Raw genomic sequence first — 228,584 nt, forward strand, 5'->3', positions numbered from 1 at the left:
GAACGGCCCCGGCGAGATGGCCGATGCCGACTTCGGCTACGTGGGCGGCGCCCCGGGCAAGATCAATCTCTACGTGGGCAAGCAGCCGGTGAAATTCAACATCCCGGAAGACGAAGCGGTGGAACGCCTGATCGACCTGATCCGCGAGCACGGCAAGTGGATCGACGCGCCCACGGGCGAACCTGTGGAGGTCTGATCCGACCCACCAAGCCCCCCCACCCTGATCCGACCGCCATGTCCGACACGCTCACCGAGCTACGCGAGGATGTCTCCCTCGATCAGCCATGGAACGTGGTGGTGCATGACGACCCGGTGAACCTGATGGAGTACGTCACCTGGGTCTTCATGAAGGTGCTGGGCTGCCCGGAGAACCGTGCGACGAAGCTGATGATGGAGGTGCACACGCGCGGCCGCTCCATCGTGTGGTCCGGCGAACGGGAGAAGGCCGAGTTTTACACCCAGCAGCTCCAGGCGCATCAACTGAAGACCTCGCTGGAGAAGAACGAATGAAAGCCGCTCCCACGCTCGAAGGCGGACTGCGCATCGACCTCGAATCGCCGATCGATTGGATGGTCCTGCGCTGCATCCCCCACGACGCACGCGGCACGGCGATACCGCTGGCCGACCGGATGGGCGGGCTGATGGACTCCGACCCCCAGGCGGAAGACTGGCGGGAATTCGTGGTGCCGGAGCTGCACGAGACCTTCGACTCCCAGCTCACCGCCGTGGAGCAAGCGCTGGAAAACGCGGGCGCGGACGATGGTGCCTCCGAACTCTTCATCAAGCGCGAGGAAGGCGAGCTGTGGTATGGCGCGCTGAACCAGGCCCGGATGGCATTGGAGGAGCGCTACCAATTCCTGACCACGGAGCCGGAGTCCATGACGCCCGGCACACGCTCCGCCTACGTCCGTCTGAGCTGGTATCAGAATCTGCAGTACATGCTGCTCCGCTTCGTGATGCGGTAGCCGGTGCGGATCAGGGGAGCACGCGGAGGACTTCCTCCACGTCCAGGTCATGCTGGCAGCGCAGGTCCATGCGGCACTTCGGCGCATGGCAGGGCGAGCACTCCACCTTTCGCCGCACGGTGACGTGCTGCCGGCCGAGCGGGCGCATCCACTCCGGCTCGCCGGGGCCGAAAAGTACGACGCACGCCGTACCCACGTGGGCGGCCAGGTGGGAGACGCTGCCATCCGCCGCCACGCAGAGCGAGCAGGAGGCGAGATCCTCCAGCGCGGGAGTGGCCAGCGTGACCGCCTCGGCCTCGGGGATCGCCTTCGCGAGGGCCGCGCCCTTCGTGCCGTTGGCGATGCGGAGCTGCCGGCCCTTTCCGAGCAGTGCCTTTGCCACCGCCTCCCAGCGGTCCAGCGGCCACTCGTAGTGCGGGCCGAAGTCCGAGTCCGGCACCAGCAGCACGCGCTCCACGGCCAGCGGGACGTCCATCTGCAGCGGGGCAAAATTCTCCGCCATCATGGGCTCCGCACCGAGAGCGGAGGCGAGATTCAGGTAAAATCGCACGCGGTGCGTCACCGGCCCCGCGGGATTGTCGAGGGCTACCGGCTCGGTGAGTCGCTTGGCCAGGGACTTGATATCCGGGCCGATCCGCCGCGGGATGCCCGCCTTCGCAAAACCGTCGGCAGCCGGACCGGCCTCCCACAGCAGCGCCGTCTGGCGGCCTTTCACGATGCCTGCGATATCGCGCGCCGAAGCCCGGTCCCCGTGGCAATTCCCGTCGAAGCCGGTCACCTGCCAGAAGCCGACCTGCCGCTCCGGGCACAGGATCTCCACCTCCACGCCCATCCGCTGGATTGCGCGCAAGGCCGGCACCGAGAGGCAGGCCTCGCGCCACTCCACCGGCGCCGCGATGAGCAGCGAATCACCGGGAGATAGCAAGGGCGTGTCAGGCATGGGGATGAGTTAGAAGGGATTCACCCGCATGGGCAAGCCGGGGTCATTCATTCGACTTGTCCAAGTCTGCCATCAGCTCCCCGGCAAGCTCCGGATCCAGCAAGAGCAGGATCTTGAGCTGCGAAGGATGCAGTGCCTTCGCGAGCCCGAGTACGTCATTCCCATCCGCTGGAAACTTTTGTCCGGTCAGCACGGGGAGCACCTGATTCACGGCGTCGAGGCGACCGGGAAGCCCCGCTTCCTCCCCCTCCCCCAGCTTCAGGACGTCCGCCTGCCAGGGCTCCAGCCTGCACCTCTCCCCGGGTGCCGAACCGGCCAGCCTGAGCCAGTAGGCAGGATCCAGCAGGCCCGTGGCGGGAAACATCAGATCCGCCGGTATCAGGGAGCTATAGATCCGATCCCTCACATAGCTTCGCTCCGGTCCCCCGCCCTCACCATCTGCCATCGCCTTCTCCATCTGGAGGAAATCGCCTTCACTCTCCTTCACGAAGTGGCGGCCGCTCTCCTTCATCTCGCGCTTTTGTTCCGAGGTCAGCCGCAGTGCCTCGGCCAGCGCACCACCATACCAATCCTGCTGGTGAACGGCCCAGAGAAGACCGGCGGCTTTCAGCTTGGCAGCCGGTTCCGTGCCCACCGATTCCGCGAGCAGCTTCTGCGTCCCGGCGACTTCGAAATCGAGCGGTTCCATGATCGCCATCACGATCTCGCTGAAGCTTCCCGGCCCGTCATCCAGCCCCTCATCCCGGAAATCCTCCACGATCCACCGGATCTCCCTCTCGCTCATGCCCTTCTCGCAGCGTGCGGTGTAGTCGGCAACCACGTCCGTGATCTGCTCCCGCGCTTTCCGGCCTTCCGTCTTGCTCGGCTTCGAAAGGCCGGAAGTGGGCACCCGGCTATTCGCACGACTGCCGGGCTGGACCCGCGAGGCGAGCCACACGGCGGCCACGCAGAGGACCAGCGCGAGGATGAAGGAAAAGGAAGCGGACGCCTGGCGCTTCTTGCGCGGAGCTTCCGCCGGTTCGCGGAATTCCTCCAGCAGCTCGTCCAGATCGGGCATCGCGGCGTCTTGCGCGGCGGCATCGGGCCCGGACACGGGCTCAGGCTTTTCCTCCTCGGCATCTGGCACGTCGGACGGACTACGCTTTCCCGCGCGCTACCGCAAGCGATGGCCTGAAACCAAGGACCCGCTGACTCCGTTTTTCAAAGGGGGAACGGTGACAGCGGGTCGTCCTGGGGGACAGCGGGGGGTGACTGAGACCGTTCGGGGGGAGAGACGGTGGGGTGTGGCAAGCGGGTCGTCGGGGGTTCGGCGTCGCTTGTTGGAGACATCATGTCCGATTTTCCCCCTTCCAACATTACGTGATAGCGTGTCCAACGACGAATTCGTCACGCATCGACGAATTTCACCGTCGTGAACCGGTCCGGCCGATGGAAGTCCGGCTCGCCTTCACCGAGGTTCACCGCGCTGAGGAACTGCTGCTCCGGCGAGCCGAGGATGAAGTTCACATTGAGCTTCGTGGAGTTGCCAAAATCCAGCCGCGCCTCCAGCAGGTCGCGCGGGATCGCCATCGCCGCGACCCAGCCACCGTCCGGTGCCAGTTCGGCAAAGGTGGCCACGTCCGGGAAGATGATGTCCGTCTCCTCCGCGCGCTTTCTCGGGGCGGTGAATTCGCAGCTCCACCACGCGGCATTCGGCGAGAGGTTGAACTCGAAATAACGACCGCTGACCGGATCTGTTAGAAAAAGCTCCGCGACGTCATACTTCCACAGCTCCGGCACGAATCTTGCAGGGCGTGCCGCCGGGTGGAGCTTCGCGGGCCTGCCGTGGCTCGCCACGAACCACAAGTTGCGGGGATCTACGGCAACACAAAACGCGGCTTGCGGTGCGACCTCATTCCCATACCAATCCTTCGAAATGCCAAATAGGGGTACATCCAGTTCTCCCCACACCATCGGTTTCGCACAGCGTATGACCGTCATGGCCTTACGCCTAGGGACCGCTCACCCCGCGGTCGAGAGCGGGATTTCCTGAAAAAATTTGCTGATATCGGGGGAAATAGGTGGCATTCCCATGCCGGTTTCGGTTTACTTTTCTTAAAAGATCATGGCTCGTCGTCGGCCCAACAACCAATTCGGAACCATCGAGTACATCGGACCGCGTCCGCAGGCAAAGAAGCCTCAGCGGAAACCGGCGAATTTCCTCGGTGGCTGGGTGGTGCTCATGATTGCCGGCTTCGCGGCCTGGCACTTCGGCAAGCCGCTGGTACCGCTGCTCCGCGCACAGCAATCCGTGGCCTCCATCGAGGCGGCGGACGTGCTGATCGGCGAGCTGGCTCCCTCGCTGGAATTTGGCGAGCGCCTCGCCTCCGCCGCCCTGCAGCGGACGAAGATGCCGAGCGCCTACGACACGGACTACTACGCGATTTCCTACCCCGGCGGCGACCTGCCCCTGACCTCGGAAGGCCAATGGCGCGGCAAGGCGGAAGACCTCATCGTCCGCAGCTACCGGAACCTCGGCATCGACCTGCAGGAACTGGTCCACGAGGACATGGCGAAGAATTTCTCCGTCTATCCGCAGCTCTGGAAGCGCCGCGAGCCCGATCGCAATATCGATCACCGCCTGGTGCAGAATCTCCAGCGCTACTTCAAGCACCAGGGCGCGGAGCTGAAGTCCACCCGCGAGACCGGTGACTACAAGCCGGGCGACGTGGTCGTCTGGATGCTCTCCAGCGGTGAACTCCACTGCGGCGTCGTGGTCCCCGGACCCGGCGAACGCCGCAGCGAGGCCTGGGTGGTGCACGATATCGGCAGCGGCCCGAAGTGGGAAAACGCGCTGACGAACTACCAGCTCTACGGCCACTACCGCTTCACCGGCGTGAAGCACGAGACCGCCGGCAACTGAGCCACGGTGGAGCTTTCTCCTCCTTTCTCTATCCCCGGCCGCCATGGCTGACATGCGCGGCCCCTCGCGATTCCTCCGCCGCTGGGTGAGGGGAGTCCGCCCGCCCGCCGGGCCATGGGCGCTGCCTGCCGATCCCGCGGGCTTCCGCGTCTTCCTGCTGATGGGGCAGTCGAACATGGCGGGCTACGGCGCGATCCATCCGTCCGATCCCTGGCAACCGGGTGACTTTTCCCCCGTGCCGCGCGTGCTGGTGCTGGGCGGCCAATGCTCGGTGAAGTCCCGGCGGCCCCGGGGCTGGATGCGCTGGCAGGCCGCGTCCCACCCTCTGCACCTGAATCAAAGGAGCGCGGGATTCGGCCTCGGGCTGCCCTTCGCCAGCCGCCTGCTGGAAAGCGATCCCTCGCTCGTCATCGGGTTGGTCCCATGCGCGTGGGGTGGGGCGGGGATCGACCAGATCGGCCCGGGCACACCGATCTACGACAATGCCATCACCCGCGCGCGGATGGCCTCGACCCGCGGGACGCTCGCCGGGGTACTGTGGCATCAGGGCGAGACGGACGCGCTGGATGAGACGCTGGCACGATCGCATGCAAGGAAGCTGTCGGACCTGATCGCACGGCTCCGCACGGATCTCGACTCGCCTGATTTGCCCGTCCTGATCGGGGATCTGGCGCACTTCGGAGATGAGAAGCGCGAACCCGCCGCGATCGCCCGGCGGGATGAGGTCCGCACCGGTCTCCGCCGTGTGGCAGCGGAGACTCCCCGCGCCGGCTTCGTGGAAAGCGACGGTCTGCCTGGCGTGGACGGTGTGCATTTCAGCCGCGCCGCCCTGATGGAGTTCGGCCGCCGCTATGCCGAGGGCTACGGGCGGATAGGCTAAACTTCCTCCTCGACCCGCCGCCCGGAATTCACGAAATGATAACTTGTGAATCCCCGGCTCACCGCAGGTCTCGGCGCGGGGCTGCTGCTGCTCGCAGCCGGTCTGGCCATCCTCGTGCCAAAGCCGGCGACGGAGCATGCCTTGACCGCTCCCGAGCCCGGCACCACGAAAAGCCGGGACCGCGGCGCAATCTCCGGGACCGTGGCCCAGCGGACGGAGCGCCTCCGGGCGATCTGGCGCTCGGTCTCCGGCGGCAGGGCCAGCCCGCAGGAAATGGAACTCGCGCTCGACCTGATCCGGACTCTGCCCACCTCGGTGCTGAAGGAGCTGGTGGTGGAGTGCGCCCCGCAGCCGGACGGCCACCCGGACCTGCTGGCTGCCATGGCGAAGAGGATCGGCGACCTGGATACCGAGCGCGGCCTGAAATGGCTGGTCGCCGAGGCCGCGGTCACCGAGGGCATCTATGAGCCGCTCTTCGAGCACGCGCTGGCCGGCTGGTCGGAAGGCGATCCCGTGACCCTGCTCGATGCCTTCCTCGATGACGACAGGGCGCTGGAATACCGCATCCGCCTCCGCGCGACCTCGACCTGGGGCGACGATGGCATCGCGCCGGACATCGTGGCAAAGGCCGCCGGGCAGGACCCCGACGAAGCGTGGCGGCTGCTGGCGAAGTGGCAGCGCCGCTCGCTGGGAGATGACTTTTTCCGCGGCATCGATCCCTCGCTGGCTCCGCACTTCGCGGCGCGGATCAGGGATCTCTTCGACGATCCGCAGATGCCCGGCCTCCAGCATCTGGGCGGGACCCAGGAGGCGTGGGAAGGGGAGCAGCGGGTCCGGCGCTCCGCGGCCACCGCGTGGTTCGCCCTCGATCAGGAAAAGGCGCTCGCGTGGTATGCGCCGGATGCACCTGCGGGGAGCGTGGAGCAGGGGGCATCCGCGGGAGCGCTGGGGTCGCGCCTCTACCTCGAGCAGCCGGAGCGCGCGATGGCCTGGCTGGAAGGGAAGCCGCAGGGATTCCGCGCGGCCGTGGCGGCGGAGCTTTCCTACGACCTGCTGGCCAGTGCCGATGTCCCCGAATCGCGGCTGGGCGAGCTCACCGTGCTTGCCGGCTGGATGGAGGAGGAGCGCGGCAGGCGGCGATGGCTGCGCGATCTCTCCGGCGCGCTGGCGGAGCGAGATCAACTGCACCGGCTGGCAGAAGTGACCGAGACCATCCTCGCGCGGATGAGCCTGACGGAGGAGGAACTGGCGATCCTGGAGCGCCAGCAGCGGTGAAAAGTGGACAATCCCGCCTTGTTCCCGGGCTTGCCTCGCCGCGGCGTTTCGCGCACCGTCCCCGCCCTTTCCGCGTCAACGACTTTCCGACCCATGACCGCAGCCGAGATCCGCCAGAGCTTCCTCGATTTCTTCCGGGAGAAACAGCACACCATCGTGCCCTCCGCCTCGCTGCTGCCGCAGTCGCCCGGCCTGCTCTTCACGAATGCGGGAATGAATCCCTTCGTCCCGTATTTCCTCGGCGTCGAGAAGGCCCCGTATGACCCGCCGCGCGCCGCGGACACGCAGAAGTGCATCCGCGCCGGCGGCAAGCACAACGACCTGGAGGATGTCGGCTACGACACGTATCACCACACCTTCTTCGAGATGCTGGGGAACTGGTCCTTCGGCAACTACTTCAAGAAGGAAGCCATCCAGTGGGCATGGGAGCTGGTCGTGGAGCGCTGGGGCCTGCCCGCCCACCGCCTGCACGCCTCCGTCTATGCGCCGAAGCCGGGCGACCCGGGTGAATTTGACCAGGAGGCCTGGGACCTCTGGGCGGAGCTGTATCGCTCGAAGGGCTGCGACCCCGCCGTGCAGATCGTGAATGGCAACCGGAAGGACAACTTCTGGCAAATGGGCGACACCGGCCCGTGCGGTCCGTGCTCCGAACTCCACGTGAACCTGACACCCGAAGGTGATCCTGAGACGGGACGCCTGCTGGTGAACAACGACTCCGACCTCTGCATCGAGATCTGGAACCTCGTCTTCATCCAATACAACGGCGAGGCCGACGGAACCTTCCGCGAGCTGCCGTCCAAGCACGTCGATACCGGCATGGGCTTCGAGCGCGCGTGCTCGATCATCCAGGGCACGAAGGGCTTCACCGACTTCTCCATCAAGCCGAGCAACTACGCGACGGATGTCTTCCAGCCGATCTTCCGCAAGCTGGAGGAGCTGAGTGGCAAGACCTACTCGAACATCTATCCGGAACTCGGTGCCGACCGCACCGCCTTCACGGACGAGATGAAGGACGCGATCGCCTTCCGCGTGATCGCCGACCACCTGCGCACGCTGAGCTTCTCCATCGCCGACGGCATCATGCCCGGCAACAACGGCCGGAACTACGTGCTGCGCCGGATCTTGCGACGTGCTGTTAGATACGGTCGCCAGCTTGGCTTCTCCGGTGACAAGCCGTTCTTCGGCGCGCTGGTGCAGACACTGGTGAACGAAATGGGCGCTGTTTTCCCCGAACTGAAGAATCGTCAGGATACAGTCCGGGCGACGCTGGAGCAGGAGGAGGCGAGCTTTAACCAGACGCTGGATCGGGGGCTAAAGCGCTTCGAAGATTTTTGCAGGACAGAGATTACTCATAGCCTGTTCTCAGAGGGTGCTGATTTCGTAACCTCCGTTAGCAATCAATACGACTGGCAGGAAAAGGCTCAGAATCTCTCTTTTGAAGATCTTTGCACCCTAGCTAAACAAACTGATTCAACTTGGGACATTAGTCGCGTCAAAAACCTCTATGGACCCTTCGTTTTCGAACTGGAAGATACCTACGGATTTCCTGTTGATTTAACTGCTCTCATTTGTGCTGAGCGAGGACTAGGCATCGATATCTCAGGATATGAGGACTCTAAGCGGAAGCAACAAGAACGCTCTCGAGCCGCACAGAAAACCACAATCGTCCGCGCCCTCGACATCTCGACCGACGCGGTGACCGAGTTCACCGGCTTTGAGGACGACACGGTCGAAGCGACGGTGCTGGAAGTGCATCCGCAGGATGACGCGCTCTTCGTCATCACGGACAAGACCGTCTTCTACGCCGAGATGGGCGGCCAGTCGGGAGATACTGGAACTCTCGTACTTTCCGGCACGGAGATCCCCGTGACCGGCGTGCAGCAGGTCGGCAAGGCCCGCGCCCACGTCATCGCCGCCACCGCGATCTCCGCGGGCGACAAGGTAACGCTGAAGCTCGACTCCGCACGCCGTCGTCCCATCGAGGCGCACCACACCGCGACGCACCTCCTTCACTGGGCGCTGCACGAGGTCGTCTCGAAGGACGCCGCGCAGCAGGGATCGTCCGTCGATGAGAACCGCCTCCGCTTTGACTTCAACAGCGCCGCCGTGACTCCGGAGCAGCTCGCCGCGATGGAGGAGCAGGTGAATGCCCACATCGCCGCGAATGACCCGGTGTCGTGGAAGGAAGTCCCGCACTCCGAGGTGAAGGGCCGCGCGGACGTGATGCAGTTCTTCGGAGACAAGTATGGCGACCTCGTCCGCGTGGTGCAGATCGGCGGCGAGCCCGGCGCGATCAATGGCTACTCGATGGAACTCTGCGGCGGCACGCACGTCCGCAAGACCGGGGAGATCGGCCTCTTCAAGATCAAGAGCGAGGGCGCCATCGCCTCCGGCGTCCGCCGCATCGAGGCCGTCTGCGGTGCCAGCACGCTGGCCTACCTGAAGGAAGCCGCCGCACAACTCGACGCCGATACCAAGGCCGCCGAGGCGAAGCTGCACACGGCGAATGACAAGCTCACGGCCCTCGGCGAGGCGGGCATCCCCGGCAAGGACGCACCGCTGCCGGACGTGGAGTCCTACTACGCCGCCGCGGACATCCGCGGGGTGAATGAGGCATTCGACGCGGCACGCGCCGCGCTGGAAGCGACGAAGGAGGCCGCGATCGAGGCCGAGAAGCGCTTCAAGAAATTGCAAGCCGGCGCCGCCGCCAAGCAGGCGGACGCCGCGCTGGCCGAGCTGATCGCCGCCGGTGGCTCCATCGTCGCGAGCTTCGAAGCGGACGCCTCGCTGCTCCAGGAGCTGCTGAATGGAATGAAGAAGCAGGGCTTCACCGGAGCGGGCTTCGTCATCGTGGATGACGGCGACAAGCTCCACCTCGGTGCCTATTGCGGCGACGCGGCCCAGGCAAACGGCCTCAAGGCCGGTGACCTGCTCCGCGACCTCGCCGCCATCGCCGGCGGCAAGGGCGGTGGCAAGCCCGACCAAGCCCGCGGCGCTGCGCCTGAGCGTGAAAAGCTCGCGGAACTGGAAGCAGCGGCCAAAGCGAAGCTGGCGTAACGACCTGCCTGCGCCTCCAAGCGCAAGTAGCGGAAGGACTGCGTCTTTCCGGCGGGGCGAGGCGCGCACCAGAACGCCACCCGCCTCGCATCTCCAAGGCCGCCTCTACATAGGTGAGGCGGCCTGTTTCACCAAACTTCAAAGCAGCCTCGCCAAACGTGAGGCGACCAATTCACAGAGCTTCAAGCCGCCCCTAACGGAACGACGAAGTCGTCCCGCTACTGCTGGCATACAGGCGCACGTAGCGGAAGGACTGCGTCCTTCCGGCGGGGCGGGGCGCGCAGCAGAACGCCACCCGCCTCACATCTCCAAGGCCGCCTCTAAATAGCGGAGGCGGCCTGTTTTACCAAACTCCAAAGCCACCTCGCCAAACGCGAGGCGACCCTTTCCACAGAGCTTCAAGCCGCCCCTAACGGAACGACGAAGTCGTCCCGCTACTCAACCCCACCTCAACCCAGCAGCGTGCTGCGGGAGTAGAGGGCGATGACTGGCACACCACGCTCCTCGATGGCCTGGCGACCGCCTTCCTCGCGGTCCACCAGCACGAGGGCGAAGGCGACCTTGCCTCCCTCGCGCTCGATGACGTCGATGGCCTTCAGCGTGGAGCCGCCGGTGGTGATCACGTCGTCCACGACGATCACGGTCTGGCCTTCTGCGAAATTTCCCTCGATTTGTTTGCCGCGGCCGTGGCCCTTCGGCTCCTTGCGGACGGTGAAGACCTGCAGCGCTTCCTCCGGATGCTCCACGGCGCTGGCCATGCCCACGGACAGGGAGATGGGGTCCGCGCCGAGGGTCATGCCGCCGATGGAGTCGATATTCAGGTTTTCCTCAGCAATCTTTTTACGAACGGCGGCCCAGCCGAGCTTGCCGATCATGTTCGCGCCAAAGGGATCGAGCGCGGTGACGCGGCAGTCGATGTAGAGGTCGCTCTCCTTGCCGGAGGCGAGGGTGAAGGTGCCGGTGCGGACGGACTTCTTCAGGAGCAGGGCTTTCAGGTCGGCGGCGAGGTCGGACATGGGGAAAGGCAGAGACAGAAGACTCTCAGACGCAAGACTCAAGACTTGAAAGCTCGAGCTGACAGGAGCGTGGACGGAAAGCGTATCCGGCGATGCGAATGGAGAGGGATCCCCGGAACGGGCCGCTGCTCGGAAAAAGGAGGAATGGCTGCCGACCATCCTTCACCGGCGTGTCCCTGAAAGGACCCATTTCAGCGAACTGCCGTCCCCGATAAGATGAGATGAGCGCGTCCGCCCCGTCATTGTCTGAGGAAAAACGCGCCTTCTGGTGGGCTTGCGGCTGGCTTGCAGCCCTTTCGCTGGCCTGGACGGGGCATTTCATTTTCAGCCATATCGTCCACAAGCGAATGGCGGAGTTGCTGGTGATCGCGGATGGCGACTACCTCCCAGAAGTTGATGCCTACTTTTCCGCCACAGATCCGTGGCTCGATGCCTCGCGGGCGGTCGTCATCCTGTTGTCCTCCGGCTTTCTCGTTTGCCTTGCATGGTGGCTTCTCGCCATTCGTCAGCGGCGGAGATTCAGTTCGACGCCGGGAAACAATCCCGGTCAGGTTCGATAGAAATGAGCATCGGGCCTTCCATGAATCCATCGGCGACCCGCACCAACGAACAACGCTGGTTCTGGAGAACGGTCGGCTGCACGGCAGGCCTTTGCCTCGGCATGGTGACTTGGGCCATCTCCAGCTATCTCACCCAAGCGTTCATCCAGGAGATCATCATGAGTTCAGACCTTCCCGATCCGGATTACATGAGGGAGAAGGCCACCCCGATCAGAGTACTGACGTGGACCACTGGCGGACTGTTCCTCACCTTCGGACCAGGGCTTCTATTCTGCTTCACCAAATGGCTTCTGGCCATCCGTCGGCGTCGCGCCATTGAGGCGGCCTATTTCGGTGTGCCGCCAGCGAGATAGTCAGTGTTCTCGGTCGGGTCTGGCCCGCGGGGCGGGGGAGATCATCCCGCTTCACCGGACGGGCGAACCTACCTGCCAAGCGGAATGAATTCCGCGGTCCCGGTAGAGCTGCGCCCCGGTAGGGACCGGACTCCGCGCAGGCACGAAAAAGCCGCCGACCCTTGCGGGAAGGCGGCTTTTGGAAAGCTTCGTTTCGCTTCGCTTAGTTCGCGGAGGCGTTGGCACCCACGTTCACGCGGCGGCCATCCTTGTCGAAGAACACGCGGCCTTCGATGACGGCGAAGATGGTGTGATCACGGCCGATCTGGACACCGGCACCGGGATGCCACTTGGTGCCGCGCTGGCGGATGATGATGTTGCCCGGGATGACGGCTTGTCCGCCGAACTTCTTGACGCCGAGACGCTTGGAGCGTGAGTCGCGACCGTTCTTGACGGAGCCTTGACCTTTCTTGTGAGCCATGACGAGAGAGTGGTTAGGAGATTAGCTTAGCCCGCGATGGAGACGATCTCCAACTGGGTAAGGTGGCGGCGGAAGCCCTTGGTCTTGTGGAAGCCCTTGCGGCGCTTGAACTTGAAGGCAACGCCCTTCGGTCCGCGATGCTGCTGGACCACCTTGGCGGTGACGCTGGCGCCATCGACGAGCGGGGCACCCAGCTTGATGCTGCCGCCTTCACCGACCATGAGGACGTCGAAAGTGAGGGTCGCATCGACCTCGGCGTCGAGCTTCTCGACGTCGATCTTGTCGCCCTGTTGGACGCGGTATTGCTTACCGCCGGTTTTGATGACTGCGTACGCCATGGCTGAAAAGGGATGGTGGCCACCCGGGAGCCGGGCGGGCGGGGAGATCACCACGGGTCCGGCAATACCGCAAGGGATTTTTTTGAAATCGACGCGGGGAAATAGATCGGCTTCCTGAAAGGCATGGAGCGGGTGGTGCGCGATGAGGCGGAAATGGAAGCGCTGGGCGCGGAAATCGCGGCGGGACTGGAGCCCGGCAGCGTGCTCGCGCTGGTGGGCGGGCTGGGCGCGGGGAAGACGCGCTTCGTGAAAGGCCTGGCACGTGGCGCGGGTTACGCGGGCGAGGTGACCAGCCCGACCTTCGCACTGGTGCATGAATACCGCGGCGGGCGGCTGCCGCTCTTCCACTTCGACCTCTATCGTCTGAAGGACGAGGGCGAGCTGCTGGGAATCGGCTGGGACGAATTCTTCGACGAGCCGGGAATCGTGATCGCCGAGTGGGCGGATCTCTTCCCGGATCTGCTGCCGCCGGAGACGCGCTGGCTACGCTTCGAGGTGATCCCGGAGGGCAGGCGCGTCAGCGGCTGAGCGGGAGGAAAGATCAATAGATCGAGCGACCGACCGCGCCGAGGGCACGGCTGAGACTGCCCTGCGTGCGCTGCACGGTGCCGGGCGCATTGTTGTAGGTGCGCTGGGCGGTGGAGGCGGTGCGACCCACCGTCTGGCCGGAGCGATTCACGGCGTCATAGGTGCGGGCCGTGGTAGGCGCGACTTCACCATAGGTCCGGTTCGCCGTCTGGAGCGAGCGGCCGGCGGTGGCATTCGCGCTTCGATACGCATTGCTGCACGACGCGAGCAGGGCGACGGCGGCGGCAGCGGCAAGACGGGCTTTCATGGGCGCGTAACGTAGGGGTCCGGCGGAATCGGTCAATCCAGCATTTTCAGCCGATCCGGCTATCGAGCTGGAAAACCTGGCCGGAGGTGTGGGGGAGGTGCCGGTGGAGGTGGACGAGGAAGGAGGACACCGCGTCCGGTGTATTGAAGTCGCCCAGCACGTGATCCCGCCGGACCTGCTCTCGCCGCTCCGCGGAGAGCGTGGCGGTCATGCGGGTCTCGAGGAAGCCGGGCAGGATGACATTCGCGCGGACCCCGGCGGGGCCCAGCTCCCGGGCGAGGCTTTTCCCCAGGCCGATGAGCCCGGCCTTTGCCGCGGCATAGGCTGCCTGCCCCGCGGGCGGATGGAGCGCGGAGTAGCTGGAGATGAAAACAATGTGGCCCCGACGTGCACGCACCATGGAGCGCGAGGCGGCGGCGGCGCAGCGTGCGGCCCCGCGGAGATTCACGGCGAGCACCTCATCCCAAGCTGCTTCATCGAGGCGGGCGAGGGGAGCATCCCGGGTAATGCCCGCATTGCACACCAGCAGCTCCGGCTGGTGACTGCGGAAGAAATCCCGGACCGCCTCCGGATCCGTCACGTCCAGCTCGCGGCGGCCGGGGGAAAGCACCTCATGGCCTGCCGCTGAAAATGCCGCGTGGAGGGACCGGCCCAGCCCGCCCTCGCCCCCGGTGATCACGACAAGTCCGCCCACGCCGTGCAGCGTGGGCGGACTCAGGGTCATGGGCAAGGATAGCTGGAAAGGCCTGCTCCTACTTCTTGGCAGGCTCGACCGCCGGGGTGGACGTGCTCGCGGAGCTCCCGGGGCGGATGATAATGGCGTGCTCCTCGTACTTCACCACGGCGCCCACCTGCTTCACGAGCATGTCGAGCACGGCATTCGCAGGCACGCTTTTCACCTGCAGCGTCACGAGGGATTCGCCGAGTTTGTTCGAGGGATCCTGGACGATGAAGTTCGGCGAGAATTTCTTGTCCGACTTCTTCTCCACCATGATGCCGAGCGCGGCGAGTCCCTCGGAGAGCTCCACGCGGTCGAACTCCACCTGATCGATGGTGTATTCGGAGAGCTTCTTCGCACGGCCGCGCGCGACGATGGCGGTGCGGCGGTTCTTCAACTCGAGCAGTTGATAGCGGGCGTCGGCGTAGGTGGGGCGCAGCTTCAGCGCTGCGCGGAAGGAGGCTTCGGCCGTCTGGACGTCGCCATCGCGGATGGCGTCGATACCGGCCTGGTACATCTCGGACGCCTTGTCGGCGTGGGCGGGGATGGCGGTGATCGCTATGAGCGTGAGGATGAGTTTTTTCATAACGCGGGTTGCAGGTTGGGAAGAGATGGCAATCCAGATGACTACCACTCATCTGAGAAACTGACGGTGAGAGGCATCCACATCAACTGTGATTCCAAGGGCTTGCGCAGATTTCCGGAAAATGGCCTTTCAATGTCCATGCAAGGTGAAGACGTGCGGTGGATGCAGCGGGCGCTGGAGGAGGGGAGGAAGGGTGTCGGGCGCACTTCTCCGAATCCCCCGGTGGGCTCCGTTGTGGTGAAGGACGGGGTGGAACTCGGTGCGGGATGGCATCGCGGGGCAGGCCGGCCGCATGCCGAGCGCGAGGCGATGGCTGCCGTGAGGGCCACTCACGGGGACGACGCACTGGAGGGATCGACCGTCTATGTGACGCTGGAACCGTGCTCCACGCACGGGCGCACGCCGCCCTGCACGGACGGCCTGATCGAGGCCGGGGTGGCCCGGGTCGTTTACGCGGCGGAAGATCCGAATCCCGCGCACGCGGGTCGCGCCGACTCGCTGCTGGAAAAGAATGGCATTGCGGTGACCCGCGGCGTGCTGGCGGAGGAAGCCGCCGATCTCATCCGCGCCTTTACCAAGGTGCAGCTCACCGGCCTACCATGGGTGATGCTGAAGACGGCGATGAGCCTCGACGGACGCATCACGCTTCCGCCCGGCGAGGGCATGTGGCTCACGGGCGAGGAAGCACGCGCGGAAGTGCAGCGCCTGCGTGCCGAAGTGGATGCCATGGTGACCTCCGGCGAGACCGTGCGAAAGGACCGGCCGCGGCTCGACCTGCGTGATCCCGATCTGCTGGAAGGCAGGCTGCAGCCGTGGCGGCTGGTGCTGACCGCGGACCCAGCCAGCTTGCCGATGGATGCACCGCTCTTCACCGACGCTCACCGGGACCGCACCTTGATCGACGATCGCAGCCATCCCGAGGAAGCACTGCGAAAGCTGGTGAGGGAATGCGGTGTCTCCTCCGTGATGGTGGAGTGCGGCGGGCGGCTCGCCGCGAGTCTGTTAGAAGCCGGCCTCATCGACGAGTGGGTGGCATTCCTCGCGCCGCTCGCCGCGGGCGGGCCGCTGCCTGCGGTTGCGGGCGTGGGCTTTCCCGAGGGACTATCACTGAAGGATGCATCGTTCCGGAAATTCGGCCCGGATGTGATGCTGCGCGCGAGGATCGTGCGCGCGTGAAATGGCTCTAACAGAAAGGATTTCACACGCCTCTCATCAAGCCTTCATGCAAGCCGCGACGATGGGCGGCGCATGAGGTGTGATGGGGTGTGTGAAAGGAAAGCCCGGCCAAGGCGTGAGCCGTGGCCGGGCCATCATGGTCATGACACCGGGGCGGGATCAGCGGCAGCCGCGGCTGTAGCCGCCATGGCCGTGACCATGACCGTAGTGCACGACCCGCGGAGCAGGGCGATGATGGTGACGCACCGGCACCACGCGCTTGCGGAAGACGGGATGCCCGCAGTGGTCGTAGTAGGCGATGTAGGTCTCCACCCAGGCAGGCCCGCTGCACGAGCGGTGGAAGCTGACATAGACGCGCGAGTGATGGCCACGGGCTTCAGCGGCAGGAGCGGCAAACAGAGAAACCAAGGCAACTGCCAAGAGGATGATCGGCTTTTTCATAGTGGTGAATATTCGATTCACGAGCTTCGACGGGAGCTTCCCGGATCTATTCAAAGTCGATTTGGCAAATTTCCCCGCGGGTCGAAATTGACCGCGGAATTCCCATCGCGCGCACGGCGCACATCGTGAATCATCACAGGCGAACAATCATGAATGCATTCGAAGAATCTCCAGACACGTCCCACGGCAGCGCCTCTTCCAGGACGCCACGCTACACCAGCTTTTCCCAGGCGTTCGACACTGCGCGTGACGATGCCAAATCTGTCGCGCGGGAGGCGGCCCCCAAGCTCAAGGAAGCCCTCTCCGGGGCAGCTCATGACCTGGCTTACGGGGCCGCCTTCGGCGCCTGCTTCGCGGCATGCTTCGCGAAGGAACTGATGCCCACCAGCCTGCGCGAGACCCTGCGCCGCGGGGCGCGTGCAGGACGCACGGCAGCGGAAAAAGCCGCCGACCCGGTGACCGATCCAACTCCCGGCAGCGTGCCGCCGCCGCTGACGGCCTGATAGCCCATCGCTACTTCCAGAAAGACGGCCGGCGGCACCGGATGAACTCCGATGCCGCCGGTGTGCTGTCACGCAAAGACTTAACAGAATCGTCTCACGCGGCGGCACCATGGGTGCAGGGCTCCTCAGCGGCAACCCGCCACCGGGACTATTGCCTTATCACCCGATAAACCGGCAAATTATGCAGACCTTCATCTCGTCCCCTCTCTAACGACCGGAAACCGGCCTGCCACCGATCTAACGGAAAGCGGTCACTATGACTCACGCGGCGCGATGCTGCTTCGCGTGGATGTCGCCGATGCGCATCGCGGTCTGGAGCACAAGCGGCTGCCTCTCGCCGACGCGGATGAAGATCGAGAAGCTGAAGGCATCCGGCAGCAGGAATTCGAAAGCCTTCACGATGCCGAGCCCCGTCTGCGTGAGGTTCATGCGCTGGTCGGCATCCCCGGGGAAAATCATCACGCCCAGCCCCGCGATGCAGGCATCCCTCGCGGAGGCCTCGTCATCGAAGGAGCGTATGTCAGGCGGGAGGAGGCCATAGGTCTCCAGGCACCATTTCTCCAGGAACGGGCGGTAACCCGGCACCAGGGAATCGCTGGGCACCAGGATGGCGGAGCGCAGCACCTCCGGGAACTGGAAGCGCGCGGGGTCGAAATCGAAGTAGTCGAGATTCCACGCGAGGGTGGAGCCGCTCTGCCGCTCCAGATCGTAGCGCTGGATCGAGGCCTGGTCGGCCGCGTGGAGGAGGAAGCTGCCGGTGATCACGAGGTCCACCACATGCTCGCGCAGTGCTGCATCCCACTCCTGCCCGGGAGAGGGGCGTATCACCTCCAGCTCCGTGGCAGACGGGCCGGCTTTCAAGGATGCCACCAGCCGGTCCCCGGCCTCGGAGCGGTCCACCATCACCCTCACCCGGCCGTGGGCCTCACGGAGGAAGTGGGACATGCGAACGCCGAGCGCGTCATGCTCGTGCAGGATCTTCCGCGCGTGCTCCAGCAGGGTGACCCCCTCCCGCGTGAGCTGGATGCCATCCTGATGACGCTGAAAGAGCCGGAGCCCGATCACGGACTCCAGCTTGGCCACCCGGAAGGTCACCGCCGGCTGGGAGATCTCTTGGATTCGCGCCACCTCCGAGAAGCTGCCGCAGTCCGCCAGGCGGACGAAGGTCTCAAGACTCGCTAGATCGAAGTCCATTCTCGGGGGATTTCAGCGCACGGTCCACATGACCGACCATCGTTTCCAGGAACTCGTAGGGGTGCTGCTTCAGATAGGAAACATTCAGGGGGTAACTCGCCTCCACGCCGAGCGGCAGGAAGGTCACCTGCGGCAGCCGACGGAAAGAAACCGGCCGCACACAGACGACCGCATCTTCTTCCGCGGACTTGGCGTTCTCCGCCCAGCGCATGAAATGATGCTGCGAGCAAAGGTGGCCCTCGCCACCGCCTGACTTCCGGATGCGGTTCAGCGTATCCAGCGCACGGTTCTCGCCGGTGATGGTGGCCAGCGACCAACTCCAGTTCGAGAGTTCCTCCGGCTGGACCGGAGACGGGTCTTCCCGGTCGCGAAAGCACGCGACATCGAGCGCCATCGGCGGCAACTCACGCGACTCCAGGCGACGGCCTGGCACGCCCTCGATGGAGAAAAGCAGGTCGCACGCACCGGACTCCACGGCCGCCTTCCCCTCGTCCGCGCCCACTTCCAGGAAGGAGATCCGGAAGCGAGGGTCGTGGCGGAGGGTATTGAAGATCCGGCCGAAATGCCCGGTATTGAAGAGATTCCGGTCCGCACCCAGGCGCAGCACGCGGCCATTCTGGTGAATTTTCCGGATGGTGGCCTCGAAGCGGCGGACTTCTTCCAGGAGGGAATTCATCTCGCGGTCGAGACGGCGAGCGGCGGTGGTCGGCTCCGTCTCGCCATTGTCACGGGTGAGGAAGAGCGACTCACCCAGTTGCTCTTCAAGGTTTTGCCAGATACGGCGGACATTGGAACGGCTCGTCCGGAGCTCAAGGGAAGCCCGGGAAGTCGATCCTTCTGTCATCAGTGCCGAGAAGACACGCAATTGCTCAGGATCAAAGTGCATGGGGAAAGGGGAAGGAGAGGAGAGAAAGGGGAATGGGTGGGTTTACAGCGGTGCGGGGATTGCTCGTTTAATAGTTATTTAAATTTCATCCATCGGTAAAGTCGCAATCTAATTCTTCGGCAGAATCGTCGCCACTTTGTAATGGTACGAAAAATTCTGAATTCGTTGTCATCTAATACGGACGTGGGTCTGGGAATTTCCCTCAGAAAATTTATTGGGATTGCCAAATCGGTAGGAATCAGTCACTTCTGTCGAGTTCATTCTCCCCAACCTCCCCCGATGAACACTCGTCTTGCCTCCGGCCTCGTGGCCGCGTTTACCCTCGTCTCGGCATCTCTCAACGCTGCCACCGTCACCACTTTTTCCTTCATCACGGACGTCTGGACCCATGAGTCCGGTTCACAGACGGGCTACCAGAATGGTGCCACTTCCGGGTCCGTCACCAAGGACGGGATCACGATGAACTTCCACAGCAGCCTCTCCGGAGATGCCATGGTGGGAACGAGAAACCTGACCCTGGTAACCTCTGGAAACCCCACGGGCTTCAATATCGCGACGAAGGAAGACGCGAACGACCTCGACGGCACGCTGCTTAACTACCAGCGTTGGGATTTCACCTTCTCACAACCGGTGATCCTGCGGAACCTGGGAATCGATGATATCGATTCGGACAAGCAGAACTTGTCTGTGGGAGATGGATTTCGTGATGCGCTCGCCGCAGAAGCCTTTGAGGGTCAATCCTTCGGACCTGTGGGCAGCGGCATTGATGCGGATTTCACCCAGAATCTCGGCTCCAGCCTCAGCATCCACACCATCGCGGCGGGCAGCGGGCAGTCATTGAATTACGTGCTCTCCGGCCCGGCGGGGAATCCGAACAACGCGCCCGCTTACCGCGCTTATATCAACTTTGGGGACACACCGATCCAGTCCTTCAGCCTCTACTCCTTCTCCGACCGGGACAACGTCCACCGTGTCTCGCTCTTCCAGAGCATGTTCCAGGTCGAGGCCGCAGAAGTCGTGCCGGAGCCCTCGTCCGCCCTGCTCGGACTCGCCACCCTGCCACTGCTCCTGCGCCGCCGGCGTAAGTAAGGGCCGAGGGATCGCTCAGCGGCGGAGGTCTTCCTCCGTGAAGCCGGGAATGGGCCGGGTGATCCAGATGAGATCACCCTCCTCGAAATCCTGGTGTGGCATGCCGCTATCGTCCGTGAAGTTTTCGCCTACTGACCAGACATGCGGCGTGCCATCGGCCTGCAGACGATAGCGCAACAGCTCACCGCTGAAGGGATCCATCGGGGCTGCGGGCAGGAAATCCGGCACAAGTGCCTCAAGTTTCGCCGGGTATAGGCTATTTCCCTCCCGAAGCCGGTGTCGCTCCAGAGCGATGCCCGTGCGTGCCAGTGCAATTCTGGCATCCATCAGGAGCCCTTCTTCGGCATACCGCTTCAGCAATAGAAATGCATCGGCGGAATGGGGAGAGTTGCGGTTGACCGATGATGCTCTCAGCTCGCGAAACGACTCGAAATCTTCCCGCGTGAAGTGGTCCTTCGATTCCCGGTCAAAAAGGATGGCGCGGTCGAGGAATTCACGGTGCGCCTTCGCTTTGGAGGCTAGCTCCAAGCCGGACGGCTGAAGGTCCGTCAGGATCTCCCTTGAATTCTCCCAGATCACGTCCCGGTCCCAACTCCAGCCGCTGAACCAGCTCCCGCTCACGCTCGGGAGGGCCTGTGGGTAATTAGAAATCATCCCTCGGATATCAGGCCGCAGATGGGCAATCTCTCCCAAAGGGCCCTTCACCGCCGCTTGCCTTGGTCGAAGTCCTGCCAATGCACGGTCAAACTCTCTCAATTGGTCGTCGGTCCAACTTCCACGTATCGTCCCCTCCCAGATGACCGCTATCGCGGCCTCCATGGAGAATCGGGCGAGAGTCAAAGAAAACAGATTGGGCTTTGGCTCCAGCATGAGGCGCGAGACGTCCAACATGGCTTTCACGGCTCCTGCGGCCTCATCGCTTTCTCCAAGGATGAGCTGGGCAAGGGCCAGTTGGCCTGCTGCCAATGACGATAGTCCCAAGTCCTGCATCGCCTTACTCACGCTGGGAAAATCGACGTCAGGCCCCGCTGGCCACACTGCCTCCTTGCTCCGGGCGAGGACGGGCCGGAGCTCCTCCAGCCGCTCCACCGCTTCCTGCTGTCTGTGCAGATACAAGGCTGCAGCGGCGTCTTCATCGGCCATCCGGGGATCGAACCAACTTCCTACGTCAGACAGCCGGGCGAGAGCAGGCTCGGCTCCGTGCGGGAAACTGGCCAAGTCTGTAGGCCGGACCAGCTTCGGATCACGCAGCTCTTTCAGATATACGGGATCGCTGAAAAGGTCCTCCTGCGGGTTGATCGCGGGAACCCAATATTTCACGGGATCGACAGCGTATCCTGCCGACTCCATGTCCCGGACGAGCCGCTCGGCCTGCGACCGACCCCACCAGCTCGCGGCGAAGTAGAAGAGCAATACCGACAGACAGATGGCGAAGGGAGAAGAAAGCAGGACGACCCTCGTCTTCCGGCTCGCAAGGAATCTCCACAGCCAAGGCGGCAGTCTCATGACCTATCTCTGGCAAGCCAGTCGCCGGGAGGAAACGAAAAAGCCCGCACCGGACGGAATCCGGGGCGGGCTCTGAAGTTTTCTTGTCTCGCGGCGGGGCCTTACGGGCGGCGCTTGAGGCGGAGCTGGGCCAGCGACTTGGAGATGACGGCCTGGAGGTGGGCCACCTCTTCGGCGTCGTGGTCGTGGGAGATGCCCTTGAGCTGCTCTTCGGCACGCTTCATGGCTTCCTCGACCTTCGCCTCGTCCACCTGCTCCTCGCCCATGGCCATGTCGGTGAGGACATTGACCTTGTGCTCGGTGACTTCCGCGAAGCCGGTGCCGATCGCGAGGATGACGGTCTTGCCGTCCTTCTCGTAGCGGAGTTCACCGGGCTGCAGCGCCGTCACCAGCGCGGCGTGGCCGTCCAGGATGCCCAGCTCGCCATCGGCGCCGGGCAGGTAGACGTTCGTGACCGTGTCGGAAAAGATCTTCTTCTCCGGGGTGACGATTTCGAGGTGTAGAGCCATGTTCGGAAGTCAGAGGTCAGAAGCCGGAACCCCGGAATTTCATGAAGCCGGGCAAAGGCACCCGGCTTCCGAAATCCGATGTCCGGTCTCCGGATTAATCGCGGGAGACGCTGTCGATGCCGGCCTTCATGTAGAAGTTGCCTTCCGGCACGTCGTCCCACTTGCCGTCGAGGATCTCGGCGAAGCCCTTCACGGTCTCGTCGATGGAGCAGAGTGCGCCGGGGACGTTCGTGAAGATTTCAGCCACGTGGAAGGGCTGGGTGAGGAAGCGCTGGATCTTGCGGGCGCGGAAGACGGTCAGCTTGTCCTCGTCGGAAAGCTCGTCCATGCCGAGAATCGCGATGATGTCCTGGAGGTCCTTGTAGCGCTGGAGCACCTGCTGGACGCCACGGGCGACGCGGTAGTGCTCGGTGCCCACGACTTCCGGCGCGAGCGCCTTCGAGGTGGAGGCGAGCGGGTCCACGGCCGGGAAGAGCGCCTGCTCGGCCAGGCCACGCTCGAGCACCACGGTGGCGTCAAGGTGAGCGAAGGTATTCGCAGGAGCGGGGTCGGTAAGGTCGTCCGCCGGCACGTACACCGCCTGGATGGAGGTGATGGAGCCCTTGTTCGTGGAGGTGATGCGTTCCTGGAGACCGGCCATTTCCTCGGAGAGGGTCGGCTGGTAGCCCACGGCGGACGGCGTGCGGCCCAGAAGGGCGGACACTTCGGAACCGGCCTGGGAGAAGCGGAAGATATTGTCGACGAAGAGGAGCACGTCCTGGTTCGCCTCATCGCGGAAGTGCTCGGCCATGGTCAGGGCGGAGAGCGCGACGCGGAGACGGGCACCTGGAGGCTCATTCATCTGGCCGTAGCAGAGGGCCACCTTCGAGCCCTCGGCGAGCTTCGGCGTGCCGTCTTCATTCAGGGCGATGTGGCCGTTCGCGTCCTTCTCGGTGGCGATAACGCCGGACTCGATCATTTCCCAGTAGAGGTCATTGCCCTCGCGGGTGCGCTCACCCACGCCGGCGAAGACGGAGAAACCACCGTGCGCCTTGGCGATGTTGTTGATGAGCTCCATGATGACGACGGTCTTGCCGACGCCTGCACCACCGAACATGCCGCCCTTGCCGCCCTTCAGCAGCGGGCAGATCAGGTCAATGACCTTGATACCGGTGGGAAGGATCTCCGTGGTGGCGGACTGCTCGGTGAGGAGCGGGGCGGCACGGTGGATCGGGGAGCGGAGGTTCGCATCCGGGAGCGGGACATTCTCGTCCACGAGGTCGCCGGTCACGTTGAAGATACGGCCGAGCACCTGCTTGCCGACCGGCACGGCGATGGGCTTGCCGGTGTCGGAGAGGACCATGCCACGCTTGAGGCCGTCGGAAGCCGACATGGCGACCGCGCGGACCCAGCCATCACCGAGGTGCTGCTGCACTTCGAGGACGAGCTTGGTATTCACGCCATTCAGGTCATAGGTGACTTCGAGGGCGTTGTAGATCCCCGGAAGCGCGGTGGCTTTCGAGAAGTCGGCGTCAACGACGGCGCCGATGACCTGGACGATGGTTCCTTGGTTGCTCATGGCAAAAGTGATCAGTGATCAGTGATCGGTGATCAGTGGTTAGGTTCGCGGGCGGTAGTTGAAACTCAGTGGGACTCGGACAAGTGGGCAACCGCTGATCGCTGATCACGGATCGCCCTGCGGTTCTTACTGCATGGCCCTCATGGCCGTGGTGATTTCGAGAAGCTCGGCGGTGATGGCAGCCTGGCGGAGCTTGTTGTATTCAAGCGTGAGTTCCTTGATGAACTTCTTCGCGTTGTCGGTGGCGCCCTTCATGGCGACCATCCGTGCGGAGTGCTCGGAGGCGCGGCTCTCGACCAGCATCTGATAGACCTGGAAGTTGATGTAGAGCGGCAGCAGGGTATCGAGCACGTCCTTGCCGGTGGGCTCGAAGAGGTAATCCTTCGAGAGCGCGGCGGCGTGGTCCGTTTCCTTCACGGAGACGTCCTTGCCCATGCCCTCGTAGGCCTGCTTCTCGCCGAGGTCGGCGGTCGAGATCGGCAGGAGCTGCACGATGGTCGGCTCCTGGCGCATCACGGTGACGTAGTTCGAGAAAGCGACGCTGACCTTGCTGTAGCCGCCCTCGAGGAAGGCCTTGGTCAGGAACTTCGCGATCGGGCGGGCCTCGGAGAAGGGCACCGGGTCCTTCACCTCGAAGTCGGCCACCATGTTGCGACCGGCCTTCGCGAATTGGGCGCGCAGCTTGCGGCCCACGGTGACGATGTCGGCGTCCTTCGAGACCTCGGCGCGGATCATCTTGCCGAGGTTCGTATTGAGGCCGCCGCAGAGCCCCTTGTCCGTGGAGATGATCAGCACCAGCTCCTTGCCGCTTTCCTTTGCCTGGAGGAGCGGGTGAGCTTCCTCACCCACGTTTTCCTTCAGGTTCACCAGGACCTTGTTCAGCAGGTCCGCGTAGTCGCGGCCTGCCAGCGCCTGGTCCTGCGCCTTCTTCATCTTGGCGGCGGCGACAAGCTGCATCGCCCGCGTGATCTGGGCGGTGTTCTTGACCGACTTGATGCGCCGGCGGATGTCGCGGAGGTTGGCCATTTCAGGAAGGAGCTAGGAGCGGAAAGCAGGGAGAAAAGGAGACGGATACCGGGGACCGGGGTCGGAATTACTTCCAGGACGTCTTGAAGTCGTTGAGGGCCGTCTTCACGGCTTCGACGGCGGCGGCGTCCTTCTTGAGATCCGGCTTTTCGTTGCGGATCTTGTCGAGCAGCTCGGTCTTGCGGGTCTCGAAGTATTCGCCCATCGCGGTCTGGCAGCGCTTCACGTCGCTGACCTTCACGTCGTCGAAGTAGCCGTTCTGCATCGCGAAGAGGAAGATCGACTCCATTTCCATGGAGAAGGGCGAGTATTGGTTCTGCTTGAAGAGCTCGACGATGCGTTGGCCGCGCTCGAGCTTCTTCTTCGTGGAGGCATCGAGGTCGGAGCCGAACTGGGCGAAGGCCTGGAGCTCGCGGAACTGGGCGAGGTCCAGCTTCGTGGTGCCGGCGACGGACTTGATGGTCTTCGTCTGGGCGGCGGAACCCACGCGGGACACCGAGAGACCCACCGAGATGGCGGGGCGGATGCCCTGGTAGAAGAGGTCGGTCTCCAGGTAGATCTGGCCGTCGGTGATCGAGATCACGTTCGTCGGGATGTAGGCGGACACGTCGCCAGCCTGCGTCTCGATGATCGGCAGCGCGGTGAGGGAGCCACCACCGGCAGCCTCGGAGAGACGGGCGGAGCGCTCGAGCAACCGGCTGTGGAGGTAGAAGACGTCACCCGGGTATGCCTCGCGGCCGGAGGGGCGCTTCAGGATCAGCGCGACCTGGCGGTAGGCCACGGCGTGCTTGGAAAGGTCATCGAAGACGATCAGGCAGTCTTCACCCTGGTCCATCATGTACTCGGCGATCGAGCAGCCGGCGTACGGGGCGAGGAACTGCATGGCGGCAGCGTCCGAAGCGGTGGCGGAGACGATGGTGGTGTATTCCATCGCACCCGCGTCTTCGAGGGTCTTCTGGATACGGGCCACGTTCGACTGCTTCTGGCCGATGGCGACGTAGATGCAGTAGAGCGGCTTGTGGTTCTGCAGCTTGCCCTGCTCGGCCTGCTTGTTCTGCTTCGCCTGGGAGATGATGGTGTCCACCGCGATGGTGGTCTTGCCGGTGGAGCGGTCACCGATGATCAGCTCGCGCTGGCCGCGGCCGACAGGGATCATCGCGTCGATGGACATGATGCCGGTCTGCACGGGCACGGAGACCGACTTGCGCTTGATGATGCCGGGAGCGATCTTCTCCATCGGGTAGGAAGCGGCGGCCTCGATCGGGCCCTTGCCGTCGATCGGATTGCCGAGGGCGTCCACCACGCGGCCGAAGACATTGCGTCCGACCGGCACGGAGAGCAGCTTGCCGGTGGTCGAGCATTCCATGCCTGCCACGATCTTGTCGTAGCTGCCGAGGAGCACGACGCCGACTTCACCTTCTTCAAGGTTCATCGCCAGGCCGGTCACGCCGCCGGGGAACGAGATCATCTCGTTGAGCATGACGTCGGAGAGGCCTTCCACCTTTGCCACGCCGTCACCGACTTCGCGGACGACACCGACGTTCGACTTCTGGACGGAGGCCGTGACGTTGGCGATCTCCTTTTCGAGTTCCTGGAGGATGCTGCTCATGGGACGAGTTTGCTAGATTTTCAGAGTTTCAGTTTCAGCAATGGCGGAGATGCCGGTAATCAGAATGCTTCAGCGAGGCGGTCGAGGCGGCCCTTCACGGAACCGTCGAAGACGTCGTTTCCGACGCGGATCTTGAGTCCACCGAGGAGCTCGGGGGTGACTCGGTATTCGAAAGTGAGGTCGTTCCCGTACTTCGCCTCGAGGCCGGAGACGACGCGCTGCTGCGACGGCAGGTCGAGCTGCGCGGCGCTCTCCACGATGACGTGGCGGCGCTGCAACTCGAGGCGGACGAGGCGCTGCAGTGCGGAGAGGATGCCGCGGTAGTCACGTGGCTTTTGCGCCACGATGATCTTGATCGCGTTGGAAAGCTTGGCCTCGTCAAAACGACCGTCCGTCTGGCAGAGCCGGAAAATGCGGCGGGCTTCGGCGTTGGCGACCTTGGAGATCTTCATGACGAGGTGGCGAGGGAATGAAAGGGTGGATCAGGGTCAGGATCAGGCTTCGACCGAAGCGAGGGCTTCCTGATTGATGCGGGACTGGTCGTCGGAGGTGAGCACCTTGCCGGTGACCTGCGCGGTGGTCGCGGTGACGAGGCGGCCGAATTCGGCCTTGAGCTCGGCCTTGATGGCGGCGCGCTCGGCGGCGGCGGCAGCCTCGGCCTTGGCGAGGATCTGCTGGGCGGAAGCGATGGCTTCCTGGGCCTTTTGCTCGGAAAGGGCGGCGGCGCTGGTCTTGGCTTCGTTCACCAGACGGGCGGCGTCTTCATTCGCCTTTGCGATGGCTTCGGCGGTGGTGCGCTCGGACTCGGCGAGCTGCAGCTCGATCTGCTTCAGCTTTGCCTCGCCCTCGGCGATGCGACTGCGGCGCTGCTCAAGCATCGCGACGATCGGGCCGAACGCGAACTTCTTCAGCAGGAACAGCGTGATCGCGAAGCTGATCACCTGGGCGATGAAATTCGCCGTGTGAAGATGGAACGTCTGGCTGATTTCGGTCAGCGGATTGGCCGATGTTTCGGCAAGGATCGTGGTTCCAAGCAGCTCGGAGATCATGAGCGGTAGCGGTGAGCGATGAAGGACAGACTGGCGGACGGACGGAAAGGGAAAGTCTCCCGGGAGCGACGGTCGCTCCCGGGAGAGAAGCGCGGATTAGAGCGCGCCCTTGGTAAGGAAGATCGCGAAGATCACGATACCTTCGATAAGGGCGGCGAGAATGATCGAGAGGGTCAGGATGTTACCTGCGGCACCCGGGTTGCGGCCGGTGGCTTCAGCAGCCTTCGAGCCGAGGAGGCCGATGCCGATGGCAGCGCCGAGGGCGGCGAAAGCGACGGCGATGTGGTAGCTGTTGAAAGCAGCGAGGGTGGTGATGATGTCGTTCATGGTCGGTTATATGGACGGTTCTGGGGCCCCGGCCCCCACGCTCGCAATGGCATGGTCTGGCGCGGGAAATCTTTCTGGGCGCTTCAGTGGTGCGAGCCTTCGGAGTGTTCCTCGTCGTGGTGTTCGCAGATCAGCTTCAGGAAAACGGAAGTCAGGAGGGTGAAGACGACGGCCTGGATGAGGCCGACGAGCAGCTCCATGAAGTAGAAGGGGAGCGGCGGCAGCCACATGAGCCACTTCGGCACCACCATCTGCATGGACTCGAGGACGTTCTCACCGGCGAAGATATTGCCGAAGAGACGGAAGGAGAGGGCGACGGGGCGGACGGCGATCGAGATGAGCTCGAGGATACCCACGGCACCGAAGACGACGATCATGAAGATCTTCATGAGGCCGCCGAATTGACCCTTCGGCGAGAAGATGTGGCCGAAGAAACCACCGGCGCCGTTTTCGCTGAAAGCCCAGTAGAACCAAAGGACTGCGAAGGTCATGGCCATCGCGGCGGTCTGGTTCAGGTCCGCATTTGCACCGCGGAGGAAGGGGATGAAGGAATCACCGGGCTTGTCCTGAGCGAGGCCGACAGTGCCCACGCCGGGAATGAGGCCGGCCCAGTTCGTGAAGAGGATGAGGAAGAAGAGACCGCCGAAGAACCAGAAGGTGCGCTTCACGAGGTGCGCGCCAAGGATTCCCTCGAGGAAGTTGTAGAGGCCCTCGACGATCGCCTCGGCGAAGTTCTGAAGACCGGCGGGGACCAGCGCCATCTTCTTGGTAGCGGCCTGGGCGAAGAAAATGATCACCCCGGCGACGATCCAGGTCATGACCATGGAATTCGTGATCGGCAGCGGTCCGAGGTGGAAGATCGTCTCGGCGTGGAGCGGAAGCTCGTCGTGGCCACCATGACCACCGGCTGCGAATGCCGGCGCCGCGCCGCAAAGGAAGGCGAGAAGGGTAGGGATGAGTGGGCGAGAGGTCATGCCAAGAAGCGTTTCGGCGGAAACGCGCGGCGGCTGTATCAAAGGACTTTGTAATGGCGCAAGGGCTATTTGTGAAAAATTTCACAAGCTCTCTGAAACGCTGGTTTCGTGCAAGTTACGACTGCTTCAAAGAGCACTCCGAACTGCATGTAAAACAAGCTCGGCGCGGGTGCCCAGAACGATGCCCTCTTTCCCCACCCCGCAGGCCGCCACGACGCGGAATCCCTGGGCCAGCGATTGGGCGATGAGTTCCTCCGCGGGCAGGCAGATCCGGCCGCCGGTCTCCACAAGGGAAAAGGCGAGCGGGCCCGCCCCGTGGTAGGAGCGGTAGATGACCTCGGTGCAGACGAGCCGGTCGGAGTCGCGGAAGTCGAAGGCGAAGTCGTACGGCTTTCCCTCATGCCGCATCCCGCGGGCCAGCGAGGCGGCGATATCGCCCGCCTCCAGGGGTGGCCGCAGGATGACAAAGGCATCCACCTCCAGGGTATCCGTCACGGGCCGGAAGCGGACGCCGTCCTTCTTCGCCTCCAGGAAGACCACGGGGTCGCCCGCCCCGGCCGGGATCTCCAGGCCGATCTCCGCCCGCTGGGACTCGCTGCCGATGAAGAACGCGACGTGCGGCCAGTAGCCGGGGAGGAAGAGATTGGTCATCGCGTCATCGTGCCGGGTGACGAAGATATCGCCGGGCTTCGCGAGCCGCAGGATTTTCTCGCGGAGCTCCGGGGTGATGCGCTTCGGCGCGCCGGGTGGCTTCACCCCCGGCTGGCGCAACTCCGAGATGGCGCGGCCGGACCACTCGAAGACGCCGAAGACGGACTGCTTCCACGCGGAGCGGTGGCGACGGATGAAGGAGTGCCAGCCATACGCGAGGCGGCGGCGCAGGATGTCCCGCTTCCTCCGCTCGATCCACTCGTCCTCAGTCTCTAACAGATCGATGGCGGATGCCAGCTCGGGATCGCCCGCGAGGTCCGCGATGGAACTACGGTGCCTCTCGTAGAAGAGGACCGCCTCGCGGAACTGCATCAGCCGCGCGGGATCCGTGGTGGCGCGGAAGAGCGCGGTGAAGGTCTTCCGCGGGATGCCGTGCAGCGCGGACGGCTCGTCCAGCTTCTTCGCCAGCAGCGGATGGCCGCCCGCCAGCGCGGCCAGGCTCCGCGCCTGCCGCAGCAGCAGGCAGGCGGCGGCGAAGGCCACGGCGAATGCGGGCAGCCGCCTCTCCCACCCGCCCATGCGTGGCGAGCACGCCTGCTCCAGCTCCGCCACCGTGGAAAGCAGCGCGCCACGCACGCCCAAGTACTGCGCGTATCGTACTCGCAGCGCCTCGTCCTCGTCCGGCGTGAAGTAGCCTCGCGCCGACGCGGCATCGAGGAAGGGCACGGCAAGGCCGCCACGCGCCACGGCGGTGGCACCGGCCACGGTCCGCGCTCCCTCGCGGACAAGTGGATCACAGGCGGCATGACAAGCATCACTCATCTTTCACACAGCATTTCATGTACGATGCCTATCGTAAAGCGCGGGGCTCCGGGAGGGTGCCGGACAGCCGCCAGCCCCCGTGGCTCTAGGCGTGGCAAGGAATTGCACTGTTGTATTTTAGCTTGCCAAAACACGGAGTCACACGCAATACCGTCGTCGCCATGAACAAAGCTGAACTTGTTGAAGCCATCCAGAAAGCCCTCGGCAAAGACGCGACCAAGCGCGCCGCCGAAGACTCCCTTGCCGCCGTCCTCGGATCGATCGAGAAGGGTATCAAGAAGGATAAGAAGGTCCAGATCATCGGCTTCGGCACCTTCGAAGTGAAGAAGCGCGCCGCCCGCCAGGGCCGCAACCCGAAGACCGGCGAAGCGATGAAGATCGCCGCGTCGAAGTCCGTGGGCTTCAAGGCTTCCTCGACCCTGAAGGCCGGCCTCTGATTGGCACTGTCCCAGGCGCCGCTTCTTCTTGAAAAGGAATCGGCGCCACTTGCCTGAAAATCCAAAAACAACGACCCCGGCCGATCCGCCGGGGTTGTTGTTTTTTCAAAGAATCGCTTTTCACCCGGTAAATGAAACCGCGCATCACCCTCGCCGAGACCACGCTGCCGGACGGCACCGTGCTCGGACTGCACGAACACGACGGCCGCCGCTACCTCCAGCATGGCACGAACCAGCTCGCAGGTCCCGTGACCCGCGTGAGCGAGCGCGAGCTGGGCCGCATCGGCTGCGCGCCCTTCAAGCCCGTGCGCCAGCCGAAGGTGTGGATCGTGGGCATGGGCCTCGGTGAGATCCTCGCCGGTGCGATGGAGAGCCTGCTCCAGAAGCGCGCCACCTTCCACATCGCCGAAGCATGGCCGGTGGTCGTGAAGTGGCACCGGGAATTCATCTCCGAGAGCGCGGCCCTGACCGACTCACGCGTGGAAATCCACTCCGATCCGGGTCCGGAGGGCCTGCACGCCTTCGCTGGCGAGCTGCATGCCGTGCTGATTCATGCGGACACCTCGCCGCTCTGGAACAAGGAGAAGGGCCTGCACGAGAACACCCGCTGGCTCGCAGCGGTCCACGGAGCCCTGCAGCCCGGCGGCCTGTTAGCCGTGGCCTCTTCGCGTCCCGTTCCAGATATCGAGCGGAAGCTAAGCCGCGCCGGCTTTGAGACCGTACGTCACGAGATCGATGCCACTCCGAATGCGCGCCGCCCGCGCCGTCACTTCCTTTGGCTTGCCCGGAAAGGCAAATCCGAAGATTAAAATCGCTAATCCCCACACCCCTGATGAAATATCTTCCCCTCCTAGCAGCCACGCTCGCCGCGGCTCCCGCCGCCGAGGTCACTGTCGAGAGCAAGCCGCTTCGCATTGAACGGAGTTTCACCGCGACGCTCCTGCCCGCGAAGCCGCACCTGGTCTCCATCGATCCGGAGGGCTGGGCCGACTTCACCATCGAGTCCATCATTCCACATGGCACTGCCGTGAAGAAGGGCGACGTGCTGGTGAAATTCGACCGCGAATCCTATGACCGCAAGCTGGAAGACACCCGCCGCACGGTGCAGGCGCAGGCACTCTCGCTGGCCAGCCAGGAACTCGCTTTCCAGAAGCTGGAGGAGGAAACGACGCTGAAGCTGGCCGCCTCGAAGCGCGCGCAGCGCGTCGCCGCGGAAGAGCTGGCGTACTTCACCGCCACGGGTCGCAAGACCCAGGAGGAGGAAATCGCCGACAACTTCGAAGGCGTGAAGCGTCGCCTCGAAGCCGCGCAGGAAGAGCTGAAGCAGCTCAAGATGATGTACGACGCGGACGATCTCACGGAGCAGACCGAGGAGATCATCCTCAAGCGCCAGGAGTATGCCGTGAAGTCCGCCGAGCTGGACCTGAAGCATGCCGAGCTGGCGACCAAGCGTTCGCTGGAAGTGCTGATGCCACGCCGTGCCGAAGGCCTCGAGACCGATGCGAAGTCCACCGCGATCGATCTGGAGAAGGCGGAGAAGAACCTGCCACGCGCGCTTGAAAACGCGCGCCTCGATCTTGAGGCCGGTCGCATCGGTGCCGCCCGCGCGAAGCAGGATCTGGCTGAGATGGAAAAGGATGCCGGGCTGCTGGAGCTGAAGGCACCGGAAGACGGTGTCTTCTACTATGGCTCGCTGGACGAGGGTCGCTGGACGCTGGGCGAACTCGCCCGTTCGCTGGTGAAGGGTGGCAAGGTGCCCTTCGTCCGCCCTTTCGCCTCGGTGGTGCCTGCCGAGCCGGATCTCCAACTCATCGCCCACGTGGATGAGGCCACCGCACGCACGCTGGCCAAGCCGCTGAAGGGCAGCTTGACCGCTGCGGGTCGCGAGGATGTCGCGCTGACCGCCACGCTGGAGACCATCGCCACCATCCCGGCGGCCGATGGCAAGTACCGCGTGGACCTGACCCCGGAATGGCCGGAGGATGAGAAGCTGGAATTCCCCGCCGACCTGAACGTGGCCGCGGGCATGAATTTCGAGTGCCGCTTCGTCGTGTATCACGCAGACCAGGCGATCACACTGCCTGCAAAAGCCCTGCAGCCCGCCGAGGGTGGCGCATGGACCGTGCAGGTGAAGTCCGCCGATGGGAAGGCCACGCCACGCCCGGTCGTCCGCGGCCGTGTCTCCGGCGACAAGATCGAGATCACCAGCGGTCTCGAGAACGGCCAAGTGGTGGTCATCCCGGACTAACTTCTCACCGATCACCCCGTGAAACGGATTCTCCTCACCCTCGTGGCGCTGGCCACGACCGCCATCGCCCAGGAAAAGCCGGAGGCGGAGGTGAATCCGTCCACCATTGCCGCATCGATCCGGCGCGGCGTGGATTTCCTCATCGCGGACCAGAATCCAAACGGTTCGTGGGGCGGCCCGACGCGGACGAAGGGCCTGAATATCTACGCGCCCCTGCCCGGTGCGCACCATGCCTTCCGCGCGGGCTCCAGCGGGCTCGCGCTGTCCGGACTCATCGACAGCGGTGACACGCGACCGGAGACCCTCGCCGCGATCGCGAAGGGTGCCGCCTGGATGGAAAGCGAGCTGCCAAAGCTGCGCCGCGCCGACCAGACGACGACCTACAATGCCTGGGGCCACGCTTACGGGATGCGCGCCTTCACCCGCCTCTATCAGACCGCGAAGGACGAGGCATCGAAGGAGAAGTGGAAGCGCCTCGCCCAGGAGCAATCCGACCTCGCGAACCGCTACATGGACATCAATGGCGGGTGGGGCTACCTCGATATCTACGATGGCCTGACCACGCAGAAGCCGACGGGCATCACCACCTGCTTCACGACCGCCACAGTGATCCTGGCCATGCGCGAGGCCCGCGACGTGATGGGTATCAAGCTGGACGACAAGGTGGTGAAGGCATCGCTGGACAGCATCGAGCGCCAGCGCACTCCGGACTTCTCCTACGTGTACTCGCACAGCCACATCAACCGCCCGCGCACGCCGATCAACCGGCCCGCGGGATCGCTCGCGCGCAGCCAGGCGTGCAATGCGACGCTGCGTGCCTTTGGCGAGCAGAAGGTGACCGACAAGGTCATCGACGAGTGGGCAGTACGCTTCATCGATCGCGAGGGCTTCCTGAGCATCGGCCGCAAGCGCCCGGTGCCGCACGAGACGCACTTCCAGATCTCCGGCTACTTCTACTACTACGGCATCTACTACTTCACGGAGTCGGTGGAATTTCTGCCCGCGGCCCAGCAGCCGGCTCACGCCGAGCGGCTCGCCCGGGTGATCCTGCACCGGCAGGAGAAGGACGGCTCGTGGTGGGATTACCCGCTCTACGACTACCACCAGCCCTACGGTACCGGCTACGCGCTCATGGCCCTCTCCTGGTGCCGCGAGAAGCTGCCGAAGTGAAGCCTCGCGCTCGCGTCTGGTCCCGGAGATACAGGCCCAACGCCACGGTGAAGTAGGCGACAGTCATCAGTGCGATGGAATTCACGATCCATCGGAAGGCGAACGCGCGGATCTGGAAAAAGCCTGTCGAAGCCCGCGACCGAGTTCCACGAGGGCATCACCGCGAGAGCTGCCGCGACTCCTACCATATGGTCTTCACCTGCGAGGGCGAAACGGTGGAGGAAATACCCGAAGTCCGGAGCCATGCTTCCCACCACCAGGGCGAGCGGATCGAATCGACGCCAGCGGAGGAAGGGAAGGACCGCCGCGGGATGGCTGAGGATGAAAGGAACGGACCTCTCATGGATCCCCTTTTTCCGGAGGGAATGAAGGCACGGTGAATTCAGCCCGGAATTTGTCAGTGGAGTGTGAACATCTCGGGAGTTCTCCGCGAGCAATTCGGAAGCGTCCGATCGTCAGGTAGGCTTATGGCCAGATGCCCGGGAGTTCTTCGCATGATCTTGAAGCCGTGGAATCCCTGATCTAATGCGGTGGAACAGGAGTTTTCCGGGGTTGTTCACAGGATTAAGACGATGAGTTTTTTAAGGTACCAAATAGATCCATACTCTAGCCGTGTGAAAAACTTCGGGACGTTCACCCGCACAGAGCCTTTCTCCCTTCCCTCCAGAGAAGATCGAATCACGCGCGAGCGACAGAGGAGCACAGAACGGGCAAGGAAGCGATTCAACAGGTTGGATGGGCTGAGAGCCGCCCCTGATCCCCGGAAAGCCTCCAATGGGGTCGTGGACCATCAGGAGCTCGCCCTCTCCCCAACGGCCCGCAGATGCCACCGTAGTCGCACTGGTGACACCGTGGAACGATCTCTGGCGGCGGATTCCTCACCTCCAGCCCCGGTGTGTCATAGGACTCTTGAGGGCCAAAGGCCTGGCCATCCCTCAGCCGCGACCAACGGCCGGGGTTAGAGATCATGAATTGGTGGCCTGAAGGGCTACGATACGAGGTCGGTTTGCCACGATGAGGAAATGCAGTCGCTCACCTCTCACTCGCTCTTCTCACGCTTTGAGGATGAGCCTGGCATCTTATCGTCCATTTCATCGCCTCACGTCCAAGTCGGCCGGACACTTATGGTGGGCCTTCAGCCCACGATAGTCCTAGGTCCACCCACCCCGGCCGTTGGCCGGGGCTGAGGGATGGTCAGGCCTTTGGCCTTCAAGAACTGACGAGCTGGGGAGCTGGGGAGCTGGGGAGCTGGGGAGCTGGGGAGCTGGAGAAGGTCCGCAATGTAATCTATGGTCGCACGGGCGACAGTGCGGGAGGGTCCCTTATGCCAGACTTCCTCAGTGCCATGTCGGATTTCACCCATTGCTCCCGCGGTGCTCTCACCGATGACCACGATGATAGTGGCGGGGACGGCCAAAGGATCGCCACCGGCAAAGAAAAAGGCGTGCAACCCGTGAGGGCGGCACGCCTTTTGAAAGGAGGGTCAGTCTCCGACTCAGACCAGCATGAGGGCCGGCTGCTCGATGAGCTTCTTCACTTCCGCGAGGAAGCTTGCTGCCACGGCTCCGTCCACCACGCGGTGATCGCAGCTCACGCCGATATTCATGCGGAGGCCGGGAACGATCTGGCCGTTCTTGACGACGGGCTTCTCGATGGCGGCACCGACGGAGACGATGAGCGCCTGCGGTGGATTGACGATGGCGTCGAAGCTCTCGATGCCCCACGCGCCGAGGTTCGACACGGTGATGGTGCCGCCGTCGAATTCGCTGGGCTTGAGCTTCTTGTCCTTCGCGCGGCCGGCGAGGTCCTTCACTTCCTTCGAGATCTGCAGCACGGACTTGGTCTCGGCCTGCTGGATCACGGGGGTCACGAGGCCGTCTTCCACCGCGATGGCGACGGACAGGCCGACGTGCTTGAAGCTGACGATGTGGTCGCCAGCGAAGGAGGCATTCACCGCCGGGACGGCCACGGAGGCATTGATGACGGCCTTCAGGACGAAGTCGTTCACCGAGTACTTATTGCCGTGGGTCTTCTCGGCCTGCGCATTGATCTGCTGGCGGAGAGCCATCAGCGGCGCGGCGTCGGCTTCGACGTGGAGGTAGAAGTGCGGGATGGTTTGCTTCGACGCGAGCAGGCGCGAGGCGATGACCTTCCGCATGGAGGAAAGTTCGATGCGCTCGTCACCTTCCTTGGCGGTCGGCATGATGGCGGCGGACATGGCTCCGGCAGGTGCGGAAGCGGCGGTCGGTGCGGTGCGGGACTTCGCGGCGGCGGCGAGTCCGGCGGCGGCGCTGGCGTTGGCGGACTTGCCAGCGGGCTTAGAGGAACCGGCGGCTTCCACGTCCGCCTTCACGATGCGACCGGCAGGACCGGTGCCGCTGACGGAGGAAAGATCGACGCCGAGGTCACCGGCGACCTTGCGGGCGAGCGGGGACGCCTTGATGCGGCTGCCATCGCCAGCGGTGGCCGGAGCCGGTGCGGCGGAAGATGCGGCAGGAGCAGATGCCGACGCGGGTGCGGCAGCAGCGGCGGGCGCGCTGGAGGACTCGGCGGCAGCAGGTGCCGGTGCGGAGGAGCCTGCGTCATCGCCATCGAGCACGGCGAGCACGGCACCGATCGCGGCCTTCTCGCCTTCCTGGATCAGGATTTCGGTCAGCGTTCCTTCATCGAAGGCTTCCATTTCCATGGTGGCCTTGTCGGTCTCGACCTCTGCGAGGATGTCACCGATCTCGACGTTATCGCCGACTTTCTTGTGCCATTTGATGAGGGTGCCCTCGGTCATCGTGTCCGAGAGCTTTGGCATTTCAATTTGGGTGGCCATGGATCTGGTTAAGAAAAGGGAGTGGGGCGCACGGAGATTGCGAATTCAGAAAGGCATTTCCAGTCTTTTCCGGGGGCTCAGCCTTGAGTGACGCGGATGACCTTGCCGTCCTTGATGGCGAAGTTCAGGCGCTCGGGATTGAAGTCCATCGTCACCGGTCGGGATTCACCGTCCACCTCGATGATCCGCCACTTCAGCGATGCCTTGTCCGCCATGTCCCCGGCGGCCTTTTCCTCCAGTCCGACGTAGCTTTCGGGCTTGGCGGGATTCGGCGTGGGGGCGGGTGCGGCAGGCTCCTCGACAGGTGTTGCGGGTGCCGGAATTTGAGCCTCGGCAGCGGGCTTTGGCTCCGGCTTGCAGGCGGCGAGCGAGAGGACGGTGGCGAGTGCGGAGACCGGGAGCAGGGCTTTCATCCGTCACGAATCCAGCACTTGCGGGGATGGGGCAAGGGGAAAAAGAAAACGGAGGCCGTTGCGGGCCTCCGTCTCCAAAGTGTGATGTCGTCCGTTGAAGGATTACTCGGCGAGTTTCTTCATGGTCGGGATCAGGCCCATGTGTGGGCTGCCGCTGCCGCCCTGCATGGAGGCTTCCTTGATCGCACCGTTGCCGGAGCCGCAGCAGCCGTCATCCGGGCAATAGAAGCGGACGCAGTCGCCGCACTTGATGCGGACCTTCTTCGTCACGGTCTTGTAGCGGGGCACCTTGGTTTCCTTCACCTCGGTCAGGCCGCTCTTTGCATCCACGACGACTTCCTCACGGACGACGTCATAGCCGCAGAGCTTGCGCTGATAGGTTTCTTCGGTGTAACCGGCGCTGCCAGCCTTGATGCCGAACATCGAGCAGCAGGAAGACAAGCCCAGCGACAGTGCGATGAGCGGAAGAATCAGGAGCAGGTTTTTCATGGGAGTCGTCTAATGTGTTAGAACAGGCAGCAGCAGGAGCTGGAGGCGAGGCAAAGGGCCACGAGGCCGACAGCAGCAAGGGCTTTGATCATGGTGCCAAAATGCTAGGACGGGAACCTTTGCTGGCAATGAAAATCACCGTCCGGATCAGCGCAAAGACAGGACTTTTTCCACGATCCGGCGGGGATTCGGGAGCTGTTCGTGCTCGATGTGCTGGGAGTATATCGCCGGTGCATCCAATGTGGTGACACGCTTGATCGGCGCGTCGAGGTAATCGAAGGCGTTGTCCTGGATGAGGTGCGAGACCATGGCGGAGACGCCGCCGAAGCCCTTCGATTCATCGACGAGCACTACGCGGTTCGTCTTCTTCACCGTCTTAATGATGGCGTCCACGTCAAGCGGGCGGATCGAGCGGAGGTCGAGCACGTCGGCTTCGATCCCGTGCTGCTCCTTGAGCGTCTCGGCAGCCTCCAGCGCGTGGAGCACCGAGCGGCCGTGGGCGATGATGGAGACGTCCTTGCCCTCGCGCTTCAGATCGGCCACGCCGAGCGGGATCACGAAGTCACCATCGGCGGGATCCGGCACCTCGCCGGTGTTGCCGTAGAGCTTGGTGTTCTCCATCACATAGACCGGGTCATTGTCGCGGATCGCGGCCTTGATGAGGCCCTTCGCGTCTGCCGGGGTGGCAGGCGAGACGACCTTCAGGCCGGGGAATGCGGCGAAGAGGCCTTCCGGGATGTGCGAGTGGGTGGCTCCCACGCTGGTGCCGCCGTTGGCCGGGCCGCGCATCACGATGGGGCAATTGATCAGGCCGCCGGACATGTAGCGGACGCAGGCGGCATTGTTGACGAGCTGGTCGAAGGCAACGGAGTGGAAGGACCAGAACATCAGCTCCATGACCGGGCGGACGCCGAGCATGGAGGCACCGATGCCCATGCCGATGAAGCCGGCCTCGGAGATCGGGGTGTCGACGATGCGCTTGTCGCCCCACTTGGCCCAGAGGCCTTCGGTGACCTTGTAGGCGCCATTGTACTGGGCGACCTCCTCGCCCATGAGGACGACGTTCGGGTCGCGGGCGAGTTCCTCGTCGAGGCCTTCGCGGAGAGCTTCGCGGTAGGTGAGCGTGCGGGACATGGAAATGATGCGTGTCGGGGATCGGGATCCGGGGAAATACTAGAGTTACCGTAGTTCGTTCTGCTCGGGCTCGGTTCAGTCGGTGAAGAAGTGCTGGCCGATCTTCGAGGCAGGGGTCTGGTTGTCGGTTTCCCAGTACACGTCATCCATGATGGACTCGATGGTCGGGATGGGGGATTCCTCGGCGAACTTCACCGCGGCAGTGGCCTCGGCGGCAGCTTCCTTGTCGATGGCGTCGAGCTGCTCGTCCGTGATGATGCCTTCCGCGACGAGGCGCTTGCGCCACAGGCGGATGGGGTCGAAGTTCGTCTTGTAGTCCTCGATCTCCTCGGGGGAGCGATATTTCTTGTGGTTCGCGTCGGCGATGCTGTGGCCGTAGTAGCGGTAGGTATTGATCTCGAGGATGGCCGGCTTGTGCTCCTTGCGTGCACGCTCCAAGGCGATGTGGGTCTTGGCGCGCACCTCGTAGAGATCGGAGCCGTCGATGACGTCCCACTCCATGTCGTAGCCCTCGGCGCGCTGGGCGAGGCAACCGCGGTAGGAAGAGGAGCGCTTCTGGGAGGTGCCCATCGAGTAACCGTTGTTTTCGATCACATAGACGACCGGGAGCTCGAAGAGGGCGGCGATGTTCAGTGACTCGTGGAAGGCACCCTGGTTAACAGCGCCGTCACCAAGGTAGCAGAGGGCGGCACCTTCGCGGCCCAAGTATTTGAGGCCGTAGGCGAGGCCAAGGCCGAGCGGGGTCTGGCCGCCGACGATGCCGTGGCCACCCCAGAAGTTCTTGTCCGGAGCGAAGAAGTGCATCGAGCCGCCCTTGCCCTTCGAGCAGCCGGTGGCCTTGCCGAAGAGTTCCGCCATCAGCGGGTTCATCTCCATGCCGGACATGATCGCGTGACCGTGGCAACGGTAGGCAGTGATGTTGTGGTCATTCTCGCCGCATAGCGAAAGGGTGCCCACGGCCACGGACTCCTGGCCGATGTAAAGGTGAAGGAAGCCACCGATGCGGCCTGCATTGTAGTACTTCAGGGCGATCTGCTCGAAGCGACGGATGCGGACCATCTTGCGGAAGAGCTCGATCTTCTGCTCGGCGGTGAGCGCCTTGTTGATCGGCGAGCCGGCGAAATCGAGACGGGGCGTATCGGCGGTGACAGAGGACATGGACGGGGCGGAGATAGGGTCGAAAACAGGTTTGGAGCAAGAACTTATCTGATCTGTGCGACGGCAGGAGAAGGGGCCTCAGAGGCGGGTGCCCAGGAGCGGCGGGCGAGGAGGAAGAGAGCGGTGAAGACGACATTCGCAGCCACCAGATTCCGGAGGAAGACCCAGGTCGGCAGCACGTCCGTCGGGCGGCCGCTCCAGAGGGCCTGCCAGAGGCCCTCGCCCGACTTCGGATACATCGGGTCAACATACCAGACGGCACCATTCGTGACGAGGTGGAAGAGCAGCGCCGCAGCGAGGCCGCCACCGATCACGACGCCCGGGGAAGGGGACTTCCGCAGCGGGAGGGCGAGTGCGCCGGTCAGTAGAAGGGTGATGAAGGCAACACTGACTCCGCCATGGGCAAAGGGCGAGTAGCCTTGGAGCATGCTCGCGAGGGGATTGCTGACGAGCCAAGCGATCACCGGCAGTGCCCAGGCTTTCGTGCCGCGCAGGAAGATGATGCTGCACAGGAACAGCGCGGGCAGCGGCTGGAAATTCGGCATCTCCATCGGATAGGCGGCCCCGAGGCACCGGAAAGCGATCAAGAGAGCCAGCAGCACGAGGGCTGGAATCCAAGGGCGTTGCATGCCTTTCCCTGCCTCATCAGGGGCACCCGGGCGAGCCGAAAATGCGCTAGCTTGCCAAGCTGTGGTCCGGGATTGCATCGCCCCGGTGATTGTAGGATCGTGGGGTTGCGTGGCAGGAGTAGAAGTCACTTCACCAGGCTTGGGCGTCGCAGGGAGGCTTGTTCCTTGGTCGGCGATCCTTGAGATTTTTGTCTTCAAGGAGGACCTCTATTCCGTGGATGAGATCTGCCTGTGTTTCCGCATTGCTGAGGATGGAAGCGTCATCAGGGTGTATGAGGATGAGGATCGGGAGGCCTACGAGCAGGTCATCGCCTTGCTGCCGGATCCATTTTCCCGGGGTTCGGACGGACTGGTTTTCGGAGGTGGCCTTTCCTGCCTTTGCCGTGAATCGGACGACCATCTGGGAGAGCAGCGTCTAGATTGGCCGTTCCACGTGGAACATGAAGCGTTGTCATTTCTCCCTACTCTTGCCGCGCTGCATTCGCCCGGGTAGGGTGCCCGCCCTCGCATGTTCCGCTATCCCAAGCGCTACGACGTCCTCGTCATCGGTGCCGGCCACGCCGGTGTGGAAGCCGCCCTCGCTGCCGCCCGTCTGGGCGCACAGGTGGCTGTGCTCACGCAGAATCTGGATACCATCGGCCAGATGTCCTGCAACCCCGCCATCGGCGGGCTGGCCAAGGGGCACATGGTCCGTGAGATCGATGCGCTTGGCGGAGCGATGGGCCTGAACACGGATGCGACGGGCATCCAGTTCCGCATGCTGAATGCGTCCAAGGGCCCCTCGGTTCGTGCGCCGCGCGCCCAGTGCGACAAGAAGGCCTACCAATTCCGTATGAAGTGGGTGCTGGAATCCACCCCCGGCATCGAGCTTCATCAGGGGAATGTCGCGGACATTCTCGTCGAGAACGACTGTGTGACGGGCATTACCACGTCACTCGGCATGGAGATCCAGGCGGCGTCAGTGGTTCTCTCTGCGGGGACCTTCATGCGCGGACTCATGCACGTGGGTCTGCGGAATGAAAAGGGAGGTCGCATGGGCGATGCCACGAGCACGGTTTCCGACTCGCTGAAGCGTCTAGGGTTCCACGTGGAACGTTTTAAGACCGGCACACCCTGCCGTCTGAACGCCCGATCGCTCGATTTCACCAAGTGCGAGCCCCAGGATGGTGATACCCCGGCACCGCTCTTCTCCTACCTCGCGGACACCCTGACAAAGAAGCGGGATGACCTTTTCACGCTGAATCCATGGGGAGATTCTGAGTTCCACGTGGAACAAATGCCCTGCTGGGTGACTTACACGAACACTGCCACGCATGACATCATCCGCGGTAATCTCGACCAGTCCCCGATGTATTGCGGGGTGATCGAGGGGGTGGGACCGCGCTATTGCCCGTCCATCGAGGACAAGGTGGTGAGGTTCGCGGAGAAAGATCGGCATCAGGTGTTCCTCGAGCCGGAGGGCCGCCACACCCATGAATATTACGTCAATGGGGTGTCCACCTCACTACCCTACGAGGTGCAGCTCAATTTCCTCCGCACTATTCCGGGGCTGGAGAAGTGCGAGATCCTGCGGCCCGGCTATGCGGTGGAGTATGATTACTGCCCGCCGACCCAACTTCATCCCACGCTGGAGACGAAACTGGTCTCCGGCCTCTATTTCGCCGGCCAGATCAACGGGACTTCTGGCTACGAGGAAGCGGCAGGGCAGGGGCTTCTGGCAGGGGCAAATGCCGCGCTGAAGGTGGCTGGAAAGCCGGATCTGATCCTGCGCCGCGACCAAGCCTACCTCGGCGTGATGGTGGATGACCTCGTCACCAAGGGCTGCACGGAGCCTTATCGGATGTTCACCAGTCGGGCGGAGTTCCGCCTGCTGCTCCGTCAGGACAATGCCGACCTCCGTCTCACACCGCTGGCTGCCGATCTCGGCCTTGCCCATGGCGAGCGCGTGGAGCGCATACGCCACAAGCAGTCCGAGCTGGAGCGCGCCCTTCGCTGGGCCCGGCGGCAGGCGGTGAATGAGGGAGTGAAGCTCGATCACTGGTTCCGCCGGGTGGAGAATACCGCCGAAATGCTCCCTGATGAACTACGTGGAGAGTTCCACGTGGAACTTTGGCCACTCATCGAGACCGAGCTGAAGTATGAGGGCCACCTCCAGCGCCAGCAGGTGCAGGTGGAACGCATGGCCCGCCATGAGGACAAGCGGATCCCGGCAGACCTCGATTACACAGCCATCCGGGGACTTAAGAAGGAGGCGCAGGTCAATTTCGGCCGCATCCGTCCGGCCACGCTGGGCCAAGCATCCCGGATCTCCGGCATCACCCCGGCTGACGTCGCGATCCTCGCCGTTTGGATGGAGAAGGGTGCCCGCAAGAGCGTTGCGAAGGCAGGGGAAGGGGAGTGACGGTAGGGACTGCCGGCACCGGCGAGAGGTGCCTGAATCTGCCGCTAGGACGACCCTTTACTGGCTTTCCTACCGGCCAAGCGAGCCGGTGGCACGCGCTCCCAAGGGGGAGCAGCGGAGCCTCAGGCTTCGCCTAGGCTCCACTCCGCCGGGAGGCGGACGGGCCTGCCTTCGGGCATTTGGACGAGGGCGAGGCACTGGCGGCAGGTGATGAGGAGGGCGTCGTCGCTTTCGCGGCGGACCTCGAAGGCACACCAGAAGCGGGCGCGCTGGACCTCGTCGAGGCGGCCGTGGATGACCAAGGCATCGCCGAGGGTGGCGGGACGCCGGTAGTCGATCTCCGTTCGGACGACGACGGGGAAGAGCTTGGTATCCGACATCCCCTTCAGGTCCATGCCCATCAGCCCGGCGAGCTTGGTGCGGCAGGTCTCGATCATCCGCAGGTAGGCGATGTTGTGGACCACGCCGCCGATGTCGGTGTCGAAGAACATGACTTCCTCGCGGGTGGTGTGGCGGAGATCGGCAGGCAGCGGCATGCGGGAAGAAGGAATCACCAATCGCCGATCTTCCAATCACGAAGAATGCGGACGATGGGACGGGCGGGGCAGGCCGGAGTGGCAGATCGGGCGGAATTGCAAATGCCTTCCATGCATGGCGATGGCGGCCTGCCGATCGGGAAATTGATGATGAGTGACGCCTCCCGGCGCAATTCTCCCTCGCGGCACCCCGTATCGGGGGATTAAGATGACTGCCATGCGATGCTTCTCGCGGGGGATTTTGATGTGGAGTGCGGCGATGATGATGCCGGCGGTCGCGGACTTCGTGCCGCCTGCCGAGGGCCCCGTGCCTTTCCGACGGGACAAGCTGCCGGTGGACGTGGACACCATGACGGCGCTCTCCCGGCAGATCTCGGTGCTGGCCGCTGCCGAGGAGGCGGAGAAGCCGGATGAACTGCGCTCCGTGGCCCAGATGGCCGCGCTGTCGCTGGCACTGGATCCGGCGAACCGCCAGGCGCGCGACCTGATCGCCGCCGCGGAGAAGGGCGACATGCCGGATTCCCCCGACAGCAAGGAGATCGAGCGCGCCCGCACCCGCGCTTGGCAGACGCTTTCCTGGCTGGAGATGCCGGAGGCCGGGGCGGACGCGAATGCGCTGGCAGCCTGCCTGGGTGACGTGCTGGCCGTGGCGGACCCCGGCCATCCGAAGTCAAAGGAACGCGTCAGCGAGCTTGGGGCGTGGAAGGACTGGGTGGCGACGAAGGAGGCCTTCCGCACGCCCAAGGAGGCCTTCCGCACGCCCAAGGAGGCCGTGAAGCCCGCCGATCCGGAGCCGACGGACACGACGCCCCCGGAGCCCGAAGACGGCGGCCAGAAGGCCGTTCTGGGCCTCGCATTGGCGGACCTGGAGGCAGCCATGCCCGTGTGGGTCCATGATGCGGAGACCGGCGTGGAGTCCCTGCAAGCGTTGAAGGTGACCTTTCACGGTGAGATTTCCGGCAAGGGGCGCACGCAGCTCATGATCCCGGGCGAGGGCCTCACCCAACGGATGGCCAAGCCCTTCCAAGCACTGGAGAAGGCCATGGAGGCCCGCCACGGGACGCTGCCCGCCGGGCTGACCGTTTCGCTGGGATTTGGGAAGTCGTCCTACTCGCTGTCGCGGAATGGGACCGCTCTATCCGGCACGGCGGCGTTGCTGCTGGAGGGCGCGCTGACGGGTGAGATGCCGACGGCGATCACGCTGGCTCAAGTGGGGGAGGGTGGAAAGCTGGAGCTGCCGCCGAAGTTCTGGAAGACGCTGCGAGCCCTGTCCGAGATGCCGGGCGGTGGCCGTCTGATCCTGCCGGACCAGGCCGCGGAATTCCTGCCTGCGCTGCTGACCATGAATGACGCCGCGTTCTTCATGAAGCGGGAGGTGGTGCTGGCGAGCACGGTGGACGAGCTTTGCAATCTGGCCGCTGCGGCTCCGCAGGGCCCCGCTGGCGATGCGATGAAGCGCTTCGGGGAAATCCGCAAGGTGGGCGACGGCAAGCCGCTGGGGACCTTCGTGGCGCATCAGGCGACCCAGCAGCGGCTGAAGGAAGTGACGGACCTGATGCCGAAGCACGCCTCCGCCCGTATGCTGGCCTTGCAGGGGTCCGGAAACCGGGCGCGCTCGCTGGCCCGCCCGGTGCTCGCCCGCGAGATTCGCAGGTCGCTGGAGCCCATTGCCGTGCTCATGACGCTGAAGCAGGAGGAACCGACCGCCGAGGCCCAGCTCGACAAGGCGCACGCCGCGAGCCGGGAGGTGCTGGATTCCCTGACCAGCTACATCGACATCCGCGACCGCGACCTCCACAAGGCAGCCATGGACGTGACCGATAGCGTCCGCACCCTTTCCCGCCTCCTTTCCAAGTCGGAGAACGAAAACAATACGATGGCCCCGAAGAAGAACCTCGCGGCCAAGGCAGCCCGCGAGGCCTACCTGAAAGCCATCCGTGAATTGACCGCCGCCGCCGGTGACGAGGTGGACTATCCGTTGCCAAGAGGCGCGGGTGGTGGAAATTGAGCCATGCGCCGCGGCGCGTCTCCCACGGATCCGGGAGGCCGCCGCGTGAGGATTTCCTTGCTATTGCGGGTCCGTCCAAGTCCTGTATCACCCACACCCTCATCCCCTTACACGATCCCATGCAGCAAGGCATTCGTCGGCTGATGGCATTGGCGGCCGTTTTCGCGGTCGCCTTCGGTGCCGTTTATCTCATTCGCAACGGCCCGGAGGGCTTCGCCAGGCTCGTGCCGGGCGGGAAGGGGAATGGCGGCGAGGATTTCCGTCCTGAAAGCTATACCTTGGCTGATCGTGCGCCTTTGAATCTGGGCGACGTGGAACTACTCGCGCGTCTGGATGCGGAATACATCAAGCTGACCGATGCGGTGGTCCCCTCGGTGGTCAGCATCGACACCACCGCCCTGCGGGAGCGGCGTCTTTTCGATGGCTACGGCCGCATGCGCTTCCAGTCCGTGCCGACGCAGGGGCAGGGCTCCGGGGTCATCGTGAGCCACGAGGGCCACGTGGTGACGAACTACCACGTAGTCGCGGACCAGCAGAAGATCCAGGTGACGCTGCCGATGGTGAATGGCAAGCCCGGCAAATCCTTCCCCGCCACGCTCATCGGCGAGGACCGCCTGCTCGACATCGCCGTGCTCAAGATCGATGGCGACGCCGACACGAAGTTCCAGCCGCTGAAGCTGGGCGACTCCAGTCAGGTGCGCCCGGGGCAGAATGTCTTCGCGATCGGCAATCCCTTCGGCCTGGGTGAGACCATCACCCGGGGAATCATTTCCGCCGTCGAGCGCTCGCTCTCCGACACGCAGAGGGATCTCTTCCAGACGGACGCGGCGATCAATCCCGGCAACTCCGGCGGCCCGCTGGTGAACCTGCAAGGCGAGATCATCGGCATCAACTCCGCCATTTTCACGCCGGACCGCGACAAGCCGGGCTTCCAAGGCGTGGGCTTTTCCATCCCGTCGAATGACGTGAAGGACACCCTGCACTCGATCCTCGAGCGAGGTCGCCCGGTACGCGGCTATCTCGGCGTGCGGATGCTGGAGGGCGGCGTGGTCATCGCTGTCGGCCCGGACTCGCCCGCGGAGAAGGCAGGGCTGAAGGAGAACGACGTGATCCTCACCTTTGACGACAAGGAGATCCGCAGCACGACCCAGCTTATCAATCTGGTGCAGCGCACCCGCATCGGCCAGGTGGTGCCGATGCGCGTGTGGCGCTCCGGCAGCGAGGTGACGCTGCAGGCCACCATCACAGAGAGCCAGCCGGAGACGATGCAGATGCCCCAGGTCGCACCGGGGAGGACGCGGGACACCGGCGAATCCCTCGCGGCGATCGGCTTGGATGTGCGCGACCTCATGCCGCAGGAGCGCCTGCGCGGCTTCAGCGGCGTGGTGGCTACCCGGGTGCGTCCCGAGGGCTTGGCGGGCAACAGCATCCGGCCGGGTGACCTGATCGTCGGCGTCAATGAGAGCCGCATCTCGAATGCGACCGAGTTTTACCTCTACCTCTCCGCGTCCGCCGCGGTGCAGGCGACCACGGTGCATCTCTTCCGGAATGGGGAGCACAGCACCGCGAGCCTGCCGGTGCTGCCGCGGAAGGAAGAGGAAGGTCCGGCTGACATCGACCCTGCGCCTCCTGCCCCCGCTCCGGAGGCTGCTCCTGTCCCGGAACGTTGATTTCGCGGGATAAAGCGGTTGTCCGCCGGACGTTGAAGGAGCATCCCTTTCCTTGCGCCCTCCCGCGCGCCAGCCGCCATGCAAGACTCCCGCTTTCCAATCGCCTTCCTCGTCGGGGCGCTCGCCTTGGCCGCCGGTGTCGGTGGCCTCTACATGAATCGCGGGAAGCCTGCGGCACCGCGGCAGGCACCCGTGGTCGAGGAAAAGAAGCCCGTGGCTCCGGCAGCGGATACCATCCCTGCGAACCAGAAGGAGTCCGTGGTGGATGGTCCGGTGGACCCCGAGGCCGCCATGGCAAATGCCGGCGTGGGCCTTTCCACGGTGGACCCGGCGCAATTGCTCGGCCAGATCGGCACGGCCCTGGAGACGGGTGACTTCGAGAAGCTCGGCCAGCTCATCGGCAAGCAGGCGCTGGACGATGGCACGCGCAAACGGCTGGCCCAGCTCGCCACCCAGGAGCCGAAACTGCGCAAGCCGGACTCCGTGCAGGAGGTGGGCGAGCTGGAGCTGAACAAGCGCGCGCGCTGGGCGCTTTGGCTGGACGGTGTGGAGACCGGGCGCGATCGCATCTTCTTCGACCTGCAGCAGGAGGCGGGCAAGTGGTCCGTGCAGTCCCTTATGCTGCCGCCTGCGCCCGGCGAGCCGGTGCCAAAGGCGGTGATGGTCGATTCGCTGGGAATCGCGGATGCCTTCCTGCAGGCGCTGCTCCACCAGCAGTTCGAGCTCGCGAAGGAGTTCGTCGATTCCGCCACGGTTTCCGACGCGAAGATCGCGGGCCTGTGCATCCTCTTCGAGGACGGAAGCTACAAGTTTCGCGATGACAAGCCGCTGCGCGCGATGTTCCAGCGGCCGGATACCAGCGGCTACCTCGCCCGCGTGGTGGCAGCGGACGGCAGCGATGCCGCCGAGTTTTCCATGGTGCTGCACCAGCCGGAGAACAGCGGCCACTGGCGCGTGACGGACCTGAACCTGGACCAACTGCTCGCGGACTACGCGAAGCGCGTGGCGGGCGGAGACGTCTATTACATCCCGCTGGTGAAGAATCCGAAGGGTGGAGACACGCTGGTGCTCTATTTCGGCTTTGACGAGGACACGCTGCCCCCGCGCACGGAGCGGCAGCTCGATATCGTCGCGCAGATCCTGAAGACGGATCCGGAGAAGCAGCTCACGCTTTCCGGCCATACCGACGCGCTCGGCACGGAGCCCTACAATGACCAGCTCTCACAGCGCCGTGCGAATTTCGTGAAGGAGTATCTGGTGAAGGTCGGCGTGGCCGAGGACCAGATCATCACGCTTGCGAAGGGCCAGTCGCAGCCGCGCCGGCCGAATTTCACCGAGAGTGGCGGGGACAATCCCGATGGCCGCCGCGCGAACCGCCGCGCCGAGATCTACCTCGACTTCGACTGATCCCGCCCGCGCTCGAAAGTGGCGCGTGGAGAAAAGAAGTGCTGCCAGGGAACCGCGGCAAGCACGGACAAACTACCGTTGCTCCGATTAAGGCCTAGCGGGATTCGCCTGCCGAACCTCCACGGCCCCTGACAGCAGGCGGAGGAAACAGCGTGGGGTGGCTTGTGGCAAGCGGTTTGTCCCGGTATGGTGGTCGAAGACTGATCATGAGCGACTCTGTGAACCTCACCGGATTGAAGACCCGGTTGTGTAACATCATCCGAAGGGTAGAGACCGGAGAGGAGTTGATGATCTGCCGCCGTGATGTTCCCGTAGCCAGGTTGATTCCTCTGGAGGGACAGGCAAGTGCTTCGGGGAAGCTTTCCGAAGTTCGCGGCTGGTTGGATGATGATGACGATTTTCCAGATGTGGTTGAAGCCCGCCGGTATCGAGGTGAAAAGGCCCCCGTGATCTGATAGATATGCTGGTCAAGTTTCCTTCGGGCCTCGCAGATATGGCATGCAACCAATGAACCAGCTCGGCTTTCTCAATATCGGTGGTCAGGAACTGATCCTCATCTTCTTCCTGCTCAGTCCGATGATCCTGTCGATCATCGCCCTGATCCAGTGCCTTCAGGCGACTTTCGAGCAAGGAAGCGAGAAGTTGATCTGGGTGATCGTGCTCCTCGCCTTGCCGGTTGTGGGTCCGATCCTTTGGTGGACCATCGGCATCAAGAAGGCGAAGCGCTGACCCTCTCACACCAGCAGCATGCAGTCGCCGTAGCTGTAGAAGCGGTAGCGCTCCCGCACGGCTTCGCGATAGGCCTCCATCACGATCTCGCGGCCTGCGAAGGCGCTGACGAGCATGATGAGCGTGCTTTCCGGCAGGTGGAAATTCGTGAGCAGGCCGCCGATCACGCGGAATTGATATGGCGGGTAGATGAAGATGTCGGTGGCTCCTTCGTGGCTGCGGCACCTTGCAGCCAGCCCTTCCGCGTGCACGGTCCGGCCCACGTGCTCCAGCACGCGCGTCACCGTCGTGCCCACGGCGATCACGCGCGCGGCGTCGTTGACGCGTCCCGCGGTTTCCGGCGTGAGAACGTATCGCTCGGAGTGCATCTCGTGCTCCTCCGGAGTGTCCACCTGCACGGGCCGGAAGGTGCCGACGCCCACGTGCAGCGTGAGAAAGGCATGCGGCAGCTTTTCTAACAGCTCCGGCGTGAAGTGCAGCCCCGCGGTCGGCGCGGCGATGGCTCCCTCCTCACGGGCGAAGACGGTCTGGTAGCGGTCGCGGTCCGCCATCTCGTCATCGCGGCCCATGTAGTGGGGCAGGGCGAGGTGGCCGTGCCGGTCGAGGTCCACGGGCGCGTCCCAGCGGATGAGCCGGTCGCCATTGTCGAAGACATCTACTACGGTTCCAGTAGTTCCGCCCACCGTGACGGTCTTGCCGGTGCGCATCTTCTTGCCCGGCCGCACCAGGCAGCGCCATTCGAGCGGCGAGAGGCGGTCCAGGCACAGCAGCTCGATCTTCCCGTCGTCGGAGAAAACGCGGGCCGGGATGACCTTCGTGTCATTCAGTACCAGCAGGTCGTCGGGCCGCAGGTACTCCGGGAAGTCGCGGAACATCCGGTGCTCGATCTTTCCCGAGTCGCGGTTCACCACCATCATCCGCGAGGCGGCACGCTCCTCCAGCGGCCGCGAGGCGATCAGCTCCGGTGGCAGGTCGTAGTGGAAGTCGCTCGTCCGCAAACCCATGCCCCGGCTGTAGCGGCCCGGCGCGAGCGCTGCAAGGCCCGCCTCGACGGCGGCACAGCGGTCTGCTTGGGTATGGCACCATGAAATCGCTGCTGTTCTCGCTATTGCTTTCACCTGCGCTCTTCGCCGGGTCCGCCGCGTTTTTGCCGGATGGCAAGCGGGTGGCCCGTCAGGGAGACAGCGGAGTGCTGCTGCTGGATCTGACGACGAAGGTGGAGACGGCGCTGGAGTTTCCAGACGACTTCCAAGTCGAATTCGTGGGTCTCTCCGCCGGAAAGGACGCGCTGATTTTGGCCGGTGGCCAGCGTGTGATGAGCTGGAACCCTGCCACCGATACGTGGACCGAACTCTGGAAGGCACCCGACGAACTGACCGTGGACGATGTCGCCTGCAATCCAAAGGACGGCCAGGTGCTCGTGACCACGACGAAGGAAGATGGCGAGCCGGAGTGGTGGATTCTCGATCCCAAGCAGCCGAAGAAGGCAGGGGGCGTTTACAACCGCCGTGCAAACCATGCCACGAGTCCGGTCTTCGACACGGACGGAAATCTCTACTTCACGCTGAATGGCGATGTGTGGAAAGGCTCCATCGAGGCGGGCGACAATGAAGAGGTGCCCTATGTCCTCGCGGGGACGAGGATCTGGCCGCTCGCCACGCTTGAGACCAGTCCTGCGAACAGCTCCGGCACCGGGGCTCAGACGGTGCTTCCCCTCAAGGATCACCTTCTCGTGGAGCTCAGCCGCATCGGCGGCAGCGGATGGGGAAACATCGTTCGCGTGCCGAATGCGGACGCTTTCGAGAAGAAGCTCCCGCTGAAGTGGGACGAGCTCGCGGAGTGCGGCAGCGGATGCGGCGCCGCGCTCTCACCCGATGGCAAGAAGGCGATGATCCACATCAATGGCGAAGGCTGGTTCGAGGTGAATCCCGCGAACGGCGACCTCAAGAAGTTCGCGGGATCAGCCGCGAAGGACGACGAGTGACTTGGGATCTCCCCACACCCGCACCAGAGTCCGCTTGCCGATGCCATCGCCGCGTTCGGTGGCGAGCAGCACGCGCGTGCCGTTCTTCTCCACGTCCCATGCGTCGGTATCTCCGCCCGCCTGCCAGCCGTCGGCGAGGAGTTGTTGGAGGAAGTCATCGCGTGTCTTTCCTTCCGCGGACCAGAGGGCAAGTTCGTCGGTGGGAGCGGGAGGCTCCTGGGAAGCTGTGCCGTTGTTGGAAAGGAGCAGCCATTTCCCGCAGCGGAACCACGCGCGGAGGCGCGGCTGCAGCCACTCCAGCAGGCGCAGGCGCTCGCGGCTGGCGAAGTCATTGAATCCGGCATCCAGCGGGCGCAGCGGCTGCATGCGGTCCACCACGCCCTGGTAGCCCGCCTGGCCCATGCGGCCGTAGTAGATCACGGAGCCCTCGACCGCGCGCACCGGGCCGCCGGAGTAGACGAAGCCATCCCACCTCGCATCGCCCGCCGCGGTGAAGCGCTGCGGGTGCTTCGCGATGAGCAACGCCTCCGCCCTGCCGTAGCCGCGCTGCTGGCGGAGGAAGGCGCGGAGCGACGGACGCCGCCAGTGCCATACGAAGGCGGTCGGCGCGAAGCCGAGACGGAAGCCCTTGTCACGCAGACGCCAGCAGAAATCCACGTCGTCCCCCGCGGTGGTGAACTGCGGGTCGAAGCCGCCGGTCTCGAAGTACGCCGTCCGTAGTACCGCGATATTGCAGCCGGGAAGGTGCTCCGCTTCCACGTCGTCCAGCATCACGTGGCTCGGCGCGCCCGGGGCGGCGGTCACGATCGCCTCGGCGTCCGACTTCGGCGGGGGAGGGAGGTTCGGCCCGCCCGCGGCATCCCACCCCTTGTCAAAGGCATCGGCCAGCCCGGCCAGCCAGTCCGGGTCCGCCTCGCAGTCGTCATCGGTGAAGGCGAGGATTTCGCCCGTGGCCGCATCCGCGCCGGCATTCCGCGCCGCGCTCAGGCCGCCCGGCTCCAGCGTCAGCAGGCGCACCTCGGGAAAGCCGCGTGCTACTAGATCCGTAGTACCATCCGTCGAGCCGTCGTCCACCACGATCACCTCGTGGGCGGGCAGCGTCTGGTGCCGCAGGGACTCCAGGCAGGCAGCGATCCGGGACGCCCCGTTCCGCGTGCAGACGATCACGGAGAATCTCGAGTGCGGCGTGCGGCTGCCGACCTGCTGCCACGCCTCGCGCACGGCGGCCAGTGCCGGCTTGTCCCGGCCCTCGCGATCGATGAGGCCGAAGTCCCAGTCGAGCACCTCCATTCCGGCATTCCACCACCGGTCGCTCCAAGCATAGGCGGTGAAGCCTGCCATGCCCTCCTCGCGGGCGATACGGATCGCCCATGAGAAGGTGGTGGCCTGTTTCGCCACGCCATTCCGCTGCGAATCGAGGCCGAATTCCGAGAGCATCACCGGCCGGTCGCCCGCGATGTGGTGCAGCCGCCGGAGATAGCTGCGGAAGGCGGTCTCGCTCTCCAGATAGACGTTGAAGGCGGTGAAGTCGGCATTCTCCGGCTCCAGGTACTCGGTGCTTGGATAGTTGCCGTAGCACCACAGCACGTCGGGCCGCAATTCCTTCCCGAGTGCGATCAGGTCTTCCAGCGCGTGACGCACGGGGACGGGGCCCATCCAGCGGACCAGGTCGGCGGGCACTTCATTCGCGATATAGACACCCGCAAGCGCCGGGTGGCCCTCCAGCCCGCGCAAGCTCTCCGCCAGCGAGACCCTTGCCTCGGCGATCACGCGGCCGTCCTTCAGGAAGTCCACCGCCTGCGGCCAGCGCAGCCCGCCGAAGACCCGCAGCCCGTGCGCCAGCGCGGCATCCAGCAGCCGCCGGTCCGGCATCTCATACAGCCGCAGCGCATTGAAACCGGTCGCTGTGATCCGATTAAAATCCGGGGCGAAGTCAGTTGGCCAGCCGCCGGGGAAGGGGCCGTAGGTCACCGCGCGGACGTCGCAGCGCCTTCCTCCGGACCGGAAGAATTTGCCATCGACGCTCAGGGGCTCCATCGCGCGCAAACCTACGGGGCGGGCCGGAACTTCCAAGCCCGACATTCACCGAATGGTGGCGATGGCGTGGGAATGAAAAAGGCCGCCCGGTCTCCCGGGCGGCCTTTTTGGAAAAACGGGGCGTGTCAGCCGGATCAGGCCTGGGCAGGCACCGCGCGGCCGCGGCGGAGCTGGGACACGTTCTGGAGGAGTTCGCGGGTCTCCTTTTGCCAGCCGCGCAGGGCTTTCCGGGAGAGTTCCACGCGGTCGGCCATGGCCTTCTCCAGCTCGTGGTAGTTGGCGCTGAGGCGCTCGATCAGCGCGTTCATGGCCTCGAGGGTCTTGTCGCGCAGCGGGTGGTCGTTCTGGGCCTGCACGCGGGCGAGTTCCTGATTCGCATGGCGGCGTGCCTCGGCCATCTCGGCGAGCAGCACCTTGGTGGCCGGCACGCGGCGGAGGTCGCTGGTCAGGCCGACCTTTGACATTGCCCAGATCGCCCACTTGGTGGGGTCGAAGTTCCACGGCTTCACGCCATTGCGGTAGTCGTGCTGGAACTCGTGGTGGTAGTTGTGGTAGCCCTCGCCGAAGGTGACGAGAGACATCACGAAGCTGTCACGAGCGCTGCAGCGGGTCGAGTAGGGCTGGCGGCCGATGGTGTGGCAGAGCGAATTGATGAAGAAGGTGCACTGCTGGACGCAGAAGACCCGCAGCACGCCGACGATGAGGAAGCCACCGAGGGCACCCATGGCACCACCCACGGCGAAGTAGCCGATGACGGCGGGGAGGATGAGGCCCACGACGAGGGCGATCATCTTGTCCCAGCGGTGCTGCCACATGACCAGCTTGTCCTTGCGGAGGTCATTCACGTTGTCGAGCGGCGGCTCAGGCAGGGTCTTGAAGAGGATCCAGCCGATGTGGGCCCAGATGAAGCCCTTCGAGATGTCGTACGGATCATCGTCGTGGTCCACGTGCTTGTGGTGGCGGCGATGGTCGGAGCACCAGTTCAGCGCGGAGTTCTCGAAGGCGCAGGCGCCGAAGACGAGAGTGAAGAGGCGCACCGGCCACTTGGCCTTGAACGAGAGGTGCGAGAATAGCCGGTGATAGCCGAGCGTGATGCTCATGCCAGTGGCGATGCAGTAGAAAGCAAACAGGCTCCAGAGCACCGGACCGGCATCGTAATGCCAGAGGTAGATGGGAGCCGCGATGAGTGCGAGCAGGGTGATGACGCCGAGGAACGCCGTGTTGATCCAATCGACCCGCCCGAAGGGAATGCTCAATTTCATGAAGTGGAACGCCCCGGAGGGCGGCGTCCCGATAGCCTGCCAATCCCGGCGGGTCAATGTCGCAGGTGCTTCCGGGCCGTTTCTTTTGGCCGAATGCGTGGAAACCCTAAGTATTCTTTTTGAAATTCCGCACTTGTGGAGTGTTTTAAAACGGTTAACTCTGCCGGGCGCTCGCCACCTGGCAGATTCAAGGCATGGAGGGTCATCAGACGGATGAATGCATCCGGTGGTGATCTGAAACCCGGTTCCTCGGGGACAGTCGAAGAAAAGTAGGATTTCGGGCCAATTGATTAGAAATGAGCAAGATGTATGTGGGGAACCTCCCCTTTTCCGCCAGCGAAGACGATCTGCGCGACGCCTTCGGCCAATACGGCGAAGTGACCGATGTGGCCCTGATGATGGACCGTGAGACCGGCCGCCCGCGTGGCTTTGCCTTCGTGACCATGGGCAGCAAGGAAGCCATGGACGCCGCAATCAAGGGCCTCGATGGCCAGGATTTCGGTGGCCGCAACCTGACCGTGAATGAAGCCCGTCCGCGCGAAGAGCGTTCCGGTGGCGGTTTCGGCGGTGAGCGCCGCGGTGGCGGTGGTGGCGGCTACGGCGGTGAGCGTCGTGGCGGCGGCGGTGGTGGCTACGGCGGCGAGCGCCGCGGTGGTGGCGGCGGCGGCTACGGTGGTGATCGCCGTGGCGGCGGCGGCGGTGGTTACGGCGGTGGTGGTGGTGGCGGCGGTGGCCGTCGCTGGTAATCCTCGCTGACGACCCAGCCAATTATCTTTCCAGGGCGGACCTTCTCACGAGGGTCCGCCTTTTTCGTGCCCTGCACCGGGGAGCGGGTTGGAACGAAAGGTGTAGTGACGGCATTGCCCCCTAGCGCGGGTTTGACAGCCGGGCCGCACTTCGCTCATTCTCCGCCCCCGAACCCATGATCACCTTCCGCATGCCCTCTGCCATGGACGACCTTGTCGTTGTCCGCGGGGACATGTCGTGATGGATCGGAAGTAATCGCGATCGCCGCTTGTCCCCGCCCGCTTGGCTCCAGCCAGCGGGCTTTTTGTTCTCCACGTGTCTCGTTTTCCCGATCTCTTTCATGACTCTTCCGCAGATCCTTTCCGAAAGCCGCACCACCATCCGGCTGGCGATACCGCTCATCATCGGCCAGCTCGGCCAGATGCTCATCGGCCTGTCCGACACGCTCATGCTCGGGCGGTACGGCATCACCGAGCTCGCCGCATCGTCCTTCTCGAATACGATCATCTACCTGCCGATGATGCTCGGTATCGGCATGTCGATGGCCGTGTCCATCCGCGTCTCGCAGGCGCGTGGTGCGGATGATCCCGCAGCGGCCCGCGCCGCGCTGCGTCACGGTATCTACATCACCGGGGTGCTCGGCCTCTTCACCGTTGCGCTTGCCCTCGCGCTTTTACCCTTCCTGCATCTCTTCAAGCAGGACCCGGAGGTGGTGGCCATCGCGCCCACCTTCTTCGTGCTCATCGCGATCTCGATGATCCCGGCGATGATCTCGATGGCGGTGAAGAATCATGCCGATGCGATGAACCGCCCTTGGCCCGTCTTCTGGATCTCGCTGGGCGGCGTGCTCTTCGATATCTTCCTGAACTGGGTGATGATCTTCGGAAAGCTGGGCATGCCTGAGCTCGGGCTGGAGGGTGCCGCTATCTCCACCGTCATCGCCCGCGCCGTGGTGCTAGCGGCCATGATCTGGTGGTGCCTGCGCGACCCGGGCATCCGCGAGTGGGTGCCGCAGCGCTGGTTCCGCGCACCCGATTGGGTGGCCATGAGGAGCCTGCTGCGCACCGGCTTCCCCGCCAGCATGCATCTGCTCGCGGAGGTCAGTGCCTTCGTGATGGCGACCTTCATCATCGGAAACATGGGCAAGGCGGCACTCGCATCGCACCAGGTGGCCATCACCTGTGCGGGGACCATCTTCATGGTGCCCCTCGGGCTCTCGATGGCGCTGACCGTGCGGATGGGCGAAGCCTTCGGCGCGAAGAATCACGGCGCGATGCGAGCCATCGTCACCAGCGGTTGGGGAATGGGGATCGCCTTCACCGTGATCAGCGCGACCAGCTTCGTGCTCTTCAATCGCGAGCTGGCCTCCGCCTTCATCGAGGGCGATCGGGCCGCGGAAGTGCTGGAGGCGGCAGCGGCGCTGCTCATCGTCGCGGCGGCATTCCAGTTCTGCGATGCCTTGCAGATCATCTCCGCCGGGGCGCTGCGCGGGCTCGATGATGTCCACACGCCGGCGTGGATCGCCTTCTGGGCCTACTGGGTGATTTCCATCCCGCTGGGCTGGTGCCTCGCTCATCCGCTGAAGTTCGGCGTCACCGGCATGTGGTGGGGCATTACCGCGGGCCTCACCATTACTGCGGTGCTGCTCGGCCACCGCGTCTGGCGGAAGACCGCGGCCGGAGTCGCCGGTTGACGCGTCTCTCCAAGACGCTATCCTGCATGTGTCGTGAGTCTGGAAAAAAAAGCAGTGCCACCGGTTTCAAAGCCGGTGCAGCCGATTCGCTTGAGGCCTTCCTCGAGCGACTACGCGACTGCTGCGCGGACCACGGCGGATGCCATGGGCCTGACCGGCACCGCTGCATCGAAGAGCAAGCCCAACGAGCGCGTGCTTTGGCTGACGAACTCGGAGTCCTGAAGCGGTCCTCGGTTTCACGGGAGATCCTTGATATCTTCTGTAGATCGGTGCACTTGGTTTGATTGGATCTCTAGCGATCTTCTCTACTCGACGTGATCCTCTGCCGACCGGATAGGGAGATGGAGGACTACCTCGGCGTCTATCCGGGCACATGAGGGAACAGATGAGGAAAATAATTTCATGTCCCGTGTAACGCGGGCCGGGCGGCTGCCAGAGGACGGGCAGAAGGGCGGACAATCCAGTGCCGCCCGCGAAAAACAAAGAACCGCACGAAACCATGAAAACCATCGTCCTCCTCGCCGCCATCGCCCTCGCTTCCTGCGCCAGCGACTCCGGATACGGCAGCTACGGCCCGCCACGCCGCGTCGGCCCGGCACCGCTCGATCCTCCACCTGCCGCGCCGCCCGCAGGCGGTGGTGGCCACCTGGTGGGTCGCATCGATCCCGGCATCGCACGCCTGCTGCCGCCGGATCGCACCTATTTCGACGGTGGCTACCGCGGTATTCCCGCCCCGGGTGCGGATGCTCCCCGTCTCGGAGATCCGCCGCGGCCCGCCGCTCCCGGCAGCCGCTTCGCCGATCCATCGCTCGCCGGCCGCATCGGATCCCTCCGCCCGGTCGCTCCCCGCCCCGGTGAGCGCTTCGTTCCGCCTGCCACCGGCCGCATCATCCCCATGCCGCGGCCTGCGGAGACCACGGCGAGGACCACGCGGGTCATTCCGCGCGTGCCGCTCGATCTCTCCACCGCCGCCCGTCTCGACCGCGCCGCGATCTCACGCTGAGTGAGTGAATGAGGTGCGAACAACGAACGCCACGAGGCATCACGCCGACAGCATGCGCAGTAGCTCTGCCGCTGCCGGCGTGTCCTTGCTGCCACGGCGCTTCATCAGCGCGATCACGCGGTGCAGGCCCTTCCCGGCGAAGGGGCGGGTGACGATGCCATCCAGCGCGCGATTCCGCGTGGCCAGCTTCGGGATCACGGTGATGCCCAGCCCGGCGGCCACCATCGAGAGCGCGGTGCCGAGCTGGTCGCACTGCAGCCCGGGGTCGGGCTCGCGGATGCGGCACAGGCGTAGCGTGCGGTCGGAGAGGCAATGCCCGCCTTTCAGATGGATCAGCTCCTCGGCCTTCAGGTCGGTGGGCAAGGGCGCGGCCTTGCGCGTGGCGAGCACGTGATTCGCGGGAGCTGCGAGGAGCAGCGGCTCGCGGAAAAGCTCGCGCACCTGGAGCGACCACTTCTGGCGATCGTGCTCCGGCACGTCGCTCAGCACGGCGAATTCGATGCGGCCCTCGACGACTTGAGCGATCAGCTCTTCCGTGCGCGACTCGGAGATCGCGATGGCGATGCCGGGGAAGCGCTCGCGGAAAGGCCCCAGCCACTGCGGCAGCAGGTAGGGCGCGATGGTCGGGATGATGCCGAGCGACACGCGCCCGTGCCGAAGCTCGCGACGGTCGGCGAAGGCATCGCGCAGCTTGTCGCGCTCGGCCAGCAGGCGCTGCGCGTGCTCGGCCACCGTTCGTCCCGCGGTCGTCGGCTCCACCCCGCGGGCACGGCGGATCAGCAGCGGCTCGCCGATCTCTTCCTCCAGCGCCTGGATCTGCTGGCTGATGGCTGGCTGGGAGAGGTGGCACTTCGCCGCCGCGGCCGTCAGCGAGCCGGACTCGATGACGCTCACGAGCAGCTCGAGCTGGCGGAGTTCCATGGAGCTATAAGAATTTCGAATGGATGCGTTTTCAACCGGCGATTTCACAAATGGCTCCCGATCCGGCATGATCGGAACCTGCAACACCGACACGTTACCATGGCGAAACCCCAAATGACCACGACCGGCGGCAATCCGATAGCCGACAACCAGAACTCCCTCTCCGCCGGACCACGCGGACCCCTGCTGCTGCAGGACTACCAGCTCATCGAGAAGCTGGCCCACCAGAACCGCGAGCGTATCCCTGAGCGCGTGGTGCATGCGAAGGGCTCCGGAGCCTTCGGCACGCTGACCATCACGCACGACATCACGAAATACACTAAGGCGGACATCTTTTCCCAGGTGGGGAAGAAGACCGACATGCTGCTCCGCTTCTCCACCGTGGCGGGCGAGCGCGGTGCGGCGGATGCCGAGCGCGACGTGCGCGGCTGGGCGCTGAAATTCTACACGGAGGAAGGGAACTGGGACCTGGTCGGAAACAACACGCCCGTCTTCTTCGTGCGTGACCCGCTGAAGTTCCCGGACTTCATCCACACGCAGAAGCGTCATCCGCGCACGAACATGCGCAGCGCCACCGCAATGTGGGACTTCTGGTCGCTGTCGCCGGAGTCGCTGCACCAGGTGACCATCCTCATGTCGGACCGCGGCCTGCCACTGAGCTACCGCCACACGAATGGCTACGGCTCGCACACGTACTCCTTCATCAATGCCGCGGGCGAGCGCTTCTGGGTGAAGTTCCACTTCAAGACCCGCCAGGGCATCAAGACGATGACGAACCGCGAGGGCGAGCAGGTCATCGCAAAGGATCGCGAGTCCTCGCAAAAGGATCTCTACGAGGCGATCGAGGCCGGTGATTTCCCGCAGTGGGACATGCAGATCCAGGTCATGGCGGAGGAGGATGCGGAGAAGTGCGCCTTCAATCCCTTCGACCTCACGAAGGTGTGGCCGCATGCCGACTACCCGGTGATCCCGGTGGGCACGCTGGAGCTGAACCGCAATCCGGAGAACTACTTCCAGGAGATCGAGCAGTCCGCTTTCTCGCCGTCGAATATCGTGCCCGGCATCAGCTTCTCGCCGGACAAGATGCTGCAGGCCCGCATCTTCTCCTACGCGGACGCGCACCGCTACCGCGTCGGCACCTGGTATGAGGCGCTGCCGGTGAACCGGCCGAAGAGCGCGGTGAACCACTACCACCTCGATGGCTCGATGAATGCGGGCTACAGCACCTCGGCCAACGCCTATTATGAACCTAATAGTTTCAATGGCCCCGCCGAGAGCGACCGCTTCGCCGAGCCGCCGCTGAAGATCTCCGGCGACGCCGACCGGTGGAACCACCGCGATGGCAATGACGACTACACGCAGCCGGGGAATCTCTTCCGCCTGATGAATCCGTCCCAGCAGCAGGCGCTCTTCAACAACATCGCGGAAGCGATGCAGGGCGTGCCGCAGGAGATCGTGGATCGCCAGCTCGCGCACTTCGACAAGGCGGATCCCGCCTACGGAGCCGGCGTCCGCGCTGCGCTGGCGGCCCATGGGGATGGGGTGACGAACAACATCTCCGTGCAGGAAGAGCCGCAGGCCGAGCCGGCCACGGCCTGAAGAAATCACCCGCGATGGAGCCCGGGCCGATGCACTGGGAGGGGCAGAGGCCCGGCTCCATCGCCATCCACCTCACAAACGCGCAGCCATGATCACCGACGCCGAACAACAACGCTACGCCGAACTCCAGCAGATGGCGCTCGATGCCGCCCGCCAGGGAGACCCGGAGATGCTGCGCCCGATGCTCGAGGCGGGCATGCCCGTGGAGCTGAAGGACGGGAAGGGAAACACGCTGCTGATGCTCGCCGCGTATCATGGCAATGCCGGGACCGTGGAGCTTCTGTTAGAGAAGGGTGCCGTGCCCGATGTCCGCAATGACCGTGGCCAGACGCCGCTCGCCGGCGTCGCCTTCAAGGGCCACGCCGATGTCGCGCGGCTCTTGCTCGCCGCCGGAGCCGATCCGCTGGCCGATCAGGGAGGTGGCAAGACACCGGTGATGTTTGCCGCGATGTTCGGCCATCCCGAGATGGTAAAGCTGCTGGAAAGCGCCGCCGCCCCGTCCGGCAGAAGCAAGGCATCGCTCGGCTGGCTCGCCCGCATCATGGCCATCCCCCGCGCGCTCTTCTTCCGCAGGTCGCCGCGGCCTGTCATCGTCGGCCACTGATCTTTGCCTGAGTCTTTGTTTCAGCGGGGATTCGCGGTCCAGCGTGTGAAGCGCCGGGGTATCCCGAAGTGCTGCACGTTGTAGGCGTGGTTTCTCCCTTTTCCGTAACTTTCGACGGCTTGCCAGCTTCCCGGTTCCAGCGTGAAGCTGACTTCCAGGCCACACGTGACATCCTCCCTGCCCGGCGGGCTAGTGAAAGAATAGATGTCGTTCACCGAGTTCCGCGTGGATTGCGGTAGTTTCGAGGCATCCCTCATCGAGGGAGTGAGCCCGAAGGCGTATTCGACCAGGTTGCTGACGCCGTCCCCGTCCGGATCGGCATCGTCCGCTGCGACGCCGGTATTCCCGGACATGCCGAAGTGGGCCATCCGCCAGTCCTCCCGCGTGTAGAGGGTGTCGAATGTTCCGGTGGAGATCCGACTGCCCTTCGTGCTCGTGGCGGTGATCCGGTAGTGGTAGGCCGATCCCGGGGACAGATCGGACAGCGTGATTTCGACCGGTTGGAATTGATTGGCCACTTCGGTCCCCAGGGGAATCGTAACAGTGGTTCCGTAGGTTTCGGTCAGGCCATATTCCAGGGCGGCGGTGCTTGCGAAGCCGTTGCCATGGATCGCGGTGCTTACCTTCATGCTGGTCTTGGTCCTTTCGGTCAGCTCCGGCTTTGCAATCGAAGGCGGAGTGAGGTCGTAGGCGTGGAGTTCATGACCGGCTGGGGACAGGTTGGCGCTCACGTAGATCTTGTCACCAAGCAGCGCCCTCTGGCTGTAGCTTGAGGTCCAGTCCGCGACGGATCGCGTTCCGTCGGGCGTGCCATCGCTTTGCCATAGCTCGGAACTTCCGAAGTACCAGGTGGAGCCTCGCTTCAGGATGAAGCCCAGCCCGGTCTTCATTCCCGGCTTGAAAGGAAAGGTGCCGGCCACGGTGCCATTGGAGCGCCAGACCTCCGCCTTCCCATTGTAGTGGGCGGAAAACAGGATCTCATTTCCCATGACCAGCATCTTGCTGTTGATGGGGTTGACGATGGGCAGCAGGGGAAAGGTTCCCGCCTCCGTGCCATCGCTGCGCCACACGGCGTAGCGATCGTCCAGCCTCGCGCAGAAGTAGAGTAGCCCGCCCGCCTCGGTGAGCGAACCGGAGGAAATCCCGTTGTCAGGGCCCGGTGCCAGATCCTTCAGCATGAAGGTCCCGGCGGCGGTGCCATCGCTCTTCCACAGCTCATGGCCATGGATGCCATCGGAGGCCCCGAAGTAGAGATCATTACCGACAACGGTGAAGCCGGAGAAACCGCTCCCATTTGGCAGTGACTTTATCAGCGTGGTCCCCGCGCTTGTCCCGTCCGTGCGCCAGAGACTCACCGAGACTCCGCGGACATGGGAGACGAAGTAGTAGTAGCTCCCGACGCCGATCCCTGCCGTGAGGGAGGAACTCGCGGTGCCGGGTGTCAGATCGGAGACGATCATCGTGCCTGCCGCGGTGCCATCCGTTTTCCAGAGCTCGAAGCCGGATTCCACCGTGGTGTTATAGAAATAGAGCGTGTTGCCGACTGATCCGAAGAGCAGGGGATTTGTGCCCATGTTGCTCATCTTCGTGGTCCCGGCTGCGGTACCATCGGTCTTCCAGATGCCCAAGGGGCTGCCGGACGAATTGCTCGTCTTGAAATACATGTGGTTCCCCGCCCCCACGGGTCCCGATGGGTAAGATCCGGCCGCCCCGGAGACGATGTCTTTCAGAAGTCGCGTTCCCGCTGCGGTGCCGTCGCTTTCCCACAGTTCGTAGCCGGTTTTTCCGTCGTTTGCGGCGAAGATCAGTTTGTTCCCCAGCACGAGAGGCCTAGAAAAGTCGGGGATAGCTCCCACGCTTCCCGGCTGGATGTCTTTCACCAGATCGGGAGCAGGTTGCCCGCCGTAGAGGGAAGGCAGTGTCACTGCAAGGGGGAGGAGCACCAGCAGTTGAATGGGTTTCATCGTTCCCGAGGATTGGGAGATGAAAAATACAATGTCAATACGGTAATTGCATTGTGACTACATGGTTGCGGGGGGCTGAGTTAAACGAGCAGGCTATTCCGCGCGTTCGAGGATGAAGCGGATCTCCTTGGCGACCTCCAATCCAAGGTCCGCTTGGTCGGTCAGCTTGAGCAGGGTGACCCGGCGGTCGGCCTTCAGATTCACATAGGACTGGCCTTCACGCTGCATCCAGTGGCGCAGAGCTGCCGTGACTTCCCTGCGGGCAGCGCCGTCGATCCGCTGCCGCAGCAGGTATTCCAGCCCTTGCCACTTGCTGAAAAAGGGTGCGATCCGGATGAGCTGGATTTGCAGCGCGGCCGGAAATCCAGCGGTCGTATCCGGAGTCGAGAGCAAGTGAGCACCGACTTCGTAGGCGATCTCGAGCAGCCGTCCGCGCGCCGCCTTCGATGGTCCCGGTTCGGGATCGACCGAGAGTTCCAGCAGCGCGGGAAGGTGATCTGCCAAGAGATCCTTCTCCAGCGACTCCACCGCGACCTTCCGGACGCGTGGGTTCGAGGACGAAAGGAGGGGGAGGGCTTTCCGATGTGCATCGGCAGGCGAGACTTCGGCGAGGCCGCAGAGCGCGGCTTCCTCCAGCTCCGGCCAATCCAGAAGCGCGGTGTAGTGCGCGGCGAAGTCGAGCGGGGCCAGCTTTCCCAGATGGTAGCGGGCATGGTGCCTCAGGCTGCGGCTGCGGTCGATGAGCATGTCCATGAGGAGCGGGATCGCTCTTTGCGGGTTGCCTTCCAGCAGGTGGTCGATCCAGGCGCGGCGCAGTGGGACCGCACGTGATCGTGACATCGCCTCGGTGGCTTCCTCCCTGTCCGCTCCCTCGAGAGTGGGGAGGATTCCCTTCAGGTACCAGAGGAGCGCCATGCGGTCGTTGCTCTTGAGTAAGGCATCCCGGATGGCTCGCGACGGTGGGATCCCGGAACTTTTCAGCACCGTCAGATAGACATGGCGGCCGCGGGTGTCCGAGCGATGCCACGCGGCGAGCCATGCCTCCTCGTGAAAGGGCATCGTCAGGGATCTCAGCCAGCCATCCAGTGCCATGGCCTTGTCATGCCTGCCGCAGCCGCGGAGCCGGTGGACCAGCGGCACCAGCTCCATCTTCTGCTGCGGGTCGAGGGAGCGGAGCAGGGGGTCCAGCTTCAACTCCGATGAATATCGTACTTGCCCGACCCAGTCATTGATCCGGACGAGCAGCAGGCTCGCCGCAATCGCAGGAGGCAAGAGACCGTGGAGATGGATCGCCTTTTCGCGGACGCGTCCGGAAGGATGGCAAAGGGCGACGAGCACGACGCCCGGATCTGCCCGTGAAGGAAGGTCCACCGCTTCCCAATAGCCTCCGAGCGTGAGGCGCATCCACTCATCCACGCGGGGCCAGGCGCCCGAGGGCAGCCGGCCCGCCAGCGAAAGGATCAGCCGCGAGAGCGCCTCGCCCAGAGTGGCCGAGTATGCCCAGACGATCGGGGCGATCTTCGGGATCGCCTCGGCAGGATCGGCGGCGGAAAGCAGGGCGACCGCGCGCTCCAGATGTCCGCCCGCGTGGTCCGGGTCGTTTCGCCCGCGTGACCACGGCCACAGGGATTTGCGCACGGCACCGGAGCCTGTCGCATGTTGGCGCAGGGTCTCCAGCGCGGCTTCCTCGCGATCGGTCATCGAATCGATGGGTGCGTGGCGGGTGTCGTGCCCGTCATTTCACGAAGACCAGCCGGCCCCACTGCTCGGGCACGTGCATGTTGATCACGCCCTGCGGGCTCCACACCCAGTTGTCCTCGGGGTGGCTGCCCTCTTGGATCTTCGCGCCGTGCTCGGGGATGCGGACGTACTTGCCGTCCTTCACGGCGTGGACCCACTGCACGCGCGAGAAATTGATGCGCCAGGTATCGCCTGCATTCGGCGGCGAGGCGAGCTGGCCGGAGTGCTTCGCGAGGTCCTTCCACGGCAGGAAGATTTCCACGGACCATCCGGTGTCGTGATCGCTCGGGTCATTGAGCGTGCCGTCGATCTTCACCGCGCTCTTCAGCCCGGGGAGATTCGTGCCGTGCACCGCGGTGCCGCCCTTCGAGTAGGGCTTGTCCAGGGTCAGCTCCCAGATGGTGGCGAGCGCGTTGATCTCAAATTCGTAGTAGTTCAGCGTGTCGCCATCGGGATCGAGGAAGATCTCGAAGTCATTGTCGTGGAAGATGATGGAGTTCTTTTCCGTCAGCGTGCCCCAGACGTGCGGCTCCTCCATCTCCGCGGCCACGTGCAGGCCCTCGGCCGTCCAAAGCATCTTCGCGCGGGTGCGGTAGCGCGGCTTCGCGTGGTCCTTTCCCTGGATGTCGATGAAGTCGCTGGTCCACGCGATCTTTTCCCATGCGGGATCGGAGAGATCGCCATCCACCTTCGGCGCGGTTTCGGAGAAGCGGCACTCGTAGGTCAGCGGCTCGGCGGTGGCGAGGACGGGGAGGAAAAGAGAAAGCAGGAAGCGCATGATGACAGGTGAGGGAAGACGACCCGCGGCGGCAATCCCAATGTGGCCTGTGCATGGGTAGCGGAAGGACTGCGTCCTTCCGGCTGGGCGGGGGTGGAAGGGGGATCGGCGCTTTGATTCCATAGGCTGACCTCGGCAAGCAGTCAGCGTAGATAAGAAAAGGCCGAACCAGGGGGAAGGAGGCCGAAGAAGCCCGAAACAGAAGGGTTTCCGGGGCGGTGGGCAGGCCGAAAAGGGGGCCGGGCCGAAATGAGAAAACCGAGGCAGTGCGCCCCGGTTTCCTCCGATAGATTAGAAAACTGGCCGGGGGATCAGAAGGGATCGTCGGCGGAGGGCTTGGCGACGCGGGAAGCTGTCCCGGCGGGGGTGTCGAGGGCGCGCTCTGTTGCCTTCTTGCGCGCCTTGCGGCGGGCGGTGCCTGGGGCGCGCTTCCCGGCGTCGGCGCGGCCCTCGCGAGTGGCGATGCGGTTGCGGAGCGTGGAGAGGAGCTGGGTGAGCTGATCGACAGTGCAGCGGTCGGCCAGGCCTGCCTCCAGATCGCGACCGAGCGTGAGCTGAGGGCGGCGCGTTTTCTGGCGCGCCAGGAAGATCAGGTAGCCCTCGCGGATCGGGCCGTCCTTGTGAGCGCGGATCGCCTCGCGGGCGGCGCGCAGCCGCTGGTAGGTGCCGGTGTCGGCAGTCTCCGCGGCCAGATCCACGGCGGAAATCTCGCCGAGGCGGATGTGGGTGGCCAGCTCGGTGGCGATGAGGTGGGCGAGCTGGCGGCGGCGCTCGTGGGTGTCGTCTTGGTCGCGGGTCGCCGGACCGGTCTTCATGAGGCGAGCCAGCGCCTTGTCGTCGTGCCCGGCGAGGGTCGCGAAATGGGCCATCACCGGGTTGAAGTCGTCGTGATCCAGGGCGGTGAGGCCGGGCTTGCCGACCGCGGCCATTACCTGCTCCCGCCGCCAGTCGTCGAAGCTGGTCGTGTGGTCGAGGTTCGCCAGCTCGATCTGCATGTCGAAGGCGGCCTTGGCCTCCAGCACGAGCGGCTGGATCTCCGCACGGGAAATGTTCCCGCGGGGCTTCCGCGGAGCCTTTGCAGCGGTCTTGCGGGCGGCCCGCGGGGCAGTCGGTTTGGCGCTCATGGGGTGGTATTGTCGGGTGAAAGGCTGGCCTCGATGTCGGCCACGATGCCGAGGGCGAGGGCTTGGAAATGCCGCATGTGGGCGATGGCCGAGTCCGTTTCGGCGAGGATCTCGCGCATCATGGCGAGGCCGTGCCGCGGATTGCCGCGCAGGTAGGTGGCGGCGAAGACCTTGCGGAGCTTCATGTGGTAGCCGGAGGCCTCACACGCGGCGACCAGAGCGGCATTTGCTGCCGTCTGGAACGCGATGACTTCGGCCTCGGTGGCGATCATAGCGCTGACAACCAGATTGTTGTTTCAGGGTTGAAGGAGCGGCGCGGCTTTCGTCCCATCGGGAGATGGGAACTATCGATGACGTCACTTACGATTTTTCATGCCCCAAATGTGGGGAATCCGAGCGGGCCAAATTGTTTGATCGCGGCTCTGGATGGGGCGGATCGTCGTGGTCGAGCGGTGTGGTGCTGAAGAACTTCGATGTATCCTGGAGCGGAGGCGACCGGGAAATGCCGAGTCCGACAAAGGCCACGTGTAAGGCCTGCGGAGGAAATGCAAAGTGGGTGTAATCCCGCCCGAATTAGGGGAAGTCGTCTGGATCAACGTCTCCCATGAATTGATAGGGAACAGTCGGAAAGCCATAACCTTCCACTTCCTCTTGATGAACATCGCAGGCGTCAAACCAGCCCGCCCCTCCATCGTAGCGACAGACAGCCGGAACAAGGTCGCCTTCGCCTTTGCATAGGTCACAGAAACAAGCGGAGATCCTCATTGGAGTGGGTGATCCGGTGGAGATTTAGAGCAGCCGGAGCTGGGGCTTGGATTCGATGTCGCTGCCGTGGGTGCGGTTGTGGGACTCGGCGAAAGCGCGACCGCAGTGGGGGCAGGTTTCCTTCGGGGCGACGTGCGATTTCTCACAGATGCACATGATGCTGCCGCGCTTGGGCTTCGGGAGAGCCAGGGGCTTTGGCTTCTTTTCCTTCGCGGCATCGCGGAAGGGCTGATTCATCTTGAGGCTGACCTCGCGCTCACGCTGGTGCTGCCTCTCGTCCGGCGTGTAGTGCCAGCCGTCCGAATCACCTTCGGTGACGTAGCGGACCGGCGTGAGCTTCGCGAGCAGGGTGATGGCCGACGTGGCGGCGGCGAGGCTGTCCACGGCATAGTCCTGATAGCCGAAGGTGATGATGTGCTTCTTGCTCATGGGTTCAGGCGGTCAGGAGTGCGTTTTCCACGCGGGGGGGGGGGTAAGCTCGGGGAACATATCGAGCTGGAGGCCGCTGGCCTTCACGTCGGCGGGACGGGCATTGCGGGCATTGAGCAGCCGGGCGATCTCGCGGAGGCGCTCGATGTCGCGCTCTGAAATAGCGGTCTGACGGCAGCGGCCATCGTAGCGCAGCGACCAGTGCTTGATGGTCGGTTGCTTGCCCTTCTTCCGCTCCTTCGCCGTGAGCTTGTGGAAGACGGGAATGACGGTCCATCGGGGGCATTCGCCGAGGGGCAGCTCCTTGTCGGGTTGGGATTGGGCCATGGTTGGTTGGCGGTTCGGGGTGGATTGGCCGGGCGGGCGGGGTGCAAAGGGGCTCCTGTCCCTCACTCAAGGGAAGGCCTTCCGCCCGCCCGGCAAAGGATCAGGTCGCTGAGGCGGTTGGCTCGGCCTCCTTCCAGGCGACGACGATGCGGGACTTGGGAATGCCACCCTTCTTGATATCGAGGCAGGCCTTGATGAAGGCGGCATACTCATCGGGGGCGAATGCATTGCGGGCATCGCGGCGGAACTCGCGTCCGTCCGATTGGACGCGCTCAAACTTGTTCACGGGCTTGAAGAACAGGCCCAGCTTCTCGCCTGCAATCGTGACGAGCTTGGAGTGCGTGTCGGAGTTCGGCTTGAAGGATGCGATAAGGAGATCGCTTTCAAAGATGACAGGCAGCGAACGGCCAGCACCCCGGGCAACCCACTTTTTCCCTTCGCGGTCCTGCTCCTTCAGCGGCTCGTGCTGGCTGGACTCGGCGACGGCTTGGATGCGCGCATTGATCAGCTTCAGCTCCTCGGTGAGCCGCGCGATCTCTTCCTGAATCCAGGTGCCGCGGGCGATGTCTTCTGCGATGGATGGTGTGTTCATGATCGGGGGAAATGTCAGGAGTCGATGCGCCCGCGGAGGATGGCGATGCGGGTTTCAATCTCGCGAATGGTAGCGGGCAGGATCTTCGCGCGGCGGGCGGTGAAGCGGGCGAACTTGCGCTCTTCGGCTGCGAGTGCCTTCTGTGCGATGCCTAGTGCCTTGTGGCGCTGTCGCTGCTCGGCGACGAAGTCGGCATTCACCTTCTTCAGGGACTGCTCGTGCTGCTTGATCTCGGCCCTCCAGATCTTCTTCTGGGCGGCCTCGTGGCTTTTGGATTTGGCGGGCATCGTGATCGTAAGGTGGCGGTTCAGAGTTCGGTGTCGGTGACGTCGCCAGAGGCGGCGGCGATGGCGGGCTCGGCCCGTGGCGGGCGCTCGATCTCGCAGGAGCATTGGTGGCGGCCTATGATGACCGGGCAGTGGAAGACGTGGCGGTCCTCGCGGACTTCGCCGGTGGCCCGCATGGGCGAGCGGTGGAGCGGGCAACGCGGTGCGGTCTTGTGATCGTCGGGGCTCATGCCGGGGATTCGTCGGGGAAGGCCTTGCCGGCTTGCCATGCGGCGAGGGCGGCGGCGGGGGTTTCGTAGAGGTGGCCGGTGTGGGGCCAGAGGTGGCAGTCAAAGCCCTTGCTGCACTCGGCGGCCCACTTGTCCCTGGTGGTGATGGTGAGGCCCTTCCGGGTGCGCGGCTGGCTCTTGCATTCCGGGCAGGGGCGGTAGGGCGCGGGCATCGTCAGGAGTCGGCGATCTCGGTGATTTCGAGACGGCGCAGGCAGTTGAAGTTATCGACCCGCACGACTTCGCCGCGGCGGTAGTGCATCGTCTGTCCGTTGGACATGACCGTGGCGCGTCCAAATGGAGGGACCGGCATGCCTGGAAGCTGGAGGGGCGTGACGATCTCCGTGACCATCACGATGATCTGAGTCGGCTTGCCGCCATTGTTGATCAACTGAGCCAAATACGGGGTCGGGGTCTGCGCATCCACGCGGCGGTGAATGCTCGCCGTGATGGCGGCTTTTTTGTGGGCTTTGCGAGTGGTGGCCATGGTTGTGATGGGTCCGGGTCTGGAGGTTGTTAGAGCAGGTGGTCGGGGCGGAACTTGCGGAGCTGCTGCATGGCCTCGGCGCGTTCACGGTCGGTGAGGCCGCCGGTGGGGCTCAGGGTGTGGGGATTGAAGCTGCGCGTGGGGACGCGCGGCTTGCGGGGCTTGCGGGCGGCAGCTTTCTGGATCTCGCGCAGCGTGCGGGGGCTGCGATCTCCAGCGGAGGACTGGTGGTCGGTGCGGAGTTTCATGGAGGTGCCGGGTGGGCGGTGAGTGGTGGTGAGGAGGCGTCCGGCTGGAAGCCGGAGCCACGGTGGGTCAGTCGCCGTTTTCGAGGCGGACGAGGGCGGCGTGGGATTGGATGACGTGATCCCAGGCGAGAGGGGCGGAATGCCTGCTGGCGACCTTCGACGCGCCTTCAAGGATCGAGATCCAGCGGCCCAATGAATCCTCGCGGAGGACAAGCGTCTGGAGGTCGAGCGCTTCGCCAGTGGCAGGCTCCAGGCCGAAGTGCTTGGCGAAGGCGGCGAGGCTCTTCTTCGTCGGAGAGTCCGGCAGGCGGGCCGTGATGAGCGTGCGCTGGAGCGTCTGCTTGAAGATGCCCGAGAAGAAATCGTTCTTCATGGCGGCATCGAAGACCGGCGTGACCCCGTAGATGATGGCGAGGCCGGTCTCGTCGTGCAGCTCGCGGAGCCACTCGACGGTGTGATACACGGACGGGGCGACGCCATTGCGCTCCTTGCGGGTGGGCCGCGGCAGGCACTGGTGGAACTCATCGACGATGAGGAGCTGGCGCTCGTCGAAGACCGCCATGATCTTGTTGGCAATGGACTGGTCGTTGTGGTTCAGGCCCACGCCGACCCTCGGTGCCAGGGCGCGGAGGAATGCTCCCTTCGATCCGCCCGCAGGCATGCGGACGTAGGTGGTCGCGCCGTGGTTGTTGCGGACGGTGTATTCGACGAAGGCGGTAGTCTTGCCGACGTGGGTATTCCCGATGACGAGGCCCATCTTCCCGAAGTTCCGGGTGGAGTCGCAGACCTGGAAGATGCGGCGCGTGATGTCGGTCTCGACGAAACCGATGCGTGTGATCTTGGAGCGCTCGGTCTCGATCTTCCGCAGGTCGAAAATGGCGGCCAGCATGTTATCAAGCTGGTCGGAGGTGCGGCGGCCCGTGAGGAACTGATAGACCGAGTCCCTGCTGTAGGTGCCCTTGCCGTCCGGCTTCTTCAAGCGCTTGCCCAGTTCTTCCAGGTCGAGGTCCTGGGTGCGGGCGTAGTCATCGAGCCAGAAGACGAGCGCGCTCTGCTCCTCGCCCAGGGACTTCGTCCACTGCGCGATGTCGGTGCGGTCGATCTTGTATTTGCGGTGCTTGTGGCCGCGGCGGGGTGAGGTGTCGTCGGTGTCCATGGTGATGGGAAAATTGCCGGGTGCCGGATTCAGCGAGTGCGGTAGATGACGAGGGCGCGGCGGCCCGAGACGGAGAGGTGGCCGATCTCCGAGCCGGGCTCGCGGGTGTAGTCGGCGGCGAGCTGCGCGCGGTCGAAGGACGGGCCGTGCTTGCGGGTGAGGCGCACGTGGAGCCATCCGGCGGAGGCGGGGAACTTGTCTCTGAGGGTGTCCATGGTTGTGGTGGGCTTGAGGATCAGGCGAAGGGGTTGAAGTCGTCGGCGGGCTTCGGCTCGGCGGCGGGTGCCGGGGGCTCTCCGGTGCGGGAGGAACTGGCCCAGGCATCGAGCGCGCCGGAGGTGTCCACGCTGGATGCGGTCTGCTGGACGCGGTTGCGGCGCTTCGTGTCGCTGGCTTTCTCGGCTGGCGTCTGACGGACGATCCCGGCGGCGGCATCGCGCAGGCCTTCGTTGTGCGCCTTCACCTCGCGGCGGCGCTCGGCCACGCCCTGGAAGGCGGCGCGCACCGGGGCATCGGCGTCGGCGGTCTGGAGGGCGCGGGCCGCAAGCAGGTCCTGCGCGAGGTCGGCATTGCTCGCGACATCGTCGGGGATGCGGGCGGCGATCCCGATGGGCGCGCCGTGCTGGTCGAGCACGATGAGACTGTCCGGCGCGAAGGGATTGAGGTGGCAGAGCACCTGGTCGCCCGGCGAGAGGCTGATGCGGTGGCCGCGTTCATTCCGGCAGGCGGTGAAGTAGGTGAGGGCCTTCGTGCCCTTGATGAGCGGATCGCGGACAACAAGCGTGCGCTCGCGGGTCACCTTCAGCTCATGCGCCCACTCCAGCGGGAGGAGGTTGTGGAAGTCGTGGATGTCGAGCGTCCTGATCGCGGGGTCCATCTCGGACTGCCGCACCGCCTCTGCACGGCTCATGCGGCGGGTGCGCACGAGGCCGGGATTCTCCGCGCGCTGGAGATCGAAGGTGGCGGCGACGTGCGGGGCGGACTCGGCGAGGCGGGCCAGCTCGGCGCGGGGACGCCAGAGGCCGGTGGGGTCCTGCTCCCAGCGCCACTCGCGCATGACGAAGCCGAGCGCTTCCCAATCCTTCAGCGCGTGATCCGGGTCGGCATTGATACCCGCGTAGATCATGCGGTAGGCGCTGTAGTATTCCGCGAACGAGAAGAGGTTGCTCTGGACGGCCTCGGCGATGTGGGTCGGGAACTTGGAGGCGAGCTTGAGCCACTTCGTCTCCTCGCGCTCCAGGCCGTAGTTTTCGGCGGGCATGAGGTCGGCATTGCGACCGGTGGCACCGGGGATGAGCAGTCCGTGGGTGCGGACCGCGCGGAACATCGATTCGATGGGGGCCTTGAAGCGGAAGTTACCCGCGCTCTTTGGCACGAACATCATCTCGCTCCACGTCGCCTGGTTGAACTTGCCGGAGCGGTCGATGGTGACCTTCCCGCCGGTGAAGGCGGAGAGCGCGGACTCGAAAGAGGCGTGCCCCGCGTGAGTCTTGAGGCGGCCGGATTCGCTGCTCCACGAGTTCGCGGTGCCGTGCTCGAAAACGAGGCGCGTGCCCTTCGCGTCGCCGCGGTAGCCGACCGACGACAGCAGGCCGAGGACGAACCAGACGAACTCGCGCTGGGTCAGGCTGCGGTGGCTCTCGGAATTCTCGTCCCACCAGCGCAGGCGCATGTGGAAGTCGAGGAATGCGCCGGTGAGGTAATCCAGGGCATTGAAGCCGACCGGGCGCATGGGCTTCTCCCAGCCGGGCTGCTGGATCATGTGGTCATAGACCTGGTCGTCGAAGAAGATCCGCTCCAGGTAGGAGACGCCGATGCGGCTGTCCGGGATGGAGGGCAGGAGATCGCTGGCGGCCTTCCGTCCCTGATGCGCGAGCGCGCGCTGATAGGCGTCCGGTCCGTAGCGGCGGATCGTCTCCTGCGAGAGTCCGACCGGGTAGCCCTTCGCCCCCATGGCAGGCGGCTCGACAAGACCAGGGATGGCATACTTCGGATTGCCGGTTTTGCCCCACAGCCGGGCGCGGTCGCGGATGAGCTTGTAGATCTCGACGCCGCTGTCCTCGCGCTGGAGGCGGAGGTATTCCTCGGTGATCCACCGCTGCGTGATCTCCGGCAGGCCGCGCTCCTTGCCCCGCTTGCGTCGGCCATCGACGAGGGCTTCCGCGCCGTGGGCGTTGAAGTCCCCCACCCATTTGTTGACCGCCTGCGTCGATACGCGGAGATCGCGGGCGGCGGCCTTCACCACATCGCCCTTCGTGCCATAGCGCGCGGCGTTCACGGCCTGCACGGCTTCCAGCTTCTGGAAGAGGCCGGTCTTCTGCTCCGGCGTGAGGGTGCGGAGCAGCGACAAGGGAGCTAGGGAGAGGGCGGACATGGTAAATGCGGAGAGGTGCCGGGTGAGCGGTGATCAGTGTTCTGCCGGGGTCGCTGGAAAGACGGCGATGTCGAGTTGGTGGATGAGGTAGGCAAAGACCTCGCGGGCGCTGTGGTTCATGGCGGCCATGTCGGCGACGACCTCGGGAGGGAAGGACTCGCGGGCGCGGTCACTCACGCGGGTGAGCTCCACCACGCGCTGGCAGTGCATGAGCGCGAGATAAGCGTGGGTGACCGGCGTGTCCGCTTTGCAGCTCTGCGCGTCCGAAATTGCTTGGGCCTTGGCGGCGGCACAAATCATCGGTGCCTGATCCATGAGATCGCGCAGGCGATGGCCCGGGAGAATGGGCGGGATAGGGTCCATGGATCAGAGGTGGAGCTGGCGGTTGAGCGAGAAGAAGGTGGCGGAGAAGCCGGTGTCGGTGCGGAGGAGTTCCTTGGCTCGCTCCAGGCACATGCGGTAGTCGACGAGCGAGAGGCCCAGCTCGCGGGCGAAGAAATCCTTGTCCCCTTCCAGTTTGGCATGGGCGAGGAGGGCGGAGAGTTCGTCGGGATGCTGCTTGTCGGCGACGGCCTCGCGGATGCGTTGCACGAGGCTGGCATTGCGGCGGACGGGTTGCGGGGTGGAGGTGTTCATGGTTGTGGTTGTGGTTTGCTACGGGGGATCTAGTAGGTCAGGCGGCGGAGGTGCCCTTGGCGGGCTTGGCGTGGGCAGCGAGGGCGGCTTCCACCTCGGTGAGGAGGGCGGCGGCCTCATCACGCAGAAAGGTGAGCGACAGCTTGCCGGGCTCGTCCGCGATGGGCGGGAGCAGGTGCAGGAGCTTCACGCCCTGCTCGCTGCGGGCCTTGAGGATGGCGCTGGCCGGGCCGTCCCAATGGTGGAAGGCGAGTTCAAGCTGGTCCTCTTGCTGCTGGTCGCCGCCCTTGGCCGCCGGTGTCTTGGCGGGCATAACGGGCTTCGGCGTGATGCCAAACTCGGTCATGAGGCTGCCCTGCGTCTCGCCTGTGCAGAGGCTGGCAATGACATCGCGGACGTGCTCGCGCTGCTCGGGTGGCAAGGCGAGCGGGTTGCCCTGGGCGAAGATGGTGAGGGCGTTCTTCTCCTCGGGCTTCTTAGCCACACGCTTGAGCTTTGCCTTCGCGGAGTCGAAGAGTTCGATGAGGCGGTCCGCGGTGCGGCGCGTGTAGCCGGTGTAGTGGTGGACGAGATCGTCCCAGGTGCGAGGATCGGACAATTTGTCCGATCCGGCCTGATTGTTCCCCCGCTTCACGCCGTGGTCCTTCTTGAGCTGGGCGAGTTGCCAGCCGAGGAAGGCTTGGATCTCCAGGTAGGTGCGACCGGTTTCGCGGAGGCGACCGGCGGTTTCGCGCACGGCGAGCCAGCGCGGATCTTCGATCTCCGGGACCGGGCTGTCGGTGGTGACCTCGACCGGGGCGAGCGCGGCAGTCGGCAGCTTGGCGATGGCCGACTTGATCGCGTTGATCAGCGACTTGCGGTGGCTGCCGCGGATCTCATGGGCAAGGCAGCCTTCGAGGATCTGGCGCTTCGTTGTTTCGTCGATCTTTGGCTCACGCTCTTCCGGGCGCTCAAGCAGTGAACGGATGGAGGCCTTGCCGTCGTCAATGGACGTGCAGCAGATCCAACGGAGGTAATCATCAAGGGTGGGATTCTCTACGGACATGGTCAGCGGGAGATGGGTTTGGAGAGCGGGGTGTCGTTGCGCTGGTCCTCAATGGCGCGGGCGCGCTGGAGGAATTCGATTTGCCGCCATGCGCCCTTCTCGGCGGCGCGTAGCTGGGCCGGGACGAAGAGACCGCGGGCGACGTAGCCGAGGACGGCTCCGGCGATGACGCCGAGACCGGCAATGAGCGGGGTGATTTCGGGCATGGCGGGAAAGAGGTGATCGGTGATCAGTGGGCGGCTGCGATCTTGGCGGCGCGGATCGCTTGCTTGGCGGCGCGCTGCTCGGGCGTTGCGTTGCCGGGAAGAAGGTCCGCGGCGGCGAGGACGCGATGGGCTTGCTGTTCGCGGAACTCGGTGACGATGGCGGCCACGGTCTTGCCGGGCTGGTTCTCGACGAGGCCACAGATCCAGCCGACGAAGCGGTTGGTCGCTGCCTGGTCGAGGGTGGTGAGGTAGCCGGAGAGTTCTTCCCGGGCTGCGAGGGAGAGCCTTTTCATGGTTGTGATTCGGGATCGTGATCGGGAGTGAGTGCGGCCTTGGCGCGGGCGAGAAAGCGGGCTTCCAGGCGGCGGACGCGCTTGCGGCTGATGCCGTAGATGGCGGCGATGGTTTCCTGGCTGATCTGGCTGCCGGGGGGTGGCAGGAGGCCGGTCATCTGGAGGGCGGCGAGGCGGATGGGGCCGGGGGCTAACAGGGCCAGCTCGATGATGGCGTCCGCGAGGAGCTCGGCCTCGGCGTCGGCCAGGGCGTCATCGTCGGCGGTCGGGGAGGTGGCTGTTAGGTCGGGCATGAGGGAAGGAGTGCCGGGTGGGCGGTGATCAGCGGTGGAAGTCGCCGCGGTCCTGAGCGTCCTGGTGACGGCGGAGATGAGGGGGCAGGGCGTCGCGCTTGATGCGGACCGGGACGTGCTTGGGCTTCTCGTCGGCGCGGACCGCGAGGGCCGTGGCGATGGCGCAGATGACGAGGCCGAGGAGGTAGAGGGTGGTGAACATGGTTGTGTCGGTTGGTGGTTGTCGGTTCAGGCCGGTGGGTGCCGGTCAGTGATTCAGTTGCGAGAGGAGGTCGGCTTCCGCTTCGGAGGCGGCGGAGAAGTGCTTGGCGGCGGCAGCAGCGGCCACGGACAGATCCGGGCAGTCGTCGTGCAGTGCGGTGGCAACGAGGGTGCAGACATCAGCGTGCTCCTTGGGTGGAGAGTCGGACGCGGCGTTCAGCGCGAGCCGGGCGAGCCGGGAGAGGGCCATCTGTTTTGGGGTCATGGTTCAGGGCTTCGGCTATTGCTTGCGTGACGTGGGGGTAGCGATTGGAGCCGTTGATCGCGGCTGACGTGGTGGTCCGGGGGTAGTGGATGCGAGAGGCCAACTCAGTGATGGTCCAACCGAGGTCGATGAGGCGCTTCTTTGCCCAAGCGGGAAACTGCTTGTGGGTCTTAGCCATTTTGTTAGCGTCAACCGCGTTGACGGAGGGCAACTTAGTGGACGTCCGACAACACGACAACAACAAAGTGGATATAATGCCGACAATTTCACCCGAGCGCATTTCGCTCTACAGGAAACAAAATGGCCTAACCCAAGAGGAGCTTGGGAACCGCCTTGGCATTACGGCCAAATATGTGGGCATGATCGAACGCGGGGAGAAACAAGTGGAGGAAACCAGTTCGCTTGGCTTGCTCTTTCAGATCCTCGGGGGGGCACAAATGCCGTCTGACGGTGGTGGCGAGACCATTTCCTCCTTCGCTGCGCCTGAAGACCACAGGGAGCGTCGCATGAAGAATCGCCTGATTCCCGTCGTGGGCTGGGCTCACGCTGGAACTGCGGTCAGCTACGAGCAACTGCCCGACTCATGGGTCGCAAAGGTGCCGACCGAATGCCGCGATCCGAAAGCCTTCGGTGTCCGCCTGGAAGGAGACTCGATGGAGAGCGCGGGAAGGATCGGCTTCACGGAAGGTGACCTGCTGGTGGCAATGCCCGGCGAGGAAGCCTACAGCGGATGCTTCGTCATCGCGCGCTTCGCCAATGACGGCGTGACCTTCCGTCGATTTGAAAGCACGGGCGACGTGATCCGCCTCGTCCCGCTGAATGAGCGCTATCCCGTAACGCAGCACACCCGTGAGGAATTTTCGTGGATCTATCCAGTGTGGGGCAGGTGGTCCCAGCTATGGAAGTAATCCTAACAGAGTGCCACCATGAAGGAATACAAGGTCATCTCCCAAAACGACAAGTGGTTCAGCGGTCGCTTCGATCCCGCGAAGCTCCAGAAGCTGCTTAACGAGCAAGCCCGCCAAGGATGGGTCGTGAAATCCATGTGCTCGGCTTCTCGTGAAGGCGTGTTGCTGGGCGGTAACAAGGACGAAATGATTATCCTGCTTGAGCGCGACCTGCCAACGGAAGCCACTGCCACTGCTGCCACCAAAAAGGCCAGTCAAGGCCCCTCCTCTCCATATCCAAGCCAACCAGAGCACGGCGACGCGGCGAGACGGCGGGCGGAACTCGACAAGATCCTTGCTCTAATTGAGGAGTCCGATTGGGACCCGCTGGAGAAGCGTCGCCAGAAGCTGAAAGCAATCGCCGACTATTCCTGACCGGAGGATGAAACAGACAACCAGGATCTATAAGCTCTCAGGGTTGTTCTTTCTTGCCGTGTTTTTTCTGATCTCGCGGGGGAAGAAGAACGACGGTGCCGGTGATTGGTCCGGCGGCTCCGCCGTGCAGGCCCGTCCGCGGACCGGGCACCTGGGGCCTGAAACGGTAGCCAATTTTGAAGAGGGCTCGCTCGGCCTTGAGGTGCTCAAGGAGCGGCGGGCGAAGCTGGTGGCCGAGCCCAATAATGATCCAGCACGCGAGCAATCCATCGCGGATCTGGACGTTGCGATCACGGCCCTGGAAGCCGACCTTGCTCGATGGCATGCAGAGATCGATGCGGCGCTGCCCGGGAAGGATGATCCATGAAACACTGGCGGCGCATCGAAGATCCGAAGGTCGGCGCGCGGGCGTGGCTGCTCAGTGCCAACTTCGGACGCTGGCTGTGGCGCAAGGAAGTGAAGGTCATCGGCCTCTTCCGCGACGGGGTAACTGCCGATGTGGAGGCCGGGACGTGGAGCCGCCAGGTCTTCATCCATCACCTCGACTGCGGGCGGGAGTTCCGCACGGCTGGCGGCGAGTGGATACCGGAGACCGATGACCGGGTGCGGCGCTGGTTGATCAAGGCAATCAAGGACATCGATGCCGGTGGCTCGCGGGTGATAGAGCCGAAGGACGAGCTGAACCGGGAATACATTCGGGATGACCTTTATTGGGTGCTCCGTCGCAACGGGTGGAAGCTGTAGATTTGTCTATTTTAAGAAGCTCGCGGGAATTCTCACGGCTGCTCCTGTCCATTGCATTTGCGGTCCCACCAAGCTGCAAGTCTGGGCATCCATTTCCCGCATAGCGCGTCGCTTCTCAGCAGGATGTCTTTCTCCATTTCCTCGGCCCCGTTGAAAATCTCGCCGATTGTGCAGATCATGTCTTTTGTCACGCAGCCGGATCGCATGGAGGAAATCGCTGTAACAAAGTGGGCGTTTTTCTCGACAATCTCATTCAGGCCGGACCGGAGAGATGGAAAGTGAAGGGCAACGAGAGCTTGCAGCTTAGTGGTCAGATCCCATCCTGAGATTTGATAGAAAAGCTGCGTATTCAGAGACACGTCTTTGACGTCACCCTCCAATAGCAATTGCCGCGCGAGCGAGCGCTCCCTGAACTGGTCCAAGCATTGAAGAACAAGCTCAAGCTTCTCTGTCAGCAACCTTACTCTTTCCCGGTGATGATTGAGAGTATGGGTGGTGATAGCGGCAATGATGCCGCCGAGAACTCCGCTTAGCAGGATTTTGAGAAGCTCCAGACTCATGCGCTCATTGATAGGAGGATGCGTGGCTCCGGCAAGCGTCACAATTCCCAGCAGATTAATGTTGGGTAGATCGGTGGGGGTGAAAATCTGTTAGTGATTCGGGGCCGAAGCTTTTGCTCACGTGGTAGAGTGTGGGCATGGACGCCAAGCCGGAGCAGCTTTCCCTTTCCCTGGTGTGGGAAAGCGAGCTGGTGCGCAGCGGCGACGGATCGGTGACGCTGCGCGCGACGCGGCCACTGTCCGAGGTGTCGGCGAAGCGGGCGGCGAAGATGCTGTGCGTGAGCGAATGGACGATCCAGAAGCTGTGGCGGCTGGGTGAGCTGGAGGGCTACAAGCCCGGAGGCGTGCGCCGTCGCAAGGATGGCCGGGGTTCCAATGCCCGGCTGGTGCTCGACGCAGGAAGCGTGCTGGCCTATAAGGCGCGACAGCAGGCGGAGGCCAAGCGCGAGCAGGCCTGCGGGCTGTGGTGAGCGATCTGCGGGGACGGTGATGTCCCCCATCTCCGCGGGGGCGAGAGGCCCGATTGCGAGCGATATGCTTGCGGTGCTGGCAGTGCGGGCCGGGGTTCGCGGCGGTTGTGCAAGGTGCGTGCGTTGCCCGTGCAGGGCGTTCGCACCACCTCCATGAAAGAGAAACTCGGATCACTCATCCAAGGCCTTGCCATCGCGCTGGGCAGCATCGGCACCTTCCTTGAAGGACAGAACCTGATCGCGCCCGAAGACGTGGCAGCGGTCAACAACGCGGGCGGCTCCATTGCTGCGGCCCTCGGCATCATTCTCGCGGCGATCATCATGCATGTGATCGGCAGCCGCATCAAAAAGTCTGGCGTTGGCAACTCCGGGGGGAACCTGCCCGCCATTGCCCTGACCATGACGGTGGCGCTTTCCATGGTTGGGGCGCTGCCGTCGTGTTCGGTGGTCAGCAGTGCCGTGACCGGCGCGCCGATCCCGGCGACGAGCGTGCAGCGTGCCGATCAGCCGGGCGCACGGCCATTCCTGGTGGCGAGCGCGGACGTGGCCCAGGCAGAGGCCGAGGCGGACGCTGCGGAGCAGGCCGGGACCAAGCCGCCGATCCACGGGCTCTATGATGCGGGGAGGGCGGCCACTGCGGTGCGCGAGGTTTTTACCGAATCGTCCAAATAGCCCTCACCCGCCGCTGAACCCTTTCGGGGAGGGGCCGCCGATGAAGTTCCCGGCCGCCCCATGAGGAGGCAACCCCCTCCCCGATTTCAATCTTCCCTCTGCTCCAATGAAGACTGCTTCCATCATGATCGACGCCGGGCACGGCGGCAAAGATCCCGGCGCTGTCGGCCCGGGCGGGCTGCGCGAGAAAGACGTGGCGTTGAAAGTCGCCCAGTTGCTCGGTGCCATGCTGGCCCTCGCCGGGGTCACGGTTTTCTTCACACGCTCCGATGATCGCTTCCTTGAACTGGCACAGCGGGCAGATCTGGCGAACAAGGCTGAGGTCGATCTCTTCCTGTCGATCCATTGCAACTCGGCCTCCACACCGGCCCGCGGTTTCGAGGTCTTCACCACGCCAGGGCAGACGGCGGCAGATCCCTTCGCCACCGAACTCTTCAAGGCCTACGCGCTGAAGTTCCCGACGCTGCCGAAGCGGATGGACGCGAGTGATGGCGACCCCGACAAGGAAGCATCCTTCGCGGTGCTGCGGCTGAGCAAGATGCCTGCGGCGCTCTTCGAGTTGGACTTCATCAGCGCCCCGGGTGGCGAGGGCTTCCTCGGCGACGACAAGATGCAGGTGGAGATGGCCATGGCGCTTGCCGATGGTGTGCTGGCCCATCTGCGCATGGTGCCGTCCGCGGCTCCTGTCGCGCCTGCCGCTCCCACCACGAGCATCCCGCTTCCCACGGTGAAGAGCGAGCTGCGCCGCCTGGTCACCGAACTCTCCACCCTGGCCGAGCGGGCATGAGCGGCAAGGAGATCCTCACGGGGTTGCGCCACCACGCGGCGCATGCAGCCGAGGCGCTGCAAGCCTGCGCGGAAGCCCTGACGGGGCTCTCGCCCGAAGACTACGGCGATCTTCTCGCCGAGCTGGGCCGCGAGAGCGCGCCCGAAGACCAGATGATCGCGGGGATGTGCCTCGCCGAATCGCAGTCCCGCTACCTCGCCCTCACCCGCCCATCCGACCTCTCCACCCATGCTTGATCTCCTACTCCTCGCCGCGCAGGTAGCGCCTTCCCACGATTCCCACGTTTCCGGCGATTTCACGCTCAAGCTGGTGGGAGGCATCTTCTCCGGCATTGGTGTCCTCTTCGCCGCCGTGTGGGCCGCCTACAGGAAGGGCCAGAGCAGCCCGACGACCGAGACCACCATCAAGGCACCCGTGCCGGTGGTGACGGTGCAGTCGGCGACGGTGTGGGCGCGGCAGGATGAACTCGCCGCCTTGCGGGCCGATGTCGAGGAGCTGAAGGGCGACATGGATCACAAGCTCGACCGCTTGCTGGCCGGGCAGGCCGAGGAGCGGAAGACCGCACGCGACGCCCTGGGGAAAGTCCATGGGCGGGCCGACAAGAACGCCGAGTCCCTCGCCGAGCTGCGGGGCGAGGTGAAGCAGATGAGCACCAACCTGGAGCGCCTGCTGGTGCTCGCCACCCAGCCGAAGGGCCGTGGGACCAACTCCTGATCTCTCCATCCATGGATCTAACCATTCTCACCGAACTTGAAGCCGCGCATCCGCGGCTGCTGAAGCGCACGACGCTTCAGGCGGGCGTGAGCCTTGCCGAGGACAACTTCACGAAGACGGCCTTCGACCGCGCCATGGTGGTGCTGGAGCAGAAGGGAGACATCCGCATCCAGGCGGGCGAGGACGTGCAACGCGTCGCCATCACCGCCGCAGGCCTGAACCGCCTTGCCGAGACCCGATGATCCATGAGCAGCGACAAGAAGCCACGATCCGACAGCAAGCTGGACGCGATGCCGGAGAGCCGCGTGCTGGAGCTGCGGGACATGCTGATGGCCGGGGCGAAGTATCAGGATGCGCTCGGCTGGCTCGCGGTGGAATGCGGCGTGCAGGTCTCGTCATCGGCGCTCACCTCTTTCTATCGGCGACACTGTGCGCCGCTGGTGCGGGACAAGCGCAAGCTGGCGGTGCTGAAGTCGGAAGCGTTGGGCGATGCGATGAGCAAGGACCCGGCGAAGTGGGACGGCGCGATCATCGAGAAGGTGAAACAGCGCGTCTTCGAATTCCTGGACGCGGACAGTGCGAAGCCGGAGGAGCTGATGCTGGTGGTGGACGCCGTGACGAAGGCGAACAAGGACCGGCGCGACGACAAGAAGGCGGCGTTGGAGCGCGAGAAATTCGAGGAGCAGAAGCGCAAAGCAAGGAAGGCCGAAGAGGCCGAGGGAGTGGTGGGCAACGATGCGCTCTCGGCGGACGAGAAGCAGAAGCGCCTGAAACAGATTTTCGGAATGGGCTGATGGCTGATCCCAAGAAAGACGCGATGGAGCAACTGCGCTGCCAGGTGGCCGAGGCCAAGGCAGAGGCGCAGGCTAATCCCTTGTGGGAAATGACCCGTGAGGAGATGGAGCCGCTGGTTGCCTCGCACGAGCTGGGCTCAACCCGGAGCGGGTGGAAGAATCCATACCCAGAAGGCGATCCGCGGTCACTGCTGCTGGAATACCAGTTCGTGCCTTTCCATGACCGGAGCCGGTTCAAGTTTCAGCTCCAGTCGCGTCAGACCGGAAAGGACTTCACCATGCAGGGTGAGATCGTGGAGGACTGTCTTTCCAATGCGGGGTCTCAGTGGATGGTCGCGGCTCCCACCGAACGCCAGGCACTCGACTCGCTGGAGCAAGGCAAGCTGTGGGCCGAGGCCTTCGGTTTGCACATCGAAGACGTGCTCAATGAGTACGAGGGCAACAGTTCGCAGCACCTTCTCAAGAGCAGCGAGATCATCTTTCATAACGACAGCCGGGAACGCGCGGTGCCTGGCAAACCCGACAACGTGCGTGGACGCTCCGCCAGCGTCGCCATCACCGAGTACGACTTCCTGGAGAACCCTCTCGCCACGTGGAGGGCGCTGTTGCCATCCATCGTGAACCCGCTCCGGGGCGGCGAGAAGAAGTGCCGCGTGGTCACCACGCCCAACGGCGTCGGCGGTGCCGGTCACAAGCTCTGGACCAAGGGCGACGGCGAGCACATGCGGTGGAGCCGTCACAAGGTCACGATCTATCAGGCCGTCCTGATGGGCCTTCGCACCAATGCGGCCGCCCTTATCGAGGCGATGGATGATCCCGATGGCGTGGCACAGGAGCTGTTCTGCGAGTTCCTCGACACGGTCAACGTGCTGCTGCCTTACGATCTGATCGCCCTGGCGGAGAGCGCGGAGGCCAGCGAGGCGTGGAGCATCTCCGAAGCGATGCTCGCCCACTCCACGTTCCTCGGCATCGACTTTGGCCGGACCAATGATCCGACCGTCTGTTGGACGCTTCAGCGGGTGGGTGACATCCTCTGGACCCGCGAGGTGCTTGTCCTTGAGAACGTCAGCACGCCGGACCAGTTCCAGATCCTTGATGACCGCATCCGCGCGGCTGATCGTGTCTGCTTCGACTACACCGGCCCGGGAATCGGCCTCGGTGACCTGATGGTCAAGAAGCACAGCCAGTGGAAGCCGGAAGCTCACAAGCTCGGCAAGGTGGAGCTGTGCCAGTTCTCCGCGAAGTTCAAGCGGTCGATCTTCCCGAAGCTACGGCGGGCCTTTGAGGCTCCCACGAAGCTCCGCATCCCGATCAGCACCGTGATCCGCGAAGATCTCCACGAGATGAAGCAGGTCATCTCCAATGGCGAATACAACTATTGGGCGGCGCGCACGAAGGAGGGTCACTCCGACCGATGCACGGCCCTTGCACTCGCCGTGCGGGCTGCCGGTGAGAATGGAGGCTTTAGCTTTCTTCCTCATTCATCCGGCCGTCGCACCCGCAACAAGGAAAGGAGCGTCTGGTGATCGCGCTGAAATCGATTTCTAGGGGGGCTTCCATTTCCGTCGCCCCATCGCATGCAATTTTGCCGATACGGCCTCCTGGGCGTATGCACGGCGCTGCACGGTGCCAGTCCGGGAAGGGAGGTGACCGATGAGCGACCGGACCAAGGCTCCTGCCGCGGATCGCGTGTCCGCCTGGTCGCGGATGGCGGGCATCCTGAACCGTGCCGTCTCCGTGGTGAGCTATCGCCTCCACGTCGCCGCGGCGAACCTGTGGCGCGACTCCTACAACCCGCTCCGCGGCCTCACGATCTCGCGCGCCATCAACCTGCTGGAGGCCGGTGAGCGCGGCGAGTATGCCGACCTGCAATGGACTTACCGGTTCATCGAGATGCAGGACGCCACCCTAGGCGCGTTGCTTGAGCGCCGGACCGCCGCGATCCAGCGGCTCGATTGGAACATCAAGGTCCGCGAGAACGTCCCCGCCGGAAAGGAGGAGATCGCCCGCACACAGGAAGCGGCTCTCCGCGCGGCCTACGAACGGATCACAAACCTGAGTTCCGCGCTGGAAAGCCTGGCGATGGCCAGCTTCCGCGGCTTCACCCATCTGGAGAAGGTGCTCGATGCCGCGGGCAACGTGGTCGAGTTCGCGCCGGTCGATCAATGGTTCTGGGTCCGCCACGGTCTCTATGGCCGCTGGCAGATGAACAAGGAGGCCCGCTTCGGCGTGGCGCTCGGCGAGGATGTCCCGCTTGAGCGCTTCATCATCCGCGAGGTTTCGCGCCCCATCAACCGCGTCGCGCTGATCTGCTTCGTCAGGAAGGGCCTCTCGCAAAAGGATTGGGACGGATTCATCGAGACCTTCGGGATTCCGGCAGTCTTCATCATCGCGCCCGAGAACATCCCGAAGGACAAGACCGAGGAATACCTGGACGCTGCCGACCAGGTGAGCAGCGACGCGCGCGGCGTGCTGCCGGGCGGATCGGACGTGAAGACCGTGGACAACGGCGCGCGCGGGGCGAATCCCTTCAAGGAGCACATCGACTATCAGGACAGCCAGGTCGTGCTTCGTGGCACGGGTGGCAAGCTGACCATGCTGAACGATGCCACCGGTCTCGGCTCCGGGCAGAGTGATGCCCACGAGAAGACCTTTGACGACATCGCCGCCGCCGAGGCGAAGGAAGTCTCCGAGATCCTCCAAAAGCAGTTCGACGCGCAGATCCTTGCGGCTGTCACGCCCGGGGAAGCGGCCTTCGCCTATTTCGAGCTGGCGGCGAATGAAGAGACCGACGCGGGCAAGGTGGTGGCCGACGTGGCGACCCTCGACGGCGCGGGCTACGACGTGGACACCGACTTCATCAAGGAGAAGACGGGCTATCCGGTGACGCGCAAGGTGGTGGCTCCTCCAGCCACCGGCCCGGCCCCATCGACGGCTCCCGCCGATCCGATCCTCAACCGCGGCGAGGGTGACGAGAGGTGGAAGCGCTTCGCCCGCGAGACAGGCACGCTGGGCATCCCGCGGGATGTGATGCCGCAGATCAACCAGGGCAACCGCGCAGCGATGGTCGCCTTCCTCCGCAAGCGTGGCATCGACTACGTCCGCGAAACCGCCAAGCCCTCCGATCTCAAGCCGAGCCAGGCCGAGTATTCGCCCGAGAAGGTAGAGCGTGCCCGGGCGAAGCGCGGAACGCTGCGCGCGCTCCTCGTGTCCGCGGATCATCACGTGATCGACGGGCATCACCAGTATCTCTCCGATCTCCAGGACGCGCCTAACAAGCCAATCGACATCTTCCGCCTCAAGGCTCCCGCGATGCAGGTGATCGGCACGCTGCTTGCCATGCCATCCACCACGACGGCGGACATGCCGATCCGCAACCGGGACGAAGACGAAAGCGATCAGCCCGAGGCCGACGATCTGAAGGCGAAGGCAATCGCCGAGATGATCGGCGTCACGGCCTCCGCGCTGGAGCCCGTGGCGGATCTGGTGGCCGATCTTGCAAAGGACGTGCAGGGCGACCGCACGGGTGATGCGGAATGGCTGGCGGCTTTCGAGGAAGCGGCGCTCCGCCTGCCGGAATTCTTCGACGTGAGCGGGGCCGATGCCTTCGCCGGGATGCTTGAGGCCAGTCTCGGCGGTGCCGTGCTCCGCGGTGCCCGCGACGGCCTGAACGGAACCCCCACTGACGACGACAAGGAATGAATGCGAAGATCCTCAACCGCGGCCAGGACGCGCCGCCCTCGGACGGCTGGTATCAGATCGAAGTCTGCGGCACATGGCCTGCCGGTCACTGGCCGGACGAGCACGCGCGATATCCGGGCCGCCAGCGCCGCCAGGTGATCGACGCGAAGGCCATCGAGTCCATCGTCAACCGCTTCGCCGCCGAGAAGGCATCCGCGGGCGATAACTTCGCGGGCATCCTGGTGGACAATGACCACCTCTCGCACGACCTCGACAAATCCACCGCCGCTTTTGCCTGGGCGAAGGATCTGCGCGTGAAGGACGGCCAGCTTGAGGCACGCCTGGATCTCACCGACCTCGGCGAGCCCGCCATCCGCAACAAGCGCTTCAAGTTCTTCAGCACGGAGTTCGATCCCGAGGATCTGGAAGACCTCGGCAATGGCGACGTGCGCCCTCTCCGACTCTCGGGCCTCGCCTTCACCAACCGGCCTAACAACCGGGGAGGACGGCCCATCACCAACCGCACCGGCGCGCAGCCGGACAACCCGACCGAACCGACCAAACCACCGATGAAAGCCATCGCCGAAAAACTGGGTCTGCCCGCCGACGCCGACGAAGCAGCCATCCTCGCCAAGATCACCGAGATCATGGGCTCCAATGAAACCATGAAGACGAAGGAAGCCGAGACGGAAGCCGACGCCATCATGAACACCCTCGGGAAGAACATCCCGGAGGGAGCCCGCGCCCACTGGCGCGGAGAGCTGATCAAGAACCGCGCCTCCGCCGAGGCCGCGATCAAGCTATCCTTCCCGGCCAACGCGACCCGGGAAGAGCCCGCCCGCATCTTCAACCGCGGCACTGCCACCTCTCCGGCTCCGGTCGAGAAGACGGACGGCGCGCAGGATGATGGCCCGACCGCCGCCGAGAAGAAGCAGGCCGCCGCGATCCGCAACCGCGCTTCCGCCATCCAGGCGACCGAGAAGGTTCCCTTCGCGACCGCCTTCGCCCGCGCCCAAGCCGAACTCGGCTGATACCCCGTCCCGATCCGAATCACATCCCACGATCCAATCCATGAACACCGCACTCGCGATCTTCCCGGAGCAATCCAACACGCAGGAAGGACCATTCCAGGTCCTGGCCGGTGAAAACCTGACCGGCCTCGCTGGCCGCGTCGTCAAGCTCACCCACGACACCGGCAAGCCGGAGGTGCAGCTCCCCAATGACGTGCATGAGGAGGCCGATTACCTCCTGCTCGACGGAGGCCCGGACGGGTCTCATGTCACCGTCATCGCCCTGAGCCGCGACCGCAATGTCCGCGTGCGCCTGGATGGCACCTGCAACCCCGGCGACAAGCTCACGCTCGCGGCCATCAATGGCGCGAACGATGGCAAGGTCCGCACCGTGCCGGCCACCGCCGATACCTACTGGGTTTTCCTCCGCGCGGAGGAAAAGGGCGTGGATGAGCAGCTCGTCCTCTGCCGCCTGCTGCCGAATCCCGGCCCGCAAGTCGTGGCCTGATCCGTCCGGCCCCATCCGAGCCAACTCAACCACCTAGCATCACCAAATCACTTCCATGAAACTCGCTTCCATCGGCAGCAATCCCCTCATCAAGGAATACGCCCAAGGCGCGGCACAGTCCGCGGCGTCTCCTGTCGCCAGCTTCATCGCTCCTCCGGTCCAGGTCGGCACCTCCACGGGCCGCTTCAAGATCTACGACGAAAAGCACCGCTTCCGCATCCCGAACACGCTCCGCGCCCTCGGCGGTGCCGCCACGCAGCTCGGCTTCACTGCGGCGGACGGGACCTACAACTGCGCACCCAACGCGCTCGATTTCCCGGTCGATAATCTGGAGAAGCTGGAGACAGCCGACATCGAGAACATCATGCAGGAAGGTGCCGACATGGTCGCCGCCGCCGCGTCGCTCGCCCACGAAAAGAAAGTCATCGACCTCGCCCTCACAGCCGCGGGCGCGGGCACCGCACTGTCGATTGGAGGCGGGGACGATGTGATCGACCAATTGGACAAGCGCATCCTCCAGGTCGTCAAGGCGGCCCGCTATGGCGCGCTCATGGGTATCGGCATCATCTTCGGCGCGGGTGCCTACCGGGTCGTCAAGAATCACCCCTCGGTCAAAGGCCGCTTCGTTTCGGGCGGCAATAGCAAGTTCGCGGTGCCGAGCCTCGACAACATCGCGGAGATGCTGATCGCGAAGCCCGAGGTGCAGATGAGCCTGATGTGCTTTGACGACGCCCCGGAGGGACTCCCGGAAGACATCGAATTCCTGATGGACGGCGACATCCTGATCTTTGCCCGCATGGCGAATCCCACCCGTCGCGATCCGTCCTTCATGAAGACCTTCCGCCTGCGGGGGCAATGGATGGTTCCGGGCTCCTACCAGAAGGAAGACGGCCGCGGCGAGGTCGCCAAGTTCGACTGGTCTGAAGATGTCCAGGTCACCAACTCGCAAGCGGTGGACCGCGCCACCGTGGCGGTCGCCTGATAGATCATCGCAAGGCCCTGCCTTCGATCCGGGAGGCGGGCGGGTTTTGGGTTTTTCCCGCCCGCCTCTCCATCGAGAGCACGACCGATCCACCACACATCCACCCACCGATTCCATGCCTGAGCCTTGGGTCACCATCACCGAAGACGAAGTCCTCGACAGCATGACGCTCGTGGAGCGCGAGGACTTTGCCCAGGTCTCCACGGCGGCGGGGCGGCCGGACCGGCTTCCCGGCATCATTTCCGATTTAATCGCGGAGGTGCGCGGCTACATCGCCACCTGGAGCCAGAACTCGCTCAGCGCGGATGCGACCAAGATCCCGCAGGGCTTCCGTGCCCGGGCGCTCAGCATCATCCGCTGGCGGACGCTGATCACGATCCCCGGATACGATCCGGGGCCAGCAAGGAAGGATGATTGGGAGAAGGCGGAGGCCTTCATGAAGGACGTGGCCACCGGGAAGATCCGCCCGCAGCCCGCACCCGATGCCGTGCCCACCGAAGTGCCCGGCGAGAAGCCCCATGCCACGCCGAGGATCTATGCTCGCGGTCGTCAATTCACCCGCCGTTCGCAGGACGGCATCTAACGATGACACCCAATCATGCCACCCTCTGGATTCCCTTTGCTGACGGTCGTGTCGCCCGCGTGCGCATCGACATGCACTCGGCGGTGTTGCCCACGCCCTTGGAAGTTGAAGCCCCGGTGATGCCGAGCCGCGCGGATGTGGAAAGTGTGTCCCTCAGTCTTGCCCGCGGTGAGGCGATGGCCTCGCCCCCCTTCGAGGTCGGTCTCCAGCCCGCTCCGCCACGTCGCGTCGAGATCTCTGTCTGCCCACGTTGCCACGGCATGGGGTGGGTGCCCAGCCGGACCGATACCGACACCGATCCCTGCCCGCAATGCTCCCTGCCCCCCCTGGGCCGCTGATCCCTTTCATGACTCCTGACATCAATTGTTCCGCTCTTCCCGATGAGGATCTCGCGATCCTCCTGGAGACGCTTGCGTCCGTCGTCCGCACACCGGCACCGCCCGTCCCCGGATCACCCAAGCCCGTGGTCGCCTGGCAGGGTGGCAAGCGCTGGCTCGTGAAGGAGCTGCTGCCGCTGATCCCGGAGCACAAGATGTATGTGGAGCTCTTCTGCGGCGGCGGTGCCCTCCTCTGCGCGAAGAAGCCGAGCCAGGCCGAGGTGGTGAACGATGCGGACAGCGAGCTGGTGAACCTTTACCGTATCGTGAAGTGGCATCTGGAAGAGCTGATGAGGGAGCTGGACTGGTGCCTCAACAGCCGCCAGGAGTTCGCGGACTTCAAGGCCCAGCGCGGGCTCACCGATATCCAGCGGGCCGCCCGGTGGATGATGCGGATGAAGAACGGCTTTGGCGGCGCTCCCGATTACTTCGGACGCTCGCGCAATGGTGCCGGTGCGGCCTTCTCATCGAAGGCGGGGAAGCTGGCACTGCTCCGCGCGATGAATCGCCGCCTGGACAAGGTGGTCATCGAGAACCTCGACTGGAAGGATTGCATCCGTCTCTACGATCAGAAGCCCGCGGTCTTCTTCTGTGATCCGCCCTACACGACCGGCGAGGCCCGCTACGGCGCATGGACCATCGACGATCTCGCCCGCTTCAGGGAGGAGGGCCTCGACCAGTTGAAGGGCACCTGGATCCTGACCATCGACGACACGCCCGCCAACCGGCTGCTCTTCCGCGACTGCCTCATCAAGCCGGTGAGCCGGAAGAACGGGATCGGCCACGCCGCCGATGGCAGCACCTCCGTTTACCACGAGCTGATCATCCGTCCCGACGACGGACGCCACAAACCGTGATCGACTTCTCGACAGCAACGCCTTTGCCGGACGCGGTGGCTTCCCTCGGGAACCGCACACCGCTGGGCTCCCTGCTGTCGTCGGCGGAGTGGGAGCGCGAGCCGGAAGAGATCCGGCGCGTCTCCTTCTGGTCGGCGCGGGTCATTGACGAAGTGATCCTCGGCGAGATGCAACGGCGCATCCTTCAGGCCGTGCGCCAGGAGCGTGATGCGGTCGCCGCCGGTGGCCGGGTGATGGAGCGCGGGCGCTTCGTTCTGGAGATGCAGGAGATCCTCCGCCGCGCGGGCTATCAGCCCGACCCGGAGAAGCGGGGCGGTCTTCAGGATCTCAGCTCTTCACGTCGCCTGTCCCTGATCTGGGAGATGCAGCTCGCGATTGCCCGGGGCCATGCCGCGGACAAGGTGCGCAAGTCCGACGTGGGCCTCCGCCGTGCTCCCGCGCAGGAGCTGATCCGCGGCATGCAACGCATGCACGAGCGCGATTGGCCGCGGATCTGGCAGGAGCATGGTGGCAAGTTCTACGGCGGGCCGGGCAGCAACCTCGACTACCCACGGTCACCGGGCCGTATGATTGCCCTGGTCACCGATCCGATCTGGCGGGCCATCTCGCAATTCAAGCTGCCATATCCTCCATTCGCCTACGGGTCCGGCATGGTGCTCCAGAGCATCCGCCGCCGTGATGCGCTGGAGCTGGGTGTGATCAAGGAGGGTGATGCTGCTCCTACCGCTCCTGCATCGCCGTCCGCTCCCACGTCGCCGCGCCGCCCGCCCACGTCTCCCTCAGCTCCTGGTGCTCCCGCGTCGCCCGCATCGCCGTCGCCCGCCCTGGGCACCGGCCTCCGCGTCAGCATGGGCCTCTCCGAGCCCGACGCCTACGAGCGGCTCCGCAGCGAGCTGGGTGACTCCATCCGATTTGACGGCAACCAAGCCGTGTATCACACTGCAACCAATTCCTCCGCCTCCGATGTCCACTGGCAAGAAACCGACGCCTCACTCCGCGAAGCCCTCCGGGCGCGTGCTCGATCCGCATTCGACAGCGGCGAGGGAGTCCTTGGCCGACTTCGACGAGAATCGGATGCTGCCGAAGCGCTTTTTGCCGGTGATCAAGCAGCCGCCGTCCGCTACTCCTACCTCGCGCAGCTAGCCGCGGTCAGCAACGGGCGGAAGCGGCTCTTCCATGAGAATATCACTGAGGCGGATGCGCAGCCGTTGATCGCTGCAGCCCGGTCAATGCCGGGTGTGCGCGCCGAGTGGAAAGATGGTCACGTGCTGGTGTGGCGCGAGGATCTGGTCTCGCAGTCGCTGGACGAGCTCGTGCAGCTCTCGGGCGAGAATCCGGTCGCTCGCAATGGCGAGCTGCTCGGCTACGGCATGCCCAGCATGGGCGGCCCGGATGATGACTATGCCGTCGTGCTGATCCGCGATCCTGACGGCGATGTCGTGTCGGGATTCCACTCGCCGCTGCGCACGGCCCGCACCTATGCCGAGGCTCGCACGCGCGACTTCGCCGATGCGACCGGCGAGCCCTTCACCTACGATATCATCCCGCGCCCGAAAGGAGGTGGCCGATGATCAAGGTGACCGCTGTGGCGGGTGACAAAGGCGCGAAGGCTTTCCTCGTCGATATCGGGGACAAGGTCGTCAACCGCACCGAACTCAATCAGGCCTTGGCGACCCGCTACGTCGAGGTGGTGCAGGGCCATTGGCGCGCCAAAAATCGCAAAGGCAACAAGCTGAAGGGACCGCGCACCAACTTCTGGTCGAAGGCCGCGCAGGAAACCGGCATCACCTCCGTGACGGAGGAAGGTGCGACCGTCACCGTTGGCGGCGAGGCAGGCCAGAATGTCCGCATCCACATCTTCGGCGGCACGATCAAACCGAAGGTGGCGAAGGCGATCACCATTCCGCTTGTGCCCGAGGCGCACGGTCTCCGTGCCGCGGAGTATGAGCAGAAGCACGGGGACCTGTTTTCCATTCCCAATGTCCCGCTCCTTTTCGAGCAGGAAGGCGGCGGTCGAGGCGGTCGAAAGGGCACGCAAAGCCTGCTGTCCAACACGACGGGACGCACCAACAAGCCCGGCCCGGGCAACACGATCCCGCTCGCAGCGCGCACGGCGATCCGTCCGGTCTATTACCTGGCAGACGAGGTGACGATCCCGCGCGATGCGACGGCCCTGCCTGACGAAGCAACCATCATCCGCGCGCTCCAAGAGGAGGCGGAGGATTGGATCGATGCGCTGGGAGGTGGATCATGACAACGACACTCTACGATCTCCGCGCTGCGATCCGTGACGTGCTGGTGAATGCCGGGCTCTTCACTGCAAAGCAGGTCATCATCTCGCGCCGCGCCGACATCTGGAACGCGGTCAACACCGCTGTCTCCGCGGCGGAGCACGGCCGATGCGCGGTCATCGACACGCCAACTGCCGACCCGCAGAGAAACAACGAGAATAGCAAGGTGGCGCTCATGGAAGTGACCATCGCGGTCAACATCATCGAGCGCACGCCCACGCGACCGGAAGAGACCGACGAAGCCAGCGATGTGGCGTGGCAACGGATGGTCGTCCTGCTTCAGGGGAACCTGCTGGGCCGGAGCGGGGACCACGCGAACGGCCTGCGATTCGACGGTGTCGCCATGGTGCCCAACCAGCCGCTGCCGGTCCGCCAAACCATCTTCAAGACGCGCCTCCTCGTATGCGCGCAAAGCACCCCTCAGATCCCACCGCCAACAGATCCATGAACACCGAATCCGACGACGACAATCCTCCCGCAGCGACGCCCGCAAGCGATGTGCAGCTCCTTTGCACGGTGCTCATCTCCGGCACGCAGGTCGGCAAGCTCCGCCTCGCCAAAGGGCACCGGCTGAAACTGCCCGCCGAGAAGGCCCGTGCCCTCAACAACCTCAACCCGCCCGCCGTCAGCATCGACGGCGTCTAACACGCAACGACACCACCATCACACCTACGACCTATGGCTTCTAAATTTGGATTGCTTGCCGAGCGCATCACGGGCGCGAGTGCCTACTTCGTCCCGGACGGATCGAACATCGGCACTCTCATGGACCCGGAGATCACCGGACCAACCGCCAAGCCTGCGGACGATGCGGACTGGACGGACTACAACCTCGGTCGCATCACCAGCGCCGCCTACGACCCGACCACCCAGGAGCGGCAGCGCGAGTGGTTCAGCCCTGAAAAGAAGAAATACGTCCAACGCACGGACAGGCAGGTGCTGGCTGATGCCTTCAACCTGACGATGGTTGATTTCGCGGGGACGCTCTTCGACTCGCTGATGTTTGGCCTTGCGGAAGAGATCGTCGCCGGAGCTTCCCAGCCGATCTTCGCGAACAACGCGCGCTACAAGGACGGATGGGTGCGCCTCAAGCGCGAGAACGAGATCGACAAAGCGCTGATCACCCTCGCGGAGTTCCACGTCCGTCTGACGATCCAGACCGCACCGAACGACAGCAGCGAGCCGGGTTCACCGGTGTGGCGCATCGAGCACTTGGGCGACGCCACCGCCGCGCTGGAGACCTTCGTCAGCGGCGCGGAAGAGTAACCGCTGATCCGATCACGCAATGAGGCACTCGTCATGGCGCATCACCTGGAATCCCCTCGGCTCATCGCCGCGGGTGATACTGGACTTTGACGATCTGATGGACCGGGAGCTTGCCATCGACGGTGCGCAGCTCTCGGCCATCGGCACCTTTGACTTCGCGGTGTCCTCCACGCCATCGGCGCGAGGCAACCGCCGTCGCCGCGTCGAATTTGGCAAGCGCGTCGGTCATGACAGCGATGCCGACTCGTGGCAGGAGTGCTCCACCCAGCTCGCCGCCGGGCCATGGGGTGGCGATGTGGCGGGCGTGATCGAGATCCGTCCGCGTGTCGGCCCTGGCCTCCTGCTCCGGGCCGCTCTGCTGTCCTCGACCCACGAGCCGGCCACCGACACCGGGCTTGCGGAGAGCGTGCATGAGTGGTCCTTCCGCTGCACCCGCATGGCCGTCACCATCGGCGACGGCATCACCATCGGCGGCGGGTGGTATAACCCGCCGGGCGGTGGCATCACGGTCGTCATTCCGCCGGGCAGTGGCATCGGCCCGGGAACCATCGTCGAGGTGATCATCCCCGGTGTGCCACCGGGCTATTATCCGGTGACCGGTGTGACGCCGGGCGGAGGGGGCAGCGGCCCGGGTGGTAGCGCGGGTGATCTCGTGACCATCGGCGCGCCGCGCGATCCCGAGAGTGGCGACGATGACGAGGAGCCGCATCAGTTCAACATCACGCATGCGGCGGATGCAGCCGGTCCGGGCACATCCTTCATCTGCTCCGCGTGGCGCACGGTCGTCGTGACCAACGCGGTGGGCATCGAAGTCCTCGCATGGCGTGACGCGCAACCGCTCGGGGTATGGGAGCCCCTGCATCCCGGGACGACGGAGCTGGTCGGCGCGACCGGCACTTTCGTGCGGCACATCTGGCCGCCCGCGGCGATCGATGGCAACTGGTCGGGACTATCCTCCACGTCGGGGCCACGGACCATCGAATTCGGACGGGCCGCTGGAGTGTTCCTGTGGCGTCGGGTGGGAGAGATCACGCCGCGCACCATCTACGTCCCGATGCAGGCGAAGGGAGAGGTGAGTTATAACCACGGCCATGGTGGTCATGTGGTGCTCAAGATCCCCAGCCTGCCCGTGAGCATCAATGCCGCGGGTGTGCCGGTGGCACCGGGCAGCATCGACGATGGGACCATCAGGATCGTGGAGGTGGAGCCGTGATCAGCGCCGCATGCAAGATCGAGTTCATCCCCGCGGGTCAACCGGCCATCGTGCTGGTGGACGCGGGCGGCTGGCTTGAGACGCTGCCTCGCCTGGTCGCGAGGCAGAACCTTTACGAGCCCGATGGCATCGGGCTGGCTGATGGCTTCATCAAACCGCTCGGTGGCGTGCTGGTAGACATCAGCTTCGCGACCATCGCCGAGCCCGCGAGCGCCAGCGACATGTGGGCCGCTTTCCTCGACTGCCTGCCTCCGACGCTGACCGGCGCGCTAATCATCACCGGTGGCGGCAAGGTCACAATCTATGCACCCGCCGTGATGCCATCCACCACGCCCGAGCTGCCCGGCCCGGACGCGATGGTGATCAAGCGATATCAAATCCAAGCGGCACTGCCGGTGACGGTGGACGCCTAACAATTCACGAGCACGACCATGGCAGAGAGCATGCAATTCACCTTCAACCTGCGAACGACGGGCGACCCCTCGGGCGTGCAGGAAGTCGAGGAGGCAATCATATCGGTGACGGATGCCGCCGAGTCCATGGGGACCTCGACCAGCGGCGGCACGGCCACCCTGGAGGCCAACCTGAACGGTGCGGGCGAGGCGGCAGCGGGAACGACCGAAGCCATCGTGGAGCTGGGCGATGCCGTCAATTCACTGGGCACGAGCACGAGTGGCGGGACACAGACGATCTCCGCCAACCTGCGCAATGCGGCGGATGCGGCCAGCCGTGTGGAGCGCTCGGCCCGGCCCGCCGCCGGGTCTATCTCCGCGCTGACTGCCGAGGTGAACCGGCTTGAGCGCGAGCTGATGAATCTGCCGGTGGGTAGCCAGGCATTCACGGACATGGCCGCCCGGGTGAGGGCAGCTCGGCAGGCGCTCGCCGATGCAGACCAGCAGGCACGCCGATTAGCTGGCAGTGTCCGCACGAGCGGTGGCGGCGCGAACAGCGGGGCGGCCGTCCTGGAATTCTCACGCGCATTCGAAGACGCCCAATACGGTATTCGTGGCGTCCTCAACAACATCCCGACGCTGATCGCCATGCTCGGCGGCAGCGCGGGCCTCGCCGGCGTGATCTCGCTCGTGGCCGTCGCGGGCACGCAGCTCTGGGAAAGGCTCGGCAATAGCAAGACTGCCGAAGAAGGAATCAAGGCAGTTGAGGAAGCCGCCGAAAGGCTGGCCGGAAAACTGAAGACGCTGCGTGAGCGCCGCAAGCAGGTCGAGGAGATGAACACGGCTGATCTCGCCCGCCCGCTCAAGGAAGAAGACACCGCGTTCCGCCTCCAGACCGAAGGCATCCGCGCGAACATCCAAGCGATGAAGGATCGCATCAAGGCCGAGGTGGAATTGGATGGTGCCATCACCCAAGGCTCCCTCGGTGCGGTGGACGCCGATCTCCGATCCGGCAAGCTGACCGCAGATCAGGCGGCGGAGAAGCGGGACGCCATCATGAAGGCCGCGAGGGAGAGAGAAATTGCCCGTGCGAACGACTTGGCGAAGCTTGATGAAACTGCGGCCATTGAAGCCGAGAAGGCGGCCAAGCGTGATCTGGCAAGCGCGATGTTCAAGAGCGTCGCAGCACTGGACGCTCTCGACGATCTTGAGCAGCGCCAACGGATGTTGAAGGAGGAGCAGCGGAAGCGGCACGAACTCAACGAAGCCCAGGCCGCGCTGTTTCAGGCGCAGCAGGCTTGGAACAAGCTCAACGTCTTCGGTGTGGAGGCTGATTCGGCTGTCCTCGGGCGGCTTCGTGAAACGGCTGAGAAAGAGAGGAGGCTAGGCGAGGCGACGGGAACGGGAGACCAAGAGACCCGGGCTACCCTCATGATCGCCGCGCTCGAAAAGATGTTTGCTGCATCAGACAGGCTTTCAGGTCTGGAAGCCACTGGTGGCTCGCCGAGGGGACTCGATGCGCTTGAAAGTGAGGGGATGAAGCTGGTGGAGAACATTGCGAAAATGAAGGACTCAGTGGTGGCCGCTGAGCAGGAGATCACCGCCAAGACATCCTCTCTCAAGCTCGCGGAACAAGCGTCCACACTGGCCCAGGAAAGAGGTGCCGCCGCACAGGCGGACCGCGAGAACCAACAGTTGGCCAGTGACCGCGTGAGCGCGCAGCAAGCAGTTCGGGAAGCGGAGCAGCAAGCGGCGGAACGGATCACGAAGCTGCTGGATGACGTGCTTGAATCGCTGGGGGATGCTGCATCCTCTCCCAAGGTCCAAGGCAAAGCCGACGAGCTGAAAGCGATCCTGGAGAATGGCCTCCAGCGAGGCGAAGAGGATCAAACCCGTCTCCTGCTCCAGCAGCTCATCGGGCAGATGGACGCCGGTGACCGGAAGCGCGGTGAGATGTATCAGCGGATGCTCACGACCATGGAGCGGTCTGTGAATGTAATCTCCATCATGACGGGCCGCCTCACGGATTTTGAAGGCAGGATGACCACCGTCGAAGGAAACATCAGGAACGCCTACTCACGCTGATGCCGGTCGAATGGACAATCACCGGGCAGACCGGAAAGACGGTCGATGCCAGCGCGCACACGCTTGCGGATCTGCACGCGGAGGGCGCGGTGGTCAGCTTTCAATCGCTCGCGGCTGACACGCTGGAATGGGGCGTGTGGCTGTCGAGCCTGGGAGATGCCGCCGGGACGCTGCTGCCGGATCTAGGGCAGAGGATCACGCTGCTGCGAAACGGGATCCGCTTTTTTACGGGCATCGTGATCGCTCGCGACCCGGATCTCTCCGCGGGTAACTACGGCTGGCGGATCAAGGTGAGTGGCCCGTGGTGGTGGCTCCAGCAGCTCCTGCTCTCCAGCGAGATGGAGGATCAGGCAGGGAACGAAGAGGAGCGGTCGGTCTTCGTGTTTCCCACGGGATCTCCGCGCACCCATCTCATCGCGCTCATCGCCCGGGCCATCGAGCAGGGCGCGCCGATCTCCGAAGGGACGATTGCCTCGGCCTTCGCCGTGCCTCGCCTCAGCTTGCGGGACATGCCAATCGGTGAGGCGGTCGCGAGCGTGATGCGATGGCTGGCGGATGGCATCGTGTATTTCGATTATGCAACCGTGGGGCACCCGGCCCTCTGCATGCAGCGGCGGGTGGCAGCGGAGACGCTGACCATCACTCCGGCGGCGGTGATGCCGCGGCTGCGAGTCTCGCCAAGGCTCGATCTGAAGGCCGAGGAGGTGAAGGTCTATTCCGCGAAGCGGGAAACGGTGGGCATGGTGCGCAAGGCGGTGTGGGCCGAACAGAAGGCGGGCGTGCCATCGAGCGGCTTGCCCGTCCGGCAACCCGTCGTGGTCAGCGGGCCGGAGAAGGTGTGGGACGTGCTGCCGCAGGACTTCACGGACAGCGTGACGGTGCGGTCGGCTCCGGCATTGTCCGCGGGTCAGGTGCCCATCGAGATGCTGTGGCGGTATGACGAGCGGCTGCGCGCGAGCGGTGCGGTGCCGGTGTTCACCCGTGTCGGCTTGTGGGAGGAGCTGGATTTCCACTTCGGGTATAAGTTCGGCCTATCGGGCATCGACACGCGGATCACGGACGCCGAGGGCAACGAGATCCCGCTGGCCTACTCGCACTATCTGACCAGCGGCGAGCCCCGCGACTGGTGGACGAAGGACGGCATCGAGCACGTGATGGCCCGGGTGACGGCCACGATCTCCACCTACACGATCACCGGTCAGACCGAGGTGCCCGAGCCGCCAAAGTGGTATGAGCTGATGGGGGGCACTTACCAATCCTACCTCATCACGAACTCACCGCCGCCCGCGCGCCTCAAGCACGTGTGGTCCACCACGGTCTCGGTCTCGGTGCCATTCGTGAAGACGGCGTGGACGGCTGACACGGTCCTGATCCGGGCCGAGGACTATGCCTTCGTCCAGCCCCCGCCAGGGCTCGCTGCCAACTTGCTCGCGACGCAAGACTGGCTCCCCTACGAGGGATCGGTCAGCTACGTGACCGCGGAGATCCCGGCGGGTCATCACCTGGGCAAACGCCTCAATGTCTCCGGCACGCTGCCGGAGCTGGCCAACATGGGGGCGCTGGTCAGCGGCCACACCATCCGCCTGGCGACCGGCGAGCACACGCTCCAGCTCGGTGCGCCGGAGCGGCTCGGCTACAAGGATCTGGTGGCGCGCTTCCGGCAATCCGGCGCGGACAACATCGTGTGGCTGGTCGATCAGGTCAGCAGCGACCCGGGCAGCAACCCGCCGCCCGATCCCGAGCTGGAGATCCCGACCGGCCCGCCGAATGCGATCCTCTACAACGGCCAGCCCCTCATGTGGGACGGCGAATACCTCGTGTGGACCGCTGGAGAAGCTATCACCTACGAGGGCAACCGGCTGCTCTATGAGGGCCGCGTCCTGCGATACCCCATCACCTGAATCATCATGCCAATCGAACTGAATGGAGCTGCCGAGTCGGTCGTGGGACCGATTCGCAATGCATTGCTGGCCGCCGGGAAAGGACAGCCCAATGCTTTCGGCGCGAAGCAGACCTTTGACCGCGGGGTATCCCTCACCGCGCTGGCCCTGGTGGACGCTGCGAATATCCAATGGGATCTCGCCCTCGGTGGATTCGCGGCGGTCACGCTGGCGGGGAATCGCACGCTTGAGCTCGTCAACCTGGCACCGGGTGTCCATCGGCTGCGGGTGACACAGGGCGCGGGCGGGAGCCACACGCTGGCCTTCGCCGCGGGTGTGACGGTGCGGACGCCGGGCGGGGCCGCGATCACGCTGTCCACGGCGGTCGGGGCCGTCGATTGGCTGACCATCCTGCACGTCAGTGGCACGACCATCGACGTCATCACCGAGCCCGATTTCCAAGCGATCTAATCACCATGGCTGACATTGAAATCACCTCTGCCGATCCGGCCACGCTCGCGGGCATCCGCGCTGCCCTGGGCGCACCCGACGCGTCGCGCACGCTCCGCTTTCCCGACGCCGAAGTAGCGCCGCCCAGTCCGGTGCTACCTGGCGCTGCAAGCCGCGCGAGCAAGGTTCTCGGTTTCACGTCTGCCGGTGCGCCGGAGGCGACATTCGGTGGTGGGGGCGGTCAGCTCATTGCTCCTCTCGTCGCGAGCTTCAGCACGGGCTGGGTCAATCAGGGCACAGCAACGGCGACTGACATCGCCGCGGGTGGTGTGCTCGGGCAGCAGGGGCATCTCCGGTTGGTGAAGTCAGCGGTGGGCTCGGGTGAGCAGGTGAGTGGCCTTTTCAAGCCGTTGAGCGTCTCCCCGACATGGAGCTATACCGCCGTGCTTTCGTGCCGTCTGCCATCGACTGGCAACCACTGCATGGGCATCGCCCTGCGGGAATCGGCGTCCGGCAAGCTGATCCTCTACCCCATGCGGAACGCCGCGTTTTTCGTTATGAAATTCAACAGTCCCACGGCCTGGTCCGCCATGGGGGGAGCGGAGAAAACCATGGATGCCATCTTGCCTGGGGTGGGCTTTACCAATCCGATGCCAGCGCAGTGGGTATTTCGGGTGACCAACAATGGCACCAATATCGTCTTCGATGTGTCCCCGGATGGCTTGGTGTTCACGCAGATCTACAGCGCCGCGAAGGCCGACTTCATCACTCCGAATCAGGTCGGCTTGTTCATCGATCCCATCAACAATGCGGCGATGACGGATCTCAGGTGCCTCCATTGGGCCGAAGGCTGATAAATGCTGCCAGGCAATCTCTCATCCGGCGTGAGAAAATTGAGGAAGAAAGGGCGCTCATGCAGCGACGGGCGTGGGGCCTGCACAGGTGCTGCAAGCGGGTTGCAGGGGGCGTGCGGGGCGGGAGCGGAGGGGAGGCCGGTTACGGCTCATGGACTGACTTTTCCAATGTGTCCGTGAGCTTTTCTAATTTCCCGCGGCGGGTTACCCCTCACCCAGTCGGAGCAACGCAGTTGCCCCGCTACGAATGGGATAGGAGAATCGTGACCCATCCCCGTGGTTGCGCCTTTTCCGGGACTTGCCACACTCCGGCATGACCTTGAAAGCCTTGGCCACTGCTGCCGCCGGTCTCCTCGCCATCGGCATCGCTGAAGCAAAGCCGCTCCGCGTGCTGAGCTACAATCTCCGCTACATCACTCCCGGCGACAAGGGTGAGCGCGCATGGACCGCACGCCGCGACCAGGCCGCGGAACTCATCAAGAAGGACGAGTCCGACATCGTGGGCCTGCAGGAGGGACTGCCGCAGATGATGAATGACCTCGCCGATCGCCTGCCCGGCTACGCGGTCATCGGCGTGGGCCGCGAGGATGGCATCGACCGGGGAGAATACGCGGCGATCCTCGTGAAGGCGGACCGTTTCCGCGTTCAGGAGAGCGGCACCTTCTGGCTCTCCGATACGCCGGAGGTGGTCGCGTCCTGCACCTGGGGGAATACCGTCACGCGCATCTGCACGTGGGCAAAGCTCTACGACCGCGAGACGAAGAAGACTTTCCACTTCTTCAATACCCACCTCGACCACGCCTCGCCGGAGGCCCGGGAAAAGGGCACCGCGCTGATCCTCTCGCGCATCGCCCCACGCCGCGCGGCCGGGCCGGTGATCATCACGGGCGACTTCAATGCCGCCGAGGCGGACCCGCTCCACAAGGCGATTCGCGATGCGGGCTTCGCCGACATCTGGAAGACGGTCAACCCGGACACCCCCGCCAGCGAGGCGGGGACCTTCAATGAATTCACCGGCGTGAAGGACAGCGCCCGGATCGACTACATCTACGCCACCCCGGACCTGAAGGGCACCGAGTCCGAGATCATCCGCAGCTCGAAGAACGGCGTGTATCCCTCCGACCACTTCCCCGTGCGGGCGACGCTGGGGATGTGATCCGGGGGAGGGGAAAGGTGGTGCGGGTCGGTCAGCGATAGACCCGCACCACCCGCGGCGTGATTCCGGTGAGGATCTCCCAGCAGATCGTCCCGGCCTTCGCCGCGACTTCATCGACGCGGATATTCGGGCCAAACATTTCCACTTCGTCACCCTCGGCCACATCGCTGCCGGTCACGTCGATCATGAGCTGGTCCATGGTCACACGGCCGAGCATGGGGAAGCGCCGGCCGCGGATGAAGGCCTCGGCACCATGGCCGGAGACCGCGCGCGGGTAGCCATCCCCGTAGCCGATGCCGATGGTGGCCACGCGCGTCGGCTTCGTGGTCACAAAGGCCCGCCCGTATGACACGCCGTGCCCCGCGGGCAGTGTGCGGACCAGGGTGACGCGGGATTTCAGGCTCATCACATTCCGCAGGATGCCCTCGTGGCCCGGCAGCGGGGAGATGCCGTAGAGCATCAGGCCCGGGCGGGCGAGATTGCAGACGCCGGCATCGTAGCCCAGCAGGCCGGCGCTATTGCAGAGGTGCCGCCAGCGGAAGCGCTCCGGTCCGCCGAGCGATTGCAGGACGGCCGCATACTTCGCGATCTGCGCGCGGGTGAATTCCTCGTCCTCATCCGCCGAGGGCAGGTGGGATCCCAGGCCCTCGATCTCCAGATTCGGCAGCTTTTCCAGCTCGGTCAGGATCTCCGGCAGCCCCTCCGCGACGAAGCCGCCACGGCCCATGCCGGTGTCTACGGCCAGGTGGACCTTCAGACGGCTGCCATGGGCGCGTGCCAGCGCGTTGAATTCACGCGCCTCCTCCAGCGAGGAAAGGCACGGCGTCCAACCGCGGCCCACGATTTCCGCGCGCTCCTCGGACCAGGTCGCGCCGAGCAGGTAGATCCGAGTGGTCACGCCGGTGTCGGAGATGCGGCGGGCCTCGCCGACATTGGCCACGCCGAAGAAGACGATGTCCTCGGAAGCAAGTGCCTTCGCGATGTCCTCGAGGCCATGGCCATAGGCCCCGGCCTTGACCACGGCCATCACGTCGCAGCCCGCGGCTTCGCGTGCGGTGCGCAGGTTGTGTCGCAGGGCGGATAAGTCGATCTCCGCCCAGGATCGGGGCGGCGAATGTGGTGGGTTCACGCCGCGAGGAAAGCCGCGGAGCGGGAGGGGGGCAAGTGCTGGCTGAGTGAACCTGCCATCGATGGCAGCCCGGCTCGACGACTTGATTTCGCGGTCAAATGACCGAATTATCCGGTCATGATCTCCACGGCATTGCAGGATCTTTTCGGAGGGAAAGCTGCCGAGGCAGTTCTTTTATCCGTCTTTCACCACGGGGAGATCTACGGTCGGGCGGTGTCGCGGGATTTCGCGGTATCGCTGGATGCCGTCCAGCGGCAATTGGAGCGATTCGAGCGTGCGGGAACATTGGTCAGCAAGCAGCAAGGGCGCACGTTGGTTTACAGTTGGAATCCGAAGTCGCGTCTCGCGGCCCGCCTGCGGGATCTAACAGGGGTGGTTTACGATGGCTTGGAGCAGGGTGCGAAAGAGCAGCTTTTCGCCGAGCGTCGGCAACCGAGAGCCAAGGACAAGCCGGTGATCCGACCGAGGTGACGCGACGCGGAGTGTTCAGATTCTTCCGAGGATCGTGAAGCTAAGTACGCAGATAACGGGTGCGAGGGGCAATTGGAACATGAACATCAGGGTGCCCGACTTCAGGCCTTCCCGCATCCTGTTCTGGGGGGCGACCTTCGAAGCTGAGATCCAGCCAGCAAAACCACAGCAAAAGAGCAGGAACGCGAACCACAGGAAGAGCAGCACCACCCCCGTCATGCCGCCTTGGAAAGACGGGAGTAGCAATCGCTCCGCGAGGCGCATGAATACGGCAGCCGCCAAACCCGGGCACACCATGCACAGGATGATGAGGAAGCCTTCGAGCGTTGAAGCGGGTTCAGCGGTTTGAGGTTCCTGCGACATTCGGGGCGCTGCTGGAGGCTCAAGGCAGCGGCACGCGCGGTGCGGGCTTCACGGCATTCCGCGCGGCGCCGAGGCAGAGCTCGGCGGGTACGGCCTGGCGTGCGAGCTGGCGGCGCTGTTCGCAGTGGGAGTCCCAGACCTTTTGCTCGCTGGCCGGGATCTCCGGGTGGTGGCGGAAGGGCACGCCGAGGCCGAGCAGTGCGGCCATCCACGACTCCAGCCCGACGACGCCCGGCCAGCCGGGGATGCAGGACTCCAGCACCGGCGAGGGGCCGATGCTCTGGTAGAGATCCACCAGCTCCGCGAGTGCAAGCGGCTTCGTCTCGCGCGCCGCTTTCCAGAAGCCGGAGTCGCTGGCAGTATTGAAGCGGTAGTGGATGGCGTGGAAGTCGCGCGTCTCGTCCCATGCCTGGGCCGCCACGCGATTGTAGAGCTCGCGGCTGCGCTCGCCGATGATGCCGTCATTCTCCACCAGGATGCGCAGCAGCCATTGGACGTGGCGGATGAGGTGGACGAGGCGGAGGGAAGACAGCGGCTCGAGGAAGCCATTCGCATCCCCCACTGCCACCACGTTCCCGGTCCATGGGGCGGTGCGATGGCCGCAGTCCCACGCCTGCACCTGCGGGACCAGCGAGGAATCGCCGGCCTTTGCCACGAGTTCGGAGCAAGCCTGATCGTCGCTGGTGAATCCCGGATTCCACGCCATGCCCATGCCCACCGAGTCATCGTGCTCCACGCGCCAGCGCCAGCCGCTGTCGAGCGTCTCCAGCGTGGTGAAGGGGCGGATTGGCTCGCTGCCGCGGCGGCGCAGCACGGTGGCCGCGCGGGTGCAGGGCAGATCGTAGCCGGTCCATGCCGCATTCCCCGCGAGGGTCGCGACGTGGGCGTCGCGGCCCGTGGCATCGACATAGAGATCCGCGGTGATCGAGCCGCCGCCTTCCAGTTGCAGCGTGTCCGGGTCGCGGGTGAAGCCGGTCACCTTTCCCTCGCGCAGGATCACACCCGCCACGCGGCACGCGCGCAGCAGGATGGCATTCAGCGACTCGGTCTTGAAGGTGAGCCCGGTGATGTGCTCCAGCGGCTTGAAGGCATTGGCACCATCGCGCGGGAAGAGTTTGCCCGCCGCCATCAGCGCCGCGCCGGGCGACGACGCGTCGAGGCCCTTCTCCGCGGCCAGGAAGCCGGACAGATTCCCGGCGAAGGGCGCGTCGAAGGAGCGGAAGAAGGTGCCCCGGGCACCCCACAGGCACTTGAAGCCGAGCGTCCACACCGGGCGCCCCTGGAGGTGGACATCCGGCCCCTGCAGGCCCACGGCGTGGACCAGATGCTGAAGTACGGAGGGCGTCGTACTTTCACCGGCCGGGCCGGTGGCGGCCTGAGGGTCGCGCACCAGGATCACGGGCAGGTTTGGCAGCGCGCGCTTCAGCGTCGCGGCGGCGAGCAGGGCATCGGTGCCGGAGCCGGCGACGACGAGATTGCGAAGAGGGTTCATGGAAAAAGTCGTGGGGGAGTGCGGTTTCAGGTCCACTGCCAGCCGGGCTTGCGGATGGCGTCGAGCGCCTCGCGGACGGACACGCCGCCCCTTGCCACGCCCGAGAGCTTCTGACGATGGCGGTCGAATGCCTCGCGTTCCTCCATCGCGGCCAGGTGCACGCGCTCGTAGGGCACCTGCATGCCCACCAGCATGGCGAGGAAGCCTTCCACGCCGTAGATATTCGGCCGGTTCGGCACGGCATGCACCAGCAGCGCCGGGCTGGGCCCCACCTCGCGATAGAGGCGGTAGAGCTCCTCGTAGTTCCCCAGGCTCGTGTGCTCGCGGCAGTGCGTCCAGAAGGGCGTGGAGAGCCGGGTATTGAACTTGTAGTGGAAGGCGAGGAAGTCGCGGATCTCGTCCCACGCCACGCCCACGATGCGGTTGTAGCTCGCCTTCATCGCCTCGTCCGGAGATCCGCCGGTGACGTGCAGCGACTCCACCAGCCAGCGTGCCTCGTAGATGATCTGCGCGAGGGCGGTGGCCTCCAGCGGCTCGACGAAGCCCGAGGCATTTCCCACGGCCACCACGTTGCCCACCCAGTTCCGCTCGTAGCGGCCGCTGCGGAATTTCACGATGCGCGGCTCGGCGGTGATCTTCGGGTTCTTCGCCAGCAGCTCGGCCTTCGCCTCGTCATCGGAGACGAAGTCGCTGCCATAGACATACCCGCGGTTGATGAAGGTCTCGTGCTCGATCTGCCAGCACCAGCCGTGGTCCATCGTCTCAGCGGTGGTGTAGGGCAGGATGGGCTCGTCCGTGCGCTCCCAGCCGGCGATGACCGCGCGGTCGCAGAAGAGCCCGCCGGAGAAGCTCTTGAAGGGCTCGTCCAGCGCCTTGCCGATCAGCTCGGAGCGGAAGCCCGAGGCATCCACGTAGAGGTCCGCGGTGCGGGTACCGCCCTTCTTGAAATGAAGCGCCGTCACCTTGCCGTCCGCCACTTCCGCTCGGTCCAGCGTATCGTCCTCGATGGTCACGCCACTGCGTGCGGCGATCGATTCCAGGCAGGTGACCAGCCGGTGATTCTCGATGTGGAAGGCGTACTGGCCCTTGATCACCGGCCGGTTGAGCGGGCCGGTCGTGAAGGCCTTGCCCTGTCCCATGAGGGCACCGGCCTGCGAGAGATTCGCGCAATCTCCCGCTGCGAAGAAGCCCGTGGCCTTCCGCGTGCCGGGGAACTGCTGGTCGTACTGGAACTCGAAGTCGTAGAAGAACTCCTCGCGCGGTCCCCACAGGAAGCGGATGCCCTGCTTCCACGTCGGCTGCGCTTCCTGATAGAATTCCTCCTTGGAGATCCCCAGCGTGTCGAAGAAATGCGCGGGAAAGACCGCCGTGGTCCCTTCGCCGACGCCGATCACCCCGATCTCCGAGCTGCGCACCAGAGTCACCTCCAGCGCCGGCATCAGCCGCTTCAGCGTGAGCGCCGCGAGCAATCCGGCACTGCCGCCACCCAGCACCAGCACGCTGCGGATCGCGGCCGGGGCACTACCTTCCGATTCAGAGAACGAGACCATGGTCAGGACAACCATGCCAGCGAATGCGGGGCAGGGTGGCAAGGGGGAAGACGAGGGCATTCCGTCTGCATTCAGCGCACCCACACCTCCACCAGATGGCGGAATTCCGCATCGACTTCGGCGGGGTCGGCCGTGGAGGCGATCTCGTCGCGGATCCGCTGGCGGAATTTCTGGCGCAGCCGGTGGATGGCCACTTTCAGCGCGGTCGGGGTGAGCTGCAGGGTGGCGGCGGCCGCGGTGGCGTCGCCTTGCAGCCCACCATCCAGCCACGGGCGCAGGGTGTGGAAGTGCTCGCGTTTTCCGGCGGCGATGCTTTCCGCCTCCAGGGAATCGAGCGCGCGGCGGATCAGGGCCAGAGCCCAGGCGCGGTCGTATTCCAGCTCCCATTCGGCAAGGACGGTGGCGGCGGCGCTTTCGACAGCGTCATCGAGCGGCGTGATCTCCGCGCCGCCCCCGCGCTTGGCCGCGGCGTCCCGCTCCCGCTGGTGCAGCAGGTGGTGCTTCACCGCGGCGAGCAGGTAGCTGCGGAAGCGGCCCTTCGCGGGGTCGGGCGTGCCGAGGTGCCCGCGGTCTAACAGATCCTCGAAGAAGGCGTGCGTCAGGTCCTTCGCCCGGTCCTCGCTCCCGTGGCACCAGCGGCGGGTGAAGTGAAGTACGGGCTCATAGTAGATCGTGCACAGCTCGGACAGGGCCGCCCGCGCCTCCTCGCCCCGGCCCTGCGCGCGGCGGACGAGGGTCCAGCGGGTGGAGTGGATGGCTGCTCCGCTCATCGGCTTAGTCGTGCGCGAATTCCGCCTCGCGATCCCACTCGACCATCTGCCGGATGGTATCGGAGAGATCCCCGTGGATTCTCCATTCTCCATCTTTGCTGGCGATGGGGAGCGGCATTGAGACGGCGATGTTCCTCTGGGTTCCGTAGCGCTTGAGGAAGACGGTGATGTATCCCAGATTCCCTTTCACGTGGGGGCGCGATTGGTCGCAGTTCGAGATGACCTTCATCATCTGTGGCAGGGCGGCCAGGTCGGTTTCGGAGAGGGTTCCCGGTGCGAAGGCGTTGAGGACGGCCTCACGGTCCTTCCGCTTCGCCGCGCGGATCAGCGAGTCCAGCATCAGCTCCGCGGTGGAGAGATCGTTTTCCAAGGCTGGCAGTTCCGGCAGGGCTGGCCGGCCCTCCAAGGACGGCGGGAGAATGGACGGCGTCGGCCAGGAGGGAGCGACTTGCAGTGCGACCACGGATATCGTCCCCAGGATGAAGCAGACGATGGTCGCGCGCTTTCCGGAGAAGATGATGAGGATCGCCCCGGCTCCGAAGAGAACGGTGATCGCCTCCATGCCATAGCCCTGCAATTTCATGAGCAGGCTGCTCACGTCGTCGGCCCGGGCACCATCCCCGGCGCGGTCCATGCGGATGCGCTCGGGCAATGAGGCGCGGAGCCTCTGGCTAAAGGAGGCGTGGTGCTGCTCACAGCGCTCGCTCGACCAGCGGCCACGGTCGGTGAAGCCGATGCTCAGCATGTCCAGGCCATGCACGGGAAACTCGATCTGATAGAATGCCGCGTATTCGCCCGCAGCCCGCGCCGCAGCTGCTTCCACCGCGGCCAGGTCGCGCTCGCTCAGGGAGCCGTAGGTCTTTGCGTCGCGGAAGATGAAGGAAGCGCTGTGGTACTTCGCGAGCGGGTCGAGCTGCGCCTTCAGGTGCTTGCCGATGAGCAGGCTGAGCAGCAGGGTGCCGGTCCCGAGCACGGGTGCCCAGCGCCGGAAGCGGCGGACACGCCGTGACGGATCTTCCCCGGGACGCAGGGCCACCAGTCTCAGTGGCAGCTTGCAGAGAAGGACGGCCATCGCGAAGGGAACGAGGATCCACAGCAGTGGCCAGGGCTGCTCGGAGTAGATGACGTCCGGGAAATACGCCACCTGAGAAACGACCAGCCACCCCACCACCCCTGCCAGCACGGGGAGGATGGCCGTGCCCAGCAGCAGCGTGCGATGCTCCACCCGGTAGCGCCCGGATTTCATCCCGATGACCAACCACCAGCAGCCGATGATCCCGATGATGAAGGCGACGGCACCGAAGCCGAGGATGACCGGGCTCGTCACCAGGCCCACCATCGCGCCGATGAGACCGCCACCCGACAGTCCGAGCGACCACCGCGTGATGCGGCGTTGCTGTTCCATTGAATCAGCCGCCCGCTTGACCGGTTGCGTCGGCTTGTGAGTCGACGCGCCGTCGATGCCGGAGCGCACGGCGTCCGCGCTCTGGTAGCGGCGGTCGCGTTCCTTTTCCAAGGCGCGCAGTACCACGTCATCGATGCCTGCGGGGGCGGTGCTCTTTTCGCTCGGTAGCGGGAAGCGTCCGAGGGGCAGTCCGCCGGTGAGCATCTCGTAGAAGACCACGCCGAGGCTGTAGATGTCCGCGCGGTGGTCGATCTCGCCGCTCGCCTCGATCTGCTCCGGGGCCATGTAGGCGGCGGAGCCGAGTGCCGAGCCGGTGGCCGTGAGAGTCAGGTGGCCGGGCCCTTCGCCGATCAATTGAGCGATGCCGAAGTCGGCCAGCTTCACCCGACCGCGCGTGTCGATGAGGATGTTCTCCGGCTTGATGTCGCGGTGCAGCACGCCGTGGTCATGGGCGAACTGGAGTGCGCCGCAGAGATCCGGAATGAGGGCCAGCGCCTGCTCCGGGGTGAAGCGTGCCGCGCGCATCGCCTGCCGCAGGTTCACGCCATCCACATACTCCATCGTGAGGAAGCAGTGGTCGCCGCGCTGCCCGTAGTCGTGGATGCCCACGATGTGGGGATGGCTCAGCTTTGCCAGCGTGCGGGCCTCCCGCGAGAAGCGCTCCGCAAATCCGGGATCGGCACCCAACTCGGGCGCGAGAATCTTCAGCGCCACCAGCCGGTCGAGGTGCGGCTGGCGTGCCTTGTAAACGATGCCCATGCCGCCGCGGCCGATACACTCCAGCACCTCCAGCTCGGGGAAGGCGGCTTGGATCTCCTCCAGAGGGGGCATGCCAGCAGTTGGGGCATCTTCCTTCGCGCTCGCGCCGAGCAGCGCGCACACGGGACAGAGCGGCGCATCCGCCGGGAGGGGACGCTGGCAGGTGGGGCAGGTATTTGCAGTCACGTCCATTCCTGACGATTCCCGGCCCCGTGGTTACACCGCGCGGGTGATTTTCCTCAATGCCGCCGCTGCGTCATCATGAATTCGTTTCCCTCGGGGTCGATGCACATGGCCAGGTGCAGCGGGTCTTCCGGCGTGTCCTCCGGCTCTCGGGCGAGCGTGCCGCCGCATTCCTGCAGGCGGACTATGCCCGCGCGCAGGTCGTCGAGCTGGAAGGACAGCCCGGTCCAGGTCCGCTTTCCCTCGCCCCCGCCGTGAATGCCGAGCGTGGCCCCGGCCACCACGATTTCGCTCCAGACTTCGGACTCGAAGCTGATCTCCCCGCCGAAAAGCTCGCGGTAGAATCTCAGGCACCGCTGCCAGTCGGCCGCCCACAGGACATACTTCACTTTTTCCACGCGCATGATGGCTGCCACTTCGCCGGATGGGAATGCATTCGGCAATCCGGATCTTGCAACCCTCACACGCGGGGATATTTTTGCGGACGGTCAAACCACTGGCAATCAATCGTTTGAGATGCGATTTCCGGTTGGCCGGGGAATTGCGATTGAATGAATCCCTGGCGGCACTCGTCTGCCCCGGTAACCCTTACCTAGAGGAGGACACACAATGAAACCAAGATACTTTCCGATGCTCGGCAGCCTGCTCGCCTTTACGGCAGCCGGGCCGGTGGTATTGCCGATGCCGGCAGCCGCCCAGACGGAGCAGACGCAAGCGAGCGAAGATGTGGAAGTGCTGACGCGCGGCCCCGTTCACGAGGCATTCGCGGAGTCGGTCAGTTTCGAAGCCGAGCCCGGTCTGATCATCCGCTCCGCCCCGCCGGAGGCGATCGAGGAGCTCCCGCCCGAGCAGCAGCCGGACGGCGAGAATGTCACCTGGATCCCGGGCTACTGGGGCTGGGATGACGACCAGAGCGATTTCCTGTGGATCAGCGGCGTGTGGCGAAATGTCCCGCCGGGTCGCCAATGGGTGCCCGGCTATTGGAATGACCTCGGCGACGGGGGCTACCAATGGATCGCCGGCTACTGGGCCGACACCACCACCGAAGAAGTGGACTACGTTGCCGAAGCTCCGCCAAAGAGCATCGACACCGGCCCAAACATCGCCGCGCCCTCGGAGGACCACTCGTGGGTGCCTGGTAACTGGATGTGGAGCAGCTCGCGCTACGTCTGGCGTCCCGGCTATTGGCTTGCCCTCCGCCCGAATTGGACCTGGGTGCCTTCGCGCTATTGCTGGTCGCCTCGCGGCTACACCTACGTGGATGGTTACTGGGACTATGCCGTCGTGAATCGAGGCGTGCTCTTTGCACCCGTCCATTTCCGTCGGAATGTGTGGTCGAGCCCCGGCTACTACTACCGTCCGAGCCTGGTCGTGAACCTCAGCGTTTTCGACAGCCACCTTTTCGTGCGCCCGCGCAGCCACCACTACTACTTCGGTGACTACTACGCCCCGCGCTATGCAGACATGGGCTACTACTCGGGCTTCCGCTGGCACCACCATCATCGCCGCGGGTATGATCCGATCTACGCCTACCAGCGCTGGAATCACCGCCACGACCGTGGATGGGAGCGTCGTCACGAGGACAACTACAACTTCTTCCGTGACAACGACCGCTATCGTCCGCCGCACACCTGGGCCGTGATGCAGGGTCTGCGGAACGAGAAGTTCGAGGATGATCGCAATCGCAGCCGTCTCTTCGCCCGGCCCTTCGATGGCTTCGTGAAGGACAATGACCGCGGCCTGAAATTCCGTCAGGTGGACAAAGAGCGTCGTGACCGGTTCGTCGCCGAGCGCCAGGACATGCGTGCCTTCAGCCGCCAGCGTCGTGAGATGGAGACCAGGCCCGTGGCTGCGATCGCTGACCGCAATGGTCCGGGTAATGCCGGACAAGGCCGCGGGGATGATGATCGCAAGGGTGTCTTCCGCGAGAAGCTCCGCCGCTCGCCCGTCGTGGGTCGTCAGGCCGAGCAATTCGCCAAGAACGAAGCTCCGCCGAAGCGCCCTGAAGCGCGTGGCAACAGGGCCGCTCTTCTGAACCGTGGTGGCGATGATGACGCTGCCGGTCGTGGTCAGGGCCAAGGCCGTGATCTGGCCGAACGCCAGCGTGGCCAAGGCAACGGTGCCATGCCCGGACGTGGTCAAGGTCAAGCCGGTCGCGGTAACAACGCCAACGGCGGCGATGATCAAAACGTGAACCCCGCCGAGCGCGAGCGCCGTGTCCCCGGACAGGGTCAGGGCCAAGGTCGTGGGCAAGGCCAAGGTCAGGCCGGTCGTGGCAATGCCAACGGCGGCGACGACCAGAAGGCTACCCCCGCCCAGCGCGAGCCCCGCACTCCCGGTCAAGGCCGTGGACAGGGTCAGGGCCAAGGGCAAGCCGGTCGCGGTAACGCCGGCGGCGGTGACGATCAGAAAGCCACCCCAGCCGAGCGCGAGCGTCGTGTCCCCGGACAGGGCCAAGGTCAGGCCGGTCGTGGCGGTCAAGCCACCCCGGATCGTGAAAAGGCCAATCCGCTGCAACGCAATCGCACCGCACCGGAGCGCCAGACCCAGCCGAAGACGGAAGGGGACAAGGCCACGCCGCAACGTCAGGTCCAACCAAAGACCGAGCGTCAGGCCCAGCCACAGCGCAACCCGCAGCAGCCCCAGCGTCAGGCTCAACCCCAACGCCAGGCCCAGCCGCAACAGCAACGTCAGGCTCAACCCCAACGCCAGGCCCAGCCGCAACAGCAACGTCAGGCTCAGCCTCAGCGCCAAGCCCAGCCACAGCAGCAGCGTCAGGCTCAACCCCAGCGCCAAGCTCAGCCGCAGCCGCAACGTCAGGCTCAACCCCAGCGCCAAGCTCAGCCGCAACAACAGCGCCAGGCGAAGCCAAAGGAACAGGCCCAACGCGCGCCTCAGGCGGCTGTGCAACGCGCTTCGCAAGCAAGACCGCAGGTCCAGCGTCCGCAGCAACAGGCCCGCCCTCAGCCGCAACAACGTCAGGTCCAGCGCCCGCAGCAACAGGCTCGCCCCCAACCGCAGCGTCAGGTCCAGCGTCCGCAGCAGCAGGCTCGCCCTCAGCCGCAACGCCAGGTCCAGCGCCCGCAGCAGCAGGCTCGGCCTCAACCGCAGCGCCAGATCCAGCGTCCGCAACAACAAGCCCGGCCTCAGCAGCAGGCGCGTCCACAACAGCGCCAGCAGCAGAATCGCCAGAACCGCGAAAAGAACGGAGCTTGATCGGTGATTGAAAATTCAGGCCGCGCAGGGGTTCGCCCTTGCGCGGCTTTTTCGTTTTCCGATGGCTCGTCAACCGCGCCGCTTCCTCAACAAGTGCTTCACCAGATCCATCACCCCCGCGCTCGGCAGATTTGGATCCACGTAGGCATGCAGCACGTGGAAGAGAAAGTAGTAGAAGCGGCAGGCCGCCCACACGCAGATGCCGAGCAGGATCGCCCGATGGGGATTCGGAAATTCCACCGTTACGATCAGCCCTCCTGACAAGGCGGCGAGGAAGGCGAAAAGCAGGCCCTTCGCCACGATCCAGCGCTTTGATTTCAGGTCAGGGCCCATGCCTGCGATTCACGGCATCCGACCTCATCATGATTTCGCCTGACTTGGCAAGGTGCCGGCGAGCGCCGCGGCGAGGAAGGGTGCGGTGCGGGATTGCTTCGACTTCACCACCGTCTCCGGCGGTCCCTGCGCGATGATCTTGCCGCCATGTTCGCCAGCCTCCGGGCCGAGATCGAGGATCCAGTCGGCCTCGCCGGCCACGGCCATGTGGTGCTCGATGACCACCACCGTGTGCCCTTCGTCGACCAGCCGGTGCAGCACGTCGATGAGACGCTTCACGTCCTCCAGATGGAGGCCCACGGTCGGCTCTTCGATCAGGTAGAGGTTCGTGCGGTTCAGCGTCTTGAGGTTCTTCGCGGAGACGCGGCCTTTCGTCAGCTCCGTCACCAGCTTGATGCGCTGGGCCTCGCCGCCGGAGAGCGTGGGTGATGGCTGGCCGAGCTGCAGGTAGCCGAGGCCGGTATCCGCCAGCAGCTTCAGCGGCGCGGCGATGCGCGGCTGCGAGTCGAAGAAGCTCGCCGCCTGCTCGATGGTCATCCGCAGCACCTCGCCGATGTTCTTTTCGCGGAAGCGCACCTCCAGCGTCGCTGGATTGTAGCGCATCTCATTGCACGCCTCGCACGGCACCCAGGTGCTGGGCAGGAAGTCCATCTCCAGCTTCACGCGGCCATTCCCTTCGCAGACCGGGCAACGGCCATCGCCGGTATTGAAGGAAAAGCGCGATGCCTCGTAGCCGCGGACCCGCGAGTCCGGAAGCTGCGCGAAGAGCTTCCGGATATCGTCGAAGACCTTTACATACGTCGCCGGGCAAGAGCGCGAGGTCTTGCCGATCGGTGACTGATCGACCTCATAGACCGACTGCAGCTTGTCGAAGCCGGTGGCCTTCGTGAAGGGCGCGTCCTTCTTCCTGCCCTTCGTCTTCCCGGAGGTGGCCGCCACGGCGAGGCATGAGTGCATCAGCGTGGATTTCCCCGAGCCGGAGATGCCGGTCAGCACCGTCAGGCGCCCCAGCGGGATCGCGGCTTCCACGTCCTTCAGGTTGTTCGCGCGGCAGCCGGTGATCTTGGCAAAGGGGTGATCCTTCTTCACCGCGCGCCGCTCTCCGCGGGTCGGGTGGATGATGGGATTCGAGAGGGCGCGGTAAGTCGGGGAAGTGATCAGTGCCGAGTGATCGGTGATCGGTGAAGAATCCTTGCCGCGCTTCTTTCCCGGTTTTCCTCCCGATGATGTCGGATCGCCCGGCAATTTCGGCGGTGGTCCCTGATACACGATCTCGCCGCCGAGCCTGCCCGCTCCCGGGCCGAGGTCGATGAGGTGATCCGCGCGGGCGATGGTGTCCTCATCGTGCTCCACGACGATCAGGCTGTTCCCGCGGTCGCGGAGTGCGACCAGGGTTTCCAGCAGGGCCGCATTGTCGCGCGGGTGCAGGCCGATGGTCGGCTCGTCGAGGACGTAAAGCACGCCTCGCAGGTTCGACCCGAGCTGCGCGGCCAGGCGGATGCGCTGGCTCTCGCCGCCGCTGAGCGTGCGCGCCGAGCGGTCGAGCTGGAGGTAGCCGAGGCCGACTTCCTGGAGGAAGGCGAGGCGCTGGCGGATCTCCGGCAGGATGTCGCGCGCGATGAGCTGCTCGCGGTCTCCCTCGATGGTCAGCTTTCCGAAGTGCTCCGAGGCATGATTGACCGCCAGCCGTGCCAGGCCGGCGAGCCTCGTGCCCTGGAAGCGCACGGCGCGTGCCTCTTCATTCAGGCGGGCACCGTGGCAGCTCGGGCACTCCACCAGTTCCTCGTCCTCCATGCGCTCGATCTTCCGGTCGGCATCCATCTCGGCCTCGAGCACGGATTCATAGCGCGAGGTATCCAGGTGGAAGCGGTGCTTCGGCACCACGCCGTGGCCGCGGCACTGCGTGCACCAGCCGTGCGGCGAGTTGAAGGAGAAGAGCCGCGGATCGAGCTCCTCGAAGGATTTGTGGCAGCTCGGGCAGCTTGCCTCCGAGGAAAGCAGTGCGAATTTCTTGTCCGGCGTGAAGAGCTTCAGCACGCCCTTCCCGATATCGAGGGCCCGCGAGATCGTGGATGGCAGACGGGAGATGGCGGATTCCTCTTCGCTTCCCTTGCCTTTCCTTGGCCCTTGATCCTTCTCACCTGGCACTTCCGCCACCACCACGTCGATGTCGTGCTCCTTGAAGCGCTCCAGCCGCGTGAAGCCCTCCGCCTCGCGGAACTGCTTGTCTACTAGAAGTCTCGTAAATCCCTGCTTCAGCGCCCACTCGGCCACCTCGGTGTGGTAGCCCTTTCTCCCGCGGATCACGGGCGCGAGGATGGAGACGGCACCCTTCTTCAGCAGCGTGCGGATGCTTTGCTCGATGGCCGCCATCGATTGCTTCTCCACCGGCACCTGGCAGTCCGGGCAGTAGCGCGTGCCGAGCTTCGCGTAGAGCAGGCGGATGAAATTCCACAGCTCCGTCACCGTGGCGACGGTCGATTTCATGCCGCCCTGCGAGACGCGTTGCTCGATGGCCACGGTCGGCGGCAGCCCGGCGAGGGAGTCGATCTCCGGCTTCTCGAGTTGCTCGGCGAATTGCCGCGCGTAGGCGGACATGGAGTCGAGGAAGCGCCGCTGGCCCTCCGCGAAGAGGATGTCGAAGGCGAGCGTGGACTTGCCAGAACCGCTGAGGCCCGAGACGACCACGAATTGATCGCGCGGGATGTCGAGCGAGACGTTCTTCAGGTTGTGCTCGCGCGCGCCGCGCAGCGAGATGGTGTTCGTGGACGGCGCGATGAGGGGAGCGGAGGCGGATTTCGCAGGCGTGACGATGCGGGCGACCTCGCCCTGGAGCATCGGCTTGAGAAAGCGCGCGGTCTCCGTGTCCAGCGTGGCAATGTGTTCCGGCGATCCCTCGGCGACGAGCTTGCCGCCCTTCGCCCCGGCTTCCGGGCCGAGGTCCAGGATCCAGTCGGCGCACTTGATGACGTCGAGGTTGTGCTCGATGACGAGCAGACTATGGCCCGCGTCCACCAGTCGCTGGAAGACGCCGAGCAGGCGCTCGATGTCCGAGAAATGCAGGCCGGTGGTCGGCTCGTCGAGGATGAGCAGCTTGCCCGCCTTCGCATCGCGGCCGGAGGTCTCGGCGAGCAGTTGGCAGAGCTTCAGGCGCTGGGACTCGCCGCCGGAGAGGGTATTGAGCGGCTGGCCGAGCTTCAGGTAGCCGAGGCCGACTTCGGCGAGCGGCCGGAGCAGTTTCGTGACCTGCTCGTGGCGCTTCGCGTGGTTTGCGGGCAGGCCGTCGGTTTCGCCGTAGAAGGCGAGCGCTTCATCGATGCTGAGGTCCAGCACGTCGGCGATCGACTTGCCGAGGTAGTGGAGGTCGAGTGTTGAGGGCTTGAAGCGCCGGCCGTTGCAGTCCGGGCAGGTGACGTGCAGGTCGGAGAGGAATTGCATCTCCACCTTCTCGCTGCCCGCTCCGGCACAGCGGTCGCAGCGGCCTTCGCCGGAGTTGAAGGAAAAGAAGCCTGTCTGCAGGCCGCGTGACTTCGCGTCCTCGGTGAGGGCGAAGAGCTGCCGGATGGGATCGAAGGCACCGAGCAGCACCGCGGGCGTGGAGCGCGGGGTGCGGGCGAGCGGCGACTGGTCCACGAGCAGCACGTCGCTCAAGTACTGCGTTCCTCGTAGTTCCTTCAGCGGCGCGGGATCGAGGTCCGCCTCCTCCTTGCGCAGCTTCCGGCAGAGGTTCGCGTAGAGGACATCGTGGGAGAAGGTGGACTTGCCCGAGCCGGAGACGCCGGTGAGGCAGACGAAGAGGCCGAGCGGCATGTCCACGTCCAGCTTCTTCAGGTTGTGGCGCGTGGCACCGCGTAGCTCCAGCTTCGCCTTGCCGGGCTTCCGGCGCTTCGTGGGGATGGCGATGGATTTCCCGCCGGTGAGCCAGGGGAGGGTGCCGATCCCGGATTTCGTCGACTTCTTGCCGGAAGCCGGAGCCACCGGACCCTGATAGATGAGTTCGCCGCCGTGGATGCCGGCGGCGGGGCCGATGTCCAGGATCTGGTCGGCCGCGCGCATCACGGCCTCCTCGTGCTCCACCACGACGAGCGTGTTGCCCTTGTCGCGCAGGCCCTGCATCACGCCGACGAGGCGGTGGATGTCGCGCGGGTGCAGGCCCACGGTCGGCTCGTCGAGGACGAAGAGCGTGTTCGTCAGCGAGGCACCGAGGCAGGTGGTGAGATTCACGCGCTCGATCTCCCCGCCGCTCAGGGTGCGGGCGGGGCGGTCCAGCGTGAGATAGCCCAGGCCCACTTCATCGAGATACTTCAGCCGCGAGGTGATCTCGGTCAGGATCAGCTTCAGCGAGGCATCCTGCGCGCCGAGGGTCCGCGGGTCGGAAGTCAGGCCGGAGAACCACGCGGACAGGTCCGTGAGCGGCAGCGTCCACAGGTCGGGCAGGGTCTTGCCGTCGATCTTGAAGCACAGTGCCTCCGGCTGGAGCCGCTTGCCCCGGCAGGTGCCGCAGGTCGTGTAGGAGCGGTAGCGGCTGAGGAAGATGCGGACGTGCATCTTGTAGGCCTTCGTCTCCAACCAGTCGAAGAAGCCCTTCACGCCATACCATCCGCCGGAGCGGGAGATCTCCTCGATCTCATCCGTGGACGAAGTACGATGGTCGCCGTAGTAAACCCACTCGCGGATATCTTCGTCCATGTCTTCCCATGGAGTGTCGATGTCGATGCGCCGCTCCTTGCAGCAGCGCAGCAGGTCGCGCTGGCACTCGTCGCCGCGCTCGCCTTGGAAGGGCTTGATGACGCCCTCGCGGATGGTCAGCGAGGGATCGGGCACGGACTTGTCGAGATCCAGGCCGATCACCCGGCCAAAGCCCCGGCACTTCGGGCAGGCACCGAGCGGGTTGTTGAAGGAAAAGAGCGCGGCGGAGGGCGGGCGGAGCGAGTTGCCGGTGGCGGGGTTCGTCCAGTTCTTCGAGAAGGCCCTGGCGTTGGCTTGTGGCCCGGCTGTCGCAGCCACGGTGGCGTGGCCCTTGCCCAGGGCGAAGGCGTGCTCGAGCGCTTCCAGCAGGCGGGTGCGCTCGCTTTCCGCGACGCTCACGCGGTCCTGGATGACGCTGATGGTGCGGGCCTTCAGGCTGGCGCTCCCGGGGTCATCGGTGCGGACGACCTCGTCGCCGATCAGCACGCGGAGGTAGCCCTGCTGGCTGAGGAAGGGGAAGAGGTCCCCGCTCTTCGTATCGGCGGGGATGGCCACGGGGAAGGTGACGAGCACCTGCTGACCGGCCAGGTTTTCGAAGACCCAGGCGGTCGCGCTCTCCGGCGAGTCGGGGAAGATCTCCTCGCCCGTGTCCGGGTCGTAGCCCTTTGCGGAGCGGGCGTAGAGGAGCTTCAGGTAGTCATTGATCTCGGTCAGCGTGCCGACGGTCGAGCGGGTGGTGCGGATGTTGTTCTTTTGCTCGATGGCGATGGCCGGCGGGATGCCGTCGATGTGATCCACATCCGGCTTGTCCATGCGGTCGAAGAACTGCCGCACGTACGGCGAAAAGGTCTCCACGTAGCGGCGCTGGCCCTCGGCGTAGAGCGTGTGAAAGGCAAGCGAGGATTTCCCGGAGCCCGAGGGACCGGTGACCACGGTGATCTGGCCGAGCGGGATATCCAGGCTCAGGCTCTTCAGGTTGTGCTGGCGCGCGCCGCGGATCTGGATGGCGGGCTGCGGGCGGGAGGATGCGGATTTCTTCGCGGGCACGGCGTGTAGAGTAGACAGGACCGCCGCGGGCGCTAGCGGATATTGTGCGTATGAACGCCTATCCCGCTGCCACGTGCATTTCGCAGGGCTTGCACGGACCGGGTGCCGGTGCCATGACGCGGCCGTGGAATCGATGGAGGAAATCGTCGCCCGCGAGGTGGGCGCAGACGGCCTGGCCGCGATGGTGGCCGCCTTTTACCGCCGGGTGAAGACGGACGACGTGCTCGGCCCGATGTACCCGGAGCAGGACTTCGAGGGCGCGGAAAAGCGGCTCCGCGAGTTCCTGCAGTTCCGCTTCCTCGGCCACGAGGCCTACGTCGAGAACCGCGGCCACCCGCGCCTGCGCATGCGGCATTTCCCCTTCGTCATCGGTGAAAAGGAAGCCGCCCGCTGGGTGGAGCTGATGGAGGCGGCGATGGCCGACTGCGACATCAGCGGTGAGGCGTGGGCCGTCATGAGCCCGTTCTTCGCGCAGGTCGCGGAGTTCCTGAAGAACCGGCCCTGATAAGGGGCGTGGCGGACGCTGGACCCGCTAGAGCATTTTACTTTGAGCTGTAGCCCTTCAGCAGACTTCAAAGAGAGGAAGATCGAACCGCGAAAAACGCGAAATACCGCGAAATTTTTGGATCTGAATTTCTCTTCCTGCCTTCCAGATTTCGCGCCTTTTCGCGTCCTTTGGCGGTGAAATAAAAGCTCCGACCCATCGGGAGAGCCGACCTCAACCATCCCCGCGCAATCGGCTACGACTTTGCGTGAAACGCTCTAAAAGTCCGGATGAGGGATGAGCTCCTCAAGATCCACCTTCGAGTTTTCACCCCAGCTCTTTTCGCCCTCTTCCCCGTCCAGGACGTAGGTGATGGTGAGCTGCTTGTTCCAGCCGGGATTGGGATCGGCACCGAGATCGGAAGGCGACACGCGGAATGACTCCTTCTTGACCGTCAGCCATTCGCGGACCTTCACGGTCACGTCCGCATTCTTCCCACCGGTGCCATAGGTGGCGGAGACGACCTTGAAGGAAGTTGCAGCGGCCTGCTGCTCCTGCTCTGCCACGCCAAGCGTCGCGAGCCAGCCATCGAGATCGGCCGCGGCTTCCACCCTAGCTTGCAGGGCTACGGCGACGTCGTCTTCACCGGACTTCTGGGACGCTTCCACTGCCTCGCTGACCCGCGTCACGTAGGCGTCACGGATCTTCACCGCTTTCGTTTCGAAGGATTCGTCGATGGTCTGCTGCTTGCGGGAGGAGAAGTCGGCGATTTTTGACATGCGCTCGGACAGGCGGATGCCACTGCTGGCTCCGATCTCGTCGGGGACGCGATTGTCCGTTACCAGGCGCTTCATCCGTTCGACCTGGGTCTTCCAAATGGTCTGGTCGCCCTTGTTGAGGGTCTTCAGCCAAGAGTCCAAGTCCCAGGCATAGGTCTTGGCATTGGCGGCCAGTTCCTTGGCGCGGTCGGCGTCCAGTGCCGCGACCAGAGTCTTCGCCTTGGCTTCCAGTTCCAGGATGGCGGGCGGGAGTTCGACTTGGGCCGTGGCGGTTTCGTCAGGGCCGTCCTCGTCGTCCATCGGCTCCTCGGGCGGGAGCCCGGTGTCCGGGGCGTCGGTCCCGGGCTCGTCGTCCATGTCCGCGAGATCGGGCTCCGCCGGGTCGTTTCCGGCTTGCGGGAGCGGGTCTTCGTCCGGGGTTACGGGGTCAGGCTTGATGGGGTCCTTCGGTGCCGCGGGTCCCGGGCTGGTGGTGCCTGGAGAGGATTTGTCGGCTTCCTGATCGGCTTTCGAGGCATCGTAGGCCGCTTGTTGTGCCGCCTTGTCATCTTCCATGCCGCGCAGCTTTTTCCACGCGATGGCGGTGGCGACGATGAGTACTGCCAGCACACCGGCCTGGACCACGAAACTGGAGCCGCTGCGGCGCTTCACCACAATCGGGACGGGCTCGCCGGCGGCTGCGCGGGGCGGGCGGGCGGGGCGGCGGGAAATGGTGGACGTGGTCTTCGGCGCGGGCGGCGGGGAGGCGGCACCGCGCAGCCAATTGTCCAGCGCGGCGGACATCGCTTCCGCGCTCGGGTAGCGCATGCCTGCCGTGGGGTGCGTGGCGATCGCGCAGATCGCGTCCAGCGCCGTGTCACATCCGACGATGGAGGACGGCGGCGGAGCCGGAATGTCGTACGGAGGGCAGCGGCCGATGAGCAGCTCGTAAAGCACCACGCCGAGGGCGAAGATATCCGAGCGATGGTCGGCATGGTCCGGTTCGCGCATGATCTCCGGCGCGGAGTAGCCCGGCGTGCCCATCAGCAGGCCGGTGGAGCCTGCGCCAGCGGGACGTGCCAGGCCGAAGTCGCCCACCTTTGGCACGGCCTTTGGCGTCAGGAGAATGTTCGCCGGCTTGATGTCGCGGTGGATCACGCCGTGCTCGTGGGCATGGGCGAGGCCGTCACAGATGCCCTTCACGATCGTCACCGCCTGCCGTGGCTCCACGGACAGGTTGTGCGCGGAGTGGAAGAGCGACTTGCCGTTCACATACTCCATCACGATGTACGGCATCCCGTCGGCATCGCCGAAGTCATACACCCCGATCAGATTCGGGTGATTGAGGCGGGCCATCGCCTTCGCCTCGGTCTCGAAGGACTGGCGGAACTCGGGATCCTCCCCGAGTTCGCGCGGCAGGATCTTGATCGCCACGTCCCGGTCCAGGCTGCGCTGGCGGGCCTTGTACACCGCTCCCATGCCGCCCTGCGCGATAAAGGCCTCGAATTCATAGCCCGGCAGCAGGGAAGCGAGCGCTTCCAGCGTGGGGGGATCAAAGGATTCCGGGGTCATGGGATGGTGGAGGAGGGGAAAAGACTGGTCTGTCTGGTCAGGGTGGCGGCGTGCCAGCCGGAGGTGTGGCCGGTGGCGTCTCAGGCGGCTTTCCTTGGGTTGGCTCGGGGGCGAAGCGGATGGTGCTCGGGTCGGGCGGGGCGTTTTCCTTTTCCTGCGCCTTGCGGACGGCCTCGTTGTGGGCCTCCACCTTCGCCTTTTCGATCCGGGCGGCCTCTTCCTTGGCGGCGATGTCGCGCTTGTTCTCCGTGGCGCGGTGCATCTGGAAGCCGACCAGCCCGCCTCCCACCAGCACCACGGCGGTGAGGATGATGGGCACGGTCATGTCGGTCTTCTTCTGGTGCATCACCATCGAATTGTTCGACGGGCGGCGCGGTGCGGCGGCGTGGGCGGACCGCACCTGCGGCAGCGCCTGTGCCTGGGGCACGTGAGGCTGCGGCACCGCGCGCTGCTGCTGCTGTGGCTGGGCCACGCGCAGGGCCACGGCCTCCGGCTCGCGGTTTGCCCAGCCTTCCAGATCATTGCCCATTTCCTCGGCGCTGGCGTAGCGGCGGGAGGGATCGCGGTCGGTGGACTTCTGCCAGATCGCGTCGAGCTTCTTGTCACAATTGATCACCGAGGAGGGCAGGCGCATGTCCTCTTCCTCCGGCTTGTGACCGGTCAGCAGCTCGTAAAGGATCACGCCCACGGCGTAGATGTCGGTCCGGACGTCGAAGTGCTCCGGATTGTCGTAGATCTCCGGCGCGGTGTAGCCGGGCGTGCCCATCGTCAGGCCCGCGCTCTCGGCATCGGCCGGGCGGGCTAGGCCGAAGTCGCCGATCTTCGGCACGATCTTCTCGTTGAGGAGGATGTTCGCCGGCTTGATGTCGCGGTGGATCACGCCGTTTTCGTGCGCGTGGGCGAGGCCGTCGCAGATGCCCTTCACCAGCGCGGCGGCCTGTTCCGGGTCCACCCGCATGTTGTAGGCGGAGTGATAGAGCGACTTGCCGTTCACATACTCCATCACGATGTAGAGCATGCCATCGATGTCGCCGGAGTCATACACGCCGATCAGGTTCGGGTGATTGAGGCGTGCCATCGCCTTCGCTTCCGTCTCGAAGGAGTGGCGGAAAGCGGGGTCCTCGCCGAGTTCGCGGGGCAGCACCTTCACGGCCACGTCGCGGTCCAGCGCCTTCTGGCGGGCCTTGTACACGGCTCCCATGCCGCCCTGGGCGATGAAGGAGTCGAATTCATACGCAGGCAGGAGCCCGGACAGGACTTCCAGCGTCGGCGCTTCGAAGGATGTGGCACTCATGGATTTCGGGAGGCTCGATTACAGGTTTGGACGGACGATGGCGAGTGGAACCCTGCCTGCAATTTCACAGCGGTGCATGATAAACGATCCATTCAGGAACCTTGATGGCGAAATTGTAGAGTGCATGGAGAAAAATGGCGGTCGCCAACCTTCCCGAGGCCGCGAAGCAGAGCGAGCAGGCGGCACCGAGCAGGCCGACGGACACCAGCCCGTAGGCGTCGTAATAATGCACCACGGCGAACACCGCAGCGGAGATCAAGGTTGCGGCCGGGACCCGCAGGCTATTGGCCAGCGAACGGAAAAGCACCCCGCGGTAGAGGATTTCCTCGGCGATCGGCGCGGCAATGCAGGCGGAAGTGATGGCAAAGACCAGCCCCCAGTGCCCGCTTTCGATCTCGGAGAGCCCTCCCGCCGGGTCCCTGGGCATCGAGTCCCCCAGCATGAAATACCGGATCACCTGGTCCGCCACCATCAGCAGGCCGAAGCTGCCCAGCACCATCCGGGCCTCTGGCGCCACGTGCAGCCCCAGCCGCGTCCACGCGTGGCGGCTGCGTCGGAAGAGGAAGGCGAAGGTCAGCAGCGCCGGGAAGAACCTTGTGGCAGCGTCGATCAGCGCAAAAAGCACGGGCGAGATCGAGAGCGGCTGTCCTTCCGCGCCATTCCACTTCCGGAAGAAGGTGATCAGGCCGTCGAGTGCCTTTCCGAAGCCGATCGACGCGAGGTAGGCGAGCAGGAAGACGCCCAGCCCGAGGGCGGTCGGCCAGCGGCCGATGTATCCCGTGGCCCGGCTCCGCAGGGCGGTCCGGTAGCCGCCGCAGAGGGTGGGCAGGAAGACGAGCCCGCAGAAGGCAAGCAGCCACACCCCGCCGCGGGAAAGCACGGTGCGCAGGGCGAGTTCGCGGCTGCGGGGGTCATTCCGGCGCTCGGCATCCGGGACCTTCGCACCGTCGCCGGGCGACTCGCCCAGCCGGACCAGATATTCCCGGTCCCACCAGTAGTCCTGCCCCTGGTCCACGCGGGCGCTCACGGCCTGCGGATCCGGCGGCAGCGGCATGTAGGAGCCATCGGTCCCGCGCACCGAGCGCAGCACGCCCAGCGCGAAGGAACTCTCGGCATCCAGCGAGCGATCCTTTTCCAGCAGTCCGAAGGAGTAGATGGCGTCATCGAGCGCCTCCCGCCGGTCCGGAATGGCGAGCAGGTGGCGCAGCGGTCCTGGGAGATGGCCGGCGCTGTCGGAAAGCCGAAGCTCGCGATCCGCCTTTCTCACGGCCATGCGGGCCACGCCTTCTTCCCAGCCGTATTTCTTGCCGAAGTGATTGTCCCACAGCCACACCCCCATCACGAAGATCAGCAGGGCCAACAGGGGCTCCGGCATGTGCCTGCGCAGGATCGAGCGGTAGGGATTGGCAGCCTGCTGGGACACAAAGGGGGGGAGAACGCTGCCCGACCCTCCCAAAATCCCGGAAAACGGCAAGCTTATCGGATGATCACGATCCGTTGACTAAAATCCGGGCACCGATTTCCCACTGGCCGCGTTTCTTGGCCGCCGCCACAATGTCGTCACCGAATGGGAACCTTCCTCGCCTCAAATCTCGCCGCCATCGCTCTGGGTCCGGATGCCATCGTCCTCGGGGTCTTCGCGCTAGCGGCCGTCATCTTCCTCGTGAGCTGGGCCATCCGGGCACTGACCGGGAAGATGGAGCCTTTCTCGGAGTCCTTTCCCGCGCCGCCCATTTCGGCGGAGGACGCTGCCCTGCTGAAGCCCGCTGGAGACCCTGACTCCCCCTACGCGCCGCCCGGCGAACTGCCACCGCCGCTGCCCGCCACCGCTGATCCGGCACCCGCCATCGGTTCCTTCAAGGTCAGCACCGCGCCCTACCGGTTCTTCGACCTGCCGCTCATCGGCATGGTCTTCCTCGTTTTCATGGGCCTCACCGCGATGAATAGCGGGGGAGGCGGCGAGGAGATCCCGCTGGACAAGAAATACACGCCTGGCGTGTTGATCGCCTCGATCGTCTTCCAGTTCATCATCATGGGCATGGTGCTCGCCTTCGTCACCTGGCGGGTGAAGATCATCGACTGGCTTGGCCTGCGCTGGCGTCAGTGGCCCTTCGTCTTCGCCATCGCGCCGGTCACCGTGTTCTTCATGTGGTGCTTCATGGGGGTGCTCTTCATCAGCGGGTGGAATACCTGGCTGGAGAAGAGCCTGGGGATCGAGTCCATGCAGGAGGCGGTGAAGGTTTTCCAGGAGGTGAAGGACCCGCTGGTCATCGCCCTCATGGCCGTCACGGCGGCACTCGTCGCTCCTCTCGCGGAGGAGGTTGTCTTCCGCGGCTACCTGTATCCGGCGGCGAAGCGCTTCTGCGGACCTGCGGGGGCGATCCTTTTCTCCTCGTTGGTCTTCTCGGCGGCGCACGGTCACGTGGTGGCGCTGCTGCCGCTCTTCATTTTGGCGGTCGTGCTTTGCCTGCTCTATGAATTCACCGGCTCGCTGTGGGCCTGCATCTCGGTGCATTTCCTCTTCAATGCGGCGACGGTGACCATCCAGCTTCTCCAGCGGTCCGGCATGCTCGACGCCCAGACACCGTCATGAAGCGCCTGCGCGATCTGGGCGAGGACGCCTTGATAGCCCGCATGCTGCGGGGCTTCCCCGGGGGCGAAAGTCTTTTGGTCGGCCCGGGCGATGACTGCGCGGTGGTCGATCCCGGTCGCGGCCCGCTGCGGCTGCTGAAGACGGATGCCATCGTGGAAGGCGTGCATTTCCTGCCGGACACCCCGGCGGAAAAGGTCGGCTGGAAGTCCGTGGCGCGCGTCATCAGCGACTTCGCCGCCATGGGCGGGAAGCCGGAGCACCTGCTCGTGACCGTGGCGGTGGATGCGGAAAAGCCGGTGGCCTGGATGGACGGGCTCTACCGCGGCATCCGCAAGTGCCTGGCCACCCACGGCGGCGTGCTGGCGGGCGGCGAGACCTCGCGGCTGCCAGACGGAGCGCTCATTTCCGTGGCGGGCGAGGGGAGCGTGGAGCGCCGCCACCTCGTGCTGCGCAGCGGGGGAAAGCCGGGCGATCTGGTCGTCGTGACCGGGCGGCTCGGCGGCTCCATCCGCGGGAAGCATCTCACCTTCACCCCCCGTCTGGCCGAGGCCGCCTGGCTGGTGCGCCACCTGCGCCCGTCCGCCATGATGGACCTGTCCGACGGGCTGGCGAAGGACTTGCCACGCCTCGCCGCTGCCAGCGGCTGCGGATTCGAGATCGACCCCGGCGCTCTCCCGGCCAATCGCGGCTGCACCCGCGCGCAGGCGCTGGGGGATGGCGAGGACTACGAGCTGCTCTTCACCGTCCCGCCGCGCCGCTGGCGTGCTGCCGCAGACCAGTGGCCAAAGGGCTTCCCTCCGCTGTCGATCGTCGGCACACTCCGCCCCCCCGGCCAGGGACAGGGCGATGCGCTCACGGGTGGCTGGGACCATTTCTCCCCATGAAATCGCTGATCGAAACTTACTACGCCGCATTCAATTCCGGCGACCGCGAGGCGCTGTTGGAGCTTCTGGCCGACGATGTCGTCCACGAGGTCAACGAGGGCGAGGCCGAGACCGGCAAGGATGCCTTCCGTGCCTTCCTCGGGCGCATGGACCGCTCCTACCGCGAGACGGTGGAGGAGCTGGAAATCTTCACCGGCCCGGAAAACCGCGCGGCTGCCGAATTCTACATCCGCGGCGAATACCTCGCCACCGATGCCGGTCTGCCGGAAGCGAAGGGCCAGACCTATCACCTGCGCGTGGGTGCCTTCTTCGAGGCCCGCCTCGGCAAGATCACGCGCGTGACGAACTACTATAACCTCCGTGATTGGCTTGCCCAGGTGAGCTGAGCGGAGCGTTGGGAAAAGTAGCTGGGGCATCTTGCCCCAGTCCGTCCATAGGGAGTCCCGCCTCTCTTTTCCCTCTATCGGGCTACCCGCGACCGCTCGTCCGGCCGGAACTCCACGCCTCGTATTTCCTGAGCAGCCTCAGGAAGAGCAGCACCACGAAGTGAACGCCGACGAAGGCGCCCACGAAGCCGAAGCCCTTGTCCAAGGGCACGCCCGCGAGGAGGAAGAGCAGCGCCCAGATCCCGCAGCTCAGTAGGAGAAAGGAGCCGAAGCGCAGCCACAGCGGGAAGCGCCGGATCTTCAGCCATAGCGATAGCATCGGGATCGACGTGTCCGAGCCGCGTCGCAGCTCCGAGACCACGAACCATTCGTACACCTTGCAGCCCGGCCACAGCAGCACCGTGGCCACCGCCAGCCAGGCGAAGAAGATGCCCACGAACTTCATGGCCACCAGCAGGAAGATGGCGATCCACCAGTGGTCGCGCAGCACGCCGAAGCCGTTCTTGATCGAGACAAACGTGCGGGAGGGCAGGCTGAAGAGGCAGTAGAGCAGGCTGCGCCGCGCCACCGCGTGGAAGAGGTCCTGCTGGTATTCGCGATTTCCCGGCTCCGCGCGCAGGGCCATGCGATAGTGCTCCTCGGCCTTCGCCGGGTTCTCGAGCTCCTCGAGGTAAACATCGCCGATGCTGCTGTGCAGCGAGCTGTTCGCAGGGTCCAGCGCGAGTGCGGACTCGTATTCGCGCAGGCGCTTCCAGGCGTCCCTCGGGGTGGTCTCCATCGCGGCATGGAGGCGGATGTGGAGGTTCACGATTTCCGGATCGTGCGGGGCCAGCTCCCGGGCGCGGGTGATGCGCTTCCGCGCCTCGGCCGGGCGATACTGTTGAGCCTCCACGATGGCGGCGGCGAAGTGGAAGTAGGCGAAGTCCGGCGCGATCTGCAGGCCGCCCTCGATGAAGCGGCCCGCCTTCTTCCACTGCTGCTTCACCATATGGAAGCGGATGGCTGCGACGTGGGTGTCCACCGACTGCGGGTCCAGATGGAGGAGCTGCTGCACATGGCGCTCCGCCGCGGGGAGCTGCCGCAGGTCGCACAGGCCCATCACCAGGTAGTAGTGTGCGTTCAGGTCATTCGGATCCAGACCGAGGAAGCGATACGCCTCGGCCACCAGCCGGTCGGGATTTCCCGCATCATGGAGGTTCGACAGTACCCGGCCCGAGGACATGCCGGAGTGAAGGCGGAAGCGGCCCGCTCCGGAAGCCCTATCCACCGGCCGCCACGCCTATCTTCCGCGTGACAGACTCCCCCGAGAAGGGGGCTTGGCGGCGCGCCATTCCGGGACGAGATAGTAGCCCACCATCATCATTATCATGAAATCGTCCGTTCTCCTTTCGCTCCTGTCCGTCGCCGCGCTCCACGCCCATGCCGGGGAAAAGCAGCTCTTCAATGGCAAGGACCTCACCGGCTGGGAGGGCAATCCCAAGCTGTGGTCCGTGGAAGACGGCGCTATCACCGGCAAGACCACCGACGAGGGCGAGACGAAGATTTCCCACAATACCTTCCTCGTCTGGAAGGACGGCACGGTGGGTGACTTCGAGCTGACCTTCAAATACCGCATCGAGAAGGGGAACAGCGGCGTGCAGTACCGCTCGAAGCTCCACGAGCCCGGCCCCTCCGGCCCGGTCGTCGGCGGATATCAGGCCGATTTCGAGGCGGGGAAGACCTACAGCGGCATCCTCTATGAGGAAAAGGGCCGAGGCATCCTCGCGAAACGAGGCGAGAAGACCGAGATCGGCGACGATGGAAAGCCGGTCGTCACCGGGAATGTCGGCGATACGAACGACATCCAGGCCGCCATCAAGGACGAGCAGTGGAATGACTACAAGATCATCGCGAAGGGGAACCACGTGCAGCACTTCATCAATGGCAAGCAGACCGTGGACGTGACCGACAAGGACGGGAAGAACGCGCCGAAGGAAGGCATCCTCGCCCTGCAGATCCACGCCGGTCCGGCGATGGTCGTGCAGTTCAAGGAGCTGGTGTTGAAGACGGAGTGAGGGGTCCGGGGGAGGGGAAGCCTTCCGTGACCGGGAGAAGGCTCGGCGCAGCGCGGATTCTTTAGCCTCCCCTCATCCTTTGTCCGTAGTTTCAGGGCCAAAGGCCCGGCCATCCCTCAGCCCGGGCCAACGGCCCGGGAAAAGGGTTCGAGAGCAGTGGCGCCCTGGAGGGCCGCGATACATGCCAGCGCCGCGATCCGTGTGCCCAGGCCGCATCATCGAAAGGCGGTGATTGTTTGCGCGCGAGGCGGAGATGCACCCGAGATGCACCCGATGTGCGCGAGGCGGTGGAGATCGTTTTCCGCCAATACCGGCCCAGCTCTTATCGCAGCCCTTCATTCTCTGTCCGCAGTTTCAGGGCCAAAGGCCCGGCTATCCCTCAGCCCGGGCCAACGGCCCGGGAAATGCGTCCGAGGAGCGTGGCGGCCTGAAGGGCCGCGATATGTGCCAGCGCTGCGATACGTGCCCGGTCCGCATCATCGAAAAGCGGCGATTGTTTGCGCGCGATGCGGCGATTCACCTGACATGCGGGAGGCGGTGGAGATCGTTTTCCCACGCGACCGGCCTATCTCCTATCGCGGCCCTTCAGGCCGCCAACCCGTGTCGGATCGCCAACCCCGGCCGATGGCCGGGGCTGAGGGATGGCCGGGCCTTTGGCCCTGAAGAATGGGATCGGCAGTGAAGAACAAGGTTGATCGTGAAGAATGAGGTTGGCCCTGAAGAGGGAGGTCGGCTCGGAGGGAGGTTGGTTCGGAAGTAGGAAGTCGGTTCGGAAGTAGGAAGTCGGTTCGGGAGAAAGAAGCTGGCCCTGAAGAATGGGAAAACGATTCGCAGATCCAACCGAAGTATCCACCACGACCGCGGTGTGGAACCCGACCTCCAAGTCTCCTAACTGCCACCCGCCGCCAGCTTCAGATCCGCGACGAACTGCCGGTATTCGGATTCCTTCCTTAGCTCATCCACCCGCAGGAGATAGGACGGGTGCACCGTGAGGATCACCCGCGATGCGACATGAGGCGCGGCGACGACCCCGCGATGCCTGGTGACTTTCACGCCTGACCCGAGCAGGGATCCGGCCGCTGTCCCGCCGAGGAGGATCACGATCTCCGGCGCGACCCGCGACAGCTCCGCGAGCAGCCACGGCTTGCATGCCTCGATCTCCCCGGCGGCGGGCTTCTGGTGCAGCCGCAGCTTCCCCCGCGGCGTCCACTTGAAGTGCTTCACCGCGTTCGTCACGTAGATGCCGGAGCGATCCAGACCCGCCTCTGCAAGCGCCTGATCCAGCAGCTTTCCCGCGGGGCCGGTGAAGGGGCGGCCTTCCAGGTCCTCGCGATCTCCCGGTTGCTCGCCCACGATCATGATGCGCGCATTGTCCGGCCCATCGCCCGTCACCGCCCCTGTGGCATGTTCCCACAGCGGACAATGGCGGCAGGCGTGGACCATGCGGTTCACGTCCGTCAGGCTGAGGTCGGCGACGTCAGCGGGATCTTCCGGCACTTCCACCGGCGCGGACCGCTCGCGCAGGTGATCGAGGTAGGCATTCACCGGGGCCCGCTTCACTTCGCGCAGCGGCGTCTCGATCATCGCCTGGCTGCGGCCGGAGCTCTGGCGCGAAAGTTCCTCGATCAGGTCGGCCTCCGGCAGGTTCTTCCAATAGCGCTTCGGCATTTCGGACTGCATCGCTTTCAGCTTCAGCCGTGCGGGATTGAAGATGCTGCGGTAGTAGGTCCGCCAGATGCCCTCCATCACGTCGGGGTCGTCGCACGGATTCCGCATGACGCCCGGCGTGAGCTGGAATTCCTCCGCGATCCAGTGCGCGCAACCTTTCGGCGTGAAGATGGACCAGTCCATGTTCGCGAAGCGCTTGCGGAAAAAGGGCGCTCCGGCCTCGACGATGTAGTGATCCGGCTCGAACCACGCGACGAAGCGCTCGCGCCCGTCCTCCGCCTCGCCGATCTTCCGGAAGCGGACGAAGGCGTGCATCTTGTGGATTTCGCGGCGCACGTTCTTCGCGAGCATCCTTGCCATTGCCACATCGGCATCGCTGGCGATTTCCATCAGCCGCCGCTCGCCGCCTTTCACAATGCGCCAGAGCAGCCGGTAGAGCAGCGCCCAGCGGCGGGTGTCGGCATGGCACGCGACGGTCTGCGCCAGCTCCACGAAGGCGGGTGGCACCGCGGGCGCTCCGCCCCGGCCCACAGGAGGCGCCAGCACCGGCGCGGACTCGAATAGGCTCGTCACCGGCGCTTCCCAGATCACCTCCGCCGGCGGGACATCCCGCGCCACGAGGCCGCGCGCGGCGGCACGCCACGTGGTAAAGGACTCGCCGGGGTCAACGCAGTGCATGGCCGAAGAGATCGAGCTGCACCGGCTTCGGGGCCAGCCGTGCGAGCAGACGGTCGGTATCCAGTCCCTCGCGCGCGGGGTGGTGGTCTGCCACGATGATGAAGGGCCGCACCTTTGGCAGCGAGATGCGCAGCCGCGCGAGGTCTGCCAGCCGCAGGAGGGTCAGGCGGCGGATGCCGAGCAGGCGGTCCACGTTCTTCACCCCGAGACCCGGGATGCGCAGCATCTGGTCGCGCGATGCTGTCTGGAGGTCGAGCGGGAATTCGTGGCGATTCCGCAGTGCCCACGCGAGCTTCGGGTCGAGGTGCAGGTCCAGGTTCGGATTCTCCGGCGTGAGGATCTCGGATGTACTAAATCCATAGTATCTCATCAGCCAGTCCGCCTGGTAGAGCCGGTGCTCCCGCATCAGCGGCGGGGCCGCGGGCGGCAGGATGGACGAGGGCTCCGGGATGGGGCTGAAGGCGGAATAATACACCCGCCGCAGCCGGTAGGCCCGGTAGAGCTCGTCGGACCGCGCGAGGAAGTCCGCATCCGTGGAAGGGTCCGCACCTACGATGACCTGCGTACTTTGTCCCGTCGCATGGCGCAGCTTCCGGTCCCCGCCGCGCTTGCGGTCCGCGGCATCGTCCAGCTTCACGCGGATGCGGCCCATCGCCTGCTTCGTGCGGCCCAGGTTCTTTTCCGGCGCGAGCCGGTCGAGGCCTTGCTGGGTGGGCAGCTCCAGATTGATGCTGATGCGGTCGGCATAGCGCGCCGCCTGTTCGATGAGTTCCGGCGATGCCTCCGGGATCGTCTTGAGATGGATGTAGCCGCGGAAGTCGTGCACCTCCCGCAGAGTGCGCGCCACATTCACCACCTGCTCCATCGTGTGGTCGGCGCTGCGGATGATGCCGGAGCTGAGGAAGAGCCCCTCGATGTAGTTCCGCTTGTAGAAATCCAGCGTGAGCCGCACCGCTTCCTCGGCGGTGAAGGCGGCGCGCCGCACGTTGCTCGACCGGCGATTGATGCAGTAGTGGCAATCGTAGAGGCAGCGGTTCGTCAGGAGGATCTTCAGCAGCGAGATGCACCGGCCGTCCGGCGCGTAGCTGTGGCAGATGCCCGCGCCGCCGGTGGACCCCACGCCGGTCCCGCCGAGCGAATCGCGCTTCGTCGCCCCGGAGCTGGCGCAGGAGGCGTCATACTTCGCGGCGTCGGCGAGGATGGAGAGCTTTTGATCGAGATCCATGGTGGTCAGGCGAATACTAGTTCACTTGAACTAGCGCGCGAGCAAAAGTTGGTCCCGCGGGGGTCCTGTTAGAGCGGCAGTTTGCACGACCGTTGCACTCAACTTGAACTCGGTCCGATCAGTCGTTAGATTGCTCATCTCCCATGGAACGTCTGCGGCATTCCGACTACCGGCGCTTGCTCGACTTTGTCGCAGCACTGCAAGAGCCGATCGAGTCCGGCACCTTCGGCGAAAAGATCGTGGCGCTCACCGCGGAGCTGCTACCCGGGGCCACCATCGCCTTCGACCAGATCCGCGAGTCGGACAATCACTACACCATCGACCACAATGTGCCGCTGGATCTGCCCGAGCAGATGCGGATGGCCGCGCGAATCCGTGACCTGTATCGGGAGAATCCCGTCTATAATTACATCCAAGGCGGCGGCACCGGCCCCGTGGTCGATATCGCGGACCTGATGCCGCGCCGCAGGTTTCAGAAGACGGACTTCTATCAGGACATCTTCCGCCCCTACGGCATCGAGCACCAAGTGAATGTGTTGCTCTCCCGTGAAGGCTGGATCAATGCCCTCACAATCAACCGTGATAAGGCGATCGACGGCCGCTCAAAGACCCTGCTCGCGCTGGCCAGCCGGCACATCCGCCTTGCCCACAGGCAGGCCTGCCTCACGGATAGCCTGCGCCGCGGCGGTACGGAGGAGTCGCTCACGCCGCGCGAGCAGGAAGTTTTCCGCTGGCTCCGCGAAGGGAAACGGAATTCCGAGATCGGCATCATCCTCGGCTGCTCGCCCCGCACCGTGGACAAGCATGTCGAGAATATCCTGCGAAAGACCGGCGCGGAGACGCGGACCGCGGCGGTCCGCATGGCGCTTGGCGAGTGAGTGGGTCGTACGCCATCCTGCGTATTTCCCCGGGGCTGGTTTTTTCCGATCCTGCGAGGGTTCATCCATGGCCCTCCTGACAGTTCATCTTTTCCCCTCCCGGAAGATTCTCCGGGGAGGCCACGGGCGAATGTCCGGCATCACCGCTTGACCCGCGTCGTCCGCCATCTGCTCAAACCGGCGGACGGCGCGGAATGCCGGATGCGCGCATGCATGCATGTGCGCAAGCACGCAAGCCACCTCCGCCCTCCATGATCCGCTCCTTCATCCTCACCGCTGCCCTTTCCATCACGGCAGCCGTCTCCACGACCCTGGCCGGGATCACGACGCCGCAGGGGATATGGCAGTTGAATGGGAGCTTCTCAGGCACGCTGCCATCCTACCCGGCGCTCGATGCTTCCACACTGGTGAGCGGCACGGACTACAGCTTCGCCACGGACGGCAGCGGCTACCAGTATCTCCAGACGCAGCCCTTCATCAGCCCGTCCCAGCGCCTCATCGTGAATCACGGCGTGGCCCCGAATGGTGGCCCGGGCGCGACGCGGGTGAACCAGTGGACCATCGTGATGGACGTGAAGCTGGATGCGCTCCAGCCCTACGCCGGACTGATCCACTTCAATCCGCTGAACAACACCGACGTCACCATCTACGTCCTCTCCGCAAACAATATCACCGGCAGCCTGAATGGCGGGCTGAGCGCCACGAATGCCATCTCCGTGAATACCTGGTACCGGATGGCCATCACCTGCGGGAACGATGGCAATGGCAGCGGAACGACCATGAAGCTCTACCTGAATGGCGTGCCGAATGGAACCCCGCGCACCACGTCCTTCGACGGACTTTTCTCGCTGCAGTCGTCCTTCCTGCTTTTCTCCGACAATACGGCGGGAGGCACGGAGCTGAAGCCCGCCAAGCTCGGCTCGCTCGGCTTCTGGGCCGAGGAACTCAGTGCCGCGGACATCGCCGCGCTCGGCGGACCCGTGCCGCAGGGCATCGTGCTGCCCACGCCCACCACCATCGCCGCGGCATCACCGCATGCCTATGGGGCGAATATCGGATGGATCCACGCGGGTGCCTCCTACCATGGCGTGGTGGCGGGCGAATATGCTTTCTCCGGTCACGCTTACTCGGCGAATTGCGGATGGATCAATTTCGGCAGCGGCTCCCCGGCCAATGGCATCCGCTACTCGAATGCGAACGGAGCGGACAGCGGTGTGAACCACGATGGGGCGGGCAATCTCTCCGGCCTCGCATGGGGGGCGAATATCGGCTGGATCAACTTCGGCACCGACGCGACCGGAGCACCCCGGCCGACCAGCGATGCGAACCGGCCACGGCTGGATCTCATGACCGGGCAGTTCACCGGCTACGCGTACGGAGCGAATGTCGGCTGGATCAACCTGTCCCAGCTCAGGACCGAGACGCTGCATTCCCCGGACACCGATGGCGATGGCATCGCCGATGCCTGGGAGCGTGAGAAATTCGGCAATCTCACCGCGGCCAATGCAACGAGCGATACGGATGGCGATGGCATCTCCGACCTCGACGAACACATCGCGGACACAAATCCGAACGACCCCGCCAGCCGCCTGAGGATCGTGAGCCAGCAGGTGAGCTTCTTTCCGAACGAGGGCTATAACCGGTGGGACGCGACCTTCACCAGCTCGCCGCGTCGGCTCTACCGCTACCAGGCCTCCGCAAATCTCGGTGCCACGCCGTGGGAAAACGCGACCGCGCTTTTCCCGGGCTCCCAAGGCGTCACCACATCCGCCGGGGCAGATGTGCAGCCCTCGCCGAGGAATTTCTTCCGTGTGCAAGCCGTGAAACCCCTCCAGCCATGATCCGACTTCTCCTCACCCTCTCATCCGTCTTTCTCCTCATCCTGCCTGCAGGTGCGCAGGGTCCGCTCGCCCCGCCTGCGGGACCGCCCGCGGCAGGCATGAAGTCGCTGCAGGAACTGTGGGACAAGGTGAACAGCCAGCCTGTGGACAAGCGCACCCCGATCTCCGGGTCCGTCGAACTCGTCACACCGGGGTCCTACTATCTCACGCAAAACATCACATCGGCGAGCGGCACTGCCATCACCATCTCCGGAGTGGGGATCACGCTCGACCTGAATGGCTTCACCATTGACGGGCGAAACAATGCCAACGGCCGCGGGATCGTTCTGGTCTCCAGCGCCCGTTCCACACGCATCATGAATGGCAATATCCTGGGAGGGGTCACCCGGAGCGGGAGTGTCTTCAGCGCCGGCACCTTCGTGGGCATTTCAGGTTCGAATGGCGCGAGCGGACTCACCATCGAACGGCTATGCATTTCCGGCGCGAGGCATGGGATCGACGTGAAGGTGGTCGTCGGCAGCGTGGTGAAGGATTGCGCGGTGAGCCTGTGCAGCTCTCATGGCATCCGCGCGGGGACTGTCACCGGAAGCAGCGCATTCCTTTGCGAGACCACCGGCATCGAGGGCGATACGGTGAGCGGCTGCACTGCGGAATCCCTCGGAGCCGGTTCGTCGGGGGTGCCTGCGGGCATCCGTGGCGGGCAAGTCACGAATTGCACTGCGAAGAATATCGGCACCAGCGGCATGGCCATCAGCGCCGATAATGTCACCGACTGCGTGGCGGTGCACAGCGGCACGGGCATCGGCATCTACGCCGACGTGGTCTCCAACAGCAAGTCCACCGCGACATCGGGCACCGCCATCAGCGGCACCTCTATCACGAATTGCGTCGCCACCTCGACGAATGGCTCCCCGGCGATCGCGGCTGACAATGGCACGGTGGCAAATTGCCGCGGCTCCACCTACGCGGGCGGCATCGCGATCAGTGCCCTCGTCGCCACCGGTTGCGTCGTTCCCTCCGGCCAATCCATCAATGCGACGGTGAAGGAGAACTGCGTGCCCTGATTCCCGCAGCGGTAATCAGCCGCCCAAGGCCGCGCGTGCCGCGGTGATCAGTGCGACGTCCGCCACGCGGCGCTCGTACTCGCCCGGGACGGTGAGCGCGCCCATCGGGACCTCCGGGCGGCGGTGGGTCATGGGGCTCTGCTGCAGGCTGCGGGCGGAGAGGTGGATCTGGTTCGCACCGGTGCGGCGGATCACTTCGGCCACGTGCTCCGGCTTGATGCCGCCGCCGGGCAGGATGTCGAGGCGGTCGCTCGCCTGCTGGACCAGCGCGGCGATGGGATCGAGGGCATCCATCACGGAGGGGGCACCGCCGCTGGTCAGGATGCGCTCGAAGCCAAAATCCGCCAGCGTCTCCAGCGCGGCAGGCAGGTCCACGCAGACATCGAAGGCGCGATGGAAGACGGCGGGAAATCCTTCACAGGCCTCGACCAGCGTCTCGATCGCGGCGAGGTCCAGCGAGCCATCAGGAGAGAGGCAGCCGAAGACGACCGCATCCGCGCCGAGGTCGCGGGCCAGCTCGATATCCGCGCACATGGCGGCGATTTCCTCCGGCCGGTAAACGAAGTCCCCACCGCGCGGGCGGATCATCATGGCGATCTCGCCGGGGAAGCAGTCGCGTGCCTGGACCAGCATGCCGGCGCTGGGCGTGAGGCCGCCTTCGGTGAGCGAGGCGCAGAGTTCGATGCGGTCGGCACCCGCCTCGGCACAGGCGAGGACGGAGTCGAGGGAGTCGACGCAGATTTCGAGAAGCATGGGATCGAGATGGAGCGGGGATCGAGGAGCCGTTGGGAAAAGGCGGGCGGCAGGCATCTACCATCGCGGATCGGCCACCGGCCATCCTGAAAAAACTCGCGGATGGCCAAGGCGGCGGCGGTGCGCTTGGATGGCGGTGATGACTCCCGAGCGACTGGAGCTTCTCTTGCGCGATGGCACCGCGGTGGTGGCGCGTCCGCTGACGCCGGCGGACCGCGCCTATGTGGCGGATGGCTACCGGCTGCTGTCCCCGGAGGCGCGCTACCAGCGCTTCTGGGTGAGGCAGGGAGAGATCATCGGAGATGCGATGCTGAATCGCCTGCTGACGGACCAGCTTCCGAAGCACGCGATCTGGACCGTCTTCGATCCCACGCGCGAGGGCTTCCCCGGTCTCGGCGCGGCGAGCTTTTGGAGGTCCGAGAGCGACCCGACCGACGCGGAAATCTCCGTGACCGTGATGGACGCGGACCAGGGCCGCGGCGTGGCGACGCTGCTGCTGTCCATCCTCTGGCTGGTGGCCTTCCGCTGCGGCATCGAGACCTTCACCGGCTACACCATGCCCGAGAATACGCGGGCGCTGCGATGGATGCGGAATACCGGCGCGGCAGGCGAGTGGGACGGCTACAATGCGGTCTTCCGCTGGAAGCTCGCGGATCTGGACGCGATCCCGGCCACACCCGCCGGGGCGGATCTCGCCGCGCGGCTGGCGGAGCTTTCCCCGCGGATGCTGTAGGGTCTCCCTCCGTCAGATCGCAGGCTTGGCTACGGCCTTCTCGCCCATGAGCGGGCTCGGCTTCGGGAGCTTCTGGCGGCGCAGGCCGAATTGCCTCACCGCGTGCCGCTGGAGGTGCGCGATGGCGTCCGCCACGTCATCGGTGAAGAAGATCAGGTCCGGGTCTCCCGGGCTGATCATTCCCTCGTCGGCCATGTGATAGACGAGGTCCATGAGCGGCTTCCAGTAGTCCTTGCCCATCAGGATAATGGGGAAGTTCCGGATCTTCCCGGTCTGGATCAGGGTCATGGTCTCGAACATCTCGTCCAGCGTGCCCGCGCCGCCGGGCAGCACGACAAAGGCGTAGGAATACTTGATGAGGATGGTCTTGCGCGTGAAGAAGTAGCGCATGGTCACCGAGCGGTGGACATAGGGATTGAGGTGCTGCTCGAAGGGCAGCTCGATATTCACCCCGATGGACCGGCCGCCGGCTTCGAAGGCCCCCTGGTTCCCCGCCTCCATGATGCCCGGCCCGCCGCCCGTGATGACGGTGAAGCCGAGCTTCGCGATCTCCGCGCCCATCTCGCGCGCCATTTCGTAGTAAGTCGTCCCCGGCTGGGTCCGCGCCGAGCCGAAGATGGTCACCGCCGGCCCCACGAAGTGCAGCGTGCGGAATGCCCGCATGAAATCCAGGCCGACCCGGAAAATGGTGCCCAGATCGTGCAGCCGGGACCGCGGCCCGGCGAGGAATCCCCGCTCCGGGATCTCCAGCTCGAAGCGCTCCTCCTCCCGGATCGCCTCCGGGCTGATGGCATGCTCCGCAGTGGGTTGTGGCAGGTCCGGGCAGTCGGGCGGCGGCGTCATGATGGCACTCTCTAACACGGCAATCCAGCCCGTGCCACGGGGAATCCCCGGCTTCCGCCATGCAACGAATCCTTGCGTTCACCCCTCGCTTGCAGACGCTGCGCATGTCAACTCGCTCAAGTTATCACTGCTTGCCCCTCCAATCATCGGACGACTACTCATGAAAATTTTCACCACCTTTGTGATCGCATGGCTGGGCTTGGTCGCGCACCTGTCCGCACAGAATGTGGCCATAGGCCCGAATCTGGAGATCCGCGAGAATCTTGAATCGGCTGCCCTATTGGCTTTCGCCACCGAGTCCACGAAGACCTATCAGTTCGAGATTTCGGCTGACCTTACGAACTGGGACAAAGAAGGTTATGCTTTCAGGGGCACCGGTGGCCGGATGATGGTGAAGCTTTCGAATCGCGGACTGACGTCTGCCTACTTCAGGCTGAAGGATGATGCCCCGGCAGGAGATGCCGCGCCTTATGGCCCTTACGGTCCTTACGGGCTCTCATCTTGGAATGGGGAGAGCGGTGGCGGTGGCACGGGCTACGTTCCAGAGCCACGGGAGCTTGTTTCGCCGCCCATGTTGCCCCGCACCCAGGGCCGCATCCTGGCGAACCGCTTGAGTGGAGGGGCGAAGGCGTTCCGTCTGAGCTGCCTCTTGCTTGGTGACTCCTACGTCGTGGACCTCAGGCATATCCTCGACTCGCAGGTCGCCCCGGTCCGGGAGCTTGGCTTTGGCCCGACGGCAATCGTCGAGGCAGGTGCGATCAGGGAGCTCGGTCGCTTCGACCTGATGCCTACCGGTACGGTCTGGAGGCTCAATGACACGGGACAATCGGTGCAATTCTCGCACGAGATCGAGGCCTATCGCGTGAAAGTCTTCTACTCCACCGTTGCCGACGGTGGGTCCTTCACCCTCGAAACTAGCACGTCCGGCGGTTCTTGGACTCCGGTTCCGGGAGCGGAGTCGGTCTCCACGGCATCCGGCGGAGGCGTCGGGGCAGGGGTCTTCAGCTACGACTTCAGCACCACCGAACGCCGTCGCGTGCGTGCCAAGTGGGCTTCGGGCACGGTCCGCATCCTCGGCTTTGTCCTGTCGGACATCCGGGACAATGCCTCGGTCAACCGTGGCGGATGTGCGGTCCATGATCTGGCGCAGGGGAATATCGAGGTCTTTCGTGGAAGTGAAACTCCCCAGGTGGTCTGGAACACGATCCTGCAGAATATCCAGCCTGACTTCTGCACCTACAAGGCACTGGATGAGTGGAGGCCGGTCCAAGTTAACGAATACTACGAGAAGGCCCAGCAGGCATGGCCGATGGATTGGGTCATGGTCTCACGACATCCGATGAATGCTTCTTCCTACCCCCCGAATGCATCGGGAGTGGCCTTGGTTACCGAAGACATTGCCTTGAGGGACTTCGCCGTGACCAAGGGGCAGCTTTTCATCAATGCGCGCACCATGTTTCCCGACATGGCGTCCATGATCAGTCTCGGTCTGGCTGTGGATGGCGACGTGCATCTGACCGCCTTGGGAAACCACTATCAGAATCAGGTCATCATGGAGGTATTGTCGGCCGCCTTGAAGCCTGCCGCGGAGAGCTTCGGGCTCACGACGCGGCCGGACTTCGAGTACGGTGCCCGCTATCGCCGCAATGCCCTGGGAATCGTGGGTGCCGCGGGTCCCCAGATGATGCTGGACCTGTGGACCAGCGTGAACAGCGGGGCCAACTACCGGCCGATGTTCGGGATTTCAAAGCTGGATGACGTGGAAACGATCGGGCTGCACAGCGGACCGGCCAACCGCTGCTTCGCAATCATCGGGAACGGTGGCCGGATGATTTGGAACAATTCGAACTCCGGATGGGGCAACGGGCTCCCGTCCGCTACCCGCGTGGCAAGCGCAGGCGCTGAATTTTATGCCGGAGATCGCACGGGGATGGCTCCCCTTGCAGTATCTGCGACGAGTTCGCACACCGGGGATGTCTTCGCTGTTTACAAGGATGCCAGTGCCGGTTCCTCCGGAACGCGTGCCGCCGGCATCTCAAAGGATGGTTCGGCCGAGTTCGCGAGATTGAAGGCCGACCTGCCTGTCTTCCCGGATCATGCGGGAGCTGATTCGGATGGGAACTTGAAGTCGGGACAATTCTACAAACTCACGGGAGACCGCGCGGTCTATCAGAAGCCATAACTCGCCCCGGATGGTGCCGCCTGCCGTCTAAAGCTTGCGGCTGGCCGGTCCCGCGGACAACTTCCCACCAACGGAATGCTGCCTCACAGGAAACGAAAAGCACTCAATCAGGGTGGAGCCAAGCCGCACGGGGAAATCGAAGTCCGTGTGATCGAGGGTGCCGGAGACGATTCAACGCCCGCCTACAAGCTCGAGGCTGAAGCCGAGGTGGAGCAGTTACCGAGACCGAGGCCCGAGCCGGCCATGGAGCCGGAACAAGGGATCCGCATCGGCATGGGCCCCAGCGTCCGCCGGACGACTGCCGAGTCCCTTGAATTCGAGCGGCCGCGGGAAGCCCAAATCCATCGTCTGGAGACGGACGAGGAGTCGCAGGCACCCGTGCAGGCCCGCGCGATGAGCGAGATGGAGCCGGCTGCTCCCTATGTTCCTGAGACCGTGGTGAAGCAGCGGAATCTCGCCGCCTGGACCGTGGGAATGGGAATCGGCACCGTGGCCCTGGCCGTCCTCGCTGTCCTGGCGATGAAGAAGGACGCCGCCCCGCAGGAGGATGTGCCGAGCATCTTCGTCACCGAGGATTCCTTCGGCGAGAGCAAGACCTACTTCCTGGAAAACATGCCCGCCCTGACCCGGGAGGCCGAGGCACTGCTGAAGAAATACACCGAGGCGAAGTCGCCCGAGGAGGTGCTGCCGCTGGTGCGGGATGCCGCCCGTGTGACGGACCGCCTCAAGGATCTCTGGAAGCCGATGGCGCTGATCTCGACCACCCAGCCGGTCGAGGCGCTGCTCTCCGAGAGCGAAGACCGCCCGGCCCTCGTCTTGCGCGGCGTCACCACGGATTTCCTCCCCTTCGAGATGGCTTTCATCCGCGATGACGGTCGCCTGAAGATCGATTGGGAAGCCAGCAATGGCATCGGTGATGTGCAGCTTTCCGAACTGCGGAAGTCCCAGGCGATCGTGAAGAGCACGAAAGTCCGCGTGGTGGTGCAGCCGGGGAATTTCTACACCACGGAATTCCCGGAAACCGACTACCGCTCCTACCAGTTGGTCGATGCGGCCAAGGAGGAATTCGTATGGGCCTTCGTGCGGAGGTCCTCGTCCGCCGCGGCCGTTCTCGAGCGTGAGTTCAATGAAAGCTCGGTGCTGATGGAGAAGTCCGCGGGGTTTTCCGCCACGCTGCGGATCTCCGGTCCCTTGAGCCAGGGCGTCCATTTCTTCGAAATCACGGAGATGCTTCACAAAGGCTGGGTCAGCCCGTAACCAAGGGCCGTGAGCGATACTTCCGGTGCCTGGTTCCACTGCTCCCGCTGCGGCGCGCTTTTCCACGCTGCTGCGGCGGCCGGGCAGCGTGGTGCCTGCCCGGAGTGCGGGGGAGATCCCGTCACGGGTGCCGCCGCCGGGGCCAATGTCGCGGAGACCGCCGCGCCCGTCCGCGTCCGCCGCAAGGTGCGCAAGCCGAAGGACCCCTCCGGCCAATCGAAGCGCCGCCGCCGGGGCAGTGGCAAGAAAGCCCGCGCCCTCGCCATCTTCGTGGTCCTCTGGGCCCTCGCCCTCGGTGGCACTGCCATCATGGTGAAGAAATTGCGTCCGGATGCCGACGAGAACTATGCCGTGGTGGACACGGTGGAATTCGGCGGCCAGGCGCTGGCCGACTCCCAACTTCTCCAGGACAAGATCGAGGGCTGCCGCACCCGTCTCATGGAGTTCCTCGCCGCTACGGACATCAGCGGCCAGACGCCCCATGTCCTGCGCGCGGACAAGATCCTGCCAGAGATGGCCAGGGCCCAGCAGTACACGCCGATATTCCCCTCGCGGGCCGAGTATTCCACCATCTTCCAGAACGTCATCCACACGCCTGGGGGCAGCGCGATCGAGGTGGTGGCGCAGGAAATGGATGACGGGAAAAAGGTCGAGGCCGTTTTCTTTGAGGAAGAAGGCGAGTGGAAGATCGACTGGCACGACTACACCCGCGCGAACAGCGCCCCGTGGCCGCTTTTCCTGGCGGAAAAGGGGGATGCCGAGGGCACCTTCCGCGTGCTCGCCCGCGAGCGCATCGGTGCCGGTGGCCGCGATCCCTCCTACATCGGGCTGGTGCTCTACACCCCGCGCCCGGGAAATCCGGGAGAAGCGGTCGCCCCATCGCCGGAGGTCAGGGTCGAGCGCTCGTCGGAGATCGGCCGGGCCATCGAGCAGGCTTTCGCCGACCGGGCAAAGGGACTCGCTCCCTACGGCAGCGGTGTCACGAAATACGATCCCGACGAAATGATCCGCCTGCACGTGCGCATGACCCGCGAGGGCGAGGTGGAGCGCGTTTTCCAGATCACCGAGCTGATCGGCACCCACTGGATGGAGTTGCCGCCCACGTCGGCGAAGTGACCGCCGCTCAACCCGCGGCCAGCCCGTGGCGCATCGCTGCGACGGGATCCGTTCCGGGGAACCAGATCTGGAATGCCTTCACTCCCTGGTGGAGCAGCATTTCACGGCCGGTCCCGACCTTCGCCCCGGCTGCCGCTGCAGCCTGCTGGAAGGCGGTGCCCGGACGGTAGATCGTATCGTAGGCCGAGTGCCGCGAGGTGAAGTATGCAGCAGGCACGGGCGAGGGATCGCTCTCCTTCAGGCCGAGCGAGGAGGTATTCACGATCAGGTCGGCGGACTTCGCCCACGCTTCCAGACGCGGGTCATCCAGCCCGGCGGTGAGGATTTCCACGCCCCCGTGATTTGCCCGGATGCGGTCTGCCAGTTCCTCGATCTTCTCCACGCTGCGGTTCGCCAGGATCAGGCGGGCCACGCCCTGCCGAGCGCAGTGGACGGCGATCGCGCCACCGGCCCCGCCACCTGCCCCGGCGATCAGGACTGAGGCGCCTCCCAGCGGGAGGCCCAGCGTTTCGCGCGCCGCCTCCTCGAAGCCGTACCCGTCGGTATTGAATCCCCGTGTCGCATCCGCGTCGAAGCGCACCGTATTCACCACGCCCATCTCCGCGGCCCCGGCGTCCACCTCGTCGCACGCCGCCAGTGCCTCGAACTTGTGCGGCACCGTCACATTGCACCCGGCGAAGCCCAGCTCGCGCATCCGGCGAAAGGTCTCCGCCACCTGCCCGGGCTCCACCTCGACCTTGATGTAGCGGGCATCGATCCCCGCCTCATCCAGCGCGGGCTGGTGCATGCGCGGGGACAGCGAGTGCGCGACCGGGTGGCCGATCACCGCCAGCCGTGCCGGCTTGTCATGACCGGCATCCAGCCGTTCGCGGGACGTGAGGTCGTCGGGGGAATACAGGCTCATGGGCAAAGAAAAAGCGCGCCCACCATGGCGGGCGCGCTGCGGTCGTCAATCCGTGGCCGCGAGGTCAGAAGGACGTGCGGACGGCGAGCTGCCAGGTGTAGGCCTTGATCTCGCTGCGGCGCGTGGTCAGGTCGTCCAGCGAGAAGCCGCCCATCACCTTCACCCGGTCCCGGCAGAGGTGCCAGTTCAGGCCCGCGTAGAGGTAGTGGTGCTCGTTGCCGCGGCCATTGTCCACGTCCACCATCGGGTTCTCGTGCTCGGCGCGCACGTAGCGCACCGGCAGTTGCAGGCCCTGCGACTCCGGCGAGCTGGCATACTGGTACTGCACCACGGCCTGGAGCTTGTCCTCCACGATCCAGTACCACGGCATTACCACGAAGCCGTGGAAGTCCCCCTGGCGGCGCGTGATCGGTGCGCTGATGCCGCCGCCATTGTCGCCATAGATGGCCTCGGCGATCACGCCCCAGTGCTTTTTCTTGTAGATCGCGGAGAAGGCGGATGCCCAGCCGTAGCCGAGCGCGTCGTCATTCCCGTCGTGATTGTTCTGCGTGTAGTCCAGCACCAGCTTCAGGTTCTTCGATGCGCGCCACTCCAGGCTGCCGTAGAAAAACTGGCCCTCGCCCCAGCCGGCGATGAAATCGGAGTCGTCCTCGGCGCTGAACATCCCGAGCGTCAGGTCCCAGTCGCCCTTGTCCAGCTCCAGCGTCACGCCTGTCGGGCGGCTGGCATCGCCACCCACCTTGTCCGCGATGGCGGAGCGCTCGATGGTGTAGATCTCGTTCGAGGACATGTGGACTTCCTCGGTCATCTTCAGCTTCATCCGGCCGTACTTCAGCTTGATGCCGTCCAGCCATCCGTCGCCGAAGGCCTCGCCGATGTCGAACTCCAGCGACACCTCGTCGAAGCGGTCGTAGCCCCACTCCAGCTCGTTGAAGAAGTCGTCGCGGAAGCGCCGGTCATTCACCAGGTTCACGTTCACCTCGGCCACGAAGTGCTTCAGGAACTGCGTCTTCGTCTCGAGCCGGAGCCTGCGATACTCGTCGTAGGTGTCGTTGAAGTCCGTGCCATTCACATCCGTCCCCTCCATCGAGGCGATCTGGTAGTGGAAGCGACCGCCGACCTCGAAGGACTGGATCCACCGGTTCTTCGGGTCGTTGTAGAGCAGGCCGGGGTCATTCTGCAGCCACTCGCACCAGTTCCCGTTGTTGGTGGCGGGCGGTGGCACGGCGAGGTCCGGCGCGTCCTTGGCACTGGCGGTCGATGTATCGGCTGCCGGTGCGGTGGCCTCGTTCGACTTGTCCTTGTTCTTCTTCTTTTTCTTCTTCTTGCCGCCGCCGTCGGGCTTCGCGGCGGACTCGGCAGCAGGCTCCGCCGCTTGGGCGGTGCAGGGCAGGGCCAGCGGCCCGGCGAGACAGGAGAAGAGCAGGAGCTTGGGAAAGGCTTTCATCGGAAATGGAGTCATGGGTTTCGCCACGCGCGGCTCCGGACCGGCGGGCAGGGCGGTCATCACATGTCGAGCTCGTTGCCCGTCGGCGTCAGGATCACGCGGTTGTTCCCGCAGACCAGGTGCAGCGCCTCCAGCAGCTTGGGCGTACTGGCGCCGACCTTGAGCTGCATGCCGTAGCGTAGCTCCGTCATCATCCCGGCCTGGGCGGACGACACGCTGACGAGCTGCACGCGGTCGGTGAATTGGTCGAAGACCGGCTGGAGCAGTTGCTCGAAGTCCATGTCGCTCGTCATCCGCAGTGTCAGCATGTGCGACGCGCGGCGCGGGGCGAAGGCATCCATCTTCGTCAGGATATACACGGCAGTGCCCACGATGGCGGTGATGATGATCGCCATGGCGAACTGCCCCGCACCCACCACCATGCCGATGGCCATGGCGAAGAAAACGAAGGCGAGGTCCCGCGATTGTCCCAGCGTGCGGCGGAAGCGGATGACGGAGAAGGCGGCGAACATGCCGAAGGCGATCGCGCCATTTCCCGCCACCACCATGATCAGGATGGTGGTCACCACGCCGATCATGATCAGCGTCTGGACGTAATCCTGGGAGTAGCGGGTGCCCTTGTAGGTCTTCCGGTAGAGGGCGGCGATGGCGAGGTTCAGGGCCAGGCTGATGCCCATGGCGAGGGCGACTTTATCGGGGCTGGGGGTGCCGGCGGTGACTCCGCCGAAGTTCAACAGGTCTTCTAATGTCATCTTGATACTGGGAGAGGGAGCAGCAGTGGGGCCGGGCGGGCCGCGGGTCAGCGGGCCTTCTGCAGGTGCAGGCGCGAGAGCAGGCGCGCACACAGGATGCGGAGGGCACCCGGGGTGGTGGCGGCGGCAGGCTCGGAGAGCTCGCGGCACAGGGTGGTGGTCGCCGCGGGACGGCGGCGGCCCTTTTCATCCAGCGCCTCCGTTTTCCGGGGGATCGCCTCCGTCTTGCGAGGCGGCTTCCGCGCAGGCGGTGGCTCGGGCGTCACGGTTGCCGCCGGGGAAACGATCGGCGGGCGGCTCTTGAATTCATAGAGCTCCAGCGCGGCGGTGTATTTCGAGAAGCCACGGGGCACGAGCTTGAACTCGCCGATGAGATTCCGGAACCAGTAAGGCACCGGGCCGATGGTCTTCACCTCCATGATGGAGGAGCCCGGCTCCAGCAGCGGCAGCTCGAAGTCCGGATCGTCCGGCGTCAGCCTCACGCGGCGGAAGCGGCAGCGCGGCTCATTGTCGAAGGTAATGCGGATTGTGCCTTCCGGACCGCTGTCAAAGGCGTAGCGATGATAGCGGATCTGCACCACCGGGCGGCTGCCCGTGCCATTCACCAGCCCGGCGATCTCCGCCAGCACGCGCTGGTCGGCAGGCGAGGCAAACTCGTGGCGCACCGGGATGACTCCCTCGGTGAGCTGCTCCAGCTCGTCCAGATCCACCGGCACGCGGCGCTTCACGGTCACGCCGTCCAGCTTGTGCTTCACCTCGATGAAGGCACTCGCAGGGATGGCCCCGTCGCGCCGGCCATAGACACGGCTGCGCACGCGGCGGCGGTTCGGCACCTCGAATTGCTTTTGCCAATACGAGGAACGCTCGGTCGTGTCGTAGTATTCCGACAGTACCGGGTAGCCGTCTTCCGCACCGCGGTCGGCTTGCATCACCTCCCCGACCCGTTCACGGATCAGTAAGCCCAGATGGGGCGGGAGGACGAATTTGAATTCTCTACGGTTCTGGTTCGCGTCCATCGTAGGGGAGGCGGGTGTCAAACAGCGGCGGGTGACACTCCTGTCACAAAATCGATCCGTCGATCACATTTTGCGGTCAGAGATGCGGGTCTTGGGCGTTCGACGGAAGGAGTCGCAGAACCTGTTACTTGGTAACTCGGCCGAGCTAACAAAGTTTCGCAAAAATCCGTTCCCAATTTCTGCCAATGGCCGGGGCCATGGCACGGGGGAGCCAAGTGCATCGCCGGAGACGGGCACGACGGAGTGGAACCAGCGCGCTGAGCGCGAGTGAGTACCGGACTACGCCGGGGGAGGGAGGTGGGGGGCATGGCAGGCTGTGGGGGACAGCGATAACCGACCTGCTAGCTCGGGGGGGGAGCGACATGGAGATAAGGGAAGTCGCGCCCCTCGGCAATGTCAGAGTTGCAGCAACATGTGACAATTTCGGGTGCCGGTTTGCTACAGTTGTTCTGATATTTCCAGTACGTCTGAGAAAGATAACCGCTCCAGCAGGCCGAAGGCATCATGTCTCGACAGCCGCGCGCGTGTCACCGCCGGGCTGCCGATCCCGCACAGGAAGCGGGCGAGCTGCCGCGGGGTCTTCAGCGCGGCGTGGCCTTCCCCGCGCAGCGCGTGGATCATCCGCAGCTCCTCATCGTCCGGGCCGGGGGCCTTCGTGCGGGGGATGGGCACGGGGGTGATGCCGCGGCAGCGGTCGCAGTGGCCGCAGGGTGACGCGAGCTTCTCGCCGAAGTGCCCGGTGACGAATCCGGTCAGGCAGCCGGGCTGCTCCGCCAGCTCCACCACCTGCCGCAACCGCGCGAGGTCCGCCGCCTCGCGCTTGCGGAATTGCTCGTCCAGCCGGGTCGCCAGGTCGCGCAGGTCGCCGGGGTCCTTCTTCACGCGGTAGCCCTGGCGGATGCCGGACTTCTTCAGCGCGATGTCGCCCGCTTCCTCCAGGTAGATCAGCGCGGCCGTGATGCGCTGGGCATCCTCGCCGGTCGCCAGCGCCACCGCGGCGATGTCGAAGGTCAGCCAGCTCCGGCCCTCCTTCCCCGCGGCGAAGATTTTCCGCAGGAAGGTCTTCCGCCGCGCATCGTAGCCCGCCAGCACCTTCTCGAGGTCCCGCAGCAGCCTCACCTGGTAGCTCGACCAGAATTTCCGCGTCGCCTCGATCACGCCCTCCAGCTCCAGGTAGGTCAGCATCGTCTCCACCACCAGCGGGCGGATGTCATTCACGGTCGAGAGCTCGTAGGTGGAGATGTCGAAGTCCTTCCCCAGCCGCAGCACGTGATCGACGAAGTGCCGCGTGGCCGCCGGGGAGGGCGTGTCGCCGTGGATGAAATTCTCCAGCGTCACCAGGTCATCGCCGCAGGCCAGCAGCTCGCAGGAGGAGAGCCCGCCATCCCGGCCCGCGCGTCCGGTCTCCTGGGTGTAGTTCTCCAGGCTCTTCGGCAGGTTGTAGTGATAGACGGCGCGGATGTCCGCCTTGTCGATGCCCATGCCGAAGGCGATGGTGGCTACGATGACCCTCGTACTTCCGCCCATGAATTTCTCCTGCGCCGCCGCGCGGAATTCATCCGGCAGGCCCGCGTGGTATGCCTGCGCGGAGAGGCCGTTCTTCTGCAGGTAGGTCGCCACCTCCTCCGCGGTGTGCTGCAGCGTCACATAGACGACCGCCGCGCCATCGGTGGACTGCAGCCGGTCGAGCAGGTGCTGCTTCCGCCCCGTGGCATCCAGCGGCGTCACCTTCAGGTCCAGGTTCGCGCGGTGGAAGCTGAGCTGCACGTGATCGTCCTTCGCGATGCGGAAGCCCTTGCGGATGTCCTTTGCCACGGCGGGCGTGGCGGTCGCGGTGAGGCACAGCACGCGCGGCACCTTCAGGTCGCGGCACAGCTTCGCCAGCTTCAGGTAGTCGGGGCGGAAATTGTGGCCCCACTCGGAGATGCAGTGCGCCTCGTCGATCGCCACCAGCGCGATCCTCATCTTCCGCAGGCGCGCGCGGAAGCCCTCGTTGGAAAGCCGCTCCGGGGCCACGTAGAGGATCTTCAGCGAGCCATCGCCCAGCGACCTCATCACCTCTTCGTAAGCCGCCGGCTCCAGCGTCGAGTCCAGCCGCGCCGCCGCCACGCCCTTTGCCCGCAGGGCATCCACCTGGTCCTTCATCAGCGCGATCAGCGGCGAGACCACCAGCGTGATCCCCTCCAGCAACAGCGCCGGGAGCTGGTAGCAAAGCGACTTCCCGCCCCCCGTGGGGAACACCGCCAGCATCGACCTCCCCTCTAACAGACCCTCCACCACCTCCCGCTGCCCGCCCCGGAAGCCATCATGCCCGAAGCGCTCGCGGAGGAGTCCGGACAGGGGATCGGCAGAGGGTGTGGTCATGAGGAGGCGAAGCTATTGGGATAGGGAACCCGCTGACTCAAAGCCAATTGCCTTATATGGCAGCGAGTTTGTGAGCCAACCGCGAATGGGAGTAGAATTGCTGAATCGGCTTGGGAGCCTCAACATTTGAAGCTTGTTTAAGTGGCGGGGCATGATAGACAAAGAGGTGATGAAGCCTCTCCACTCAAGTTGTCCGGCTAGCGTAGTCTATGTTCAGAAGCCTGCACAAAGAGACTCCGGTGGTTCGATGATCGCTGCCGGTTGGTGGGTTCTGACTTTTGGATTTGTCGTCGCTTGTATTCCTGTTCTCGGAATGATGGCATGGTTGATCGGTGGATTCCTTTGTCTCGCGGCTTTCATTCTGGCGATCATCGGAATGGCAAGTGGACGGATTGTGGGAGGCATCTTCTTGCTATGCGGAGCTCTGTTGGGAGCACCGCTGGCTTACGGAATCATTCCGGTCATAATAAATTCATCAGTCCATTTTAGTTCGCCTCCGCAGGTGAACCCGTTTGCTCGATAGAGCCAATTTCATTTCCTGTTTGTGAGGTGGCGTTCGCAACCATCGTTGGATGCCGCAAGGGCGAATCCCAAGTGAGATTGAAGCATCTCTTTCACGATTCGGTGTGAGCGTCTTCCGTTTGACCAGAATGATACGGGAGATGCTATTTTTCGGATCGTCTTGAGTGACCTGTTTGCTGGTATCGGATACCGTAAAAGCGGCGGCCCCGGGGGACCACCGCTTCATCGAACGCGAACCCACCCGGGCTCGCAGATTGTCATGGGCAGGGGAGGAGTTGAGGAGGCGGCTCAGCGCTTCTTGGCGGCGTCGAGCTTCTCGCGGACCTTCTCGGAGATCTCGGTGTAGAGGGCTTCGTCGGCCTTGAGTGCTTCCTTCGCGGCATCGCGGCCCTGGGCGAGCTGGGAACCATTGTAGGCGAACCAGGAGCCGCGCTTCTGGATGAGGTCCATTTCCAGCGCGAGGTCGAGCAGCGAGCCGGTCGAGGAGATGCCTTCGTTGTACATGATGTCGAACTCGCACTCGGAGAAGGGCGGGGCGACCTTGTTCTTCACCACCTTGATCTTCGTGCGGCTGCCTTGGACAGTGCCGTCGGTGGCCTTGATCTGGCCGATGCGGCGGATGTCCACGCGGACGGAGGCGAAGAACTTCAGCGCGCGACCGCCGGGGGTGGTCTCGGGATTGCCGAACATGACGCCGATCTTCTCACGGATCTGGTTCGTGAAGATGCAGACGGTGCGGGCCTTCGAGATGAAGCCGGTCAGCTTGCGCATGGCCGCGCTCATCAGGCGGGCCTGGGCACCCACGGTGGAGTCGCCGATCTCGCCGTCGAGTTCCTGCTTCGTGACCAGCGCGGCGACGGAGTCGAGGACGATGACGTCGATGGCATTCGACCGGACGAGCGCCTCGCAGATCTGGAGGGCTTCTTCACCGGAGGAAGGCTGGGAGACGAGCAGGTCGTCGAGATTCACGCCGAGCATCTTCGCATACTGCGGGTCGAGGGCATGCTCGACGTCGATGAAGGCAGCCAGGCCACCCTTTTTCTGGGCCTGGGCGATGGCGGTGAGGGTCAGGGTCGTCTTACCGGACGACTCCGGGCCGAACACCTCGATGATACGGCCGCGGGGGAAGCCGCCGACGCCGAGGGCGCGGTCGATGAGCAGGTTGCCGGTCGGGATCACATCCACATCCACACGGTGCCCGTCGCCCATCCGCATGATGGCGGCTTCGCCGAACTCCTTCTGGATGCTGGAGATAGCCATATCGAGATTGCGTTTGCGGGCTTCGGCGAGCTTGTCGGAGGTGTCTTCTTGTGTCTTGGCCATGGCGTTTGCTTGTTCGACGGAGTTACTGGCAGAGCATTTGAACACCGTCAATCAAAAGATGTTCGGCTGAACAAAAATGAGACCCATTGGGTGGAGTTCGGGAGCTAGTAGATCGTTTTTCGCGATGTTTTGCCCTAGTTTCTCAATGAATGCAGATCGACTCATAGCGGGTAAATGAATGCTGTGACGGACGAAGAACGGAATGGCTGCAGGCGGGAGCTCGATTGGCTCCGCCAGCGCGTGGATGCGCTGGAGGAGAAACGGGATGCGGAAATCGGGGAGCTGCGGTCCTTCATCCGCCTGCTGGAGCAGAGGCTGGATACGCCGGAGCCTTCTCAGTTCGTGGCCCGCGACTGCGCGCCCGAACCCGAGCCCCTGCCAATGCCCGCTCCGGAACCCCTGCCTGTCGCAGCCCAGGCCACAGAGACGCCGCCACCTTTCCCGCTCGCAGCTCCGGAGCCTCCGCCATTCGTCGCCGCTCCCCCGGTAGTGGTGGCCGAGCCCTCCCCGGTCGTGGCATCCGCGCCGCCGCCGCTTCCCAAAGGCTCGCTGGAGCTGCACTTGGGCCGCACGTGGCTGGTGCGGGTCGGCATCGCCCTGCTGGTGACCGGGCTCGTGCTGCTGGGGAACTTCGCTTACAAAAACTGGATCCGCGAACTGCCCGCGGGCGCGCGTCTGGCCGTGCTCTATCTGGGCTCCTTTTCGATTTGCGGGACGGCGTGGTACCTCGGGACGCGGGAGACGCTGCGGCGCTTTGCCGACGTGCTGATGGCGGGCGGGCTGGCCTTCTTCTACTGGTGCACCTACGCCATGCACCACGTGCCGCGGCTGCAGGTGATCGAGTCCCCGGTGGTGGCGGGCGTGCTGTTGCTAGGGGCCGCCGGCGTGATCGCGGGGGTCTCCCTGCGGCGCGACTCGCGTGCGACGGCCACGATGGGCCTGCTGCTGGCGTCTTACTCCACCATCCTCCAGCCGCTGGGGTGGCTCTCCGCCATCTCGAATGTGGTGCTGGCGGGTGCGGGCGTGGCCTTCATGCGGCGGCCGGGCTGGGCGATGCCCGGGGTAGCCTCGATGGCTGGCACCTACATTTCCTTCCTCTGGTGGCAAATCGCCGGGGGGCATGGTGGCGGGCGGCCGGATGGTCCGGCGGTGCTGTGGTTCCTGCCGCCGGTGTGGGCGATCTTCGCGCTGCCCGGGGTGATCGGCGTGTCGCGGCACTTCAGCGGGCTCACGGACCGCGGGCGGGGGATGTTTGCCTCGGCGAACAATGTCGCCTTCTTCGCGCTCTTCTCCGCGCTGTGGCTGCAGCAGCGGGGCTCCTTCGAGGGCTACTGGATGGTGCCCGCCGCATTTGGCGCGGTGCTGCTGCTGTTGGCAGTCCTGAGACGTCCACGCGATGCCGCGGGCGGGGCGCATCTGGCGCAGGGCCTTGGTGCGCTGACCCTGGCGATGACGCTGAAGCTGGAGGGCTATCACCTCGCGCTCGCCTTTGCGGGGCAAGCGCTGGCGCTCTCCTTAGCCTTCCGGAAATTCGCCGGAAGGAGCGAGCTGGTCTTCGCGACGCTGGCCGCGGGGGCCGCGATGCTCATCTCGCTGGACCGGGTGGGCAACCCGCTGGCAATCCCAATCCCGATGTGGAGCCACGTGCTGTTCGCGATCCTGCTGGCGGCCGCGGCTTTCCCGCTGAGGGACGGGTGCGATCGCATCGGGAAGGACAGCGACCTGGGCAGGGGTGCCCGTGTGGTGACCTCGCTCGTCTTCGTCGCGGGCATCGTGCAGACGCTTCTCCTCTGCCTGCATCATTTCACGCTGCCGTGGCGCGCGCCCGCCTGCGGTCTGGTGGCGCTCGGTTGGTCGGCCTTCACGCTGCTGCGGGATCCTGCCCGGCGCTTGCCGGAGGCGGGTTGGGCGGCACTGTCCTTTGGCTTTTTCGGCTTCTTCATGCTTTTCCCCATCGTCGATGTGCCGTGGTGGTCGCCGGTGATGGCGGCTCCGCTGGCGCTGGCGACACACTGGCTGTGGCTGGGTCGTGAGCGGGCGCATCCCATCCCCGATGCCGCGAAGATGCCGGATGCCTTCCTCGCGCTCTCCGCCCTCACAGCATGCGCGGCGGTTTTCCAAGGGATCGGCTCGCTGGAGCTCAATGCGGAGGGGCGATTCGTCGTCGTTTCGCTGGCGGCGGTCGCGCTCGTGGCGGTGGGACGTTTCCTCATCGCATCGCCGATCCTCCGGATCGCCTCCACGCTGCTCCTGCTGCCGGTGCTGCATACGCAGTCGCTGCTGTCGGGGGCGGCGGGCGTGCTGCTTTTCATCCCGACCGTCGCCGCCCTCGGGGCGATGGCATTGGCCGGGCCGATGTCGGTGGCGGGCGTGATGTCCCGCGTCGCCGCGGGCTTCTCGTGGCTGATCCTGTGGCACAAGCTGGCTCCGCAGGCATGGAGCGACATCCTCGCGGCGACCGGCCTGCTGCTGGCCGTGGTCACGGTGGTGCGGCGTGGAAGGGACCTCCTTCCGGAAGCCTGGGCATTCTTCAGCCTCGCGGCGGCGTGGATGTTGGCGCAGATGGCCATCGTGCTGCCGTGGCATCAGGTGAGCACGGTGCCCGGCGTCTACGGGGCACTGGTCCTGGCCGCGGGCTTCGCCCTGCCGCTGCTAGCCCCGGCGGGGAATGCCGGCCAGCGGTCCGCCCGTCACGTGCTGCTGCTGCTGGCCTCCGGGATGCTGGCGCTGTGGTCCAGCCAGCTCATGGTGTGGCACTTCGGCTGGAAGCCGGTGGCGATCCTGTGGACGGCGCTCGGCTTCGGCCTCGTCAGCACCGGCCTGTGGCGGAAGCTCTCCGCGCTGCGCCATGCGGGATTTGCCCTGCTGGCGGTGGCGCTGGTGAAGCTCTTCGCACTCGATGTGTGGGACTTCGGCACCTTCTTCCGCATCGCCGCCTTCCTTGCGCTGGGTGTGGCGCTCGTGGTGCTCGGCTTCTTCTACAATCGCTTCGCGGACGTGCTGAAGAAGCTGCTGGAGGGGGATGAGGCCGGAGAGGCGGGGGAAGGGTGATCCGGGGTGGCGGCGGGGGAGGCGATCGCTTCCTCCGCGCCGATGCACCAAATCCGCCAGTGATGCATTGGCTCGGTCTCTATACACAACCTCGTCGAGGTAGGATGAGCCGACGTGCAAACCCCGGGTAGCTCGTGCCTCGCAACCCGGGGCTTTGGTGCGAAGTCCCCTTGGGACAGTGGAAGAGCCGCGCAGCACTTTCGCCGCCGTGCGGCTCCTTGACAGCGACGCGGTCGGGAAATTGCATGTCGACGGAACGTCGACACTCCATATGGCCGCTACGCGGCTTCCTGTGGGGACGGCTGTGCCGCCCCTTACTTCACCGGCTCCTTGTCGAGCTGGAAGGCGTCGTGGACGGCGCGGGCGGCGTCTTCGATGCGGGTCTCGTCCACGGTGACGGCGATCTTGATCTCGGAGGTGGAGATCATGCCGATGTTGATGCCGGCTTCGCCGAGCGCCTTGAACATGGTGGCGGCGACGCCGGAGTGGGAGCGCATGCCGATGCCGACGGCGGAGAGCTTCGCAATGCCTGCCTCGGTCTCGATCTTCGCGTCGGTGCTGATCTCCGCGAGCACGGTCTTCAGCGAGGCCTGCGCCTTGCCGAGGTCGTTCGAGTGCATGGTGAAGGAGTGCCGCGCGAAGCCGTCGCTCGCGATGTTCGACACGATCATGTCGAGATTGATCTCCGCATCGCCGAGCGCGCCGAGGATCTTGCCGGACATGCCGGGGACATCGGGGATGTTCGTGATGGTGACGCGGGCTTGGGAGCGCTCGATGGAGACTCCACGGATGACGACGTTTTCCATGGCAGGATGTTCTTCGAGCACCAGCGTGCCCGGGTTGTCATTGAGAGAGGAACGGACTTCGAAGACGACGCCGTATTTCTTGGCGAATTCGACGGAGCGGGACTGCATCACCTTCGAGCCGGACGAGGCCATTTCCAGCATCTCGTCGTAGGAGATTTCCGGCAGCTTGCGGGCATTCGGGACGATGCGGGGGTCGCAGGTGTAGACGCCGTCCACATCGGTGAGGATCTGGCAGACATCGGCCTTCAGTGCGGCGGAGATGGCGATGGCGGTGAGGTCGGAGCCGCCGCGGCCGAGGGTGTGGATCTTGCCCTCCGGGGTGATGCCCTGGAAGCCGGCGACGACGAGGGTATTCCCCGCCTCCAGCTCGCGCTGCATGTAGGAGGGGTCGATGTCCTCGATGCGGCCGCGGGTGTGGGAGCCCTTCGTGTAGATGCCTGCCTGGCGGCCGGTGATGGAGACGGCCTCCACCCCCGCCTCATGGAGGGCCATGGAGACGAGGGCGATGGATTGCTGCTCGCCGGTGGCCAGCAGCACGTCCAGCTCCCGCTCGGACGGGCTCTCGGAGAATTCCTTGGCCATCTTGATGAGGCCGTCCGTGATGCCGGACATGGCGGACACCACTGCCACGACCTGGTTGCCCGCGTCGCGGGTGCGTTTCACCCGCGACGCGACGTTGCGCATGCGGTCGATGGAGCCGACGGAGGTGCCGCCGTATTTTTGCACGATGAGGGCCATGGCCAGTCCGGGAAACGGGGCCGGGAGTGAAGGAAAGCCGCGCACCCTTGGCAAGCGTGCGGTGGGGCAGCCTTCCGCGGGGTGCGAGGGCACCGGAGCAGACTGGCACCCACCTGTCCGCTCCGGCACCGTGCGCGAGCGCCCCCTTTTTCGATGGAAACGAGGTGGGAGGGCACCGGATCACGGCGGTCATGAGCACGCATCCGATAACATATGGCACCCATAACCGGCGGACGACCTCAACGCTTTAGCGACCAACGACATTATTTGCCGATGAACGGCCCAAATGCCGTATGTGAAGTTCGTATTTTCCCATCGGTCTTTGACATCCCATCCCCGTGCCCCCATAGCCGTTAGAGCAATGCGGTCGGAGGGATCGGCACAGGTGGAAAGACTGGACGGCGAGGATTGGAAGTCGGTGGCGGGATGGCTGTTGGCGGAGGATCTGGATGCCGGCGTGAATCGTGTGCTGGGGCTGCTTGGCAGGCGGCACGCCGCCGACCGTGTGTGGGTCATCCGCTATGACGAGAGCTTCACTTTCCTGTGGAACACCCATGAATGGGTGGCTCCGGGCATCACCCCGCAGATGGGGGAATTGCAGGGCCTGCCGGTGGAAGCCGGGCAGTGGATGCACGAGGGCCTGCACCAGGACGGGCGACTGCTGATCGAAGATATCGGGAAGATGCCGCGAAGGGCGCGGGGACTTCAGGCGGAGTTGCAACGGCAGGGCATCCGCTCGCTGCTCTCGCTGCCCGTTTTCCGCGAGGGCAGGCTGGCCTTCCAGATCGGGTATGACGCGGTGCATGCGCGTCGGGATTGGCCGGAGGTGGTTTTCACGGAGCTGGGGGATGCCGTCTCCTTGATCGCGAATGCCCTGTGGCACCGCGGGCCGCAGGGAGTCGCTGCATTTCCCGCCGGGGATCGCGAGAGCAGGCTGATCCATCTGAAAGACGGGGGGAGTCTCGTCCCCGTCTCCGAGATCCTGTGGATCGAGGCCTCGGGGGACTACACGATCATCCACTCGAGGGGGAAGCTGCGCCAGACCGAGCGCCGCAGCGTGAAGGAGTGGGAGAGCATCCTGCCGCGGAAGGACTTCCTCCGCATCCACCGCGGGGCCATCGTGCAGGTCTCGGCGATCCAGCGGCTGGACCGCAGCGGGGGGAAGTGGCGGCTGATGCTCCTGCCGGATGGCCCGCAGCTCCCGGTTGGCCGCGCCTACCATGCGGCGGTCCGCCGTCGGCTGGGATTCTGACCCGGCGACCGCGGGCATCGACAGCACGCTCCGGGGCGGCTACCGTCCGCCCGGATGACGCTCGACGAGCTCGGATGGGATGAGAATTTCGCCGCCGCCTTTGCCCCCTACCGGGCAAAAGGCTGGTTCCCCGCGCGCCTGATCCGCGAGACCACCATCAACTACTCCGCCTTCGTCGGTGAGGACCCGGACGATGTGGAGGAGATCGATTGCGTGCTCTCCGGAAAGGTCTGGCATGACGCCGTCTGCGATGCCGATCTGCCTGCCGTGGGAGACTGGGTTGCCGTCGAGCTGGGCGGGGAGAATGAGGATCACGTGATCCGCGCGCATCTCCCGCGGCGCTCGTGCTTTTCGCGGAAGATGCCCGGGAAGACCGTCGAGGAGCAGGTCATCGGGGCAAATGTCGACATTGTCGCCGTGGTCACCGATTCCGGTGCCGACCACAACCCGCGCCGGATGGAGCGTTACTTTGCCTTGATCGGTCGCAGCGGTGCGAAGGCGGTGGTGCTGGTGAACAAGTCCGACCTCTTCCCCGCGGATCACAACGAGGCCTGCGCTGCCGAGCTGCGCGCACTTTCCGAGGAGGCTGACATTCACATCACCAGCGCGCTGAATGGCGACGGGCTGGAAGTGCTGAAGTCCTACCTGAAGGATGGAACTACGATGTGCGTCGTAGGTTCCTCCGGCGTGGGGAAGTCCACGCTGGTGAACCAGCTCTACGGCGAGGAATGGCAGTGGACCAGCGAGGTGAACGAGGTGACCGGCAAGGGCCGCCACACCACCACCTCACGCGAGCTCGTCCCGCTGCCCGAGGGCGGCATGCTCATCGACAATCCCGGCATGCGGGAGATCCAGATGTGGACGGACGAGAAGACCCTCCGCGACAGCTTCGCCGACGTGGAGGCGATGGGGCACGACTGCCGCTTCGCCGACTGCAAGCACGGCAATGACAAGGGCTGCGCCATCCGCGCCGCCATCGAGGCCGGCACGCTGGACCTGCATCGCCTGGAAAGCTTCCTCCGTCTCGACGATGAGATCGAAAAGATCCGCCGCCAGGTCAAGAAGCGCCAGATGACCGTCGAGCGCTGGGCGAAGCGAACCCACCGCGTGAAGGCCCGCAACCTGGAAGACCGCATCCAGCTCGAGAAGGACGAGCGCGGCGAGTGGCGCGGGTGAATGCTAGACCTTCCTGCCGATGAGCAAGCAACCGGCCCCTGAATCGATCGACGCGTATCTTGCCCCGCTGCCTGCCGGGACTCGCGAGATCCTTGAAACGGTCCGGGGCATCGTGAGGGAAGAAGTGTCCGGCGCGACCGAGACCATTGCCTATCAAATGCCTGCCTTCCGGGTGGAACGGGTCTTTTTCTACTTCGCTGCTTTCAAGAAGCACCTCGGCATCTATCCGCCGGTCGAGGGCGATGAGGACCTGCTGAAGCAGCTCGCGCCGTACCTCGGTCCGAAGGGCAACCTGAAGTTCCCCTTCGAGGAGCCCATCCCCTATGAACTCATCCGCCGCGTCGTCCGGGCGCTGGCGAAACAGTACGCGAGGCGTTGATGCGCTTGCCAAGTCGCGGATCTTTCCCTGACTCTAAGCGCTCACCTGAACACCTCTTCCGAAATCCACCCGTTCTTCGACGACGCCCTCTGGGAGGAGCGCTTCGATGAGGATTGCCTGCAGGCCGGGCAAAAGCTGCGGCCAAAGGTCCGTGAGCTTTCCGGCAGTTGGCCGGGCGATGACAATTTCCTGCTGGAGGCTGACGTGGCCGGCGAGAGGTGCGAGGTGACGCTGTGGACGAATGACGGGGCGTGGGACTTTGAAAGCACCTGCTCCTGCGAGATCCGCAGCTTTTGCCCGCACGCCGCCGCCCTGCTGGGCGAGGCGGGGAAGCCGCGGAATATCGGCCGCGTGCTCGATGGCAGGCCGGTGCGCAGCAGCCATGTCGCCCTGCCCGGTGCCATCGGCGAGCCGGTCGATCCGGCGGATCTTCCGCATCTGGAGCTCACCCCCACCTTCCTGCTCTCCGTGGTGCGCGAGCCGACGGAGACGAAGGTGGTCCGCCTGCTGCTCCAGGCGCTGAAGATCCCGGACATGGGCGACTGGGTCGTGGCCCGCCCCATCGCCATCTACGGCGGGCATCGTATTTCGCTCGGCGGCATCCCCGGCCCGCGCGAGCACCGCGTGGAGACGCCGCAGGGTCCGCTGGTCATTCGCCGCGACATCGCCGCGGAGATGAATGCCATCCTCTCGCTCCAGCAGGCCGGCCTGGCCAGCCTCGCGGGGCACTCGCAATTCCGCTTCCTCCTCGGCCTCGCGGGGAAGGGGAAGTCGGCCACGGCGAACGAGGCAGGCCTGTGGTTTCCGAATCCGAGCCACGGCGCGCTTGCGGAGTTTTGGCCATGGCTGCGCGCCACCGGCGGACCCATCCTGGAGGGCAGCGGTTGGACGGTGACCTTCGACCACGAGGTGGGCCACGAGATCATCGACCTGGATCCGGACAATTTCGTCTACCTGCTGGAAGACGATGGCACCGGGTGGTTCCACCTTTCCGTCGGCTTCGATGTCGCGGGCAAGCAGCTCGACCTGCTGCCGATCCTCGCGCAGTTGCTGGAGCGCGGTGCGATGGAGACCACGCTGGAATTCCCCGCCGATGGCCACTTCCTGCATCATCTGGAGGACGGTCGCGCGCTGCGCCTGCCAGCCGCACGCATCCGGCGCATCCTCAAGCAATTCGCGGCGCTCATCGACCCGCGGCGCTTCAAGGGCTCGAAGCTGAAGCTTCACCCGCTGGATGCCGCGGCCATCGCCACCTCGGACGAGCTCGGCATCCAGGCGCCGGAGCGTCTTGCCGAGCTGGCGAGCAAGCTGACGAATTTCTCCGGCATCGAGCAGACGCCGCAGCCCGCGGGCATCAAGGCGGAACTGCGCGAGTACCAGATGGCGGGCTTCCGCTGGATGCAATTCCTCGCGCGCCATGAGCTGCACGGTATCCTGGCCGATGACATGGGCCTCGGCAAAACGCTGCAGACCATCACCCACATCCTCGCGGAAAAGGATAGCGGACGCTCGCAAGGGAAGCCGACGCTCGTCATCGCACCCACCAGCGTGGTGCCGAACTGGCGGGCGGAGGCGACGAAATTCGCGCCCTCGCTGCGCATCCTCATGCTCGATGGCCCGCAGCGGAAGAAGTACTTCCGCTCCATCCCCTACGCGGACCTTGTCCTCACCTCCTTCGCGCTGGTCCAGCGGGACATCGAGGCGCTGAAGGGCCACTCCTTCCACCTCGCCGTGCTGGACGAGGCGCAGTACATCAAGAACCCGACGTCGAAGGTGGCGCAGGCCGTCTGCCAGCTCGATGCCCGGCACCGCCTCTGCCTCTCCGGCACGCCCGTGGAAAATCACCTCGGCGAGCTGTGGAGCCTGATGAAATTCCTCATGCCCGGCTTCCTCGGCGGACAAGAGGACTTCAACCGCCGCTTCCGCAATCCCATCGAGAAGGACGGCGACGAGGATCGCCGGCTCTTGCTGAAAACCCGCGTGGCCCCGCTCATCCTGCGGCGGAACAAGACCGAGGTGGCGAAGGAACTGCCGCCGAAGACCATCCTCATCCACCCCGTGGAGCTGAATACCGCGCAGAAGGATCTTTACGAGACGGTGCGCGCGACAATGGACAAGCGGGTGCGCCAGTCGATCGCCATCAAGGGCCTGGAGGGTTCACGCATGGTCTTCCTGGAGGCGCTGCTGAAGCTGCGCCAGATCTGCTGCGAGCCGAAGCTGCTGAAGTTCGAGGGCGAGTCGAAGCTGGAGGCGGACTCCGCCGGATCCGCCAAGCTGGACTATCTCGCGGAGCTGCTGGAGACGCTGATCGAGGAAGGTCGCCGCATCCTCATCTTCTCGCAATTCACCTCGATGCTCGAGCTGATCGAGAAGCACCTTCAAGTACGGAAGACGCCGTACTTGAAGCTCACCGGCGAGTCGAAGAATCGCGGCGAGCTGGTGGAGAAATTCCAGACCGGTAGCTACCCCGTCTTCCTCATCTCGCTGAAGGCGGGCGGCACCGGCCTGAATCTCACCGCCGCCGATACCGTGATCCACTACGATCCGTGGTGGAATCCCGCCGCGGAGGCCCAGGCCACGGACCGCGCCTACCGCATCGGCCAGACGCAGCCCGTCTTCGTCCACAAGCTCATCTGCCAGGGCACCGTCGAGGAGCGCATCCACCAGCTCCAGGCGAAGAAGAGCCAGCTCGCCGACAGCCTGCTCTCCGATGCCGCCCGCGCCGCCGCCCCGGACGAGATGACCTTGTCCGCCCTGCTGGCACCGCTGGGATGAGGTGGCCTTGGAAAGTGCAGAATGCGCATGCTCCGCGGCTGATCTGCACGCTGCGCGGCCTGCCGGGGCGGGGAAATCGTTGGGAAATCGTGGTCCGTGCCACGGGTATCCCATCTGCGAGGGATGCATCCGCCGGTCAGGGAGCCTCCCATGCCGGGCAACAAAACCACGATTACCATGAGAACGAAACTGATGTCCGCGGCCGCTCTCGGCCTCCTCGCCCTCGCCACGAGCTGCACCTACTACGAAACCCCGACTTCGGCACCAACCACGGAAACCACGACTACCACTTACTCCGGCGGTGAGATCGTGACCACGCTGCCCAGCGGCTACCGGACGGTGAATGTCGGCGGCACGCGCTACTATAGTTATGGTAACACGTTTTACCGCGCCCAGGGCAGCGGCTACGTGATCGTCGACTCGCCCTATGCCACAAGCGACGTGCAGGTCATCCGCGAGCTACCTGGCGGCTACGAGGTGGTGAATCGCGGCCACGACCGCTATTATCGCGCGGGTAACACCTACTATCAGCAGCGCTCCGGCGGCTACGTCGTGGTCCCCGGTCCATTCTGAGCCGGGAGTTTCCACGAGAAAATCAGGCCGCCCCGCACTCGTTGCCCGGGCGGCTTTTTCGTTGTGGGCTGCTGCCAGTCGCATGATGCATGGGCTGGTGAGGCATCGCCTGCATATCGCAAGAATGCCTTGAATGACGCCGGACGAGAGCAGTCGGGATTTCCTTCCAGCTACAGGCATTGCCGCGCATGGCCCGCTCCGGCACGTGCCATGCGGGAGACTGAACCCGCCGATAAGGCATGTTACCATGAAACCGAATCCAACCCTCTTGCTGCTCTCCGTCGTCTCTCTTCACGCACAGGAACCGGCCCCTCCAGTGGTGATCGAACGCGTTCCGCCGCCCGTGGTGATCGAGGAAAAGGTCGTGCCCGCCCCGCCCCCGGTCGTGGTGGAGCGGACGGTGACGGAGGTGGTGCCGCCTTTTGATCCCGCACTAGTCAGGCAGCGGCTCGCCATCGTCCCGAAGGCCGTGCCGGTGGTACCGCCGGGAGCCACTGTCGAAACCACCGAGACCGTGGTGCGGGATCCCACGAACCGAATCTACCACGTTGAGCGGAATGTGGTGATCGTGGATGGCCAGGAGCTTCCATACGTCACCCTGCCGGTCCTTTTCGAAATCGAGACCGCCAAGTTGCGCGACTCCACGTCCCGCGCCGCGCTCGAGCACACGGCGCAAGCCATCCTGGAAGTGCTCGCCACGAATCCGGAAGCAGGCTTCAAGATCGAGGGGCACACGAGTGTCGATGGGGAGGAAGATTTCAATCTCAAGCTCTCCGGCGATCGTGCCCGTCGTGTGTATGACGAGCTGACGGCGAGATATGGCGTGCCTGCCAAGGCTCTGGGTGCGGAAGGCTTCGGAGAGAAATATCCGTCCCACCCGAATGGCACTGCCGCCGAGCTGGAACTGGACCGCCGGGTTCTTGTCGTTCGTGTGAAGTAAGCTTCCTCACGCGAGCAGGACGGGCTGGCGATGGCTCAGGGGGAGCTTGCGGGCATGGCGGTGGATTTCTAACATCCCGCCGATGAATGCATTGCCCGCCTGCATCCGCCTGACCCATCCAGCCGAGGATTATCCCGTGCTGGAAATCGATCACCCCACCTGCCGGGCGCGTGTGGCATTGCATGGCGCGCACGTGATGGAGTGGCAGCCAGCGGGGCATGCCCCGGTGCTGTATTGTAGCCCGCAGGCGGTCCTGCGCGAGGGGAAGGCGATCCGCGGCGGCATCCCGATCTGCTGGCCGTGGTTCGGCGCTCATCCGACCGACCCTACGAAGCCCGCGCATGGCATCGTCCGCACTCGCTTCTGGCGGCTGACCGATAGCCAGGATGGCGGCGAGTCCGTCGAATTGCGCTTCGAGCTGGAGTCCGATGATGCGACCCGCGCGATCTGGGGACATGACTTCCACGTCATCGTGGAGATCCGGCTCGGTGCGGAACTGCACCTCTCGCTGATCTCGCACAATACGGGCGAGACCGCCCTCGAGGAAACGGGAGCGCTGCACACCTACCTCGCGGTCGATGACATCGCGAATGTCGAGGTGACCGGCCTGGAAGGTGTGGCCTATCTCGACACTGCGGCGGGGCAGCGGAGCAGCGGCGTGGAGGAAGGAGCGATCCGCATTGATGGCGAGTATGAGCGGACCTATGGCTCCACCGCCACCGTCACGTTGCGCGACGCCACCCGCACCCTCCACACGCACAAGCACGGCAGTGCCTCCACCATCGTCTGGAGTCCCGGCGTGGAAAAGGCTGCACGGCTCGGCGACATGCCGTTGGAAGATTTCCGGCGCTTCCTCTGCATCGAGACCGCGAATGCGCCGGGTGCGGAGGTGACGGTGAAGCCCGGAGGACACCACGTGCTACGGACGCGGATCACGGTATCTTGAACCTTTTCTGCCACTGGCCAGCGGGTTGGCTGCCGACCCTTTCAGGTATTGTGATTGATCAGATAGACGCGGCCCTCATCGAGATCGACCGCGAAGAAGTCGATATTCCCAGGAGAGTCCCCGTGATCATGGTGAAAGTAGGAATACCATGTGCGCTTTTTCCCGAGGGCTGCCCGGAGGTTTGAAAAGTGCGGCTCCAAGCGCGGTTCGTTGCCCGCGTCGAGACTGCTCAAGGCAAACTCGAGATACTGGTCCAACGCAGGGTCAAAAGGTGCTTCCGTCCACAGGTGGGTCTTCCAGCGATCGCGGTCGGCGGGGCGCTCGGGATACCTTCCAGTCAAACGAAGATCAGCCGAGACAAAGCGCTGTCGGATCGACTCCGAAAGCGGATACACGGCGAAGGAGTAGCCGTCGCCTTGGAAGCCTCGCTCGGAGTCATACTCGAAAATTGGGCGGGAGAACGTCATCTTGCCATCGAAGACTGCCTCCAGGCTTTTGCGATAGACGAGGTGGTCCGAAAGGTGTCCAGCGGCCAAAAGAACCGCCACACCGATCACCGGGTAGGCGATCATCCGGCGCAGCTTTCGCCAATCCTTCGCCCGGCACGTTCTCATGATCAGCAGCAGGTAGGGAATTCCCCCCACGACCGCGGCAAGAATGAGGAGCAAGATCACCCAAAACATTGTGCTAAGAAATGCCGTCGCAGCACCGAATCTTCTCTAGCTTCGTTCACTCCTCCACCACCAGGGTCTCGCGCACCAGCTTCGCGGCGTCCGCGATGACGGTCTCGCGCTGGTCGGCGGTCGCATCGGCTCCGTCGTAGTAGATCGCGATGAGGACGGGCTTCCGGTCGGCGGGCCACACGATGGCAATGTCATTTGCGGCACCATTCTGGCCGGTGCCGGTCTTGTCGCCGGTTTTCCATGTGGGATCCATCGCCGCGCGGATGCGCCTGTCACCGGTGCGATTCCCCACCAGCCATGCGGTCAGCTTCTCCTTCGAGGCGTCCTTCAGTGCGGTGCCGAGCAGCAGCTTCTCCATCGTCGCCACCATCGCATCCGGCGTGGTGGTATCGCGCTCGTCGCCACGGAGGTTGGCATTCAGCCCGGGTTCATTACGGTCGAGCCGCGAGGTCTTGTCGTCGATCGAGCGGAGATAGCGCGTCAGGCCCTCCGGGCCGCCGACAGTGTCGAGCAGCAGGTTGGCTGCGGTATTGTCGCTCCAGATCATGGTGGCCTCGCAGAGCTCCGCGACGCTCATCGCCCCGGCCTTCAGATTCTCCTCCTTTCCCGTCACCGGGGTCCACGGGATGAGGTCCTCTTTTCCATAGGGGATCTTCCGCTCCCACTGCTCATCGCCCGCATCGACACGGGCCGCCACCGCTGCTGCGAGGAGGAACTTGAAGGTGCTGCACATCGCGAAGCGTTCGCCGCCCCGATGGGCGACGGCCTTTCGCTCGCCAAGTTCCAGCGCGCTCACCCCGAGCCTCCCGCCGTGGCGCGACTCAAGCTTTGCAATGCCCTCCTTGAACGACGTCTCGGAAGCCGGGGCCACCAGCGACAAGGAGAGGGCGAGAAGAGTCCGGATCACCAGATGCATCCGCTTCCCGTAAGCTCGCCGCCGCGTCGCAACAAGCGGAAGAAATCGAGCCTGCTTGCCACCGCTGCCCGGATCGGGCAGGCATGTCCGGTGCTCCGCTCCCTGCACGTCTGTGGCTATCGTTCGCTCCGGGACTTCCGCGTGAAGTTCGGGCGGATCACGGTGGTGACGGGGGAGAATGGCGTGGGGAAATCGAATCTCTACCGCGCGCTCATCCTGCTCCAGCGGATGGCCGAGGGACGCTTCGCCGAGGCGGTGGAGTCGGAGAGCGGCATGCCGGGGCTGATGTGGGCGGGCCTGCGGCGGAAGGACGGTCCGCGTCGCGTGAGCTGGGAGATCGAGGATGACCATTTCTCCTTCTCCCACGAATGCGGGCTCATCCCGACAACACCGGGCGACCCGACGAAATTCCGCACCGATCCGGATGTCAAAACGGAGGTGATCCGTGCCGGGGGCATCAAGGGCCGCCCGATGGCGAAGCGCGCCGGGACCTCCATCAGCGTGCGCGGGGATGACGGGAAGATGGAGACCATCTCGCTGCCCTTTCACCTCCCGGAGTCGATGCTCAGCGAGGTGCGCGACGGCTTGCGCTACCCGGCGCTGACGGCAGTGCGCGAGACCTTCCTGGCGTGGCGCTTCTATCATCACTTCCGGGTCGATCCCGACTCGCCCCTGCGGCGGCCGCGGGTCGGCTTCTGGTCGCCGGTGCTGGCGGGCGATGGTACGAATCTCGCGGCGACCCTGCAGAGCATTGCGGAGTCGGGTCGGGAGGCGGTGTTGGATCAGGTGGTGGAGAAGGCCTTCCCCGGCAGCAGGTGGCGGGCCGTGGATGACCAGGGGCGCTTCCAGCTCCAGCTCTCCCGCGACGAGCTGGGGCGCTGGCTGGATGCGAGCGAGCTTTCCGATGGCACGCTGCGCTTCTTTTGCCTGTGTGCCGCGCTGCTCACGCCGAAGCCGCCGCCGCTGCTCGTCTTCAATGAACCGGAGAGCAGCCTTCACACGTCGCTGTTAGAGCCGTTGGCGGACCTGATGGCGGCGGTGCCGGAGGAGACGCAGCTCATCGTGGTCACGCATGCCCGGGAGCTGGCCGAGCGCATCCGGGAGCGCTGCGAAGCGAAGTGGGTGAAGCTCGTTTCATTCGAAGGCGAGACCCGGCTGGAGGGCGATGCCGGAAGCGGGCGGACGTGGACCTTCGACGACTAAGTAGATACCGCCGTCAGTGCTTCATCGTGAAGCTGGTGTCGGGCCATCAGCTCTGGTAGATTGTCCATAGCTGTGAAACACCCATTCACCCTTCCCGCGGCGGCGCTGGCCCTGGCGCTGCTGACGCCCGCCCACGGACTCACCCTCCGGACCTACAATGCGAGCAGGCATGCCCGCTTCTCCTCAGGCTTCCCGGGGAATCCGGTGATGAATCCGAGCTTCCTCCACGACGCGACGAAATTCACGGGCGTGGGGTGGTGGTACATCCAGGGGAACCCATCGGCGAGCGACACGCAGCTTACCCTCGTCTCGCCGCGGCACGTCATCTCCGTGCGGCATCTGGAAAACAACTTCAACGGGGGAAACCAGCTCGTGCGCTTCGTGGGGTCGGACGGGCAGGTGCACACGCGCACCATCGCGGCCTTCACGAATATCCTTGATGGCTCAGACAAGATCGACCTCGCGATCACCCAGCTCTCCGCGCCGCTGCCCGCGACGGTGAAGCCGCTGCGCTACTGCAACAATCTCTCTGAGGTCCAGCTCACGGGCGATGCGCTCATGGTGCTGGGGAAGAACCACGTGAGCGGGAATTCGGTCTCCGGCGGCTCTTCCACCATCGGGCCGTTCGCGAATCTGCCGTATGATCCCTACTCGGATAACACCCGGGTCTTCAGCTTCGATTACTTGGTTGCGGCGGGTTCGGCGGACCAGTGTTACTATGGTCCTAGTTACGGCGACTCCAGCAGCCCGGCATTCGTTGACCACAATGGCGAGCCCGCGCTGGTCGGATTGGCTGCGGTCTTCGTAGGCAACAATCCACTGGTCTATCAGAACTTCTGCACCTTCGTGCCCGCTTACATCACGCAGCTCGATGCGGTGCTGAATCCCGCGGGCTACCGCATGCGTCCGGTGCAGTATACGCCCACCACGCTCTCGGTTTCCTCCGTCTCCTCACCCGCGAGCCTGCGGCAGGCGTATGGCGGGAGCATTGCATTCACCTTCTCCAACAGCGGTGCGCAAGCGACGGGCAGCGCCGGGCTCACGCTGGCCTTCGATCCCGCGCAGGCACCGGCATCGGTGACGGCGCCGGGCTGGATCGTCGAGGCGATGGGTGGCGGCGTGTGGTCCATCCGCAAGGCGCTGATGCCCGCCTCGGACAGCATCGTGGCGACTGCCACGTGGACTTCCATGCCCGCCGTGGCCACGCTGGGCGTGACCGCGACCGCCGAGTCGGACACCGCCACCACGGTGACATCGCAGCCATCTTTCACGCTGAAGCCGACCTACGCGGCGTGGTCCACGGGCCTCAGCGAGCCGGCGGAAGGCGACGATCCGGACGACGATGGCCTGGCAAACCTGTTGGAATACGCACTCGGCGGAAATCCCGGAAGCGGCTCGATGGTCCTGTCCGGAACGCAATACCTGCGGCCGGAGATTTCCGCATCGGGCGGCACGATCACGCTGTCCTATCCGGAGCGGAGCGATGCTGTAGTACGAGGCCTCTCGTACATCGTCGAGACATCCACCGCGCTGGATTCGCTTGCCGGTGCCACCACCTTGCCTGCCGGGGCGGTGTCCGGCACCGCGGCCTTTTCGCCCGACATACCGGGCTTCGTGAAGCGGACGATCACGTGGCCGTCCGATGGCCCGCAGCGCTTTGCCCGGGTAAAGGTGACGCTCGCCGAGACTCCTTGAGGAGGCAAAATTCCTACGGCTGGATCTCCACGCGGTCGCCGAGTTCGGTGAGCGCGAAGAGCTTCTGCGCATTTCCCGCGGGCACGCGGATGCAGCCGTGCGATGCCGGGTAGCCGGGCACCACGCCCTGGTGGAAACCGAAGTCACTGCAACTGAAACGCTGGAAGCACGGCATGCTCGCGTCGTACAGCGTGGAGGTCCAGGTGCGGTACTTGTTCGTGATGGCGAAGGTGCCGGTGGGCGTGGCGTGGCCCTTCTTCCCGGTGGAGACGGCGGTCTTGTAAAGCTCCAGCCCGGACGAGTCATAGACGATCGCGGTCTGGTCGGAGAGATCCACGACGATGCGGCGTTGCTCCACGATGGGGTCCTTGCCCAGCAGCACGCGCATCATCCGCACGTCGCTTTTCCGCGCGGCGATGTTGATGGGCCACATGCGGTTGCGCTTCGTCCACACGCTGGTGCGCGCCCCGGCGGCGAGCAGAGCGCGGGCGGTATCCGTGCAGCCGCTGTCCGCGGCGAGCATGATGGGGGTGACGTTCGTGTCGTTCTTCAGCAGCCAGCGCAGGGTGCCGCCCTTCACCGCCTGGATGAAGGACTCGGGGACCTGCGCGGGCAACGTGGCATTCGGGTCGATGCCGCGCTTCAGCAGCTCCTTCACGATGCCCGCCCGTCCCATGATGATGGCGAGGTGCAGCGGCGACTGGCCCTCGGCCACCGGCTGGTCCGGTCGTGCACCGCGATCCAGCAGGCGCACCGCGGTGCGTGCATCGCCCTCGCGGATCGCCTGGCCGAGCGGGGTATCGAGGAAGGGCGCGGGCAGCGTGCGCGGCTGGCCACCGTGCGCGGCGATGATCCCGGCGTGATAGCTGCGCTTGGTACGACAGGCCTCGTAGTAAAGAGGCCGGCCATCCGCACCGTAGCAGAGGAAGAGATGGAGGAAGTCCACGCGATCGTCCGCCAGTGCCGCTTCCAGCGGGCGACGGCCTTGCGAATCCGGTGTCTCCGGGCAGGCACCCAGCGAGAGGAGCAGGCGGCAGGCATCGATCTCGCGGCGGTCGTATGCTCTCCACAGCGCCTCTCCCCACGAGCCCGCCAGCGGCCGGGCACCCACGGCGGCGAGAGTCCTTGCGAGATCCAGATCGCGTGAATCGATGGCCGACTCCAGCGGCATGCGGCCGGTGTGGTCCGGTAGATTCGGATCGGAGCCCGCCTTCACCAGAGGAGCGGCGAGGTCGCGCCAGTCCTTGCGGAGGGCGGCGACGAGCGAGGATTCATTCGCGGCATTCACCGCGGCGGCATCGGCTCCCAGGTCGAGCAGCTCTTTCATCAGGTCCCGCCGACCGGCCTCGATGGCCACGTGGAGGAGGGGATTCCCGGCTGCGTCCTTCTGGTGCGGGTCGGCCCCGCCTTCCATGAGGCGGCGGACGAAGGCGAGACGGCCATTGCGGATCGCCCAGGGTAGCACCTTGTCCCCATCCGGGGTCAGGCCAACGGGGGGCGCACCGGCGTCCAGCAGGCGGTCGGTCATGGCGGTCTCGCCCTTCGCGACGGACAGCGAGACGGGAGTCACGCCCGCGGGAGTCGGGGTGGCAAGGTCGGCCCCCTTTTCGATGAGGTCCCACGCGATGGCTGCGTGGCCGTGGCCGATGGCGAGGTGCAGCGGCGAATTCCCGTCGGCATCGCGTTGGCCGGAGTAAACTTCGGCCTCCAGCAGCAGCCGGGCGAGGGCGGCATCTCCCTCCTGCACGGCGGCGAGCAACGAGGCACCGGAAGCTTCCACGCCGCGCTTCCCCAGCTCCCGCAGCGCCTCGCGCTTCTCATTCCGGCACGCGGAGGCGGACACCGCGATCAACGCGGCGGCGACGGTCCGGATGGCGGATCGGGTGAACATGGCAAGGGCGACGGGCGTCCCTTATCACGTGTCGGTTACATCGACAAGATCCTACGCAAAGGAATCCATGGGAGATATTCCGACGGGTAAGGAGCCATTCGTGACCATGAAAGTCTCGCGGCGTCAGAAATTCGACCGCATGAAGGACTCCTCGGCCGGTGGCGGGGCCTCGGCGGCGGTGTCCACTTCCAGCACCGGGACATTGCCCTCGCCCTCGTCCGGGTAGCGCATGGTGCCGGCCAGCTTCATCCACGTATTGTCCTCGACCTGCGGGACCTCGCCCTTGAAGCGGACGATGATGGGGATGGCGCGGCTGTCGGCGGCGCAGCAGGTGATGAAGAGACGGTAGAGGCGGCGCTGGTTTGGCACCACGGCGTCCGGGTCCTGGATCACGCGGCCTTCCGTTTCCACCTGCATGCCGCCCACCAGTTCGCGCATCTCGGGGTCGCCGGCGCTGAAGAAAAGCTCCATCAGGCCGAAGGTGTGGTAGCCGTCCGCGTTCTTCGGGTGCTGCTTTTCGATCAGCTCCTTCGTCAGCGGCGGCAGTGCGCCCATGATGAGGGAACTCGCGTCCGCCGGGGTGTCCATGAGGCCCTTCCGCGTCAGCGAGCCGAGCGAGAAGGCGTCCTTCGTCCACGAGACGCCGAGGCCCAGCGGCAGCAGCAGGATGAGGAAGGCGGCCAGCGGATGGACGTCCATGCTCTCATGGTCGTGCGCGTCATCCGGCCCGTGGTCGTGCCCGCAGGAGGCCTCCTGGGTCGCGGTCAGCAGGTTGAAAAGTCCCACCACGCCGAGGCCGAGGCCGCCCGCCATGACCAGCGGCCGGAAGTCCGGTGCGAGGTACTTCACGATGCGGCCGCTGGCGTAGAAGTAGATCAGCACCGCTGCCCAGACGAGCAGGGCGATGGAGAAGAGCACGCGCTGGATTTTCGGATTCACGGTTTCGCGAGCGAGAAGATGGCGGCCTGCCAGGCGATGGATGCCGCCCCGATGGCGACGAAGAGACCGAGCGCCAACCACAGGATGAAGCGCTTCCGGAGCACCGTCTGATACAGGAAGAGCAGCTTCACGTCCAGCATGGGGCCGAAGACGAGGAAGGCCAACTTCGCCCCGTAGGTGAACTTGTCCAGGGTGGCGGCGATGAAGGCGTCCGACGTGCTGCAGAGGCTGAGCACGAAGGCCAGCGCCATGAGCGCGGCTGGGGCGGCGATGTCGTTCTTCGCCAGGCTGTCGAGCCAATCGGCCCCCGGGGCAATGCCCGTATTGAAGAGCGCGGTGATGGCCACGCCGATGACGAAGTAAACGCCCACATCCACGAAATCCCGCATCGCCGAGCGGAAGGCGGCGATCAGGCGGTTCCCGCCGTCATCGTGCGAGTGGTGGTGATGGTGGCCGTGATCGTGTCCGCAGGCCTTGTGGCTGTGATCGTGACCATGATCGTGGTCATGGCCGCAGCAGCCCTTTTCATCGTGATCGTGGGCATGCCCGTGGGAGTGGGCGAGGGCGGGGACAGGCGCGTCGTCCTTTTGAAGGCTGTCCACTAGGCGCTGGCGGAGGATCTTCACCAGCGGGATGCGCGCGACGACGAGGCCGACCAGCACGGCCACCAGGAAGCCGAGGCCGAGGCGCGAGACGGTCATCACCAGGCTGGCCGAGTAGGTGAGCTCCTCGCCGAAGGGGATCTCCGGGCCCTTGAAGGCCTTCCACGTGCTGAGCGCCGTGATCGGATTCACGATCGGCGCGGCGAGCATGTAGGTCAGCGCGCAGGAGACGGGCAGGCCCTTTTTCACCAGCCGCCGGATCACCGGCACCACCGCGCACTCGCAGACCGGCAGGATGATCCCCAGCAGGCCCGCGACGAGGATGGCGGGGAATTTCCGCTTCGGCAGCAGCCGGTCCATCGTGCCCGCGGGCAGGTAGATATCGATGAAGCCGCTGATCAGCGTGCCGAGCAGGATAAAAGGCGCGCCTTCGAACAAAATGCTCAGGAAGGCGAAGGCGAAGTCCTGTTGGGAGTCCGGCGACACGTCCGGAGGAAAGGGACTGCCGCCGGGGCTGTCAAACCCGGGAACGCTGGCCCCTCGCAGTCAAACGATTGCCACGCCGGGCATCCCGGCTATGGTCCGGCCCGTCGATGAGCGTCCCGATTTCCACCGGTGTCGTGTTTCAGGCGCAAAAGCTGCGCAAGGTCTATCATACCGGCGAGCTGGATGTGGTGGCGCTGCACGGCGTTGACTTGGAAATGAGCGCGGGCGAGCTGGTTTGCCTGCTCGGCGCGTCCGGCAGCGGGAAATCCACGCTGCTGAATATCCTCGGCGGGCTCGACGTGCCCAGCTCGGGGGAGCTGCGCTACAAGGGGTGGCCGCTCGATGGCGCGGACGAGAACACGCTGACCTCGTTCCGCCGGAACTGCGTCGGCTTCGTCTTCCAATTCTACAATCTCATCCCGAGCCTCACTGCCCGGGAGAATGTGGCGCTCATCACCGACATCTCCGCCGATCCCATGACGCCGGAGGACGCGCTGGAAATGGTCGGCCTCGGCAAGCGCATGGACCACTTCCCCTCGCAGCTTTCCGGTGGCGAGCAGCAGCGCGTCGCGATCGCCCGGGCCATCGCCAAGCGTCCGGAGGTGCTGCTCTGCGACGAGCCGACCGGCGCGCTGGACGTCACCACCGGCATCACCGTGCTGGAGGCCGTCGAGCGTATCAATCGCGAGCTTGGCACGCTGACGGTGGTCATCACCCACAATGCCGCCATGGCGGAAATGGCCGACCGGGTGATGCACCTTTCCGACGGGAAGATCATCAACGAGCAACGCAACGCGACACGCCTCCCCGCGCGGGAGCTGAAGTGGTAACCCGGAAGTTGAGAGTCGATGGTTGAGAGTTGAGAGCGAGATCCAAACAGCCGTCATCCTCCTGCCTTTAACTCTCAACCCTCAACCACCGACTCTCAACCTTCCGCATGATCCACCCGCTCGACCGCAAGCTGCTGCGTGACCTTGGCCGCATGAAGGGCCAGGTGATCGCGGTCAGCCTGGTGATGGCGTGCGGGCTGGCGATGATGATCATGACCCGCAGTCTGATCCTCACGCTGGAGTCGACGCGGAATGCCTACTACCAGCAGTATGCGCTGGCGGATGTCTTCGCGACGCTGAAGCGGGCGCCGCTTTCCATGGCGGACCGGGTGGCGGAGTTGCCCGGCGTTTCCACCGTGGAGGCGCGCGTGGCGGTGAATGTGACACTGGATCTGCCGGGCCTCGCGGAGCCGGCGAGCGGGCACATCATCTCGCTGCCCGAGGACGGCAGCGAGCCGAAGCTGAACCGTATCTTCCTGCGAAAGGGCCGCATGCCGGAGCCGGACTCGCGGCGCGAGGTGGTGGTCGGAGAGTCCTTCGCGCTGGAGAATGGCCTCGGCCCGGGGGACTCGCTGGTGGCGGTGATCAATGGCCATCGGGAGACGCTGCAGATCTGCGGCATCGGCCTGTCGCCGGAGTTCGTCTTCGAGGCGCGGCCGGGTGAGACGCTGCCGGACCACAAGCGCTTCAGCGTCATCTGGATGCCGTACCGCGCGCTGGCCGTGGCATACAATCTCGACGGTGCCTTCAATGACATCGCGCTCGATCTCGCGCCGAATGCGGCGGCCCAGCCGGTGATCGCGCAGATGGACCGGCTGCTCGCGCCCTATGGTGCGGGCGGTGCGTACATGCGGAAGGACCAGGCATCTGCCCAGCGGCTGGATGACGAGCTGCGGGTTCTCCATGCGCTGGCAGTGGCCTACCCGCTGGTCTTCCTCAGCGTGGCCGCCTTCATGGTGAATGCGGTGCTCGCCCGCATCGTGAGGCTCCAGCGCGAGCAGATCGCGCAGATGAAGGCGCTCGGCTATTCCTCCCGGCAGGTCGGCGTGCATTACCTGAAGTTCGTCTTCGTCATCGGCGCGCTCGGCACCTTGATCGGTGGCGTGGCGGGCCGCTTCATGGGCGGTGGACTGGTGAATCTCTACACCATCTTTTTCCGCTTCCCTTCGCTGGAGTTCCGCATGGACTACGGCGCGCTCGGCCTGGCGCTCGTCGTCAGCGCGGGTGCCTCCATGATCGGCGTGCTCTCGGTGGTGTGGCAGGCGGTGAAGCTGCCACCGGCGGAGGCGATGCGGCCGGAGCCGCCCGCTGATTTCAAGCCGTCCTTCGTCGAGCGCATCGGGCTCACCCGTTTCTTCAGCCCGGCCTTTCGCATGGCGCTGAGGAATATCGAGCGGAAGCCATGGCAGGCCGTCTTCACCACCGCTGGCCTCGCCCTCGCCACCGGCCTGATGGTGCTGCCAGGCGCCATGGCGAACAGCATCGACTACCTGCTCACCTTCCAGTGGAACCGCGCGCAACGCCAGGACGCCGCGGTCTTCCTCGTGGAGCCTTCTTCGGAGAAAGGCTTCCACGATCTGGAGCACCTGCCCGGCGTGATCCGCGCGGAGCCCATCCGCAGCGTGCAGACGCGCCTGCGCTTCGCCCACCACCACCGGAAGCTCGCCATCACCGGCGTGCAGGCGGGGTCGAATCTCAGCCGCCTGCTCGACGAGAATGGCGAGCCGATCATCCTCCCCGAGGAAGGCCTCATCATGTCGAAGAAGCTCGCCGAGGTCATCGGCGCGCGCGTGGGGGATCACGTGCAGGTGGAGGTGATGGAGGGCCGCCGCCCGGTGCTCAGCATTCCCATCCGCGGCCTGGTCACGGACTTCGCTGGCGTGGCGGCCTACATGGACATCCGGGCGTTGCGGCGTCTCATGAAGGAGGGCGACACCATCAATGGCGCGTATCTCAAGATCGACCACGCACGCTGGGACGACTTCATGCGAGAGGTGAAGGACACGCCGCGCGCCGCGGTGGTGATGGTGAAGCGAGATCAGCTCGAGTCCTTTCGGAAGACCACCGCGCAGAGCATCGGCCTCATCCGCAAACTCTACTTCGTCCTCGCGGTGATCGTGGCCTTCGGCGTGGTTTACAATAGCGCGCGCATTGCTCTGTCCGAGCGCAGCCGCGAGCTGGCCACGCTGCGGGTTGTCGGCTTCCGCCTCAGCGAGGTGCGCGGTGTGTTGCTCGGCGAGCTAGGGCTACTGGTGCTGCTCGCGTTGCCCTTCGGCCTGCTTTTCGGGAAGGGTCTCGCGCTTTTCATCATGGCATCCTTCAGCACGGAGACGGTGCGCATGCCCATCGTCATCGATCCTTCCACGTATTCCATCGCCGTTGGCGTGGTGCTCACCGCCGCCGCGCTGTCCTTCGCGATGGTCAGCCGCATGCTCTCGAAACTCGACCTCGTCGGCGTCTTGAAGGCGCGCGACTGATCCCTCACCCTCACCCGCAAGCACCCATGTCCGAAGGCAAAAGCGATACCCCACCGTGGGAAGGAAAGCGCAGCAAGTCCGCGAAGGGCCTGCTGCGACGGCTCATCCCGTGGGCCATCGGCGGAGCACTCATCGCACTCGTCGCCATGGGGCTGAAGCCGCAGCCCACCGAGGTGGAGACCGGCGTGGTGGCGCGCGCGCCGCTCACCGTGCGCGTCTCCGAGGAAGGGAAGACTCGCATCCGGAACCGCTACGTGGTGGCCGCGCCGCTTTCCGGCCGCATGCGCCGCGTGCCGCTGAAGCCGGGTGACGAGGTGAAGGCCGGCGAGACCATCCTCACGGCCATCGAGCCCGTGGCCGCGCCGTTGCTCGACCCTCGGGCGAAGTCGCTCGCCGAGGCCGTGGTGGCAACGCGCGAGGCCGCCCGCAGCCGCGCGAGTGAGACGCTGAAAGCCGCCGAAAGCGCGAAGGAACTGGCCGACATCAATCTGAAGCGCATCCAGTCCCTGACCGGCGGCGCGATTTCCCAGGCCGACCGGGATCGTGTGGAAATGGAGGGCTCGATGCGCGCCGCCGACGTTCGTGCCGCGGAGTTCGCGCTGAAGGCTGCGGAGCACGAGGTGGAGCAGGCGCGTGCGTCTTTGGAACGCCCGGCCATCACCCTTGAGGGGAATGCGCTGGAAGTGAAGTCGCCCGTCTCCGGCCGCCTGCTGAATGTGATGCAGGAGAGCGAGACGGTGGTCACCGCGGGCATGGCCATCGCGGAGATCGGCGATCCGGTGGACATCGAGATCGAGGCGGAGATTCTTTCCCGCGACGCGGTGACGATGAAGCCGGGCGACTCCGTGAGCGTGGAGCAATGGGGCGGCACGGAGGCACTGGAAGCCCGGGTGCGCCGCATCGAGCCCGCCGCTTTCACAAAGATCTCCGCGCTCGGCGTGGAGGAGCAGCGCGTGTATGTGTTGTGCGATCTGGTGAATCCGCCCGAGCAGGCGAAGTCGCTCGGCGACCGCTATCGCGTGGAGGTCCGCGTGGCCGTGTGGCACAGCGATGATGTGCTCGTGGTGCCCGCCGGGGCGCTCTTCCGCGAGGGGAATGCATGGAAGACCTTCGTCTTCCGCGATGGCAAGGCCCAGGCCGTGACGCTGGAGGCAGGCCGGACCGATGGTCACTTCACCGAGGTGATCTCCGGCCTCGCTGCGGGCGATGAGGTGCTGCTCCACCCGCCGGACACGGTGAAGGACGGCACGCCAGTGAAGAAGCGCGAGTAGCGAACGTAGCGGGACGACTTCGTCGTTCCGTTAGGGGCGGCTTGAAGCTTTGTGAAACGGGCCGCCTCACGTTTGCGGAGGCGGCCATGGAGATGTGAGGCGGAGGGCGTTCTGATGCCCGCCCCGCCCAGCGGGAAGGACGCAGTCCTTCCCCTGCTACTGATCTGAAGCAGACTTGCCGAAACATTGGCTCGCTGGCATCGGTATCGGGCCCCTTCATTCGCCATCTTCCATGAAAAGAACCCTGCTCGCCCTCTGCTGCCTCGTGACAACCCTCTCCGCCGCTGAAGACTGGAAGCCGCTGTGGCCCGGTGAGGCTCCCGGCGCGAAACGTCCTCCTACCGGAACCGAGACCGTCGCCGAGGGATGGCGCTACAGCGACATCGAGGTGCCGCAGTATGTCATCTATCCCGCACCTGCGGAAAAGCGCACCGGGCAGGCCGTGGTCATCTTCCCCGGTGGCGGCTATGGCATGCTCGCGATGAACCACGAGGGCCACGATTACGCGAAGTGGCTGAATGAGCGAGGAATCACCGGCATGGTCGTGAAGTACCGCGTGACCGGCAAGGCGGACCTCGGATACCAGTTTCCCGTTCCCTTCCTCGATGCGCGCCGCGCGATCCGCACTGTCCGCGCGAATGCAAAGGAGTGGGGAGTGGACCCCGCGAAGGTGGGCGTCATGGGTTCCTCCGCGGGAGGTCATCTGGCCAGCCTGTGCACCACGCGCTTCGGCGATACTTTCCCGGAAGAGGGCAAGGACGAGATCGACAAGCTCAGCGCGCGGCCGGATTTCTCCATCCTCATCTACCCGGTCATCAGTATGGGGCAGCTCGCCCATGGCGGGTCCCGGCAGAATCTGTTAGGGAAGGAGCCGTCGCCGGAGGCGATCGAGAAGTACTCGACCGAGAAGCAGGTGACGAAGGAGACCCCGCCGGTTTTCCTGCTGACCACCACGGACGATTTCGTCGATTGCCGGAACAGCTTTGAATTCGCCGCGGCCTGCAAGGCGAATGGAGTGCCGGTCAGCCTGCATTGCTTCGAGACCGGCGGCCACGGCTACGGGATGAATGTGGCCGGCAAGGGCGACCTCGCGGTCTGGCCGAGCCTGCTGGAGGCGTGGTTGAAGAAATGAGGCGGGAGGGTTGAGCGTAGGCGCACTGGTGACAGTGCGGAATTGGCGAGTGAAGCGGGCTTGCTTGGATGAAGCTCGGCTTCCTTCGGGGAGCTCCGCAAAGACACCGGCTTTCTTCAGGGCCAAAGGCCCGGCTATCCCTCAGCCCGGGCCAACGGCCCGGGTCTCCCCGTCCCGATGCATTTGGCGGCCTGAAGGGACGCGATACCGGGCTGGGATGCACATGATTTACGGGCTCATCCCGACCGTCAGAATCCAATCGACAGATTCCGCTAGGCGATGGTCCGTTCTTTGACCGGTGAGGCGGGCCGTCATCCCTATCGCGGCCCTTCAGGCCGCCGACTATGCTGCTATCCCTTTCCCGGGCCGATGGCCCGGGCTGAGGGATGGCCGGGCCTTTGGCCCTGAAGAACCGGCTGTGGGCCCTGGGTGCATTCGTCAGGTTATAGGAACCACACCATTGCTGGCTGCCGCCGCCCTGATGACAGTGTCAGTGGGTAGAGGTGGTAGGTGAGGAGGGCTTCTCCCGTGGTATCGCCACCACGACCACGAAGGGATACTTGGAGCGTGCTCCGCGGGCGCGGAAACTCACAGCTCCAGCATGTGCGCGACGTGGGCGGCGGTGAGTTCGCCCATGGTGCGGCAGTCGCGGAAGATGTCCGTGTGGTGATACTTGGCGAGGTCCGCCGCGAGCGAGGCGACGTGTTCGCGCGGGGCGAGTTCCTCGCGCCGCATCACGCCGAGCAGCGCTTTCATCCGCGTGCTCTCGACCTTGGCGCGGCGGGTCATCTGCGCGTGCTCCTCGGCCACGTACTGGTCGATGGTCTTGCGGTTCAGCACGTCGAAGGCGAGCTTGGTCACCGTCTTGTTAGAGTCGAAGCGGTACGCCAGGTAAATCTTCCCGCGGCGCTCGTAGCTCTGCTGGTCGAAGTCGATCGGGCGCACGCGGTACTGCACTTCCTCGAAGTCCGGCGTGATGTCCACGACGTAGTTCACGCTCCGCATGTCGCCGAGCAGGCGGATGAAGCAGCGCTCGTTGAACTTGGTGAACTCCTTCGCGATGCGGACTTTGTTCAGCTCCGGGCGCGGCAGGTGATCGCGCAGGAAGACATCCCCCGGCACGCCTGCGATGTGTTCCTCGATCAAGGTGTTCCCGTTGACGAGGTAGTTGATGCGGTTCGGCGAGAGGATGTGCTCCAGCTCCAGGCCGTAGATGCGCGAGGCGTCCGCCTGCTTCACGTAGAAGTAGTCGGAGTTATCGTTGTACAGGTTCGTGATGCGGATGCGGAAGGGCCGCGAATTTCCGAACTCGCCGAAGTCGATGCGGTCCACGGTGAGGTGCTCGTGGAGGTCGCTTTCGCCGCCGATCTTCAGCTCGGCGTAGATCTTCGTCAGCTTCGGCCGCAACTCCAGCATCAGCTCCTGGGGGTAGAAGACGGTGAGCCACAGCGTCTCCTTCCCGCGCGGATCTTCATACGGCATCGAGCCGGCGAAGCGCGTGAGGTCGTCATAGACCAGCGGGATATCGCGCAGGCGGTCGAAGTGATAGAGGTATTGCCTCAGGGTGGGAGAGACGGAGTACTTGATCTTGCGGCGTGAGATCACCCGGCGAGGATGGGCTTCCGGCGGGAAAAGGCGAAGGCTGAACTTTGTCGGTAGGACGACCACGGCGGACCGTGCGGGCTGTCCTGCATATTCGGTGTTGGCAGTTCTCCGTCCGGTGCTCCTATTTCCCGCATGACCATCGTCCTCGGCATCACCGGCTCGATCGCTGCCTACAAGGCGGCGGACCTGGCGTCCCAGCTTGTGAAAGCGGGGCACGAGGTGCATGCGGTCATGACCCGCGCTGCCACGGAATTCATCACGCCGCTCACGCTGCAGGTACTCACGCGCCAGCCCGTGCTGGTGACGCTGGAGGATGAAAAGCAGAGCTGGAAGCCGGGGCACATCGAGCTGGCGGACTCGGCGGACCTCTTCCTTGTCGCACCCGCGAGCGCGGACGTGATCGGGAATTTCGCCAATGGCCTCGCGCCTGACCCTCTCTCCTCGATCTACCTCGCCCTGCCGCGCACCACGCCGGTGATCATCGCCCCGGCCATGAATGGCAAGATGTGGCTGCATCCCGCCGTGCAGCGGAATGTCGCGCGACTCGGCGAGGACGGCTGCCGCTTCATCGGCCCGGCGGAGGGAGACCTTGCGTGTGGATACCAGGGCATCGGTCGCATGTCCCCGGTCGAGGAAGTTTTGGCTGCCGCTTTGGCCATCGGAAAATAACGGCCTGTTGGAGCCGCGCCCGGTGTTATATTGCCGGGTGATATGGATGCTAACTTTGGGTATGTATGCGACGCTTTGATCGGCGGAATCATCCCCATCGGAAAAGTTGCGAAAAAATCACACGCTTGGTTTTGGTCCGAGGGTTGATCTTCGCTTTAGCGCAATCCATTGATGGAAAGTGAATTGAGGGATCGATTGTGCGCTTCGAAAAAGCCGCGTGTCGTAATCCTACGCAAAGCAAACCGATCAATACAAGAAACCTGATCGGGACGATTTAGACTGTGGGAAGGTTCGATCCCCGTTTTTCCCGGCACCCATGTCCAAACCCAAAGAGGACAGCCGGAGGCGGGGTCGATGCCGACAAACCCGAATCCATCGAAACCCAATAAACCCGCACATGCACGGCGGGGCATTTGTTCGCCTCGTCGCGCCTTCCCGGAAGGCGATCCATACAGCCGCTCCATAGCCGGTATCATATGCCGGAGACTGGTGAGCCGGACAGACCCATGTCTTTCCTGAAGGCGGGATTACGTACTCAGAACCCCATGAAAATCCCTCGGCCACACTCCCGTGGCAACCTGATCGAGACCGCATTCGGTCTGGGTTGCCTCTTCGCCACGGCCATCCCCGCCGCCCATGCCGCATCCGATACCTGGACGGGCAGCGGTGGAAACAACCTCTGGCAAACTCCGGGCAACTGGACCTCCGCGACGCAATTCCCCGGCGCGGCAGCCAATGATTTCACCAGCGCGGATGACGCCAGCTTCGGCGCGGCTGGCTCCGGTGCCGTGGACCTGGGCTCCACGCTGAATGTCCGCACGATCCTCTTCGGCATCTCCGGCGGGAATGCCTCCGTCTTCACCATCGGCGATGCGAATGACACGCTGAACCTCTCCACCGCGGGCGGCGTGACGGTGAATGCCGGTGTCACCACCGCGCAGCAGGTCAGCTCGGCCGGTGGCTCGATTCATCTTTCCACCGCCGCGAATTCCACGGTGACGCTGACGAACAATGGCAGCGGCCTGCTCACCGTGGCAGGCAGCGTGGTGGCCGTGCCGCCCGCCGCTTCGAATAGCCTGCTGGCCGTCGGCGGCTCGGGAAATGTCGCGATCACCGGGGCCATCACCGAGACCGGGGACGGCGGCTCGGCACTGCTGAAGACGGGCACCGGCACGCTCACGCTTTCGAATGGCGGTACCTTCACCGGTGCCGGGGCCATCGGCTACATGCCCGCCACCCCGGCCGGCTATCCGCTCGTCGTCCGCGAGGGCACGCTGCGCCTGAATGGCGGCGCGCATGCCGTGGATACCGAGCTGGTCATCGGCGGCGTGGTCACGAATGGCGGCGCGGGCCAGAATGCAAAGGTGCAGGTGGACGCGGGCACGCTCAGCGTCGGCTCGTGGCTTTCCATCGGCCGCGGCAATGGCACCGGCACCGTCTCCTCAGACCTCGTCATCAGCAATGCGGGCGCGGTGACGACCGCCAGCCTCAGCGGCGGCTTCAATGGCGGCAACGCGGCGAACCTCGTGAAGGGCTCCGTCACCATCAATGACACCGGCACCCTCACCGTCACCGGCAACAACGCGAACTACAACTGGGGCGAGAGTCCCGGGTCGGTTTTCACGATGACGCTGAACGGTTCCTCGAAGCTCATCCACAATGGCAATGCCTCCGGCACCCGCATCGGTGAAGGCGGCACGGGCATCCTCGACATCGCCAGCGCGAATGCCACGGCGGACGTGCGGAACCTCATCATCGGGCGCGGCACGAATGCCATCGGCGCGGTTTACAACAAGGGCACGCTCAAGTCCGTGGGGCAGGACGGCCTCTTCCTCGGCGATGGCGGCGGCAGCGTCAGCTACTTCCGGAACGACAATGGCGCGGCGACCGTGCCGAATGACAATGCCGCGAACATCGTGGCGGGCATCGGCGCGAATTCGAACTCGGTCGTCGATGTGATCAGCGGCACCATCACCGCCACGCGTGTGGCGGCCTGCTGTTTCAACAACAACGCGAACAACGGGCAGTTCAACGTCACGGGCGGCACGCTCGGTGCGGGCGCGACCGGCTTCGTCCTCGCCGACACGAATGCCCGCACCGGGGCGAAGTGGGCGAACGTGAATGTCACCGGCACCGGCGTCTTCCAGAGCACCGGCCCGGTGAACCTCTCGAATCCGAACCTGGCGGGGAATGTCACCGTCTTCGCCATCGCGAACGGTGGTACGCTCTCCGTGGACACCATCTCCAGCACGGGTCCGAACAGCGAGGGGTACCTTCATTTCAACAACGGCACGCTGCGCGCGAACAGCGCCACCACCGCCCAGATCGCCACGCCGAATGTCGATCGCATCACCGTCCACTCCGGCGGCATGACGATCGATACGAATGGCTTCAACAAGACGATGGCGGCGCAGGTCGCGAGCCCGGTCGCGGACGGCACCGCCACCTTCGGCGTCACCGGCATCTCGGTCAGCGGCACGGGCACCGGCTACAAGGGCCGCCCGGTCGTGAAGATCACCGGTGGCGGCGGCACGGGTGCCGCGGCCATGGCTACCTACGATGTCGTCACCGGCCAGGTCACCGGCGTCACCGTGACCAGCCCCGGCACCGGCTACACCAGCGCGCCCACCGTCTCCATTCTGGGTGGTGGGGGCACGGCCATCACGGCCACCGCCACCATCGGCGCGGCGGCTGGAGGATCGCTGACGAAGGCGGGCGCGGGCACGCTTACGTGGAATGGCGCTCACGCATTCACCGGTCCCATCATCGTCACGGGCGGCGAGCTTGCCACCGGCGGCAGCCACACCGGCAGCCCGCTCACCATCCAGAGCGGCGGCCGCGTGAATGTGGTGGATACCGCCGGAGCGGTCGGCTCGCTCACCGTCGGCACGCTCACGCTGAGCAGCGGCTCGCTCCTCACGCTCGAGACCGGCGCGGGGAATACCGCGGACAAGATCGTCTGCACCGGCGGCTCGCACGGCACCGTGGCCATCTCGCTCTATGACAGCGGCACCACGAATCCCGCGCTACCCGGCACCTACACGCTCATCCAGTACAGCGGCAGCTTCACCGGAGGCGTCACCGGCCTGTCCATCGCGAACCAGCGCCCAGGTTTCAACTACACCTTCCACGATACCGGCACCGCCATCACCGTGGACGTGATTTCGGTGGATGCGGACGGCGACGGCATGTCCGACTCGTATGAGATCGCGAACGGCCTGAACCCGAATGACGCCACCGGCGTCAATGGCGCGAATGGCAATCTCGACGGCGACTTCGCCACGAACTACGAGGAATTCCTCGCGGGCACGCAGGCGAACAACCCCGCCTCCGATCCGATGAACGTGGACAACGACGGCCTGCGCGACAGTTGGGAGATCACCCACTTCGGCAGCATCGCCACGCAGAATGGCACCGATGATTCCGACGGCGACTTCGACTCGAACCTGATGGAATTCACCGCGGGCACGCTGCCGGCGAATGCGGGCAGCTTCAGCGACACCGATGCGGACGGCCTCGGCGATGGCTGGGAGATCCTGTATTTCGGAAACATCGCGGCGAAGAACGGCACGGTGGATTCGGACGGCGACCTCTTCACCGACCTGCAGGAATACAAGTATGGCTCGGTTCCGACCGACTCCTCGCATTCGCCCGCCTTCGCGAAGGCGGCGCACCGCTGGAGCTTCACGAACAGCCTGAACGACTCCGTCGGGACCAGCCACGCCACCATCGAGAACGGCGCGACCAGCAACACCAATCCCGTGACGCTGAATGCCACGAACGTGAAATTCACCGGCGGCGCGAAGGCCGATTCGCAGTGGGTGAAGCTGGGTGCGAACCTGCTGCCCGCGCACAATACCCCGGTCACCATCGAGCTGTGGGCGACGATGGATGCCTTGCAGAACTGGGCTCGCATCTTCGACTTCCACAGCGGTGCCACCGAGAATCTCTTCATGAGCTGGAGCCAAGGCGTCACCGCGGCGACGGACCGTGTCGAGTGGCGGGACAATGCCGTATTCACGACGAACAACACCAACAACTGGATCGTCGGCACCAAGTATCACATCGTCATGACCATCGAGCCCGCGCCCGTGGCCGGCAGCTCCGTGGTGAAGTGGTACTCCGCACCGATGTATGACGGGGAGTCCTACCTGGACCTCGGCCCGCCGCGCGGCACCGCCACCGTGGCAAACGCCATCGGCATGATGAATGACACCATCAATGCCCTCGGCCACTCGCCCTACAATGACAATGCTCCCAGCGCGACCTACGACGAGGTCCGCATCTGGAACGGCGTCATGCGCGAGTGGGCGCTGGAGTCCCTCTACGAGCAGGGCCCGGACAATGCCGCTCAGGCCGACTCCGATAATGACAAGCTGCCCGACTCCTACGAGCGCTACTACTTCAACGGCCTCGCCCAGACGCCGAACGGCGACTACGACGGCGACCTGAGCAGCAACATCGAGGAGCTCTACGCCGGCAGCAATCCCGCCGACGCCACCTCCAGCCCGAATGACTCGGACGCAGACGGACTGCCGGACGCGTGGGAGATGGGTTACTTCAACGACCTCGATGAAAACGGCGGCGGCGATCCCGATGGCGACCGTGCGACGAATGCCGAGGAACTCGCGGCCGGGACGGCTCCGATGCTCTACACGTCCTTCCCGGACAGCGACAACGACGGCATGTCCGACGGCTGGGAGCTGTATTACGTGGGCAACCTGAGCAATTCCGGCACCGGCGATACCGACGGGGACGGCTTCAACCTGCTCCAGGAATTCGTCCAGCGGGGCGCTCCGGATGATCCGCTCTCACCCGGCGTGGCCGATGGCGACGCCGACAATGACGGGCTGCCCGACCGCTGGGAGGTCGCGTGGTTCGGCCCCACCACCATCGCCTCGCAGAATGGTACCGACGACACGGACGGCGACGGCTTCAACAACCTCGCGGAATACCAGGCCACGTCCGATCCGACGCTGTCCGTCTTCACGCCGACCGATATCAATGGCGACGGCGCGGTGGACCAGCACGTCTTCCACGGCATGACGGCCGCGGGCACCGGCCTGCGTGACAAGGACGGCCAGGCGACCGCATTCACCACCCGTCTCGGTGGGACAGGAGCGTCCATCCCGACGAATGATCCGAACCTCGATCTGGACACCGCCGCCGGGACGCTGGCGATGACCACCGCATCCGCGGATGTGAATGGCCAGGTGAACATGGCGCAGTTCGAGGCGATCGGCATCCCGCTTTCCTCGCTCGGCTTCACGGCTGCGCAGGACTTCCGGATCCGTGCGCACTATGTGAATCTGCCGGCGCTCGCGGGCTACGACCAGATCGGCGCCTGGGTGGGCACCAGCAGCACGGCCATGACGCGTGCCTCCGCCATCGGTGCGGGCTACGCCGCGCTCGGGGTGAATACGAATGCCGCCACGGATGCGAATGCGTTCTTCGGTGCGGGCGGGACTGCCGGTGCCGCTGGCCGCGACCTCACCGTCATCATTGAGCGCATCGGTGGGAATTGGTCGATGAGCTGCAATGGGAATCCATGCAGCCCCACCGCCCAGCCCGCCTTCCTGAATGGCCTCGGCAATCTCCAGGCCGGTGTCTTCGTCCTCGACCAGGACACGCACAAGACCGTGGCGCTGGAGAGCTTCACCGCCGTCAGCTTCGGCACCGCCTCCACCGGCGGTGATGCGGACAATGACGGGATGGATGATGCCTGGGAGACCGCGAATCTCGGCGGCACCACCCGGGACGGCACCGGCGACCTGGATAATGACGGCGTGATCGACCTGCTTGAGTTCGCCTTCAATGGCGGGGCGAACAACGGATCGTCACGCGGCCAGATCACCAGCGCGCTCGCCGATACAAATGCGAATGGCCAGAAGGAGCTCACGCTCACCATCGCCACCCGCATCGGGGCGGTCTTCACCGCGCAGCCCGACGGTAGCCAGCAGGCCACAGTCGGCGGCCTCACCTACCGGGTCCGCGGATCGCTGAATCTGACGAGCTTCACCAGCGCGGTGGCGCACGTCTCCACGGCTGCGGCCACGGATCCCGCCTACGAGCTCCACACCTTCCGCCTCACGGCATCGGAGGGTCTGGGGGGCAAGGGCTTCCTCCGTGCCGAGGCCACGCATCCGTAGTTTTCTAGGGTTCAGGGTCCACAAGTCAGCCGCGTCCGCCGTTCCGGTGGGCGCGGCTTTTTCGTGCGGAGTCATGGGGGAGTTGTGGCGACCGGGCACCGGTTAGCCGCCATGGCAAAGAATTTTGTTCCAAAACAAAACGGATTTGTTATTCCAAATTTTACCGGGTCGGGCGGAGTCGCGCGCGTCCCGGCCGAACCCGACCCAAAACCCACAAGCGACCCCGCCCCGGCACTTTCCACCGGGGACAAAAACCCGAGCCGATCCGCGGCTGCCTCACCCAAGTGGCAGTCCCATCGTCCGGACAGGTGTGTACTTGTATGCAACTCGCTCGAAAAACCCATGAAAACCCCGACCCGAATCCTTCCCACCTCCCGTGAGTCGCTCCTCACCACGGCCTCCTGCCATGCCCGCTGGTACGCCAGCGTGATCGCGGGCACGGCCATGCTCGGCTCCTCCGCCTTCGCGGCGGATTGGCTGGGCGTCACCGACAACTGGAACGACGCGGCCAATTGGAATCCCACGGGCATCCCGGCGGCTCCCGTGGATGCGAATGTGAATCTCGCCACCGCCGGTCATTTCCCCGTGCTCCTCACGAATGCGACGAATGACCCGCGCAACGTGAACGTGGGCATCGGCGCGGGCATCTCCGGCCGCATCGACCTGCGGACGGGCCGGATCATTGCCACGAACCGCATCATCATCGGCGATGACGGCGGCACCGGGACGCTCAATATCGCGGACACCTCGGTGCCCGTCACCGACCCGGCGAAATTCACGCCATGGGGCCAGAGCGGCGAGGGGCCGAAGCTCCAGGTGGGCGAGCGCCTCTACATCGGTGGCCAGGGTGCGCCCGCGGGCGCGGCCAATGGCGTGGCGAACGTGAACACCCTCGGCTCGGTCCAGGTGACCGGCCACATCGTCGTGGGCGAAGGCAATGCCGGCGGCGGCGTCCTGAACGTGGACTCCGGCACCATCACCACCACCGGCGGTGAGCTGTGGGTCGGCCAGGCTAGCGGCGGCGTCGGCAAGCTGAACATGTCCGGCGGCGCCATCAACGTGAACAACAACTGGGTGGCCATTGGTCGCAACGGCGGCAATGGCGCGGTGCTCATGACCGGCGGCGCGATCACCAAGGCGGGCAACGGCGACTTCCTCATCGGCACCGACCCGGGCGGCACGGGCGTCATCGAGATGCGCGCCGGCACCATCAATGTGAACGGCGGGAACACCGCCGTCGGCGATCGGAACAACACCGGCGCGGCCCCGGGTACGCCGAGCACCGCCTTTGGCACGCTCAAGTTCCCCACCGGCAGCACCGCCACCTTCACGGTGAATGCGGGCAACCTGGTCGTCGGACGGCTGCGCGACAGCGTCGGCGGCGCGGGGGTGCTGGAGATGTCGTCTTCCACCGCGACCCTCACATGCCTCACCACGCGGAACATCCACGTCGGAAACGGCAATACGTCCCGTGGAACGGTGAACCTCAGCGACGGCACCATCAACGTGAACGACTGGTTCGTCTTCGGTCGCGAGAGTGGCCAGGGCACCCTGAATATGACCGGCGGCAAGATCGTGAAGACCGGCGGCGGCAACCTCGCGCTCGGCGCGCTGGGCACGAATGCGAAGGGCACCGTGAACCTTTCCGGCGGCCTCATCGACATCCAGTCGGGAGCCGTCCTCATCGCCGAGGCGGGCACGACCCCGGAGGGCACCTTCAATATCTCCCTCAATGGCGAGCTGCGGGTGGGCACCTTCGGCGTGGGTGTGAATGGCTCCGGCACCGGCTACGCGAATCTGGATGGGGGTACGCTCCGCACCCAGGTCATCGATGGTGGCGCGGGCACCGCGCACGTGGACTTCAATGGCACGCAGATCATCGCCACGGCGAACCGCGCGGACTTCATCAATGACCTCGACAGCGCCGACGTGGAACCCGGCGGCCTGAAGGTGAACAGCAACGGCTTCACCCTCTCCACCTCGCAGAACCTGCTGAATGCAGGCGGCGGCGTGGTGAAGAGCGGCGCGGGCGTGCTGAACCTGAATGGCACGAATGCCTACGCCGGTCCCTCGACCGTGGAAGGCGGCACGCTGAACGTGAATACCACCGCCACCGGCGGCGGTGCCTACACGGTGAATGGCGGTGCCGTCCTCGGGGTGACCCAGGCCACCGACACCGGCGTGCTGAATGTCTCCAATCTCACGATGAACGATGGCAGCACGCTGAACATCTCGATGGCAGCCGCAGCCGCCAATCCGGCGTCCGCTCCCGTGAATGTGACCGGCACGCTCACCACCACCGGCACGGTGACCATCAATCTGACCGACGCCGATCCCGCCGTGGGCACCTTGCGGCTGGTCTCCTACGCGGGCGGCTCCGGCGCGAATTTCGTGCTCGGAACCATCCCGGAAGGCGTCACGGCGACGCTGGTGAATTCCGGTGGCCTGGTCTCGCTGGATGTGACGCGCGTGAATTCGCCGCACTGGATCGGCGACCTCAGCGGCGTGTGGGACACCACCACGCTGAACTGGCGGAATTCCTTCACGGGAAATGCCACCAACTTCGCGAATGGGGATCCTGCACTCTTCGAGGACCTCACCGTCTTCCCGTCGTCATTCAATGTTACTCTCGACGTCACGGTCTCTCCGGGCAGTACGGGTGTCACCTTTGACAATATCACGAACTTCTCGCTGACCTCGCCGTCCAATCTCGGAAAGATCAGCGGCACGAAGGGCCTCACGAAGCGTGGCGCGGCCGACCTGACCATCGGCAACCTGCAGAACGACTTCACCGGTCCCGTCCGTCTGGAAGGCGGCATCACCTCCGTCGGCCAGCTTGCAAATGCCGGCAGCCCCAGCCCGCTCGGCGCGGGGAATCTGGTGCTGGCAGGTGGAACGCTCCTCTACACCGGCTCCTCGGTGACAATCGACCGCGGCCTGCAAGTGGCAGCCTCGGCGAACAACATCACCTCGCAGCTTTCCGTGGAGAAGGCCGCGACGAACCTGACCGTCAGCGGCGCGATCAATGCGACGCTCGGCGGCTTCGTGAAGTCCGGCCTGGGCACGCTGACGCTGACGAATCCCGGCGCGAACGTGCTTGGAAACGGCACCACCCCCGCGGCGGGCGTCAGCGAGGGCGCGCTGGTCCTGACCGGCGGCGGCACGCAGACGAACCAGGTGCAGGGCGGCGAGTTCTGGCTCGGCACCTCCGGCGCCGCGGGTGCATCGCTGACCATGACGGGCAGCTCGATGACTGGCACCTCGTGGTTCGTGATGAGCCGCGGCAATAGCACCACGAATCTCTTGTCCACCCTTGAGGCGACGAATTCCACACTGACCTTCGCCAATGCGACCTTCGGCTACGCGAGCACGCTGACAGGCTACACGTCCACGTCGGAGGTGAAGCTGACGGATTCCACCTTCAGCACCGGGACGGGCACGCTCTACTTCGGCGAAAGCGGCGGGGCCACCACGAACGTCACGATCATGGGGAACTCGACCATCATTGCAGGTCCCTTCCAGCTCGGACGTAATGCCGGATCGGTCGGCAAGATCGACCAGAACGGCGGCACCGTCACCGCGGGTGACAACAACGACGGCGTCCGCATCGGCGGCACCGGCACCGGCACCTGGAACCTGAATGCAGGCACGGTGAATGCGAACGGCTGGAACGTCCTCGGACGCTTCGCGGGCAGTGTCGGCGTGCTGAATGTCGCGGGCGGCACCTTCAACCAATCGCAGGCGGACCGCGCGATGATCGTGGCCGAGCTCGGTACCGGCACCGTGAACATCACCGGCTCCGGCACGGTGAATCTCACGGCCAATGGCGGTCTCTTCATCACGAATGGCACCGGCAGCGTGGGCACCGTGAACCTGGATGGCGGCACCCTCACCACGAAGCGCATCCGCGAGGGAGCGGGCAATGTGGGAGCGGGCACCTTCAACTTCAACGGCGGCATGCTCATCGCCGCGGCAGCGTCGGATGGACCGCTCTTCATGGAGGGCCTCGACTTCGCGTATGTGAAGGCAGGCGGCGCGAACATCGACACGAATGCCCAGACCATCTCCATCAACCAGCCGCTGCTCGCAGGCACCCCGGCATCCGGCGGACTGACGAAGGCGGGCACCGGCACGCTGCGGCTGAATGGTGTGAATACCTACACGGGCACGACGACGGTCGCGACCGGCAGCCTGGGTGGCACCGGCACCATCGCCGGGCCCATCGCGGTGCAGTCCGGCGCGAGCCTCGCGCCTGGTGCTGCCACGGGCACGTTGACCGCCAGCGGCGGCGTGACCTTCAGCTCCGGAGCGATCTTCTCCGTGACCATCGATGACAGCCAGGTGGCGGACAATGGCCGCCTGGACGCGACCGGCACGCTCGATGTGACCGGCGTGGCGTTGCAGGTGAATCTGGTCGGCACCGCCGGTCAGCCCACCTACACCATCGCCACGGCCGGCACCGTCACCGGCACCTTCGCCTCGGTCCCGGCCGGTGTGAATGTGACCTACGGGGCAAACAGCATCACCATCACCCCGCCATCCGGCACGCCGTTCCAGTCATGGATCAGCGGCTTCAGCGTGGGCGCGCTGAATCAGCCCGGCGATGATGCGGATGGCGACGGCCTGACGAACCGGGAGGAATTCGCACTTGATGGCGATCCTTCCAAGGGTGCCGCATCCGGCAAGGTCCGCTCGCGGATCGAGACTGTGGGCGGCGAGCAAGCGCTGGTCATCACCCTGCCGGTGCGTGCCGGTGCCACCTTTGACAACAACCCGGGCCCCGGCCTGGACGCGACGCTTGTGGCGGATGACCTCGTGTATCTCATCCGCGGGTCGAACAACCTGCAGGCCTTCGACCAGGGCGTGACCGAGGTGACACCTGCCAGCGCTGCCGGCATGCCGCCTCTCAGCGACGCAACGAAGTGGACGTATCGCACCTTCCGCCTGAATGGAGCGATCCCGACTCGCGGCGCGAAGGGCTTCCTGGACATCGAGATCCAGGACGCACCGTGAGCCACGGTCTCATCTGAAAATCGGAAACCCCGGTCGCCATCCTGCGGCCGGGGTTTCTTTCGGGATGGCCTTTGGGTCGGGTGGATTTTGCCGATGGCAAATGGTTGCGACCGCTGAAGGGATACGCGCTGCAAAGAACACGACCGACGTGTGGCCCGTGCGCTTGCCCTTGTCTTCAGGGCCAACGGCCCGCCCATCCCTCAGCCCGGGCCATCGGCCCGGGCCATCGGCCCGGGTGAGTGATTCGGCGAGAGCAGGCGGCCTGTAGGGCCGCGATACGGGAGCGGCATGCGCGGGATTTATTGATCCATCTTGTCCGGAGAGCCCGACCAACAGATCTGACCAGGCGACCGCTCTTCAGGTTGTGATCTTCTCACCGCTTTCGCGAGGCGGATCGTCATCCCTATCGCGGCCCTTCAGGCCGCCGATCTGGCAGTGCTGGTTACCCGGGCCGATGGCCCGGGCTGAGGGATGGCCGGGCCTTTGGCCCTGAAGAATCCCACCGCCTTCCGCCTTCCGCCTTCCGCCTTCCGCCTTCCGCCTTCCGCCTTCCGCCTTCCGCCTTCCGATTTCCGATTTCCGATTTCCGATTTCCGATTTCCGATTTCCGATTTCCGATTTCCGATCTCTTCCCTCCGCTCCTTGCCGTCCCGCCACGGCTCGTCTAGCATCCTTCCGCAAAACCCTTCCATGATCCAAAACGTCCTCGTCCTCGGCGCTGGCAGCGCCGGCCTCATCGCCGCGCTTTCCATCAAGAAGAAGATCCCCCAGCTCAATGTTCGCGTGGTCCGCAGCCCGGACATCGGCGTCATCGGGGTGGGGGAGGGCACCACTCCGAATTTCCCGCGCCACATCTTCGACTACCTCGGCATCTCGCGGAAGCACTTCTACGAGCTCGCCGAGCCGACGTGGAAGCTCGGCATCCGCTTCCTGTGGGGCGAGCGCGGGCGCTTCGACTACACCTTCGCGCCTCAGCTTGACGCCCATTGGACGGACCTGCCGCGGCCGAATGGCTTCTACTGCGACGACGAGTTTTCCGACGTCGATATCACCTCTGCGCTCATGCGGCAGGGGAAGGCCTTCCCACGGCAGCCGAATGGCGCGCCGGACATCCAGCCGTGGCACGCCTTCCACATCGAGAATGCAAAGTTCGTCGAGATCCTCGAGGTCGTCGCACGCGAGGTGGGCGTGGAGTTCACGGATGGCCGCGTGACCGGCGCGGACCGCGGGCCTCAGGGCATCACTGCCGTGCATCTGGAGGACGGGAGAAAGCTGGAAGCCGACTTCTTCATCGATGCCAGCGGCTTCCGCAGCGAGCTCATCGGAAAGGCCCTTGAGGAGCCCTTCGAGAGCTTTGACAAGACGCTCTTCTGCGACCGCGCCGTGGTCGGCGGCTGGGAGCGCAGCGAGAGCGAGCCCATCCTGCCCTACACCACCGCGGAGCAGATGGACGCCGGGTGGGCCTGGCAGATCGAGCACGAGTTCCACGTGAACCGCGGCTATGTTTACTCCTCGCAGGCCATCTCCGACGACGAGGCCGCGGCGGAGTTCAAGCGGAAGAACCCGAAGGTGCCCGAGTCACCGCGCATCGTGAAATTCCGCAGCGGCTGCTACAAGCGGCTGTGGGTGGACAATGTGATCGCCGTGGGAAACTCGGGCGGCTTCGTGGAGCCGCTGGAGGCCACCGCGCTCATGATCGTCTGCACGCACTGCCAGACCTTCGTCGATTTCCTGCTCCACTCGGAGCTCGATCCCACGCCGTCCATGCGGGATCTCTACAATGAGATCGTCGCCCAAAGCTGGTACGACATCCGCGATTTCCTCGGCCTGCACTACAAGCTGAATACCGCGCTCGATACCCCCTTCTGGAAGCACTGCCGCGCGGACACCGACCTCAGCGGCATCGGTGCGCTGCTCGATTTCTATGAGGAAAACGGCCCCACCGGCTTCTGCCGCTACCGCATGGGATCCAGCCAGAATGACTTCGGCATCGAAGGCTACTTCGTCATGCTCGTGGGGAATCGCGCTCCATACAGGAAGCGCCACACTTCCACCGCGCAGGAAAAGGCCATCTGGGAAGCACACCGGCAGGCAAATGCGGCAAGGGCGCGGCAGGGCATCGACGTGAAGGAAGCGCTTCACTACGTCCGCCATCCGGGGTGGCAGTGGAATGCCGACAAGCCAGCCTGAACGGGGTAACACTTTTTGGATACCAAGATGTGTCATTTCGGCGATCCGCGAATCATGATTTCCGGGCTGAGGATTGGTTTTTTAACGAATTGATCGTGAGGTAGTTGGGAATCGGCAAAAAGTCACCGGAAGGAAGCTGTCACACAACTTCTTGAGAAGGTGACGAGAGAGGCACGGTGAGGACGAAAACTCTCCTTGCAAATCCATGCAATAGGTCGAGCGTCGCCCGCCAATGGTTGAAATACCGAACACATTTCAACCGTTGGAACCCTGAAATCCATTACCCAAGAGCGATCCGCCCTGACCCCGCGGATCGTAACCCAAGAACCCCTGGAGAACCGTCGCCATTTTTGCGGGCGAGGTGTCTTCGCGAATTCCGAGAACCCATGAATACCCGAACCCTCACCACGCGGGCGTGCCTGTCCGCAACCGCCTCCCACAATGCCCGCTGGTTTGCCGGGCTCGTCGCCGGTGCCGCGGCCCTCGTCGCGCCCGTGGCAACTGCTGAAAACTGGAATGGTGGCGTCAGCTCCGACTGGAACGACGCGGCGAACTGGACGCCGAACACCGTCCCGAATACTGTGAACGCCGTGATCAACACGGTCACGCCGCGTTACCCCATTCTCACGAACAATCCCCTTCACAACGTCAATGACCTGCTGATGGGTATCGGTACCGGGTCGGTGGGTCGCCTCGATCAGTCCGCCGGTCTGCTGCATTCGAATGCTTGGATCTACCTCGGCTCGGAAGGCGGCTCGGCCACGCTGAACCTGACGGGGTCCAGCACCCTTGAAGCGGGCGGCCGCCTCTGGGTGGGTGGCAGCCAGCTCGCCGGCGGCGGCATCGGCGTGGCCACGGTCAATACGACCGGCGGGATCACCACCGTGTCGGACGTCGGCGTCGGCTCCAGCGGTGGCACCGGCACGCTGAATCTCCAGGCGGGCACCATCAATTCCGGCGGCTGGACCTTCATCGGCAAGCGCGAGGCGGCGGACAATGCCAGCGGCACCGTCAATATCAGCGGTGGCACGTGGAATCACGTTGGCACCCGCACCTTCGTCGGCCTCGGCCAGTCCGTCGGCAAGCTGAACATCAGCGGCGGTACCTACAACAACACCGCCGGCGGCAATGACGTCTTCATGGCCGTCGGCGTGAACAACAACGGTGCCTCCGCACCATCGGAAGTGAACCTCACCGGTGGCAACCTGAACGTGAACCGCGTGCTCTCCGTGGGCGGTGGCTCGGGTGAAGGCGGAAATACGAATGCCGGCTTCCAAGGCGGCGGTAAGGGCAAGCTGACCGTGAACTCGCCGAGCTCGGTGCTCGGCGTGGCCGGTGAGCTTTGGGTCGGCCAAGACAATGGCGCCAATGGCGAGATGACCGTTGATGCCGGCACCGTCAATGCGGGGAGCTGGGTGGCAGTCGCCCGCCGCACCGGCAGCACCGGCAAGCTCACCATGAACGGTGGCACCCTTGCCAAGACCGGCGACGGCCAGTTCATCGTCGGCGACGGTGGCACCGGTCGTTTGGAGCTTCCCGCCGGGAAGACCGGCGCGGTGACGATCAACAACGACATGTGGGTCGGCCAGAGTGGCACGGGCAATGGCACCGTGGAGCTTCACTCCGGATCAATCTCAGTGGGTGGCTGGGTGCCCATCGGCCGCGAGGGCGGCGTCGGCGTGGCAAACATGTCCGGCGGCACCTGGAACCAGAACGGCACGGGCCAGGCCTTCATCGTCGGCTCCACCGGCAAGGGCACCATGAACATGACGGGCGGCACGGTGAATGTCGGACGCCTCACCTGGATCGCGGAAGGCAACGGCGCGAATGAATCGCTGCTCACCCTCAGTGGCACTGCCGTCTTCAATACCCCGATCATGTCGGTGGGTCCGGAGGCGAATGGCACGCTCCAACTGAACACGGGCGGCACCCTCCGTACGGGCCGCATCACCGGCCTGCGCGCATCCGATACGGGCAACGGCTTCAATGCCGGCGGCGGCCTCGGCACCATCAATTTCAACGGCGGCCAGATCGTGGCCACCCAGAACCAGGATTTCTTCATCGCGGATGTCGATGTCATCAACGTCGCGGCGGATGGCCTGCACATCGACAGCAATGGCTTCAATCTCACCGTCCCGGCATCGCTGCCGGGGCCGGGTGGTGTCTTCAAGAGCGGAGCAGGCACCCTGACCCTCGCCGGGACGAATACCTTCACCGGCATCGTCAGTGTCACGGGGGGCACGCTGGTCCTCAGCACGGCTACCACCAGCCCCAGCGCCTACACGATCGGTGCAGCAGGAGCACTCCGAGCGGACCAGGCATCTCCGACCGGCAGGCTCGCCATGCCGAATCTCAATCTCGCGAGCGGCTCGCAGCTCATCGCCGGCGCGGCTCCCGCCACGGGAAATCCCGCGTCCTCCGTCTTCCAGGTGGCGGGGAATGTCGCGCTGACCGGCCCGACTGCCCTCGGTCTGGTGGACACCCAGCCGGTCGCCGGGCTCTTCCCGGTGCTTTCCTATGGAACGAAGTCCGGCACCGGCAGCTTCGTCGCGGGCACCGTGCCCAGCGGCGTGATCCTCGATACCACCACCCCGATCGTCGAGACCGGTAATGTGGTCTCGCTGAATATCGTCCGTGCCGTCGCCCCCCGCTGGGTCGGAGGCGGGAATGGCGGTATCTGGGATACCACCACGTCGAATTGGACCAACAGCTTCAACGGCGCGACGGTCCCGTTCGCGAATGGCGACCCCGCCACCTTTGACGACATCGATTCGGATCCAGCCACCTACAATGTGGTGTTGAATACGATCGTCACTCCCGGCGGTGCAGGCGTCATCTTCGATAATGACCTGGCTCCCTTCACGCTCAACACGAGCAACGGGAACGGCAAGATCACCGGCTCCGCGGGCCTCACGAAGCGTGGCTTCGAGGGCCTGGTCATCGGCAATCTCGCCAATGAGTTCACCGGTCCCGTGCGGATCGAGGAAGGCTCCATCACCGTCGGCCAGCTCGCGAATGCCGCGGATGCCAGCCCGCTCGGCAAGGGTCAACTGGTCCTCGCCGGTGGTGCGCTGAACTACACCGGTGCCGCCGTCACCATCGACCGCGGCTTCCAGATCAATGCCGCGACGAACACCGCCACCAGCGAGCTGAACATCGCGAGCAACGTGACGATGAGCGGCGCGGTCACCGCCACGAATGGCAAGTTCCGCCTTTCGGGCGCGGGCGTCCTCACGCTGAGCCACGCGGGTCCCATCTCGCTGGCGAATGGTCCGCAGGATAGCGAACCGGCGTCCTTCGTCATCAATGGCGGCGGCCTCACCCTGAACGGTGCCGGCCAGGTGGCCACGGTGAACGGCAATACCCAGATCGCCCTGACGGACGGTGTGACCACCAATGTCAGCCTGACGGGGAACGCCATCCTCAATGTGAACCGCTTCCAGGCGGGCTTCGGCACCGGCTCCACCACGAACATCGTGGTCCAGGACTCCGCCCGCATCAACAAGAGCGGCATGGGTTGGTTCTCCATCGCGAACAGCAACAACGCCGCAGCCACCATGACCATCCGCAACAGCGGCAGTCTGGTCACCGCGGGCGGCGACTTCAACGTGGGCGACACCGCCTCATCGAATGGCACCCTGAATCTGCAGGACAATGCGACGGTCACCGCCGCCAGCCCCATCTACGTCGGCAAGAACAGCGCCACGGGCAGGGTGAATCTCAGCGGAGCCTCCACGATGACCGTGGGGAACGCCGACATCGCAGGTGGAGACAATTCGGTGGGTGAGCTGAACCTCGCCGGAACCTCGACCTTCACCTCCACCGGCCGCATGCTGGTGGGGCCCGGCGGCACCTCGAATGGCTCCGTGACCGTGGATGGCTCGGCGACCGTGCAGGTGAATTCCTACGTCTCCGTCGGCTTCACCGGCGGTGGCACGGCCACCGTGAAGGGCGATGGCACCTTCAATACCAACGATGACTTCTCGGTGAACGAGGCCTCGCCGATCCCGGCGCTGGTCACCGTGCAGGATACCGGCGCGCTTTCCGTGGGAGGCACTCTCTTCATCGGCCGGAATGCGGATCGGATCGGCGTCCTGGATGTGAAGGGTACCGCGACGCTCGACCAGACCGGCTCCGCCGCGCAGAACTTCTTCGTGGGTCTCGCGGGCAATGGCACGCTGGATATCAGCGGGAATGCGGTGGTCACCGCCGCCAGCGCGAATGGCGTGGTCATCGGCCAGGACGAGGTCGGCGTCGGCACCGTGAACCTGAACGGTGGCACGCTCGTCACCAAGCGGGTCTTCGGCAACAACGGTACCAGCACCTTCAACTTCAACGGCGGCCTGCTGCGTGCGGGTGCCGGTGCGAATGCCGACTTCATCGCCGGCATCGACACCGCGGTGGTGGCGACGGGCGGTGCGAAGATCGACAGCAACGGCCAGACCGTGGCCGTGAGTGTCCCGCTCGTGGCGGGCACGCCGAGCGGCGGCCTGACGAAGAGCGGCACCGGCACGCTGCGCCTGAACGGTGTGAATACCTACACGGGCGCGACGACCGTTTCCGCGGGTAATCTCGGAGGCACCGGCACCATCGCCGGACCCATCACCGTGCAGAGCGGTGCGGGCATCGCTCCGGGTGCGGCCACCGGCACGCTGACCGCCAGCGGCGGCGTCACCCTCAGCGCGGGCTCGAACTTCGTCGTCACGCTGAATGACAGCCAGGCCGAGAACAGCAGCCGCCTCAGCGTCCCGGGTGCCTTGAATGTGGCAGGCGTGAACCTCCAGGTGAACCTCGGTGGTGCGGCGGCCCAGGCCTCCTACACCATCGCCACCGCAGGCTCCGTCACCGGCACCTTCGCCTCGGTCCCGGCCGGTGTGACCGTGACCTACAATGCGACGAGCATCACCATCACCCCGCCATCGGCGACGCCCTTCCAGTCTTGGATCGGTGCCTTCAATGTCGGCACCCTTACGCAACCGGGCGATGATGCGGACGGCGACGGCATGACCAACCTCGAGGAATTCGCCCTTGATGGCGATCCTTCCAAGGGAGCGGCGTCGGGCAAGGTCCGCTCGCGGATCGAGACGGTGGGCGGCCAGCAGGCGCTGGTCATCACCCTGCCGGTGCGTGCCGGAGCCACCTTTGACAACACGCCGGGCCCCGGCATGGATGCCACGGTGGCGGCGGACGGTGTGACCTACATCATCCGCGGGTCGAACAACCTCACCGCCTTTGATCAAGGCGTCAGCGAGGTGACACCCGCCAGCGCTGCCAACATGCCGCCTCTCAGCGACGGGACGAAGTGGACCTACCGGACCTTCCGTCTGAATGGCGCGATCCCGGCACGGGGCACGAAGGGCTTCCTGGACATCCAGATCCAGCCCGCCCCCTGATCGGGCGGAGTAGCAGATTCCCAGGGTTCTTGGGTCTGGGCTCCGGTCGCCTCGTGCGGTCGGGGCCCTTTTTCCGTCCGCTGCGGGTCCATTCCGTCCTCTGGCGGTCCATATTCCGCCTTGGCACCCCCGGATTCCCGGCCTAGAACCCGCCCGCCATGTATACGACCAAGCAGATCGACGTCACCGTTAAGATCTTCATCGTCCTCCTCATCATCGCGTTCTGCTACGCGACTTGGGGCGTGCTGGGATTGATCGGCATTGTCGGTTGATCGACGGGCCGCGGGCAGGTTTTTGCCCCTGTTTTTCCCGTCGTTCACTTCCAGCCCACGGCCACCTCCTGCAGGTGGCCGCCGCGGTCGTGGTATTTGATGTGGCCGTTCGCGAGCGCGTATTCGTGCACGCATTTGGTCACCTTCACGTCGAAGGCGCAGTATTCCGCGATCTTCATGAGCGGCTCGGTGCTGCCGGTTTTCTTGTATTCCTGCCACCACTTCAGCGCGTCCAGCCCGTCGGCGGACTTGCCGGTGCCGAGCGAGGCGGAGGCTGCGGCATCCAGCTTCATGCGGAAGCCGAGGATCTCCTGCAGGTCCAGCATCATGTCCAGATTCACCGTCTGCGACGGCAGGTCGTAGATCGTGTAGCCCTGGAGCACGGGGTAGTCGAATTCCACGTGATTCCACCCGACGACCAGGTCGGCGCGGACCAGCTCGTCCACCAGCTCGTTGATGTCGTGCTCGCCGTAGATCCGGTAGCCGCCGCGGGCGGTGCTGTAGGTCACGGCCACGGAGACCCCCATCTTGTCCTTGTGGGCGGAGCCCCCCACGTCGCCGAAGCTGCGCTGCGTTTCGAGGTCGAAATAGACGATGTTCTTGCCGGACACGCGCGGAGCCTAGGCGGTGCCCCGCGAGTCCCGCAACCCTTCTGGCGAGGCTTGGCAGGATGAAGGCGGGTGAGGCGGGTGAGGCGGGTGAGGCGGGTGAGGCGGGTGAGGCGGGTGAGGCGGGTGAGGCGGGTGAGGCGGGTGAAGGCGGGTGAAGGCGGGTGAAGGCGGGTGAAGGCGGGTGAAGGCGGGTGAAGGCGGGTGAAGGCGGGTGCGGGCGGGTGCGGGTGCGGGCAGGCGCGCATGTCAGGGCCAAAGGCCCGGCCATCCCTCAGCCCGGGCCATCGGCCCGGGAAGGGGATCACCGTGAAGACGGCGGCCTGAAGGGCCGCGATAGGGATGACGGCCCGCCCCGCGGATGCGGTGAGGAGATTGCCGGATGAGGGGAGGTCGCTTGGCGGGATCTGTTGGTCGGACTTTTTGGGGGAGACGGATCTGTAAATCCCGCGCATGCCGCTCCCGTATCGCGGCCCTACAGGCCGCCTGCTCGGCCGAATCACACACCCGGGCCGATGGCCCGGGCTGAGGGATGGTCGGGCCTTTGGCCCTTTGACCGGCGGTGCCTTGATCGACACCTGCTTATAGTCCAGTCGGTCGGCTCCGACCTCCGGGCCTTTTGATCGCTCCCGACCGGTCAGCCCGCGGTGGGCAGGGGATAGCACGCCATCTCCTTCAGCTCCGGCCAGGTCGGGGCCTGCACTTCCGCGGCGAGCTTCATCATGCCGTCCTTGCCGGTCTGGAGGCACCAGGTGCGGATGCGGGCCTCGATGGCCAGGTAGGGCGCGTCGTATTCCTCGGTGAATTGCACCACGCCGAGAACCGGGTAGCTACCGCCGGGGAATTTCGTCCGCGTCATCGCGAAGATCGCGACCTGCGAATTCTTCGGAATCAGGTCCGCCGCCATCTGCGGCAGTTCCCGCCGGATCACCTCCAGGCAAGGCATGATCGCATCCATATCCCACGCCAGCAGCTCGTAGATCGGCGGCTCAAGCGGGGTGAAATAGAGGTCCACTTCCATGGGAGGGCGCGGTCAGGTTACGAATACGGAGCCGGTCGTCACGACTTTCCCGGTCCTTATTATAACCCCGCCGGAGCGGAATTTGTTGCCGCCGGGCGGGAGGACATCCGCCGCAGCATGTCCGTGTCGGGCGAAATTCCAGCAATTCGTGGGAAAACGGCGGGGAATGCCGAATTGTCTAACAGCTTTCGTTGGTTTCGTGGCAATCCATTGCTCCAGCACCTTCGGATCCGGGGAAACCCCCGGAGTATCGTGCCAGTGCCCCAACTCGTCGCTCGACGATGGGGCTTTCCATGGGCAGATCGTTTCATCTCATGCGCATCGACTGTCACGTACACATGGTCGGCACCGGGACCGGAGGCACGGGATGTTGGTACCGGCCGAAGGGATTCACGAAGATCGGCGAGCCCTTCCTCGTGAAGGCGGTGGGCCTTACCACGCATGACCTGCACGGCCCGGACTTCGACCGCCTGTATGTGGGGAAGCTGTTAGAGTTTATCCGCACGTCATCGCTCGACCGCGCGCTGCTGCTCGCCCACGAGCTGCCGCACTTGGAGGATGGCACGCCCCTGCCCGAGCGATCCTCGCTGTACGTGCCAAATGACTGCGTGCTGACATTGGCAAAGGAGCACCCGGAATTCCTCGCCGGGGTCTCGATCCACCCGGCGCGGAAGGACGCGATGGAGGAGCTGGAGAAGTGCCTCGCCGGCAGTGCCTCGGCGCTGAAGTGCCTGCCGAATGTGCAGGGCATCGACTGGAACGACCGTCGCTACACCGGCTTCCTGGAGCGCATGGCGGAGGCGGGGCTGCCGCTGCTGGCGCACACCGGCAGCGAGCGGACGATGCCGGTGATGGATCACACGCTCGCCTCGCCGCGGGTGCTCACGCGCGCGCTGGAGATCGGCGTCACGTGCATCGCGGCGCACGCGGGCACGGGCATGATGCTGCTGGACCCCGACTACTTCGATGTCTTCGCGGAGATGCTCGCGAGATATCCGAATCTCTACGGGGACAACAGCGCGCTCGCTGGGCTGAGCTTCCGCCTGCGTCCCTCCGCGCTGGGCGCGATGATCTCTGGCCTCATGGACGGCCGCATCCTCCATGGAAGCGATTTGCCGGTGCCGCCCAGCGGCCTGCTCCCGTGGGTCTTTGGCATGATCCGTTGGGAAGACTTCATGGACAGCCGCGCGGTCGCGAATCCGCTGGAGAGGGATGCCGTGCTGAAGGAGATGATGGGCTTCAGCGATCTCTCCTTCACCCGTGCGACCAGTGTGCTGCGCGGGGTGACGTGATGGCCCGGTGGCGCGCTCGTCCGATTTTCCGGCTACCTACGCGATCACGTGATGCACGTGCGGGCGATCTCCGGTATGTTCCGGGAATCCCCCTGTTTTATGAGAACCGCATCCCCCCTGCGGTCCACGTTTGCGAGAGGCATGACCCTGCTGGAACTCACGGTGGTCATTGCTGTACTCCTTGCGTTGACCTCTGTACTGTTCCTCGGAGCACGCGCTTGGAAAAGTGGCGCCGACCGCACCGCCTGCATCATGAATATCCGCAACGTCCAGACGGCCGTGCGGTCCTATCAGAATATCTACGGCTATACGGCCGGTGGCATGCCCTATGCCGAGAATGGCACGCAGGACATCGCGGCCCACCTCCATACGAAAGGCTACATCACCCCCGAACAGTTTGCGGCTATTCAGGGCGATAGTCCATGTGCCGGCGGCGGCCTCTATGAGTGCCTCTATCCGGATACTTTCCCGCCGGTCGGCCAGCTCTACATCGGGTGCTCCCTTGCCTCGACGAAGAAGCACGAGCTGACCCCGGGCGTCGAGTGGTGAGGATGGCGTAGGAAAGCGACGCGTGGAAACGACGGGCACCCGCCTGACGGGAGCAGCGCGGCGTGATTCACGTGGCAAAGGATTTCGCAAGGTGCCGTGCCTTGGCGGCGGACAATGGGTCCGCGGTCGCAAGGGGGGTGACGGCGCATGCATGGAAGCCCGGCAGCAAGTGCCGGACAGGTAGGAGAAGAACATCGGTGGCGTCCCGAGCGGGCGCTTCATGCAGGGAAGCGCATGGCCAAGCACGGCCGGCCTTCGCCTCGGCACACAGGGGACGGTCCGCCAGCATGGCGTACCATCAGCCGCATGGCATGGAGCGTCGCATTCCGGATGCCCGGTCTCGGGGGTCTCCCTGTTCCGGTGCTTCCTCCCGGGCTTCCATGCATTGCATTGCCCGCCCGATCAATCGTCCTCGTTTTCGAGAGCGAGCCTGAGATCTGAGGCGGCGGAGGTCGCCTTTTCCTTCGGGTCCTCGGCGATGGGCCCGGAGGCGACGGCTGGAGCTTGTGCATCCGCCGCCGCGTCGAGTGCGGGCAGGCGTGGTGCCCGCTCGATCGGGGCGAGATCCTGCAGCGTGGCATTTTCCGGGGCGGCTTGCAGGTCCTCGAATTTCCGCGCGGTGATGAGCACGCGGGTTTCGTAGGAAGCCACGGCGGCATTGTAGTGGCCCACCGCATTCTCCAGCGACTTGCCCATCTTGCCGAAGTGCCCGGCCAGCACGGAGAGGCGCTCGTGCATCGTCCGCCCCAGCACGAAGATCTCGCGCGCGTTTTCCGAGAGCGCCTGCTGCCGCCATCCGTAAGCGACCGCGCGCAGCAGTGCGATCAGCGTGGTGGGCGTGGCGAGGATCACTCCTTGGTTCGATCCCTTTTCGATCAGCTCCGGGTCCACCTGTAGCGCGGCGGAGAAGAAGGACTCGCTCGGCAGGAAGAGCACGGTGAACTCCGGTGCGTGCTCGAATTGCGCCGCATAGTTCTTCGAGGAAAGCTGGGCGATGTGCGTGCGCACCTGCCGCGCATGGCGTAGCAGCGCCTCGTCCCGGGCGCGGTCCTCGGTCGCTTCCAGCGCATCGAGGTAGGCGTCCATCGGCGTCTTCGCATCCACCACGATCACCTTTTCCCCCGGCAGGTGGACGACCATGTCCGGCCTCAGGCGCTTGCCCTCGTCGGTCGTGGTGGTGGTCTGCAGGGAGAAGTCGCAGTGCTCCTGCATGCCGGCCATCTCCACCACGCGGCGGAGCTGGATCTCTCCCCACTGGCCGCGGCCGGTCGGCTGGCGCAGCGCCTTCACGAGCTGGGATGTCTCGCGCTGCAGGCCGAGCTGGCCCTCTGCCAGCGTGCGCACCTGCGTCCGGAGCTCGGCGTAGGCACCCTCGCGCGCCTTTTCGATCTCCCCGATGCGTCCCTCGAATTTCCCCAGCGAGTCCGCGACCGGCTTCACCAGGCTCTCGATCGCCATGCGGCGCTTGTCCAGATCGCCCTTTGCTTCCTCGGACTGGGCGCGCAGCGAGGTCTTCGCAAGATGGAGGAAAGTTTCCGCGGACGAGCGCAGGGCGTCCGACGAGAGTGCCTTGAAGGTATCGGAAAGCCGCTGCTCCGCGCGCTCCAGCAGGGCCCGCTTCTCGGCGGCGGACCTTCTTTCGTCGTCCAGCCGGGTCCTCACCTCGGTGAGCTGGGTGCGCAGCATCTGGCCGGCCTTCTCATGCTCCGTGGACTCCGCGGCGGTGGCCACCAGGCGGGCCTCCAGCTCGGTGGTGCGGCGCTCCTCGGCGCGGATGCGCTCCTCGTAGCGGGCCCGCCGCCCGGACAGGGCGAGCAGCGTGATCAGCCAGCCGAGGAATGCTCCGGCGAGGGCAGACAGGATCCACGGCAGGGCGGTTTCGAGTTCGGGAGGCATGGATGGTGGGATTGTTCCTTGCGGCGGGCAAGATGCGCGGCATCGTTCCGTCCGTCGCGCGCCGACCGGGGTACCGGCCGGGCCGCGCGAACGCAAATCAAACCGACCCACCATCATGGCCCACACTCTTCCGCCCCTCGGCTACGCCTTCGACGCCCTCGAGCCCCACATCGATGCGAAGACCATGGAGATCCACCACGGCAAGCACCACAATGCCTACGTGACCAATCTCAACGCCGCTCTCGAGGGCAAGGCCGACCTCGCAGCCAAGAGCGCCGAGGAGCTCATCTCCGACCTCGGCTCGGTGCCGGAGGACATCCGCACCGCCGTGCGCAACAACGGTGGCGGCCACGTGAACCACACCTTCTTCTGGAAGGTCATCGCCCCCGGTGGTGCCACCGCCCCGTCCGGCGACCTCGCCGCTGCCATCGATGCCGCCTTCGGCTCCTTCGACGCCTTCAAGGAAGCCTTCGCGAAGGCAGGTGCCACCCGCTTCGGCTCCGGCTGGGCATGGCTCGTGAAGAAGGAAGACGGCACCCTCGGCGTGACCTCCTCCGCGAACCAGGACAACCCGATCATGGGCCCCGACTTCGGCGGCCTGAAGGGTGCCACCCCCATCCTCGGCCTCGATGTCTGGGAGCACGCCTACTACCTCAACTACCAGAACCGCCGCCCCGACTACATCTCCGCCTTCTGGAGCGTGGTGAACTGGGACGTGGTCGCCGCGAACTTCAAGGGCTGAGACCCTGCAAGGCTGGCCCCGTGAAAGTGGACGCCTGCCTTCATCGACCATTCAAGAACGGCCGTCGGAATCCCCGGCGGCCGTTTTTTCGTGTCCGCTCAGGTCAATCGGCTCATCCCCTTCATCCGCGTCCCGTCACAGACCCGTGGAAAGCAGCTTTGCCGCCACGGCATCGATCGCTTCCCGGCTGTCCAGATCCTCCACCCCTGCCCAGCGGCAGAGCAGCGGGAGAGCGATCCCAAGTGAACGCCGGAAGGTGGATGCCTCGAAGGCCACGGTGTCCGGCATGCCGGTGAAGGCACCCAGCCCGGCTGCATCCGCCCGCTCCAGCACGTCGGCGGAGAGCTGGGTGATGCGCGCCATTTTCTTGTAGTTCAGCCGGTCCGGCGTGTCGCTCGGCCGGTGATAGTGCTGCCAGCGACCGCAGGAAAAGAAGAGATACGGCACGCGGTTTTTGCGGAAGATCCCGTGGTCGCTCATGTCGCCCACGTAGCGGTTCAGAGCGGCGATCAGGCGCAGCTTCGCGGGCAGGGAAGTCGTGCCCAGCAGGTCCGGCAAATCCGGGTGGCTCTCTGCTCCGGTGACGAAGAGCAGGTCCTTCAGGAATGGCACCTGCACGTCGTGGCCGACCAGATCGTAGATCACCGCCAGGTGCACGCCGCGGTCGTCCAGTTCGTCCGTCGCGAAGCGGATGCTGCCCATCGGCGGGCCTTGGAAATACGGCGGCTCTTCCGCGTCAAAGATGGCCACGACCAGGTCGCGCCCGTAGCCGCCCTGCTTCATCGCCGCCTCCGCCAGTGCCAGGCAGATGGCCACCGCCGCGCCATTGTCGTCCGCGCATGGGGCCTCGATCACGCTGTCATAGTGCGCGCCGATCAGCAGCGGGGCCAGCGAGCGATCCCGCCCCGGCACCACGCCGACGAAATTCGTGAAGGCGATCCCTTCCCACTCGTAAGGCAGCGCAAAGGAATCCCCGCGATACGGCACCAGTCCGATCTCCTCCATCCGGCGCGCCACGAAACGCTCGGCCACCGCGTGTCCTTCCGTGCCCACCATCCGCCCCTCCGGCCTGCAGAGCTCATGGACATCCTTTTCCAGAGCTGCGGCGAGGTGGGAAATGTCGGGGAGGCTCATGGGAAGGGGTGCTCCGGGTCGGGCGCGCCATCGATTACTATTCGTCTAGTAGTTCGCCCGGGCATCGGGCCCCGCCTCACTGCTTCACATGCAGGCGGAAGAAGCGCTTGCTGCCTTCCTGTGGCAGGGTGTAGCGGTCGCGGGTGACGCCGTTGCCGAGGTCGGTGGAAGCGGGGAGCGTGGTGCCGAGGTCCTCCCACTCTTCCAGATCCGTCGAGGATTGCAGGACGGCGGATAGGGCGGTGGCACCGGTGCGGCGGAGTGCTTCGAGGACGATGCCGCCTTCTTCCCGCTGGATCCGGACGGGATTCACCGTCGCGGGGCCGAAGGGATCGGAGCCGAAATAGTAGTCCATGAGCAGCGGGCGGCCGTCGCTATTCGGATCGTCGGTCGCGGTCAGGTGCTGGAGGCCGGCTTCCCTCAGGTAGGCTTCGAATCCGGCGGGAAGGATGGTGACTTCAGACGCACCGGCTCGGCCCGATCCGGCGATGTCCGAGAGCGAGGTGAAGCGGAAATAGCGCACCTTCACCGCCTGCGGCAGGGTGACCATCCGCAGGTTCGGGTTGTTGACCATGTTGTCGAAGCGGCCCGCGGACGCCTCGGTCCAGTGCACGCCATCGGTGCTGGTCTCGAAGCGGTAATCCCAGACCACGCCGACACCGCTGTCCGCCGGGTGGTAGCCGAAGCCACCGATCCAGCGCGGCGCGCCCATGTCGATGGCGAGGTGATGGGGATGCGAGGTCGCTCCCCCGGTGGCCGGCGTGAGCCAGGAGGTGTCCGTGTGGTCGTCGATCGCCAGCGCCGCAGCCCCGGAGGGCAGTTCCTCGGCATCGGTGGAAAGCACCTGCCAGCCGGTGGGGACCACGCCGGAGAAGAAGCGGGAGACGGTGTAGCTGGGCTGGCCGTCTTCATAGGCGACAGCCTTGATGGTGCCGCCGAGGGGCAGCGGAACCGGGCTGGAGTACAGCGGGGAGGTAGCGGACGGCTCCGAGCCATCGACCGTGTAGCGGACCACCCGCCCGTCGCTGCCGAGGATGGGCACGCTGCCATCCGGCTGACGACCGGAGATTTCCGGCGGGGAAACCGCAGCGGCGGAAAGGTGGACACCCACCGACGCCAGCGACGGCGAGAGGCGGGAGGAAAGGATGCGGAAGCGCACCGCATCCCCGGTGACGGCGGTGGGCAGCTTCACGATGCGCTTGTGGCCGACGGTGGTGGACACGGCGCGCTCGACCCACTCTCCCGTGCCCGTCCGGGTGTCGATGGCGAATTGCTCGATGCGCTGGCTGCGGGTGGCGATCGCTTCCTGCAGGACGAAGATGTCGAACTCGCGGGTCTCCGGAAAAGTCAGCGTGAACGTCGGGACGGCGTCACCCGTGGCGGGCTCCCACCAGGTATCGAGGTCGCCGTCCAGCGCGAGCGCCGCGGGCTGGCCTTCCGAGGTCGTGCTGGCCGTCGGCACGGCATCGTCCGCCAGATTCACCTCGAAGGTCCGGTTGATGGAGCTCATCGCCTGGTAGAGCGGGGCGATCTGGTTGTCCGGGATCAGGCCGCGTTTGTCCGGAGAGAGATTGAGCAGCAGGTTGGCATTGCGCCCCACGGACTTGAAATAGATGTCCGTCAGCGTGGCGGTGCTGCGGATCGGGTGATTCGGATGCCAGAACCAGCCGCCGAGGATGGGCACGTCCGCCTCGGCGGGGAACCAGTAGGTGTAGGAGCCGGGGACGATCTTCGAGCGGCTGCCGATGTCCACGGTGAAGGGATTCGGCTGCCCGCCACCGAGCTGGGGATCTGCGGAGAACGGCGTGACGCTCCACTCCGTCTCGCGGGCGATGCCGATTTCATTCCCCACCCAGCGGACGTCCGAGCCGCCGACGGCGATATTGATGTCCGGCTGGAGCTTGTAGATCAGGTCGAACCACGCCGGGTAGTTGTAGGTCTGCGAACTGCCGGTGTGGGGGTTGGCACCGTCGAACCAGATCTCCGCGATGGGGCCGTACTCGGTGAGCAGTTCGTAGAGCTGGTTGAGGAAGTAGCGGTTGTAGTCATCCACCGTGTACACGTGCTCGCCGGCTCCGGGCGCGGCGGGGCGGGTGAGGGCGGGATTGCTGCCAAAGGTGGCGGGATTCGTGGGAATGTGGGACGCCACGGCGGCGCTGTTGTTCCCGTAGTAGCCGACCCCGGTCTCGTAGTTCGTGGTGCCGCCCTCGATCTGGTAGAGATCGGCGGGGGAGAGGTAGATGCCGAGGGCGATCCCGGCGTCGGCGCAGGCCTCGCTGACCGCGCGCACGATGTCGCCCTGGCCGCCGAGCCAGGAGGCGGAGGCGAGGTCGTGATTCGTGTAGCGGCTCGGGTAGAGGCAGAAGCCGTCGTGGTGCTTCACCACGAGGATGAGCATCTTCCCGCCTGCCTGCTTGATGACATCCACCCACTGGGTGGCGTCGAAGGCGGTGGGCTGGAAGTCGTCGGGCGACTCGTGTCCGGTGCCCCATTCCACGCCGTTGAAGGTATTCGGGCCGAAGTGGATGAAGTAGGTGGTCTCCATCCGCTGCCACTCGACCTGCTTCGGGCGTGGCAGGGTTTTCGCGGCTTTCTCGATCCGGGTGGCCTCGTCGTCGCCGGGCAGGATCTTGTGGACGAAGTCGTATTGGATCTCAAGCGGCGCGGCGACGGAGCCGCCCGCGAGGTGGACGCGGTCGATGGTGAAGTCCTGGCCTCCGGTGGCGGCGGAAATGGCGAACCGCAGGACCAGCCGCTGGCGGGACTCCGGTGCGGTGAAGGTGAGATTTGTCTGCAGCCACGAGCCCGGCGTGGTCTCCGAGGCAAAGGTGCCGAGCGTGGTGAAGACCTCGCGGGCCACCTCGTCCCAGAGCTGCACGCTCAGGGTGGTGGGGCTCCCGCTTCCGAAGACCGCCCGGTCAAAGCTGACCGAGATCTCCTCGCCCGCCCTCACGGCGACGCCGGTTGCGGAGGTGAGCGTGTCGCCACCGTCGCGATGCAGCGTCACGATCCGCGAGTCGTTGGCGGTATCCGCACCGAAGGGCGAGGTGGTGAGATGGGAGCTCCCGCTGCCGATCCACACGCCGTGCTCAGCAACCCAGCCCTGCGGAGAGCCATTGAGATTCACCTGGCCATTCACGAATCCACCGTTGCCCGCGCCGGCGTGGATGATGGCGGTCGCTCCCGGCGGGACCACCGTGCCGCCGGTCAGGTGGATGCGGTCGATGAAGAAGTCCTTCCCGAGTCCACCGGCTGCGGCGGAGATGGTGAAGCGCAGCGCCAATCGCGCGCGGGCCTGAGCAGCGGTGAAAGTGAGGCTTTCCTGCTCGTAGCCGGACGAGCCGTCCGCGGTGGAAAAGGTGCCCAGCGTGGCAAAGGCCTGGTCCGCGATCGTGTCCCAGAGCTGGACGGTCAGCACCGTATCCGACCCTTCGCCCCAGACGCTCCAGTCGAAGTCCAGCGCGACCGACTCGCCTGCCTGAAGGCTGAATTCCCGGGTGGAGGTGAGGTGGTCGCCCTCATCGTGATGCAGCATCACGAAGCGCGAATCTTCCGCGTCGTCGATGCCGAAGGGTGCGGTCTCGAGGTAGGAGTTTCCGTTTCCGATCCACACGCCGCGCTGAGCCATCCAACCGTCCGGGGAGCCGTTGAACTCGAGCGTGGAACTCACGAAGCCGCCGTTGCCGTGGGTCGAGTCGATGACGACTTCCGCTCGTGTCTCTGTAGTGGAGAGTCCGAGGAGGAGAAGGGCAGCGGGGATGAAGGGGAGAAAGCGGGGGCGAGACATGGCAATTCCGGTGGGGGATCCGGCCGCATCCGGCGGGGACCGGAGAGCGGTGAAATTTTTAAGAAAACGAACTCAACCACGAGATCGTGGAAATGGCTAGGTGTTTGAATTACGGATTTCCTGACAATCTGGTACTGTTGCTCCGCATGGAATCGAAGCCCGAATCACGCCAAGTCTCTTCGCGGCTGCGGCTTACGAACCACGAGTGTGATCGTGGAAGCAGCCGAATCCGGCGAAACACTGCTCCAAGCCTGCGCGCAAAGTTTCAAAGCTCTCCCCTGAAAAGTCGAAGAGCACCTCGGTGGATGCGAGCCCGTCCATGAACTCCATGCCGCTTTCGTCAAAGTGGATGTGCAGGCGATCGGGAAACAGATGGACGCCGCGGATCCCGGCATAGCCCGAGTGACCTTGGTCATTGCGCTCGACGTGGACGGCATCCATTCCCTGCTCGATGTCTTGCTGGTCAAATTCGTGAGAGCGCTGGAAGGTAAGATAATCGACCGTCTCGAACTTGTGGTCTGCCAAGCCGACGACAAGGAATTCGCCCATGTCTTCCACGTGGAAACAGGTGGCCTTGAAACTGCGGTTCATTGGCAATTGTTCTTTCCTGCATCCCATCGTGGCGACGTCCACGCCACCCCGGGTCACTCTTCTTACGACATCGGTTCGGTCTCGTTCAGGAATGCAGAGAACGACGGGAACTTCTCCCGGATCTGATAGCGTTCCGAGTATTGAATCTCGCCAAAATCCTTCTCCGAGACCTTCAGGTAAAGGTAACCTCCCATGATGTCGTGGCCGATGTGCAGGAGCGATTCCGCCGGGATGCCGATCCGATTTTTTTCGTCATTTTCAAGGATATCCTCAACCGTCAGAAGGTAGTTGATGACCCCGGAACGGGGCGGGAGGAAGGCTAGGGCGGAATCCAACAGGCGCTGATGATTTGCGACCAGGAACTCCCGGTAGTCTTCGGGCAGGCGAAATCCCAAGCGCGACTCAAGTTCCAGACCCCGTTCTTCCATGAGTCTCGCTACCCCTTGCGAGTTAACTGGTAAAGGCGGAAGCTTGCAGGGATCGCCCCTATCCCTAACTCTCCGGCTCATGCGCTTCGCATTCCTCCCCTTTCTCTGTGCCTTCATCGCCGCGCCTGCCGTTCAGGCCCAGTCGGCTCCGAAGCCGAACCGGGCGACAAAGGCCCACATCCGCGCCTTCGAGCGGTTGGATCTGGACAATGACGAGTCCCTGAGCCCGGCGGAGCTGCTGAAGGCCACCGCCTCCGTCAAAGGCAGCTTCACCGCGACGAATGCGGTCGTTCACGCATGGTTCGACCTTGATGAAAACGGCGGCATCGACCTCGGCGAGTGGCTGGATGGCCGGACGGGCAACGGCAATTCCGAAGAGCCCAGCCTTTCGGGTGACGCCGCGGTGGAATTGGACAAAAACGGGAACGAGAAGGTGTCCCGCACCGAATTTTCAAGGGTCATCAACCGCTACGTCCCGGCCAAGATCACCCGCACGTGGTTTGCCGCGCAGTTCCCGGGCGGGCAGGTGACGGGATCGACCTCCGTCTGGAATAACATCTGGGACTGGAACTTCACGGTCGTCGGCTGGGATACGGTTGCGCCGGTCGGCCCTGTGGCAGGTGACTGAATGAAAAAGGGCCGCCGCGTGATCGCGGCAGCCCTTTTGGAAAAGACGCTCTGTCCGGCGGCGGCTCAGCGCTCGATGCCGGCCTTCAGGACGAAAAACCCGGGGTTCAGGTGGGCGAGCGGGCCGCGGAGCTTGTCGATTTCCTCGGCGGGGCCGTGGAATTCGAGGCGGAGCAGGTCGGAGATCGTCAGCATGCGGCCGAGCACTTCGCCGATGTTTTCGAGGTGGGTGAGCACGCCCTCGCCGCCGACATAGCCTTCGCGGCAGAAGACCTCGTCACCGTTGACGGTGAATTCGTAGAAGAGGCGCGCCGTCTCGGTGCGGGTCTTTTCGATGAAGTCGGCCATGATGGCCTCGGACTCCTCCTGCTTGCCGGGGTGGAGTTTGAAATACGGGTGGATGGTGACTAGGTTCGCGGGCAGGCTCATACGTTGGGTCGCACTCTTGCGAAATCGTCCGCGGCGGCAAGCTCGATTCCGGGAGGGAATTCCGGACCGGAATCGTTTGAAATAGGGCGCTCTGGCGCGTTTCTCCATGAGCGTCCGCGACCTCCGCAGGGGCGGCCCCGGCGGTCACCGGCGGCGGATTTTTCGCCTCCCCGGCCAGCCTTGATCCTCTTCGGGGAAGCTTTTTGACATTTCGGCCCCCCCATCTAACCTCCGCGCCGCGAGCGCGAGGTATGCTTTCGCCGTGAAGCCTCGTTCCCCGCCTTCTGTCATTTGACGCCCCGGCGCCGCTTGACCTCCCCGTGAATTCCCATCGATCGATTTTTAAAGAACATGCACCTTTATCAGGACTACTTGGCGGAAATTGAGGAACGCAAAGCCGCGGGCTTGCATCCCAAGCCCATCGATGGCGCCGAACTGACGGCCGAGATCATCGCCCAGATCAAGGACCTCTCCAATCCCCACCGGAAGGAGTCCCTCGATTTCCTGATCTACAACACGCTCCCCGGCACCACGAGTGCGGCGGGCGAGAAGGCCCGCTTCCTCGAGGAGATCATCCTCGGCCAATCGGTCGTGGAGGAGATCACCCCTGCCTTCGCCTTCGAGCTGCTGTCCCACATGAAGGGCGGCGCCTCCATCCAGACGCTGCTGAATCTCGCGCTCGGCGAGGATGCTGACATCGCCCGGCAAGCCGCCGATGTGCTCAAGACGCAGGTCTTCCTCTACGATGCGGATACCGCGCGCCTCGAGGCCGCCTACAAGGCAGGTAGCCCGGTGGCGAAGGACATCCTCGAGAGCTACGCTGCCGCCGAGTTCTTCACGAAGCTCCCGGAGCCTCCCGAGGAAGTGCAGGTCGTGACCTACATCGCGGCCGAGGGCGACATCTCCACCGACCTCCTTTCCCCGGGCAACCAGGCCCACTCCCGCTCCGACCGCGAGCTGCACGGCAAGTGCATGATCAGCGCCGAGGGCCAGGAGACGATCAAGGCGCTGCAGAAGCTTCATCCTGACAAGAGCGTCATGATGATCGCTGAAAAGGGCACCATGGGCGTGGGCTCCTCCCGCATGTCCGGCGTGAACAACGTCGCGCTCTGGACTGGCAAGCAGGCGAGCAAGTACGTGCCATTCGTCAATATCTTCCCGATCGTGGCGGGTACGAACGGCATCTCGCCCATCTTCCTCACCACCGTCAGCGTCACCGGCGGCATCGGCCTCGACCTCAAGAACTGGGTCAAGAAGACCGACGCCGAGGGCAAGGTGGTCAAGGACGCCAATGGCGATCCCGTCCTGGAGCAGGCCTACTCGGTCGAGACCGGCACGCTTCTCACCATCAATACGAAGGAGAAGAAGCTCTACGGCGACGGCAAGGTGCTGGCGGATGTTTCCTCCGCCTTCACCCCGCAGAAGCTCGAGTTCATCAAGGCGGGCGGATCCTACGCCATCGTCTTCGGCAAGAAGCTCCAGACCTTCGCGGCCCAGACGCTGGGCATCGAGGCACCGGTCGTCTTCGCCCCGTCGAAGGAAGTCTCGCACGAGGGACAGGGCCTCACGGCCGTCGAGAAGATATTCAACCGCAACGCCGTCGGCAGCACTCCCGGCCTGACGCTTCACGCCGGATCCGACGTCCGCGTGAAGGTGAATATCGTGGGCTCGCAGGACACCACCGGCCTGATGACCTCACAGGAGCTGGAGGCGATGGCCGCCACCGTGATCTCGCCCACCGTCGATGCCGCCTACCAGTCCGGCTGCCACACCGCCTCCGTATGGGACAAGAAGGCCCAGGCCAATATCCCGCGCCTGATGTCCTTCATGCAGCGCTTCGGCCTCATCACCGCGCGCGATCCGAAGGACGGCTACCACGCCATGACCGACGTGATCCACAAGGTGCTGAACGACCTCACCGTGGACGATTGGGACATCATCATCGGCGGTGACTCCCACACCCGCATGTCGAAGGGCGTCGCCTTTGGCGCGGACTCCGGCACCGTGGCGCTGGCCCTGGCCACCGGCGAGGCGACCATGCCCATTCCGCAGTCCGTGAAGGTGACCTTCACGGGCACGATGAAGCCTTACATGGACTTCCGCGACGTGGTCCACGCCACCCAGTCGCAGATGCTGAAGAAATTCGGCGAGAACGTCTTCCAGGGCCGCGTGATCGAGGTCCACATCGGCACGCTGCCCGCGGACCAGGCGTTCACCTTCACCGACTGGACCGCCGAGATGAAGGCGAAGGCCTCCATCTGCATCTCGCAGCCCGAGACCCTCATCGAGTCGCTGGAGATCGCGAAGGACCGCATCCGCATCATGATCGACAAGGGAATGGACAACGACGTCCACGTCCTCCAGGGGCTGATCGACAAGGCCGACAAGCGCATCGCCGAGATCCGCTCCGGCGAGAAGCCGCCGCTCGCGCCCGATGCGAATGCGAAGTACCACGCCGAGATGGTCGTGGACCTCGACATCATCGACGAGCCGATGATCGCCGACCCGGACGTGAACAACGAGGATGTCTCGAAGCGCTACACCCACGACGTGATCCGCGGGCTTTCCTACTATGCAGGTAGTAAGTCGGTGGACCTCGGTTTCGTCGGCTCCTGCATGGTCCACAAGGGCGACCTCAAGATCGTCGCAAAGATGCTCAAGAACCTCGAGCAGGGCCAGGGCAAGGTGGAGTTCAACGCGCCGCTGGTGGTCGCCGCACCGACCTACAACATCATCGACGAGCTCAAGGCCGAGGGCGACTGGGACATCCTCCAGAAGTACTCCGGCTTCGAATTCGACGACAACGCACCGAAGACCGCCGCCCGCACCGAGTACCAGAACATGATGTATCTCGAGCGTCCCGGCTGTAACCTCTGCATGGGCAACCAGGAGAAGGCCGAGAAGGGTGACACGGTCATGGCTACTTCCACCCGCCTCTTCCAGGGCCGCGTGGTCGAGGACACCGAGCGGAAGAAGGGCGAGTCCCTGCTTTCCTCCACCCCCGTCGTCGTCCTGTCCGCCATCCTCGGCCGCACGCCGAGCCTGGAGGAATACAAGACCGCCGTGGAAGGCATCGACCTCACCACCTTCGCCCCGCCGGTGAAGGAGCTGGTGGCTGCCTCCTGAGGCGACGGATCGCGGGACCTGAGCCCGCCCCATTTCACCGGCTCCCGGGTCTTCGCGGCCCGGGAGCCGTTTCGCGTCGGCCGGGAAGCCTCTGGAAGTTTCAGGGCGCTGTTGTATAGGTAGCATCCTATGGACACGCTTCGCACCTTCAAAACCGGCTCCGGCGCCGACGGGAAATTCCATTCCCTGCCCGCGCTGGCCGAGCAGGGGTTCCCGGACCTCTGCAGGCTGCCGGTGTCCATCCGCATCGTGCTGGAGTCCGTGCTGCGCTGCGTGGACGGGCGGAAGGTGACGGAGAAGGACGTGGAAAACCTGGCGCGCTACGATGCGAAGTCGCCGGGCGAATACGAGATCCCCTTCACCGTCGCCCGCATCGTGCTGCAGGACTTCACCGGGGTGCCGTTGCTCGTGGACGTGGCCGCCATGCGCGATGCCGCCGTGAAGCGCGGCGCTGCCCCGGAGAAGATCGAGCCGCTGGTGCCCGTGGACCTCGTGGTGGACCACTCCGTGCAGGTGGACTTCGCCGGATCCCAGCTCTCGCTCGACCGGAACATGGCGATCGAGTTCATCCGGAATCGCGAGCGCTACGAATTCCTCAAGTGGGGCCAGCAGGCTTTCGAGACCTTTTCCGTGGTGCCGCCGGGCATCGGCATCGTCCACCAGGTGAATCTCGAATACCTCGCGAAGGGCGTGCTTTCGAAGGATGGTGTCTATTACCCCGACACTCTCGTCGGCACCGACTCGCACACCACGATGATCAATGCGCTGGGCGTGGTCGGCTGGGGCGTCGGCGGCATCGAGGCCGAGGCGGGCATGCTTGGCCAGCCGGTCACCTTCCTCGTCCCGGAAGTCGTCGGCGTTTATCTAACAGGTGAGCTGAGGGAGGGCGTGACGGCCACCGACCTCACGCTGCGCATCACCCAGATGCTGCGGAAGCACGGGGTGGTCGGCAAGTTCGTCGAGTTCTTCGGCCCCGGGGCGAAGGCGCTCAGCCTGCCCGACCGCGGCACCATCGCGAACATGGCGCCCGAGTATGGCGCGACCATGGGCTTCTTCCCCGTCGATGAGGAAACCATCGCCTACATGCGCGGCACCGGCCGCTCGGAGGAGCTGTGCATCACCGTGGAGAATTACTACAAGGCGCAGGGACTCTTCGGCATCCCGGACAAGGGCGACTGCGAATACACCGACCTGCTGGAGCTGGACCTCGCGACCATCGTCCCGTCCGTCGCCGGGCCGAAGCGCCCGCAGGACCGCATCGATCTCGCCGCGCTGCGCGAGACCTTTGACTCGCTCTTCACCGCTCCCGTCTCCGCCGGTGGCTTCGGCCTGGATGCCGCTCAGCGTGGCACCCGCGTGAAGCTGAGCATGCGCGAGAAGGCGGGCGTCTCCATCGACTCGCTGCTTTCCACTGACAGCGGGCACGGCGGTTTCGAGGGCGCGCCGCGCAACGAGGTGGAGATGATCGCGAATCGCCCGACGCCTGACCAACCGGACGCGGATCTTTTCCCGGACGGCCCCGTGGACCTGGAGATCGGCCACGGCTCCATCCTCATCGCCGCCATCACCTCCTGCACGAATACGAGCAACCCGAGCGTGATGATCGCCGCAGGCCTCATCGCGAAGAAGGCGAATGCGCTCGGCCTGACCGTCGCGCCGTATGTGAAGACATCGCTGGCTCCCGGCTCGCGGGTCGTCACCGATTACTTCGAGGCGACCGGCTTGCAGAAGGAGCTCGACCAGCTTGGCTTCCAGACCGTCGGCTACGGCTGCACCACCTGCATCGGGAATTCCGGCCCGCTGCATCCAGCCATCGAGGGAGCGATCGCCGAGGGGAATCTCGTCTGTGCATCGGTGCTGTCCGGCAACCGCAATTTCGAGGCGCGCGTGCACGGCTCGATCAAGTCGAACTTCCTGATGAGCCCGCCGCTCGTCGTCGCCTACGCGCTCGCCGGCCGGGTGGATCTCGACCTGACCACCGAGCCGCTCGGCAATGACCGCGATGGGAATCCCGTCTTCCTGAAGGACCTCTGGCCGCATCAGGACGAGGTGAAGGAACAGCTCGCCACCGCGCTGAAGCCAGCCGTTTACCAGAAGCTCTACGGCGACCTCGACTCGGCGAATCCGAAGTGGGGCGAGATTTCCGGCAGCACCGGTGCGACCTACGATTGGGACGAGAAGTCCACCTACATCCAGAGTCCGCCTTTCTTCGACGGTGGTGCCACGGTGGTGGGCGACATCCTGAATGCGCGCGCGCTCGGCATCTTCGGCGACTCCGTCACCACGGACCACATCTCGCCCGCAGGCTCCATCAAGGCGACCTCGCCCGCCGGGAAGTATTTGTTAGAGAACGGTGTCGAGAAGGCCGAGTTCAATTCGTACGGAGCACGCCGTGGCAATGACCGCGTGATGACCCGCGGCACCTTTGCCAATGTCCGCATCAAGAACCTCATGTGCCCCGGCATCGAGGGCGGCTACACGCAGTACTTCGGCGAGGCCGAGGTTGCCGCACCCGACCAAGCGATCGAGGCCTACGAGGGCGCGAAGCCGACCTTCATCTACGATGCCTCCATGGCCTATCAGGCCGACGGCACGAAGCTGATCATCATCGGCGGCGAGGACTACGGCATGGGTAGTAGCCGCGACTGGGCGGCGAAGGGCACCCGCCTGCTCGGCGTCTCCGCCGTCGTCACGAAGTCCTTCGAGCGCATCCACCGCAGCAATCTCATCGGCATGGGCGTGCTGCCGCTGAACTTCAATCACGCCGACGACTACGACCGCGTGAAAGGACTCACCGGCGCGCGCTTCGACATCACCGGCATCGGAGGCGAGCTGAGACCGATGCAGGACGCGCTGCTCATCTGCCACCTGCCGGATCACTCCCGCGTTGAGTTCCCGCTGAAGGTCCGCCTCGATACCCCGGCCGAGGTCGATTACTACCTCGCCGGCGGCATCCTGCCCTACGTGCTGGATCAGATCTTGGAGTCCTGAGGTGGTGGGCATCCGTGGTCACAGGGCCACTCGAGCGATGGCCGCTTCCGGCAGTGAGAGCGGCCGTTTTCATCTGGCCTTCGGGGGCGGATCATGGTGATGATATTTCCCGGTGCATCTTCATCGTTCGTTGCTGCTTGTCCCCTTGGTTCTGCTGTTGCTGGTTATTCCCGCCGCAGCGTGGACTTCACGCACCGCAGAGGTCCAGGCATTGGGAAACATTGCGACCTTGTGCAAATTCCATGAGATGGACAAAGGGCGGAAGATCGGGTCTTGGAAAGATCTCGACGATGTGTGGGGCAAGCCGCTGGACGAGGTTTATCCCCTCGTGCTTCCTACCCGTCGTTATGAGCTGTTCTCTCCTCCGGTAGAGCTTCCGCTTCACGAAAAACTGTCCATGCAGATCGTCGCAATGACCCGTAAACCGATGTGGGAGACCACTCGGAAAGGGAACATGGGACGAACGATGGCTCTCAAGGGGCCTGGTCGCTACGTGTTATATCGCGAACCGGATGGCGACTATCGAACGCGGTGGTTTGACGAGTCCGAGGTCCAACGCCTTTGGCCAAGGACAGGCCGGGCTCTACCGGTTCCGGATGATGAGCCAGAGCGTCCATGGGTGACCAAGGCTCGAACGGAGATCCTGTGGAAGCGCATCGGCCTTGTCTCACTCGTTGTCCTTTTGATTGGGTGGCTGGCTGGCCGTGTCATTTGGAGGCGGAAGCAGGCAATCGCCTGAGACCGCGTTGTTAGGCCAGCGGGTTCCACACCTTCTCAAACCCCAAGCCTGTGAAGTCCTTCACATTGACCGTGGCGAATTCTCGCACGCCTCCTCGGATGAGGGTGAGTGCCATGCGCCAGTCGTATGAGCGCCGTCTTGCGAACTGCTTTTCCCGGAGTCTCGGCCAGAGTTCGTCGTGAAAGGCACGGCTCTCCGGTGGAAAGCCGATGACTTGCCAGCGGGGATGGCTTCGGAAGGCCTCGCAAACCGCAGCGGCCTTCTCCCCATCAAGCGGCTTTGCCAGCACGGCGGGATTCCGCAGCAGCACGTAAAGTTCAAGCAAGGCGAATTCGGAAATCGCCACGTCAACTCGATCATGCAGCGAATTCAGGAATCCTGCCGCCTTCGCATGATCCGGGTTACCCGTCTCCACCGCAGCAAGCAGGACATTGGTATCGATCGACATCATCGGCGCTTCCCGCGTCGCGCTTGATCCTCTGCTGCAGCCTCGTGCAATTGTGCGAGTGGCACCTTGATCCCGCCTCCCTTTACCTGTGGCAGGGTCCATTCCGTGGACTTGGAATTCTCGTCCGGATAGCGCTCGAGAAGCAGCTCCAACCCTCGCCGGGTCATCTCTGCCAACGACACCTCACGCTCTGCCGAGAATCGCTTCGCGCGCCGGTAGAGTTCGTCAGGCAGTTGGATCTGCGTCCTTGTCATGCTGTAAATCTTACATCATGGAGCCGGGGTGACAATGTGCTTTTGAGCGACGCTGCCGGTGTCCGGCCACGGGTGATCACCACCACTGACAGTCCTTCTTGTCACCGGGTCATCGGTCTCTCAGCCTTACCACATGTCATCGTTCCGGCTTCTGATGATTCTGCTGCTCGTGGCGGCCGGCGTCGTCCACGGCTCCGTCACCGTCGGGTGGAAGATGCCGGTGGAGCGGGTCGCCCCGGCGTATGCAGAGGCTGCACCACTCGCGAAGCCTCCGGGCGAGTCGGCTTTCTTCCACCCGGGCGACAAGTTGTGGGATCTTTCCGGAGTCATCAGATGGGAGACCCCGGTCGAGATTGATGACGGACCGGAGCCGGACCCATTTGCCGAACCGCGGACCAAACAGACGAAGCTGGATTGGAAAGGCGACTGGATCGTGTGGAACGAGCGTTCCGGGATGATCGTGGCGCGTGGCTTGTGGTGCGATGTGATCGTCGCGTCGAAAGTGCTTCGTTGCGACGAGATCGGACACGTGATTCGCACGCGGATTGAAGTAAAGGAGTCCAAGGAGTCGCGCTCCCTGTCTCTCGTCTCGCGCAACCATGAGAAAGCATTGATGGAGACCGCCGGCGTCCAGGCGGAGGTAGACGTGGCATTCTCGCATGGAAGTGATATCGCCGATGCTCGGGTCTGGGTGAGCTGGCCCTCCCGGGACAATCGCGGAGCTTGGGAGGTGATCAGCTCCGCTTGGTTGCGCGAGGGGCAATCTTGTAGAATTGCCCGCCACGATGCGGGAGAGCAGAGCTGGGAAGTGGTGATATCCGCAGTGCGGGAATTGAGAGACGGCACTCCCTTGAGAGAGTTCTGCTGGTTGGAAGACTCCGGGGCTCTGAAAGCCTGGCCGGACTCCATTTTCGAAGGGAAGCCTCTGAGAAAGCAACTGGGCAAGGACCGTTGGCTCGGAGTATTCCCGGGGGATCAGACAGCGAGATCTTCCATTCTGGAACTATCCCGACGGCACCCACAACCGGACTTCAATGCGCCAGAGCTCGGTGAGTGGACCCGGAGTCCGTTGAAGGGTATCAGCTTGGCGCTGCGTGAGCAAGGCATGCAGTTTGATGATGCAAGTCACTATGCAGGTTTCGATCCATCGACGAACACGACATTCGTGGTGACGGATCAAGAGAATCTGGACCACGCCGAAGGGCTTTTTTGCAGTAGGAAAGGTGGGGACCTAAGGCCGCCGATCTGGATCGAGACAAATCCGGAGTCAGGTGGATGGGGCTTGGCATGCCGAACTGGCGAGGTGGCAGAGATCCGGAGGTCGAGCAGCAATCCCGAAGACAAATTGTCAGTGGTCTGCTCCGCTATCCAGTCGGTCGATGACGTCGCATTCGATGTGAGCTACGCGCTCGACCTAGTGGCCGATGGATCAAAGATCGGGAGGCTGGAGTCAGCCAGCACGCTCACGAAGGACAAGCCTCAGGTCATCGGCAGTGGCACCGGTCCGGATGGGAAAGAGGTGAAAGTTTCCATGACCGTCTCACTTCCGGGGGAGTGAGGCTCCCACCAGCCCCGCCATCGTTTTCGTCATGAACCGCCGCGCGAGCGGGAGGTGGCGGGTGATGCCGAAGAAGCCGGTGCGCAGGGGAGTGAGCCATTCGTGGTCGGACTGGAACCACGGGGTGAGCTGGCGGCTGGCGAGGCGGTAGTAGGCGAGTGCCATGCGCCGCTCGCGGCTGTAGCGGGACAGGGCTTCTGTTAGATCCGGGAAGCGGGTGATGCTGTCGGCGAGGCAGGCGGCATCGGCGAGCGCGAGATTCACGCCCTGGCCGAGTTGCGGACTCATGGCGTGGCCGGCATCGCCGAGGATGACCACGCCGTCGCCGTGCCACCGGCTCATCGCGACATCGCCGTAGCGGGCGGTGAGGACCTGGGACCAATCGTGGATCTGCCCGAGAAGCGCGTCCGCCCGCGGGCAGAGATCGAGGATGGTCTGCTTCCACTCCGCCAGCGGCCGGGCGCGGATGGTCGCATCGTCGGCGAGCTTGATGCTCCAGAAGAGGCTCACCAGCGGCTCCGTGCCATCGAGTTCCGTGCCGGTGGCGAGGAAGCCGAGCAGGCGGCGCGTGCCGTGGACGATCTGGTAGAGCTCGCTTTCCGGGAAGGCCCCGCGGTTCTCGCCGATGAACCAGTGCGCGCCCCACGGATACCCGCGGTTGATGCCCTTGAATCCCAGCTTCCCGCGCAGTGCCGAGCGCGCGCCGTCCGCCACCACCAGCAGGTCGTAGCCCGTCTCGCGCCTGCCGTCCGCCGTCTCTAACAGCCACTTGCCATCCTCGCGTCTTGCCTGGGAAATCTCCCATCCCCAGCGAACGTCCACGCCGGCATCGCGCATTGCTTCCAGCAGAAAGTGAAGCAGCACCGGCCGGTGCAGTCCCAGCCCGTGCAGATCCTTGCCGAGCTCCGCATAGTGCAGGTCCAGCACCTCGCGCTCGTCGCGGTCCACCACGTGCAGGCGCTCCACCCTTGCGCCGCGGCGGAGGATTTCCTCCAGGATGCCCAGCTCGCGCAGCACCGCCATGCCCGATGGCTGGAGCAGGAATCCCGCACCGACCGGGCGGCAATCCGGTGCGCGCTCGTAGAGCGTCACCTCATGTCCCTGCCGCCGCAGCAGGATGGCGGCGGCGGGACCGGCGGAGCCGCAGCCGACCACGGCCACCCGGAGCTTTGGATTCACGGGCTGGATGCTTCATTGCCACCGCGGCCCGGCAAGCTTGTGTTTGCGGAGATGCGTGGAAGCATCTCCCGTGATGTCTGTTTCACGCCGCACGTTCCTGGGGCTATCGATGGCGGCGCTGCCCGCCTGGGGTCAGGTGAGGCCCGCGCTGCGCTACCTGCAGCCCGGGGATGCCGGCTATGAGGAAGCGCGGCAGCCCTTCAATTCCATCATCCTGCTGAGGCCCGGACGCATCGCCTGCTGCCGCACCGAGGCGGACGTGATCGCCGCCGTGCGCCACGCAAAGGAAGCCGGTCTGCCGGTGGCGATCAAAAGCGGCGGGCACGATTTCCACGGCTTCAGCCTGAATGACGGCGGCCTGTTGGTCGAACTCTCTGGAATGGCTGCCCGCGCACTCGACGCGAAGACGGGCCACTTCACCGCCGGGCCCGGCCTGAAGCTCCGCGACTGCTACTCCGCGCTCATCCCGCGCGGGCGATTCCTTCCCGCGGGATCGTGCGGCGGCGTCGGCCTGTCCGGGCTCACGCTCGGCGGTGGCTACGGACTGTTTTCCCGGGAGTTCGGCCTGACCTGCGATCACCTGCTCTCCGTGCGGCTCGTCGATGGGCAGGGTGAGGTCCGCGACTCCCGCGACGAGCCGGAGCTGCTGTGGGCCTGCCGTGGCGGTGGAAACGGGAACTTCGGTATCGTCACCTCGTTCACCTTCGAGACACGCGCGGCCCCGCCGACGCTGGCGAGCCGCAAGTTCGTCGCGAAAGGCCTCGATGCCCGCGGGCTGGCCCGGTGCATGGAGCGGTGGTTCGAGATAGCGGCGGCTCTCCCGGAGCCCTGTTTCTCCGCAGTGATCCTGAATGGCAGCCAGGCGACCGTGCTGCTCACCTCCACGAAGTCCGCCGACGGCCCGGCATTTGTCACCGCGTCAAAAGCGCTGCTGCAGGCGGGCTTCACTTCGAAGGGGCCGCTCACCCGGCCGTTTGCCCGCGCGCTGGTGACCTACGAGGGGCGTCCCGGCCCGCTGCCCTTCGACAATGTCTCCGCCGGCTACTATCGCGGCCACGATGACCTGAAATCCGCAGCCGCGGGAATCTGCGAGACGGTCCGCGCGACGCCGGGCCTCATTTTCCAAGTGAATACCCTCGGCGGCGCAATCGCTAGGGGCCCCGACTCCGCCTATCCGCACCGCGAGTTCCCCTTCCTCGGCGAGTTGCAGGCGTATTGGGAAAAGGGCGCGATCCCCGCGAAGCTCGCTGCCGGTCACGCCTCGGTCCGCGCCGCATTGGAAGCCGCGGGCATCCGCCGCCACTACCGGAACTACCCCGACCCGCGCCTCGCCGATTGGCAGACCGCCTACTTCCCCGGCACCTACGAGCGGCTCCAGAAGCTGAAGGCGACCCTGGATCCCGACGACCGCTTCCGCCACCCGCAGAGCGTCCGGCTTCCCGGAAACTGAGGCGTTTTCAAAAAATTCTCAGAATCTTTGAACGTCTGAGAAAGTGAAGGGTCTATGACCATGAAGACCGCGCAAGCGTCAGTCTTCATGTAAGGGTGAACAGCACAACATCAGCTTCCTGACCATGGGTGTGGGAGGGAAATGATTCAGGCCGTCAGGGGTGGGACCCTGGCGGCCGACTCTTGTACACGGGTCACGATGCGGACTTTTCGGCCCCGCACCCCGCCTTCTGAAATTTCCGCGAAATATTTTTGGAAACTTTGAACATCGGGGAAGCTGAAGGGTCTATGATCATGAAGACCACGCACTGCGTCGGTCTTCATGTAAGGGTGAACAGCACAACATCAGCTTCCCGAGTCCATGGGTGTGGGCAGGGAAATGATTCGGCCGCCAAGGGTGGGACCTTGGCGGCCAACTCTTGTACAGGCATCGCGACGGGGACTTCCGGCACCACGCCGCCTCTGGAAAGATCCGGTGAAGTATTTTTGGAAACTTTGAACGTCCCGAAAGCTGAAGGGTCTATCCCTATGAAGACCGCGCAAGCGTCAGTCTTCATGTAAGGGTGAACAGCACAAAACATCAGCTTCCTGACCATGGGTGTGGGCAGGGAACATGATTCAGGCCGCCAGGGGTGGGACCCTGGCGGCCGACTTTTGTACCGAGGTATCAGTCGTCGTCAGAGAAGGCGTTCGCGAAGTGCATCCGAGGGCATGGCGCAGGCGTCGCCCTTGCCGAACCATTTCAGACGGCGGGCGGCGATGAAGTCGTAGGCCGCGTCTCGGAGGGAGCGCGGGATGACGCGTGCGAGCAGCGCGAGGATGCGCCAATGCCAGCCCATTTCACGGAGGCACCGCAGGATGCCATCGGAGCGGGAGAGTACGGTGCCGTCCACCTCGACCAGCGCGGTATTCAGCGCGCCGGTGCCGGATCTTTCCTCCATGCTCCGGCCGCGGGGGCTCTGGAGGGTGACGAAGCGGAAGCGCTTCCCCGGATCATGCTCGGCCAGGAAGCGGATGCTGCGGCTGCACATCAGGCAGTCACCGTCGAATGCCACCACGAGGAAGTCATCTGTGCCCGAGCTCACGGGCGGAAGTTAGCACGATCCCGCCGCGAGGAAATCCTAGGCTGGTTCATCTGCTTCGGATTGGATGCATGGCGTGACGCCCAATCTCCACCACCTCGAGCTCTTCTATCATGTCGCGCGGAATGGCGGCATCACGGCGGCCTCGCGCAGCATGCCCTACGGCATCCAGCAGCCGGCCATCAGCGGGCAGATCACGCTGCTTGAGAATGACCTCGGCGTGCGTCTTTTCCAGCGGCGTCCCTTCAAGCTCACGCCGGAAGGCCGGGAGCTGTATGAATTCCTCGCGCCATTCTTCAGCGCGCTGCCGGACATGGCGGCAAAGGTGGCGGGGAAGGCATCACGCCGCCTGCGCCTGGCCGCCCCCGCGACCATCATCCGCCGTCACCTGCCGGACGTGCTCGCCTCGGTGCGCAAGGCACGGCCGGATCTGGAGCTGACGCTGGTGGATGCCGACCAGCGCGCCGCCTTTGGCCTGCTGGAGGCGGAGCAGGTGGATCTGGCGGTCTGCGAGCTGGAAGGCCGCGCGCCCGCCGGGATCAAGACCGAGGCGCTGATTTCCATGCCGCTGGTGCTGCTGCTGCCCGAGGCCTACCAGATCGCGCGCTCCGGCATGCACGGCATGGCCGTGGACCTCCCGCTGATCCGCCCACCCGCGGATACGGCGATGAGCCGTCTCTTTGCCAAGGGGCTTGCAAATGCCAAGCTGGAGTGGCCCTCGCGGATCGAGGTGAACTCGCTGGAGCTGGTCCACGCCTATGTCGCCGGTGGCTTCGGCGCCGGACTCAGCGTCAGGGCACCGGGCCTCGCCGCGCCAAAGGGCACGCGTGCCTGGCCCATCCCGGAGTGTCCAGAGCTCACCATCGCGGCCGCATGGCGGGGCAAGCTCTCGCCACTGGCGGAGCTGGTGCTCGTGGGTCTGCGGAAGCGGGCGAAGGCAGGCTGATCCCGGTCGGCCGGTCAATCGCGGCCAAACATCCGGCGAAGCTCGGCGGCATCCTTCACCCTGTGCCGCGGCGTGCGCGTGGCAGCCGGGACCGGGATGATGGTGGTTTCTTTCTTCGGCTTCGGGCGGTCCCGTAGCGGGACGTCGAGATCGCCGAACCATGCGAGGCAGATACGGTGTTTCATGGGGGAGGATGTGAAACTCCGGCCACGCTGCACACATATCCCGCTGATTTCAAGTCCGGAAGAGATGACAGGCGAATCTGTCACCCTCCGTCGTTTTCCGCTTAATAGCCCTCCGGCCTGAAGTCGGGATTTTCGAGAATACGCGCCTCGATCTCCAATTGCCGGTGGCGAGCCCAGTCCGGCACGCGCTGCTCCCACTCCTGCCGGGAAAGCCGGGTGTAAACCTCGTGCCCGACCTCGATCAGGTCGCCGGGCAAGCGGAGTTCGCGGACGCTTCCATTGCAGATCTCCCGGTAAAGGAAGCCGCGGTCAGCCTCGCAGATGACCTCGTAGCCTGCCTTCCGGAAAGCGCGCCGCCGGTGAGCCCACTCGATGGTGATCGAGCCGCTCACCACCAGCGCCACCGCGAACGCCGCCCAGATAAGCTTCACCCCGGCCAGATCCCAGAAGCCCGCGATGGCCAGGATGAAACAAGCCATTGCCAGCGCGAGGCCGGCAATGGCTTTCAAGTTCGTCTTCATCGCCCGGGTCGGGTCGTGCGCCGCTTCACGCGTAGATCTTCTCGTAGTACTCCGTCACCATGCGGTCGGAGTCGAAGAAGGGCACCACCTCGTTCATCGAGTTCAGCACCAGCTTCCACCAGCCGTCCGGATCGCCGTAGTAGAGCGGCAGCACCTTTTGCTCCATGGCCTCGTAGAAGCCGAGCAGGTCGTGGCGGTCGCGCGACTCCGGGTCGAGGCCGGGATCGGCGGGCGGGATGATGAAGCTGTTGTGCCCGTCCTTCGAGAACTCGCAGACCCAGCCGTCGTAGGTCGAGAGATTGATCGCGGCATTCATCGCGGCGGTCATGCCGGAGGTGCCGGAGGCCTCGCGGGTCACCACCGGGTTGTTCAGCCAGATGTCCGCGCCGTACTTGAGCTGGCGGGACAGCTCCAGCTCGTAGCCGACAAGCACGGCCACGTTCGGGAAGTCCTTCGTGGTCTGGACGAGGTGGTTGAAGGTCTCGATCGCGCCGAAGTCGAAGGGATACGGCTTGCCCGC

210 protein-coding genes and 1 pseudogene (2 of these 211 running past the window's edge) are annotated in these 228,584 nt (G+C 64.8%); 107 read left to right on the plus strand and 104 right to left on the minus strand.

Annotation, left to right across the window (positions count from 1 at the left end; translation table 11 throughout):
• The 3 genes in view from ispG to OKA04_RS04165 are tightly spaced (at most 38 nt apart) and all read left to right on the plus strand, a layout consistent with a single transcriptional unit that may run on beyond the window.
• Positions 1-196, plus strand: partial view of a (E)-4-hydroxy-3-methylbut-2-enyl-diphosphate synthase gene (gene ispG, locus OKA04_RS04155; protein ID WP_264499868.1) — the 3' portion only. The gene continues 1,595 nt to the left of window position 1, outside the view; the window shows 196 of its 1,791 coding nt (coding positions 1,596-1,791); its start codon lies beyond the left edge, outside the window; the stop codon is at positions 194-196.
• Between the two features lie 38 nt (positions 197-234).
• Positions 235-510 carry an ATP-dependent Clp protease adapter ClpS gene (clpS, locus tag OKA04_RS04160; protein WP_264499869.1) on the plus strand — a complete coding sequence of 92 codons (276 nt, stop codon included), beginning with the start codon at positions 235-237 and terminating at the stop codon, positions 508-510.
• Positions 507-965: a DUF2017 family protein gene (locus tag OKA04_RS04165; RefSeq protein ID WP_264499870.1), complete on the plus strand. Its 459-nt coding sequence runs from the start codon at positions 507-509 to the stop codon at positions 963-965. Before clpS ends, OKA04_RS04165 begins: the two co-directional genes overlap by 4 nt.
• Before the next feature lie 10 nt (positions 966-975).
• Here OKA04_RS04165 and OKA04_RS04170 read toward each other — a convergent pair whose 3' ends face one another.
• The 3 genes from OKA04_RS04170 to OKA04_RS04180 form a co-directional block, all read right to left on the minus strand.
• A complete protein-coding gene (locus OKA04_RS04170) occupies positions 976-1,905 on the minus strand; it encodes a glycosyltransferase family 9 protein (RefSeq protein ID WP_264499871.1) in 930 nt (309 codons plus the stop codon).
• A gap of 43 nt (positions 1,906-1,948) precedes the next feature.
• Positions 1,949-3,031, minus strand: coding sequence for a hypothetical protein (locus OKA04_RS04175; protein ID WP_264499872.1), 1,083 nt, complete (start codon positions 3,029-3,031; stop codon positions 1,949-1,951).
• A gap of 260 nt (positions 3,032-3,291) precedes the next feature.
• Positions 3,292-3,750, minus strand: a complete 459-nt coding sequence (locus OKA04_RS04180) for a DOMON domain-containing protein (protein WP_264499873.1) — start codon at positions 3,748-3,750, stop codon at positions 3,292-3,294.
• Between the two features lie 259 nt (positions 3,751-4,009).
• Between OKA04_RS04180 and OKA04_RS04185 the strand changes: the two genes are divergently transcribed.
• From OKA04_RS04185 to alaS, 4 genes are all read left to right on the plus strand, one after another.
• Positions 4,010-4,807 carry a DUF1287 domain-containing protein gene (locus tag OKA04_RS04185; RefSeq protein ID WP_264499874.1) on the plus strand — a complete coding sequence of 266 codons (798 nt, stop codon included), beginning with the start codon at positions 4,010-4,012 and terminating at the stop codon, positions 4,805-4,807.
• Positions 4,808-4,850: 43 nt separating this feature from the next.
• Positions 4,851-5,687, plus strand: a complete 837-nt coding sequence (locus OKA04_RS04190; protein ID WP_264499875.1) for a sialate O-acetylesterase — start codon at positions 4,851-4,853, stop codon at positions 5,685-5,687.
• Between the two features lie 45 nt (positions 5,688-5,732).
• The gene (locus OKA04_RS04195; RefSeq protein WP_264499876.1) at positions 5,733-6,962 is read left to right on the plus strand and encodes a hypothetical protein; all 1,230 of its coding nucleotides are present in this window, start codon (positions 5,733-5,735) and stop codon (positions 6,960-6,962) included.
• Between the two features lie 93 nt (positions 6,963-7,055).
• A complete protein-coding gene (alaS, locus tag OKA04_RS04200) occupies positions 7,056-10,019 on the plus strand; it encodes an alanine--tRNA ligase (protein ID WP_264499877.1) in 2,964 nt (987 codons plus the stop codon).
• Positions 10,020-10,468: 449 nt separating this feature from the next.
• On the opposite strand, the gene pyrE is transcribed toward alaS, so the two are convergent.
• Positions 10,469-11,035 carry an orotate phosphoribosyltransferase gene (gene pyrE, locus OKA04_RS04205; RefSeq protein WP_264499878.1) on the minus strand — a complete coding sequence of 189 codons (567 nt, stop codon included), beginning with the start codon at positions 11,033-11,035 and terminating at the stop codon, positions 10,469-10,471.
• Positions 11,036-11,256: 221 nt separating this feature from the next.
• Between pyrE and OKA04_RS04210 the strand changes: the two genes are divergently transcribed.
• Complete coding sequence (locus tag OKA04_RS04210) at positions 11,257-11,595, plus strand: hypothetical protein (protein ID WP_264499879.1); 339 nt, start codon at positions 11,257-11,259, stop codon at positions 11,593-11,595.
• 20 nt (positions 11,596-11,615) lie between these two features.
• Entirely contained in the window at positions 11,616-11,948 is a 333-nt protein-coding gene (locus OKA04_RS04215; RefSeq protein WP_264499880.1) for a hypothetical protein, read from the plus strand.
• A 202-nt stretch (positions 11,949-12,150) separates the two neighbouring features.
• Here OKA04_RS04215 and rpmA read toward each other — a convergent pair whose 3' ends face one another.
• Together rpmA and rplU are read right to left on the minus strand one after the other, a co-directional pair.
• Positions 12,151-12,408 (minus strand): 50S ribosomal protein L27, encoded by a 258-nt coding sequence (gene rpmA / locus OKA04_RS04220; protein WP_264499881.1) that lies wholly within the window; start codon positions 12,406-12,408, stop codon positions 12,151-12,153.
• Between the two features lie 26 nt (positions 12,409-12,434).
• Entirely contained in the window at positions 12,435-12,746 is a 312-nt protein-coding gene (rplU, locus tag OKA04_RS04225; RefSeq protein WP_264486029.1) for a 50S ribosomal protein L21, read from the minus strand.
• A gap of 123 nt (positions 12,747-12,869) precedes the next feature.
• Here rplU and tsaE point away from each other — a divergent pair, with 123 nt between their 5' ends.
• A complete protein-coding gene (gene tsaE, locus OKA04_RS04230) occupies positions 12,870-13,274 on the plus strand; it encodes a tRNA (adenosine(37)-N6)-threonylcarbamoyltransferase complex ATPase subunit type 1 TsaE (protein WP_264499882.1) in 405 nt (134 codons plus the stop codon).
• A gap of 13 nt (positions 13,275-13,287) precedes the next feature.
• On the opposite strand, the gene OKA04_RS04235 is transcribed toward tsaE, so the two are convergent.
• Genes OKA04_RS04235 through OKA04_RS04245 form a run of 3 tightly spaced genes read right to left on the minus strand, consistent with a single transcriptional unit; the run spans position 13,288 to position 14,885 of the window.
• Positions 13,288-13,581, minus strand: coding sequence for a hypothetical protein (locus OKA04_RS04235; RefSeq protein WP_264499883.1), 294 nt, complete (start codon positions 13,579-13,581; stop codon positions 13,288-13,290).
• A 46-nt stretch (positions 13,582-13,627) separates the two neighbouring features.
• A complete protein-coding gene (locus OKA04_RS04240; protein WP_264499884.1) occupies positions 13,628-14,305 on the minus strand; it encodes an SDR family NAD(P)-dependent oxidoreductase in 678 nt (225 codons plus the stop codon).
• Positions 14,306-14,333: 28 nt separating this feature from the next.
• On the minus strand, positions 14,334-14,885 hold the full coding sequence (locus tag OKA04_RS04245; protein ID WP_264499885.1) for a tetratricopeptide repeat protein: 552 nt from the start codon (positions 14,883-14,885) through the stop codon (positions 14,334-14,336).
• A gap of 138 nt (positions 14,886-15,023) precedes the next feature.
• Here OKA04_RS04245 and ribD point away from each other — a divergent pair, with 138 nt between their 5' ends.
• Positions 15,024-16,061, plus strand: coding sequence for a bifunctional diaminohydroxyphosphoribosylaminopyrimidine deaminase/5-amino-6-(5-phosphoribosylamino)uracil reductase RibD (gene ribD / locus OKA04_RS04250; protein ID WP_264499886.1), 1,038 nt, complete (start codon positions 15,024-15,026; stop codon positions 16,059-16,061).
• A gap of 159 nt (positions 16,062-16,220) precedes the next feature.
• Here the strand turns inward: ribD and OKA04_RS04255 are convergent, their stop codons facing one another.
• Positions 16,221-16,502, minus strand: a complete 282-nt coding sequence (locus tag OKA04_RS04255) for a hypothetical protein (RefSeq protein WP_264499887.1) — start codon at positions 16,500-16,502, stop codon at positions 16,221-16,223.
• A gap of 149 nt (positions 16,503-16,651) precedes the next feature.
• Between OKA04_RS04255 and OKA04_RS04260 the strand changes: the two genes are divergently transcribed.
• Entirely contained in the window at positions 16,652-17,005 is a 354-nt protein-coding gene (locus tag OKA04_RS04260; protein ID WP_264499888.1) for a hypothetical protein, read from the plus strand.
• 261 nt (positions 17,006-17,266) lie between these two features.
• Here OKA04_RS04260 and OKA04_RS04265 read toward each other — a convergent pair whose 3' ends face one another.
• Entirely contained in the window at positions 17,267-18,199 is a 933-nt protein-coding gene (locus OKA04_RS04265; protein WP_264499889.1) for a LysR family transcriptional regulator, read from the minus strand.
• Positions 18,174-19,085 carry a LysR family transcriptional regulator gene (locus OKA04_RS04270; protein WP_264499890.1) on the minus strand — a complete coding sequence of 304 codons (912 nt, stop codon included), beginning with the start codon at positions 19,083-19,085 and terminating at the stop codon, positions 18,174-18,176. The genes OKA04_RS04265 and OKA04_RS04270 overlap by 26 nt, the downstream gene beginning before the upstream one ends.
• Positions 19,086-19,364: 279 nt before the next feature.
• Between OKA04_RS04270 and OKA04_RS04275 the strand changes: the two genes are divergently transcribed.
• Positions 19,365-20,174 (plus strand): hypothetical protein, encoded by an 810-nt coding sequence (locus OKA04_RS04275; RefSeq protein WP_264499891.1) that lies wholly within the window; start codon positions 19,365-19,367, stop codon positions 20,172-20,174.
• A 15-nt stretch (positions 20,175-20,189) separates the two neighbouring features.
• On the opposite strand, the gene OKA04_RS04280 is transcribed toward OKA04_RS04275, so the two are convergent.
• The 10 genes from OKA04_RS04280 to OKA04_RS04325 form a co-directional block, all read right to left on the minus strand.
• Positions 20,190-21,587 (minus strand): hypothetical protein, encoded by a 1,398-nt coding sequence (locus tag OKA04_RS04280; protein WP_264499892.1) that lies wholly within the window; start codon positions 21,585-21,587, stop codon positions 20,190-20,192.
• A 194-nt stretch (positions 21,588-21,781) separates the two neighbouring features.
• Positions 21,782-22,189, minus strand: a complete 408-nt coding sequence (gene atpC, locus OKA04_RS04285) for an ATP synthase F1 subunit epsilon (protein ID WP_264499893.1) — start codon at positions 22,187-22,189, stop codon at positions 21,782-21,784.
• A 94-nt stretch (positions 22,190-22,283) separates the two neighbouring features.
• A complete protein-coding gene (atpD, locus tag OKA04_RS04290) occupies positions 22,284-23,747 on the minus strand; it encodes a F0F1 ATP synthase subunit beta (protein ID WP_264499894.1) in 1,464 nt (487 codons plus the stop codon).
• Between the two features lie 126 nt (positions 23,748-23,873).
• Complete coding sequence (gene atpG, locus OKA04_RS04295) at positions 23,874-24,773, minus strand: ATP synthase F1 subunit gamma (protein WP_264499895.1); 900 nt, start codon at positions 24,771-24,773, stop codon at positions 23,874-23,876.
• 67 nt (positions 24,774-24,840) lie between these two features.
• Positions 24,841-26,382 (minus strand): F0F1 ATP synthase subunit alpha, encoded by a 1,542-nt coding sequence (atpA, locus tag OKA04_RS04300; protein ID WP_264499896.1) that lies wholly within the window; start codon positions 26,380-26,382, stop codon positions 24,841-24,843.
• 59 nt (positions 26,383-26,441) lie between these two features.
• Positions 26,442-26,834 carry a F0F1 ATP synthase subunit delta gene (locus OKA04_RS04305; protein WP_264499897.1) on the minus strand — a complete coding sequence of 131 codons (393 nt, stop codon included), beginning with the start codon at positions 26,832-26,834 and terminating at the stop codon, positions 26,442-26,444.
• 42 nt (positions 26,835-26,876) lie between these two features.
• The gene (locus OKA04_RS04310; protein WP_264499898.1) at positions 26,877-27,431 is read right to left on the minus strand and encodes a F0F1 ATP synthase subunit B; all 555 of its coding nucleotides are present in this window, start codon (positions 27,429-27,431) and stop codon (positions 26,877-26,879) included.
• A 96-nt stretch (positions 27,432-27,527) separates the two neighbouring features.
• Positions 27,528-27,758, minus strand: a complete 231-nt coding sequence (locus OKA04_RS04315; RefSeq protein ID WP_264499899.1) for an ATP synthase F0 subunit C — start codon at positions 27,756-27,758, stop codon at positions 27,528-27,530.
• 83 nt (positions 27,759-27,841) lie between these two features.
• Positions 27,842-28,732, minus strand: a complete 891-nt coding sequence (locus OKA04_RS04320; RefSeq protein ID WP_264499900.1) for a F0F1 ATP synthase subunit A — start codon at positions 28,730-28,732, stop codon at positions 27,842-27,844.
• Positions 28,733-28,858: 126 nt separating this feature from the next.
• Positions 28,859-30,205: a YiiX/YebB-like N1pC/P60 family cysteine hydrolase gene (locus OKA04_RS04325; protein ID WP_264499901.1), complete on the minus strand. Its 1,347-nt coding sequence runs from the start codon at positions 30,203-30,205 to the stop codon at positions 28,859-28,861.
• A gap of 161 nt (positions 30,206-30,366) precedes the next feature.
• On the opposite strand from OKA04_RS04325, the gene OKA04_RS04330 reads away from it, so the two are divergent.
• The 4 genes from OKA04_RS04330 (at position 30,367) to OKA04_RS04345 (ending at position 34,060) form a co-directional block, all read left to right on the plus strand.
• A complete protein-coding gene (locus OKA04_RS04330; RefSeq protein ID WP_264499902.1) occupies positions 30,367-30,642 on the plus strand; it encodes an HU family DNA-binding protein in 276 nt (91 codons plus the stop codon).
• Positions 30,643-30,773: 131 nt separating this feature from the next.
• Entirely contained in the window at positions 30,774-31,451 is a 678-nt protein-coding gene (locus tag OKA04_RS04335; RefSeq protein WP_264499903.1) for a hypothetical protein, read from the plus strand.
• 23 nt (positions 31,452-31,474) lie between these two features.
• Positions 31,475-32,890 (plus strand): permuted SH3 domain-containing protein, encoded by a 1,416-nt coding sequence (locus OKA04_RS04340; protein ID WP_264499904.1) that lies wholly within the window; start codon positions 31,475-31,477, stop codon positions 32,888-32,890.
• 18 nt (positions 32,891-32,908) lie between these two features.
• The gene (locus OKA04_RS04345) at positions 32,909-34,060 is read left to right on the plus strand and encodes a prenyltransferase/squalene oxidase repeat-containing protein (protein ID WP_264499905.1); all 1,152 of its coding nucleotides are present in this window, start codon (positions 32,909-32,911) and stop codon (positions 34,058-34,060) included.
• Here OKA04_RS04345 and OKA04_RS24615 read toward each other — a convergent pair.
• The 7 genes from OKA04_RS24615 to OKA04_RS04375 all read right to left on the minus strand — a co-directional run bounded on the left by OKA04_RS24615 (position 34,012) and on the right by OKA04_RS04375 (position 40,704).
• Positions 34,012-34,497: a DUF4184 family protein gene (locus OKA04_RS24615; RefSeq protein WP_343226868.1), complete on the minus strand. Its 486-nt coding sequence runs from the start codon at positions 34,495-34,497 to the stop codon at positions 34,012-34,014. The two genes, OKA04_RS04345 and OKA04_RS24615, sit on opposite strands and share 49 nt — an antisense overlap.
• 1,058 nt (positions 34,498-35,555) lie before the next feature.
• Positions 35,556-36,881, minus strand: coding sequence for a dihydrolipoamide acetyltransferase family protein (locus tag OKA04_RS04350; protein WP_264499906.1), 1,326 nt, complete (start codon positions 36,879-36,881; stop codon positions 35,556-35,558).
• Positions 36,882-36,958: 77 nt separating this feature from the next.
• Positions 36,959-37,294 carry a hypothetical protein gene (locus OKA04_RS04355; RefSeq protein ID WP_264499907.1) on the minus strand — a complete coding sequence of 112 codons (336 nt, stop codon included), beginning with the start codon at positions 37,292-37,294 and terminating at the stop codon, positions 36,959-36,961.
• A gap of 102 nt (positions 37,295-37,396) precedes the next feature.
• Entirely contained in the window at positions 37,397-37,783 is a 387-nt protein-coding gene (locus OKA04_RS04360) for a hypothetical protein (protein ID WP_264499908.1), read from the minus strand.
• Between the two features lie 147 nt (positions 37,784-37,930).
• A complete protein-coding gene (locus OKA04_RS04365) occupies positions 37,931-38,917 on the minus strand; it encodes an alpha-ketoacid dehydrogenase subunit beta (RefSeq protein ID WP_264499909.1) in 987 nt (328 codons plus the stop codon).
• 75 nt (positions 38,918-38,992) lie between these two features.
• Positions 38,993-40,075, minus strand: coding sequence for a pyruvate dehydrogenase (acetyl-transferring) E1 component subunit alpha (gene pdhA / locus OKA04_RS04370; RefSeq protein ID WP_264499910.1), 1,083 nt, complete (start codon positions 40,073-40,075; stop codon positions 38,993-38,995).
• A 44-nt stretch (positions 40,076-40,119) separates the two neighbouring features.
• Positions 40,120-40,704, minus strand: a complete 585-nt coding sequence (locus OKA04_RS04375) for a DUF6580 family putative transport protein (RefSeq protein ID WP_264499911.1) — start codon at positions 40,702-40,704, stop codon at positions 40,120-40,122.
• A 109-nt stretch (positions 40,705-40,813) separates the two neighbouring features.
• Here OKA04_RS04375 and OKA04_RS04380 point away from each other — a divergent pair, with 109 nt between their 5' ends.
• Together OKA04_RS04380 and mnmG are read left to right on the plus strand one after the other, a co-directional pair.
• Positions 40,814-41,197, plus strand: coding sequence for a hypothetical protein (locus tag OKA04_RS04380; protein ID WP_264499912.1), 384 nt, complete (start codon positions 40,814-40,816; stop codon positions 41,195-41,197).
• 15 nt (positions 41,198-41,212) lie between these two features.
• The gene (gene mnmG, locus OKA04_RS04385) at positions 41,213-43,105 is read left to right on the plus strand and encodes a tRNA uridine-5-carboxymethylaminomethyl(34) synthesis enzyme MnmG (RefSeq protein ID WP_264499913.1); all 1,893 of its coding nucleotides are present in this window, start codon (positions 41,213-41,215) and stop codon (positions 43,103-43,105) included.
• 122 nt (positions 43,106-43,227) lie between these two features.
• Here mnmG and OKA04_RS04390 read toward each other — a convergent pair whose 3' ends face one another.
• Entirely contained in the window at positions 43,228-43,659 is a 432-nt protein-coding gene (locus OKA04_RS04390; RefSeq protein ID WP_264499914.1) for an acyl-CoA thioesterase, read from the minus strand.
• Between the two features lie 190 nt (positions 43,660-43,849).
• On the opposite strand from OKA04_RS04390, the gene OKA04_RS04395 reads away from it, so the two are divergent.
• From OKA04_RS04395 to OKA04_RS04415, 5 genes are all read left to right on the plus strand, one after another.
• Positions 43,850-45,649 (plus strand): hypothetical protein, encoded by a 1,800-nt coding sequence (locus tag OKA04_RS04395; protein ID WP_264499915.1) that lies wholly within the window; start codon positions 43,850-43,852, stop codon positions 45,647-45,649.
• A 119-nt stretch (positions 45,650-45,768) separates the two neighbouring features.
• On the plus strand, positions 45,769-47,319 hold the full coding sequence (locus OKA04_RS04400) for a trypsin-like peptidase domain-containing protein (RefSeq protein ID WP_264499916.1): 1,551 nt from the start codon (positions 45,769-45,771) through the stop codon (positions 47,317-47,319).
• A 78-nt stretch (positions 47,320-47,397) separates the two neighbouring features.
• Positions 47,398-48,726 carry an OmpA family protein gene (locus OKA04_RS04405; protein ID WP_264499917.1) on the plus strand — a complete coding sequence of 443 codons (1,329 nt, stop codon included), beginning with the start codon at positions 47,398-47,400 and terminating at the stop codon, positions 48,724-48,726.
• A gap of 206 nt (positions 48,727-48,932) precedes the next feature.
• Positions 48,933-49,181, plus strand: a complete 249-nt coding sequence (locus OKA04_RS04410) for a type II toxin-antitoxin system Phd/YefM family antitoxin (protein WP_264499918.1) — start codon at positions 48,933-48,935, stop codon at positions 49,179-49,181.
• 43 nt (positions 49,182-49,224) lie between these two features.
• Positions 49,225-49,455, plus strand: a complete 231-nt coding sequence (locus OKA04_RS04415; protein ID WP_264499919.1) for a PLD nuclease N-terminal domain-containing protein — start codon at positions 49,225-49,227, stop codon at positions 49,453-49,455.
• Between the two features lie 5 nt (positions 49,456-49,460).
• On the opposite strand, the gene queA is transcribed toward OKA04_RS04415, so the two are convergent.
• Entirely contained in the window at positions 49,461-50,459 is a 999-nt protein-coding gene (gene queA / locus OKA04_RS04420; protein WP_264499920.1) for a tRNA preQ1(34) S-adenosylmethionine ribosyltransferase-isomerase QueA, read from the minus strand.
• A gap of 80 nt (positions 50,460-50,539) precedes the next feature.
• Between queA and OKA04_RS04425 the strand changes: the two genes are divergently transcribed.
• Positions 50,540-51,439, plus strand: coding sequence for a WD40 repeat domain-containing protein (locus tag OKA04_RS04425; RefSeq protein WP_264499921.1), 900 nt, complete (start codon positions 50,540-50,542; stop codon positions 51,437-51,439).
• On the opposite strand, the gene OKA04_RS24585 is transcribed toward OKA04_RS04425, so the two are convergent.
• Positions 51,416-53,476, minus strand: a complete 2,061-nt coding sequence (locus OKA04_RS24585; protein WP_319800595.1) for a glycosyltransferase — start codon at positions 53,474-53,476, stop codon at positions 51,416-51,418. The two genes, OKA04_RS04425 and OKA04_RS24585, sit on opposite strands and share 24 nt — an antisense overlap.
• A 134-nt stretch (positions 53,477-53,610) precedes the next feature.
• A complete protein-coding gene (locus OKA04_RS04435) occupies positions 53,611-54,738 on the minus strand; it encodes an acyl-CoA desaturase (protein WP_264499922.1) in 1,128 nt (375 codons plus the stop codon).
• Positions 54,739-55,034: 296 nt separating this feature from the next.
• Here OKA04_RS04435 and OKA04_RS04440 point away from each other — a divergent pair, with 296 nt between their 5' ends.
• The 4 genes from OKA04_RS04440 to OKA04_RS04455 all read left to right on the plus strand — a co-directional run bounded on the left by OKA04_RS04440 (position 55,035) and on the right by OKA04_RS04455 (position 58,181).
• Complete coding sequence (locus tag OKA04_RS04440) at positions 55,035-55,484, plus strand: RNA recognition motif domain-containing protein (RefSeq protein ID WP_264499923.1); 450 nt, start codon at positions 55,035-55,037, stop codon at positions 55,482-55,484.
• Between the two features lie 341 nt (positions 55,485-55,825).
• Complete coding sequence (locus tag OKA04_RS04445; RefSeq protein ID WP_264499924.1) at positions 55,826-57,178, plus strand: MATE family efflux transporter; 1,353 nt, start codon at positions 55,826-55,828, stop codon at positions 57,176-57,178.
• Between the two features lie 90 nt (positions 57,179-57,268).
• Positions 57,269-57,400 carry a hypothetical protein gene (locus OKA04_RS04450; RefSeq protein ID WP_264499925.1) on the plus strand — a complete coding sequence of 44 codons (132 nt, stop codon included), beginning with the start codon at positions 57,269-57,271 and terminating at the stop codon, positions 57,398-57,400.
• 277 nt (positions 57,401-57,677) lie between these two features.
• Complete coding sequence (locus OKA04_RS04455) at positions 57,678-58,181, plus strand: hypothetical protein (RefSeq protein ID WP_264499926.1); 504 nt, start codon at positions 57,678-57,680, stop codon at positions 58,179-58,181.
• Between the two features lie 39 nt (positions 58,182-58,220).
• Here OKA04_RS04455 and OKA04_RS04460 read toward each other — a convergent pair whose 3' ends face one another.
• A complete protein-coding gene (locus OKA04_RS04460) occupies positions 58,221-59,102 on the minus strand; it encodes a LysR family transcriptional regulator (RefSeq protein WP_264499927.1) in 882 nt (293 codons plus the stop codon).
• A gap of 99 nt (positions 59,103-59,201) precedes the next feature.
• Here OKA04_RS04460 and OKA04_RS04465 point away from each other — a divergent pair, with 99 nt between their 5' ends.
• Positions 59,202-60,701: a catalase gene (locus OKA04_RS04465; protein WP_264499928.1), complete on the plus strand. Its 1,500-nt coding sequence runs from the start codon at positions 59,202-59,204 to the stop codon at positions 60,699-60,701.
• 88 nt (positions 60,702-60,789) lie between these two features.
• On the plus strand, positions 60,790-61,305 hold the full coding sequence (locus tag OKA04_RS04470; RefSeq protein ID WP_264499929.1) for an ankyrin repeat domain-containing protein: 516 nt from the start codon (positions 60,790-60,792) through the stop codon (positions 61,303-61,305).
• 20 nt (positions 61,306-61,325) lie between these two features.
• On the opposite strand, the gene OKA04_RS04475 is transcribed toward OKA04_RS04470, so the two are convergent.
• From OKA04_RS04475 to OKA04_RS04590, 24 genes are all read right to left on the minus strand, one after another.
• Complete coding sequence (locus OKA04_RS04475) at positions 61,326-63,269, minus strand: ELWxxDGT repeat protein (RefSeq protein ID WP_264499930.1); 1,944 nt, start codon at positions 63,267-63,269, stop codon at positions 61,326-61,328.
• Between the two features lie 93 nt (positions 63,270-63,362).
• On the minus strand, positions 63,363-64,970 hold the full coding sequence (locus OKA04_RS04480; protein WP_264499931.1) for a HEAT repeat domain-containing protein: 1,608 nt from the start codon (positions 64,968-64,970) through the stop codon (positions 63,363-63,365).
• A gap of 34 nt (positions 64,971-65,004) precedes the next feature.
• The gene (locus OKA04_RS04485) at positions 65,005-65,787 is read right to left on the minus strand and encodes a carbohydrate-binding family 9-like protein (protein WP_264499932.1); all 783 of its coding nucleotides are present in this window, start codon (positions 65,785-65,787) and stop codon (positions 65,005-65,007) included.
• A gap of 311 nt (positions 65,788-66,098) precedes the next feature.
• Positions 66,099-66,911 (minus strand): hypothetical protein, encoded by an 813-nt coding sequence (locus OKA04_RS04490; protein ID WP_264499933.1) that lies wholly within the window; start codon positions 66,909-66,911, stop codon positions 66,099-66,101.
• A complete protein-coding gene (locus tag OKA04_RS04495; RefSeq protein ID WP_264499934.1) occupies positions 66,908-67,183 on the minus strand; it encodes a hypothetical protein in 276 nt (91 codons plus the stop codon). The genes OKA04_RS04490 and OKA04_RS04495 overlap by 4 nt, the downstream gene beginning before the upstream one ends.
• Positions 67,184-67,700: 517 nt before the next feature.
• Entirely contained in the window at positions 67,701-68,105 is a 405-nt protein-coding gene (locus OKA04_RS04500) for a hypothetical protein (RefSeq protein ID WP_264499935.1), read from the minus strand.
• A 12-nt stretch (positions 68,106-68,117) separates the two neighbouring features.
• Entirely contained in the window at positions 68,118-68,432 is a 315-nt protein-coding gene (locus tag OKA04_RS04505) for a hypothetical protein (RefSeq protein ID WP_264499936.1), read from the minus strand.
• A gap of 100 nt (positions 68,433-68,532) precedes the next feature.
• A complete protein-coding gene (locus tag OKA04_RS04510) occupies positions 68,533-69,024 on the minus strand; it encodes a hypothetical protein (protein WP_264499937.1) in 492 nt (163 codons plus the stop codon).
• Between the two features lie 14 nt (positions 69,025-69,038).
• On the minus strand, positions 69,039-69,311 hold the full coding sequence (locus OKA04_RS04515; RefSeq protein WP_264499938.1) for a hypothetical protein: 273 nt from the start codon (positions 69,309-69,311) through the stop codon (positions 69,039-69,041).
• Between the two features lie 20 nt (positions 69,312-69,331).
• The gene (locus tag OKA04_RS04520) at positions 69,332-69,541 is read right to left on the minus strand and encodes a hypothetical protein (protein WP_264499939.1); all 210 of its coding nucleotides are present in this window, start codon (positions 69,539-69,541) and stop codon (positions 69,332-69,334) included.
• Positions 69,538-69,753 carry a hypothetical protein gene (locus OKA04_RS04525; protein WP_264499940.1) on the minus strand — a complete coding sequence of 72 codons (216 nt, stop codon included), beginning with the start codon at positions 69,751-69,753 and terminating at the stop codon, positions 69,538-69,540. The genes OKA04_RS04520 and OKA04_RS04525 overlap by 4 nt, the downstream gene beginning before the upstream one ends.
• A gap of 2 nt (positions 69,754-69,755) precedes the next feature.
• Positions 69,756-70,067, minus strand: a complete 312-nt coding sequence (locus tag OKA04_RS04530) for a hypothetical protein (RefSeq protein WP_264499941.1) — start codon at positions 70,065-70,067, stop codon at positions 69,756-69,758.
• A 29-nt stretch (positions 70,068-70,096) separates the two neighbouring features.
• Positions 70,097-70,315: a hypothetical protein gene (locus OKA04_RS04535; RefSeq protein ID WP_264499942.1), complete on the minus strand. Its 219-nt coding sequence runs from the start codon at positions 70,313-70,315 to the stop codon at positions 70,097-70,099.
• Between the two features lie 67 nt (positions 70,316-70,382).
• A complete protein-coding gene (locus tag OKA04_RS04540) occupies positions 70,383-71,471 on the minus strand; it encodes an AAA family ATPase (RefSeq protein ID WP_264499943.1) in 1,089 nt (362 codons plus the stop codon).
• Between the two features lie 29 nt (positions 71,472-71,500).
• Entirely contained in the window at positions 71,501-71,686 is a 186-nt protein-coding gene (locus OKA04_RS04545; protein ID WP_264499944.1) for a hypothetical protein, read from the minus strand.
• 20 nt (positions 71,687-71,706) lie between these two features.
• On the minus strand, positions 71,707-73,845 hold the full coding sequence (locus tag OKA04_RS04550) for a helix-turn-helix domain-containing protein (RefSeq protein ID WP_264499945.1): 2,139 nt from the start codon (positions 73,843-73,845) through the stop codon (positions 71,707-71,709).
• Positions 73,846-73,878: 33 nt separating this feature from the next.
• A complete protein-coding gene (locus tag OKA04_RS04555) occupies positions 73,879-74,208 on the minus strand; it encodes a hypothetical protein (RefSeq protein ID WP_264499946.1) in 330 nt (109 codons plus the stop codon).
• A gap of 3 nt (positions 74,209-74,211) precedes the next feature.
• On the minus strand, positions 74,212-74,481 hold the full coding sequence (locus tag OKA04_RS04560; RefSeq protein WP_264499947.1) for a hypothetical protein: 270 nt from the start codon (positions 74,479-74,481) through the stop codon (positions 74,212-74,214).
• A gap of 37 nt (positions 74,482-74,518) precedes the next feature.
• On the minus strand, positions 74,519-75,526 hold the full coding sequence (locus tag OKA04_RS04565) for a hypothetical protein (protein ID WP_264499948.1): 1,008 nt from the start codon (positions 75,524-75,526) through the stop codon (positions 74,519-74,521).
• 2 nt (positions 75,527-75,528) lie between these two features.
• Positions 75,529-75,732, minus strand: a complete 204-nt coding sequence (locus OKA04_RS04570; RefSeq protein ID WP_264499949.1) for a hypothetical protein — start codon at positions 75,730-75,732, stop codon at positions 75,529-75,531.
• Between the two features lie 23 nt (positions 75,733-75,755).
• A complete protein-coding gene (locus tag OKA04_RS04575) occupies positions 75,756-76,025 on the minus strand; it encodes a hypothetical protein (RefSeq protein WP_264499950.1) in 270 nt (89 codons plus the stop codon).
• Complete coding sequence (locus OKA04_RS04580; RefSeq protein WP_264499951.1) at positions 76,022-76,318, minus strand: RNA polymerase sigma factor sigma-70 region 4 domain-containing protein; 297 nt, start codon at positions 76,316-76,318, stop codon at positions 76,022-76,024. The genes OKA04_RS04575 and OKA04_RS04580 overlap by 4 nt, the downstream gene beginning before the upstream one ends.
• A gap of 28 nt (positions 76,319-76,346) precedes the next feature.
• Positions 76,347-76,520: a hypothetical protein gene (locus OKA04_RS04585; protein ID WP_264499952.1), complete on the minus strand. Its 174-nt coding sequence runs from the start codon at positions 76,518-76,520 to the stop codon at positions 76,347-76,349.
• Between the two features lie 45 nt (positions 76,521-76,565).
• The gene (locus tag OKA04_RS04590; protein ID WP_264499953.1) at positions 76,566-76,784 is read right to left on the minus strand and encodes a hypothetical protein; all 219 of its coding nucleotides are present in this window, start codon (positions 76,782-76,784) and stop codon (positions 76,566-76,568) included.
• Positions 76,785-77,038: 254 nt separating this feature from the next.
• Between OKA04_RS04590 and OKA04_RS24715 the strand changes: the two are divergent.
• From OKA04_RS24715 to OKA04_RS04610, 5 genes and pseudogenes are all read left to right on the plus strand, one after another.
• A pseudogene (locus OKA04_RS24715) lies at positions 77,039-77,152 on the plus strand (helix-turn-helix transcriptional regulator); the annotation flags it as partial.
• Positions 77,153-77,290: 138 nt separating this feature from the next.
• Positions 77,291-77,692, plus strand: a complete 402-nt coding sequence (locus OKA04_RS04595) for a LexA family protein (RefSeq protein WP_264499954.1) — start codon at positions 77,291-77,293, stop codon at positions 77,690-77,692.
• An 18-nt stretch (positions 77,693-77,710) separates the two neighbouring features.
• Positions 77,711-78,106 carry a DUF4177 domain-containing protein gene (locus tag OKA04_RS04600; RefSeq protein WP_264499955.1) on the plus strand — a complete coding sequence of 132 codons (396 nt, stop codon included), beginning with the start codon at positions 77,711-77,713 and terminating at the stop codon, positions 78,104-78,106.
• A gap of 7 nt (positions 78,107-78,113) precedes the next feature.
• Entirely contained in the window at positions 78,114-78,473 is a 360-nt protein-coding gene (locus OKA04_RS04605) for a hypothetical protein (protein WP_264499956.1), read from the plus strand.
• Positions 78,470-78,850, plus strand: coding sequence for a hypothetical protein (locus tag OKA04_RS04610; protein ID WP_264499957.1), 381 nt, complete (start codon positions 78,470-78,472; stop codon positions 78,848-78,850). The genes OKA04_RS04605 and OKA04_RS04610 overlap by 4 nt, the downstream gene beginning before the upstream one ends.
• A 32-nt stretch (positions 78,851-78,882) precedes the next feature.
• Here the strand turns inward: OKA04_RS04610 and OKA04_RS04615 are convergent, their stop codons facing one another.
• Positions 78,883-79,410, minus strand: a complete 528-nt coding sequence (locus tag OKA04_RS04615) for a hypothetical protein (protein ID WP_264499958.1) — start codon at positions 79,408-79,410, stop codon at positions 78,883-78,885.
• A gap of 137 nt (positions 79,411-79,547) precedes the next feature.
• On the opposite strand from OKA04_RS04615, the gene OKA04_RS04620 reads away from it, so the two are divergent.
• From OKA04_RS04620 to OKA04_RS04750, 27 genes are all read left to right on the plus strand, one after another.
• Positions 79,548-79,880, plus strand: a complete 333-nt coding sequence (locus OKA04_RS04620) for a hypothetical protein (protein WP_264499959.1) — start codon at positions 79,548-79,550, stop codon at positions 79,878-79,880.
• 153 nt (positions 79,881-80,033) lie between these two features.
• Positions 80,034-80,552, plus strand: a complete 519-nt coding sequence (locus OKA04_RS04625; protein WP_264499960.1) for a hypothetical protein — start codon at positions 80,034-80,036, stop codon at positions 80,550-80,552.
• Positions 80,553-80,658: 106 nt separating this feature from the next.
• Positions 80,659-81,339 carry an N-acetylmuramoyl-L-alanine amidase family protein gene (locus OKA04_RS04630; RefSeq protein ID WP_264499961.1) on the plus strand — a complete coding sequence of 227 codons (681 nt, stop codon included), beginning with the start codon at positions 80,659-80,661 and terminating at the stop codon, positions 81,337-81,339.
• A complete protein-coding gene (locus tag OKA04_RS04635; protein WP_264499962.1) occupies positions 81,336-81,575 on the plus strand; it encodes a hypothetical protein in 240 nt (79 codons plus the stop codon). Before OKA04_RS04630 ends, OKA04_RS04635 begins: the two co-directional genes overlap by 4 nt.
• The gene (locus OKA04_RS04640; RefSeq protein WP_264499963.1) at positions 81,568-82,053 is read left to right on the plus strand and encodes a hypothetical protein; all 486 of its coding nucleotides are present in this window, start codon (positions 81,568-81,570) and stop codon (positions 82,051-82,053) included. The genes OKA04_RS04635 and OKA04_RS04640 overlap by 8 nt, the downstream gene beginning before the upstream one ends.
• An 11-nt stretch (positions 82,054-82,064) precedes the next feature.
• On the plus strand, positions 82,065-82,295 hold the full coding sequence (locus OKA04_RS04645) for a hypothetical protein (protein ID WP_264499964.1): 231 nt from the start codon (positions 82,065-82,067) through the stop codon (positions 82,293-82,295).
• 3 nt (positions 82,296-82,298) lie between these two features.
• Positions 82,299-82,847 (plus strand): phage protein Gp27 family protein, encoded by a 549-nt coding sequence (locus tag OKA04_RS04650; RefSeq protein ID WP_264499965.1) that lies wholly within the window; start codon positions 82,299-82,301, stop codon positions 82,845-82,847.
• Positions 82,847-84,373, plus strand: coding sequence for a hypothetical protein (locus OKA04_RS04655; RefSeq protein WP_264499966.1), 1,527 nt, complete (start codon positions 82,847-82,849; stop codon positions 84,371-84,373). Before OKA04_RS04650 ends, OKA04_RS04655 begins: the two co-directional genes overlap by 1 nt.
• A gap of 127 nt (positions 84,374-84,500) precedes the next feature.
• Complete coding sequence (locus tag OKA04_RS04660; RefSeq protein ID WP_264499967.1) at positions 84,501-86,549, plus strand: phage portal protein family protein; 2,049 nt, start codon at positions 84,501-84,503, stop codon at positions 86,547-86,549.
• Positions 86,546-87,559 carry a phage protease gene (locus tag OKA04_RS04665; RefSeq protein WP_264499968.1) on the plus strand — a complete coding sequence of 338 codons (1,014 nt, stop codon included), beginning with the start codon at positions 86,546-86,548 and terminating at the stop codon, positions 87,557-87,559. Before OKA04_RS04660 ends, OKA04_RS04665 begins: the two co-directional genes overlap by 4 nt.
• 40 nt (positions 87,560-87,599) lie before the next feature.
• Entirely contained in the window at positions 87,600-88,046 is a 447-nt protein-coding gene (locus OKA04_RS04670; RefSeq protein ID WP_264499969.1) for a hypothetical protein, read from the plus strand.
• 55 nt (positions 88,047-88,101) lie between these two features.
• Complete coding sequence (locus OKA04_RS04675) at positions 88,102-89,028, plus strand: hypothetical protein (RefSeq protein WP_264499970.1); 927 nt, start codon at positions 88,102-88,104, stop codon at positions 89,026-89,028.
• 115 nt (positions 89,029-89,143) lie between these two features.
• Positions 89,144-89,611, plus strand: coding sequence for a hypothetical protein (locus OKA04_RS04680; protein ID WP_264499971.1), 468 nt, complete (start codon positions 89,144-89,146; stop codon positions 89,609-89,611).
• Between the two features lie 2 nt (positions 89,612-89,613).
• Positions 89,614-89,949 (plus strand): hypothetical protein, encoded by a 336-nt coding sequence (locus OKA04_RS04685; RefSeq protein WP_264499972.1) that lies wholly within the window; start codon positions 89,614-89,616, stop codon positions 89,947-89,949.
• A gap of 8 nt (positions 89,950-89,957) precedes the next feature.
• Positions 89,958-90,845, plus strand: coding sequence for a DNA adenine methylase (locus OKA04_RS04690; RefSeq protein WP_264499973.1), 888 nt, complete (start codon positions 89,958-89,960; stop codon positions 90,843-90,845).
• The gene (locus tag OKA04_RS04695; protein WP_264499974.1) at positions 90,842-92,416 is read left to right on the plus strand and encodes a hypothetical protein; all 1,575 of its coding nucleotides are present in this window, start codon (positions 90,842-90,844) and stop codon (positions 92,414-92,416) included. The genes OKA04_RS04690 and OKA04_RS04695 overlap by 4 nt, the downstream gene beginning before the upstream one ends.
• On the plus strand, positions 92,413-93,099 hold the full coding sequence (locus tag OKA04_RS04700; protein WP_264499975.1) for a hypothetical protein: 687 nt from the start codon (positions 92,413-92,415) through the stop codon (positions 93,097-93,099). Before OKA04_RS04695 ends, OKA04_RS04700 begins: the two co-directional genes overlap by 4 nt.
• Positions 93,096-93,584: a hypothetical protein gene (locus OKA04_RS04705; RefSeq protein ID WP_264499976.1), complete on the plus strand. Its 489-nt coding sequence runs from the start codon at positions 93,096-93,098 to the stop codon at positions 93,582-93,584. Before OKA04_RS04700 ends, OKA04_RS04705 begins: the two co-directional genes overlap by 4 nt.
• The gene (locus tag OKA04_RS04710) at positions 93,581-93,781 is read left to right on the plus strand and encodes a hypothetical protein (protein ID WP_264499977.1); all 201 of its coding nucleotides are present in this window, start codon (positions 93,581-93,583) and stop codon (positions 93,779-93,781) included. The genes OKA04_RS04705 and OKA04_RS04710 overlap by 4 nt, the downstream gene beginning before the upstream one ends.
• A gap of 33 nt (positions 93,782-93,814) precedes the next feature.
• Positions 93,815-94,402 carry a hypothetical protein gene (locus tag OKA04_RS04715; RefSeq protein WP_264499978.1) on the plus strand — a complete coding sequence of 196 codons (588 nt, stop codon included), beginning with the start codon at positions 93,815-93,817 and terminating at the stop codon, positions 94,400-94,402.
• Positions 94,403-94,421: 19 nt separating this feature from the next.
• Complete coding sequence (locus OKA04_RS04720; RefSeq protein ID WP_264499979.1) at positions 94,422-95,615, plus strand: hypothetical protein; 1,194 nt, start codon at positions 94,422-94,424, stop codon at positions 95,613-95,615.
• Positions 95,612-96,028: a hypothetical protein gene (locus OKA04_RS04725; RefSeq protein ID WP_264499980.1), complete on the plus strand. Its 417-nt coding sequence runs from the start codon at positions 95,612-95,614 to the stop codon at positions 96,026-96,028. The genes OKA04_RS04720 and OKA04_RS04725 overlap by 4 nt, the downstream gene beginning before the upstream one ends.
• Before the next feature lie 75 nt (positions 96,029-96,103).
• On the plus strand, positions 96,104-98,092 hold the full coding sequence (locus OKA04_RS04730; protein WP_264499981.1) for a coiled-coil domain-containing protein: 1,989 nt from the start codon (positions 96,104-96,106) through the stop codon (positions 98,090-98,092).
• Positions 98,092-99,993 carry a hypothetical protein gene (locus OKA04_RS04735; protein ID WP_264499982.1) on the plus strand — a complete coding sequence of 634 codons (1,902 nt, stop codon included), beginning with the start codon at positions 98,092-98,094 and terminating at the stop codon, positions 99,991-99,993. Before OKA04_RS04730 ends, OKA04_RS04735 begins: the two co-directional genes overlap by 1 nt.
• Before the next feature lie 6 nt (positions 99,994-99,999).
• Positions 100,000-100,443 carry a hypothetical protein gene (locus OKA04_RS04740; protein WP_264499983.1) on the plus strand — a complete coding sequence of 148 codons (444 nt, stop codon included), beginning with the start codon at positions 100,000-100,002 and terminating at the stop codon, positions 100,441-100,443.
• Positions 100,444-100,448: 5 nt separating this feature from the next.
• Complete coding sequence (locus OKA04_RS04745) at positions 100,449-101,276, plus strand: hypothetical protein (protein ID WP_264499984.1); 828 nt, start codon at positions 100,449-100,451, stop codon at positions 101,274-101,276.
• A 313-nt stretch (positions 101,277-101,589) separates the two neighbouring features.
• Positions 101,590-102,432: an endonuclease/exonuclease/phosphatase family protein gene (locus OKA04_RS04750; RefSeq protein ID WP_264499985.1), complete on the plus strand. Its 843-nt coding sequence runs from the start codon at positions 101,590-101,592 to the stop codon at positions 102,430-102,432.
• 31 nt (positions 102,433-102,463) lie between these two features.
• On the opposite strand, the gene alr is transcribed toward OKA04_RS04750, so the two are convergent.
• Positions 102,464-103,561 (minus strand): alanine racemase, encoded by a 1,098-nt coding sequence (gene alr / locus OKA04_RS04755; RefSeq protein WP_264499986.1) that lies wholly within the window; start codon positions 103,559-103,561, stop codon positions 102,464-102,466.
• Between the two features lie 117 nt (positions 103,562-103,678).
• On the opposite strand from alr, the gene OKA04_RS04760 reads away from it, so the two are divergent.
• Positions 103,679-104,032 carry a helix-turn-helix domain-containing protein gene (locus OKA04_RS04760; protein ID WP_264499987.1) on the plus strand — a complete coding sequence of 118 codons (354 nt, stop codon included), beginning with the start codon at positions 103,679-103,681 and terminating at the stop codon, positions 104,030-104,032.
• A 15-nt stretch (positions 104,033-104,047) separates the two neighbouring features.
• Here OKA04_RS04760 and OKA04_RS04765 read toward each other — a convergent pair whose 3' ends face one another.
• From OKA04_RS04765 to OKA04_RS04790, 6 genes are read right to left on the minus strand one after another with little or no spacing between them, the layout of a single operon-like run.
• Positions 104,048-104,395 (minus strand): hypothetical protein, encoded by a 348-nt coding sequence (locus OKA04_RS04765; RefSeq protein WP_264499988.1) that lies wholly within the window; start codon positions 104,393-104,395, stop codon positions 104,048-104,050.
• A gap of 19 nt (positions 104,396-104,414) precedes the next feature.
• Entirely contained in the window at positions 104,415-105,887 is a 1,473-nt protein-coding gene (locus OKA04_RS04770) for a tryptophan 7-halogenase (protein WP_264499989.1), read from the minus strand.
• Between the two features lie 26 nt (positions 105,888-105,913).
• Positions 105,914-107,452, minus strand: coding sequence for a tryptophan halogenase family protein (locus tag OKA04_RS04775; RefSeq protein WP_264499990.1), 1,539 nt, complete (start codon positions 107,450-107,452; stop codon positions 105,914-105,916).
• A 56-nt stretch (positions 107,453-107,508) separates the two neighbouring features.
• Complete coding sequence (locus OKA04_RS04780) at positions 107,509-108,207, minus strand: sigma-70 family RNA polymerase sigma factor (RefSeq protein WP_264499991.1); 699 nt, start codon at positions 108,205-108,207, stop codon at positions 107,509-107,511.
• A 4-nt stretch (positions 108,208-108,211) separates the two neighbouring features.
• Positions 108,212-110,563 carry a serine/threonine-protein kinase gene (locus OKA04_RS04785; protein ID WP_264499992.1) on the minus strand — a complete coding sequence of 784 codons (2,352 nt, stop codon included), beginning with the start codon at positions 110,561-110,563 and terminating at the stop codon, positions 108,212-108,214.
• A 47-nt stretch (positions 110,564-110,610) separates the two neighbouring features.
• Positions 110,611-110,958, minus strand: a complete 348-nt coding sequence (locus OKA04_RS04790) for a VOC family protein (RefSeq protein WP_264499993.1) — start codon at positions 110,956-110,958, stop codon at positions 110,611-110,613.
• On the opposite strand from OKA04_RS04790, the gene OKA04_RS04795 reads away from it, so the two are divergent.
• Both OKA04_RS04795 and OKA04_RS04800 read left to right on the plus strand, forming a co-directional pair.
• The gene (locus tag OKA04_RS04795; RefSeq protein ID WP_264499994.1) at positions 110,957-111,109 is read left to right on the plus strand and encodes a hypothetical protein; all 153 of its coding nucleotides are present in this window, start codon (positions 110,957-110,959) and stop codon (positions 111,107-111,109) included. The genes OKA04_RS04790 and OKA04_RS04795 overlap by 2 nt on opposite strands.
• Before the next feature lie 54 nt (positions 111,110-111,163).
• Positions 111,164-113,770: a hypothetical protein gene (locus OKA04_RS04800; protein ID WP_264499995.1), complete on the plus strand. Its 2,607-nt coding sequence runs from the start codon at positions 111,164-111,166 to the stop codon at positions 113,768-113,770.
• Between the two features lie 69 nt (positions 113,771-113,839).
• Here OKA04_RS04800 and OKA04_RS04805 read toward each other — a convergent pair whose 3' ends face one another.
• Positions 113,840-114,103, minus strand: coding sequence for a hypothetical protein (locus OKA04_RS04805; RefSeq protein WP_264499996.1), 264 nt, complete (start codon positions 114,101-114,103; stop codon positions 113,840-113,842).
• Positions 114,104-114,130: 27 nt separating this feature from the next.
• Positions 114,131-119,839, minus strand: coding sequence for an excinuclease ABC subunit UvrA (gene uvrA, locus OKA04_RS04810; protein WP_264499997.1), 5,709 nt, complete (start codon positions 119,837-119,839; stop codon positions 114,131-114,133).
• Between the two features lie 133 nt (positions 119,840-119,972).
• Here uvrA and OKA04_RS04815 point away from each other — a divergent pair, with 133 nt between their 5' ends.
• A complete protein-coding gene (locus tag OKA04_RS04815) occupies positions 119,973-120,344 on the plus strand; it encodes a globin domain-containing protein (protein ID WP_264500186.1) in 372 nt (123 codons plus the stop codon).
• Between the two features lie 257 nt (positions 120,345-120,601).
• On the opposite strand, the gene OKA04_RS04820 is transcribed toward OKA04_RS04815, so the two are convergent.
• The 3 genes from OKA04_RS04820 to OKA04_RS04830 all read right to left on the minus strand — a co-directional run bounded on the left by OKA04_RS04820 (position 120,602) and on the right by OKA04_RS04830 (position 125,370).
• A complete protein-coding gene (locus tag OKA04_RS04820) occupies positions 120,602-122,653 on the minus strand; it encodes a serine/threonine-protein kinase (protein WP_264499998.1) in 2,052 nt (683 codons plus the stop codon).
• Between the two features lie 37 nt (positions 122,654-122,690).
• On the minus strand, positions 122,691-123,947 hold the full coding sequence (locus OKA04_RS04825; RefSeq protein WP_264499999.1) for a serine/threonine-protein kinase: 1,257 nt from the start codon (positions 123,945-123,947) through the stop codon (positions 122,691-122,693).
• Positions 123,948-124,011: 64 nt separating this feature from the next.
• Entirely contained in the window at positions 124,012-125,370 is a 1,359-nt protein-coding gene (locus OKA04_RS04830) for a CPBP family intramembrane glutamic endopeptidase (protein ID WP_264500000.1), read from the minus strand.
• Between the two features lie 144 nt (positions 125,371-125,514).
• Between OKA04_RS04830 and OKA04_RS04835 the strand changes: the two genes are divergently transcribed.
• The 3 genes from OKA04_RS04835 to OKA04_RS04845 are packed head-to-tail and all read left to right on the plus strand — an operon-like array spanning position 125,515 to position 127,810.
• Positions 125,515-126,540: a type II CAAX endopeptidase family protein gene (locus OKA04_RS04835; protein ID WP_264500001.1), complete on the plus strand. Its 1,026-nt coding sequence runs from the start codon at positions 125,515-125,517 to the stop codon at positions 126,538-126,540.
• Positions 126,537-127,424 carry a thiamine-phosphate kinase gene (gene thiL / locus OKA04_RS04840; protein WP_264500002.1) on the plus strand — a complete coding sequence of 296 codons (888 nt, stop codon included), beginning with the start codon at positions 126,537-126,539 and terminating at the stop codon, positions 127,422-127,424. The genes OKA04_RS04835 and thiL overlap by 4 nt, the downstream gene beginning before the upstream one ends.
• On the plus strand, positions 127,421-127,810 hold the full coding sequence (locus tag OKA04_RS04845) for a ketosteroid isomerase-related protein (protein ID WP_264500003.1): 390 nt from the start codon (positions 127,421-127,423) through the stop codon (positions 127,808-127,810). Before thiL ends, OKA04_RS04845 begins: the two co-directional genes overlap by 4 nt.
• An 82-nt stretch (positions 127,811-127,892) precedes the next feature.
• Here the strand turns inward: OKA04_RS04845 and OKA04_RS04850 are convergent, their stop codons facing one another.
• A complete protein-coding gene (locus OKA04_RS04850) occupies positions 127,893-129,032 on the minus strand; it encodes a tetratricopeptide repeat protein (RefSeq protein WP_264500004.1) in 1,140 nt (379 codons plus the stop codon).
• 145 nt (positions 129,033-129,177) lie between these two features.
• On the opposite strand from OKA04_RS04850, the gene OKA04_RS04855 reads away from it, so the two are divergent.
• The gene (locus tag OKA04_RS04855; protein WP_264500005.1) at positions 129,178-129,864 is read left to right on the plus strand and encodes a 3-keto-disaccharide hydrolase; all 687 of its coding nucleotides are present in this window, start codon (positions 129,178-129,180) and stop codon (positions 129,862-129,864) included.
• Positions 129,865-130,752: 888 nt separating this feature from the next.
• Here OKA04_RS04855 and OKA04_RS04860 read toward each other — a convergent pair.
• Together OKA04_RS04860 and OKA04_RS04865 are read right to left on the minus strand one after the other, a co-directional pair.
• The gene (locus OKA04_RS04860; RefSeq protein ID WP_264500006.1) at positions 130,753-132,210 is read right to left on the minus strand and encodes a UdgX family uracil-DNA binding protein; all 1,458 of its coding nucleotides are present in this window, start codon (positions 132,208-132,210) and stop codon (positions 130,753-130,755) included.
• Positions 132,197-133,435, minus strand: a complete 1,239-nt coding sequence (locus OKA04_RS04865) for a putative DNA modification/repair radical SAM protein (protein ID WP_264500007.1) — start codon at positions 133,433-133,435, stop codon at positions 132,197-132,199. The genes OKA04_RS04860 and OKA04_RS04865 overlap by 14 nt, the downstream gene beginning before the upstream one ends.
• Before the next feature lie 143 nt (positions 133,436-133,578).
• Between OKA04_RS04865 and OKA04_RS04870 the strand changes: the two genes are divergently transcribed.
• The 3 genes from OKA04_RS04870 to OKA04_RS04880 all read left to right on the plus strand — a co-directional run bounded on the left by OKA04_RS04870 (position 133,579) and on the right by OKA04_RS04880 (position 137,218).
• Positions 133,579-134,313, plus strand: coding sequence for a helix-turn-helix transcriptional regulator (locus OKA04_RS04870; protein ID WP_264500008.1), 735 nt, complete (start codon positions 133,579-133,581; stop codon positions 134,311-134,313).
• A 251-nt stretch (positions 134,314-134,564) separates the two neighbouring features.
• A complete protein-coding gene (locus OKA04_RS04875) occupies positions 134,565-136,154 on the plus strand; it encodes a LamG-like jellyroll fold domain-containing protein (RefSeq protein ID WP_264500009.1) in 1,590 nt (529 codons plus the stop codon).
• Positions 136,151-137,218, plus strand: a complete 1,068-nt coding sequence (locus OKA04_RS04880) for a hypothetical protein (protein WP_264500010.1) — start codon at positions 136,151-136,153, stop codon at positions 137,216-137,218. The genes OKA04_RS04875 and OKA04_RS04880 overlap by 4 nt, the downstream gene beginning before the upstream one ends.
• Before the next feature lie 15 nt (positions 137,219-137,233).
• On the opposite strand, the gene OKA04_RS04885 is transcribed toward OKA04_RS04880, so the two are convergent.
• Entirely contained in the window at positions 137,234-137,971 is a 738-nt protein-coding gene (locus tag OKA04_RS04885) for a copper homeostasis protein CutC (RefSeq protein ID WP_264500011.1), read from the minus strand.
• Positions 137,972-138,110: 139 nt separating this feature from the next.
• On the opposite strand from OKA04_RS04885, the gene OKA04_RS04890 reads away from it, so the two are divergent.
• Complete coding sequence (locus tag OKA04_RS04890) at positions 138,111-138,704, plus strand: GNAT family N-acetyltransferase (protein ID WP_264500012.1); 594 nt, start codon at positions 138,111-138,113, stop codon at positions 138,702-138,704.
• 12 nt (positions 138,705-138,716) lie between these two features.
• Here the strand turns inward: OKA04_RS04890 and OKA04_RS04895 are convergent, their stop codons facing one another.
• Positions 138,717-139,547, minus strand: a complete 831-nt coding sequence (locus OKA04_RS04895) for an LOG family protein (RefSeq protein ID WP_264500013.1) — start codon at positions 139,545-139,547, stop codon at positions 138,717-138,719.
• A 160-nt stretch (positions 139,548-139,707) separates the two neighbouring features.
• Here OKA04_RS04895 and OKA04_RS04900 point away from each other — a divergent pair, with 160 nt between their 5' ends.
• From OKA04_RS04900 to OKA04_RS04910, 3 genes are all read left to right on the plus strand, one after another.
• Positions 139,708-141,729, plus strand: a complete 2,022-nt coding sequence (locus OKA04_RS04900; protein ID WP_264500014.1) for a hypothetical protein — start codon at positions 139,708-139,710, stop codon at positions 141,727-141,729.
• A gap of 75 nt (positions 141,730-141,804) precedes the next feature.
• A complete protein-coding gene (locus OKA04_RS04905; RefSeq protein ID WP_264500015.1) occupies positions 141,805-142,986 on the plus strand; it encodes a hypothetical protein in 1,182 nt (393 codons plus the stop codon).
• A 9-nt stretch (positions 142,987-142,995) separates the two neighbouring features.
• Complete coding sequence (locus OKA04_RS04910; RefSeq protein ID WP_264500016.1) at positions 142,996-144,102, plus strand: hypothetical protein; 1,107 nt, start codon at positions 142,996-142,998, stop codon at positions 144,100-144,102.
• 7 nt (positions 144,103-144,109) lie between these two features.
• Here the strand turns inward: OKA04_RS04910 and aroE are convergent, their stop codons facing one another.
• From aroE to recA, 6 genes are all read right to left on the minus strand, one after another.
• Positions 144,110-145,006, minus strand: coding sequence for a shikimate dehydrogenase (gene aroE / locus OKA04_RS04915; protein ID WP_264500017.1), 897 nt, complete (start codon positions 145,004-145,006; stop codon positions 144,110-144,112).
• Positions 145,007-145,070: 64 nt separating this feature from the next.
• Positions 145,071-146,453, minus strand: a complete 1,383-nt coding sequence (locus OKA04_RS04920; RefSeq protein ID WP_264500018.1) for a porin — start codon at positions 146,451-146,453, stop codon at positions 145,071-145,073.
• A gap of 59 nt (positions 146,454-146,512) precedes the next feature.
• The gene (locus OKA04_RS04925) at positions 146,513-147,205 is read right to left on the minus strand and encodes a DUF4956 domain-containing protein (protein WP_264500019.1); all 693 of its coding nucleotides are present in this window, start codon (positions 147,203-147,205) and stop codon (positions 146,513-146,515) included.
• Between the two features lie 47 nt (positions 147,206-147,252).
• On the minus strand, positions 147,253-148,221 hold the full coding sequence (locus tag OKA04_RS04930) for a polyphosphate polymerase domain-containing protein (RefSeq protein ID WP_264500020.1): 969 nt from the start codon (positions 148,219-148,221) through the stop codon (positions 147,253-147,255).
• 438 nt (positions 148,222-148,659) lie between these two features.
• The gene (locus tag OKA04_RS04935) at positions 148,660-150,585 is read right to left on the minus strand and encodes a RecQ family ATP-dependent DNA helicase (protein WP_264500021.1); all 1,926 of its coding nucleotides are present in this window, start codon (positions 150,583-150,585) and stop codon (positions 148,660-148,662) included.
• Between the two features lie 810 nt (positions 150,586-151,395).
• Positions 151,396-152,430 carry a recombinase RecA gene (gene recA, locus OKA04_RS04940; protein ID WP_264500022.1) on the minus strand — a complete coding sequence of 345 codons (1,035 nt, stop codon included), beginning with the start codon at positions 152,428-152,430 and terminating at the stop codon, positions 151,396-151,398.
• Positions 152,431-152,604: 174 nt separating this feature from the next.
• On the opposite strand from recA, the gene OKA04_RS04945 reads away from it, so the two are divergent.
• A complete protein-coding gene (locus OKA04_RS04945; protein WP_264500023.1) occupies positions 152,605-155,481 on the plus strand; it encodes a DUF2339 domain-containing protein in 2,877 nt (958 codons plus the stop codon).
• 314 nt (positions 155,482-155,795) lie between these two features.
• On the opposite strand, the gene OKA04_RS04950 is transcribed toward OKA04_RS04945, so the two are convergent.
• Positions 155,796-157,025, minus strand: a complete 1,230-nt coding sequence (locus OKA04_RS04950; protein WP_264500024.1) for an aspartate kinase — start codon at positions 157,023-157,025, stop codon at positions 155,796-155,798.
• Between the two features lie 385 nt (positions 157,026-157,410).
• Between OKA04_RS04950 and OKA04_RS04955 the strand changes: the two genes are divergently transcribed.
• From OKA04_RS04955 to OKA04_RS04985, 7 genes are all read left to right on the plus strand, one after another.
• Entirely contained in the window at positions 157,411-158,277 is an 867-nt protein-coding gene (locus tag OKA04_RS04955; protein ID WP_264500025.1) for a LytR/AlgR family response regulator transcription factor, read from the plus strand.
• A gap of 54 nt (positions 158,278-158,331) precedes the next feature.
• Positions 158,332-159,453: a ribosome small subunit-dependent GTPase A gene (gene rsgA / locus OKA04_RS04960; protein WP_264500026.1), complete on the plus strand. Its 1,122-nt coding sequence runs from the start codon at positions 158,332-158,334 to the stop codon at positions 159,451-159,453.
• 19 nt (positions 159,454-159,472) lie between these two features.
• Positions 159,473-159,832: an iron chaperone gene (locus tag OKA04_RS04965; protein WP_264500027.1), complete on the plus strand. Its 360-nt coding sequence runs from the start codon at positions 159,473-159,475 to the stop codon at positions 159,830-159,832.
• Between the two features lie 204 nt (positions 159,833-160,036).
• Positions 160,037-162,607, plus strand: coding sequence for a DEAD/DEAH box helicase (locus tag OKA04_RS04970; protein WP_264500028.1), 2,571 nt, complete (start codon positions 160,037-160,039; stop codon positions 162,605-162,607).
• Positions 162,608-162,784: 177 nt separating this feature from the next.
• Positions 162,785-163,180, plus strand: coding sequence for a DUF6515 family protein (locus OKA04_RS04975; protein WP_264500029.1), 396 nt, complete (start codon positions 162,785-162,787; stop codon positions 163,178-163,180).
• 247 nt (positions 163,181-163,427) lie between these two features.
• Positions 163,428-164,120, plus strand: coding sequence for an OmpA family protein (locus OKA04_RS04980; RefSeq protein WP_264500030.1), 693 nt, complete (start codon positions 163,428-163,430; stop codon positions 164,118-164,120).
• Between the two features lie 82 nt (positions 164,121-164,202).
• On the plus strand, positions 164,203-165,066 hold the full coding sequence (locus OKA04_RS04985) for a D-hexose-6-phosphate mutarotase (RefSeq protein WP_264500031.1): 864 nt from the start codon (positions 164,203-164,205) through the stop codon (positions 165,064-165,066).
• A 41-nt stretch (positions 165,067-165,107) separates the two neighbouring features.
• Here OKA04_RS04985 and OKA04_RS04990 read toward each other — a convergent pair whose 3' ends face one another.
• Positions 165,108-165,740, minus strand: a complete 633-nt coding sequence (locus OKA04_RS04990; RefSeq protein ID WP_264500032.1) for a hypothetical protein — start codon at positions 165,738-165,740, stop codon at positions 165,108-165,110.
• Positions 165,741-165,795: 55 nt separating this feature from the next.
• Positions 165,796-166,665, minus strand: a complete 870-nt coding sequence (bla, locus tag OKA04_RS04995) for a class A beta-lactamase (RefSeq protein ID WP_425503652.1) — start codon at positions 166,663-166,665, stop codon at positions 165,796-165,798.
• Here bla and OKA04_RS05000 point away from each other — a divergent pair.
• On the plus strand, positions 166,660-167,868 hold the full coding sequence (locus tag OKA04_RS05000) for an AAA family ATPase (protein ID WP_264500034.1): 1,209 nt from the start codon (positions 166,660-166,662) through the stop codon (positions 167,866-167,868). The genes bla and OKA04_RS05000 overlap by 6 nt on opposite strands.
• 72 nt (positions 167,869-167,940) lie before the next feature.
• The gene (locus OKA04_RS05005; RefSeq protein ID WP_264500035.1) at positions 167,941-169,563 is read left to right on the plus strand and encodes a hypothetical protein; all 1,623 of its coding nucleotides are present in this window, start codon (positions 167,941-167,943) and stop codon (positions 169,561-169,563) included.
• Between the two features lie 13 nt (positions 169,564-169,576).
• On the opposite strand, the gene OKA04_RS05010 is transcribed toward OKA04_RS05005, so the two are convergent.
• From OKA04_RS05010 to OKA04_RS05020, 3 genes are all read right to left on the minus strand, one after another.
• A complete protein-coding gene (locus tag OKA04_RS05010; protein WP_264500036.1) occupies positions 169,577-171,454 on the minus strand; it encodes an ankyrin repeat domain-containing protein in 1,878 nt (625 codons plus the stop codon).
• A gap of 123 nt (positions 171,455-171,577) precedes the next feature.
• Positions 171,578-172,393, minus strand: a complete 816-nt coding sequence (locus OKA04_RS05015; RefSeq protein ID WP_264500037.1) for a TIGR03943 family putative permease subunit — start codon at positions 172,391-172,393, stop codon at positions 171,578-171,580.
• Positions 172,390-173,481, minus strand: coding sequence for a permease (locus tag OKA04_RS05020; protein WP_264500038.1), 1,092 nt, complete (start codon positions 173,479-173,481; stop codon positions 172,390-172,392). The genes OKA04_RS05015 and OKA04_RS05020 overlap by 4 nt, the downstream gene beginning before the upstream one ends.
• 107 nt (positions 173,482-173,588) lie before the next feature.
• Here OKA04_RS05020 and OKA04_RS05025 point away from each other — a divergent pair, with 107 nt between their 5' ends.
• From OKA04_RS05025 to OKA04_RS05040, 4 genes are all read left to right on the plus strand, one after another.
• The gene (locus OKA04_RS05025; RefSeq protein ID WP_264500039.1) at positions 173,589-174,311 is read left to right on the plus strand and encodes an ABC transporter ATP-binding protein; all 723 of its coding nucleotides are present in this window, start codon (positions 173,589-173,591) and stop codon (positions 174,309-174,311) included.
• A gap of 107 nt (positions 174,312-174,418) precedes the next feature.
• Positions 174,419-176,788, plus strand: coding sequence for an ABC transporter permease (locus OKA04_RS05030; protein WP_264500040.1), 2,370 nt, complete (start codon positions 174,419-174,421; stop codon positions 176,786-176,788).
• Positions 176,789-176,814: 26 nt separating this feature from the next.
• Positions 176,815-178,059 (plus strand): efflux RND transporter periplasmic adaptor subunit, encoded by a 1,245-nt coding sequence (locus OKA04_RS05035; protein WP_264500041.1) that lies wholly within the window; start codon positions 176,815-176,817, stop codon positions 178,057-178,059.
• A 232-nt stretch (positions 178,060-178,291) separates the two neighbouring features.
• Positions 178,292-179,191, plus strand: coding sequence for an alpha/beta hydrolase (locus OKA04_RS05040; protein ID WP_264500042.1), 900 nt, complete (start codon positions 178,292-178,294; stop codon positions 179,189-179,191).
• 588 nt (positions 179,192-179,779) lie between these two features.
• Here OKA04_RS05040 and OKA04_RS05045 read toward each other — a convergent pair.
• The gene (locus OKA04_RS05045; RefSeq protein WP_264500043.1) at positions 179,780-180,796 is read right to left on the minus strand and encodes a hypothetical protein; all 1,017 of its coding nucleotides are present in this window, start codon (positions 180,794-180,796) and stop codon (positions 179,780-179,782) included.
• Between the two features lie 132 nt (positions 180,797-180,928).
• On the opposite strand from OKA04_RS05045, the gene OKA04_RS05050 reads away from it, so the two are divergent.
• The 5 genes from OKA04_RS05050 (at position 180,929) to OKA04_RS05070 (ending at position 200,210) form a co-directional block, all read left to right on the plus strand.
• Entirely contained in the window at positions 180,929-181,465 is a 537-nt protein-coding gene (locus OKA04_RS05050; protein ID WP_264500044.1) for a flavoprotein, read from the plus strand.
• 545 nt (positions 181,466-182,010) lie between these two features.
• Positions 182,011-187,614 carry a beta strand repeat-containing protein gene (locus tag OKA04_RS05055; protein WP_264500045.1) on the plus strand — a complete coding sequence of 1,868 codons (5,604 nt, stop codon included), beginning with the start codon at positions 182,011-182,013 and terminating at the stop codon, positions 187,612-187,614.
• Positions 187,615-187,956: 342 nt separating this feature from the next.
• Positions 187,957-192,627: a beta strand repeat-containing protein gene (locus OKA04_RS05060; RefSeq protein WP_264500046.1), complete on the plus strand. Its 4,671-nt coding sequence runs from the start codon at positions 187,957-187,959 to the stop codon at positions 192,625-192,627.
• Between the two features lie 690 nt (positions 192,628-193,317).
• Complete coding sequence (locus tag OKA04_RS05065) at positions 193,318-194,817, plus strand: tryptophan 7-halogenase (protein WP_264500047.1); 1,500 nt, start codon at positions 193,318-193,320, stop codon at positions 194,815-194,817.
• Positions 194,818-195,203: 386 nt separating this feature from the next.
• Entirely contained in the window at positions 195,204-200,210 is a 5,007-nt protein-coding gene (locus tag OKA04_RS05070; RefSeq protein WP_264500048.1) for a beta strand repeat-containing protein, read from the plus strand.
• A gap of 316 nt (positions 200,211-200,526) precedes the next feature.
• Here OKA04_RS05070 and OKA04_RS05075 read toward each other — a convergent pair whose 3' ends face one another.
• Positions 200,527-201,093 carry a ribonuclease H-like domain-containing protein gene (locus OKA04_RS05075; RefSeq protein ID WP_264500049.1) on the minus strand — a complete coding sequence of 189 codons (567 nt, stop codon included), beginning with the start codon at positions 201,091-201,093 and terminating at the stop codon, positions 200,527-200,529.
• Positions 201,094-201,727: 634 nt separating this feature from the next.
• Complete coding sequence (locus tag OKA04_RS05080; protein ID WP_264500050.1) at positions 201,728-202,111, minus strand: hypothetical protein; 384 nt, start codon at positions 202,109-202,111, stop codon at positions 201,728-201,730.
• Positions 202,112-202,425: 314 nt separating this feature from the next.
• Here OKA04_RS05080 and OKA04_RS05085 point away from each other — a divergent pair, with 314 nt between their 5' ends.
• Together OKA04_RS05085 and OKA04_RS05090 are read left to right on the plus strand one after the other, a co-directional pair.
• Positions 202,426-203,403, plus strand: a complete 978-nt coding sequence (locus OKA04_RS05085) for an amidohydrolase family protein (protein ID WP_264500051.1) — start codon at positions 202,426-202,428, stop codon at positions 203,401-203,403.
• A 141-nt stretch (positions 203,404-203,544) separates the two neighbouring features.
• Entirely contained in the window at positions 203,545-203,952 is a 408-nt protein-coding gene (locus tag OKA04_RS05090) for a type II secretion system protein (RefSeq protein ID WP_264500052.1), read from the plus strand.
• A 402-nt stretch (positions 203,953-204,354) separates the two neighbouring features.
• Here the strand turns inward: OKA04_RS05090 and OKA04_RS05095 are convergent, their stop codons facing one another.
• The gene (locus tag OKA04_RS05095; RefSeq protein ID WP_264500053.1) at positions 204,355-205,848 is read right to left on the minus strand and encodes a DNA recombination protein RmuC; all 1,494 of its coding nucleotides are present in this window, start codon (positions 205,846-205,848) and stop codon (positions 204,355-204,357) included.
• A 115-nt stretch (positions 205,849-205,963) separates the two neighbouring features.
• Here OKA04_RS05095 and OKA04_RS05100 point away from each other — a divergent pair, with 115 nt between their 5' ends.
• The gene (locus tag OKA04_RS05100) at positions 205,964-206,590 is read left to right on the plus strand and encodes a superoxide dismutase (RefSeq protein WP_264500054.1); all 627 of its coding nucleotides are present in this window, start codon (positions 205,964-205,966) and stop codon (positions 206,588-206,590) included.
• Between the two features lie 135 nt (positions 206,591-206,725).
• Here OKA04_RS05100 and OKA04_RS05105 read toward each other — a convergent pair whose 3' ends face one another.
• The 4 genes from OKA04_RS05105 to OKA04_RS05120 form a co-directional block, all read right to left on the minus strand.
• Entirely contained in the window at positions 206,726-207,724 is a 999-nt protein-coding gene (locus OKA04_RS05105) for a M28 family peptidase (protein WP_264500055.1), read from the minus strand.
• 76 nt (positions 207,725-207,800) lie between these two features.
• Complete coding sequence (locus OKA04_RS05110; protein ID WP_264500056.1) at positions 207,801-211,511, minus strand: alpha-L-fucosidase; 3,711 nt, start codon at positions 211,509-211,511, stop codon at positions 207,801-207,803.
• A gap of 192 nt (positions 211,512-211,703) precedes the next feature.
• The gene (locus OKA04_RS05115; protein WP_264500057.1) at positions 211,704-212,144 is read right to left on the minus strand and encodes an Imm10 family immunity protein; all 441 of its coding nucleotides are present in this window, start codon (positions 212,142-212,144) and stop codon (positions 211,704-211,706) included.
• Between the two features lie 20 nt (positions 212,145-212,164).
• Positions 212,165-212,530 carry an SMI1/KNR4 family protein gene (locus OKA04_RS05120; protein ID WP_264500058.1) on the minus strand — a complete coding sequence of 122 codons (366 nt, stop codon included), beginning with the start codon at positions 212,528-212,530 and terminating at the stop codon, positions 212,165-212,167.
• A 79-nt stretch (positions 212,531-212,609) separates the two neighbouring features.
• Here OKA04_RS05120 and OKA04_RS05125 point away from each other — a divergent pair, with 79 nt between their 5' ends.
• On the plus strand, positions 212,610-213,158 hold the full coding sequence (locus tag OKA04_RS05125; protein ID WP_264500059.1) for an EF-hand domain-containing protein: 549 nt from the start codon (positions 212,610-212,612) through the stop codon (positions 213,156-213,158).
• Positions 213,159-213,223: 65 nt separating this feature from the next.
• On the opposite strand, the gene OKA04_RS05130 is transcribed toward OKA04_RS05125, so the two are convergent.
• Entirely contained in the window at positions 213,224-213,586 is a 363-nt protein-coding gene (locus OKA04_RS05130) for an NIPSNAP family protein (protein WP_264500060.1), read from the minus strand.
• 351 nt (positions 213,587-213,937) lie between these two features.
• On the opposite strand from OKA04_RS05130, the gene OKA04_RS05135 reads away from it, so the two are divergent.
• The 3 genes from OKA04_RS05135 (at position 213,938) to OKA04_RS05145 (ending at position 220,442) form a co-directional block, all read left to right on the plus strand.
• The gene (locus OKA04_RS05135) at positions 213,938-216,712 is read left to right on the plus strand and encodes a bifunctional aconitate hydratase 2/2-methylisocitrate dehydratase (RefSeq protein ID WP_264500061.1); all 2,775 of its coding nucleotides are present in this window, start codon (positions 213,938-213,940) and stop codon (positions 216,710-216,712) included.
• 129 nt (positions 216,713-216,841) lie between these two features.
• Entirely contained in the window at positions 216,842-219,703 is a 2,862-nt protein-coding gene (locus tag OKA04_RS05140) for an aconitate hydratase (RefSeq protein WP_264500062.1), read from the plus strand.
• 145 nt (positions 219,704-219,848) lie between these two features.
• Positions 219,849-220,442: a hypothetical protein gene (locus tag OKA04_RS05145; protein WP_264500063.1), complete on the plus strand. Its 594-nt coding sequence runs from the start codon at positions 219,849-219,851 to the stop codon at positions 220,440-220,442.
• Positions 220,443-220,452: 10 nt separating this feature from the next.
• Here OKA04_RS05145 and OKA04_RS05150 read toward each other — a convergent pair whose 3' ends face one another.
• Both OKA04_RS05150 and OKA04_RS05155 read right to left on the minus strand, forming a co-directional pair.
• Positions 220,453-220,893: a TA system VapC family ribonuclease toxin gene (locus OKA04_RS05150; protein WP_264500064.1), complete on the minus strand. Its 441-nt coding sequence runs from the start codon at positions 220,891-220,893 to the stop codon at positions 220,453-220,455.
• A complete protein-coding gene (locus tag OKA04_RS05155; protein WP_264500065.1) occupies positions 220,890-221,144 on the minus strand; it encodes a hypothetical protein in 255 nt (84 codons plus the stop codon). Before OKA04_RS05155 ends, OKA04_RS05150 begins: the two co-directional genes overlap by 4 nt.
• Before the next feature lie 154 nt (positions 221,145-221,298).
• Between OKA04_RS05155 and OKA04_RS05160 the strand changes: the two genes are divergently transcribed.
• Positions 221,299-222,702, plus strand: coding sequence for a hypothetical protein (locus tag OKA04_RS05160; protein ID WP_264500066.1), 1,404 nt, complete (start codon positions 221,299-221,301; stop codon positions 222,700-222,702).
• Here the strand turns inward: OKA04_RS05160 and OKA04_RS05165 are convergent.
• Positions 222,685-223,881, minus strand: a complete 1,197-nt coding sequence (locus OKA04_RS05165; protein WP_264500067.1) for an FAD-dependent oxidoreductase — start codon at positions 223,879-223,881, stop codon at positions 222,685-222,687. The genes OKA04_RS05160 and OKA04_RS05165 overlap by 18 nt on opposite strands.
• A gap of 73 nt (positions 223,882-223,954) precedes the next feature.
• On the opposite strand from OKA04_RS05165, the gene OKA04_RS05170 reads away from it, so the two are divergent.
• A complete protein-coding gene (locus tag OKA04_RS05170) occupies positions 223,955-225,331 on the plus strand; it encodes an FAD-binding oxidoreductase (protein ID WP_264500068.1) in 1,377 nt (458 codons plus the stop codon).
• A 676-nt stretch (positions 225,332-226,007) separates the two neighbouring features.
• Here OKA04_RS05170 and OKA04_RS05175 read toward each other — a convergent pair.
• Complete coding sequence (locus OKA04_RS05175) at positions 226,008-226,415, minus strand: thiol-disulfide oxidoreductase DCC family protein (RefSeq protein ID WP_264500069.1); 408 nt, start codon at positions 226,413-226,415, stop codon at positions 226,008-226,010.
• 73 nt (positions 226,416-226,488) lie between these two features.
• Here OKA04_RS05175 and OKA04_RS05180 point away from each other — a divergent pair, with 73 nt between their 5' ends.
• Positions 226,489-227,358 (plus strand): LysR family transcriptional regulator, encoded by an 870-nt coding sequence (locus tag OKA04_RS05180; RefSeq protein WP_264500070.1) that lies wholly within the window; start codon positions 226,489-226,491, stop codon positions 227,356-227,358.
• Positions 227,359-227,372: 14 nt separating this feature from the next.
• On the opposite strand, the gene OKA04_RS05185 is transcribed toward OKA04_RS05180, so the two are convergent.
• The 3 genes from OKA04_RS05185 to glgP all read right to left on the minus strand — a co-directional run.
• Positions 227,373-227,543, minus strand: a complete 171-nt coding sequence (locus tag OKA04_RS05185; protein ID WP_264500071.1) for a hypothetical protein — start codon at positions 227,541-227,543, stop codon at positions 227,373-227,375.
• 101 nt (positions 227,544-227,644) lie between these two features.
• Entirely contained in the window at positions 227,645-228,052 is a 408-nt protein-coding gene (locus tag OKA04_RS05190) for a hypothetical protein (RefSeq protein ID WP_264500072.1), read from the minus strand.
• 37 nt (positions 228,053-228,089) lie between these two features.
• Positions 228,090-228,584, minus strand: the 3' portion of a protein-coding gene (gene glgP, locus OKA04_RS05195) for an alpha-glucan family phosphorylase (protein WP_264500073.1). The gene runs 1,167 nt beyond the window's last position; the window shows 495 of its 1,662 coding nt (coding positions 1,168-1,662); its start codon lies beyond the right edge, outside the window — the gene reads right to left on this strand; it ends in the stop codon at positions 228,090-228,092.

This window comes from Luteolibacter flavescens (assembly GCF_025950085.1).
GTDB lineage: Bacteria > Verrucomicrobiota > Verrucomicrobiia > Verrucomicrobiales > Akkermansiaceae > Haloferula > Haloferula flavescens.

Bases quoted from the DNA above. Each gene is read 5' to 3' on its own strand.
- clpS (WP_264499869.1), top strand. From the start codon at position 235: ATGTCCGACACGCTCACCGAGCTACGCGAGGATGTCTCCCTCGATCAG.
- OKA04_RS04165 (WP_264499870.1), top strand. From the start codon at position 507: ATGAAAGCCGCTCCCACGCTCGAAGGCGGACTGCGCATCGACCTCGAA.
- OKA04_RS04170 (WP_264499871.1), bottom strand. From the start codon at position 1,905: ATGCCTGACACGCCCTTGCTATCTCCCGGTGATTCGCTGCTCATCGCG.
- OKA04_RS04185 (WP_264499874.1), top strand. From the start codon at position 4,010: ATGGCTCGTCGTCGGCCCAACAACCAATTCGGAACCATCGAGTACATC.
- OKA04_RS04190 (WP_264499875.1), top strand. From the start codon at position 4,851: ATGGCTGACATGCGCGGCCCCTCGCGATTCCTCCGCCGCTGGGTGAGG.
- alaS (WP_264499877.1), top strand. From the start codon at position 7,056: ATGACCGCAGCCGAGATCCGCCAGAGCTTCCTCGATTTCTTCCGGGAG.
- pyrE (WP_264499878.1), bottom strand. From the start codon at position 11,035: ATGTCCGACCTCGCCGCCGACCTGAAAGCCCTGCTCCTGAAGAAGTCC.
- OKA04_RS04210 (WP_264499879.1), top strand. From the start codon at position 11,257: ATGAGCGCGTCCGCCCCGTCATTGTCTGAGGAAAAACGCGCCTTCTGG.
- OKA04_RS04215 (WP_264499880.1), top strand. From the start codon at position 11,616: ATGAATCCATCGGCGACCCGCACCAACGAACAACGCTGGTTCTGGAGA.
- rpmA (WP_264499881.1), bottom strand. From the start codon at position 12,408: ATGGCTCACAAGAAAGGTCAAGGCTCCGTCAAGAACGGTCGCGACTCA.
- rplU (WP_264486029.1), bottom strand. From the start codon at position 12,746: ATGGCGTACGCAGTCATCAAAACCGGCGGTAAGCAATACCGCGTCCAA.
- tsaE (WP_264499882.1), top strand. From the start codon at position 12,870: ATGGAGCGGGTGGTGCGCGATGAGGCGGAAATGGAAGCGCTGGGCGCG.
- OKA04_RS04235 (WP_264499883.1), bottom strand. From the start codon at position 13,581: ATGAAAGCCCGTCTTGCCGCTGCCGCCGCCGTCGCCCTGCTCGCGTCG.
- OKA04_RS04240 (WP_264499884.1), bottom strand. From the start codon at position 14,305: ATGACCCTGAGTCCGCCCACGCTGCACGGCGTGGGCGGACTTGTCGTG.
- OKA04_RS04245 (WP_264499885.1), bottom strand. From the start codon at position 14,885: ATGAAAAAACTCATCCTCACGCTCATAGCGATCACCGCCATCCCCGCC.
- ribD (WP_264499886.1), top strand. From the start codon at position 15,024: ATGCAAGGTGAAGACGTGCGGTGGATGCAGCGGGCGCTGGAGGAGGGG.
- OKA04_RS04255 (WP_264499887.1), bottom strand. From the start codon at position 16,502: ATGAAAAAGCCGATCATCCTCTTGGCAGTTGCCTTGGTTTCTCTGTTT.
- OKA04_RS04260 (WP_264499888.1), top strand. From the start codon at position 16,652: ATGAATGCATTCGAAGAATCTCCAGACACGTCCCACGGCAGCGCCTCT.
- OKA04_RS04265 (WP_264499889.1), bottom strand. From the start codon at position 18,199: ATGGACTTCGATCTAGCGAGTCTTGAGACCTTCGTCCGCCTGGCGGAC.
- OKA04_RS04270 (WP_264499890.1), bottom strand. From the start codon at position 19,085: ATGCACTTTGATCCTGAGCAATTGCGTGTCTTCTCGGCACTGATGACA.
- OKA04_RS04275 (WP_264499891.1), top strand. From the start codon at position 19,365: ATGAACACTCGTCTTGCCTCCGGCCTCGTGGCCGCGTTTACCCTCGTC.
- atpC (WP_264499893.1), bottom strand. From the start codon at position 22,189: ATGGCTCTACACCTCGAAATCGTCACCCCGGAGAAGAAGATCTTTTCC.
- atpD (WP_264499894.1), bottom strand. From the start codon at position 23,747: ATGAGCAACCAAGGAACCATCGTCCAGGTCATCGGCGCCGTCGTTGAC.
- atpG (WP_264499895.1), bottom strand. From the start codon at position 24,773: ATGGCCAACCTCCGCGACATCCGCCGGCGCATCAAGTCGGTCAAGAAC.
- atpA (WP_264499896.1), bottom strand. From the start codon at position 26,382: ATGAGCAGCATCCTCCAGGAACTCGAAAAGGAGATCGCCAACGTCACG.
- OKA04_RS04305 (WP_264499897.1), bottom strand. From the start codon at position 26,834: ATGAAGATCTCCAAGGTCGCCAACGCCGAAGCCCGCCGCATTTTCCGG.
- OKA04_RS04310 (WP_264499898.1), bottom strand. From the start codon at position 27,431: ATGATCTCCGAGCTGCTTGGAACCACGATCCTTGCCGAAACATCGGCC.
- OKA04_RS04315 (WP_264499899.1), bottom strand. From the start codon at position 27,758: ATGAACGACATCATCACCACCCTCGCTGCTTTCAACAGCTACCACATC.
- OKA04_RS04320 (WP_264499900.1), bottom strand. From the start codon at position 28,732: ATGACCTCTCGCCCACTCATCCCTACCCTTCTCGCCTTCCTTTGCGGC.
- OKA04_RS04325 (WP_264499901.1), bottom strand. From the start codon at position 30,205: ATGAGTGATGCTTGTCATGCCGCCTGTGATCCACTTGTCCGCGAGGGA.
- OKA04_RS04330 (WP_264499902.1), top strand. From the start codon at position 30,367: ATGAACAAAGCTGAACTTGTTGAAGCCATCCAGAAAGCCCTCGGCAAA.
- OKA04_RS04335 (WP_264499903.1), top strand. From the start codon at position 30,774: ATGAAACCGCGCATCACCCTCGCCGAGACCACGCTGCCGGACGGCACC.
- OKA04_RS04340 (WP_264499904.1), top strand. From the start codon at position 31,475: ATGAAATATCTTCCCCTCCTAGCAGCCACGCTCGCCGCGGCTCCCGCC.
- OKA04_RS04350 (WP_264499906.1), bottom strand. From the start codon at position 36,881: ATGGCCACCCAAATTGAAATGCCAAAGCTCTCGGACACGATGACCGAG.
- OKA04_RS04355 (WP_264499907.1), bottom strand. From the start codon at position 37,294: ATGAAAGCCCTGCTCCCGGTCTCCGCACTCGCCACCGTCCTCTCGCTC.
- OKA04_RS04360 (WP_264499908.1), bottom strand. From the start codon at position 37,783: ATGAAAAACCTGCTCCTGATTCTTCCGCTCATCGCACTGTCGCTGGGC.
- OKA04_RS04365 (WP_264499909.1), bottom strand. From the start codon at position 38,917: ATGTCCCGCACGCTCACCTACCGCGAAGCTCTCCGCGAAGGCCTCGAC.
- pdhA (WP_264499910.1), bottom strand. From the start codon at position 40,075: ATGTCCTCTGTCACCGCCGATACGCCCCGTCTCGATTTCGCCGGCTCG.
- OKA04_RS04375 (WP_264499911.1), bottom strand. From the start codon at position 40,704: ATGCAACGCCCTTGGATTCCAGCCCTCGTGCTGCTGGCTCTCTTGATC.
- mnmG (WP_264499913.1), top strand. From the start codon at position 41,213: ATGTTCCGCTATCCCAAGCGCTACGACGTCCTCGTCATCGGTGCCGGC.
- OKA04_RS04395 (WP_264499915.1), top strand. From the start codon at position 43,850: ATGACTGCCATGCGATGCTTCTCGCGGGGGATTTTGATGTGGAGTGCG.
- OKA04_RS04400 (WP_264499916.1), top strand. From the start codon at position 45,769: ATGCAGCAAGGCATTCGTCGGCTGATGGCATTGGCGGCCGTTTTCGCG.
- OKA04_RS04405 (WP_264499917.1), top strand. From the start codon at position 47,398: ATGCAAGACTCCCGCTTTCCAATCGCCTTCCTCGTCGGGGCGCTCGCC.
- OKA04_RS04410 (WP_264499918.1), top strand. From the start codon at position 48,933: ATGAGCGACTCTGTGAACCTCACCGGATTGAAGACCCGGTTGTGTAAC.
- OKA04_RS04415 (WP_264499919.1), top strand. From the start codon at position 49,225: ATGCAACCAATGAACCAGCTCGGCTTTCTCAATATCGGTGGTCAGGAA.
- queA (WP_264499920.1), bottom strand. From the start codon at position 50,459: ATGGGTTTGCGGACGAGCGACTTCCACTACGACCTGCCACCGGAGCTG.
- OKA04_RS04425 (WP_264499921.1), top strand. From the start codon at position 50,540: ATGAAATCGCTGCTGTTCTCGCTATTGCTTTCACCTGCGCTCTTCGCC.
- OKA04_RS24585 (WP_319800595.1), bottom strand. From the start codon at position 53,476: ATGGAGCCCCTGAGCGTCGATGGCAAATTCTTCCGGTCCGGAGGAAGG.
- OKA04_RS04435 (WP_264499922.1), bottom strand. From the start codon at position 54,738: ATGAAATTGAGCATTCCCTTCGGGCGGGTCGATTGGATCAACACGGCG.
- OKA04_RS04440 (WP_264499923.1), top strand. From the start codon at position 55,035: ATGAGCAAGATGTATGTGGGGAACCTCCCCTTTTCCGCCAGCGAAGAC.
- OKA04_RS04445 (WP_264499924.1), top strand. From the start codon at position 55,826: ATGACTCTTCCGCAGATCCTTTCCGAAAGCCGCACCACCATCCGGCTG.
- OKA04_RS04455 (WP_264499926.1), top strand. From the start codon at position 57,678: ATGAAAACCATCGTCCTCCTCGCCGCCATCGCCCTCGCTTCCTGCGCC.
- OKA04_RS04460 (WP_264499927.1), bottom strand. From the start codon at position 59,102: ATGGAACTCCGCCAGCTCGAGCTGCTCGTGAGCGTCATCGAGTCCGGC.
- OKA04_RS04465 (WP_264499928.1), top strand. From the start codon at position 59,202: ATGGCGAAACCCCAAATGACCACGACCGGCGGCAATCCGATAGCCGAC.
- OKA04_RS04470 (WP_264499929.1), top strand. From the start codon at position 60,790: ATGATCACCGACGCCGAACAACAACGCTACGCCGAACTCCAGCAGATG.
- OKA04_RS04475 (WP_264499930.1), bottom strand. From the start codon at position 63,269: ATGAAACCCATTCAACTGCTGGTGCTCCTCCCCCTTGCAGTGACACTG.
- OKA04_RS04480 (WP_264499931.1), bottom strand. From the start codon at position 64,970: ATGACCGATCGCGAGGAAGCCGCGCTGGAGACCCTGCGCCAACATGCG.
- OKA04_RS04485 (WP_264499932.1), bottom strand. From the start codon at position 65,787: ATGCGCTTCCTGCTTTCTCTTTTCCTCCCCGTCCTCGCCACCGCCGAG.
- OKA04_RS04490 (WP_264499933.1), bottom strand. From the start codon at position 66,911: ATGAGCGCCAAACCGACTGCCCCGCGGGCCGCCCGCAAGACCGCTGCA.
- OKA04_RS04495 (WP_264499934.1), bottom strand. From the start codon at position 67,183: ATGATCGCCACCGAGGCCGAAGTCATCGCGTTCCAGACGGCAGCAAAT.
- OKA04_RS04500 (WP_264499935.1), bottom strand. From the start codon at position 68,105: ATGAGCAAGAAGCACATCATCACCTTCGGCTATCAGGACTATGCCGTG.
- OKA04_RS04505 (WP_264499936.1), bottom strand. From the start codon at position 68,432: ATGGCCCAATCCCAACCCGACAAGGAGCTGCCCCTCGGCGAATGCCCC.
- OKA04_RS04510 (WP_264499937.1), bottom strand. From the start codon at position 69,024: ATGAACACACCATCCATCGCAGAAGACATCGCCCGCGGCACCTGGATT.
- OKA04_RS04515 (WP_264499938.1), bottom strand. From the start codon at position 69,311: ATGCCCGCCAAATCCAAAAGCCACGAGGCCGCCCAGAAGAAGATCTGG.
- OKA04_RS04520 (WP_264499939.1), bottom strand. From the start codon at position 69,541: ATGAGCCCCGACGATCACAAGACCGCACCGCGTTGCCCGCTCCACCGC.
- OKA04_RS04525 (WP_264499940.1), bottom strand. From the start codon at position 69,753: ATGCCCGCGCCCTACCGCCCCTGCCCGGAATGCAAGAGCCAGCCGCGC.
- OKA04_RS04530 (WP_264499941.1), bottom strand. From the start codon at position 70,067: ATGGCCACCACTCGCAAAGCCCACAAAAAAGCCGCCATCACGGCGAGC.
- OKA04_RS04535 (WP_264499942.1), bottom strand. From the start codon at position 70,315: ATGAAACTCCGCACCGACCACCAGTCCTCCGCTGGAGATCGCAGCCCC.
- OKA04_RS04540 (WP_264499943.1), bottom strand. From the start codon at position 71,471: ATGGACACCGACGACACCTCACCCCGCCGCGGCCACAAGCACCGCAAA.
- OKA04_RS04545 (WP_264499944.1), bottom strand. From the start codon at position 71,686: ATGGACACCCTCAGAGACAAGTTCCCCGCCTCCGCCGGATGGCTCCAC.
- OKA04_RS04550 (WP_264499945.1), bottom strand. From the start codon at position 73,845: ATGTCCGCCCTCTCCCTAGCTCCCTTGTCGCTGCTCCGCACCCTCACG.
- OKA04_RS04555 (WP_264499946.1), bottom strand. From the start codon at position 74,208: ATGGACCCTATCCCGCCCATTCTCCCGGGCCATCGCCTGCGCGATCTC.
- OKA04_RS04560 (WP_264499947.1), bottom strand. From the start codon at position 74,481: ATGAACACCTCCACCCCGCAACCCGTCCGCCGCAATGCCAGCCTCGTG.
- OKA04_RS04565 (WP_264499948.1), bottom strand. From the start codon at position 75,526: ATGTCCGTAGAGAATCCCACCCTTGATGATTACCTCCGTTGGATCTGC.
- OKA04_RS04570 (WP_264499949.1), bottom strand. From the start codon at position 75,732: ATGCCCGAAATCACCCCGCTCATTGCCGGTCTCGGCGTCATCGCCGGA.
- OKA04_RS04575 (WP_264499950.1), bottom strand. From the start codon at position 76,025: ATGAAAAGGCTCTCCCTCGCAGCCCGGGAAGAACTCTCCGGCTACCTC.
- OKA04_RS04580 (WP_264499951.1), bottom strand. From the start codon at position 76,318: ATGCCCGACCTAACAGCCACCTCCCCGACCGCCGACGATGACGCCCTG.
- OKA04_RS04585 (WP_264499952.1), bottom strand. From the start codon at position 76,520: ATGTTCACCACCCTCTACCTCCTCGGCCTCGTCATCTGCGCCATCGCC.
- OKA04_RS04590 (WP_264499953.1), bottom strand. From the start codon at position 76,784: ATGACCCCAAAACAGATGGCCCTCTCCCGGCTCGCCCGGCTCGCGCTG.
- OKA04_RS04595 (WP_264499954.1), top strand. From the start codon at position 77,291: ATGAAGAATCGCCTGATTCCCGTCGTGGGCTGGGCTCACGCTGGAACT.
- OKA04_RS04600 (WP_264499955.1), top strand. From the start codon at position 77,711: ATGAAGGAATACAAGGTCATCTCCCAAAACGACAAGTGGTTCAGCGGT.
- OKA04_RS04605 (WP_264499956.1), top strand. From the start codon at position 78,114: ATGAAACAGACAACCAGGATCTATAAGCTCTCAGGGTTGTTCTTTCTT.
- OKA04_RS04610 (WP_264499957.1), top strand. From the start codon at position 78,470: ATGAAACACTGGCGGCGCATCGAAGATCCGAAGGTCGGCGCGCGGGCG.
- OKA04_RS04615 (WP_264499958.1), bottom strand. From the start codon at position 79,410: ATGAGTCTGGAGCTTCTCAAAATCCTGCTAAGCGGAGTTCTCGGCGGC.
- OKA04_RS04620 (WP_264499959.1), top strand. From the start codon at position 79,548: ATGGACGCCAAGCCGGAGCAGCTTTCCCTTTCCCTGGTGTGGGAAAGC.
- OKA04_RS04625 (WP_264499960.1), top strand. From the start codon at position 80,034: ATGAAAGAGAAACTCGGATCACTCATCCAAGGCCTTGCCATCGCGCTG.
- OKA04_RS04630 (WP_264499961.1), top strand. From the start codon at position 80,659: ATGAAGACTGCTTCCATCATGATCGACGCCGGGCACGGCGGCAAAGAT.
- OKA04_RS04635 (WP_264499962.1), top strand. From the start codon at position 81,336: ATGAGCGGCAAGGAGATCCTCACGGGGTTGCGCCACCACGCGGCGCAT.
- OKA04_RS04640 (WP_264499963.1), top strand. From the start codon at position 81,568: ATGCTTGATCTCCTACTCCTCGCCGCGCAGGTAGCGCCTTCCCACGAT.
- OKA04_RS04645 (WP_264499964.1), top strand. From the start codon at position 82,065: ATGGATCTAACCATTCTCACCGAACTTGAAGCCGCGCATCCGCGGCTG.
- OKA04_RS04650 (WP_264499965.1), top strand. From the start codon at position 82,299: ATGAGCAGCGACAAGAAGCCACGATCCGACAGCAAGCTGGACGCGATG.
- OKA04_RS04655 (WP_264499966.1), top strand. From the start codon at position 82,847: ATGGCTGATCCCAAGAAAGACGCGATGGAGCAACTGCGCTGCCAGGTG.
- OKA04_RS04660 (WP_264499967.1), top strand. From the start codon at position 84,501: ATGAGCGACCGGACCAAGGCTCCTGCCGCGGATCGCGTGTCCGCCTGG.
- OKA04_RS04665 (WP_264499968.1), top strand. From the start codon at position 86,546: ATGAATGCGAAGATCCTCAACCGCGGCCAGGACGCGCCGCCCTCGGAC.
- OKA04_RS04670 (WP_264499969.1), top strand. From the start codon at position 87,600: ATGAACACCGCACTCGCGATCTTCCCGGAGCAATCCAACACGCAGGAA.
- OKA04_RS04675 (WP_264499970.1), top strand. From the start codon at position 88,102: ATGAAACTCGCTTCCATCGGCAGCAATCCCCTCATCAAGGAATACGCC.
- OKA04_RS04680 (WP_264499971.1), top strand. From the start codon at position 89,144: ATGCCTGAGCCTTGGGTCACCATCACCGAAGACGAAGTCCTCGACAGC.
- OKA04_RS04685 (WP_264499972.1), top strand. From the start codon at position 89,614: ATGACACCCAATCATGCCACCCTCTGGATTCCCTTTGCTGACGGTCGT.
- OKA04_RS04690 (WP_264499973.1), top strand. From the start codon at position 89,958: ATGACTCCTGACATCAATTGTTCCGCTCTTCCCGATGAGGATCTCGCG.
- OKA04_RS04700 (WP_264499975.1), top strand. From the start codon at position 92,413: ATGATCAAGGTGACCGCTGTGGCGGGTGACAAAGGCGCGAAGGCTTTC.
- OKA04_RS04705 (WP_264499976.1), top strand. From the start codon at position 93,096: ATGACAACGACACTCTACGATCTCCGCGCTGCGATCCGTGACGTGCTG.
- OKA04_RS04710 (WP_264499977.1), top strand. From the start codon at position 93,581: ATGAACACCGAATCCGACGACGACAATCCTCCCGCAGCGACGCCCGCA.
- OKA04_RS04715 (WP_264499978.1), top strand. From the start codon at position 93,815: ATGGCTTCTAAATTTGGATTGCTTGCCGAGCGCATCACGGGCGCGAGT.
- OKA04_RS04720 (WP_264499979.1), top strand. From the start codon at position 94,422: ATGAGGCACTCGTCATGGCGCATCACCTGGAATCCCCTCGGCTCATCG.
- OKA04_RS04735 (WP_264499982.1), top strand. From the start codon at position 98,092: ATGCCGGTCGAATGGACAATCACCGGGCAGACCGGAAAGACGGTCGAT.
- OKA04_RS04740 (WP_264499983.1), top strand. From the start codon at position 100,000: ATGCCAATCGAACTGAATGGAGCTGCCGAGTCGGTCGTGGGACCGATT.
- OKA04_RS04745 (WP_264499984.1), top strand. From the start codon at position 100,449: ATGGCTGACATTGAAATCACCTCTGCCGATCCGGCCACGCTCGCGGGC.
- OKA04_RS04750 (WP_264499985.1), top strand. From the start codon at position 101,590: ATGACCTTGAAAGCCTTGGCCACTGCTGCCGCCGGTCTCCTCGCCATC.
- OKA04_RS04760 (WP_264499987.1), top strand. From the start codon at position 103,679: ATGATCTCCACGGCATTGCAGGATCTTTTCGGAGGGAAAGCTGCCGAG.
- OKA04_RS04765 (WP_264499988.1), bottom strand. From the start codon at position 104,395: ATGTCGCAGGAACCTCAAACCGCTGAACCCGCTTCAACGCTCGAAGGC.
- OKA04_RS04770 (WP_264499989.1), bottom strand. From the start codon at position 105,887: ATGAACCCTCTTCGCAATCTCGTCGTCGCCGGCTCCGGCACCGATGCC.
- OKA04_RS04775 (WP_264499990.1), bottom strand. From the start codon at position 107,452: ATGGTTGTCCTGACCATGGTCTCGTTCTCTGAATCGGAAGGTAGTGCC.
- OKA04_RS04780 (WP_264499991.1), bottom strand. From the start codon at position 108,207: ATGAGCGGAGCAGCCATCCACTCCACCCGCTGGACCCTCGTCCGCCGC.
- OKA04_RS04785 (WP_264499992.1), bottom strand. From the start codon at position 110,563: ATGGACGTGACTGCAAATACCTGCCCCACCTGCCAGCGTCCCCTCCCG.
- OKA04_RS04795 (WP_264499994.1), top strand. From the start codon at position 110,957: ATGATGGCTGCCACTTCGCCGGATGGGAATGCATTCGGCAATCCGGAT.
- OKA04_RS04790 (WP_264499993.1), bottom strand. From the start codon at position 110,958: ATGCGCGTGGAAAAAGTGAAGTATGTCCTGTGGGCGGCCGACTGGCAG.
- OKA04_RS04800 (WP_264499995.1), top strand. From the start codon at position 111,164: ATGAAACCAAGATACTTTCCGATGCTCGGCAGCCTGCTCGCCTTTACG.
- OKA04_RS04805 (WP_264499996.1), bottom strand. From the start codon at position 114,103: ATGGGCCCTGACCTGAAATCAAAGCGCTGGATCGTGGCGAAGGGCCTG.
- OKA04_RS04815 (WP_264500186.1), top strand. From the start codon at position 119,973: ATGGAGGAAATCGTCGCCCGCGAGGTGGGCGCAGACGGCCTGGCCGCG.
- OKA04_RS04820 (WP_264499998.1), bottom strand. From the start codon at position 122,653: ATGACCCCGGAATCCTTTGATCCCCCCACGCTGGAAGCGCTCGCTTCC.
- OKA04_RS04825 (WP_264499999.1), bottom strand. From the start codon at position 123,947: ATGAGTGCCACATCCTTCGAAGCGCCGACGCTGGAAGTCCTGTCCGGG.
- OKA04_RS04835 (WP_264500001.1), top strand. From the start codon at position 125,515: ATGGGAACCTTCCTCGCCTCAAATCTCGCCGCCATCGCTCTGGGTCCG.
- thiL (WP_264500002.1), top strand. From the start codon at position 126,537: ATGAAGCGCCTGCGCGATCTGGGCGAGGACGCCTTGATAGCCCGCATG.
- OKA04_RS04845 (WP_264500003.1), top strand. From the start codon at position 127,421: ATGAAATCGCTGATCGAAACTTACTACGCCGCATTCAATTCCGGCGAC.
- OKA04_RS04850 (WP_264500004.1), bottom strand. From the start codon at position 129,032: ATGTCCTCGGGCCGGGTACTGTCGAACCTCCATGATGCGGGAAATCCC.
- OKA04_RS04855 (WP_264500005.1), top strand. From the start codon at position 129,178: ATGAAATCGTCCGTTCTCCTTTCGCTCCTGTCCGTCGCCGCGCTCCAC.
- OKA04_RS04860 (WP_264500006.1), bottom strand. From the start codon at position 132,210: ATGCACTGCGTTGACCCCGGCGAGTCCTTTACCACGTGGCGTGCCGCC.
- OKA04_RS04865 (WP_264500007.1), bottom strand. From the start codon at position 133,435: ATGGATCTCGATCAAAAGCTCTCCATCCTCGCCGACGCCGCGAAGTAT.
- OKA04_RS04870 (WP_264500008.1), top strand. From the start codon at position 133,579: ATGGAACGTCTGCGGCATTCCGACTACCGGCGCTTGCTCGACTTTGTC.
- OKA04_RS04875 (WP_264500009.1), top strand. From the start codon at position 134,565: ATGATCCGCTCCTTCATCCTCACCGCTGCCCTTTCCATCACGGCAGCC.
- OKA04_RS04880 (WP_264500010.1), top strand. From the start codon at position 136,151: ATGATCCGACTTCTCCTCACCCTCTCATCCGTCTTTCTCCTCATCCTG.
- OKA04_RS04885 (WP_264500011.1), bottom strand. From the start codon at position 137,971: ATGCTTCTCGAAATCTGCGTCGACTCCCTCGACTCCGTCCTCGCCTGT.
- OKA04_RS04890 (WP_264500012.1), top strand. From the start codon at position 138,111: ATGACTCCCGAGCGACTGGAGCTTCTCTTGCGCGATGGCACCGCGGTG.
- OKA04_RS04895 (WP_264500013.1), bottom strand. From the start codon at position 139,547: ATGACGCCGCCGCCCGACTGCCCGGACCTGCCACAACCCACTGCGGAG.
- OKA04_RS04900 (WP_264500014.1), top strand. From the start codon at position 139,708: ATGAAAATTTTCACCACCTTTGTGATCGCATGGCTGGGCTTGGTCGCG.
- OKA04_RS04905 (WP_264500015.1), top strand. From the start codon at position 141,805: ATGCTGCCTCACAGGAAACGAAAAGCACTCAATCAGGGTGGAGCCAAG.
- aroE (WP_264500017.1), bottom strand. From the start codon at position 145,006: ATGAGCCTGTATTCCCCCGACGACCTCACGTCCCGCGAACGGCTGGAT.
- OKA04_RS04920 (WP_264500018.1), bottom strand. From the start codon at position 146,453: ATGAAAGCCTTTCCCAAGCTCCTGCTCTTCTCCTGTCTCGCCGGGCCG.
- OKA04_RS04925 (WP_264500019.1), bottom strand. From the start codon at position 147,205: ATGACATTAGAAGACCTGTTGAACTTCGGCGGAGTCACCGCCGGCACC.
- OKA04_RS04930 (WP_264500020.1), bottom strand. From the start codon at position 148,221: ATGGACGCGAACCAGAACCGTAGAGAATTCAAATTCGTCCTCCCGCCC.
- OKA04_RS04935 (WP_264500021.1), bottom strand. From the start codon at position 150,585: ATGACCACACCCTCTGCCGATCCCCTGTCCGGACTCCTCCGCGAGCGC.
- recA (WP_264500022.1), bottom strand. From the start codon at position 152,430: ATGGCCAAGACACAAGAAGACACCTCCGACAAGCTCGCCGAAGCCCGC.
- OKA04_RS04945 (WP_264500023.1), top strand. From the start codon at position 152,605: ATGAATGCTGTGACGGACGAAGAACGGAATGGCTGCAGGCGGGAGCTC.
- OKA04_RS04950 (WP_264500024.1), bottom strand. From the start codon at position 157,025: ATGGCCCTCATCGTGCAAAAATACGGCGGCACCTCCGTCGGCTCCATC.
- rsgA (WP_264500026.1), top strand. From the start codon at position 158,332: ATGACGCTCGACGAGCTCGGATGGGATGAGAATTTCGCCGCCGCCTTT.
- OKA04_RS04965 (WP_264500027.1), top strand. From the start codon at position 159,473: ATGAGCAAGCAACCGGCCCCTGAATCGATCGACGCGTATCTTGCCCCG.
- OKA04_RS04975 (WP_264500029.1), top strand. From the start codon at position 162,785: ATGAGAACGAAACTGATGTCCGCGGCCGCTCTCGGCCTCCTCGCCCTC.
- OKA04_RS04980 (WP_264500030.1), top strand. From the start codon at position 163,428: ATGAAACCGAATCCAACCCTCTTGCTGCTCTCCGTCGTCTCTCTTCAC.
- OKA04_RS04985 (WP_264500031.1), top strand. From the start codon at position 164,203: ATGAATGCATTGCCCGCCTGCATCCGCCTGACCCATCCAGCCGAGGAT.
- OKA04_RS05000 (WP_264500034.1), top strand. From the start codon at position 166,660: ATGCATCCGCTTCCCGTAAGCTCGCCGCCGCGTCGCAACAAGCGGAAG.
- bla (WP_425503652.1), bottom strand. From the start codon at position 166,665: ATGCATCTGGTGATCCGGACTCTTCTCGCCCTCTCCTTGTCGCTGGTG.
- OKA04_RS05010 (WP_264500036.1), bottom strand. From the start codon at position 171,454: ATGTTCACCCGATCCGCCATCCGGACCGTCGCCGCCGCGTTGATCGCG.
- OKA04_RS05025 (WP_264500039.1), top strand. From the start codon at position 173,589: ATGAGCGTCCCGATTTCCACCGGTGTCGTGTTTCAGGCGCAAAAGCTG.
- OKA04_RS05030 (WP_264500040.1), top strand. From the start codon at position 174,419: ATGATCCACCCGCTCGACCGCAAGCTGCTGCGTGACCTTGGCCGCATG.
- OKA04_RS05035 (WP_264500041.1), top strand. From the start codon at position 176,815: ATGTCCGAAGGCAAAAGCGATACCCCACCGTGGGAAGGAAAGCGCAGC.
- OKA04_RS05040 (WP_264500042.1), top strand. From the start codon at position 178,292: ATGAAAAGAACCCTGCTCGCCCTCTGCTGCCTCGTGACAACCCTCTCC.
- OKA04_RS05050 (WP_264500044.1), top strand. From the start codon at position 180,929: ATGACCATCGTCCTCGGCATCACCGGCTCGATCGCTGCCTACAAGGCG.
- OKA04_RS05055 (WP_264500045.1), top strand. From the start codon at position 182,011: ATGAAAATCCCTCGGCCACACTCCCGTGGCAACCTGATCGAGACCGCA.
- OKA04_RS05060 (WP_264500046.1), top strand. From the start codon at position 187,957: ATGAAAACCCCGACCCGAATCCTTCCCACCTCCCGTGAGTCGCTCCTC.
- OKA04_RS05065 (WP_264500047.1), top strand. From the start codon at position 193,318: ATGATCCAAAACGTCCTCGTCCTCGGCGCTGGCAGCGCCGGCCTCATC.
- OKA04_RS05070 (WP_264500048.1), top strand. From the start codon at position 195,204: ATGAATACCCGAACCCTCACCACGCGGGCGTGCCTGTCCGCAACCGCC.
- OKA04_RS05080 (WP_264500050.1), bottom strand. From the start codon at position 202,111: ATGGAAGTGGACCTCTATTTCACCCCGCTTGAGCCGCCGATCTACGAG.
- OKA04_RS05085 (WP_264500051.1), top strand. From the start codon at position 202,426: ATGCGCATCGACTGTCACGTACACATGGTCGGCACCGGGACCGGAGGC.
- OKA04_RS05090 (WP_264500052.1), top strand. From the start codon at position 203,545: ATGACCCTGCTGGAACTCACGGTGGTCATTGCTGTACTCCTTGCGTTG.
- OKA04_RS05095 (WP_264500053.1), bottom strand. From the start codon at position 205,848: ATGCCTCCCGAACTCGAAACCGCCCTGCCGTGGATCCTGTCTGCCCTC.
- OKA04_RS05100 (WP_264500054.1), top strand. From the start codon at position 205,964: ATGGCCCACACTCTTCCGCCCCTCGGCTACGCCTTCGACGCCCTCGAG.
- OKA04_RS05105 (WP_264500055.1), bottom strand. From the start codon at position 207,724: ATGAGCCTCCCCGACATTTCCCACCTCGCCGCAGCTCTGGAAAAGGAT.
- OKA04_RS05110 (WP_264500056.1), bottom strand. From the start codon at position 211,511: ATGTCTCGCCCCCGCTTTCTCCCCTTCATCCCCGCTGCCCTTCTCCTC.
- OKA04_RS05120 (WP_264500058.1), bottom strand. From the start codon at position 212,530: ATGGAAGAACGGGGTCTGGAACTTGAGTCGCGCTTGGGATTTCGCCTG.
- OKA04_RS05125 (WP_264500059.1), top strand. From the start codon at position 212,610: ATGCGCTTCGCATTCCTCCCCTTTCTCTGTGCCTTCATCGCCGCGCCT.
- OKA04_RS05130 (WP_264500060.1), bottom strand. From the start codon at position 213,586: ATGAGCCTGCCCGCGAACCTAGTCACCATCCACCCGTATTTCAAACTC.
- OKA04_RS05135 (WP_264500061.1), top strand. From the start codon at position 213,938: ATGCACCTTTATCAGGACTACTTGGCGGAAATTGAGGAACGCAAAGCC.
- OKA04_RS05140 (WP_264500062.1), top strand. From the start codon at position 216,842: ATGGACACGCTTCGCACCTTCAAAACCGGCTCCGGCGCCGACGGGAAA.
- OKA04_RS05150 (WP_264500064.1), bottom strand. From the start codon at position 220,893: ATGATGTCGATCGATACCAATGTCCTGCTTGCTGCGGTGGAGACGGGT.
- OKA04_RS05155 (WP_264500065.1), bottom strand. From the start codon at position 221,144: ATGACAAGGACGCAGATCCAACTGCCTGACGAACTCTACCGGCGCGCG.
- OKA04_RS05160 (WP_264500066.1), top strand. From the start codon at position 221,299: ATGATTCTGCTGCTCGTGGCGGCCGGCGTCGTCCACGGCTCCGTCACC.
- OKA04_RS05170 (WP_264500068.1), top strand. From the start codon at position 223,955: ATGTCTGTTTCACGCCGCACGTTCCTGGGGCTATCGATGGCGGCGCTG.
- OKA04_RS05185 (WP_264500071.1), bottom strand. From the start codon at position 227,543: ATGAAACACCGTATCTGCCTCGCATGGTTCGGCGATCTCGACGTCCCG.